Raw genomic sequence first — 230,686 nt, 5'->3', positions numbered from 1 at the left:
ACGGACTTCGCTCAGGCAGTCCTCCAACGTGCAGAACGGGATGATCTGCTCGATCGTCAAGGATCAACGAAACAAGAGTTCATCACGTATCTGGAGGACGGACTCGTCGAACGAGACTTCAGAGAAATGTTCTGATCAATCGCGAAGCTCGGCGACCGACTGGCCGACCTCACGGACGTGTTCACTCCGCTTAAGGTCAAGTTCTTCAGCGAGGTAGTCAACTGTCTCTTCAAGACTCATAATAAAAAGAATAGCGTGAAACGGTATAAATCTAGTGCTGATATTTGTTGCTCCGCTGTCTCCGTTGAAATCCTCTTCTTCAGACATAATATCTCAGAAACAGCCGGTCGAGGAAGAGTGCGAACACGCCGTTATAAATCATGTTTTGAGGGGTCACAAAGCGCGATACGGGCCTCATCAGCAGAGACGCTGAATATCACGACTTCCAACCCGTGTTCAGTGGCGATGTTGCGTATGCTTTCCGGGGCATTTTCCGGGTCAGCTTCCACAGTATCACTCCCCGGTAGCGCGTCGAGAATCCGTATCCAAAGTGGTTGGTTCTCGTGTTTCAATCCTCCCTCGCGTGGGATATTACTGAATACCCACTCACCGGACAATCCCGGCACGGCCGTCTCGCCACTATCGAACTCGAATCCAGAATATCCTGCCTCTTTGAGTTCTTGTCTCACACGTTCCCAATCGGTCATTAGTCGGCTAATCGAACAATGCCGACGTAAAATATACTGCCTGTGCTGAATGAGACGTGCTTCACCCATACTGACAAAATCAGTTACTGCGAGATCGATACACCGGAACATACCGACGACGCTTATTCGTTGACGAGCAGGATCTTCCCGCGGAAGTCGCCCGCTTCGCCGAGTCGGTGTGCGTCCGCGACGTCTTCGAAGGCGAACCGCTCGTCGACGTGGGGCACGACGACGCCGTCGTCGACGAGCGACGCGATGTCGGCGAGTTCCTCACCGATGCGCGCCTGTCGATCGCCGAGCAGCACCGGCAGAATGACGAGCACAACGCCGAGTTCGAGCGAGTTGGCGTGCAGCGCCGAGATGTCCTGGGTCGAACTCGACTCCGTCGTGACGACGGCGCCGAACGGTCGGACCGCCTCGAACGCCGTCTGAAGGTGGTCGTCGCCGACCGGGTCGAACACCACGTCGAAGCCGTCGCCGTCGGCGTACTCTTCGACGTACGCCTCAACGTCGGTCGCCGTGTAGTCGACGGTGTGGTCCGCGCCGAGTTTCTCGGCGAAGTCGCGCTTCTCCTCGGTCGAGCCTGTCGCCGTCACGTCCGCGCCGAACCATCTGCCGAGCTGGACGCCGATGTGGCCGACGCCGCCGCTGGCACCGTAGACGAGCAGGTCATCGTCGATGCCGACCGTCGCTTTGTCGGTGAGCAGTTCCCACGCGGTGAGTGCGACGACTGGGAGCGATGCGGCGTCCTCAAGCGGGATCGACTCCGGCGCGCGAGCGAACGTGCCGGCGTGCCCGACGACGTAGTCGGCAAGCGCGCCCTGCCGCCCCGCACCGCCGGGCATCCCGTACACCTCGTCGCCCGGCTCGAACTGTTCGACATCCTCACCAACGGCGTCGACGATGCCGGAGACGTCGCAGTGGAGGGTCGCGGGAAACTCGGGCGTGAAGTCGGGGATCTCGCCCTGACGGATCTTGTAGTCGACGGGATTGAGGCTGGAGGCGGCGACGTCAACCCGGAGTTCGTCAGCAGCCGGCTCGGGGACCTCGCGGGTCGTTCGTTCGAAGACGTCGGGGTCGCCGTACGATTCGATCACGAACGCGGTCATCTCGGTGGCCATGTCGTAACGGCGGGCCGCTGGAGGGGAATAGTCGTCGGTCGTCGGATCGAGCGAACCCTCTCAGTCTACGGTGAATTTCGTGAGCTTGCCTTGATGTGTGGTTCACAACATCAAGAGATCTCTGAATCCGTGAAATCAAGCTATATCTGGCGATTCACCACAGTCCTGCTAACTAAACACTACCCAATTTACAATATTATAAACTACTATTTATTGGGATCCTGCTAGTTGCGAACGCCGAATGGAACTGTCGCCGCCGGCGCCACTTTTCAACGACTGTTCGGACCCATCGTCAGTAACGTACCTGTGGGATTATGATTCGCCCAATATGCCGTATATGTTATTAAAACCCCTCTCCTATAAACAGAATAGACAAATATACGAACGAAACAGAAATTTATGATCATATATCGCATAGTAATCTATTTGGGAGTGAAAAATCACTACGAAATGGCTAAATCGACATCGTAACACCACCTGGCACTCCCGTTGTTCCCGGAGCCTGCCGGAAAGCTCTGTCAGGCCTGCTCCGGGCGACAGTCGGTGCGCTGACGGACCGCGATGCCGGTCACTGCTACACCTCCCTGATGACGACCTCTTGAATGCCGTCACGGAGGGTCGTCCGTTCTAGCTCTCTGAGTGCCTCGGCGCTCGCGTCGACTGTCGCAACGTGGTTCCCCGCGAGTTCGCCGGCCTGACTCTTGAAACACGTCGGCCCGCAGGGAAGCAGTATCTCCGCGTCGTTTCGAAACCCCGGGTAGAGTAACAGGTCGCCACGCGATGGGTACGTCGTGTGGTTCTCCCGGGGGAGGTCCGGGAGGTCAACCTCGTCGATGTTTATCCACGTCGCGATACCGCTCCAGCGGACGTGCATTAGCTCCGAGCGTAGCGGCAACATCTCCCTGAGCGCCGCGACGGTTTCGGGGGCTTGCTGTTCGTGTAGCTCCGCTGTAAACCTCGTCTCGTCGGTCTGAATCTCTATCATTCGTAGGTGCGGTGTTGGTTGTGTTCGGTGTTCGATGCAAGCAGTGCAAGGCTCTCTGCGAGGACTTGTGTCGCCACGGCGCAGTCTGACCAGTCGGCCCACTCTTTAGGTGAGTGTGAATGCCCGCCTGTGGACGGAACGAAGAGCAACGCCGCGTCGGTCACGTTGGCGACCTGCATCGTATCGTGCCCCGCGCCAGAGTGGAGCGTCAGCGTCTCGACACCGCGCCGGGAGGCCGCTGTCTCCACTGTGTCCCGGACGCGCTCGGAAAGCCGCGTCGGCGGGATTTCGTACGGGATATCGAGTGACGTTTCGACGCCGTGTTGACGTTCCAGACTGTCGAGTGAGTCCTTGACGGCCCGGGCCTGGCGGTCGATCTCCAGTTGCTCGACCGACCGGAGGTCGAGACGCATCGACACGCTCCCCGGAACGACGTTGACTGCGTTCGGCGTTGGGATGAGGCGGCCGACCGTACCGACCGCTGTCCCCGTCCCCGTGGTGGCAATCTCGCTCGCCGTCGCCTCCACGTCGAGAACGAGTTCGCTCGCCGCGACCAGTGCGTCCCGACGCGCGTCCATCGCCGTCGTCCCGGAGTGGTCGGCACGCCCGTCGATACTGACGTGGCCCCGCGTCGTGCCGGTGATGTCGGTCACGACGCCGAGGGGGACGCCCGCCGTTTCGAGGTGCCCCCCCTGTTCGATGTGGAGTTCGACCCAAGCGTGCCACTCGCTCGCGTCGAGGCGGCCGGTCCCACGGAAGCCGGCCTCTTCCAGCGCCGTGCGGAGCGAGACGCGGCCATCAGAGAGCGCCAGGGCATCCTCGACAGATAGCTCTCCGGCGGCGACCGAGGAGCCGAGGACGCCGTCGGCGAACCGGGTCCCCTCCTCGCCGGTAAACGAAACGACCTCTAGCGGTCGGTTGACGACGACGCCGCTGTCCCGAATGGCTCGGACCGCTTCGAGGGCGGCATAGACACCCAGAACCCCGTCGAAGATGCCGCCTTGCGGGACCGAGTCGAGGTGGCTCCCCGCCGCGACTGGTGGGGCGTCCGGGTCACACGTCGACGGTGTCCACCGGCCGGCTATGTTGCCGACGGCATCGATTCGGACGTCAAGCCCGACCGCTTTCATCCGGTCGACGAGGTACTCCCTCGCCCGTACGTTCGCGTCGTCCGCCGGAAGCGCGGTCCGGCCGACCCCGGTGTCGGCGTCGACGCTGCCGAACTCACCGGTCCGCTCGACGTCTGCCCGGAGCGACGCGGCGTCGATATCGATCTGTGTGTCCACTACGTCATCCCTCCCTGCGGGTCCCACGTCGGCACGTCGCGGGCGCGGAACTCCCCGCGCGGGTCCCCGACGACACCAGTCTCGTCGGCGATGGGGTGCCCACGGAGGTAGGTTTCGAGGACTTTCCCGGTCACTTCTCGGCCCTCGTATATCGAGTAATCCGCGATAGAAGCGTTGTCCGCCGCCGAGATCTCGTAGGTCTCCGTCGGATCGAACACGACGAAGTCGGCATCGGCCCCCACGGCGAGCCGCCCCTTCTGTGGGAGCCCGAACGTCTCGGCAGGGTTTCTGGAGAGGACCCGGACGAGGAACGAGTAGGGGAGTCCACGCCGGTTGACCGCCTCCTCGTGAAACACCGGGAGCGCGGTCTGGAGGCTGTTGACGCCAAACGGACAGTCCCACCAGTTCTCGACGGCTTTCTCCGCTCGCGTCGACGCGACGTGATCCGTCGATACGACGTCGAGCGTGCCGCTCCGAAGCGATTCGAACATCGCGTCGACGTCGTCTTCAGCCCGGAGCGGGGGCGACTGGAGCGCGAGCGTCCCCTGCTTCTCGTACGCGTCCGCTGTGAGCGTCGTGAAGTGCGGGCACGTTTCGCCCCGAACACGGGTCCCGTCCTCGCGTGCCGCCGCGAGCTCCTCTACGGCGGCCCGCGAGGTGGTGTGGATGCCGTAGTACTTGCAGTCGGTCTCGGTCGCCAGCGACACGGCGTCGGACAGCGCCATCGCCTCCGCGTAGTCGGGGCGTGCACCGGGGTAGTCCGTCGGGTGGCCGCGGCCGGCGCGACGGCGCTGTTCGGTCAGCGCCTGACACACTGACTCGTCTTCCGTATGCAGGACCGCGACCGCGTCGAGGTCCGCGAGGCGCTCGAAGGCGAGCCGGAGGAACCCGTTCGAGACACCCACGTCGTAGACGGTGAAGAACTTGAACGACGGGACGCCCGCCTCCACCACCGCCTCGAACTCGTCGAAGACAGAGTGGTCTTCGGCGGTCACCGTCGCGTGCAGGCCGTAGTCGACGTACGCCGAGTCCGCGCTCTCGCGCTGGCGGTCGATAGCGTCTAGGAGCGACCCATTCTCGGCCCACACCGAGCCGGTCGCATCGCGCTCGCGCTCGCCGGTCCACGTCTGCCAGGCGAAGTTGATGACGGTGGTGACGCCACCGCGGGCCGCCGCCGCCGTCCCGGTCTCGTAGGTGTCGATTGAGTTGAAGCCGTTTATGTGGACGTGCGGATCGACGACGCCCGGCAGAACCATCTTCCCCGCCACGTCCAGCGTGTGGTCCGCGTCGGGCAAGTGGCGCTCATCACCGACGGCGACGATGGTTCCGTCCTCGATGGCGAACCCCGCATCGAGGGTCCCCTGGGCCGTGGCGAGCGTCCCACCGACGACGCGGAGGTCAACTGCCATCGGACCCACCCCCGACGGGAGCCTGATCACGGAGTCGGTCGAACCCGTCCGCACCGTCTTCGTATGCGATACACCGCACGTCTCGGTCGTCTACGTCGTACTGTTCTGGATGTCTCATAGCACAGTCTTCGGTCGCGTGTGGACAGCGCGGGTGGAGCCGACACCCCGACGGCAGGTCACGCGCACCCGGAACTTCGCCGTCCAGGGACTCGCTGTCCGGTTTGAGCCGTTCCTCCTGCTGGGACGTGACGGGGATAGACGACAGGAGCGACCGCGTGTACGGGTGCCGTGGGTTCTCGAAGAGCCGGTCGGTCGGCCCCTGCTCCTGTATCTCTCCGAGGTACATGACGGCCGTCTCGTCGGCGAAGTTCCGCACGAGCGAGAGGTCGTGCGTTATAAAGAGGTACGTGAGGTCGAACTCCGCCTGGATGTCCTCCAGCAACGAGATGATCTTGGCCTGCACGCTCACGTCGAGCGCGCTGGTCGGTTCATCGAGCAACAGCAGGGACGGTTCGACAGCCAGTGCCCGGGCGATGTTGACGCGCTGTTTCTGGCCGCCGCTCAGTTCGTGGGGGTACTTGTACAGGTACTCGTCATTGAGACCGACCCGCTCCAGCATTTGTCTGACCCGGTCCTCGCGCTCCGAGCGCGGAACTCCGGTTGCTTTCAGCGGGACCAGGAGCGATTTCCGGATGGTCCGGCGCGGGTTCAGACAGGACGTCGGGTCCTGGAAGACCAGCTGTATTTCCGAGCGCATCTCGGCCAGTTGCTTCCGAATCGGGTTGGTGATGTCCTGGCCGTTGAACCGGATGAGCCCCGAGGTCGTCTCGTGGATGTCGATGATGGTCTTTGCGACCGTCGACTTCCCGCTTCCGGACTCCCCGATGAGTGCGAGCGTCTCCCCCTCGTCGATGGTGAAGGAGACACCGTCGACCGCCTTCGCTGGCGGCTCGGGCGAGAACAGCCCCTCGGCCGGGAAGTGCTTTTTCAGGTCCTGGACTTCGAGAACGGGGCCGCTCATCGCCGCCCCTCCGCTGGCGTCCGCTCCGGCTCTGAGAGCCGCCGTTTCGTCTCTTCGAGCGTCGGTACCGGACCTGCGTCCTCGTCCGCGTGACGGACGCAGGTGGTCCTGGCTCCGTCGCCGAACGAGACCGCCGGGGGTTCGCTGGACCGACAGCTCTCGTCGGCGTACGGACAGCGGGGGTGGAACCGACACCCCAGCGGCGGGTCCGTGTACTCCGGCACCGACCCGCCGATGCCGCCGGCCATCGAGTCGCCGGACAGGCGGGGAATAGACGCTATCAGCCCCTGCGTGTACGGGTGACGTGGCGAGTCGAATATCTCCGCCGTCGGCGCGGTCTCGGCGATGCGGCCGCCGTACATGATGTAGACGCGGTCGCTCAGCTGTCGAGCGACCCCGAGGTTGTGCGTAATCATCAGGATGCTCATGTCCCGCTCGGCGATGAGGTCTTCGAGCAGCGAGAGGATCTCGTCGTGGACGGTCACGTCCAGCGCGGACCCCGGCTCGTCGGCGATGAGCAGGTCCGGCTCGTTGAGAAGCGCCTGCGCGATTATCGCCCGCTGTCGCATCCCGCCGGAGAGTTCGGACGGGTAGCTGTCCATCACCGACTCCGGGTCGGGCATCCGGACCTCTTCAAGGAGTTCCAGCACCCGCTCGCGGGCGGCCGACCGGTCCGTCGACGAGAAGCGCCGCCGGAGGTACCCGACGATGCCAGTGTCGCCATGCCCACCGAGCTGTGCTGTGTCGGTGAGTTGCTCCCCGATAGTGAACACGGGGTTCAGGCTAGACAGTGGGTTCTGGAATATCACGCTGATGCGGTCCCCATTTAGTGCCCGGCGCTCATCCTCCGGGAGGGAACGCAGGTCCTGGCCGTCGAACTCGACGTTCCCGGAGACGTGTGCCGGGGGCTCGTCGAGGAGGCCGGTGATGGCCTTGGTCGTCACGGATTTGCCACAGCCGGTCTCGCCGGCGATGGTGACGACCTCGCCGTGGTCGACCGTCAGGTCGACGCCGTCGACGACGGCGGCGTACCCATCGAAGCCCTCGAACCCGACCGAGAGGTCCCGGACTGAGAGCAGGGGCGCATCGTCGCTCATTGCTCTACCTCCACGTCGAAGAGGTCGCGCAGGCCGTCCCCGAGCATGTTGAACCCCATCACGAGAACGAAGATAGCGAGCCCCGGGAAGATGCTTATCCACCACTCGGCGGGCAGATACTCGGTGCCGTTTGCGACCATCGTCCCGAGCCCCGGTCTGGGGGGCTGGACGCCGAGACCGATGAACGACAGCGACGCGCCCGTCAGGACCACGATGCCGGCGTCGAGCGTCGCTTTGACCAACAGCGGCGAGAGACAGTTCGGTAGTAGCTCCCGGAAGAGGACGTGCGTCGTACTCGCACCCGCAAGCTCCGCGGCCTGTACGTACTCCTCGTCCGAGAGACTCGCGGCTAGGCCGCGGGCCAGCCGTGCGTACCACGTCCACCAGAGCGAGGCGATGGCGAACATCGCGATTTCGAGGGTCGGTTCGAAGGCCGACGCGATGGCGAGCGCCAGTACGAGCGGCGGGAGCGCGAGGAACGTGTCCGTAACACGCATGATGATAGTGTCGACCCAGCCGCCGGCGTAGCCGGCGACCAGCCCCAGCATGACGCCGACTGGGACGCCGAGTCCGAGCACCACGGCGACCAGCAGTAGCGCGATGCGGTAGCCGAACATGACGCGGGTGAGGATGTCCCGCCCCGCGCTGTCGGTCCCGAAGGGATGGGTGAGGGACGGCGGCTGATAGGCATTTGCGAAGTCCGTGAACGACCCCACTTGCTCCGGGTACGGGGCGATGTAGGGCGCGAACACGGCCGCGAGCGCGATGGCAACCACTATCACGAGGCCGACGACGCTCATCGGTTGGTTCGCGAACCGGCGATACGAGCGGTACCACAGCTCGCGGCGCGCCGGCGAGACGATACCGTCGAGTCTGGACGTATCGAACGAGAGGGTCTCGATGCTCATGCGCTGTCACCTGCCAGGCCGATACGCGGGTCGATGACGCTCGTCAGCAGATCGACAACGAAGTTCACCACCACGAACACGACGCCGACAAGCATCGTGACGCCGACAACGGCGTTTACGTCCGAGGTCAGGACGGACTGGACGCCATACTTGGCGAGGCCAGGCCAGGAGTAGACGATTTCGATAATGAACGCACCGCTGAGAAGCCACGCGTACTGGAGGCCGAGGATGGTCAGCGTCGGAACGAACGCGTTCTTCAGCGTGTACTTGTCGGTGACCAGCCACGTCGGCAGGCCGTAGCCGCGCATCGCCTCGATGTAGTCCTGGCCCTCGATGTCTATCATGCTCGAACGGGTGATACGGATGACCTGTCCCATCCCGCTGAACGACAGGGCGAGCGCCGGCAACAGGATGTGCATCCACGCGTCGACGTGTGCCGCAGGCGACCCCGACAGGAGCGTGTCGACGAGCATGAACCCTGTCGTTCGGACTACCTCGCCGCTGTACGCCGAGGAGAGCCGCCCCGTAATAGGGAACCAGTTGAGGAAGTAGCCGAACACGAGTTGGAAGACGATGCCGACGAAGAAGCTCGGGACGCTCACTGTCGAGAAGGCGAAGAACCGGGTCACGTTGTCGAGTACCCCACCGTGGTGTTTCGCGGCGACGATGCCCAGTGGGATCCCGAACACAACCATGAACGTGAACGCGAGTGTGATGAGTTCAAGCGTCGCGGGGAACTTCGTCACCAGGTCGTACGCGACGGCGTTTTTGGTCTGGAGGCTCTGTCCCAGGTCGCCGACGAAGAGCCGGCGCATGTACTCGATGTACTGGACCGGGAGCGGCTGGTTGAGTCCCATCTCTGCGGCGAGCTCCGCCACCTGCTCCTCACTGGCCATCGCTCCGAGCGCCATCCGGGCCGGGTTCCCCGGCAGTACCCGCGAGATGACGAAGATGAGGACCGACAGCCCCAGCAGGCTGACGGCCATCCCCGAGAGCCGACGCAGTAGTTGTCCAATGCGCGCCATTACACTCGGTGCATGTCACGGAACGTGTACTCGAAGCCCTGTGCCGGCCGGAGCGTGAGCCCCTCGACGTCGTTCTGGAAGCCGATTGTCTTCACCGTGTGATACAGGTGCATGTCACAGTGCAGGTCCGCGAGCGTGCTCTGCAGTTGATTGTACAACTCGACGCGGGCCTGTCGGTCGGGGGTCTGTCGCGCCTCGTCGATGAGGCTGTCCACCTCTGCGTTGTCGAGGTGTTCCATGCTCATCCAGGTGTTCGCCGCCTCGGAGTGGAACTGGTTGTAGAACATCGAGTCCGGTGACGGATAGGTCGGGACGTAGAACACCTGGCTCGTATGTGGCGTGTCCTCTACTGTGGTCGCCATCTCCGTGATGGTCCCCCAGGTCTGGGGATTCAACTCGACGTTGATTCCGATGTCCGCCATGTTGTCCTTGAACAGCAGCCCGATGCGCTCCTGGAAGGAGTACGAGGAGGTGAACGTGTTCGTGATCGTGAGTTCCCCCTCAGAGTAGCCAGCGTCGGCGAGGATCTGTCGTGCTCGCTCGGGGTCGTACGACGGTTGGGTCACGTCGCTGTTGTGCGCTCCCCACGTCGGCGGGAGCGGCCCCTGCGCCTTCTTCATGTCCGGGCGGATTTCGTTGACGACCTGTTCGTAGTCGAAGCCCCAGGCCATCGCCTCACGAACCGCAGGGTCGTCGGTCGGTGCCTTCTGGGTGTTTATTTTGTTGTACAGCAGCCCGAAGGTCGGTATCTTCTCGACCCGCGCGTTCTCCATCTCGTCGATGGCACTGTAGGTCTGGGAGTTCTGGTACTGCCCGGTCATGTCCAGTTCCCCGTTTTTCATCAGCGTCTGTACGGTCGAGTTCTCAGTGATTATGCGGACCTCGACGGTGTCGAACGCGCCGTTAGGAAACTCCTTGAAGTAGTCGTCGTACTTCGCGAACGTTATCGAGTTGCCTCGGGAGAAATCAGCCAGCTGGTACGCACCGGACCCGGCGTCGTTGTTGTTGATGTACGCCTGCCCGTAGTCGCCACGCTCGCCGTAGTCCCCGTCTTCGAGGTTCTCCATGATGGTTTCTCTGTCCACGACGAACACGAGAACCATGATGGGGAGAAACGGCGCGTACGACCGGTTGAGCTCGAACGAGACCGTCTGCTCGTCCTCTACCACGATGTTCTCTTTGTCGAGGACACCGCTCAGCAGCGACGCGTACCCCTGGTTGAGGTCGAGGAACCGCTCGGTCGTGAACTTCACGTCCTCGGCGGTCAGAGTGTTTCCGCTGTGGAAGGTCACGTCGTCACGTAGGGTGAAGGTGTACGTCTTGCTGTCCGCCGACACCGACCAGTCCGACGCGAGATGGGGCTGAATCTCCCCATCGCTGTCGGGGAATACGAGCGGGTCGTAGAGGTTCACGAGCGCCATCGCCTGCACGTAGTCGGTCCCCTTCGCGGGGTCTATCGTCCCGAGCCGTTGCGAGATGTTCGCCGTGAGCGTCGCGCCGCCAGCGCTGTCCGTCTGTGACCCGCTTTCTCCGGTCGACGTAGCACCCGATCCCGATCCGGACCCGCCCGAACAGCCGGCCAGCCCGGCGGCACCAGCCGACCCGAGCGCGGCGAGGAACTGCCGGCGCGACCCCGCCGAGGTGAACTTGGACGCGGTTACTCTCCCACGAACAGGCTCACTCTCGCCGTCAGTCATTCGTCCGCTCCCTGAGACCGGATACGGCATTCGACACTGTACAGTAGTAGCTCGTTCTTCTGGGCGTTTACTCTCATTTTCGCGTCGATAGAGTAGATTCGCCATCTGTTGAAAAGCTTTTCCCTACATACGTCATTATCGCACCAAGGCGATATAGGTCCGTGTAGACCTTAATTACAGTCTGTAGACCTTAAATACCTGGAGGGAAAGGCGTCGATTCAAGATGTGCGAACACCTCCTCCCCCACAATCGGCTTCCCTCTGTCCACTATTCTCCGATAATAGTGCTGGAAACCACTGAACTCGCTCAGAAATGAATATGTATGTATTGTCTTCCGGACTATTGTTCAACATATGCGAACATATAAGTCAGTCTGGTGCAACGGTGGTAGTATGCCTCCGACCGGTGGTGACGACGGACCGCGGACGTTACAGACCGTCTCAATGTCTGCCCAGGTGCTGGCGACGCTCAAAGAGCTCGACGGGGCTGGCGTGACGGAACTCGCGACGGAGCTCGACCTCTCGAAAAGCACTGCCCACATCCACCTGACGTCGCTGGTGGAGAACGGGCTCGTAGTGAAGCGTGACGGAAAGTACGCGCTCGCACTCAAACTGTTCGCGTTCGGGGAGTACGTCCGGAGTCGGAACCAGTTGTATCGGCACGGGAAGCCACAGGTCGACGAACTCGCCAACGAAACGGGACAATACGTCCACATCGTGACCGAGGAGAACGGGCGCGCTATCAACCTCTATCAGGTGAAAGGCGATACCAGCGTGAGCGGCGAGTACCAGACGTCGAAGCCCCAGCAGCGGGACCACCTGCATTACACCGCCTCCGGGAAGGCGATTCTCGCCTCCCTTCCCGAGCGACGCGTCGAGGAAATCATCGAGGGTCACGGCCTGCCGGAGCGAACGGCGAATACGGTAACCGACCCCGAGGCGCTGTTCGAAGAGCTATCAGCCATCCGCCAGCGCGGGTACGCGTACAACAACGAGGAGGAGATCGAGGGGTTCCGTGCGATAGCGGCACCGGTTCAGACACCGGACGGCGACGTTTTGGGCTCCCTGAGCGTCTCGGGGCCCGCAAGCGTCCTACAGGGGGACCGGTTCGAAGAGACCCTCCCGAAACAGGTCGTCAATTCGGCCAACGTTATCGAAGTCAACATCAACATGAGCAATCGGTCGTGAGCCCGACACCCCCGTTCGAGTATCTTGAACGTCACACACTGAACTGGCAGGGTACAGTGTAACCCGGAAGACCATCCCGGAGCGACGCAGGTTCACATAACATCTGTACGTTTGTTACGTTGTGATGTCGATGACGAGCCGCCCGACTAAACACTCAGGCCTGTCTTATCGTCATATGGGTCCAAAAATAAGAATACGAGCTTAGAAAAATGCCATTCTAGTTCAGTAACCCAGCATATATAGATGAATGTTGGGATATGAATACAGAATAGTTCGGAGCTGTAATTCGATGTCTGCCCCAGAGATGTTAATTCTTTTTGCCGCCGATACGTGTGTGAATATCTCAAAGACATCAACTGGCGAACAGCCGCCGCTCAGCGCGCTCGTGTTCGGCGGCTAATACGTCTACCAGGGGAGCAAACGGAGTCATTTCACCTATCCCATTGTCCGCGCTCTTCTCGACTGCGGCTGTCATCGCCGGCCGCAGTTCGTCCAGAATCCGCTGGGCGTCCGTGTGGCCAAGCGAGAGGAGCCGTTGGGCTGCGCCTAGCAGCCCGGTGACGAAGCCGTGACAGCACAGCAAACAGGCCTCGCGGACGGCCACGTCGGCAAGTCCCGTCGCAACGCCGAGCACGACGGCGTAGTTTCCGGGTGCCTCGTCAGCGTCGACGCGTTCGGCGTAGCGGTCCAGCAGCGCCTCCTCGCGCAGTTCCGTCTGAAGCGAGAGTAGCCGGTCGCCGGATTGCTGGGCGCTCTCGCGGAACTCGGCGGCCAGCGTCACGGCCGAAAGCCGCCGGTCGGCCCGACAGACTGTATCCAGGTCTCCGCCGTTCGCCGCGGCGTGTGCGGCCCGGAGCGCGACGAGTTCGGCGGGGCCGACTTGCTGACGAAGATATGTCGAGAGGAGCGATTTGAGGTCCGCAGCGTCTTCGACCCGGTCGTCCTGAATGAACTGTTCCAGCCCGTACGAGACGGTGTAGGTTCCGACAGGGAGAAACGAGTCTGCCAACCGGAACGATTCCAGCGTCGCGGCGTCAGTCATTGGTCGCCTCCATCGATAGTACGGACGTCGTGGTTGTGGGAGTGGCCAGTGCCGCCGTGACTGTGGCCGCCGTGCGTGTGGTCACCGTCGCTGTGGCTGTGATCTACCCCACTATCATCGAATGTGGTCGGCGGCACGTGCTCGTACCGCGTCGGTACGTCTGCGGGGAGCAGGTCGGCCACCGCGGCTTCCATTCGTTTCTTCGAGTCAGTCACGGGGAACAGGGCCTCTTGCCCGCGGACCGCGAGGTTCCAGTGTCTGTTTCCGACTGCGTGACCGAGCTCCAGTGCCGCGGTCGGCGACACATCGCTATCGGCGAAATCGAGTATCATGGCCTCTATTGCGGCGAGTTCGACGATGACGAGTGTCCCGTCCTCAGCTTCCAGTACGTCGCCGTCCGCGAGATCTCGGGCGAGGACGATACCGAGATCCCGGTTGTCTGTCGTCTCAGTGCGGACACGGGAGCGCCGGCGTTCGGTGTCGGAGAGTACGACGGTGGCGTGGTCCGATGTATCGACGGCCTCCGCGACAGCATCATCGTTGCGGTGGCCGAGATAGGTGTCTGCGACCAGCATCAGTACTTCCTCCCGGACGGTGCGGGGGCGTCCAGCAACTTCTGTCGAGCGTGGTCCCAGGCCGCGTGGAGCGTCGACTGTACGGTCTCGGCCCGGTCCCCGAGGGCACGGACCGCGACGCCGGCATCGTTCGGCAGCGCTGTCGCACCGGCTCGGGCTTCACCGTCAGCGACAACCGAGTGAAGCGCATCGCTCAGTTCGGTCCCGTCACGATCCGGCGCGAGGACGAATGTCGTCCCGTAGACCGTGAACTCGCCGAGAACGCCGGGTGCCGTGGGGTCCTCGTCCCCCGGTGTCAGGTGTGTCGCGTCCTCAAACAGAAGCCCGTCGGGCCCGGTCCCGCGCACCCTGGAGAGGTACCGTTCGAACTCGAAACGCTCACCCCGGGCGAGACGACCCGGGACGACCACGTCGCTGACCACGGCGGTCGCGCCGGGGGCTAAGTCGACTGAAAGCTCCTGCAGGTAGCGGGAGTCAGCGTGGAGAATCGTTGGTTCTGGGACGTAGTCTAGGTGGCCGCCAGCACCGACGCTGAGGGTCGTATCAGCGGCCGCGTAGTTACACGTCATTGTCTGGACCTTCGTCGAGCTCTGAGTCGAGACGTGTGCGATGGCGTCGTCTCCGACGGTTATCGATACGTCGTGGCGGTCACCCTGAGCGACGCCACCGGTCGGCGACTGGACGAAGACTGTATCGGCCTCAGGGAGTGGGTCGTAGCCCAGCGTCCCCGAGATGTGGAACGGAACCGTTGCGTAGTCGTGGACCAGGGTCGTTCCCTCAGCCGTCCGCTCGAAGGTCAGTTCGAGTACGCCGTCTTTCCCGGGGGACCCCACGGCAGCCTGCGGCACGGCCTCGGTGGCATATCCCTCGAACGCCGGATGGGGCGCGTCGGCGGCCATCAGGCGAACAGCACCCCGTCGCGGACGTGTGTCAGCACCTCGTCGATGTTCGTCTCGTCCTTGCAGTTGGTGAAGACGACGGGGCCGTCCCGAACCCCGTTGGCGTCCCGTTCCATCACGTTGAGGTCGACGCCGACGTGGGGGGCAAGGTCGGTCTTGTTGACGACGAGCAGGTCACAGTCGACGACCCCCGGCCCGCGTTTGCGGGGGATATCTTCCCCCTCCGCGACCGAGATGACGTACAGCGAGTAATCGGCGAGTTCGGGGTTGAACGTCGCCGCGAGGTTGTCGCCCCCGCTTTCGACCAGCACCAAGTCGAGTTCCGGATGCTCGGCGAGGAACGAATCGATCTGCTGGAGGTTCATCGACGGGTCCTCGCGGATGCCCGTGTGCGGACACGCCCCGGTTTCGACGCCGGCGACGAGGTCTTCGGGCACGACGCCGGCGAAGCGCTCGCGGAGCACGTCTGCGTCCTCCTGTGTGAGGATGTCGTTGGCGATGACACCCACATCCAAGCCCTGCTCGCGGAGTTCGGGGACGAGGGCGGTCAACAGTGAGGTCTTTCCGGACCCGACCGGGCCACCGATGCCGACCGTTGCTACATCGCGGTGTGTGAGACTCATTCGTCTGTCCCCGCCGAGTCTCCGCCATCGGTCGCCGCTTCCGATTCCGTCGGTTCGTTGTCGGCTGACCCGACGCTGTCGGAGCGAATCGGATCGTGAACCGTGACCAGTTTCGTCCCGTCGGGGAACACCGGTTCGACCTGAATCATGTCTATCATCTCCGGGACGCCGTCCATCACGTCCTCGCGGCCGAGCAGTTTCGACGCGCCGGAGCGGATTTCGGCGACTGACTGGCCGTCCCGGCCTCGCTCGATGCACCAGTCGCTGATGTAGGCGACGGCTTCGGGGTGGTTCAGCGGGACACCGCGTTCCTTGCGGCGTCGCGCGATCTCTGCGGCGGTAAAGACCGTGAGTCGCTCCTGTTCTTTGGCTGTGAGTTTCATAGCAGGTATCGCTGCGCGAGTGGGAGTTCTGAAGCCGGTTCGCAGGTGACGTGGTCGCCGTCAACCCGGACCTCGAAGGTCTCGGGGTTGACCTCGATGTCGTCCGGACAGTAGCTGTTGTGCACCATGTCGTCCTTGCCGGGTGTACGCGCTCCCTTGATCGGAACGACACGGGAGTCGAGGCCGTACTTTTCGTCGATGCCAGCTTCGGCGGCTGCTGGAGAGACGAACGACAGTGAAAGGGCGTGCTTGGCCTTGCCGACCGCACCGGCGCGTTCGCGCTGGAGAATCGGCTCGCAGGTCATCAGCGACCCGTTGGCCTCGCCCATCTCGGAGTGGACCGGGAACCCGCCCTTGAACGTCATCGCCGGCTTGACGCCGAAGAACGCGGGGTCCCAGAGGCAGATGTCCGCCAGTTTTCCGGGTTCGAGCGTCCCGACGTGGTCCTCGATGCCGGCGCTGATGGCAGGGTTGACGGTGTACTTGGCGATGTAGCGCTTGAGGCGGTGGTTGTCCGCGCCCGTCCCTTCGTCTTCGGGCAGCGGGCCGCGCTGGGACTTCATCTTCGAGGCTGTCTGCCACGTCCGTGGGATGACTTCGGCCATCCGCCCCATCGCCTGGGAGTCTGAGGTCATCATCGAAATCGCGCCCATGTCGTGGAGCACGTCCTCGGCAGCGATGGTTTCCGCGCGAACCCGGGATTCGGCGAAGGCTACGTCCTCCGGTACGTCGGGGTTGAGGTGGTGACACACCATCACCATGTCCAGATGCTCGTCGAACGTGTTATCGGTGTATGGCATCGAGGGGTTCGTTGAGGACGGGAGCATGTTCGGCTCGCCGACCATCTCCATGATGTCCGGCGCGTGACCACCCCCTGCGCCCTCGATGTGGAAGAGGTGCATCGTCCGCCCGTCGACGGCCCCGAAAGTGTTCTCGAGGAATCCGGCTTCGTTCAGCGTGTCCGTGTGCATACACACCTGCACGTCCTCGTCTTCGGCGACTTCGAGGCAGGTGTCGATGGTCTCGGGCGTCGACCCCCAGTCCTCGTGGAGTTTCAGCCCGCAGGCACCGGCTTCGACCTGCTCACGGAGCGGGCCAGGTTCGGAGGCGTTGCCCTTTCCGTAGAAGCCGACGTTGACTGGCCACGCCTCGGCGGCCTGCAGGAAGCGCTTGACGTTCTCTGGCCCGGTCGTACAGGTGGTCGCGCCGCCGCCGTACCCCCCGCCGAGCATCGTCGTGATGCCGCCCGACAGCGCGTGTTCGTGTAGCTGTGCGGAGTTGAAGTGGACGTGGATGTCCAGGCCGCCGGCGGTCGCTATCTTCCCCTCGGCCGGATACACGTCTGTCGACGGGCCGACAACCATGTCGACGCCATCCATCGTGTCGGGGTTACCCGCCTTTCCGATGCCGGCGATTTCCCCGTTGCGAATCCCGATATCGGCGGCGACGATACCGAGCACTGGGTCGATAATCGTCGCGTTCGTCAGCACCCAATCGAGTGCCCCCTCTGCCTGTGTGACGCCGGGAGCCATTCCCAGCCCGTCCCGGAGCGTCTTCCCGCCGCCGAAAACCGCCTCGTCACCGTGGGTGCGAAGGTCCCTCTCCACTTCGGCGAACAGCTCCGTGTCGCCTAGCCGGATCTTATCGCCCGTTGTCGGCCCGTACAGTTCCGCGTAGTTCTCGCGGTCGATGTCGCGTGTCATTGGTCGGACTCCGTGTCGCCGTCGTCCGGTGCCACCTCGCCCGTGTCTCCGAACCCTGCCGCACGCATGCGCTCGACAGCGTTGCTCGTATCGCCGTCGACGCTCCCGTTGACCAGTCCGTTCATCCCGTGGGCGCGGCGCTTCCCGCCGATTTCCACGAGTTCGACCGTCTGTTCGTCGCCGGGCTCGAACCGGACCGCCGTCCCGGCAGGGATGTTCAGACGCATCCCAATGGCCGCTTCGCGGTCGAACGAGAGGGCCGCGTTGGCCTCGAAAAAGTGGAAATGCGACCCAACTTGCGAGGGTCTGTCGCCGGTGTTCCCGACAGTCACTTCCGTCGTTTCCCGGTCTTCGTTCAGCGTCACTGTCCCTTCGCCTGGGATGACCTCGCCGGGCACGAGTTCGTCACTCATCGCGCCACCGCCCGAGTGTTTCTGACTGTTTGTCTATCATCTGACCCTCTCTTTGAATACACATACTAAAATGGTTGCTCTCTGCGCAAGTGACGCCTCTATATCGAAAATTGGATTAAATGCTAAATTTTCGAGCGCATATAAAGGGGTCCCGCTATCGAATTGTCTTACTTCTCGGGGTTAACGCGACTCACGTCCAGTCTGCCGGCAGTGGCGACGATAGGTGGCACCTGTAGCGCGGGCGAGAATATGACGGGCCATTTGGGTGCCGAGGGCGCAAAACTGGCCGACAGCAGCAAGACAAACCACCGCGAATGAAAAATACCATTATTTTCTCTTTTTGCTGTATTGACCAGCGGCATCCCAAAATTACTGATTAATTCAAATTTGCACGCTAATCCTAGTGGTTTCGCTGCCTATTCGTCATATCCTTTGACGACCTTATACTCTCCAGACTGTGTGGAGGACAATATAAGATAAGAGTGGTAAACCTTATTTTCCCCCTCCCGGACGGCAACACTGTGAGCGAAATCATGGACGAACGTTCGGATATAGTAAGTAAAGAACGAGAGATGACCAAGGACTGTGGATATAAGGGTAGTAACGGCAACCCGAACTTGGAGGTGAAAGCATGAGCCGGTCCCCCCTCAGCCGCCGGCAGTTCCTCGGTGCGAGCGGGGCCGCACTTGTCACCGGCCTCGCCGGCTGTTCCGCCGGCGAAGGTGGGACCTCGACGGATACTGCGAGTAGCACCGACACGCTCAAAATCGGGGTCCTGGAGGACCAGTCCGGGAACTTCGCCCTCGTCGGCGACCCGAAGGCAAAGGCGTCGATGCTCGCTATCGAGGAGATCAACGCCAACGGTGGTATCGACGGGATGCAGATCGAGACGTTCCAGCGTGACCCCCAGTCTGACAATCAACGCTACCAGGAACTCACCCGTACGGCGATCAACGAGGAGAACGTCGACGCGCTGTGGGCCGGCTACTCCTCGGCTACCCGGGAGGCCATCCGTCCGATAATCGACCGCAACGAACAGCTCTACTTCTACACCACCCAGTACGAGGGCGGTGTCTGTGACGAGTTCACCTTTGCGGTCGGGCCGACCGCCCGCCAGCAGCTCGGCATCGTGCTCCCGTATCTGGTTGAGGAGTTCGGCCCGGACATCTACACCATCGCGGCCGACTACAACTTCGGTCAGCTCTCAGCCGACTGGGTGAAGGTACTGGCCAACGAGAACGACGCAAACGTCCTCGGCGAGGAGTTCATCCCGCTGAGCGAGTCCTCCTTCGGGTCGACCATCAACCGGATTCAGGAGGCGGATCCGGACTTCGTCATGTCGATGCTCGTCGGAGCGAACCACACGTCGTTCTACGAACAGAAGGCCTCTGCCGGGCTCGATATCCCTATCGGCACCTCGACGGCGATGGCACAGGGATACGAACACCGACGGCTCGACGCCCCGGCGATGGCCAACATCTACGCGGGCGTCAACTACATGGAGGAGGTACCGACGACGAGCAACACGAGTGACGGCGGCTTCGTCGACCGGTACTACGAGATGTACCCCGACGCACCGTACCTCAACGAAGAGGCCGAGACCAACTACTTCTCGACGTACATGTACAAGAAAGCCGTCGAGCAGGCCGGGACCACCGAACAGCCAGAAGTCATCGACGCCCTGGAGTCGGGCATCGAACTCGGTACCGAGGAGGCACCCGAAGCACCCGAGGGAGATACCATCAGCCTCGACGGCGCGACCCACCACGTCGACCACCACATGTGGATCATGCGTGCCGACGAGGAGCACAACGTCGAGGCTGTCGAGAACCGACAGATCCCCGAGACGTTCCTTTCGGAGACGGCCGGCTGTAACCTCCCCGAGAACCCGGAACAGACCCAGTACACGCCAGTGGACTACTACGAGGAGGCCGAGTAGGGATGGTAAACGGGATCAACCTCGCGCTTCAGTTCCTTGATAGCTTCGCGTTCATCGTGCTCGCCGCAGCGGGGTTGGCCATCATCTTCGGGATTATGGGCGTCATCAATCTGGCACACGGGGAGTTCATCCTCATCGGTGCCTACACCGCGACGCTGGCCGTGACGCAACTCGGCCTCCCGCTCGTCGTGGCGATGCTCGTCGGCGGTCTGGTCACCGGCCTCTTCGGGATCGTGACCGAGCGGGTGATTATCTCCGGAGCCTGGCCCAATTACATCAGTCAACGGACGCTGGGTCGGGATGTCATCGAACCGCTGTACGACCGTCTGGCCGACTCGATGGTCGCCACGTTCGGGCTCAGTCTGATACTGACCCAGGGGGCCAGAATCCGCTTCGGGAACTCCATCGACCAGATCGCCACGCCGTTCGGTGCAATCTCGTATGGGGCGTTCTCCTATTCGACGTACCGGATCGTCCTGGCTGGCGTCAGCATCGGGCTGCTCCTGGCCACCTACTACCTGTTCACCCGGACGGACTTCGGGATGCGCGCCCGGGCGACGATACAGGACAAGGAAACGGCACAGGCCATGGGCGTCAACACTGACCGGATGTATATGCTGACGTTCGGATTCGGATCGGCGCTGGCCGGGCTGACCGGCGCACTGTTCGCGCCGGTCATCTCGATGCAGCCGACGCTGGGCGACCAGTTCCTGGTCGAGGCGTTCGTCGCTGTCGTCGTCGGCGGCCCGAGCGTCGTCCTCGGGACCGCGCTGTCGGGAGGCGTCCTCGGGGCGATTCTGGCCACGTTCTCGAACCTCTACGGGACGTTCATCGGCCGTATCGCGCTGCTCGTCGCCGCGCTCATCGCCCTCCGGTTCCTCCCCGACGGCATCACCGGATTCATCGAACAACTGCGGCAACGGAGACAGGAGAGCGACTAGATGTCGAGAAACAGTGCAAACGGCGGGGCGAACAGGTCGCTCCCGAGTCGGCTTCGAAGCCGGTTCGAGGGGCCGAATACGATAGGGGAGTCGCGTGGATTCTGGGTCGGCTTCGCTGTCGCCGTCGCGGCGCTCGTCGTCTACCCAGTGTTCGGCGATGGCTCACAACTGTCGCTGTTCATGGTGCTGGCCCTGCTGGGGCTTTCGCTGTCGGTCGTCTGGGGCTACTCGGGCGTACTGAGCTTCGGGCAGGTCGTCTTCTTCGGCATCGGGGCCTACACGTTCGGCGTCGTCTCGATCAACTTTGCGACTCCGGGCGGTATCACGGCTGCCGTCGTCGCCGGTATCGTCGTCGGTGGCCTCAGCGCGGCGATACTGGGCTACTTCATGTTCTACGGCGGGGTGCGGGATGTCTACGTGACCATCATCACGCTCGTCTCGACAATCGTCATGCACACGTTCATGGCCCAGACCGCCGGGTCCGAATGGGCCATCGGCGAGGCGGCGCTGGGCGGGTTCAACGGCATGCCGGACATCCCGCTGCTGACGCTCGGCATCGAAGGAGCTTCCTACCAGTTCATCTACAACCCGTTCCCGATGCGGGTTGTTGGCATCGGGGCATTCGAGATCAGCCCGTTCTACTACCTCGTCTTGCTCCTGCTGGTCGGGACGTACCTCGCACTGCGAGCCCTCGTCAATTCCGACTACGGCCGCGTGATGGTCGCTGTCCGGGAGGACGAGGACCGTACCGAGATGTTTGGCTACAACGTGACCCGCGTCAAGTTCGTCGTGTTCACGCTCGGGGGAGCGCTGGCAGGCCTGTCAGGCGTCCTGTATGCCGCACGGAACGTCTACATCGACCCGACCGTGTTCTCGCTGCTGTTCGCGACGCTGCCGGTCATCTGGGTGAGCATCGGCGGCCGAAAGAGCCTGCTCGGGGCCGTCGTCGCCACGCTTGCCGTCGAATACCTCCGGATCTCCATGGCCGGGGAGCTGGCGCTGGTCCTGCTTGGCACCCTACTCCTGGTGACAATTCTGGTCCTGCCGAGCGGCTTCGTTCCGTGGCTCCATGAGCAGATTGTCGAAACTCGACTCGGGCCGGGAGAAGCCGGTGGGGCTGATGCACCCGACGCGCCGAGTGAGGTGAGTGACTAATGAGTGATACTGAAACTGAATCCGATATCGATTCGCTCGGACCGAACGTCCGGCAGACCGCCGCGGAACTGGCAACGGGTGACAGAACAGACACGCTGCTCCAGACCGACGGGCTCGTCAAGCAGTTCGGCGGATTCACTGCCACTGATGACGTAGACTTCTCGGTTTCCGAGGGGGAGCTACGTTGTCTCATCGGCCCCAACGGCGCTGGCAAGTCAACGTTACTGAACCTGATTACCGGGACCTACGAGGCGAGTGACGGCAGTATCTACTACAACGGCCACGACATCACCAACCTCGACCCGCACGAGCGGGTCTCTCGTGGTATCAGTATGAAATTCCAGGTTCCGTCCGTCTATGGCGACCTGAGCGTCAGAGAGAACGTCAGGCTTCCCGTCCAGCAGTTCGCTGACGGGGAGGAGCGACGGCGGCTGGTCGCCGAGGCCATCGAGGCTGCGGGCCTTACCGGCTACGAGGACGTGGCTGCTGGACAGCTCTCACACGGCCAGCAACAGCAACTTGAGATCGGGATGGCCGCCGCGCTCGAACCCGACCTGCTCCTGCTAGACGAGCCGGTCGCCGGCCTCGACGTAGCCGAACGGGAAGCTATCGCCGAGCGGATCAGGCGGCTCAACGAGGAGCAAGGGATCGCCTTCGTCGTCATCGAACACGACACCGATTTCGTTGCGAGCATCGCAGAAGAAGTGACGGTCCTGCACAACGGCGAGGTGTTCCGCGAAGGGCCGATAGGAGAGATCGAGTCTGACTCGGAGGTCCAGCGGATATACTTGGGAGGTGAGTCATGATGCTCGAACTCGACGACGTTTCCGCTGCCTACGACACGACACCGATACTGCGGGACGTGGATCTCTCCGTCGAGGAGGGGGAAATCGTCGGTGTAATGGGGAAAAACGGCGTCGGCAAGACGACGCTCCTGAAGACAGTGATGGGTTTGCTGGAGCCCAGCGAGGGGACCATCAGCTACGACGGCGTTGACGTGACCGACGCGAGTGCTGACGAGCGCGCCCGGGCTGGCATCGGTTATATCCCGCAGGGCCGGGACGTGTTCCCCAAGCTAACCGTTGAACAGAACATTAGGATGGGCGAGACAATCCGGTCGGACAGCGACGAGACGCTTTACGACCAGATATACGACTACTTCCCCGTGCTTGAAGAACGGGCCAGCCAGGAAGCCGGCACGCTCTCGGGCGGACAACAGCAGATGCTCGCCATCGGTCGTGCACTGATCTCAAACCCAGACCTGCTCTTGCTCGATGAACCGTCCGAGGGCATCCAGCCCTCTATCGTCGATCAGATCAGCCAGGATATGCAGACGATCAACGATGACCTCGGGACGACGATTCTGTTCGTCGAGCAGAACCTCGGGGTCATCCGCGAGATGGCCGATCGCTGTTACGCGATGGAGCGTGGCACAGTCGTCGACGAACTCGGCCCGTCGACGATTGCCGACGAGGACGCGATTGCGGAGTACCTCGCGGTCTGAGACGGTGCCCGTCGCTGTTCCGCCCCCTGGAACCAACTCGGGCGGTCGCCTGTGGAACGACGAACTCGTCTCACAGACCGTATGCGGCGTGAAGTGCTGGCCGAAGGCATCGCTTGACATGCCATACTACTCGTAGACAGTACCCAGAACGTCAGCATCGGTGGCTGCCATTCGTTCTGGGAGCTGCCCGAACGCTTTCGAAAAAAGATCAACCGACCGTTTCCTTCGGGATAGTCCATATCGCCGCGCTCGCGGTAGTCGTCGACGATCTCCAGGTATGGGTCGTCTCGGCTCTGCAGTGCGAAAACATGAGGGTGACCCAGTCTCGGAAGACTGTGTGGGCGCTGTGTCCTCGCTGGCGGATCTGCTCAAGCGTTTCAAGAATCTCGTTGACGTCGAGCTGTGGCGAAGCCATACTTTCTCAATCCAGAGAGAGTCACACAATCTGGCCTACCAGTTAGCGTCGCTCAGGGGTTATACTCGTCGGTCTGGTCGGTACAGGGAGGTCATCAGATCGCGTTCGATTGCTACGATCGGGTCACTAGGATTGAGGCAGCGTCTCAATAGAGGTTGTCGCTCCCTTCACCGAAGACTACTCTGAACCGCCCCAACCGCCCGCCATTTACTTGTTCCTCTACGAAGACAGTGTCGTCTTCCTGCCCCATGTCGAACGTGCGATCCGTATTCGATGGCTCTTCACCGACAGTAATCGCCGCTTCGTTCTCACCCGTGAAGTACACATACGCGGTATCTCCCTCGGCAAAGTCACTCTGGAACGTCGGCGCACGGTCAAACGCTACGTTTGACTCCGCATCGGTAACTCGGAGCTCTGTCCCCGACTCAACTGTTGTACCGCCGGCGTGTTCGAGTACAGCCCACGATCGGTCGTTTCGAAGTTGGCCTTCGATGTGGACAGCGGACTCGGCGAAGTCTGGGATATCAACAGTGGTATCTCCGACGCCAGTCGTCTCGTACCTGTATACACTAGGTTCCAGGCATCCGTCTTTAGTTAGGAGACGAACCGCATGACAGCAGCGGCGTATCGAGGTATGTTTGCGGAAGGAACGAGGAGGTGTCGAGTGTGTNCATCCGTCTTTAGTTAGGAGACGAACCGCATGACAGCAGCGGCGTATCGAGGTATGTTTGCGGAAGGAACGAGGAGGTGTCGAGTGTGTACCACGAAACCTCCTCATCTCGAATTATGCGTCGGCTCACTACACTGTTTCCCTCCGAATTCCTCGAAGAGCACGCCGAGGAACTCGGCGTGGTCGAACGTGATCGCAAGCTCCAGATTCCCGCCTTCGTCTGGTCGTTCGTGTTCGGCTTCGCCGCAGGCGAACGCCGAACACTCGCTGGGTTCAGGCGGAGCTACAACTCGACAGCTGACGAGCCGATCTCTCCCGGCGGCTTCTATCAGCGGTTGACACCGTCGCTCGTGGAGTACCTCCGCGACCTCGTCGAGCGAGGTCTCGACGAGGTCGCTGTCCCAGACGCTGTCGATGCTGATATCGACCGGTTCAAGGACGTGATGATCGCTGATGGAACGGTGTTACGGTTACACGAGTTCCTCGCTGATGAGTACGAAGCCCGTCACGAGGAGCAGGCTGGAGCGAAGCTCCACCTGCTCCACAATGCTACTGAGCAGACGATTGAACGGCTCGATGTCACCGACGAGAAAACACACGACAGCACGTTGTTCAGGACAGGCTCGTGGCTTGAGAATCGCCTCGTGTTGTTCGACTTGGCGTACTTCAAGTACCGCCGGTTTGTGTTGATCGACGAGAACGGAGGCTCCTTCGTGAGCCGGCTGAAACAGAACGCGAATCCGGTGATTACGGCTGAATTACGGGAATGGCGCGGGCGCGCCATTCCCTTGGAGGGCAAGCAGCTCCGCGATGTTCTCGATGATCTCGACCGGAGGTACATCGATGTTGAGGTCGAAGTCGAGTTCAAACGCGGGCCGTACGAGGGGACGCGCTCGCTGGATACGAAGCGGTTCCGCGTCGTCGGCGTCCGTGATGAGGACGCCGACGACTACCATCTGTACATCACGAATCTGTCGAGAGAGGAGTTCTTTCCGGCAGACCTCGCGCAGATCTACCGGTGTCGGTGGGAAGTTGAGTTGCTGTTCCGTGAGTTGAAGACGCAGTACGAACTGGATGAGTTCGACACGAGCAACGAGCACGTGGTGAAGATCTTACTGTACGCAGCGTTGCTGTCACTGCTTGTAAGCCGTGATCTGCTGGATCTAGTCACTGAACAGGCTGCCGAGGAGATCGTGTTTCCGCCGGAGCGCTGGGCGGCGACCTTCCGGTCGCACGCCCAGCTCATCCTCCACGAACTCGGTGAGTACCTCGGTTATTCGCCACCGCCGCTGTTGGAGCGGTTGATCGAGGACGCACAGAAGATTCACCAGCAACGACCGATCTTACAAGAGACGCTCGCTACCGCTACGCAACCGAGGTGTGAGCACTAACTAAAGACGAATGNACAGAAGATTCACCAGCAACGACCGATCTTACAAGAGACGCTCGCTACCGCTACGCAACCGAGGTGTGAGCACTAACTAAAGACGAATGAGGTTCCAGGTTGGCTCCCTCCGGGTACACCATTTCGATATCCATCATTCGAACGTATCCTGAAGCTGTAATCTCTACTGTACCATCCACTGATTCCAGGTCTGAACTCGAATCGCTCGTCCCGGTGGGTTCGAAGACGGCCACTGGAACTTGCTCGTCCAGCGTTTCGACCCGTTCAAACTGGAGTTGCTCAAACGTGTGTTCCATAGTTTGCCGATTTACGACCGGGAGCCGAATCCCTTTACTGAAGTACGTATGCGTGTCCGGCCCTACTCGCGCATTATCGGTAAACCAGTATTGTGTCGAATCGCTTTCGTGGGTAAGCAGCATTCCCGCGTCGCCGTGTTGCCGGGTAACCTTCGTACTGTCATCACCTAAAAATCCGCCTTCCATATATTCAGTTGACTGAAACGACGTGCTGGTGAGCGTGGCAACGTGTTTGTCTACCAGCGCTGTGGATTCGGGGAAGTCTGCTGGAAGTTCTGGTTCGTCGGGTGATTGTGTCTCCGTTTCCGTCTCCATAGTAGTTTGCGCCGCCGCTTCACTACTGGGAGCTGTCCCTGTCATCGCGTCGCCAGAGGACTCAGTTGGGCTCTCATCAGAGCTGGAACATCCGCCTAAAACAGCGAAACTACTGACTGCTGAAAGGAAATATCTTCGTTGCACACAAGTAGGTTAAGAAACACTATTAAAAAGCTGATGATATAGTGACAAGCAAAGAATGACTGAATAGCGCTGTATATGGGGTTCTATTGATATATTTCTGGCCAGATTTTCGTGAAAATTATCTGTCAATATAATTTATATCTATCTGACAATTGGGGATTAATACGGTATGATCACGATGTGCCGGTATCGTATACGGTGAGGTACGCGACGCGGTATATCGTTGCGACCCTGTGGAGTCGACTAAGTGGGCATCCTAGTCTGAGACGTGACAATGTCGAATTGAAAAGCGATTTAGGGCGACCTAAACAACAGGCATATGATGAGGACTGAGTGCTCAGGAATACGGATGACGGGTGAGGGGAACGAACGAGTGGCCTGGAGCGCTGTCGAATCCGTGGCGTTTCTCTCCCGTTCTGAGCATCGCTTCCAAGTGCTCGATCTATTGGCCGAGAGCGCCCGCACCCGTGAGGGATTGGACGACCGAATGGACGCAACTCGAGTAACGCTGAGCCGCATCCTTAGTGACCTCGAAGATCGGGAATTTATCCAGCAAGGACACACCGATAGTAAGTACGAACTGTCCACCTTCGGTGAACTCGTTCACCGGGATTTCGCCCGACTGTTGGGAACGGTATCGGTCGGACAGAAATACCCCAAGCTGGTTTCGCGGCTCCCGACCGACTGGTTCGATTTCGAACCCCAGTGTCTCGTCGACGGTGAGCACATCCACGGGAAGAACGCAGATCCACTCGCGGCCGCTCGCGTTGTCGCGAACGCTATCAGGGATGGCTCCTCTTGTAGGGCACTCGTTGGAACGTTTACGTCGCTTCCGATGCACGCATACGAGGAGGAAGTCCGCTCCGGGGGTGATACTGACATGCGCGTCGTTTTCGATTCGGTCGTCACCGAAACGATGCTGGAGGATCAGTCACTACGGGCCAAGTGGCAAGCGATCGAGGATGCTACAGACCCGACCATCTATTACAGCCTCAACGAGAAGGTCCCCTGTACTGTGGATCTTATTGACGACGAGAAAGTGTTCCTTACTGTCGACCGAGAACAGCAGCCCGGCTTCGATATCATCTCGTGTTCGCACCCCGACGTGGTGGCGTGGGCCGACCGGGTGATCAGCGAGTCCTGTGATCTTGCCGTACCGCTCAGTGAGAGGTGAGCGACGCAGAGAATTGGGAAGCGTGAGCAGAGTGTGTGGGTCGTAACACGCCGTGAACATCGTTCACACCGTGTCAACTCGAACAGCGGGAATCACTAAGTGTTTTAGGCCGGGCTAAAAATGTATGGTGCGTAGACGCCAGTTGCTCACGAGTAGCGCCAGCCTGATTGCCGCCGGTTTCGCTGGCTGTACCGGGACCACCGGCGACCCGACGGAAAGCACGGGGGAATCGACGGATACCGGGACAAACACAGAAACTACAAGCGGGACTGAAGAAACCACGGCGTCGGATCCGACGCCGTACACGGTCCAGATGGAACCAAACGAGTCTTACACGTTTGAAGAAATCCCAGAGACGTACGGCGTCGGTACCAGCCCCTTCATCGACATGGGGATGGCGCTCGGCATCCATCCGACGGCGACCACTGGCCTCGAACGTGCCCCGCTGAAGTTCTACGACCTCCTCGACCTCGGGTTCGACGAGAGCCAAATCACCATGATCGCCAGTGACGCCGAGTCCGGCTACGACAAGGAGAACTTCTATGCCGCCGACGCCGACGTCTGGCTCATCTCCCGAACCAACATCGGTCGCTACGTCAACTGGGACGACTCTGACTTCGAGGACGTCGAGTCCCGGACTGGCCCCTTCCTCGGCACAACGCTTCGCTTTGCCCCTCAATCCGCCGTACAGGAGGAACCGAACCCATACACGATGTACGAGGCCTTCGAGAAGGTTGCGAAAATTTTCCAGCGCCAACAGCAGTTCCAAGCCTGGCAGTCTCTCCACGACGACCTCATGAGCACCATTGAAGACGGCCTCCCGCCAGAGGATGAACGCCCCACGGTCGCCGCCATCTGGCGTGGCGTCAGCCCCGACTCCGGCCAGTTCCGCATCGCGCCCCTCCACCGCCTCGGCAACAATACCAAGTCCTACTATCGCCTCGGCATGCAGGACGCTTTCGAGGGGCAGTACCCGGACGGCCCGGTCGGTTACGAGGAACTGCTCCGTGCTGACCCCGACTACATCGGCGCTGTCGGCACACTCACATCCACGACGCACGAGGAGTTCGTGAACACCGTCATCGAGCCGTTCGAGAACAACGAGAACGGCCAGCAACTCCGCGCCGTCCAGAACGGCAACGTCATCCGGAGTGGCGGCCAGTACATGGGTCCTATCGTCGACATGTTCTCCACTGAAGCTGTCGCGAAGCAAGTCTATCCCGACGAGTTCGGCGAGTGGCCCGGTGCGGTCGGCGGCGTCTCGGAGAGTGAGCAGCTCTTCGACCGCCAGCGCCTCATTGATATCGTCAACGGAGATCTGTAGGACCGATGGCCGAACTGTTCGACCGGCTTGCGGACCGCCGAGCGGCGGCCAGTCGCTGGTACACTGACTCGACGCTTGCGGGCGTCGCGCTCGGGAGCGTCGCAGTGTTGGTCGGGGCGACACTCCTGCAGGTGACCTTCGGTGCGTTTCCGCTGACGCTGGGAGAAGCGTGGGGTGCAGTCTTCGATCCGAGCATCTTGTTCAGCGTGGAGGCGTGGCGGGCATTCCTGCTCGGTGCTGACATCCCCGAGTGGTTCACCCAACAACAGCACATCGTCTGGAACATTCGCCTGCCGCGTATCCTCGTCGGCGTGCTCGTCGGTGCGAACCTCGCCGTTTCCGGCGCTATCTTCCAGATTATCACCCGGAACGAACTCGCCAGCCCCTACATCCTCGGGGTCAGCGACGGTGCCGGGCTCGTCGTGCTGGTCGTCCTCACGGCGTTCTCCGAGTTGCTCCCCCTTGTGCCCGTCCTCGCGGCAATCGGAGGGGGTGCAGCATTCCTGCTGGTGTACATCATCGCGTGGAAGAACGGCACTAGCCCTGTCCGGCTGGTGCTGGCGGGCGTCATTGTCAGCACTATCTTCGGGTCCGTCCAGCGCGCGCTGTTCTTTTTTATCGACGACCTCAGCACCGTGATGTCTGCACAGGCGTGGCTCTCTGGATCGCTGCTGAACACTGACTGGGGAGAGGTTCGTATCGCACTCCCGTTCACGCTGCTCGCACTCGTGCTGGCGTTCGTGGTGACAAAGGAACTGGACGTACTCGCACTCGGCGAGGAAACCGCAGATTCCCTCGGAATGCCCGTCGAAAAGATGCGATTCGCGGTCGCCGGCATCGCCGTGTTGTCGACCGCAGCGGCCATCGCGGTCGCGGGGCTCATCGGCTTCGTCGGGCTCATCGTCCCGCACATGGTCCGGAACGTCGTCGGTGGCGATTCGCGTCGACTCTTGCTCGGGTGTCTGTTTCTCGGGCCAGCGCTGCTGGTCGGTGCGGATGTCGGCGCGCGTCTCGCACTCAACCCAATCCAACTCCCGGTCGGTATCATCACGGGGCTGGTTGGCGGGCCGTACTTCCTCTATTTGATGCGGAAGACCGAAAATCTGGGTGAAATATGATGCGAGGGAATGAGATGTCACACGAGCGGGAAACGAGCCGTGAAGCGTCGAGCGATGGCACAGATGCCGTGGCGTCGCAGACAGCCCTCGATGTGGATGAACTCGTCGTCGGCTATCCAGGTGCCGATGGTCCAGTCATCGACGGTCAGACGCTTGCCGTGCCTGAGGGCGAGGTGACGGCGCTCATCGGCCCGAACGGCAGCGGCAAGTCGACACTGCTGAAGGCACTCGCGAACCGACTGGACCCTGACGATGGCCGCGTCCTGCTGGACGACCGTCGTGTTGACTCGTTCGACTCAAAGGAACTTGCACGGAAGCTCGGGCGGCTCTCCCAGCAAAACACTGCACCAGACACCATCAGCGTTGAGGAGCTCGTCGAGCGCGGACGGTACCCCCATCAGGGGTTCTTCGAGTCACAGACCGACGGCGACGAGGAAGCCGTCGACGAGGCGATTGCGATGGCCGGCGTTGAGCACCTCCGCGACCGCGAGGTCGGGACACTCAGCGGTGGACAGACGCAACTCGTCTGGATCGCGATGGTACTCGCCCAGGACACCGATATCCTCCTCTTGGACGAGCCGACGACGTTCCTCGACCCCCGCCACCAACTGGAAGTGATGCGAGTCGTGGAGAGGCTCCGTGATGAAAGTGACACCACAGTTGTCCTCGTCCTCCACGATATCTCGCAGGCGGCACGCTATGCCGACAACGTTGTCGCGCTCAAAGCGGGCACAATCTACGCTAACGGTCCGCCTGAAGCGGTCGTGACCGATGATCTCCTCGCAGATGTGTTCGATATCGACTCGGAGATCATCGAAACCAAACACGGGCCCGTGGTGGTCCCCTTAGATCCGCTCGTGGAGCATTCTCGGAACGAAACGAATGAATCTGAGATGCTACAGCGAGGAGAGAGTAGTTCCAACAAGCAGGAGTGAGGCGCACGAGCTCTGTTCAAGGGCGAGCCTCCCTTACGAATCCTGGCTGTTCGATCTCTGTCGCCCTCAACTCCCCAAAGGCGGAGAGACAGAACAGGCGACTATAGTACCAATTGAAACGATTTACACACTGATCGCACTGCTGTCGTGCGATCAGGTGTGCATTGATTTTCAATGGCTACTATAGATCACGAAGCAAGGCGTTCACGGCGTGTTGCGGCGGTAGGAGCGTTTCTGACAGAGCCGCTGGACCCACTTGCTGGTGTACTGTCCATCCGGCAGCTTCGCTTTGGCGTCGGCGATGTGCTCGGTGTCTCGCGGAACCGACTGAATGGCTCCTGGCCGCTGTAGTAGTACTGATCGCCGGCCGTCGTGGTACATGTTACAAGGACGCTTGTGCCGATATCGAGCTCGATAGACCTCGCCTGAACCCTTCGCAAGCGTTCAAAAAACACCACTGGACTACGCAGGGTGAATAGAGTGTTGTCGAACAGTTGTCACACTTGGTTTGTAGCGGTCGGTACAGAGTAAACAGTTAGCAACGAGGAAACGTAGACAGTTCAGTCTATTCAAGCCAATTAGCTCCCCAGTCATCTAATGCCTCGAATACGGGACAGAGGCCGGCTCCTTTTTCGGTCAGCGTGTAGTAACTGGCGACCGGCGACTCCAACTCCTTGCGGTTATCGACGAACCCCTCCGCTTCCAAGTCATCGAGAACACGAGACAGTGTGTAAGAACTCGCTCCTGTTGCTCGTTTGAGTTCGTTGAACCGCTTTTCCCCGTCACGCAAATTATGGAGAGTGATGAGCTTCCACTCCGTTCCTATCTCTTCGACTGCTCCAACGACGTTGCAGAGGTCTGAATTTTTCTGTTCAGCGTCGGTCTTTTCCTCCGTATCAGCGTCGGTTGGTTGGGTCGTCATTACTTGGTTATTCTCTTGTTGCCTGTGTTGTTTAGTGATTTGATATTCAACCAAGTTATGCAATGGAACTACAATATTCGATGGTTCGACGAAGAGGACCGCATTCTTGACTCGTCCAAGTCAAGGACCACAGATAGTTAAACAGCGTTCATATCCATTATAACGACCGCAATGACAACAGACGGACTCCCCCAGCAAACACGTATCGGACGGACCGCACTCCGCGTCAACGACATCGAAGAGATGACCGGCTTCTACCGGGATATCGTTGGGCTCGATGTACTCCATCACTCCGACACCAGTTCCGTTCTCGGTGTCGAGGACACCCCCCTCCTCATCTTGGCGCGGGAGGAAGATGAACGCCAACGACACAGTTCCGCTGCTGGGCTCTTTCACAACGCGTTTCGGGTCCCCTCGCGTGAGGCGCTCGGTGACGCGTTAGCTCGTATTCGGGAGCACTGGGAACTTAGCGGTGCGTCCGACCACGACGTCAGTGAGGCACTGTACCTAACTGACCCGGAGGACAACGGCATCGAGATCTACCGGGATCGTCCGCGTGAGGATTGGCCTCGCAACGGTGACGGGAGCGTTCGTATGGGAACGTATCCTCTCGATCTTGAAGCGTTGGAAGGTGCCGCCGCGGGTGACGCAGGACTCCCTGCTGGAACGGACATCGGGCACGTTCACCTTGAGGTGTCCTCGCTGGAGGCATTCCAGAATTTCTACGTGGACACTGTCGGATTCGAAGTACAAGTGGACGATCCAGGCGCAGTATTCGTGTCTGCTGGGGGCTACCACCACCACATCGGTGCGAACACGTGGAATCAGCGGTCCCAGCCGGTCAGCGGCAGGGGCCTCTCTTGGTTCGAAGTACTCCTTCCTGACACAGAGGCACTTGACGGAGTCCAAGCCCGAATTACAGACAGTCAGTATCCTGTGATTGAGACGGAGGATGATGGCATCGCAGTCACAGGGCCAGACGAGATCGAGGTGCGGTTCCGGACCGAAACGTAGCTTCTAGCTCTGTACGACACGTTCTTATGAACATCTGAACCACTTTGAGGAATAATTGGTAATCAGTAAGCACGCTTACTGAACGGGCGTTGCAGCCAGCACCATGGGTAAAGAAACTGCCTTCTCACCGCCCGGTCAGAGTTCGGTCACCTGCATCTGCTCGTGGGTGTCTAGATTGACTACCGGAATGACGCCCTCGATATCTTCCTTGCCGTATTCTTCACGGATGCGGTCATGGATATCGTTCGCGCAGTCTGCGTTGCTGAATAAGATTAGAGAGGCCGATCCCAGCTTTCAAAATATGGTACTATAAGCCGAATATGTGCTTTTATACCGATTCTACACTCGATTTCGGCACAAGTACCAATATAAACAGCTATTTTAGAGGTATATATGGACTATTCGCCAACAACGGGATTGGTTAGCGTTCCGATACCCTCTATCTCGATGTCAACTGAGTCTCCGGGTGTGAGAAGTTCCGGCGGATCGCGGAAGATACCGACACCGCCCGGGGTCCCCGTCGAGATGACATCTCCTGGGCGGAGGGTGGTGATTCCGCTGATGTACTCGACGACTTCCGGCACGTCGAAGATAAATTCCTCCGTGTTCGAGGACTGTTTGGTCTCTCCGTTCACGCGACAGGCCACGTCCAGGCTGTTCGGGTCCAGTTCGCTGTCGGGTACCAGCGTCGGCCCCATCGGAGCGAACGTGTCGTAACTCTTCCCGCGGAAGAACTGCTCGTCCTCGAATTGTGCGTCCCGTCCGCTGACGTCGTTGACCGCGGTGTAGCCCGCGATATAATCGCGTGCCTCCGCAGCTGAGACGTCCTTTGCAGTCCGACCGATGACGACGCCGAGTTCGACCTCGTAGTCGACTTCGTCGATGTCCGACGGGTGGACAATCGGGTCGCCGGGGTTCGTGACTGCGGTGCCGGCCTTCCCGAACAACAGCGGTCGTTCCGGGACTTCTTCGTCCTGCTCCTCGGCGTGGTCGTGGTAATTCAGCCCGACACAGATGATCTTCCCGGGCCGCGGAACTGGGGCGAGTAGCTTGGCCTCTTCGACGGGAATTGCTCGATCCGCTGCCGCGTCGACGGCGTCTTCGACGACCCGAAGGAAGCCGGGATCGGTGAGCTGTTGATACGTGATATCCTCTCTGAGGCCGTTGAGTGGCACGATCTCGTCGTTTTGACGGATTCCCCATTGCGGAGTCCCATCAGTGGTGTAACGGGTGAACTGCATCACCCGTGAGTGCAATGGCCGGGTACCTAACTGTTGTGCTTGGCAGTCACGAGTACGTGAGGTTCACCTCGATGACGTTCGCACTGCGGAGGATCTGTTCCGGGATTTCGTCGGAGAACCGATCCCCCTGCATTCGGCTCTTCGGGCCGGAAACGCTGACCGCCGCGATTGCGCGGTCGTCCTGGTCCGTGATCGGCGCTGCGAGACACCGCATCCCCTTGACCCGTTCTTCGTCGTCGTACGCGTAGCCGCGCTCCCGAACCTGGTCGAGCGTCTCGAACAGCGCTTCCCTGTCTGTGATGGTCCGTTCCGTTACCTCCGGTAGACCGTGTCTGTCGAGATACGACTCCACCTCCGAACGCGGACGGAACGCCATGATCGTCTTTCCGAGTGCGGTCGTCTGCAGGGGGACGCGCATCCCGGCGTGGGTATCGAGTTGGACCGCGTCAGGCCCACGGGCCTTGTACAGAAACACCCCGAGGCCGTGCTCCTCTATCATCAGGTTCGAGTGTTCGCCGGTCTTTTCGGCCAGTTCGTCGACTTCAGGACGAGCGATTTCGAACACTTTCTTGCGCGACCGCGCCTGATTCCCCAACTGGAGGAACCGGGTGCTGACGTGATATTGGGTCCCTTCCTTGACGAGATACTCCTCGTGCTCAAGCGTCTGTAGGTGGTCGTGGACGGTACTGGTCGGTTTGTCCACTGCTCGGGCAATCTCGGACACGCCGGCACCGTTTCGCTCCCGCAGTATCTCCACGATTTCGAGGGATATCTTCGCCGCCTTGACCGGTACGGTGGTGCTCATATAGCGTATGGTCTATGCGCTCTGAGATAAATCTTTCCGGTATTATCGGACAGTGCGGTGATTACTCAGATTTCACTCCTCGATAGCGGATACAGAACACAAAAATCGAACGGCAGCGAAACGAATCCGACCCCCCGTTCAGGATTACTGGAACTGGGGCATGACCTCGTCGGCGAACAGTTCCATCCCGCTCGTGTCGGGGAAGTCGATGAACCAACACTGGAACTTGGTGACGCCGGCGTCGATTCGGCGTTCGATGGCCTCGGAACACTCTTCCGGTGTTCCCATGATGAAGTACTCGCGTGCGTCCGCCTCGGTCTCGATTGGTGCCTGGTCCTGATACTCCTCCTCGAACTGAATGGGCGTCATCAGGTCGACGAGGCGGTCGAACTTCGCTTCATCCCGCGTACAGATGACGTGACCGTCCCATGAGTACTCAATCTCGTCGGGGTCGCGACCGACAGTCTCGCAGTGGTCTTCGATGACGCCGGTCTTGTGTTCGAGCGTCTCCACGTCGCCGTTGAATACGTCCGTGTTCCACACGTCGGCGTGCTTGGCCACGAGTTTGAGCGTCACCTGCTCGCCCTGGCCGCCGACGAGAATCTCCGGGTGGGGGTCCTGAACTGGTGTTGGCGCACACGGTGCGTCCGTGATCTGGTAGTGGTCGCCGTCGAAGCTCGCGCCGTCGCCCCCGGCGTCCCACATCCGCTTCATGAGCCGGATGGACTCGTCGAGCCGCATGAGTCGCTCGAACCCGTCGCGGTACTCCCAGTCGAAGGCCTCGTACTCCGGTTCGTGCCAGCCGGCTCCGAGACCGAGTTCGAGGCGGCCCTCGGAGATGACATCCAGCGTCGCGGCCATCTTCGCGACCAGCGCGGGGTTCCGGTAGTCGTTACACAGCACGAGCGAACCGATGTTGATGTCGTCGGTGAACCCGGCCATCGCAGACAGCAGCGTCCAGCACTCGTACTCGGCGCGGTCACGGCCGAGCATCAGGTGGTCTGGTGCCCAGGCGGCGTCGAAGCCCAACTCTTCTGCCATCTCGATACCGTGGCGGGTCGTCTCCCAGTCCAACGCCTCGTACTCCGGCGTGTCGCGGTGTACGGGCTCGTCGTCTCCGGCATCGGGCGCGCCGGCGAACACGGGAACGTTGTATTCGAAGCTTATGTCCTGGCTCATGGGTTACTCCACGGCGAAGTGCTCGAGTGCGTCGTGGTTCAGTTGCGTACTGATGCCGGGTTCATCGGGCAATGGAATCGACCCGTGCTCCGGCGAGGGCGGGTTCTCGAAGATGGCGTCGGCGTAGGTCGAGTCCTGCTCCTCCTGCTGTTCCTGGAACCACTCGGGCGTCGGGAAGTACTCCGCCATCGGCATGTTCGTGTGCCCCGCAATGGCGTGCAGCGTGGGGTTCGTTCCGGCGTGTGGAATCACTGGCACGTCGTGGACTTCCGCCATGTCCGCGACCTTCTGCAGTTCCGTGATACCGCCGACGCGGCCCACATCGGGCTGGAGGATGTCGACGGCGTCGCGTTCGAGCAGGTCCTCGTGGCCCCAGCGCGTGAACTCGTGTTCGCCGCCGGAGATCGGCATCGGCGCAGCCTCCCGGACCTCGGCGTATCCGGAGATATCGTCGGCGATTACGGGCTCTTCGACCCACGCCATGTCGTACTTCGCGAGCCGCTGAGTCATCTTCTTCGCGTACTTGACAGACCAGCCCATGTACGCGTCGCCCGCGATATCGATCTCGTGGCCGACGGCATCCCGGACGGTCTTGACGATCTCCTCGTTTTTCTCCATGCCGGCGCGACCGTCCTCAGGCCCGTGGAGGAAGCGCAGTTTCATCGCGTCGAAGCCCGCCTCGGCGTACTCTTGGGCCTCGCGTTCTAGCTTCTCCATGTCGACGGGGTGGAGGTTCGACGCGTAGGCGGGGATCTCCGTCTTGGTCGGGCCGCCGAGCAGTTCGTAGACCGGCTTCCCGGCCTCCTTGCCGGCGATGTCCCACAGCGCCTGATCGACGGCGCTGATCGCCATGACGGCGACGCCTTTCCGCCCGAAGGGGAGCGTCGCGCGGTACATCTGCTCCCAGAGGTGCTCGCGTCGAATCGGGTCTTCGCCGACGACGATCTTCGAGAGCGTTTCCTCGACGACGGTGGCGATAGCGCCGGTTCCCCAGTTGCCGACGCCGACGCCGGTGATGCCGGCGTCCGTCTCGACTTCGACGACCACGTCGCCGACCGGCCCCATCCACTTCCGGCGGGCCTGCGGGTTCTCGCCGTCGACGTTGCGATATTCGTCGTACTTCGACATGATCGTGACGAGTGGGAACTCGATGAACTCCCCCCACGACTCGTTGCTTACTTTCGTCGCTGAAATGTCTGTGATTTCCATAGGTCAGACGCGTACGTAGACGTGTTTCGGCAGGAGTAAAACCTTTTCTGTCACCGTCTCACGTCGTCTCTGTCCCGGATCGGAGTCTCGCCAGTAATCGTCCGCGGTTGTGCGTGGGCGACGCGATCAATCGCTGAACTGGAAGACCGGTTTGCAGGTTTCCGACGCGAGGAACGCCTCGAACGCCGCCGCCGGATCGTCCATGCTGTAAGACGTGTCCAGTATCTGGTCGATGGCGATTTCGCCCCGCTCCATCAGCCGAAGCGCCTGTTCGAAGTTCGTCCAGGTCGAGCCATAGGAGGTGTTGACATCGACCTCGCCGCGGACGGCTGACGTGAACATGATCTCGCTGGTGTCGTTTGGAATCCCGACCATGACGACCTGTCCCCCTTTCCGGACGTGGTCGACCGCCGTGCCGATGCCGGAGTGGTGCCCGGTCGAGTCGAACACGACGTCGAATCCGATACCGTCCGTCTGGGACTCCGCCCGGGCTTCGAGGTCCTCCGTCTGGGCGTTCACCGTTTCGATACCGAGGTCGTTCAGCAGCGGGAGCCGATACACCGCGTCCTGATCGAGGCCGGACACGAGGACGTTCGCGCCGAGGGAGTCGGCAACGGCGGCGACCAGAACCCCGATAGGTCCGGGGCCTTCGACCAGCACGTTGTCCCCGGGCGTGGTCACCGACTGTTCGAGCACCGCCCGCGTGGCGATACTTATCGGCTCCGTGACGGCCGCCTGCCGCAACGGCACGGCCTCGGGGACCGCATGGAGGTGCTCCGGGGCGACGGTGACGTACTCCGCGTACGCGCCGTCGCGGTGCATCCCCGTTATAGAGAAGTTCTGGCAGACGTTTGGCTGGCCGTTCTTGCACTGAAAGCAGTGTCCGCAGTCGTGTATCGGTTCCTCGATGACCTTATCGCCCGCCGCGAACCCCTCGACGCTATCTCCCACTTCGACGACTTCGCCGGAGTACTCGTGGCCCATTATCCGCGGGATGGGGATCCACTCGTAGCCGCCGTCGTACTTGTAGGCGTGGGCGTCACTCCCACAGAGTCCCGCCGTGTGGACTTTAACGAGCACCTCGTCGCTTTCTACTGTCGGTTTCTCTCTGTCCTGTGTCTCGATTTCCCGCGGGCCGGTCTGAACGATTGCTTTCATGATTGGTTGTAGTGTATCGCTGGAGTCGCTCGCTACGCTTCGACGCTATCTGCAGACGTCCCGCCCTCCGCTCGCTCGGTGACGAGACGCCCTTTCAGCAACGATTCCGTGGTGGGATCGAAGAGATAGACGTGTTCCGGTGCAATAGTCAGTTCCATCTGATCCTCGGGTTCGAGGTCGTGGAAGCGCCCGACCTTCGCGGTCACGTCACCGAGGGCCGACGTGCCGTGAACGATTGCTTCGGTCCCGACCGGTTCGACCACGCGAACCTGGGTGTCGAACTCGGGGCCGTTCGTCGCTCTGGTACGCGCCTGATAGAGGTCCTGCGGACGGAAGCCGACAAGAACCTCGTCAGTGTCGATCTCCGTATCGACGAGTCGCTTCGGGATGTCAAAAGAAGCGGCGTCCATCTCGATGCGGTAGGAGTCGCCCCGCTCGCTGAGCGCCCCCTGGAACAGGTTCATGTCCGGGCTCCCGACGAACTGCGCGACGAAGAGGTTCGCCGGCTCGTTGAACACCTGATCTGGCGTCCCGAGCTGCTGGAGTTCCCCGTCGTTGAGGATCGCGATCTTGTCCGCGATAGTCATCGCCTCCTCCTGGTTGTGCGTGACATAGGCCGACGTGATGCCGACCTCCGACTGGAGTTCGTCGATCTCCGTCCGCATCGTCTTTCGCAGTTTCGCATCGAGATTCGCCAGCGGCTCGTCGAAGAGGAACAGTCGCGGCTCCCGAATAATCGCCCGTCCGAGCGCGACGCGCTGCTTCTGACCGCCCGAGAGCTGCGCCGGTTTGTTGTTCAGCAACTCCTCGATTTCGAGCATCTCCGCGACCTCAGTCACGCGCTCGTCGATCTCCGTACCGGTCATGTCGTTGTTCTCACGCCGGAGGCCGAACCCGAGGTTCTCCCGAACGGTCATGTGCGGGTACAGGGCGAAGTCCTGGAACACCATCGCCACGTCGCGGTTCCGGGCCTTGACGTCGTTGACCACGGTCCCGTCGAATCGGACTTCGCCTTCCGTCGGGTCTTCGAGTCCCCCGATCATGCGGAGCGTCGTGGTCTTGCCGCAGCCACTCGGCCCGAGAAGGACGAGGAAGTCGCCGTCCGGCACGTCGATGTCAAGGTCGTTGACCGCGACGACCCCTTCCTTCTCCGGGTCTCCGAACACTTTTTTGACACTATCAAGTTCGAGGTGTGTCATTGAGGAAAGGTACCGGCTAACCCACAATAAAGGTAGCGCCCCGTCGAAAAGGAGCGGGCAGATTACCCCTTGATTGCGCCGCCGGTCAGCCCCTGCACGAAGTACCGCTGAATGTAGGCCAGACCGGCCAACACCGGGATCGAGACGATGATCGACGCCGCCGCGACGACGTTCCACTGCGTGTTGAACCCCTGGACGAACGTGAGCAGGCCGGGGGGCACGGTGAACTTCGAGTTGTCGAGCAGCGTGAGCGCGAACACCAGTTCGTTCCACGCCAGCAGGAACGCGAAGATGAACGACGCGATGAGCGAGTTCCGCGCCATCGGGACCAGCACGTACCAGAACGTCTCGAAGGGGGTACACTGGTCGATCTGTGAGGCCTCGATGATCGAGTCCGGGAAGTCGTCGAAGAAGCCCTTCATCAGCCAGACGACGAATGGTGATGTCATCGCGCCGTAGATGAGGATGAGCGCGAGGTGCGTGTTGAACAGCCCGAGCGTCGAGATGAGCTCCCACTCTGGAACCATGATGGCGGTCCCGGGGAACATAAGCGACGCCAGCAGGAGCGACATCAGCAGGTTCTTCCCACGGAACTCGCGCCGCGACAGTACGTACGACGCGCCGGTGCCGAGGACGACAGCGATGAGTCCCGCACCGACGGCGACTTTGAGGCTGTTGACGATGAGCCCGAGCAGATTGATGTCGATTGCGGAGGTCACGGTAATTCCGAACAGGTCGCTCACTAGCCCTGCGTAGCCGCCAGCCTGAATCGACGACTCGATGACGAGCCTGAACCCTTCGAGCGACGGGTCCGCCGGAAACACCGTCGGCGGGATCTGCTGAATCTCGGACGTCGTCTTGAACGCTGTGACGACCATCCAGTACAGCGGGAACAGGACGAACACGCCGATCACGAGCGTCAGCAGCCCGATCGCCGTCTTCCTGACGTATCCGCCCGCTTTCGAGTCATAGAGCCAGGACTGGTTCTTTCGGTACTCCGCTGTCGGATCTGTGTTGTCTGTCGCCATTACATGTCACCTCGGACTTTGTCGTAGAACTTGATGTAGTAGTAGGAGAACACGAGCAACACGACGAACAGCAACACGGACAGGGCCGAGGCGAATCCGACCTCGAAGTCGATGAACGCCGCCCGGTATATCATCACCGGCAGCGTGCTGCTCGAAACGCCGGGTCCGCCCTTGGTCATCACCCAGACCATCGAGAAGTTCCTGACGTTGTAGATGAGCATCAGGAGGAAGCCGATGGCGAGGTTGTACTTCATCATCGGGATGGTGATGTAGCGGAACTGCTCCCACGGAGTCGCTCCGTCCATCCGCGCGGCTTCGTAGAGGTGCTCGTCGATCCCCTGCAACGAGGTGAGCGTCAGCAGGGCAAACAGCGGTGCAAGCCGCCAGACCATCCCGATGATCGGCGGCCACAGCGAGTACTGGTTCGCCCCGAGCATGACGATGTACTCGTCGATGACTCCCATTTGTACGAGGAGTTCGTTGACGATACCCTGGGACCCGCCGAACATGAACTGCCAGATGGACGCCCCGACAACTCGCGGGAGGACCCACGGTATCAGGACGATGGCGCTGGCGACGCTCGTGTAGGGTAGCTTCTCATCGAGGAGCCACCCCATCAGGAACCCGAGGACGATAGCGGCCAGGCTGCCGACAGTCACCCAGACGAACGTGTTCCAGAGCACCTGGTGGATGTCCGGGTCCGCCCAGATTTCGACGTAGTTCGCGAGCCCGACGAACTCGGCTTCGCTGGGCGCGAGGAGGCTCTTCGTGAAGAAGCTCGAATAGATGGCCTGCGCGATAGGATAGAGAATGAACAGTCCCACCAGCGCCATCACGGGCAGGATCGGGAGATACACTCGCAGGCTCTCGGGGATGTATCTGGTCGCGCTGCGGTACGACGACTGGGCTTGGTCTACGTAACTCATAGATGTGTGGCGCTTCCGCCGAATGTGATAGTCTCGGGCACAGCTCACCCTCTCTCAGGCGATCTGTTCGTCGACGACTTCCTGCACCTGGGAGTTGGCGTTGCTACAGGCCTCCTCGGCGGTCGCGTTCCCGAGGACGACCGGCTGGATGACCTGCGTGTTGATGATGCTCTGTATCGAGGCGATGCCGGAGAACGAGGGGAACCGCGAGGTCCGCGTGAACAGGTCGTCGTTCTCATACAGCGTGACGAGGTCGCCGAACTGGCTCATGAACAGGTCGCTTGGCTCCTCGAACGCGCTCTTGAGGGTCGGGACACGACCGCGGATTCCCACGTCCGACTCGGCCGCGTAGGTCCAGGGAGCCAGTTGCTCGGGCTGGTTCCACCAGCTCGTGTAGTCGAAGGCGGCCTGTCGCTCCGCGTCACTCTCGGTACCGTTACCCAGCATGAACCCCTGGGCGTTCTGCAACAGGAGGTCCTGTGGCTGGAAATCACCCGACGGACTCTCCGGAAGCGGGGCGCGGGTGACGGTGTGGCCCTCGCCGTCGAGCCACTCCTGGGGGGCACCGGTCGTCTGGTACACCGCGTTCGCGTGCGAGTACGTGATGAAGATGCCCGATTCGCCCTCCCGGAGGAGGCGACCGGCGTCGATGTGGTTGTTCTCCGCCATTGAATCCGGGAACAGGCCGGCCTCGGCGATGTCCTGATACAGCTTCACCGCGTCGACGAAGCCCGGCTGGTCGACGGTCGCCTCCATCGACTCGGGATCGAAGTAGCGGCCCCCGTTCGCGTAGACGAACCCGATGAAGTAGCCGGTAGTTAGGCCGAAGTCGGTCCCGGGAGCGGTGATCGCTGCGGAGACGTCGTCGATCTCCTGCATCTCCTGGCCGAGCTGTATCAGTTCGGGCCAGTTCCGCGGGGGCTGGTCGAAGCTCGTCTGTTCGAGATAGTCCGTTCGGATGTCGATAAACGGGCCGAGGTCGGCGTAACCGCCAGGAAGTCCCCACTGACGCTCGCTCTCGGTGTCGCCGAGCCCCTCGTAGACGACCGTGTCGATGTTGGCCTGGATGAAGTGGCTGTTTATCTCTTCGAGTTGGTCCTGGAACCCCTCCTGGTCGAGAGGCTGAATCGCCCGAGCGCCGACATAGTCGGGGATCTGCTGGCACTGGCCTGCCATCACGTCCGGCAGGTTGTTGTTCGCAGCAGCGGAGGCGATGATCTGGTATTTCTGCCCCCACTCCTGGTGCTGGTAGCTTACGTTGTGGTCGCCGTAGCTGTCGTAGTGTCCGCTGATGTACTCCCGTTCCGCGGGGATGCCGCCGAACAGCCAGAAATCGAGGTCTTGCGCCCCGGAGCCGCCGTCGCTGCCGTTGCCGGATTCGCCATCCCCGTCACCCCCATCGCCGCCGTCTCCACCGCTGCTACAGCCAGCGAGGCCGGCAGCCATCGCAGCGCTGAGCCCTGTCAGATACTGTCGCCTGTCGAGTCCGCTCGCTGAGTTACTGTTTACCATGATCCACTATTACCAAAAGGACAGTCCTATATAATAAATGTACCGGGATTCTGCACTCCCGGTGGCGGATTTTCTCCAGAAGAGACTCTTTTCCAAACAGTAGACAGGATACGGGGATGGGGACGACCATCTCGCGGGAATGGACAGGTCAGACCAAAGCTAAATGTCGGTGTAGACTAACCGTTCGAGTACCAATGGCAAACACACGCTCGGCGTTCGAGGCGTCTCTCGATGAATTGGGTGTGACAGTCACTCACACGAGAGAGGCCGAGCTCACGGCCGCAATCGAGGAAGCGATCACAGAGCCCGCAGTCGGGGTAGCCCTCGACGAGAGATTCGTGGGTGAGACGTTCTCGCTGGCAGAAACGCCGATCAGTGTCGATCCGACGCCGGTCGAACTCCGCGAAGCGACGACCGGCGTCACCAGCGCCGACCTCGGTATAGGTGATTACGGCTCCCTTGTCCTGACGATGACTGACGAGGCCAGCGAACTCGTGAGTCTGTTTGTCGAGCACCATGTTGCGATTATCCACGAGAAAGACATCCAGCCCGATATGGATGCGGCCGTAGCGAAACTGGACGAGCGGTTTAACGAAACTGGCGAGAGTGCAATCATCGCAACCGGGCCGAGCGCGACGGCCGACATGGGCGCGCTCGTCAAAGGCGCACACGGACCAAGAACGGTCCACGTCATCGTTGTCGAGGAGGGGGCCTGACGATGGCGACCGCCGACGAACTCCGCGAACTGATGCGGACCGAGGGAGTTGCAATCGCGGAGAACACGCAGGCGTTCAATTCCGGACGGTACGACTCTGTCGCGGACCTAGAGGACTACGAGGACCTCAAACGAGCGGCCCGTAGTATCAAGGAGGACGCCATCGCCGACCTCCCGAATCTCCTCGACCAGTTGACGGAGACCATCGAAGCGAACGGCGGGACGGTGTACATCGCCGACGATGCCACCGATGCGAACAACTACATCCGTGACGTTGTCGACGAGCGAGCGGCTGACCGGGTCGTCAAGAGCAAGTCGATGACGAGCGAGGAGATCGAGGTCAACGACGCGCTCGAAGCGGACGGCGTGGACGTGGTCGAAACGGACCTGGGCGAGTGGGTGTTACAGGTCGCCGACGAAGCCCCCTCCCACATCGTCGCCCCGGCGATCCACAAGTCTCGCGAGAGCATCGCGGAGCTGTTCAACGAACAATTCGACCCCGAGGACCCACTGGAGACCGCTGAGGAGCTGACCCGCTTCGCCCGGGAAAAGCTGGGCGAGCAGATCATCGACGCGGAAGTCGGCATCACCGGCGCGAATTTCATCACGGCCGACACGGGGACAATGGCGCTGGTCACCAGCGAGGGCAACGCCCGTAAAACGGTGGCGGCGACGGACACGCACGTCGCAGTAGCGGGTGTCGAAAAGGTCGTTCCGACAGTCGCGGACCTCCACCCGTTCATCGAACTCATCGGTCGGTCGGGCACCGGCCAGGACATCACGTCCTACGTCTCGCTGCTGACCCCGCCGGTCGATACGCCGGTCGTCGATTTCACCGACGACGAGACGCCTCTGTCCGAGTTCGACGCCGACCGCGATTTCCACCTCGTGCTCATCGACAACGGCCGGTTGGAGATGCGGGACGACGAACACCTCCGGGAGACGCTGTACTGCATCCGCTGCTCGGCCTGTTCGAACTCCTGTGCGAACTTCCAGAGCGTGGGCGGGCACGCGTTCGGCGGGGAGACGTATTCGGGCGGTATTGCGACGGGATGGGAAGCCGGCATCGAAGGGCTGGACGTGGCCGAGGAGTTCAACGACCTCTGTACCGGATGTACGCGGTGTGTGAACGCCTGTCCTGTCGGCATCGACATCCCCTGGATCAACACCGTGGTCCGGGACCGAATCAACCGCGACAAGGACGCCCCCGGGGAGTGGCTCGTCGACGGACTCACGCCCGACGAGGAGGACGACGGTGCCCCCCTCCAGAAGCGCTTTTTCGGCAACTTCGAGACCGTCGCAAAGCTCGGCAGCGCCACAGCGCCGGTGTCGAACTGGCTGGCCGACACGACGGTTGCCCGGCAGGCGATGTCACGAGTTCTGGGCATCGACCCGCGTCGAGATCTCCCGACATTCGAGCGAGAGACCCTCGTCGACTGGGCCACTAACCGTGACTCACAGGTGGACGACCCCGAGCGCCGGGCGGTACTGTACCCTGACCTGTACACGAACCACGTCCAGGTCGAACGTGGTAAAGCCGCCGTGAAGGTCCTCGAATCGTTGGGCGTCGACGTGGTGGTCCCACCGGCTCCGTCAAGCGGCCGCGCGCCGCTGTCTCAGGGGATGGTTGCGACGGCGACCGATCACGCCGAACGGGTCACAGAGACGCTCGGCCCTCACATCGAAGACGACCGCGACGTGGTCGTTATCGAACCCAGCGACCACGCGATGTTCACACGCGAGTACGAGCGGCTCGTCGACGAGACGACGTTTTCCGACATCGCGGAGAACAGCTACGAGGTGTTCGAATACGTGTTCGGGCTACTCGACAACGGCGCGTCCACCGATTCGCTCTCGACCGTCGAGGGGGCCGAAATCGCGTACCACAGCCACTGCCAGCAGCGGACCCTCGGGCTCGAAGCCCATACCGTCGCTGTCCTCGAAGACTGTGGCTACGACGTGATCACGTCCGACGTGGAGTGTTGTGGCATGGCCGGGAGCTTCGGGTACAAGTCCGACTACTACGAACTGAGCATGGACGTCGGCGACAGGCTTCGGACGCAGTTACGCGACGACGGCGTCCAAGACCGTCCCGTCGTCGCCAGCGGGACCTCCTGTCTCGAACAGATCGACGCCCTGCTGGAACGCCAGCCGCGCCATCCCATCGAGCTACTGGCGACGTAATCGGTCGATCTCACTCGATATCCACATGCCGGCGGAACGCCCGGTCCGTTATCCACTTTCGGTCCTGTTCTGATACTGAATCGACTTCCCGGAGCCAATTTCGGGCTTCGGCGTAGCTCGCTACATCGCTGACATTCGGATAGTCCGAGCCCCAGATGACCCGCTCCTGGCCGAACGTGTCCAGGAGCCAACGAACGTGATCGTGCATGTCCACGTAGGGGAACGCCGAGTCGGACATGTGGGGAATCTCCGATACCTTCACCGCGACCGTCTCGTAGTCGGCGAGTTCGGCAAACTGCGCGAACGTCCCGTTGTCCGTCGGCGTCTCCGGGCCCGCGTGGGCGAAGTGGTCGAACAGATACGTCAGCTCCGGATACGCATCCACCAGTTCCAGCGCCTGATCGAGCTGGCTGTGGTCACAAAGGATCTGGACCGTCGCATCGAGTTCCAGTGCCGTCTCCCAGAACTCGGTTTCCGCAATCGCCTCGCGGAGCCAAGAGACGTTCGGGTCGAACGTTTCCCACATCTGGTCGTACGGGCAAGCGGCACCCAGCCGGAACCCGAGGACACCCTCGGTCCGCATACACTCTCGCAGCTGAGTCGCCGCGTCGTCGGCAAATGGATCGAGCATTACGATACCATGAAGGCGGTCGTATTCGGCCGCAACCCGCCGGGTGTACCAGTTGTCCGTCCAATCACAGATGGGGTATCCGACGACGACGGCGTCGTCGATGCCGTTCCGATCCATATCCGCGAGGAGCCGGTCGGCCGTGTACACCGTGTGTACGTCGAAGGAATCGACGAGGTCCAGTATCGGCCCGTTCACCCACGGGTGTTCCGTGCTCGCTGCACCCCATGCGTGCGTATGAGTATCGAACATACTCTCAGTGTCGTCGGTAACGAACCTAAGTCTTACCCGCGGAAGAACTATGGCCAGGGCCACCGAACGCATTTGCATGGCACGAATAGCATTTCACCTCCGTATCAAGGAAGGCGAGCGTGAGGCCTACCGCGAGGAACACGGAGACGTACCGGACGCCCTCGAATCGGCGTATCTCGATTCGGGGGCCGGCATCGAGACGTACAGCGTGTTTGAGAAAGACGGTCACGTGTTCGGGTTCATGGAGGTCGAGGATCCGGAGAAAATCAAGACGGTGATGGAAGACAGCGAGGCACAGGCAGCGTGGGCGGAGGTGATGGACCCGATTCTTATCGACTCGGAGGACCAGTGGATGGACGAGGTGTATCGGATGGTGTGACCGCCGCGTGAGTCGTTGTTGCCTTCCCGTTCGTATCGGATAGAACCTGGATACCTGTTCCCGTAGAGATACTGGGACTACCCCTGTCATTCAATTTGGTATGCTACTGTACGACACACCATCTTCCGGTATTGCCGGAGAAGGCACCCATCGACATGAGATCGATATTGAACGAAAAGCCCGGTACCGTCTGTATAACCAGTTGAGAGGTCGATCACACTGGATAATCAGTTAATTTCCTCGGTAATTTCGATATAGTTTCCCCACTGACGCGGATTCCGTGAATATGTTCCGGTACTACCGGAAAGTGTGAGTCAAGTCGTCAGAGAACCGGCAAGCAATCCGACGAGAGCGACACCATCCAGTAGGACATGGCCAAGGTGTGGGCCTACAGTCTTCGTACTCTGAACACAGTGTGCGGCTGCTTAACTCACCCGTTTCCGGACGTTTCGATGCCACAGGACGGATCAGTCCCACCGCGTTACACACAGGATTTAGCCGAAATATTCCGGTAATTCCGGAAGCAATGAGACGAACAGGATAATTGACGATCAAGCATAGCAGTGATTCCTCGATTTATATAACACATGTACGACTGTGATATGCCCGGACTCTCCTGTTACCAGCCCACTGGTTCCCTTTGTCCGCACTATCGAGTTTCCCTGGTTTCCCGTAACCTGAAACAGGTACACAAGGAATCGATTGGTTGAAACTCATACTCTAACGTACGTACATCTGTTATGGACTGTGAATTCGTTCGAGAGTTCGGTTTCTGGTTCAGTATACCATCGTGTCTCGCAAGCTATCCTGAATTATGTTCCAAATCGCGGAACAGGTGAAATAGTATCCCGGATAGCATAGCATAATTAGTGGAGAAACGCAGAAACCGGTTTACAAATTGGTTCAAACTGAAGGACCATTCTATGATTCTGTACTTAGCTACAGTAGTACTGGATATTGCTGTGCGGATCCGTCACGTGTACGTGATATTCAGTTCGATAACGTTGGCGGCGCTTTTCAGTTTCGCAGGCAGTTCCTCGCGGAACCGTTCGTCCTGGAACCGGCTCGTCGGGCCGGAGACGCTTATCGCCCCCTCGACAGTGTTGTTGTTGTTAACGATGGGTACGGCTACACAGCGGAGCCCCTCGACGCGGGCCTCGTCGTCGAAGGCGATTCCCGCCTCCCGGACCTCATCGAGATGGGCGAACAGTTCCTCCCTGTCGGTAATCGTGTTTTCCGTCGTCGCAGGCATACCGTGGGTATCGAGAATCTCGTTCACGCGGTCGCGGGAGAGGTGCGCGAGGATAGCGTTCCCGAGCCCGGTATTGTGGAGATACACGCGCTGGCCGGTGTAGGAATCCGTCTTGACTGCGTCCGCGCCGTGGGTTCGGTAGAGGTACACCCCCTTTCCCTTCTGTTCGACCATAAGATTCGCCAGTTCGCCCGTCTCCTCGGCCAACGCCGCAACCTCGTCTTTTGCGATGTCGTATATCCGTTCATGATGTCGCGCGTGGCCACCGAGATCGAGCAGTCGAAGGCCGACCTTGTATCGGCCGCCCTCCTTGACGACGTACCCGTCCGCCTCAAGCGTCGTGAGATAGTTGTGGATACTGCTCTTCGAGAGATCGAACGCCTGTGTCAACTCCGCTAACGTCGCTTCGTTACGGTCTTTCAGTTCTTCCAGGATGTCGAAGGTCGTCTGTGCAGTCTTGACAGCATTGGAGTTCTGCTGGTCAACCATAGGCGAAACGAGGTCGTCAACATGTATAAATCTACTCCAGCTTTCCCGAACTCAGATCCAGTAATACTGAATCGAGTGCGTTTAGGAGCGGACGAAAAATATCCGGAATCCGGGTTCCTGTATTCCCTCAAAGGATACGCACGTTATCGAGTGCGCCAGTGCTCCTGACCCCGATTCCACCGTCTTCGAACGTCTCGTCGCTCGCTGTCACGGACCCGAGGTCGGACCCGTCAGGGCCACGGAGCGTGACGTTGATGGAACCGAGCGACGCCCAGTCGATGACGAGGTCATACAGGACGCCTGTCTCGACCGAGAGGCTCGATTCTGCTAGCTGCGTGTAGTCTCCATCCTCGCGCTTGTAGAGTTGTAGTCTGTCGCTGTCTCCTTCCGGATAGATGCGAGCGAAATAGAAGTTCTGCGCGTCTTGCACACCGAACGCGATACCGAGATTGCTGGTCGTTTCAGTCCGTGCGGCCGCTGCCGCAAACGTATCGCCCGACTGAGGATAGCGTGGGAGTCCGTCCGTGGAGGTGATGATGGCAGTGCCGCCGGACGTGTTCTTCAGACTGAGATCGCCGTCGCCCACTGGTGGATCGCTGTTCACGACGTATGCGTCGGTCGCACCGTCGTACGCGGAGAGGTCACCGCCCTCGAAACTGTCGACGATACCTGCGCGCGTATCGCCGCCGCCCTCCACCGGTTCGGTCACGAGCGAGCCGTCGTTGTCCACGCGAACGCGATACTCGCTCGATCCGTCGGGTGTCGTGAGGATCGCACCGTTGCCGGCCCCTGGGACCTCTACGTCCGACTCGCCGACCACCAGTGATGGCCCGTCGCCGTCCCCGGCATGGAAGGCGTGCGATTGCGAGGTTTCGTGTCGCTGGGTACCGTCGTCGAACCACCGCGTCGACCCGGCGGCGTCGCCACCGATTTCCGGTGCCGGACGGACGTTCTGCTGGTCGAAGTAGGTGACGTATTCGATGTCGGTTCCGACTTCGGCGTTGTAGCAGTCGACGTTCTGGATATAGACGCCGTCGTGTCTGTCACCATCGCCGTCGGTCACGTCAGCGACTGTGACGCCGCTGTGATACTCCATAGCGTTGTGGCGCTCCCGGACGTTCGAGATCGACACCTTCCGCGTCGACGTGACCGAGTTCTCCAGTTTGACGATGCTCTCGCTGACGGACTGGAGCGGGTGGCCGCCACACTGTATCGAATCGAGGTTGATGGTCGCGCCGCCGTCGATTCGGATGCTGTGCTCGCCCCCGCCGCCGCGCCAGTTGTAGATGTCCAGGTCGAACGCGGGGCCGTACGGCACGTCATCGCTCCCGTGTTCGGCGAGGAAACCGTCCCGGCAGCCGGTCACTTCGGTGTCGTGGATCGTCAGTTCGCTGGAGCCGTGGTAATCGGCCAGTCTGATACCGGCCGGAACGGTGTTGCGGCCCTCCAAGTTCTGGAGGTACATCCGGGAGACGTGCATGTGACCGACGCCCTGGATGTCGATGAACGACCGTTCGAGGTTCTCCTTCGCGTAGAACATCCCGCCGTTGAGCGTGATGTTTTCGGTCTTCTCGTCCGGGCCGAGGACGAAGAAGCTCTCGATCGTGTCGGTCGCGTAGATGAGCGTCCAGCCCATGTCGAAGACGAGCTTGCCGGTGTTGTCGTCGATGACGATCGGCGACTCGACGCGCCACGCCGGCAGTCCGTCGGCCGCGGCGGGATCGTCGGGGTCCGGAGCAGGGACCACGATGCGGTGGCCGGGCTGTTGGTTGGGGATGTCATCGCCCCCGGGAAGCGCGTCGAGTACGTTCTCGATCTTCTGATCGAGTGTTTCGCCCGGATACTCCGTGACGATATGGACCGATCCTGGGACCCCACCGCTGGCGTTGAGTGTCCCGTCAGTGACCGAGAGGTTGTCGCCGGTGAACTCGGAGACTGCGGCGTCTGTCCCTGCCATCGAGAGCGAGCCGAGGTTCTGCAGTGCGTTCTCGTGTGCGTCAACGTCGGACCCCCAGTCGTACCACGGCTGGTTTCCGTTGTCGCCGTTCTGTGCCGCGCTTGCAGACCCCGTACCGAGGCCGACGATGCCGGCCCCGAGCAAAGCGAGTGCACCTCGTCGCGGGAGCGTGTAGTCTGAAGTCGATTCGCCGTCGGTCGGTGACGTATCGTCGTGACTCATGGTACCTCGTGCTGTGTTGCCACAGCGAGTTCAGTATCAAACCATTATTTCTTATAGTTTTGGGAGGGAGGACAGCAGCCGACTGAAGATCCGATTGAGCAGGCTTTGGACAGCGGCTGAGCACGAACAGAAATATACCCAAACAATAATTTTATATAGGGAGAGTATGATATGCCGAGTATGAGACGCAACAGCAGTGAGACCACGAACAGCCGAAAAGCCGCCAGTGCACTTTCCCGACGACAGTTTGTCGCATCGGTGGGTGCGACAGGTGTCGCCCTCGGACTGGCCGGCTGTTCCGGGACCGGAAACGGGAGTGGCGATGGTGGTGACAGCAACGGCAGGGGCGATACACCGACGGCGGAAGACATCGAGTACAGTGGCGAGGACGTTACAGTCGAATACAGTACAGCTCCCCTGTTTGGCAACATTTCGGATCAGCTCCAGCAGGCGGCCTACGACGCAGGGCTGCCCGAGAGCATCGATATCAACTTCTCGACGACCGTCTGGGGGGCTGACGACCTGCAAGACCGGTACAACCAGATCCTCTCAGCAGGCCGGTCGACACCGGACTTCATGCTGACGAACTTCGCGTACACGCCGTTTTTCGCCCCCCGTGAGTGGCTGCTCGACCTCTCGGGGGTCCTCGGCGACGAGAAGATGACGGAGCTCGAAAACGACTACTCGCAGGTGATGGTCGACTCGATGCGCTGGGACGGCGGCCTGTACGGCGTTCCCCAGTTCATCGATATCCCGACCATCCAGTACCGGAAAGACCTGGTCGAAGCAGCCGGCTACGACCCCGAGGGAGAGAACTGGGCGACTGAGCCGCTCACCTGGGACTACTTCGCGGAAGTCACGAAAGCAGCGAAAGAGGAGGCGGGGACCGACCACGGTTACACGACCGCGATGAACCAGCGGAACATCGGGAGCATCAGCGGCTACGAACACCTCGTCACGAACGGGGGCAACTACTTCGGCGACATGTCGAACCAGAACGGGCCAATCGGTGACCGGTCTGTCACAATCGACGAGCAACAGACGATCGACACGCTCCGACAGTTCCGGACGTTCCTCTACGGGAGCGATGACGAGTACGCCATCGATGGCCTCGATGGCGGCATCACTCCATCGGACGCCCTCGGCTGGGACACGTCCCCCTCGATGGAGTCGTTCAGCGCGGGCGAAGCGATCATGCACCGGAACTGGTCGTTCGCCATCGCCGACTTCGGCAGCGAGGAGAAATTCGGCGAGGACCTCGGCGTCATGCCGTACCCCTACGGCGTCTCCGAGTCGGAGGCGTCCTACGAAGGCACCGGCGGCACGAACGCCAAGCTCGGCGGCTGGCATCTCTCTATCAACCCCAATACGGAGAAGTTGGCCGCGACCGTCGAAGTCATCAAAGCGATGACCTCCGACGAGTTCTACCTCACAATCTTCGAGGCGACCGGATCGACACCACCCAAGCCCGGCCTGTTCACCTCCGACCGGGCACAGGAGGTCGACGTGATGAACCGCCATCTCGACACGCTGCAGTTCCAGTCCGAGAACCAGTTCGCCCCGCCGATCAACGCCGTCTGGGACCCGCAGAAATCTGCCATCGGACAGGAGTTCCACGCCTGTCTCAATCAGCAGAAGTCCCCAGAAGAGGCCGTCGCTGCCGCACAAGAACAGGTCGAACAGATCGAGGAACAGGAGTCGTAACCGTGCCCCGAGCTTCGATGACATGCGTAGTAATCTACAAGTCCCCGGGCTACGGGCTGTGCTAGTACGAACACTATGAAACAAAAAGTCCAGCAAGCAGTGTCGCCGATCTTCCTCAGGATCGAGCAGTTGGACGAGGCCAAATACGGGTTCCTCCTCGTTTCGCCCGTGTTCCTCGTCCTCTCGGTTCTGGCGTTCTATCCACTGGTCAAGACGTTGTACTTCTCGCTACAGGACGACGACCTGACCGGAACACACCCGATCGGCGAGTTCGTCGGCCTCGAAAACTACGTCCAGATACTCAGCGGCGACGCGAACGCGATCCTGTCATCGCCGTTCTTTGACCTACAAGCACCGTTTTCCAGCGCGCTCATCGTCACGCTCCTCATCACGGTCGTGAGCGTGGCTATCGGAACCGTGCTGGGACTCGGCATGGCGATCATCCTCAACAAGGAGTTCAAAGGGCGACGGTACGCCCGGACCATCGTCATCCTCCCGTGGTCCATCCCGATTGTCATCCAGGGTATGATGTTCTTCCTGCTGTTCCAGCCCTCGCTGAGCCCGTTCGTCGAGCCGCTGGCGAACCTAGGCGTGTTCAGCGATAACCCGCTGATAAACAGCCAGGACTCGACTATCATAGTCATACTCATCGATATCTGGCGGAAGATCCCCTTCATCGCGCTCATCATCATGGCCGGGATCGCGAGCATCGACCGCAACCTCTACGACGTGGCCGAGGTCGCAGGCGCGACGAAGTGGCAGCAGTTCCGCATGATCACGCTGCCACAGATCAAGCCGGTACTGTTCATCGGTATGATCTTCTATACGATCAGTTCGATGAAGATCTACGGCATCGTTGAGGCGTCAGCGGGCTGTGCCACGGTTCCGACGCTGACCTGTCTGGTCGTCCAGACGTTCCGCCAACAGCGCTGGGCGACCGCGTCGGCGATTGCCTTTATCACCGCGCTCGTCATCGCTGTGATAATCATGGTCTACATCGTCAGATTCCGGGAGTCAACCAATGAGTGAACAGGAATACACCGGCCTGACCGGCCGTATCGTCCAGTACACGATCCAAAACTCCGCCGACGTCTACCGGCTGGGCTTCTGGGTCGGGCTCGTATCGTTCATCATGATCACGCTGTTCCCGTTCTACTGGCTGCTGGTTCTGGCAGTGACGCCGGACAACCAGCTCTACCAGATGGGGATCGTGCCCGAGAACTTCAACATCGGCGTGTTCGCGACTGTTGTACAGGAATACCCGCTGCATCATTACATCTTCAACAGCATCCTCATCGCGACGGTGACGGTCATCGTCTGTATCACGCTGGGGAGCCTCGCGGGCTATGCCTTCGGGCGGGTCGATTTCCCCGGAAAGGGGCCGCTCCTGGTGTTGCTACTGATAATCTCGTATTTCCCGGGCATCGCCTTCCTGATCCCGCTGTTCGAGCTGCTCACCGGCTCGCTGAGCATTCTCGGAACGCCGACGCCAGACCTCTACAACACGCCGTGGGGGATGGTGTTCCCGTTCACGATGCTGAGCTTGCCGATCACGATATTCATCCTGACGACGTTCTACAGCCAGATCCCCGACGGGCTGGAGGACGCCGCCAGGGTGGAAGGGACGACCCGGCTCGGCGCGCTGTTCCGGGTCATCATGCCACTGTCGGCACCAGGCGTCGTGACCGCCGCGATTATCGTGTTCATCGGCGTCTACCGGGAGTTCTTCTTCTCGTTCATCATGACCGACGGCTCGCCGGAGAACTGGGCCGTCCTGGTGTACGGGATACTGAACTTCCAGCAGCAACACACACAGATGTACAATATGATGGCGGCCGCGAGCCTCATCGGGATCATCCCCATCGCAGTGCTCGTCATCATCGCGCAAGAACATATCGTCCGCGGCCTGACCGCGGGCGGCCTGAAGGAGTAAATACATGGGAGAAGTCAACCTCACCGACGTTCGCAAAGAGTACGAAGATGTCATCGCTGTCGAAGGCATGAACCTGACCATCGAAGACGGCGAGTTCGTCACGCTGGTCGGGCCATCCGGGTGCGGCAAATCCACCACCCTGGAGACGATCTCCGGCCTGACGACACCGACGAGCGGCACGATAGAAATCGCCGGTCGAGACGTGACGAACAAACCACCGAAGGACCGGAACATCGCGATGGTGTTCCAGAACATCGCGCTGTTCCCCCACATGACGGTGTACGAAAACATCAGTTTCGGCCTCCGGCTCCGGGACTTCGACCAGGAAGAGATCGACCGCCGGGTCGAGAACGCGGTCGAAATCGTCCAGCTGGAAGGGATGCTCGACCGCAGCCCCGACGAGCTCTCCGGCGGCCAGCAACAGCGGGTCGGTATCGCCCGCGCCATCGTCCGCGAGCCGGACGTGTTCCTGATGGACGAGCCGCTGGCAAACCTCGACGCAAAGCTCCGGGTGGCGATGCGGACGGAGATCCAGCGCCTCCAGAAGGAACTGGGCATCACGTCGGTGTACGTCACCCACGACCAGGAAGAGGCGATGACGATGTCCGACCGCATCGCGATCATCAACGACGGGGAGCTCCAGCAGTGCTCGCCGCCGCTTGAGTGTTACAACCGGCCGGTGAACACGTTCGTCGCACAGTTCATCGGCAGTCCGTCGATGAATCTCTTCAACGGCCAGGTTGACGGTGACGACCTCGATGTCAGCGATTTCAGCGTCGAGTTCGATACGACTAATACGCCGCTCCAGCAGGGCGACCCGGTCACGGTGGGAATCCGGCCGGAGGACATCTACCTCGCGGCCGATGCCGACGACATCGCGCACCCGAGCCGCCCCGTCACGGTGTCCGTGGACGTGCTGGAGCCGGTCGGCGACCAGACCTACGCCTACCTGCTGTCCGAAACTGACGGCGACACCACGGAGCTGCTCATGAGCGTCGATCCCGACAAGGACCTCAGCGAGGGGGACTCAATCGAGGTCGTGTTCTCCCGTGACGACGTGCACGTCTTCGACGGCACCACCGGTGACGCGATCACGCACAGCCTCGTCGATGCTGCTGCAGTCGCCGAGGAAACGGCTGTCGAGGGGGAAGCCTGAGATGCCAACGACCGCTGGCATCGCCTACGTCGTCGCGATGACGCTGCTGTTCGCGCTCTGGATCTACGGCGCGGTGTCGCTGTACTTCGATGTCCGGTACCGGTTCCTGCCCAAGCTTCTCAGTTGGCTCAGAGAGCGGCGGTCCGAGCGACGGCAACTGGCGTAGTACCGGACAATCGCGGTTTGTCTCGGTTCTCGACCCGTTCGTTTCAACATAGCAGCCGGTTTTCACTGCCCGACGCCAGCGGCATCCCTCGCCGACGTGTCAGGAGTAATCACAAGAGATATGTGCGTTGCTGGTGTTCTTTCCCATATGAGCGAATTACCAGCTATTGGTCTCGGAACGTGGCAGAACACCGATCCGGAGGTCTGCGCGGAGAGCGTTCGGACAGCCCTGGAGATGGGCTATCAGCACATCGATACAGCACAGTACTACGGCAACGAGGAAGCCGTCGGTGAGGGAATCGCCAGCGCCGACGTCCCGCGGGAAGACGTGTTCGTCGGGTCGAAGGTCCACGCGGAGAAGTTCGGACTGGCCCACGACGAAGTCATCGAGGGACTGGAGGTCACGCTCGACCGACTGGGACTCGACTCCCTCGACCTGCTGTACGTTCACTGGCCGGTCGGGAACTACGACGCCGCCGAGACGATGCCGGCGTTCGACGAACTCGTCGACCGCGGCCTCATCGATCACGTCGGCGTCTGTAACTTCAGTACGGAACTTCTCGACGAGGCGATGGACCACCTGGAATCCCCCCTGTTCGCCCACCAGGCGGAGACCCACCCGCTGTTACAGCAGGACGAACTCGTCGAACACGCTCGGGAACACGACTACTACCACGTCGCGTACTCGCCGCTGGCCCGCGGGGACGTCTTCGACATTCCCGAGGTCGAGGCTATCGCAGAGAAACACGACGTGAGTGCGCCACAGGTCAGCCTCGCGTGGCTGCTCGGCCGCGAGAACGTCCGCACAGTGCCGAAGGCGACGAGCGAGGCCCACATCCGGGACAACTTCGGCGCGCTGGACCTCGAGCTCGACGACGAAGACATCGAACGAATCGAGAGCATCGAGCGAACCGAGCGGTACGTCGAACGCGACGGCGCGCCGTGGCTCGAAGACTGAATCCGGCGTGAACGCTGGTTGCGTGTAGTCAGTGTATCGGAGACGCACAGGCCTTTTTCGAACGCGATTGAGGTTTCGCCGGCAGGGCTGTATTATCGAGGTTTCGATGAGAGGGGGCAATCGGGAACCGAGACAAGCGAGTGTCTTCCGCCGAAAACAGTGTTTACCAGGACGTGATGGAAATATCTCGAAGCGGCTGTGCCAGCGGGATGTCCACCGTCGACCCGGTGTAGTGTGAGAGGTAGAACCCGACGATGATTTCGAGGGACCTGACGGCCTCGGTGCCGGGCGAGTAGTTCTCGGACTCGCCGTTGAGCAGGTCCTGCACGTGTGTCGCCGCGTTGGCGAACGAGCGCTGGTAATCGTCTTCCCAGGTCCACGCGCCCTCGATTCCGGGCAGCGGCTCCTCGACGTGGTCGCCGTCTTCCAGCGACCAGTAGCGCCACTCGCCGTCGTCGTTGTTCATGTACAGTTTGCCCTCGGTTCCGATGAAGTTCAGCGTCATCGAGGACATGTCCCGCGGGATCGTGCAGTCGACGGTCACGAAGGAGTCGTCGTCCATCACCACGTGCCCGCCGCCACCGGCGTCGACGACCTCCTGGGCCGCGTCCAGCGAATCGACGGCCTCGTTTTCCCCTGTGATGTACCCGCTGACCTCCGAGGCTCTGGTATCGAGGAGGTAGACGAGCGTGTCCAAGACGTGCGTGGAGTTCCGCATCAGCTCCATCCGGTACTGCGTGCTCACCGACTTGACCTCGCCGAGGAGGTCGCGGTCGTTGATGAGGTCATGGAGGCGCTGGAGTTTGTCCGTGAACCGGAACGAATGGTTGACGACGAGTTCGGTGTCCGTCGCCTCGCAGACGTCGATCATCTCCTCGGCAGCGTTGACCTGCGAAGCGATGGGTTTCTCACACCAGACGACGTCCGGGTCGGCCGCCGACTCCGCGGCGGCGACCGTGTGTTCGTGGTGGAGAAACGACGGCGTACAGACCGAGACCACGTCCAGGTCCTCCGCCGCGAGCATCGCGTCGTGACCGACGTACTGGCGGTCCTCTGGGATATCCCACGCGTCGCCGAACGTCGACAGTTTCTCCTCGTCGACGTCGGCGACGGCGACGAGTTCGATCTCGGAGGTGCTCGCGTAGCCGCCGGCGTGGCTCGCTTCGATCTTCTCCGTGCCGATCTCGTCCTCGTCGTGCATGCCGAGGATACCCATTCCAGCGATACCGCCCGTTCCGATTATGCCTGCTCTATATGTCATGTGTGGTGGTGCCGTGGCTGGACACAGACGTGGCTCGGGCGCCGTCTGCAGCGCTGACGAGACAGTCCGCTACCAGCGGCTGGCGCTCTCCGTAGATAACACATCAGTAGCGGACCTTATAAATCTTTGAGTGTCCGTGCCGTGGTCGGCGGGGAAGGCGACCCAGCGCCGCACAAATCAGGGAACTCCTACTCGTGAAGCGATGGCGCGACGAGCTGTCCGTTGTCGAACTCGATAGGTGACGGCTCCTCGACGACGCGGAGGTCCTCGCGGTCGCGCGCAGCCTCGACGAGCGCTGGTGACGCGTAGAGCTGGTGGAGGTGCATCGTATCGGCCGCACGGAGCACGCGAACGGTGTCGGTGTCGACGACGCCGATGGTCGACAGCGCAGCGACGATGCCGGCCCGGTCTGTCTCGACGACCGGGGGTAACTTCACCCCGCGGATCGTGCTGGCCGTGAGGGCGTTGATGAGCGAGGTCTGTGCGTCGAGTTCCGCGACGATGTCCTCGTGGACAACGTCTGCCGAGCCAACGCCCATCGCGTTGCCGTGGGTCTTTTCGGTCAACCCCCGGGTGAAGATGCGCTTTATCTCAGGCGTCTCCGGGGCCGGTTCGTTAATCGAGAACGGCCGGCGGCCGATGACGTTGGTGTCGAGCCCCTGGCCGCTGATCTCTTTCCCCTGACGGTCGAATACCACGAGGTCGAGTTCCTCGAACGGGAGCTTCGGCATCAGTTCGTAAGCGGTCTCTAACAGTTCCTCCTCGCGGTCGAGAAAGCCGCTCGGCGGCACACCCTCTATCAGCGTGGTGTCGTCGTGTTGGTCCTCGACGATTGCGACGCCGCCGACGATGGGCAGCTCTTCGAGGAGCTGGCCGGTAATCTCTGGGATCATCCGTCTGAACGACCAGTCGACGGCCCACTTGTGGGCGATCTGTGCGCCGCGTTGCTTGCCCATACCGATGACCAGCATCTTCGAGAGCCCGCTCTCGACGGGGCCGCCGAAATCCGTGTGCGGTTTGATGCGGTTGATCGGGATGATGGCGTCGGCCGCCACGGCGTTGTCGTCCGCGACGACGGGAACGTCACGGTCCGGTGTTCGCCCGACTTCGACGACATCCATGGTCGACCGGATCTCACAGCCGATAGCGGACTCGGTTACGCCGAGTTCGTTCAGCATCGTTCGCTGGCCGTCGCCGGTGGCCCCGCCGTGACTCCCCATCGCCGGGAAGACGAACGGCTCGTAGCCGGCGTCCGAGACCGCGTCGACCACGCCGGCGACGATGGTGGGGAGGTTTGCGATACCGCGGCTCCCGACGCCGAGTGCGACTTCGCCGCCCTCAGGTACGTCGGCAAAGGACAAGGATTCGACCGCCCGGGCCGCGTGTGCCGCGACGTCGTCCGGTGCTATCGGGTCGGTCTCCCAGACCTGCTCGATGACGCCGAGTTCCGGGAGCGGCGGGTCGCCACAGGCCTCGATGATTGTCTCTTCCGGCACGGAAAGCGCCCTGGCCGCGATCTCTTGATCGCTTGCGTCCATACGTGACCTATCAGCCCGTCAGGTCATAAACGTGACTCACCGGTCCGACGAACCCCAGCCACACAGCACGTCTCGAAACGTCCGTTTCAGCGTCCCCGTTCGATACTAGTCACAGCAGCCCAACGCGCTCGTCATGTGTCCGGATCTGGGACGACGATCACGGCCACGTCGTTGACGTTCGTCCCCGTCGGCCCGGTCTCGATTGTCGCTCCGGCTTCCGACAGGTACGAGCCGGCATCGTTCGCGAGAAGCGCGTCGCGAGCGCGCTCGCGGTCGTCGACGACACTTGTATCGGCGACGGCACCGGCGACGTCGGAGCTTCCGTCTTCGCCGTCAGTGTCGACGGCAGCGATGACCGCATCGCCGTCGTGAGTCAGTGCGCCGGAGAGGACGAACTCCTGATTGGGGCCACCCTGGCCGCCGTCTCCGGTCACGGTCACGGTCGTTTCGCCACCGGCGAGCAGGACGGCCGGCGGCTGAACCGGTGTGCCCGCGGCCGTGGCTTCCTCGGCGATGGCGACGAGCGGTTTCGCCACTTCGCGGGCCTCGCCGCGCAGGCGAGACGTGAGGACCAGCGGTTCGTATCCGGCTTCCCGTGCAACGTCAGCCGCGGCTTCGAGCGCGGTCGCGTTGTCGCCGACGAGGAGGTTCGTGACCCGGTCGAAGGCCGGGTCGTCGGGAAACGGCGTTTCGGGAATTTCCCCGTCTCGGCCGGCTTCCAGGTGCTTGCGAACAGCCGGCGGCGGGGTGAGGTCGTATCTATCGAACACTGCCAGTGCGTCCTCGTACGTGGTCTCGTCCGGAACAGACGGCCCACTTCCGATGGTCGAGAGGTCGTTTCCGACCACGTCACTGAGAAGCAACCCGGCGACAGTGGCGGGAGCCGCGCGCCGTGCGATCTGCCCGCCTTTCAGGTCCGAGAGGTGCTTGCGAACGGCATTGATCTCCCCAATCGGAACGCCGCCGCTGAGGAGCCTATCGGTCGTGGTCTGGAGGTCGTCCAGAGTCAGCTCCCCGGCTGGGGCTGACAGAAGCGCGCTGGCACCCCCTGTCAGGACAAACAGGACTAGCGTGTCCTCGTCGGCGTCGTCGACAGCGTCGAGGATATCGGTCGTCGCCTCGACGTTCCGATCCGACGGCAGCGGGTGATCACCGACGGAACTCCGGACTGTGTCAGTGTCGACGGCCTGCTTGACGACGATGTGACCGTCGCTGATGGCGTCGCCGAGAATCGATTCCAGCGCTCGGGTCACCCCGCCGGTAGCTTTCCCACCGCCGACGACAACGACATCGCTGTAGCTGTCGAGGTCGTACGTGGCCTCACCGATTGTCAGCGTGGCACCGTCGCGTTTGATCGCCGATCTCGTGGCGACCGCGGGAGCCGCTGCATCCACGGCGGCCTCGATACAGTCGAGAGCCACCTCATGTGCGGGGCTGGCGGCGAGTGCAGCTCGGTTGCGGATCATACCATCCCTTCCACCCGGGTCGGTAAAAAATCTACCTCGAAAGCAGGCTCAGCGGGCGCTATCTGCAGCCATGAGATACCAGCCCTGGCCGTAGGGCGTCACCGTCAGCGGCGCTTCTGGCCCGCCCGGAGGACCGGCGACGCGGCCGACCGCTCCCTCGTCATCGACGACATGGGTCACCGCCTCAAGAGCGTCCTCTGCCGCATCCCGGTACTGTGCCTCGTCGAGGAGCCCGAGTTCGATGCCGCGGTTGAACGCGTAGGCGAACATCAGCGTCCCGGAGGACTCAAGCGGCGTATCCGTGTCGTCCACGAGATTGTGCCAGAAACCGCTCCCGTCCTGGAGCGGCAGCAAACTCTCGCAGTGGCTTTCGAAGTGGTCGATAAGTTCGTCCCGCTGATCGTGGTCATCCGGCAGCCGGTCGAGGATTTCGACGGCCGCCGCGGCGGCCCAGCCGTTCCCCCGCGCCCAGAACGTCCCTTGCGGGTAGTGGTCCGGCGTTTCGACCCAGATATGCCGAAACAGTCCGGTTCGAGGGTCGCGCAGATGCTCTGCGTGGACCAGATACTGCGTGACGGCTTCGTCGTGAGCCGCTGGCTCGTCGGCGGCCTCAGCGTACCGGCTGAAAAACGGACACATCATGTACACCGAATCGATCCATAGCGATTTGATTCCGGCTACCTCCGGGTCGTGGTGAGGGATTCCCCCGGTGTCCGTCCGGTCGACTGACTGGAGCCATTCGTACTCTCCCCTAGCCGCGTCCAGGTACCGCTCGTCGCCCGTCCGCTCGTAAAAGTCGAGTACGCCGTGCCCGATAGCTGTCGTGTTGTTGGTGTTCATGCACTTTTTCACCGTGAGTTCCCAGCTAGCCTCGTACTCCCGACCGTGACTGAACACCTCGATAGGATAGCTCGGCCCGTACCCCAACTGTCCGTTATCGTCCTGCGTCGCGACGGCCCTGTCGACGAGGTCTCGGGCAGTCTCGACAGACTGCTCGCTCCCTTCAGCGAGGAGGCCGTTGATCGCGACGCCGGTGATCCACGATTTCCCATCGAGATCGAGGGTTCTGAGATGCGACGCTGCACGTGTTGCTGGCTGTGTGGGGTTATCTGACGACATCTGATCGCTATATCAGACTGCCAGCCGTATTATTAAAAAAGTATGTGTCCGGAGGACGCTTTCGGTGGTGAACGGCCGCACAGATTGTGGTTCGAATCCCGGACTGTCTACGCTATTAGATTCTAAAAGCTACTATATGTGTTTATATAAGTAGCATTTGATATTATATTTGGCCATAATAGATCTAATATAGATGGTATAAATTAATAAAATCGAATTACATATAGGTATCCTACATATAGTATTTATAAACACCACGTTTATGTTCATAACTAGGTTTTATAGATTAGGATAGTATAGCTTGTATAGGCCTACGTTATGGCTGTTTCTATAGCTGACTAGTTCAAACCATCCCGCAGGGTTCGAACAACAGTACCAAGATCACCTACACGCCCCGGTATGTCGTGCGCTCCCAAAACCATCCGTGCCCGATACGGCCGCGCTTACAGGTCAAACAAGTCCGCCGCAGTAGTTCCCATCACGCGCTCCCGGTCCGCCCCGTCCGGGACGACGGCGTTGATGTCGGCCAGCGCCGTGTCCACGTCTTCCTCATCGAACGGGTAGTCTGTCCCGAACACGAAGTGGTCGACGCCGACCGTTTCGACCGCCGCGTTGAAGGCGGGCTGGTGGAAGGAAATGGTGTCGTAGTAGAACTCCTCCAGGTACTCGACGATGGGTCGGTCGGGCCGCGCAGCGGGGTCGTCTATCTCCCGCCGTCCCCGGTCGAGTCGCCCGGCAAGGTGGAGCAAGGCACCGCCCATATGCGAGAGGACGACATCGAAATCGTGGTCGTCGAAGAAGCCGTCGTAGATAAGCCGAGCGACCTGGAGCGTCGTATCCGTCGGGAAAACGACGAGCGGATTGAGGAAGGATTCGTTCTCGTCGAGTATCTCGCTGAGCCGGTTACCGTGCGGGTGAATGAACGCCGTCAGGTCGTGGTCATCGATGGCGTCGAAGACGGGCTTCAGTTCGGGGGCGGAGAGTTTGCCATCGGGGAGTGCGGTCGGTAGCGCGACGCCACAGAGGCCCGGGTCGTCGGCGATGCGATTGACCTCCGCCCTGGCTGCCTCTGGCTCTCGAAGCGGGAGCATGCCCAGCCCGGTGAGGCGGTCCGAGGAGGTCGCCGCCGCGTCCGCGAAACCGTCGTTGATGGCACGGACAAGCCGCGTCGACTGGTCGGTCGTGAACGCCGAGGCCAGCGGGTTCGGCGTCGAGACGGAAACGAGCGTCCGGTCGATATCATACTCGTCCATCCACGTGATGCGGGCGTCTATGTCCACGAACCCCTCGTTGACCGGGATGCGGTTCCCGGACGCGACGCTCGCCGTCCCGGAGAACTGGTGGCGCATATACAGCCGGTCCCCGTCTGTCTCGAGTCCCACTGGAGTGTCCATGTCCAGTAAGAGGTCAACGAACGGTTCCGGCAGGTAGTGGTTGTGTACGTCGATACGCATACGTCCATGATCGGCCCGAATCGGCCTAAAGGTTCCCCACGTAGCGGCCAGCAGGTCTCTGGTGACTTCGCGGAGAGATTTCAACGAGGGGAGTAGGCGGTCCGCCGGAGCGTCAGGTGACTGACCCCGGCGGGGTCACGTACTTCACGGTCCAGACTGCGAGCTGGAAGAACGTGTACGAGACCAGCATGATGACCAGGACGACACCGAACATGTAGCCCAGGTCACCGGTCTTCCAAGCCAAGATGATCTGGTAGCCGATACCCGACGACGAGGCGATGAATTCGGCAACGATGACGCCAACAATAGAGAGTTGCACCGTCGATTTGATGCTACTCGCGATGTTGGGCAGGGCCCGCCAGAACCGGAAGTACTTCACCATCTGCCAGCGGCTCGCACCGAGTACCGTTCCGAGGTGCTGGTAGCGCTCCTCAAGTTCGTTCATTCCGGTTATGGTGCTGATGAACACCGGGAAGAAGCCGACCCAGGCACCGAACGTGCTGACCCCGTTGATGCCAATGGCTATCTGCGCATCGGCGGCGGTCATGGCCGGGAAGATGTACGCCGATGGCCCGGTGAACGTAAACAGCGTGAAGCTGCCACCGACGAGGAACCAGATAATGAACATCGGCGCGAGCACCGGGTGCGGGACGGCGTATGCGAAGATTATGAGGGGCATCGTCATCTGTCGCAGCGTGTATATTTCGGCAATGATCACGCCGAGGAGGACGCCCAGTGCCACTGCCAGGATGAAGGCGACCACGACCGAGGAAAACGTCTCTGAGACACGCACGACGATGGTGTCGGCCCGCGCCTGCAGTGAACTAACCGTGTACCCGATGTCAGCGACGATGCGGTTGTTGCCGATGACGCGTGCGATGCCCTCCCAGAGGACGATGAACAGGATGCCCGTAACCAGCGTCGGGAACTGACGCTTGATCCACCGTTTCGCCAGCGCGAGCCGCCGTTCGGAGAGTGCCGACATGTTATTCGGCCCCCATAATCGACGATTCGCGCCAGAAGATCATCTTGCTCTCGATCAGGTAGACAATCAGGACCACACCAGTGCTGATCAGCCCAAGCACGAGGACGATAGCGAACGCCCGCGCGATGCTCGTCCGGCCGATGGCCGAGGCGGCCTGCGAGCCGATACCGAAGGTCCCGCTGACGAACTCGCCGACGACCGCTCCGATCATCGCCAGAACGAATCCGATTTTCATGCCGTCGAAGATGAACGGAAGGCCGTTCTTGAACCGAACGTACTTGAACTCCTGCCAGGTCGTCGCGCCGTACACCTCGAGCATGTTCTCGGTGTCCTCGTCGATGCTTCTGAACCCGTCGATGGCGGCGATCAGCATCGGGAAGAACGCGACCCAGACCGCCATCACGTAGTTCGCGAGGTAGAGCATCGAGACGCTGTAGAAGCTAACCCAGTAGATCACGAGCGGGGTCATCGCGATACGCGGGACGGTGTTCGTTCCGATGATGAACGGCATCAGCGCGTTCAGGAGGCGGTCGCTCGCGACGAGCGGAATCGCGATGACGATAGAGAGCGTGAGCGCCAGCAGGTACCCGACCAACGCGGCCGAGAGCGTGTTCGGCAGAGCAGCGACGATAGCCGGCCAGATGCGAATGAGTTCGGTCACCACGCCCATCGGCCCGGGGAAGTACTTCGGGTTGAGCGACAGGACCGTCGTAACCGCTTCCCAGAACGCGATCAGCAGGACGAGGCCGAACGCGGAGAGCGTCCAGCGGGTGATTCTGTCGCTGTCAATGCTAAACCGGCCGCCGCCGGAAATCCCGTCGCCCAGTTTTCGCACGGCGCTCCCGATCATTGCAGGCTCTTGAAGTGCTTGTGGAGTTCGGCGGACAGTTCGACGAATCGGGTGGTACCTCGCGTGTCCTCGTCTCTGGGCCTGTCGAGGTCGATATCGATGACGTCCGCAACTTCTCCCGGACGTGGCGAAAGCACGACGACCCGGTCGGAGAGGAACACCGCCTCATCCAGGTCGTGGGTGATGAACAGGATTGTCTTCTCCGTCTCGCGCCAGATTCGGAGCAGTTCGAGGTTGAGTTCGTCCTTCGTCATCGCGTCCAGCGACCCGAACGGCTCATCCATCAGGAGCACTGACGGATTGTAGATCAGCGACTGGCTGATGGTGACCCGCTGTTGCATCCCGCCGGACAGTTCGTTGGGGTAGGAGTCACCGAATCCTTCCAGCCCGACGAGTGAGAGGAGTTCGTCGGCCCGGTCCTCGTAGTAACTCATGTCCTTGTCGATAGCGCCGTTCTCCGTCAGGATCTGGACGGGGAGCATGATGTTCTTCCGGACTGTCCGCCACTCCAGAGCGACCGGATGCTGGAAGACGAGACCGACTTCCTTGCGCTCGTGCTGGGGGCTCTGGACGTCGACACCGTTTATCTGGACTGAGCCGTCCGTCGCGTCGAGGATGCCTGCGGCCATGTGTAACAGTGTCGTCTTCCCGCAGCCGGAGGGGCCAACGACCGACACGAACTCCCCGCGTTCCACGTCCAGATCGATGTCCTCCAACGCGACCACGGACTCCTCTGCGACGGTATCCGCACCATAGACTTTGTCGACGCTATCGAACGAAATCGTATAATCCACGGACTCGGTGTCGTCGGTTCTGGATTGCTGTTCTATCTTATTATTCATTACTATTTGTTGGTGCTTTTCCGTGCCACATAAACGTAACTGTTCAGTAGAGTTACTTGTTTCCGGCCCATCCCCCTACGATGTCTCGCTAGCGCCGGGAGGATTCGGTAAATCGGGTGCTGTTCGCCGTCACGTCACAGTTCCGCCATCGAATCGCTCATCGATGCACCGCATCGAAGAGGGGGAAGGGTGGGTTGACGACCCCTTCCGTGCGAAGGTCGGCCCGTAGCTGAGCCCTCAGTTGCCGGACTCCGCCTCTTCGAACAGGTCCCAGACCATACCGGCTGTCTCTCCGAGCTGATTCCATTCTTCGTCGGTGAAGGTGACCTTCTCGGTGTTCTCCCAGGGTTCCGAGATGACCATCTCGCTCGCGGACGGGAGCGCGTCGGGGTTGTCGACGAGCGCCGGTCCGGCGTTCTCAAGCACGTTGGCGACGCCGTCCTCGGTGAAGTAGCCGAGGCCCTCGTCTTTCATATCGAGCGTGACGGCCTGGGCGCAGTTCACCTCGTGTTGGCCCGTGAGTTCCTCTTCCGTCCAGGTCTGGAGATTCTGATTGACCTCGTTCTTGAGGTAGTCGAGGAACGCCGACTGGTTGAGCAGCCCCCACTTCATGGCCTTGAAATAGCCTGTCATGACCTGACCCATGAACTCTGGCGCGTTCCCCTTGTTTTCGTACCAGCTGTTGTTCACCCAGATGGGGAAACCGGGGAAGCCGCCGAAGGCCGTCAGTGGGGTGACGCCGAGTTCTGCGTCGACCTCTTCCTGATAGACGGGTAGGAGGTCAATGGAACCCCAGACTGCGGCGACTTCGCCGTTGGCGAGCCGCGGCGCGGCGACCTCTTCGGTCCCCTCTTGGAGCGTCACGTCGCTCGGGTCAACGCCGACGAGGTTCGGGTAAACCTGGATCGTCGCCGCGGCGAACCCGGATGCAGCGAGGATCGTCTTGCCAGCGATGTCGCCACGGTCCTCCATCATATCCTTGCGCCAGATGAGCGAGAGGAGTGGCCGCCCACGGGCGAGACCGACCATGCTCATGTCCAGCGCTTCGGTGTTGTCCGTCTCTGGATACACGCTGAGTGCCGTTGTCATCGACGCGATGCCCATCGGCTTGTTACCGGTGCCGATGTTCTGGGATTCGGTGTCCGAGCCGTTCCCGCGGACGCCATCGATGTTCGGGACGCCGGCATCCTCCCAGTACCCTCGACCTTCGGCAACGTGCGTGTGACCCCACGACGGCTCTATCTTCCAGGGTGTCGTGAAGACGGCCTCCGTCTCGTCCATGAAGCCGTTCGCCTCGGTCGATGTGCTCCCACCGTCGCCGGAGGCCTCTGTCGGTGTGCTTCCCCCGCTGTTGCCGTCACCGCCACCGCCGCCGTCACCAGAACACCCGGCGAACATCGCCGCGCCAATGGTCGCGGCGGTGCCGTGCAGGAACTTTCGTCGGTCGACTTCGCCCGGTAATACGGCGTCTAGGTCGTCGATAATTCGTTCTTCGGATGCAGTTGGTTCTCGATCAGGCATATAGTAGAATGATTCACTCATATTACATAAGTATTGTTGTTAATTAAATATCGATATTTCACATATGGCCACAGCGCAGAACTCACCCGTTCACGCCGGAAGCGGGCGGTTCACGCTATCTTCGGGTGCTTGATAGCCGAGGCCTATTGGTGTCCTAGCGATCCGTCCCGAATCCCGCCAATCACAAACATCATCGCGCAACCGGTTCGCCAAACCACAGGGCATCGCCTCGGTCAGGGCAGCGAGGGCGTCGACTCAGGAAGATACGTATAATGTTCGCATATATCGAAATTATATTTCGTGAAGAATGCGCAGATAGAGGGTCAGAGAATACATAATAACATATGTACACCCGTTATCCACTTACTGTTGTCTTAATGTTCGTGAGGATCGAACGAACAGTATTGATCGCGCGACCGCCGCGTCCGGTTCTGAGCGCCGGAGAATCAGGCGAGAGAGAGTTCGAGTTCGTACTCGTTGACCTGTTCCGTGAGGACGTCAGCCAACTGTCGTTCTCGGGCCGGGTCCGAGAAGGAGTGTTTCGGGCCGGTGATGCTGAATCCGCCGATGACGGACCCGGACTGCTCCGTCGCCGCGACGCCGATAGCGTACAGATCCTTTATATTCTCCTCGTGGTTGACGGCGTAGCCCTGCTCGCGTATCTGCTCGAGTTCTGCGAACAGTTCGTCCCGGTCGGTGATGGTGTGATCAGTCTCCTGTGGCATCCCCCAGTTGTCGAGGATCTGTTCGACTCGCATTCGAGGCATGGCCGCCAGCATCGCCTTCCCGATAGCCGTGTTGTGGAGGTAGAGTCTGTTGCCGAGTCGCTCGTGTGCCCACCCCATCTTATTGCCCGACGCAGTGTGAATGAAGACGGCCTGACCGCCCATCTCGACTGCGAACGTCGTGCGGAAGCCGACCTCGTCGAAGAGACGCTCGGTGTACTCCCGGGCGAGGATGAAACCCTCCTTGCGGGTCCGAACCTGGTTGCCCAAGCGGAGCAGTTCCGGGCCGAGGTAGTACACATCGCCGCGTTTGACGACGAACTGCTTCGTTTCCAGGGTAGCGAGGTGTCCGTGGACGGTACTCTTGGGGAGGTCCATCCGCTCAGCGACAGCGCTGACGCCGGCCCCGTCGACTTCCTCGAGGAGCTCCAGAATCTCAATGGACGTCGCCGTAGTCTGCAGGGTTTTCGATCCAGTGTCGCGGTCCATATGCTTGTTATGGGGACCGCTTAGTATAAAGTTCGGGATATTCGAACACAGTGCCGGTCACTGCAGTCAATAGGCGGTGACGAGTCCGGGTCGCAGACGCGCCGCTCGCTTTGACGACTCGTTTTCCGTATTCCTCCCCTGAAGCAGCGCTTTAGACATCGGCCCAGGCGTCGCGTTCGGCCGACTCGTACGCCGCGTCGAGGACCCGGAGTAACTGGACCGCGTCGTCGACAGTCGCCGGCACGTCTCCGGTCTCGTAGCCTTCAAAAAAGGCCTGGAAGTAGTCGTAGACGAAGTCGCCCCACGCCGGGAACCGGTCGTATGTGAACTCGTACTCGATTGTTCGCGTGGGCGCAGCGGACCATTCGGGGTCCTCGGACGTCAGTTCGAGCGGAATGGTCGGCTCGTGCTGGAGCGCGTCGTGATGAACCGGCGTGAGAGCCTGCCCTTCTTTCCCGTACAGACCGAAGTGCGTGTCTTTCCCGCGGTCGCTTAGGTAGTAGCCAGAGTGGTACGTGCCGAGCGTGCCCCCCTCGGTTTCGAACTGCACGACGCCACCGAGGTCGACGTCAGCGTGGGGGTCGTCCGCCGCTTCGTGGAACTGAGCGTTGACCCGGTCAATGGGGTCGTCGAGGATCCACGGCATCATGTCGATCCAGTGGGGACCGACCCACTGGAGCGCGCCGCCGCGACTCGTCTCGTAGTCGTAGATGTAGTGCGTGGTGTCGCGGTAGGACAGTTGACTTGCGTTGAATCGACCTTCGACGGTCCAGATGTCGCCAAAAAAGCCGTTCTGGACGCGCTCGCGGAGGTCCATCGCGACCGGGTTCTTCCGGTAGTACATCGTCGGTGCGACGGTCACGCCCCGTTCGTTCGCCCGCGTGGCGATGGACTCGAGGTCCGCAGCGGTCCGTCCAATCGGTTTCTCGCTGACGACGTGAACGCCCTCGTCGACGGCGCTCGAAACGATGGCCGGCGTTTCGTCACTCCGATACGTGATCCAGACGACATCGATATCCGCTTCGGCCACCAGGCGATGTGGGTCTTCGTACACGGACGCGCCGGCGACGAGATCCGAGACGTTCTGGCCCTCCGTCGTCACCTCGTCCGGTCGCTCGTCCATCGCGGTGAGGTTCTCGACGTCGACGCGGCGGCCGGGTTCACAGACGGCAGTCACGTCGAGGTCCAGACCGCTCGCAACGGAAAAGTAGGGGTCACGGTGGTGATGATCGACGCCAACGTAGCCAATTTTCGCAGGCATGTCAGAAAATCGGTAGAGATAGTACAAGAAAGTACGGGTTGCGGACCTCCCGTGCACCGAACCCGGGCCACGGATGACTAGACCGGCCTGTGGACGTGGGTGACCGAAACGCTATTAAGACTTGAAGCACCTCGTTTTGTTGACGGAATACGCTATGCAAGACGTTGGCATCATCATGAACGGCGTCACCGGTCGGATGGGGACGAATCAGCACCTCATTCGGTCGATTCTGGCGCTACGCGAGGAGGGCGGCGTAGAACTGCCCGGCGGCGAGCGGGTCGTCCCCGACCCGATTCTCGTCGGTCGAAACGAGCGGAAGTTGCAGGCGCTGTGTGAGGAACATGACGTCGACCGGTACGCGGTCGACCCCGAACTGGAAACCGTGCTGGATGGCGACGACGAGATCTACTTCGACTCCCAGGTCACGCCGCGTCGGCCTGAGGCCCTCCTGAATGCTATCGATGCTGGCAAGCACGTCTACTGCGAGAAACCACTCGCGACGGACCTCGACGAAGCAAAGGAAGTGGCCCGAGCTGCCAAGGAGAGTGACGTGAAGCACGGAATCGTTCAGGACAAGCTCTGGCTCCCTGGGCTGATGAAGCTCCAGCGGCTCATCGATCACGGCTTCTTCGGCGACCTCCTCTCGGTGCGCGTCGAGTTCGGCTACTGGGTGTTCACGGGCCACGTTCAGCCCGCTCAGCGCCCGTCGTGGAACTACCGTGCTGAGGACGGCGGCGGGATCATCGACGATATGTTCTCCCACTGGAGCTACGTACTCGAAAATCTCTTCGGCGATGTGGAGACGGTCAGTTGTCTCGGAAAGATCCACATCCCCGAGCGTGTTGACGAGAACGGCGAGGCCTACGAGGCCACCGCGGAAGATGCCGCCTACGCCATCATGGAACTCGAAGGCGACGTCGTTGCACAACTCAACTCCTCGTGGACCGTCCGCGTCAACCGGGACGATCTGCTCGAGATCCAGGTTGATGGGACCGAGGGCAGTGCGGTCGCGGGTCTGCGCGAGTGCAAGACTCAGCACCACTCCAACACCCCCAAGCCGGAGTGGAACCCCGACACGCCGAACGAACACGACTTCTACGACGACTGGGAGGACGTCCCGAACAACCAAGTGTTCGAGAACGCGTTCAAGGAACAGTGGGCGAAATACATCCGCCACGTCGTCGCGGGCGAACCGTTCCCCTGGGACTTCCGCGAGGGTGCGAAAGGCGTGCAGCTGACCGAGGCGAGTTATCGGTCCTGGGACGAGGGCCGACGGATCGAGGTCCCCGAACTGGAGCTCTGATGTCGGCGGTCACTCCTGGCGAAGCGTACAGGCACTGGAGCGGGACGGTGTCGGCCACGTGGAGCACTCGTGCCGTTCGGAATCGCCGACGCCGATAGTGGACAGTACGGTGACCGGACCCCGGGGTTCATCCCGACAGCCAGCGGTAAGTGAGTAGCCGTCCCATCGGCGACGATTAGAAGAAAGTACTAAAATGGTCTGGAATCTTTTGCTGGTATGACAGTCTCAGTTACGGACACAGAAGTTCGTGTCTTCGACCTCGAAACGCGGATGCCGTTTCATTTCGGTAACGTCGAAGTCACCGAGATTCCGAAAGTTTTCCTCCGGATAGATGCTGAGATCGACGGCGAGACTCGGACCGGGACCGCGATGGGGGGCCTGATCCCCGGATGGTTCTATAAGGACCCGGACATGCGCCTCGCCGACGGCCTGACCAATATGATCGAGGTGTTCCGGGCAGGTGTGGACCACGCACGGAGGCTGGAGCCAGCGCCAACCGCCTTCGCCTGCTGGTGGTCGCTGTACGAGCGCCAGCGAGAGTGGGCGAGCGGAACGGACCACCCGCCACTCCTGTGGTCATACGGGGTCAGCCTCGTTGAGCAAGCTCTGATCGAGGCCGTCTGCCGGCGGAAGGACACCACGTTCGCGGATGCAGTCAGGGAGAACTCACTCGGCATCGACTTGGGTCGCATCTACGAGGAACTCTCCGCGTACGAACCTGCCGACCTCCTGCCGGCGGAACCGCTGACCTCCACCGCGATACGCCACACTGTCGGCCAAGAAGACCCCCTGACCGACAATGACTTAGCACCCGAGTCCCGCCTCGATGACGGTCTCCCGCAGACGCTCGCGGAGTACGTCCGCCAGGACGACGTGAGCCACTTCAAAATAAAGCTCTCCGCGGACGTGGAGCGGGACCGCCAACGTCTCGTGGAGATCGCCGAGCTGCTCGCCGATCTTAGCGTCACGGAATACCGATGTACAGTCGACGCCAACGAAGGCTACGAGTCCGTCAAGGAATTCAAACGCCAGTGGACGTCTCACGCTGACGAGCCCGCCCTTGCGGACCTCTTCGAACGACTCACCTACGTCGAACAACCCCTTGCTCGCGATGACGCGTTCACGTCCGCGACGAAGGACGTTCTCGAACGGTGGGACGACGCTCCGCCGATCATCATCGACGAGTCGGACGGGCGGATCGACAGCGCTGGGACGGCCCTCGAGTACGGGTACGCCGGAACGAGTCACAAGAACTGCAAGGGCGTGTTCAAGGGCGTGGTCAACGCCTGCCTGATCGCTTATCGCAACCGCACCGACACCGACCAGCAATACGTATTGAGTGTCGAGGATCTGACAACTGTGGGCCCGGTGGAGCTTCTACAGGATCTTGCAGTGACGGCGACCATCAGCGCCGACCACGTCGAACGGAACGGGCACCACTACTTCCGGGGCCTCGATGCGTTCCCCGAATCGGTACAGAACGAGGTCCTGGAGGCCCATGGCGACCTCTACCGCCGTCACGAGGATGGCTTCCCGACGCTTGACGTGCAAGACGGAAGACTCGACCTGACCTCAGTCGTCGACGCGCCGTTCGGCGTCGGGGCTACGTTCGATACCGATGAGTTCACCCCGGTCAACGAGTGGCTCGACCGGTTGCACGCCTGAAACGACAATCGAAGTGTTCTCACACCGTACTTCTCCTGATGAATTACCACCGTTCACTACTATCAGGTGCTGCTAACATGAATTGTCAATACGAATATTATATATCACTAACGGCTGTTAGTGCCACTCGATGCTCAGTAGCAGTGGTAACACAAAGGAGCAACAGATGCTGGCTGTCAAACTCACGATCAACCAACACGGTATCGACATGAATAGCTCCATATCAGAGTTTGATGGTACTATATACACCCTATTTCGATTTATTTTACCATATATTAGTGTAAATTAGAGATTTTAGATATTATATCTGAATTTATCTTCTTGTATAGGGCTAATATATGATTGGGCTCCGAAATACAATCGTTCTCTGAATCTATTAGCGAGTCTGAACGCTGTTGACATAATTTCAGGTCGGACCGTCTCTACTCACTCTCTCACTCAGATCGATATCAGTACGTAACCTAACAAGGAGAGTGATTCGGCTGGGGATTGGTCAGACCCCAATGGTCCGGGGCTCTTCGAGAAGGGACTGCCTGAGGAAGAAGACGAATGCTGGCAAGACGAGCAGGACACTCACAGCTGTGATTTGTCCACAGAAGTCCCTTTGTCTCTCAGAAAGCGCGAACAGCCCGACAGTCAGAGGCCAGAGTTCACGTTCCGACATCAGCACCTTTGGATGATGTACTCGTTCCAAGAGACTGCGTAGGGAAAACAGCGCAACAGCGATCAGTCCTGGTTTTGCCATCGACAGTGACATATATTTGAACGCCTCGAACCGCGTCGCACCGATGAGACGTGCCGATCCTTCGAGTGTAACGGAGGTGATTTTTGTCGGTGACCCTAACTATGCTGTATGGTCGTTCCACTGGAGATGGGCTGGCGTCACCTGTTGTTCGAGAACTGGCCGGTCGATCCAGAGATGATGGACGCCCATCTTCCTGCGTCGCTCACCGCGGACCGTCACGACGGGAGCGCGTGGCTCTCAGTGATCCCATTCACGAACGTCGCCGTTCGGCCGAAGGGAGTTCCCCAGGCGCTGGGCGTGCGGCTTCCGGAGATCAACGTCCGGACGTACGTCACGCGTGACGGCGTTCCGAGTGTCTACTTTTTCAGCCTAGACGCCCAGGGGCTTGCCAGCGTCACTGGTGCTCGTTTGTTTCACCACCTTCCGTACTACTACGCCCGGATCGCGCTGGAGATGAACGACGGGCGCGTGCGGTTCGAGAGCCGGCGACAACATCCCGGTGCCCGTCCCGGCCGCTACGAGGCCACCTACTGGCCGACTGGCGAACCGTTCGACGCGCCTACTGACCCACTGGCGGAGTTTCTCGTTGAGCGCTACCGCTTCTACACCGAAGCACCTGACGGGTCGATCCGCTACACTGATGTCGATCACGACGCGTGGACGCTGTACCCAGCCACCGCGACCGTCGAAACCGACACGCTGTTGCGGGCAGACGGCTTTGCCTGCCCGGACGCGGAGCCGAGATACTATTACAGCCCAGGGCTGGATGTCGTCGCATCTCGGAGCAAGCGGCTGCGGGAGGACACAGATGACTGGTAAGACGGATACCGATACGGGTATCGCATTGGACGATGCAGTCGTGTTGTTCGACGGCTTCCGCACTTCCCTGTCCCACGTCGTCGCAGCCGTTACAACGGATTCGGACGGAAAGACCAGTATGCTCTCCGACGAAGACGTCAGCCACCGGTTCCGCTACCCCATAGCGACCGCGAGATGGAACAGGCCGATGAGCGTGAACCCGGCTGCGACCAGCCAATCGCCCGGTCGGGATCCCATGTGCCGCTGTGTCGCCGCACGGAGAAACCACCAGCCAGCGATCCATGCGAGCAGGTACGGCGCGAACCACGCCGCAAGCCAGCGCGATGCGAGCAGATCGACAATCCCGATAGAAACGAGAGTGTAGCTGACGGCGTGATTCATTATCTGTGCAATCCCGCGGACGTCCGACCGCTTCGTCTGGTATGTGACGACAAACAGAGTGAGCGGACGCAACGAGTCGCCATCGGTCGGTATCGCACCGTCGAAGTCCAGTAGCCACGGCATTGCGAAGTGAACGGTCCCTAGAACAACGGTGAACGTACCACAGATGAGGAATCCGGCTACAAGAGCGAGGTCGGGGATCATCGGTAGACAGACGTTTCATCGGGGGGATATTGGGTGTGGGGATTCCATCGACCTGCCACCGGCGACTGTAACGACGACGGAACCAGTCGGCTTGGTCCGGCCTATCGCCTGTTCGCCGCGAGGACGACTGTCCCGTCACCGTTCGTTGAGGGACCGTAGAGAAACTGGATCAGGTGCCGGGCACCATCCGGATAGCCGTCTTCGAGATGCTCCGTGTAGATTGTACCCTATAATCACATCTAAAGATAGCATATCGACGGTGTATCACGACATTACCGGCCGGAGACGAGCCAGTAGCTCGAAGTCCCACTGATGCAGTCGTTCCCAGAGCAACACTGCGGGCGGGAGTGCGACCACCGCTGCCAGGAACGAATAGGTGACACTCAGGCCGATCAGGACGCCGAAATTGCCGAGAATCGGGGTGATGGCCAGTGCAAGGGCACCGGTCCCCAACGCCGTCGTCAGCATACTTCCGAATAGTGCGCCACCAGTTCCCGTCAGCGTGACCATCATTGCCTCGTGGGCACCGGTCGCCGCATCGTATTCGTCGATGAACCGGTGGGTCGTATGCACCGAGTAGGCGATTCCAACCCCAACCGAAATAGAGAGAATCGTCGCTGTCAGTGCATTTAGCGTGATGTTCAGATATCGCATCGTCCCGAGCAGGAATGCAATCGATACCAGTATCGGGAAGATATTGACAACTCCAAGCAGTGGCTTCCGTTCCAAGATGCCGTAGATAAGCACGAGGAATACAGCGGTCAGTGCGACTGCCATAACGAGTCCTTGAATCGCCGACTGGAAGATGCGGTCCATTACCGCGGCCAGGACGACGACGCTCCCCGTGGCCGTCGCTTCGAACCGGAGCCTGTCTGCCATCGCAGACCCTCCGGCTGTCACCTCTGTCTGTGAGGCGTCGGAGTCAGTCCGATACTCGATCTGCGCGGACCGGTAATCCTCAGTGAGGTACTGTTCGGCCCGGTCGCTCGCCGAGGACGAGAACAGTTCGTCGTAAATCAGGTCGAGATTCTGGTCGGGAATTCCGTTGTCGTTCTGGTCGTTTCGGGCGACTAATTCGGCGAATTCTTCGTTTTGATTCGCGTGGGATTTGATGACAGTTACGATGCTTTGTGTCTCTGCCTGCCCGCCAGGTCCGACTGCAAGTGGCTCTGGAGGGTTGTCGTTCGGGGCGGCGAGGGCTTCGAGAGCGTGGTCTTGCTTGAGGTTCCCTTGGACATATACTGTCACGGTACTGCCTTGGCTGCTTCCGAATTTGTCATCGAGCAAGTTGATCGTCGACGTGACCGTATACTCACCTGGACTGACCGCCTCAGGCAACTCTGTGAGGTAGGCCGGAATCTCTTCGGGCGGAAGGAAGTCCTCGTTTTCGAACGAGGTCCCGACGCCCGACCCATACGCGCCCATTACGCCACCAGACAGGAGTAACCCCAAGACGATCACTGTAGGGGCGTACTGGCTCACTTGTGCAGGAAACGCTAGCACTCGTCCGAGGACTGAATCCTCCGACGCAATCGGAGCGGAGTTGAATTCCGGAACGCCGAGACGCGTGCGCAGGTCATCGCTCACCAACTTGGCCGCGGGTAAGAACACCCCAAAGAGGAGGAATGTGAAGAGAATACCAACTGCTGAAGCGATGCCCAGGTTCTGAATCGGTGCAAGCGTAGAAATAACGTTCGCACCGAACCCGAACACTGCTGTCACAGTCACGATAATAAACGCGACGATGAGCTGGTCGTTCGCTTCTCGCATCGCTTCAACCGCTGTGAACCCGCGCTCTGTCTCTTCCCGATAGCGATTGATGATGTGGATACCGAAGTCAACGCCAACAGCAAGCAGTAACACCGGGACTGAGATCATCTGCTGGCTAAACGGAATCCGGGCGTACCCGAGGAATCCAAACGTCCAGATAATCGTCATCACGAGCGCGACCAGTCCCAGCAGTACGTCGATGGGGTCACGATACGCGACCACCAGGAAGAACAGTAACAGCAGTATCACCACTGGCATCACAATCGTAAGCGAATCCGTCATGGACTGCCGTATCTCTGATTCGGTAGTCCCGGACCCGAACGCACGAACGTCGCCGGGTCCATCGTCAGCAATCGCCTGAATGTCCGTCTGGACAGCGGTTAGATCGTCGAAACTCACGGGGAAGTCGTGTGAGACCGTCGTGATTGATGCAGACGCCGAGACACTAGTTGGGTTGAAATCGTTTGACAGCGAGCCGGTAAGCCGGGATTCATCTTCGAGCTCTCGAACAGCCTGTCTGATTTCGGTCCGGGACGCACGTTCGAGCGTTCGCCGGTATGCTTCCGGCGTTGTCGCTGACGGGTTTAGCTGCTGCGCGATAATCGGAGCCGGACCACTGGCCGACTCCATCCGGAGGTCAGCACGTTCCCCAACGCGTTCGAGAAGGCGTGCGTCACGGACAAGTGCTTGTTTGGTCAGAACATTGCTATCCGTCCGGATGAGTTGCGTCGTGTCCTGCGTGTCCGACTGAAACGGACCCTCGAAATTCTCCGTGACTTCGTCTTCGGCCTCCTGTTCAGGTAGTCCGTCCGTGAACGCATCAAGTCCGCCAGCACTCACCTGTACAGACCCTAGCCCGCCGACGAAGACGCCTGTAAGAAGCAGAAATACGACGATAACCGCTCGTGGTCGGTCCACGATTGTCGTATTGAGGAGTTCGGTCGCCGTTTCAACCCTGTCCGCCAGTGACATCAGTCGCGCCTCCAGTAGACGACTGCGACACCACCGATGACAATTACTCCCAGCCCCAGGATGAGTGCGATAGGCGGCCCACCGCCGCTCTGGGGAGTCGCATCGAGTGGCTTCCTGAACGTATCCGACAGATGGGTATTCCCATCGGTATCTGTATAGCGGAAATCAAATGACATCGGATACGTGCTTCCCGCTGTCGCGGCAGATGCCGCCGATACCTCGAACGCCAGTGTCGTGGACTCACCGGGCTCTAAGGACTCGATGTAGCTAGTATCCGATCCGCTGATGCTGAGTGGATCGTCGGCAAACAGCCGTGCCTCAACGTCGGTAACCGTCTCGTTGAGGTTGTTCGTCACTTCGACCGAGACAACCCGCGATTCTCCTACGGTAATGGCTCGTTCTCCGACCGCGAGACCAAACTCGTCTTCGCCGGCAGCGATATCGGACTGGACCGATAGCGTATCGCTGGCCTGCTGGTCGCCGTTGTCGTCCTCGTAACCGACCGTGAAGTCGAACTGCCGTGGTCCCGCACGGGCGCTATCAGAAACGTCGACGCCGAAATCCACGGTCGTCGACTCGCCGGGTTCGAGATTACCGACGGCGTACTGGGTTCCCTGTGGGGAGAGAGCGGAGTGGTCACTCTCCCAGTTGACCACGGCGTTTTCGACGGTCCGGGGGCCATCATTGGTGAGCGTGGCTTCGAGCGTGCCGTCCCCGCCTGCCTGTAGCTTTCCGGAAACACCCGATAGCGAGAACTTCTGTTTCGGTGTCGTCTCTATACCCAGCGAAAGGTCGTCGTCGGTACCCGTGTCGCCCTCGAGATCATCGTACTGGACAGACGCCGACATCGCGTACGAGCGGACCTCGGCGTTCGAATTCGCCGTTGCGTCGACAGTTACCGTTCGGACCTCGCCGGGACTCCACTCTCCGATAAACTGCGAAGTGGAACTGGCTTCGCCGAATGTGATGTCGCTGCTCTGTGCGGTGACCGTCACCGTCGCGTCGTCGACGGTGACCGGGCCAGTGTTGCGAAGGGTCAGTTCGTACTCCCCGGTGCTACCGATGGGTACTGTCGAGGAGGTGTTGACCACCGCGAACGATTGTTCAGGTACGGGAGCGATGCCGACCGTGTTACCGACTGACTCTGTTCGGACACCATCGGTGTCGTCGAAGGCGACCGAGAGTCCGAAGTTGTACGGCTCGGGGTCGGCATCGCCGCTCGCGCCGATGCGGTAGTTGAAGGTTCGGTTCTCGCCAACCGCCCACGAGTCGACGAACCGGGAACTCTGCTCACCGCCGCCGACAGTGAACTCGGCGTTCTGGCTCGTCAGCGCTACTGCAGCGTCGGTCGCGGCGGATTCTCCGGTGTTCTGAACGGTGAGTTCGACGCCGCCGGTCGAACCGACACGCGCGTTGGAGTCGACATTTACCACGTCGAAGGTAGCGTCGTCGCTCACTCGGACAGTGACGTACTTAGTTTGGGACTTGCTCTCGTAGTCGCGAGCGCCCGTCCCCTCGGAGACGTAGCTGTAGTGATCGTACTCAAGTTTGACGGGGACGCGATAGGAGCCGGATTTGGCGTCGTCGTCAACGCTGATATCGAACGACACTGTTTGCGATGCGCCCGTGGCGAGATCTCCGGTGAGCTGCCGCGAGGTCGTTACCGATATCGGTTCGTCGCCGTCGCTGACACCGACAGTCAAACCACGGGCGGTGGTCACCTCGCTGTTCAGACTCGGGTTCGTGCTGGAACCGGAATCGAGCTCACCGTTGTTCGAGAGCACGACATCGAGTGTCGTTTCCTCACCCGGCGAGACAGTGTTGTCTGCGAGTGCGACTTCGATGGCCGGACTTCCGGTCACAGCGGCGACGGCGGTACCACTCGCAACCGACACCACGACAGCAGCGAAGATGACACTCGCAATACTGCTACGCTGCATTGTGTATCCTCCCCTGTGGCCTCGATGGGGGTGAACAGGCTCGCATTCTATAGAATCCAGGCAATTGTATCGTCTGTTGATGTCGGCTGCGAAGTGTGTGCTGCAACGGTTCTCGTCTCACGGGAAAATAGATGCAATGGGGAGTAGTAAACAGACGTCCAGATTTTCTGCGCCGGAAAAACTGCGTTGCTGTCGGGTGTAGCATCGGAATTCACTTGTTCGAGATATGGACGGGGCCGATAATTGGGCTGAGACGACAGGTACTGTGAAACGGTGCTTTCGAGCGTCTGCAAATAGGGTGAGCACATTTTCAGAGTCAGAAAATCAGCAATCATACCAAGGATGCCCGTGAGAAAAGCTATGTGTGAGTGAGGATCCGCAGTCGAGCGAGATTTATGCCCTCCTCGACGACAAATATGCTCGTGCGATCCTCACGGCGACGGACACGACCGCAAAATCCGCGAAGGAGCTCAGTGACGAGTGTGACGCTTCGCTCCCGACGATTTACCGACGCACTGAGCGCCTTATCGACTGCGGGCTCCTCGAAGAGCAAACCAAGTTCGAAGAGGAGGGGCACCACCACAGTGTCTACAAGGCGCGGCTCAGGCGACTCACAATCGAACTGGAGAATAATGAACTCAAAATCGACATCGAAGAACGACCAGCGGAGAAGATGGCGGACCGTTTCACCAACATATGGGGAGAACTCTAATGCAACCGCTTCAGCTTAAACCCTCGTTGATTCCTCCGTACTATCTCATTCTTCTACTGGTCGGGTTACTCGCTATTGCGATGGGGGCATTTCTCGTCCATCAGGCGTACCAGGGGTATATTCGAAATGAACGGCGCCAGATGCTGTTTCTCGCTATCGGTCTTGCGCTCATTACCGTCATTTCACCGTTGGTATCGCTCATTATCCCGGCTATCGGGATTCCACTCAGAAGCGAACTTATCGTGTATACGTTTTACGCGCCGTTGCTGAGTAATATCATCGAAATCGTCGGAATCGGGTTGATAATTTATTCTCTCTCACTACGAAGTCACTCGTGATTTGACACCGGAACAGTGTGAATACCAGTTTTCCAACTCGATCTGTTTCCCCCCTCCCTCACGGAACGGCGTCTTTTCGAATAGATACGACAGATGGAGAAATAAGTAACGTACAGTCCGGTACGTATATCGGAAAATCGGACCTCAACAACTCGATTACGTGTAAGAGATCAGGTTACTATCCTGTAGGTTGTGACGCAGAGAGTAGGTACGGATACGATATCAGTACGTTCAATGGTTAAAAAACTGAATCCTGAAGAACGGTCCGTTGAGAAAGCAGATAATTTATCTAAAAAGTTGAATCTGACAAACAAAACAGTTCCGGGGAGAACAAGTCTAAGATTACAGTGATCACTAAATTAGAAGTTGCCAACCATGGTCGAGTGGAGGTTTATCAAGAGATAAACCAATAACTGAAATATCGTTCGTTATGACCGACAGTTCTGCCCGTAGTCTACGACAACCCTTCTTCTGTTAATCAGCATATCGCTGATTACGTAGAAGAGTGGTGGTCAGATTGCATTGAAGGCGGTTCCGGTGACTACACAGTTAATTGTAATCGAACTGATTACAGGCCAAAAGATGTAGTCGCTATCTGTAACAAATCTCTGTTCTGGAATCGGTGCGAACTGGCAGAAAGAGGTCATTCAGACACATATCTGTGCCAAATATCTGGCACGCATATCCGGCACAGCCATTCGGTACAGATGTCTATTACAGTTGATTGTTACAGACAAGTATCCCAGATCGGGCGCAATCTGGTACCGGTCTTGATACGGATTGGTGTTACAGATGTTTGGTACAGACAACCGTCACAGGCAACAGCCCCGAATGTCTGACACAGATATATGTAACAGGAGAACGAATGAGGGAGCATATGATAACGACCGTCGTTTACGCTGAGTCTGGAGGAACATACAAAACGACCATGACAGCGAATCTCGCGGTTGGGCTCGAGCGAATGGGACTGGACGTCCTTGTGATCGATCTGGACCCACAAACAGGCAACCTCACCTCGCTCTTCGATGTCGGGAAAAACCGTGGAGACCCGGCTGCTGACAATCTCGTAAAGCACATTCTCGAAATGCCAGACGGGGACTTCGACGACCTCATCGAGACCGCTGAGGAAGGTGTTGACATCATCCCGAGTCACGATATGCTGGGGGACTTCACTTCCAACCTTGAGCAGAAGATTTCCTACGAAACAGGAATGAAAGGGATTTCCCGAGATGAGTATCCCCGGTTTGAACTTCTCTATGATCTGCTTTGGGAGCAGGAGCAGTTGAACGAGGAGTACGACGCGGTCCTCATTGACCCCAACGCACGCGCTGAAGATCTCCTTTACAATGCTATCTACGCACTTCGGACATTGGTAGCCCCCGTCAAGCCAGCTGGAAAAGGGAGTCTAAGCCTTGATGGTCTCGAAGAGATGGTCGTAAACATGGAGACTGCGCTGGATATCGAAATCGGGCTTTCGTGCGTGGTCCCATCCGGAGTCGGCCAGACGAACGCCCACAAGCAGTATCGGGATCAGTTCGAAAATACAGACGCCTTCGCAACGCCAGTCTCTATTGGGTCACGAGAAAGTTTGATGGACGCCATGTGGGAAGCCCGTGGCTCTGCGTTCAAAGTAGTAGAGGAGCGGTGGAAGACCTACGAAGAAGACGGCGAGATGGTCTCGAAGAAAGGGGAGCGCAGAGTTCCCGACCGTGAGCTCGATACTCTCGATAAACTTTGGCAACTGGCGGGATTCATTGCGACTGAAACGTTCGATGTCGACGTTGAGGATGAACTGGTCTTAGATATCGACGACTATGGAACAGAGACGATGCAGTTTGACCTTACCGCTGAACCGGAGGTGGCTGACTAATGGGGAGCGATTCCTTCAAGTCGGGATCAGGTAACCTCAGCTTCGGAGATAGTGATGAGGAAGAAGCAGACGACGAGCCGGAGGAAGCCAATGAGGAAATCGATGAGATCGCGGACGAGGAGGGGGATGATCAGGAGCCCAAGGAAGGCACCTCTGAAAAAGTAGATGACAGCGGGGACTCCTCAGAAGCGAAGGAAGTGAAGAGTACCAACGAAGAGAATACGATGAGCGCCGCAACCGCCAACGATACCGGACCACGCCAGACGAGTAGCCACCAGTATCCATACTTCGTGCGTCGGAGTAACGTTGGGGACGAACGGGACAATCGTCTCGAACTCTTCGCCCGCGATAAAGTCGTCTCGCGGGAAGCGGAGTTTCGGAGCCAGCTTGCTTCAGAGCTCGGAGCAGACGACATCTCGAAGACGGACGCCCGTGAGTATGCGCTTCTTGCGGCGTTCGACAACGTAGAAGACGTTGCAGAGCTCATGAGGGGTGACGGATACGGAGAACTCGATTAATCGTAACAGACGACCGAATTACGAGATGCAAGTCGTTGGTCCAGCCTTTCGAGTGAATAAAGTTGCTGTCTCTCAATTGTAGTGTTCAGTTTGTAGCATTGTGCCAGCGAGTGAAACTCGTCAACCAATAGTCGGCTGTTTCTGGTTCGGCGTGGCTGAAGCAATTTGAGAGGAACGAAGTTCGTCGCTTTAGTTCTCGAAAGATTCGCCCGATAGCGTTCCGATTTCCGTGGTGACGTATCCGAAATCAGAGGCCGGCCCGTTGCAGTGCTGCTTGGAGGTGTTGAGCGCCGACGACGAACAACAGTTTCGACATCGTGGTTTTGCTGAAGTTCGCGGAGAAATACTTCCGTGAGAACGGTGGGAGTCGTCGAACAAAGCCGGAGGAGAAGCAGGCCGTTCGTCTGGGGGATCAGCGGCAACGTACAGCCAGAACTGCTGATCGGTAATCCGATCACTATTTCGTCGGGTGCGATTTGATTCGGAGATCGCCCAGCTTCTGGCTGTAAATCGGCTTTCTGGACCCAATGGTGGATGGCTTTCCGCGACCGTTAGTCACCCAACGTATCGAGTAACGCCACGGTATTCGACAGCGACAGCCACGCAACATGCGCTTGAATACCCAGCGCCATCGACAACTTGGGTGTCCGAGCCGCTCTACAAAATCAAAATCAATCCAGTCGCTACTACCGCTGAGGCGGGTGAATACAGGTATGAACCACGGAAAAGTCTCCCGCCTCACTGTTCATGCTTAACTAAACACTGCGGTAATCCGAGATGAGTTATCAGCAGACGATGATTACAGTACCGACCTACAATCCGACTCTCCGCAGTTCACTCCCAGACCTCAGACACGTCGAACACCGGCTTGCACGTCTCGCCGGCGATGAATGACTCGAAGGCTTCGTCGGCGTCTTCGAGGGAGAACCGGTCGTCGATGAACGTTTCGCAGTCCACGTCGCCGGTGTCGATGAGCCTGAGCGCGCGCTCGAAGTCCTCGTACATCGACGCGTAGGAACACTGGAGGTCGATTTCGGAACGGACCAGCGGCGAGTACTCCATCGTCGTCTCGCCGGTCTGGCCGACGAGGACGATCTGCCCGCCCTTCCGGACCGCGTCGACGGCCGACGGCAGCCCCGACGGATGGCCGGTCGTGTCGAAGACGACGTCGTAGCCGATGCCGTCCGTCTGTTCGTCGCGGCGGGCCTCGAAGTCGTCCTCGGCGACGTTGATTGTCTCGAAGCCGAACTCTTCAGCCAGTGGCAGCCTGTAGTTTGCGTCCGGGCCGACGCCCGACACGGTCACTGTGCCGCCCTGTGCGGCGGCGATCTGTGCGGTCAGCTGTCCGATCGGTCCGGGGCCCTCGACCAGCACGCGGTCGCCGGGGGAGACGCGGGAGTTCTCGATGACCGCCCGCGCGCCGATGCTCGTCGGCTCCACGACGGCGGCGTGTTGCTGAGGCACGGAGTCCGGCACGGGGTGCAGCGCGCGCTCCGGGACAGTGATGAACTGCTTGTACGCGCCATCGTGGTCCACGCCAGTGATGACCGCGTCCTGGCAGACGTTCGCCGAGCCGATCTCGCACTGGTAACAGTCGCCACAACCGCGGATCGGCCGCTCGACGACCCGGTCGCCGACGGCGAACTTCGAGACGTTGTCCCCGGTTTCGATGACGCGGCCCGCATACTCGTGGCCGATGACCGTCGGGAGTTCCATGCGCTCGAACGCGGACTCGAACTCGTATATCCCCGCGTCACTGCCACACAGCCCGGCGTAGTCGATCTCGACGAGCGCCTCGTCGGCAGCCGGCTCCGGGCGGCTTCGGTCGATAAAATCCATTGCGCCGCTGGTACGACTAACTTTAGCTAATCCTCGCATGGAGATGAGGTGGACAGCAGCCCGTATAATTCTATGGGATTTCGCTGCATAATCCCAAAAGCGTATTGTGTGCAAGCGTCCACTGAACGGGTATGGTTGCCTACGAACACACGCCGGTATCGGTCAGTGACAAGCGAGCCGTTGTCGTCGGCGGGACTAGCGGGATCGGACAGGCTATCGCACTTGGCTTCGCCACCGAGGGCGCGGACGTTATCGCTACGAGTCGGAGCGAGGACGCGGTCGCCGAGACCGCCGACGCCATCGAGGAGCGGGGTGGAAACACCGCCAGGGTCACCTGTGACGTGACTGACGCCGACTCGCTCGAACAGCTCCGCGAAACGGCCGTCGAGGCGTTCGGCGGGATCGACGTAGTGGTCGCCTCGCAGGGCGCGATCTCCCGCGAGCGGATCCTCGACATCGGCGACGACGACTGGGACTTCGTCACCGACGTGGCCCTCGACGGCGTCCGTCGTGTCACGCAGGAACTGGCCCCCGCGATGGACGAGGACGGCTCGATCATCAACATCTCGTCGCTCGCCGCCCGCCTGTCGATGGCCGACCTGCCGGCCTACGCCGCGGCCAAGGGCGGCGTCGAGGCCTTCACTCGCGCGTCGGCCAAGGAGTTAGCGCCGGGTATCCGCGTCAACGCCATCGCCCCTGGGTTCGTCATCACGCCACAGAACAAGGAGACCTACGCCGAAGGCACGGAGAAGCGGGCCAAGATCGACGAGCGAGCGCTCGCCGGACGCGTCGCCGAGCGCGAAGAGATGGTCGGGGCCGCGGTGTTCCTTGGCAGCGACGCCTCGTCGTACGTGACGGGCGAGGTGCTGACGGTCGACGGCGGCTTCGCTGACAGCGCGCTGTAAGCCCGCAGTACTGTTTTCACCGCACGAACCGAGTGCCTCCAACTGACCTCAGAGCCGAAGCGTCTCTTCGGTGAGGTCGAGCTGTCGGTTGTGCAGCGATACACCGGTGGCCCCGTCGAAGAAGTGGACGGCGTCGGACGGAAGCCGGACCGTCGCGGTGCTGTCCTCGGCCACGTCCCGGAGGCCCTCGGTCACGGCGACGAGGTTGTCGGACATGTCGTCGGTCCCCGGGCGCGAGAGGTGGACGACGTTCTGGTCGCCCATCGGCTCGACGACGGTGACGTGCATCTCGTACTCGTGTGCCGGGTCGTCGCCGACAGCCGCGTCGTCGAGAACTTCGATCTCCTCCGGCCGAATGCCGAGCACCAGTTCCGAGGTCCCGGAAACCGCGTCCTCGATCGCACGCCCAAGCGGGTACTCGAACAGGTCACTGACGAACGTTCCGTCGCTGTACGCCCCGTGGAGGAAGTTCATCGAGGGCTCGCCGATGAAGCCGGCCACGAACATGTTGTTCGGATCGTGGTACAGCTCCAGCGGCTCGCCGACCTGCTGGAGTTCGCCCTGGTCCATCACGGCGATGCGGTCGCTCATCGTCATCGCCTCCGTCTGGTCGTGGGTGACGTAGATCGTCGTCACGCCGAGCTGTCGCTGGAGCTGCTGGAGCTCGGTCCGCATCTCCGCCCGGAGCTTCGCGTCCAAGTTCGACAGCGGCTCGTCCATCAGGAACAACTCGGGGTCCCGAACGATGGCCCGCCCCAGCGCGATCCGCTGCTGTTGGCCGCCGGAGAGCTCCCCCGGCTTGCGGTCAAGCAGGTCGTCGATGCCCATCATCGACGCCACTTCCTCGACGCGCTCCTCGATGTCGGCATCCGGCAGGTCCGTCGACTCTTCGAGCCCGAAGGACATGTTCCCGCGGGCCGTCAGATGCGGGTACAGGGCGTAGGACTGGAACACCATCGCGATGTCGCGGTCCTGCGTGTCCACGTCGTTGATGACGGTCCCGCCGAGCCTGATTTCGCCCTCAGTGATGGTCTCGAGGCCGGCGATCATCCGAAGCGTCGTCGACTTGCCACAGCCCGACGGCCCAACGAGTACCAGAAATTCCTCGTCCTCGATGTCGACAGAGATGTCGTCGACGGCGACGATCTCCTCGTCGTCGTCCTGGTACACCTTCGTCACGTGGTCGAGGGACAGCTCAGACATTGTGCACCTCCACTTCGGATTCGAGACGGCGGTTGTGTAACGCCTCGCCGGTGGCCGCGTCGAAGACGTGGACGGTGTCCGGATCGACCGACACGACCACATCGGTTCCCGCATCGACGACGGTGGTCCCCGGAGTGAGTGCGTGTATCGTTTCGGACTCCGACGCGTCCTCGGGGTGTCGGAGGTGGACGACGTTCCGGTCGCCGTGGGGTTCGACGACGGAGACGGTCATCCGGAACTCGTGGTCCGCGAGGCCGCTCGACCCACCTTCGGGAAGCCGTTTCAGGTCGATATCCTCCGGCCTGACGCCGAGCACCACGTCGCTGGTGTCGCCGACGTCGTCGCGGATCCCGCTGTCGAAGGGGTACTCGAAGAACTCGCTGGTGAACGTCCCGTTCCGGTGTCGGCCCTCGACGAAGTTCATCGAGGGCTCGCCGATGAAGCCGGCGACGAACCGGTTCTCCGGGGCGTGGTACAGTTCCAGCGGTTCGCCGACCTGCTGGAGTTTGCCCTTGTTCAGCACGGCGATACGGTCACTCATCGTCATCGCCTCCGTCTGGTTGTGCGTGACGTACACCGTCGTCACGTCGAACCGGTTCTGCAATTGCTGGAGCTCGGTCCGCATCTGCGCCCGAAGCTCCGCGTCCAGGTTCGACAGCGGCTCGTCCATCAGGAACACTTCGGGGTCCCGGACGATAGCCCGACCCAGCGCCACGCGCTGTTGCTGGCCGCCGGAGAGTTCATCCGGGTTCCGGTCGAGCATCGACGAGATGCCGAGCAGGTCTGCGATCTCCTCGACGCGCGCGTCGCGCTCTTCAGACGTGTACCCCGATTCCTCCTCCAGGCCGAACCGGATGTTCTCCCGGACGGTCATGTGCGGGTACAGCGCGTAGTCCTGGAACACCATCGCGATGTCCCGGTTCTGTGGCACCCGGTAGTTCATGTGTTCGCCGCCGATGTAGATGCTCCCCTCGGTCGGGGATTCCAGGCCGGCGATACACCGTAGCGTCGTCGATTTGCCACAGCCCGACGGCCCGACCAGCACGAGGAACTCGCTGTCGGGGATGTCGAGGGAGAGGTCCTCGACTGCCGTCGTGTCGCCGAACCGCTTCGTCATGTGTGAGATTTCTATTCGTCCCATTGTTATGCGTCAGTCTTCAGTCCTTTCGCGAACTGTTCAGCGAACGCGACGTAGATGATGAGCGTCGGCAGCGCCGCGAGGAACGCCGCCGACATCCGGATGCCGAAGTCGACGCCGGAGGTCGATGCCCCCACGGCCGGGAGAATCAGCGTCACGACGGCCTCGGGCGTGTCCGACCCGGTGATGAGCGTAAACGCGAAGAGGAACTCGTTGTAGATCTGGGTGAACTGGTAGATGAACACCACGCCGAACATCGGCTTCGAGATCGGCAGGATGATCCGGCGGTAGATCTTCGTGATCGACGCGCCGTCGATCTTCGCCGCCTCCACGTACGACGTCGGGAGCCCCTGGTAGTACGACCGGAAGAGGATCGTACAGATCGGGATCCCGTACGCGATGTGGGTGATGATAAGCGGCACGAGGTTCGCGTGATAGCTCTGGAGGATCGGGAGTGCGACGAAGATCGGCTCGACCATCGACGCGAGCGGGAAGATGTTGTTCCAGAACCGCGCGAGCGGGACCAGCACCGCCTGGTACGGCAGGAAGATACCGACGAGGAACAACACGAGGACGCCCAGCTGCCCGCGCCAATCGACCATCGTGAGGCCGTAGGCGGCCATGCTCCCGAACAGGACGCTCCCGATCGTCGCCGGGATCGCCATGAACAGGGAGTTGAAGAACGCACCGGAGAGCGCGTCCAGCGCGAACGTCATGTTGTCGAGCGTGAACCCCTCGGCCAGCGGCGGCATGAGCGGGATGGTCTCCGCGACGGCGCGGTTCGTCTTGAACGCCGTCATGAGGCCTGTCTCCAGTGGCGCGAGGAAGAACCCGATGAACAGGACGACCAGGACGTACTGGCTGATGCGGTAGAGGCTGTAGTCCTCGACGAGCGATGCCACGTCGAACGTCTGGTCGGATGATGAGCTGGCCATTGTCAGAGACTCCCCTGTCTGTACTGGTAGTAGAGGTACGGGGCGATGACCCCCAGCGCCAGGATCAGGAGGTACGTGGCGATAGCGGCCGAGTACGCCCACTTCCCGAGCTTGAACGCCTGGCGGACCATCAGCGTCGCTAGGATGTCAGTCCCGTTTGGCGGCCGGTAGCGGCCGGTCAGTGCATACAGGAACGTGAACGCCTTCAGGGCGAACACCATCAGCACGACGGCCGCGCTGACCGACGCCTCCTTCATCTGCGGGATGATGATCCGGATGTACGTCTTGAGCGTGCTCGCGCCGTCGACGTGTGCCGCTTCGAACTGATCGTCGGGCAGCGACCGGAGTCCGGCCAGGTAAACGACCATCGTGTAGCCGCTGAACTGCCAGATAAGGGCGAATATCACGGATCCGAGGGCGATAGACGGGTTCCCGATCCAGTCGACGGGGCCGATACCGACGGCTCTCGTGATGATGTTCATCAACCCGAAGTCGTAGTTGTAAATCCAGAGCCACACCTGCGCCGTGATGACGAACGACAGCGCCATCGGTAGCAGGTAGATCGTCTGCACCGTGTTGTTGTACCTGATCCCCTGATCAAGCAGGATAGCGAGAAACAGCCCCAGCAGTAGACAGATCGTCGTGAAAACGATCAGCAACACGAGGTTGTTCTGGGCCGCACTCAGGAACGCGCTACTCCCCAACGCCTGCGTGTACATCTCGAAATCAAGGTTGGAGAGGCTGTAATCCGGTGCCCCCAACCCGCGAGCGTCTGTCAACGAAATGGCGGTGTTGAAGCCAATGCCGCCGTACACGGCGATCCCCATCAGGAGGAACGGGATCCCCCAGTACGGCGACGACCGGACGAGGTCGTTGTTCAGGAAGTAGCGAACCTTCGTCTCCCAGCCGACCTCTTCCGTTCGCGGTTTCGTTGATTCTGTTGTGTCAGTAGTACCCATAAATTGGATGAATCGTGTTACCGAAGTAAATTGTTCGGTCCGTCGTTGCTTACTCCGAAACGGCGTTGAGGAGACCGTCGGCGGCGGCTTCAACGTCGTACGGCCCCATCATGTGCTCGCTCATCGCCGTCTTGCAGTTACCCATCTGCTCGGGCGTCACAGCGAGGCCGTGGGCGAGCGTCGGCGGATACGACTCTGAGCTGGTAAGGTCCTCGTAGGTCAGCCCGATGAAGTCGCCGAGTTCGTTCGGGTCGATGTCGGTCCGTAGCGGGACGGAGCCCTTGAGGTTGTTGAACGCGATCTGGGCCTTCTTCGTGCCGACGAACTTCTGCCACGCGATCGTCTCTTCCTCGCTGGGGTTGCTCGCCGGGGCGACGATCGCGTCGATGTGGTACGTGTACGTGCCTTCGGTTCCGGGGAACGCGATCCAGTCCCAGTGCTCCCCGAAGTTGAACGAGTCGTCGGTACGGAACTGGCCGGCGAGCCAGTTCCCCTGGTGCATACAGGCGACTTCCCCCGAGATCATCTTGCCGCCCATGTCCGTGAAGCTGGAGGTAGAGGCGTCGTTCGTGATGTAGTTCTGCTGGATCTCCTTGACGAGTTCCAGCGAGTCGATGAGCGCCTGCCGGTCGCCGTTGCCCTCGATGAAGTCCATGTACGCGTCGACGCCGGCCTGGCTCTGGAGCACCTGCACCCATAGCTGAAGGACGGTCCACGGGGCGACCATGGCCTGCCCCATCGGCGTGATGTCGGTTTCCTGATCGATCGTGTCGAGGGCGTCAATCAGCGCGTCCATGCCGTCGAGGCTCTCCGGATCGACGCCGGCCTCCTCGAACGCCGAGATGTTGTAGAACAGGTTATTCATCCGGTGGGAGCCAAGCGGGACGGCAGGCATCTGGTCGTTGAACGTACACAGCTCGACCGCCCGGCTCTGCATGATGTCCTTGTACCCTTCGGCGTCCCAAACGTCGGCTTCGAGGTCCTTGAGATTGCCGCGGTAGCGTTCGAGGTTGTTACCCGGCCAGTTGGCGAAGGAACTCATCGGGTTCCCGTTGACCATTCGTCGGAGGATCGTCGCGTTGAGATTGACGTTCGCGCTCGCCCCGACGGCCTGGAAGTCGGTGTCCATGTCGGGGTATTCCTCGTTGAACGTCTCGATGAGGGCGGTTATCGCCGCTTCACCGTCCCCACCGGACCACCCGTGGAGGACTTCGAGCGTGTTCGACCACTGGCTGCCACTGCTTCCGTCACCGCTTGTACTCTCACCGTCGCCGCTACTGCCGTCACCGCTACTGCCGTCGCCGCTACTGCCGTCGCCACCGTCACCCGAACAGCCCGCGACACCTGCGGCAATCCCAGCACTGAGCGCCGCCATGTACTTCCGCCTGTCTATACCCACACTGGGCCTGTCATTATCTGACATATACTATTCTACAGTGCGGGTAATACAAATAAATCTACCGGAATATTATACGACAATAATAGTTAATCCTGTAAAACAGCGGGCAGAATACCCATACCAGTGGGGGATGAAGGGACGAAGTTCGAGTCGATTTTCTTCGACAACGCAGACGCGTGCGACGCACGCGAAAGCTCGGTCCGAGTCAGCGAGATAATACCCACCCGCGATCAGTGTGACCACACAGTGCTATCACCGGTCTGAGAACGACTGTGGAAGACCAAACCACACAAGATCGGGACGGTTCAGTCAGACCCGCTGTGGTATACTCCTCCCGAAACCGCCAGTCCACTACTCATCGAAGAGTTCCTGCCCATCAGCGAGATGTGCCTCGACAGCGTCGAAGTTGAGCGTCAAGCCGAGCCCAGGTTCTTCGGGGATACCCATGTACCCGTCCTCGATGAGGTTGTCTTCCTCGACGAGGTCCTCCCACCAGCCCAGTTCGTATGAGTGGTACTCGACAGCGAGGGCGTTCGGGATCGCCGCACCGACCTGTGCGGAGGCCATCGTTCCGATGGGCGAGGAGACGTTGTGCATCGCCACCGGTACGTAGAACATGTCCGCTAGCGTGGCGATCTTCGCTGTCTCGCGCATCCCGCCGACCTTCGGACAGTCGGGCGCGATGATGTCAACGGCCTGGTCCGTGATGAGTTGGCGCTGGCCGTGGGTCCGGTAGACGTTCTCGCCGACGGCGATTGGCGTCCCTGTCGACTGTGTCACCTCGCGCTGCACGTCGTGATTCTCCGGCGGGACGGGGTCTTCCAGCCACCAGACGTCGTACTGTTCGAGGCGGCGTGCGAGGCGCTTGGCGCTCCCGCTCGCGAAGGCCCAGTGGCAGTCGAAGGCCACGTCCGCGGCGTCACCGATCCGCTCGGTGACCTTCTCGACAATCTCGGCCTTGTGCTCGATTTCGGGCTGGCGGAGGTGGCGGTTCGCGCGGTCCTTCTCGTGGCCAGAGGGTACGTCGAGGTCGAACTTCAGCGCGTCGTAGCCCAGTTCGTGGACGACCCGCTCGGCCTCGTCGGCGCAGGCATCGGGGTCGGCCTCCTCCTCGGTGTGACAGTCACAGTAGGTCCGGACTTCGTCGCGGTATTTCCCGCCCAGCAGCTGGTAAGCCGGCACGTCGAGGATCTTCCCGGCCACGTCGTGTAGGGCCAGTTCGATACCGGAGATGGCGGCGATGTCCTTTCCGGCGACGGAGCCCTCGCCGGACATCTTCTGGACCATGTGCTCGTAGAGGCGGTCGATGTCCAGCGGGTTCTCGCCGACGACGAACGGCTTCAGCCGCTCGATGATCTCCGGGATCGCGCCGCCCCAGTACGCCTCGCCGTTACCGGCGACGCCGGCGTCCGTATACACTCGAACGAGCGTCCACGGGTAGTTCCCGTCGACAATTACTGTCTGGACGTCGGTGATCTCCACGTCGCGCCTCTCGCCGCGGGAATCGGTGAGTCCCATCGTCTCCGCCGAGAGATCGCGCATGGTGTACTCTGCATTCGGGTCTCGTAGGTCTGCGTAGCTCATGCGACAGACGGAAATCCAGGCCCATGATAAAAACAGTTCCGGGTGGCGGCGTGGTATCACGCGACTCGAATTAGCGCACAGCGGTTCCCAGCATTACTGCGACCACACCCACTGTCGCGGTGAATCGACATTGAGAGCCCAAGCGAGTGTGGCTCTGTAATGTCCGTGGCGACAGTCAGCCCGACCGAAACATGGCGTAGTTTCTCGGCGCGTCAGCCGAGAAATGCACAGGCCATGCTGCTATTGACGCAACCGGCTTTGAACGGGACCAGCCAAGCCGACACTACGCCAACCGCACAGACGACCACGTCCGAGCGTTGAAAGTGACCACCGTCCGTTCTACTCCCCGCTCACACGCTCGCATGGACAGTGATCGGTACCACCGGCGATCACTGTCTGAAACCGTCTTCTCAAGCATCAAACGCACGCTCGTACAGTACCGTACGTGCGCGAAGCTGGTGGGTTGAGTTCCGTGAAATTATCCTCAAAGCCACCGTCTACGACCTTCACCGGAGCTTCCGATATCCGTGAAATGCAGCACAGTGTACTGAAACTACAGAGACCTTTTAAGTATAATGTTACCCAATTAGAGTCCAAAGCCGGGATACAGTATGCTTTTTCGAGCTACGCAGAAGTTCACTCGGGCTATACGACTCATCGTCGGCTTAGTACGCATGGGCCAGCAGTCAGCTGTTCACCTATATGGAACGCATATATAACAATAGTACTTTTGTTAGGTTGGGTTCGGATTAAGCCAATCTCACTTATACCGGTCAAAAATACGTAAATCAGCGGGCTGCCAATACTTAAATTCTTATTATATATCTCGTATTAAAATACGGAGCTCATAATGTTCCATAATATAAAACAGAATGGTGTTATTCCGGAAAGCGTTTAGATTACAGAATACGCTAACTGGAGCGACCCCAATATGCGGGCGGCCTATTCCAAGTCCCCGACGAGACGCTTGATACTTCCAACATCGATAACGTCAGATACCACATTTGATGTTATAGAATACCGTCTCCATACGGACATAATTCTAAGTCAGTTTAATACTCTCTTGCTCATCAAGGATCCAGCCCTGTTGTACTGTTCTTCTATAAGACCAACATATACGTATTTACCATCCATATTGGTAGATATCGAATGGCCATATGATGTTAAAACTAAATATGGATATTTAATTTTATTTAAGTAGTAATATATTCCTCTAATAGAAATATCTGATTATCAATCGATCGATGTCGGTATAGCGACAGTAGGCACTATTTTATTAATCAGGTAAACGTTCCTAACTGAACGAGAAAAACGGTCGTTAGTGTCGATTATAGTACTCGGTAGAGCCTTTTGTTCTCAGAACATCAATCAATATGTATACCAATTCCGGGAGGCTGTAGGGATGCCCGTAAGACGGGCCTCGCGGGACCCCTCTGCTGTCTCGCGGAGTTCTATTATTCCATCGAATTCGCTCGATATAGTGTTTATGACCTCCGAATTCTGTGTGGCACTATTGAGCGTGTAGATACCTAGTCCATCCGTATCGCTCACTCTGGACGTGTAAATATGTAAAAATTTGAATACTGATTGGGTTTCGAGATATTGTTGGAGCGTGCTGACCGATAGTACTCCATGGCGTATTAATGATATGTTCTGGTTGGTGAAAGAGTTGAGGATTTTCACCGTTCCAATACTGATCCCTGTCAGATCACTCGGTGATGACACAAATTCCGTGTCAACACCATCCGGTGTATGTGATGATTCTCGGCCCGAACAGCTAACGATTCCTATCTGGTCACAGTCTGGTGATTCTACGTGTTGTGCGAGGGATTCTGTGAGTACACTAGGACTGTCGCTCGTTGTGATACACAGTAGGCCGTCACCATCGTCAAACCCCTTCGCCAACAATTCCAGCGCAAGATCCTGCTTCCCAATCATCGGGGGACTTTTTATCAGGAGATTTGTACCCGGCTGAATCTCGGACGGCACTCCGTCAGGAAGACTGCTATTTATATCGTACATTTGACTTACTCTGGTTCAGTCCCCCAAGACTGGCCATCATACTCGTCGGTGGTTTCGGACTGATCCTCGATCTCGCGCACGGCACCGACGAAATCGGTATCAGATGCCAAGTCCGGAACCGACGTATCGATCAACGCCCGCTGCGTCTCGATGCATTTGACGAGTGCTTGGTAGTCTGTGTTCTTCGCTAACTCCTCATCAGAGAATTCTGACTGTAATGCTGACTTCCGGGCGACCAGTGAATAGTATTCCTGCAACTCGTCGTCGAGCGAGCGAGCAATCGCTCCACCGTCTCTCGTAACTCCTCTTTGTCCGGGGGTTTCGTGATGTATCCGTCGAACCCCATCTCGACAACGTCGATACCAGGCTGGACAGCCGAAACCATCGCCACCCGACATCTATAGCCTTGTTTTCGGATTTCGTCGAGCACTTCATCACCGGATACGCCGGGTAGCATCCGGTCTAATAGCACAACGTCGACCGCAAGTTCGTCGAGCTTCGAAAGTGCTACTTCACCGGTTTCTGCCCGATAGACTTCATACGCATTATTCAGCCAGAGTTCGTATGAATCGGCAATGTCTGTTTCGTCCTCGACGACGAGCACAACTGGTTGTGCGCATGACTGTGTCATTGTGCCTCCGGGAGCGGTAGTTCGATGACGAATACCGCACCCGTCGGTTCGTTGTCCTCAACCCAGACGGTGCCGCCGTATTCTTCGACCATCGAATCAACAAAGAAGAGCCCAAACCCGGAACCGGTTGATTTCACGTGGCCTGTCTCCCCCCGCCGGAAAATAGACTCTGCCGAGATCAAGTCCATGAAACGGAAGCTCTGTCATCACTTGGCCGTCAGACTATAGATGTTTCAGCGCTAAGACAATCGTACAGCGCTGAGAAGAGACGAGATTTTTTCTGATGTGTGCTGCCAAGTCCACCAACTGGTTCGAGAAGGACCATCGAAACTGTCTCAGTGTAGTCAGACGGCGGACGGGTTTATTGTAACTGGCTGTGTAGCACTTCTCGTATGCCCGAAGAAGTCCTGTTCAAGTCAGAAAGTGACCAGAGCCGAGAAGAGATCGCATCGTACCTCCGGAAAGTTGCCGATAATCTCGACACCGGAAACGCTATCAATCTGAAAGCGGGCTCCGAGTCTGTAACGCTAACTCCCCCTGCCCGACCGACCTTCGAGGTCAAAGCCGAACGTGAAGGGCCGGCAGACAATATGACTGAATTAAGTGTCGAATTCGAACTCGAATGGGACGAAAATGATAGCGAGGAAGGCGGCGGAAGTAGTCAGTTAGAAATCGAGTGATCACTCCGAACGCATGTTGAGGAGTTGATCCAACGGAGCGTATCCAAAACAAATGAAGCCGCTGTGCTGTCTGGCCCTCTAAGTCCTGTCCTGTTTCTGTCTGGAGAACTGCGTTTACGAGACAATCTCTTGAGGTACGTACAACACAGTTGCAAGCAGAAGCGGGAAGTAGTGTGTCCGCGCTTCAATGAAAAACTGGGTGAGCGGCGGGTCAAATCCTTCAATCGCGGCCTGAGCGGTTCCGATGAAGCCACCAAGAACGAGCGGGAACACAATGAGCCATACGAGCGAGACACCCGCCGATAGTAGTGGTGATTCGATCAGGTGGTCCACGTACTGGAGCTGACTTACGGCCCCGAGGAGGAGGCCGGCGACGAACAGGATCGGGTTTTCCCGGAGGGCAGCGGATCCATCTTTGAATGCGGAGACTGTCACCATTGCATTCCCGAATTACGGTCGTCGCGTATTAGGCCGAGCGTAGTATCAAAATCAGATTTAAGCATTTTGAACGGGAGAACAGGCGACGAGTCCCGATCTCGCCAACGCTCGGTTGGGTAGGCATCGGGCCACCTTCTGGTGGTGACGGTGGAACCGCAGTAGCTGTCGGATTGGTAGACTATCAAACTGAGTGGTAAGTTTTTTTGATACCAAGCACATACCGGTTAGTTAGGTTCTGGTCCCCACTCCACTTCCCCCTGAATCGTATCCGATTCACCGATTGGCCCGGATCCAGAACCCGCTGTCGTGGATGACGACTTCCAATGGTGTGTAGCACGCCGCTCCCCCCAACTGCACATCATCTCTCCCATCCTGTGCTGCTTGGACCCAAGAGTCGTACAAGCGTGTCAGTGTCTAATTGAACTTCATTGTTGAGTGAGCTGTGATACAGCGAAAACCGACAGACAGCGATGATATCACAGATGTTTTCGTGACCACTCATGTCAGCATCAAGTAGGTTTTGTGCCCTGTCCAATTTCATTGGATTCACCCATCCCATCGATTGGTGCAGGGCTAGAGCCCGTCGTCGAAGTAGACAACTTCGGATGGTGGGTTGCATACCGTTTCTCCAACCCCTAGCAACCACCAATCTGCTAGTGGACACAGCTGATCTAAGGGTATTGTTGTACGTCCAAGCGCGTACGCCAATGGAAACATCGGTACGGTGTAGGGCTGGCTATTATCGCAGGTGAATGGAAACATGGCATTTGGTATCGTGGTTCCAAAAAGGATATTTATGAGGCGTATGTCACATCCGAATGGGTTCTGGTCCCCGCTTCGAGCTCCCCTGACTGCTGGTCATCTGACTGGGTTTCTCGGGTCCAGAACCCAGCCGTGCCTCTGACATGCAGAATGGTGGGCGCTACGCAAGGTGCCCATTGCAGCCCACCATTTTCCCTCCAAAGAACGGCAAAGGTTGTATCGTATTCGTCCGATTGTTAGCACTGTTGCTGTCACTATTGGCGTCTCCGGTCAAATGTGAGTGATCACAGAGACCTGCAGGTGTCTCAGCATGGCGCGAGTGAATGTCATCAGAACAGTGGCGAAGAATGTCAGTACCCGTCCCTTCCCCCCTCCCGCGAGACCGCCGCTCGATACATCGGCGATGTTATTACCAGCGTCGATGTGGTACAGCTGGCACTATCCTATTCATTAGATTATCCATAAATGACTTCAGATAGTTAGAGAGCGATGCTTATTGATATGCTTCAGTGGCTCTGAGCACGTTTTACACAAAACTCTAACTCGGGTTCGGCAGCGACCATTGCTGTCGATACCTGTGTAGAGTGCGATACACCAGCGTCACCTGGGGCCAGCCGTTGTAGCGACTGTTTAGATTACTGAGAAGTTATACTCTGCCGCCCGGTACTATTCAGTGTCGACAGCCGTCAGACTGGGTCGAGTACACCCTCGAATAACTTCATTAGAACAGTCGGGACTGAGCGGATTAAAAGAGACATTACTCTCAGGCAGCTATAGATAGCAAGTGAAAATACCACTATTCTGTTATTTGTAAAATGATATTAGTCGTCTACGCTAGCCACCATGTGATACTGTGTCCTTTCGAACCCGAGCTTTTCGTAGAAAGCGATGGCTCGGTCGTTGTCTACGTGTGGATCGAGGCTGAACTCCTCGCACCCGGCATCGCGTGCCCAGTCTCTGATACGGTCGAACAGGTCGTCAGCCAGTCCGGTTCCGCGATACGGTTCGTGAACGTAGATATCACAGATGAACAGTCGGTCGGGGCGGTCGAAGACACTCGGCGCTTCGTCGATTTCGGCCGCGATATACCCGGCAAACTCACCATCGACATCGGCGAGAGGAGTACCGTCAGTGAATCCATCGACGGCGAGCCACGTTCGGTACTCCTCCGAGTCAAGGCGATTGACGCGGAACGGAAGTTCCTCCGCGACGAGGTCGACATCGTCGGCGAGTAAGAAGGCATCGACAGTCGCCTCGAGTTCGCGGTAGTACGGTAGCCAGAGCTCCTCGATAAAGCGCCGGACAGCAGGCTCGTTTGCTGAGAGCTCCACGATCTCCATACCTGTCCAGACCAGTCGCGACACTTATTTTTGTTACTCTCGGAGTCGACGATGACTTTGAGAGCAAGAAAGCCGATTGACGGAGCGTATCCAACACCAGAGCCAATAGAAGGGACATCTGTCTATCTGTCTATTCATATGATTGTTGATATTTTACTCACATGCTACGTGCTCTCCCCGAATCGGTGCCACTACAGTATTACTCGATTGAAGACGACGAACGTCACCCCAAATTTGAACCAATCCCTCGGTTGAGACGGTCACAAATTCTTTGATAGCCTTGAAAACAGTATATCGTTGAAGGGTTTACTCCCGTAGCGGAACTCTATGGACGATCAATATGGCCTTCTCATGGAGCTGATGTTCTATATAAGTAGACGGCACAGAGGGCGAGGATAGCCTCAGCTACCTTCGCCGCGACAGCAAGCGGATTCAGGTTCCCCTGCATATAGAACGCGTCAAAGCTGAACCCCTGGAACGCAAACAGTGCGAGAATAGTGACAATGGCGTATCCCGCAGCGACAAGGTACAGCTCGGGTCGCCAGTATCGGCTACTGTATAGGAGGACCCCGCCAAGAAATCCAAGTCCATTCAGAATAAACAGCGTCCCTAATGTCTGACTGAATCCCATGACACGTGGGCCGAGCAGTAAGTGGATGCCAGCAGTGGTAAGCGTGGCTACGATTGCGAGGTATCCCACTGGATGCGATGGAAGCGTAAAAAACGAGTCTTGTCGTTGTGTCGATTGAGCAACCATACCGCACAATTGTCACTGAAGTGTATTAAATCCATGTGAGTTTATCGACATTACGGGGACAGACAGAACGCACATGATCGGCTGCGTTCCTGATTTAGCATGGGAGGAAGAAGTCATCCGTTCGTTCGACTGTCACATCGAGTACGGAGACAGTCCAGCAAATCAGTACAATCCCTACCAGTACTGTGTTCGAGGGCCGTATCTTCCTCAGCGGTAATACGTCCCGTTTTCTGCGGGAATCCCTTGCCCGTCAGCAGCAATCTCGATCCGAATCGCTGGTTCGGTCTTGATTTGTCAACTCCGGCGTGACATCCGGATGAGACAATCGGAATGATATTCTGTTTCCTGTTGGAACACAATCCTACGGATGGTTTCCCGTCGAATGATCGCGCTCCTTCTCGGATCGGCGCTTGTGCTTGGCTATGTCCAGTATGATACCGTCTTTGGATCCGTCCAACCCACACTGACTGTTGAAAATAACGACACGACAGCGTATCAACTGTCAGCGTACACTGTCGAAAGCAGCGAGCAGGCGATGTACATGAATTTCGAGGTCACGACCAGAGATGGCGAACGCAGGCTCAAGACGCTCTCGCAGTTGGTCTGGCCGGATGGGGATCGAAACGTCACATTCGCTGACGATGGGGTCCCCATACAACAGATCACCGTCGCTCCCGGCGAGACGGTGACGACCACGATTGATGGGTGGGCGCGTGGGGATGTGACGGTGTACCTCGGCGAGAAGATCTCCGATAACGAGACACACGTCTATACAAGAATGCGGACGTGTCCCCGAACTGGTCAGAAACACAGTGTGACCTTCAAGGAAGATGGAGGAATCAGTGGTAGCTCACTCTGTGCTTGATGATGACTGGTTACAAGAGAGACCACGCGAACGCCGTTACTGGCTCTCGTCTGAGCGTGTGTCTCTCGATGCGATATGGTCGGCTGGGATTGAGGGTGTCTCACCGGAGCCGGTCGAAAAGACGGTTCCGATCGCAACCGCGTGGATCGGTGCCACTACTGCAGTACTCAGAAAGCCGCCGGCGACCGGTACGGTCGCGAGGCCCCAGTAGGCGAGGCCAATAAGGACGATGAGACCGGCGATGGTCATGCCCTGCCCCCGTGCTCGATGATAGCTCTGCCTGAGCGCCGTCACAAAGCTACTGCCAGTGACTAGCAACGCAGGGAGCAGGAACAGACGGGTCAGGACGAACAGAGCCACCGCCAACAGCAGCAGTCCGAACAGGAAACCAGGGATATCTACCGAGAAACCGCCCAACAGCTTCGGGATGGAGACGACCGCAGCCAGTGCGATATACCTGCTCAACGCACGGGGGCCAGAGTGCGTATCGAGTACTCGTGTAATCGTCACCCAACCGGCGATTCCGACAGCGAGTGGAACGAGGACTTCAAGCCCGACAGCCCAGAGGAGATACCGTGTTTCGAGGTCGACCAGCGCACCAACGTGGCGGACCGTTCGTGTAGTACCCTGCGGGAACACTGAGTAGGTGACACTGACCGATTGACCCAGTGCGTCGGTCGGCACCGCTGGAACCGAATCGTGCTGGCGAAGCCAGTCGACGAGTGCAACCAGCATACCGACGACAGCGAATGGGACAGCGAGCACAGGGTCGCGACGAATGCACCCGAGCGCAGACTTGAGCACGCCCAGGGTAGACAGTTGAGTCGTCGGGGACGAGTGTCCAAGTGAAGACACCGTCTCGTTTCCAGCCTCCTCGTTTCCGGGCATTATGCTTCCTCCAGTGCGAGAACTCGGCCACGATTCGCCAGATACAGCATACCATCCCCGACCATCGGTGGGGAGAGAGGTACTTCCGAAGGATGGTACTCGAACTGTTTCTCACCCGTGGCGACGTCGAACGCCTCCAGTGCCCAGAGTGAGTCCACAGCGTAGACGCGACCGTCAGCGACAACCGGCGTCGTTTTTCCGTCGAACGGAACTGTCCACCGTGTCTCGCCCGTTGCCAGCGAGAGCGCGTACAGTGACTCCCGCTCATCGGCAACGAATATCGTCCCGTCGGCTACTGCTGGCGTGCTGTCGGTCACATTCCCGTCGAGGTTGCGTTCCCACAGGAGCGCACCATCGGATCGGGCACGCAACTGAACTGACTCACGCGTCGGAATGACGACGCCCTCGTCTGTCGCCACTGGCGGCAGAACTGTCATTTCTTCGAGTTCACGGTGCCAGTGTTGCTCACCAGTATCGGCACGATACGCAGTGGCCTGTTGGGGCCACGCGGTGACAAACACGATGCCGTCGTCTACCGCGGGTCTGTTGAACATCCCGCTGACCGACTCGTCTTTGTGATGCGTTCGCTGCCATAGAACTTTCCCATTGTTCGGATTCAGTGCTACGACCGAGTTCGTCCCAGGTAGTGCCGTGTATATCGTCCCGTTCACAGTGACTGGAGTTGTTGACTCGGCCGGCCCGAAGAAACCGGGCCTGGACGACTGTGGTCCTGTCCATCGCTCGCCACCTACGCTCATATCTGTGAAGGGGAGTTCCCATCCGCCATTCGCGTTAAGCCCGTAAATACCAGCTAAACCGGCTATACCGAGTGTCTTTGTCTGATAGCTTGAGGCTGGGGCGATTGCTGGACTTGAGTGATACGGCCCCTGGAAGCTGAATCGTCGTTTTCCAGTCTCGGTATCGAGCGCAAGCAGCCCGTTGCCACCGACGTATAGCGTCTTCCCGCGACGGATCGGTTGGGTACTCCCCCGAAACCAATCCGGTGCCCTGTGTGTCCACGCAACTGCCACATTGTCCTTTGGACCTGATACTGTGGGGTTGTACCCGGTTCCGGGAGGATCGTATCGGCCCATCGGCCAGTCGGTGGGTGATTGACTACCAGTGTACGCCCGCGTATCGAGAGACGTGAAGCCGGCTGAACCGGTAACTCCCAAGGCGGCTAATCCGAGAAAGCGACGTCGTGTGGAGGGCATCTATTTCTGGGTTATTACAAGCAAAATTATTACTGTCGGTCTTCTCACCGGATTCAGAAGCGGCTGAGGCGACTAGCCACAGACTCGGGCGGTCCCACCAATGTCCTGCCACTCAGCAAGATTCACCACGCAGCCTTCGACCCCGAACTATTCACTATCGGCCGCAACTATCGGCTGCACGTCAGTCCTGACTCCGAGACCGACAGTGACCTGCTGGAACAGACAATCGTCGACCGAACTGGTGAGTCAGTCCCCCAACTGTACGGCAACGTCGCGCCAACGTATCTCCGGCAACACAATGACTCACTCGGCTGGCTGACGAATTAATCGGAACGGAGGCTGTGCCTGAAGTGTACTTCTCGGGCGGTTTCGTGGAGAGGGGTCCCACAGCACAACACAGTCACAACCTGGCTTCAGCGGTCGATAACCTCGCCATCACCAACAGCTAGTTCTGATTCGAGTTCGGCGATCAGTTCCGTTCCCTCAGCATGGAGTTCGTTCGCCCGTTCCAGCGAGACGTCTCCGTTTTCGAGCTGTTCGATAATCTGTTCGAGCCGCTCGGTCTTGTCGGCGATTGTCTCGTCTTTCATAGTGGAAGCAGAATGTACAGGAGCAGAGCCACAACAAGCAGGCCCAGCGCGAGCAGGACAAGCAGCAGCCGTCGACGCTGGCGGCGATGGGCTGCGGCCGCCTGTTTTCGTTTCCGCTGCTGATCGTACTGGGTTCGTGCTTGCTCTAGCCGGTTCTCGAAATCGGTCAGTTCATCGCGAACGTGCGTGTCGTATGTGCGGTCAAGCTCGGCTTCGAACGAGGACAGATCGGATTCGACGGTCCGTCTGTAGGCTTGGGTGAGTCGGGAATCCATCATCTCTAGCGTCGTTTCGACGGTCTCTGTGTAGGCTGTGTTGAAACGCTCTTCGAGCGTTTCTAGTTCCGCGTCTAGTGTTGTCCGCTCCGGAACGATGGTGCCCACCTCGGTCGGTGTCATCACTCGTCTGTCAGCCACTTCATCGGCCAGTGTTCGGTCGTTCTCGTGGCCGACCCCAACTACGATTGGTGTCTCGGTTTTGTGGATAACACGGCAGAGCGGCGTTTCGTTGAACACCCGGAGATGCTTGTCGGACCCACCACCACGAGTAAGAACGATAACGTCGATCAACGGGTCGTCATCGAGTTTACTTATCGCACCCATGATCGACATCATCGCGTTGTCGCCCTGAACGCTCGTGTTCTGGACGACGATATCAACGTCGGGATACCGCTCGTGAATACTGGTGATTGCATCCATACGGGCATCGCTCGTCGCACTGGTCGCGATCCCGATTCGTTCTGGGAAGTCCGGCAGGGCTTGCTTGTGCTCCGGATCGAGCAATCCATCCGAGTCCAGCAGTTCCCTGTTTTGCTCGTAGATCTGCTGGTAGGTACCCTCACCGACCTCCACAATGTCTTCGATGATGACGGAAACGTTGCCCCCGTCTTCGTAATACGACAGTGAGCCTTTGACAGCTACCTGCATCCCATCCTCGATTGTGGTGTCGATGGTCGATCGTTTGTACTCAAAGAGCACGCAGTGGATCGTCGAACCCCCGTGGACCAGATCGAGGTGGACATGGTCGTTCGAGGACACACCATAGTCGGAGATATCACCGACGACGTAATCGAAGGCGAGCTGGTCCGCGCTCTCGACGACCGCGCCGATATCCTCGTTCAGTGTATCGACGTAGGTGATTCGCTCCGTTTGGAGTGCTTCCTGCAGAGTCTCTAGCGACGTGTGTGTCGGCCCCGGCTCCGAACCCATTCGACTCCTCTGTAGTGCGGTTGTGTACTTAAGCCATGGTACTATTCTTACAGCGACCCGGATGACCAGACGCAACCCGCCAGCAGTGTGTCCTGACAGTATTTTTGCCGGTTTGTATTGCTACTTGAACTGCATGGTTGAACCAATCGATTGAACCACCTCGTTGAATCGATTAGTTGAACCGATTGATTGAACCAGAAGATTCAACCAATAGGTTATTTGAACGGGAGACTATAACAACCAGCTATGCTCTCATACAGCACCTACAGCGAGGCCGGCGGCGTCGGCAAGACGACGACCGCCGCGAACCTCGCCGTTGCGCACGCCCGCGCCGGTCTCAAGCCACTGGTCGTCCCACTAGATCCGCAAGAGGGGAATCTCTCGCGGCTGTTTGGCGTCGACAAGGACCGCTCGAAAGACGTCGACCATCTCGCCCGGCATATGATCAACCGGCCCAAAGGTGACTTTGAGGACCTCATCGTCACCGCTGAACACGGCGTCGACGTCATCGCTGAACACAACCAACTCGCCGATCTCGGGGACTGGCTCCGCCGCGAACAGGACCAGGCTGCCGCTGTCGGGGATGCGTTCAATATTCACGCCGCGTTACTCAGCACGCTTGCCGATGCTGGCGTTCGTGACGAGTACGATGTGCTGATTTGTGACCCTCCGGCGACGGAAGGCCCACACCTACACAACGCTATCAACGCCACACGGTCGTTGGTTATCCCAGTCGAACCGAGCGCGAAGGGCCAAGCCGCTGTTGAGGGGTTAGAACAGCTCGTTTCCGGGCTTGAAGACACGCTTGAAATCGATGTGGGCGTCCTTGCCGCCGTCCCAGTCGGCGTGAAGGGAACGAACGACCAGAAGCGCATCCTTAACGAGATCCCGTATTCGACGCCAGAGATCTTCGGCGACCGTACTTCCCTGATGGAAGGTTCGTGGGCACAGCAGTGTTCGGCGTTCACGTACATCCGGGATCATCGCGACCGCCGACGTGACTACGAGGTCGAAACGTTGGCACAATACGACCGATTGGCTCGCTACCTGGAAGCACAAGCCGGGATTGAAGCCCCGAACCCACCGGAACCCGGCGCTATCGAGGAGGTGGCGTAAATGGCGGGAATGAAAGAAGGCCCCGGAGAGGACCCGTTCGCCGAGGATACGACCGACGAGCAAGACGACCCGGCACTGGAGACAACACCTGAGACGACAGCCGGCTCTCAATCCGAATCCGAAAGCGACACCACTGACAGCATGAGTACAGACGAAATCCCGTACGTCATTCGCCGGCAGACGGTCAAAGAAGATCGAGATAACGAACACGTCGCTTTCCTCCGTGACGAATACGCCGAATTAGAGGACCAAGTGAGGGCTGACGTGGCCGATGAACTCGGTATGCGATCAAAGGATGTCTCGGTAACGGATCTGCGTGAGGCGTTCGTCGAACTGGCGGCAGAGAATCCCGACACTGTGGCTTCAATACTGGAGAGTTGGGGCTACGAGCATCTCAAATGAACGAGACCGGACGCGCTATTGAATACGCTACATCCGGCTATGTGAGAACATGAAATAGTTCTCTTATAGTATAGCTTGAATTTACAGGTCCAAATTCCCACATCATGATATAACAAGCGTACGGTTGTAAGATACAATAATTTAACTGATTCTATCCAGCGGTTTCTCACACAGGCAATGTCGCTGAAAACCCCTCTACAAGCCGGTAGTTCTTCGGGAATGTATTCCAGCGACCCGCAACCACCACTGAATGTTCGGTTTTATAAATCACTGAGCAGGATCTCGGACCCGGATCACCAGGATAATTGCCTGAGTCTCCACGGGTTGCCCAGTGACCAGCGCCATCACCGACTCGGGTGTCCGTGCACGCTCCACAAAACGCAACTCAATTCAGTCTCTATGTCCGCGGAAGTCGCTGATTTCTGGCATAGGTGCCGAGAAATTCGAAAGCCAACTTTCAGCGGTGCTCGGGTCGTCGTATCGATGAGTGAAACCAGCCGCGCTACTTGTCGTCTTCCTCGGGCTAAATATTTTGAAGGGTCAGCCGTCTCTATCAGTAATTCCCTTTAGCGACGGGGCGAGACTGCTCACAGACACGTTTTCACCTGCGTCTAACGCGACAGAGATGTCACTGCTGGTGAATACATTCTTAATCGTACGAAGCAAATGGCCGTGCATGGGACTGCGTTGTGAGCTATTTGGACACGACTTCGGGGAGTCGATGATAGAGGAGTCGTATGACGAAGGTCAGCGTGGCACTGTTCTAACGGTTCGGGAATACAAGTCTTGCGACCGCTGTGAGCATATCCGAGATATCTCTGAGAATCAAGGCTTGATATCCACCATAGAGGAATCAAAAGCGAATGCCGAGAGGGCGGATGAAGTCGAACACAGAACCGAAAACAAGAGGCCAGCGGGGGTGAGAGAGAACGCGGAGGTCAAGACCGAAGCGAGAGACCCGGTGCAGGCAGCGGACGAAACGGAACCGAACGAATCACCCGCATCGACGATGGCCGCGTCAGACAATGTGGCAGAAACAGCTCCAGATGTGGAGGCGAGTGACGAGTCATCGTCGGTGACCGAATCGACGCTTCTGGAAACGACTGATGACGCCGTGATACTGTCGGAGACAGAGGAGCCAGATGACGACAGCTACACGCCATCGAATAACGACGATGCAGTCATCATTGATGATGCTGCTACAGACACGACAGAACCGTCGTCTGAAACCCTCGAAGAACCGGATATTGGAAACGATCGAGACGGACATTCGTACTCGGCGGACCGCTCAGAGAGTACCACAAACGACTCAGTTCCGATGTATCAGTGTCCGAGGTGCGAGTTCGAACTCCCCGTGAGTGAATCGTCGTTCTTTACCGGTGACGTTTGCCCACAGTGTCGGGTGGGCTACCTCGAGGACGTCTCAGATAGTGAGTCGTAGGCGCTCGATGGGACGTAACCCCGTTGAGAGAGCCAACGTCACACAGTGTTTTCGCGAGGAAAGCCCATTCAGTAGTTTTGAAACAGCAGTTTTCGTACGTCGTCTCTCGTCCGGACGCTCACCGTTGAACCGTCGGGAAGTGTGACTTCGTATGGTTCGTCGTTCTCGTCTGACCGGGTCCACTTCTCGTCATGTTCGGTTAGCAAACGGTTGGCAGCGGAAAGGGCGCTCGGAGTGTCGTCAGCTGCCGCGTCCGACTCGGCCGCGCCGGCGCTTTCGATGGTCTCAGATGACGGTGTAGTTTGTGTCGGCGTATCGTGCTGTGCGACGCCACGTCCGTCGTCTGGCGCGTCCCCTGGCATAGTTGGGCCGGCGGCCGCCTCCTCACCCCTCTCGTTCGCTCTTCTTTCAGGTTCGATATCCGCGAGGCGATCCGCAAGTTCACTCGTTCCAAGTGCTGCGAGTAGCTTCCCCCGCATCTCGTCGGCCTCAATCCCGCTTCCGGGAACTTCCGGCACCTCGGACGCGATGTGTTGGAGTTCCGGATACTCAGCCGAGGCGATTCGTTCGTAGTCGGTACGGCTCAGGCCTTGCTCGTCTTCCAGTTGGTCCGGCGGTGTGTATGTATCGAGGAGGTAGGCAACGACATCTTGCGTACGAATGTGCCCGTACGTCTCGATGAACGCGTCTTCAAGATCCTCCCGAATCGACGTCAAGTCATCCTGTTGTGCGTCCGTAATCTCGATCTCCGGCATCACCACCAACATCGGTCGCCCATCTCATAACTCGTTCCCTAGACGGCGATAGCTGACGGAACCATTGTATAGCAGAGGCACGGATGAGCTAGTATGCGGTGTCCCCGCTGCGAATCCGACCTCAGCACGTATACGCTTGCGACCGTTGACCAGACAGCTATCGTCTGTGAATCGTGCGGCTTCGCAGACATCTCTGCGTCGCATCACAACGAGGCCTCCCCCCCAGAGTCCTGGGAGTTCGCTCTCGCTCGGTTCAACCAGAACCCTGATTCTAACCCCGGTAGACCCGAAAACACTGGCCGTACACCCAGCATCCCGATTCCGGAACAGGACAAGTCCACAGACCGACCAGAGTTCTCGCTTGAACAGGCTGGTGTCGCGGTGGGTGTATCTATAGGGTCTGACGCTAACGGGTTCCGGCAGGACGCTGCTGACGAACTGAACCGTGTTATCGACGAGAGCGATATTGAACAAAGCGGAGAGGCTACAGCCAAATCCGGTGAGAACGATGAGAATAGCAAAGACATGGAGACTGAAGCCGAGGAAAGCGAGAAAGAAACTGAGTAGCGTCCGACGTCAGTTGTATTGCCCGGGACGGGGACCAGTAGTATGTCTCGACTGACGCCGGCGAACAGTGCTTCTGTTCGAGACCGGCCGTTATTCGGCGGGGGTTTCAGATTCTTCGGCCTGCTCGTTTTGCCCCTCGCGCTCTTCTTCCGACCGCGCTGCGACGAGTGCGCCCTGTGCGACACTATATAGTGGATTCTCGGCTTGGCGGACGTCGCTGATTGAGAACGGTATCTCGGATTCGTTGATCCGTTCGGCGAACAACTCTTCGAAGCCGTCAGGACTGGATGTCCCACCAGTCACGACAACCGGGACATCCAGTCCCTCCTCGACATCTTCCTCATCGACTTCACTGATGATGTTCTCGATGACATAGTCGAGGAGATTGTCGTAATAGATACTCAGTGCACCTTCGATACCGCCGACGTCCGTCTCGAAGTTGAGTGCGAAGTCCTCTTCTTTAACCGAGGTGACCTTATCGACGGGCGTGCCAGTCGCCTGTGCAGCCTGCTCGTCGATCCAGTCGCCACCGCGTGCGATGGAGAACTTCATTACGGGGACTGCATAGTATGACAGACAGACGTTGGTCATCCCAGCGCCAAAGCTGATACCGAGGCCAGTGAACTCACGGTTGGCAAGCTCGGAGTAGATGACGGCCATCCCTTCATTGATCGGTTCCGGGCTGTAGCCCATATCAGTGAGGAGGGATTCAATCGTCTTTTGATGATATAGCGTCGAGACATCGGCATCGATTGGGTCCGCGGGAACCGAGAAAAACAGGCGCTCATTCGGGAACTCCGGCTGTCCCACCACCTGTTCAGTAATGAGCTTAATCATCGGAATAGCTGATTGCTCGTCGCTTGAGAGAATCCCGGCTTGCATCGGGCGGCGTGTCTCCTCACTGAAGATGTTCGCGAAATTCAGGGCGTCATCGCCAACGATGTAGACCCGATCATCCTTGCGGATGTGGAGAACATCACTTCTCGACAGCATCTGTTCGGCCATGTCGCTGTAGTCAATTTCGACGAAGGAGTTCCGCTGCTGCACGAATACCGTTTCGTTACCATCTTGCCGTGCAGACAGGAGGTTCATCGTACCGACATCGAGACCTTGGGGCATACAGTTGTATTCCTCCCACCAAGTTGAAAAAACTATCTTGTTTTGTTGCAGTAGGTTACATGTTATTTATCGAAATAGACGGGATGGTTCGTAGGAACATATTACTATGATTTAACCCCACGCAACGAGAGGACCACAGCGGAGTGTCTGTAGTGAGCAGACAGTCTATTCAAAGAACAGTGACCGAAGACGAGTAACAATGCTTCGTTGCTCTTTGACACCGGTTTCTACATCGTCATCTTCGCCCTGCTCATTTCGAAACTGCGTGAGAGCATTGACCTGTTCTTCGGTACCGGTGCTTCGCTCCGTCTTTGATTCGCCTCCCTGTAGTTGCCTGAGTCCATCTACTGCGTCATCAACATCATTGCTGTCGGCTCGTGTCGTGGTCGCCTCTGAATTCTCGATAGCCGTCCGATCGAGGTCAGAGTCCGTTTCTGGCATATCCAGATTTAGCCGCTTAGTTTTGGGCTGCTGTTCGACACCACCCCACGATAGTTCCGCTCCATCTAGTGCCTGTTCGATATCGTCGTCCACATCTGCCTTGCTGATAGACTCTGACTCGCTCTCGGCCGACTCGACTGAACCAGTTGAGTCGCTCGGGGTTGCCGCTTTCTCGAGGTAGTGTGCAACCAGCGCCGCTCCTGTTGAGGCCGCAAGCATGACTAAGCCAGTGGCGTAAACGCTGATCGTCCAGACGCTGCCGTTGATTCCGCCACTGTTCGTCCATCCATACGGAAAGACGCTAACCAGAATTATCGTTGCGGCGAGACAGAACAGCGTGCCGGTGGCACTGACGACCCGGGTCTTGAAACCGACTGGGAGGAGTACGACGACGCTCAACAGCACGGAGGGCAGTCCGACGAATCCGACGACGAGCGCAACCTCACGAATTTGCCAGTACGGTGCGCTCCCGGACACCAGAACGTTACTGTACAGGAAGAGGCAGAAGCCGACGATTGAAAGCGTAACTCCAGCAAAAAAGAGTCCGAACCCAACATAGATATCTCGCTCTTTAGCTGGTTCGCCGACATATTCGTGATAAATCGACGCAAGCGTGTCGCGATAGCCCGACACTGGGTCGGCAGATTCGGGGGACCTGTCCGATGTAGATGCAGAGCTCATTCCATTTGTTATTTGATTCCGATGGGTGTTAAAGATGGGCTTACCCCATTTCGTTCGATCCTACCTGCGGGAGAGAGAGGCGACACGCTAGTTCAGGGACGCGAGGGAGTCACTCCCTCCTTGATGGTGAGCCCGTCGTTCTGAATGTGGACGAAGATAGTCCGTTCGGGCTCGTCAGAGACTGTCACGGCAGCGACTGATTCGTGTTGTCGATCGAGAACGGCTTTAACCCTGTAGCAGCCAGCCTGTAGCAAGTTGACCGAACAGCCGGACTGGCCTGGCAAGAGCTGATAGTGGGCTGTATGACAACACACCTCACTATCGTATATTTCTATGCGGACATCATGTTTGGTATCGCTGGTGTTTCTGATGTGGAGGTCTTCATGCGCCAGACGCCACTGTTCACTGTTCGTCGAGAGAAGTTTAGGACTCTTGGAGGGCATGTCGACACCGTATCTATGCTGTAATTACAAATATGTCTTATGAATATACAGTGCATCTATATGTCATTAACGCAAACTCACATGTAGTGTAGATATATGCTGGGTTCCAATCGGTACCCATTCATGTCTAATCTGGCAAAGCAGATCCCCGGAACCTTGGAAGCGCAAGAAACCAAATATCATCTGTGCCGTGTGTCCTCTTCACGGATAACTCCGCCGCCGTGGACACGGGCGTCGCGTTGCGTCATTCCAAGCGGATATCCGCTGAAAACTGGCGGTCGCTCGCGGTTGTTCTGAGTCTCGGCATGGCTCTGATGATGGCGGTGAGCGGCCCTCTCGGCCGGGTTGAGAGATCCTTTGTGTCTCACTCTAGATGGCGATACCCATAGGACCGCAGTGGCATCGCTTGATTTGGTTGTTGCGACCCAGCGACGCTGGCTACCCATCATGTCCACGCCGACAGCGTCACCCCAAAACCGACGACGACAGCGTCGTTCAAATCCATCGTAGACGATGAAATACGGTCGAACCGGCCCGGCCACTCGGGGCGTTCTCCACGCTCAGTCGGTGTACCAGTACCTCCAGAGGAGTAACACGCCCTGCAGCGGCAACCGTGCCCAGCGGACCAGCACAGAGGGATCGCCGCCACCGGTCCCCTCGATGGTGACCATGGACACAGCCATATCGACGTTCGCGGGAAAGATTGCGACGGACAATGCGATCGTCGCCCATGCAGCGTACGAACGCGTCCAGGGTACCAACAGGCTGAGCCCGACAGCGGTTTCGGCGACGCCGGACAGATACACCAGCGCAAGTGGTGCCGGCAAGACCGGTGACACGATCTGGACGAATAGTTCCGGCACCCGCACAAAACGATAGTCGACTACAGCAAACAGTCCGACATTGACTGCATCGTTATGCCGACACACGGACAGACTGATTTCAGCAGGTACGTCATGGGAGGTGTCAGCGCCAAAATCGTCCGGCAGTCCCCGGTCCCAGTGACGTGGGTTCGCGAGCCTGTATCCGAATCAGATGAGCAATTCAGTTCGTGAATCGGCCAACTTGTTCCAGAGTACGGGCCTGATACATCTCTCCGTGTGAGTCCTCGACAATCCTCCCGGTATGCGGGAGTGTTTAGTAACTATGGCGTTCATTTATATCGGATCATGACCACAGACGACTCACAGTCCGGTGGGGGAACGAGCAAGGTCGATGCCGTAATTCGAGAATACGATCTTGTCGGGATGGGTGCAGAACTCGAAGATCGGTGGGTCGGCGCCGACGGAGAGGAAGAAAGTACCCGAGACCTCGCCGACTATTTCAATCAATCGGTGCTCGAGTCCGCCATCGAAGGGAGCGACGCTCCGACATTGAGTGGCGACATCCAACAGGTCTATCAGTCACTTCGTGAAGATGACGCGGACGCCCCGCTCATACGCTCCCGTCTCGAACAGAGCGGGGTCGATATCGACTCGGTTATGGGCGACTTTATCTCCCACCAGACCGTGTATCGCTATCTCAAGAACGACCGTGGGGCGGCCAGACCCGAGCAGACGCCGGCAGAGCGGAAAGAAAACGCCATCAACACAATACAGCGTCTCCGGGGCCGAACCACCGCTGTAGCGAGGCAGACTATCGAGAGCCTCGAAAAGAACGACGCCATCTCGGCAGGCGATTTCAACATCATCAACGAGGTACAGGTACTGTGTGAGGACTGCGGCCGTAGCTACGATATTGTGACGTTTCTGGAACAGGGTGGCTGCGACTGCCACTCCGAATGAGGGCGCTGACCGTGTTATCAAAACGAAGGCAGTAGTCCTGTAGACCGACAATGCGCCAACCCAGCCAGCGGTCAGCCAAGCCTCGGGAACCGAGCGGTCTTGCAGTCGACACCGCAGAACGCGTATTCCGAAACGGTGCCAGCACTATCTCTGGTCGTGACATTACGATACCGGACGTTTTCGTCAATTGATGCCCCGCAGTGGTCGCAATGTCGCGTTTCAATCGAGCTAATTACGATCCTGATAGATTGGCTCTCAACGCTTTCGGGGGTTGCACTCCGCGCTCGGTCTGCGTTTGCGATGTCCGCTGATTGTTGGCTCCGGTACTCCTGCGTGTTTTGGGCGTTCATGATGTCGCTGATTATGGATTTATAGTTAGTGTCGCAGCGCTACGTGAGATGGGTCATCGCGACCCGAAAACCGTCAGCTGGTGTTTGGGAACCAGCCAGGACCGACGTTTTCCACCTGTGTGCCGGCGTTTGCCCGCACTGTGGTGGTCTACGTCAGTTTAAAATTTGAAAAATGTAAAAAACGTAAAACCGGATGTGAAGGGATCTGCACCTGTCAAGTGCCGGGACAGCGGGCTTGCCTGCCAAGCCATACAGTCAACGCCCGGGTTCATATGTGTATCTTTAATGGATGTACACTTAATAGTTCCGTGAGTGGTGTTCACACTCGACGAATATAGTCGGACGAGACCGGTGAGTACAGCAAGGCTGTACAACGTAGCCGGGGCCTGCAGCGGCCATCACTCTAAAACATCTAGCTTGCTTCGAGTTTGTGATCGAGCCCATCTCAGTGGCGAAGCGATAGGAACTAACCAAATGATTAAATACGAAAGTTCCTTACTGGGAGGTATGGAACCGGGTACCGAAACGGTAGAGACGCCCCGGAAAGCGAGCCAATTAGCGACAGTAGCGTCCGGTTATACGTTTTTTACACTTTTTCCATAATAACCCACGTAGACCACCACGGTCCGGGCAGTAACCCGGCATAGGCGGAAAACGTCGGTGAAACGATAGTAGCGGCTCCGGAGCACTGTGTAACAATAGACGGAACGAGTCCGACCCATGTCAACAACGAATCGATACAAACGATGAATGGACAAACTGAGCTGGACCAGTCACTAGCAACTGTTCGTTGCGCTATGGAAGCCAGCAGCAACACGGCCGCTGCCGAACTGAATATCCAAAACAAGTCGACTCGAATCTTGGTCGGCGGGTCACCGAGCTACCGCTGTGATTACTGTGGACAAGTGATCAACGAACAGATTCGGTTCAGCGGGGTTACGATACGTGATCCTAACGGGGAGATAACAGAGCATTTCTTCTGTGAAGAGAAATGTATGACATCACAGTACCCCGACATCTAACCTACCTGTTTGGATTGGGACCAGACCAAATCTCAGATATCCAGCGATATAGTATATAATCCAAGATGTTCCGATTGTCTCCGACACTTTAGAAAAGACAAATGAGAGAAGGAACCAGTATATGACACAGTAGCTGTACTTTCAGCGCAAAAAATATGTCGAGTGTATCCTCAGCTACATTAAATCCGAACAGATACTCTATTACCTCGTTCTGGAAAATTGATCGATATATAAATATTCCCGGAATGTTAATATTCGACGGTACAGAATAAGGGACGGTTTTATTTGTTTCCATCAGTCATGACAACTCATGACATGCTACAACGCAAGCAAGGGAATTCTGTACGAAAACCTTCCAACAGATGTACCGAGACCCGAAGAAGAAGAAGAAGAGACCAAGCTGAGCGCCAGTGACGGTGGCGCAAGCCAAACGGTCGCAAACGACTGAATCCGGGATATATCTGGTGTCCGACGCTAGAGACTAACTTTGATCTCTACTCACAAACGAACGTAGGGGTCACTCAGCGAGCGTTCTGTTTCCGAGTTGTTGTTTCATTTTAGTAGACAGTATCGGATAGGGCATATGTGAGTATAGATCCAACAGGTTTGGTCGTAGATCTGGTTTCTGAGAGGTCAATATAGCCCGGTTAGTTTTGTCTGTGTATTGCCTTCCCTCTTGCATTCTGTGCGGCTTCCATTACCGCTTCACTTAACGTTGGATGCACATGGATGGTAGAACTGATGTCCTGAAGCTTTGCACCCATTTCGATCATGGCTGCGATTTCTGCAATCAACTCGGATGCATCCGGACCGACGATCTGTGCACCGATCACACGTTCGGTTTCTTTTGCGGCGACAATTCGGACAAAGCCTTCTGTCCGATTTGCTGTTAATGCCCGTCCAGACGCTTGGAACTGGAACTCACCTGTAACTGGAGTAAGACCCTCGTTCGCAGCTTCGTCCTCCGTCAGCCCGACAGTTCCGATCTCCGGATCGGTGAACACTGCAGCCGGGAGTGCCCGATAATCGACTGCAGCGGGCTTGCCGGCGATTACTTCCGCTGCAACTTCTCCCTCTTTCGATCCCTTGTGTGCCAGCATCGGCTCACCCGCAACGTCACCAACTGCGAAAATGTGCTCCTTGTTCGTCCGACATCTGCTATCCGTTGGAATGAACCCCTGCGCATCGGTTTCGACGCCGGCAGCACCGATACCGAGCGTATCAGTCACCGGGCGTCTGCCCACCGCAACGAGTATTTTGTCAGCAGTGAGTTCTATATCGCTATCATGCGCCGCCTCGTCGGCGGGGACAGCAGTCAGGACGGCCCCACCGTCCGACTCTGCCCAGCTATCCGCCCTGTACCCGAAGTAGAAGTCAACGCCGAGATCCTCTGCTCGCTTCCGAACTATCGAGGCGACGTCTTCCTGATAGCCGGGCAGCGCCTGCTCTAGCAGCTCGATTACCGAGACGTCGCTCCCGAGTCGGCTGTAGACTGTCGCCAGCTCCATACCAATGTATCCGGCACCAGCGATTACGAGTTCGTCGGGTACCGTTTCGAAGTTCAGCGCGCCATCGGAGGAAACGATGCGGTCGTCATCGAAGTCGAACCCCGGAACCTCGATTGGCCGGGACCCCGTTGCGATGATGCAGTGGTCGAATTTCAGCGATTCAGAGCCTTGCCCTTCTCCCTGATGGACGATTCTGATCTTGTTTTCATCGGCAAATTCGGCAGTCCCTTTCATCAGATTCACGCCGGCTGCCGTACATAATTGCTCGATACCGCTCGTTAGTTGGTCGACGAGTCCGTCTTTCCAGCTAATCATCTCGTCGAGCGCAACTGTTGGGTCTGCGTAAACCCCCAGTTCCTCCGCCTGGCCTGCCCCCGATGCCAGTTCTGAACCGTTAAGCAGCGCTTTAGATGGGATACAGCCACGGTTGAGACAGGCACCCCCGTACGCTCCTTTTTCAACGAGAGTGACATCGAGGTCAAGCTGTGCAGCACGGATTGCGGCAACGTATCCGCCAGGGCCCGCACCAATAACCAGTACATCAGTCGAGGTAGTGACATCTCCGACGACCATTATTCTAGTAGTAGCAGGTTTGGATTTCGCAGGTACTTCTGTACGGAGTTCGTGAACCGTGCGGCGTCTGCGCCGTCGAGCACTCGGTGGTCGAACGAGAGCGATAGTGTCATCACGTGACGTGGTTCTATCGTTTCTTCACCATCGGCTTCGACGACTCGTGGCTTCTTTTTGATCTCGCCCAGTGCCAGGATGGCGCTTTCCGGCTGATTGATGATCGGTGTTCCGTACTCCCCGCCGATCCCGCCGATGTTCGAGATAGTGAACGTCCCGCCACGCATTTCCTCCGGCGAAAGACGCCGTTCCCTTGCTCTCTGGGTTTTTTCGTTAGTTTCCGATGCGACTTCGAGCAGGCCTTTCGTATCGACATCCTCGACAACGGGAACCAGCAGCCCGGCATCAGTCGCCGTTGCGACACCGATATTGTAATACTGCTTTTCGACGATTTCTTCGTTTGCTTCGTCAAGGGAGACGTTCACATGTGGGTTCTCCTGCAGGGCCGCGGCACACGCTTTCATCACGAACGGCATGTACGTCAGTCGTATATCGTGCTCCTCGGCCTCCTGTCTGAGCGTCGAACGAGCGTCGACCAGCGCAGTAACATCGACCTCGTCCTGATGAGTGACGTGTGGGGCCGTATATTTCGACGCTGTCATCGCCGATCCAATCGTCTGCCTGATCCCGTTGTACGGCGTCCGAGACTCCGGGCGCGCCGGCTCATCAGCCGCTGCCCTTTCGGCTACCGCTTCCTGATCCTTTTTCTGTGCCTGCTGTTGGGCCTGTGCGTACTCTTGGACCGTTTCGAGCGTGACAAACGGTTCTCCGTCCTTACGCTCATCAGTGGGAACAGTATCGAGATCGATCCCCTCCTCCGCTGCGACGTGTCTGGTTTTCGGGACGGCCACCGTCGTCTCCCGGTCTGCCGTTTCTCTCGCCTGAACTGAGCTGACAGACTGCATCGAAGTTGCCTGCTGTTTTTGTCGCTCTGCAGCAGTGGTCTGCTGATTTGAATGGTCCTGAGTTGGAGGGTTTGCATCCGCGTGCGCGCGGACATCCGACTCCGTTATACGTCCAAGAGACGAGTCCGCAATGCTGGAGATATCGACGCCCAGTTCGCGGGCTAGACGCCGTACAGACGGCGGAGCAGCGACCTGGACACGCTGTGTCACCGCTGGTTCTGACTGCGTATCTTCGGCTTGCTGTGTTGTTGCTTCGTCGTCGGTTTGTTGCCCACTGTCCGCAGTGGCATCGTCTGCAGGCGGTGTTTCAGTTCCGTCCGGTTCGTCTTCCCCGTCGATCCGGAAGACGATAATCACATCACCGACTGGGACGATCTCACCTTCCGCGGCACGGAGTTCTTCGACAACACCGTCGACGGGGGATGGGACGTCAACGACGGCTTTGTCGGTCTCGACTTCCGCTACTGGTTGGTCTTCCGAAACTGAGTCGCCCGGCGCAACCCGCCAGCGAAGCAGTTCGCCCTCGGCGACGCCTTCACCGACATCGGGAAGTTCGAATTCACGGACCATGTTAGAAGTCAACTATTTCGCGGATACCGTCTTGGATGCGGACCGCCTGTGGTAAGTAGTAATCCTCCAGCGAATGGAGTGGCATGGGGGCATCGAAGCCGGCGATTCGTTTGATTGGCGCTTCCTGATGAACGAGCGCTTCTTCCTGAATCGTCGTTGCGATTTCCGCCCCTAGTCCGCCAGTTTTCGGTGCTTCGTGTACAATCGCGGCTCTGCCGGTCTTTTTGAACGAGTCAGTAATCGTCTCTGTATCGAGGGGTGACAGGGTCCGCAAGTCGATGACTTCGACATCGATGCCGTGTGACTGGCTGAGATTCTCCGCGGCGATCAGGGCGGGGCGGGTCATTGCGCCCCACGTGTAGACTGAAATATCGCTTCCGTCACGCCGGACAGCAGCCTCACTCAGCGACACCTCATACGGTTTCGTCGGGACATCTTCACGGAAGGCGCGATAGATCAACTTCGGTTCCAGGAAGATGACTGGATCCGGGTCGTGGATGGACGCCGCCAGGAGCCCCTTCGCATCGTAGGGCGTGCTCGGCGAGACGACCTTGAGGCCGGGCTCGTGCACGAAGAACGCTTCCTTTGACTCGGAGTGGTGTTCCGGGGCCCGGATACCACCGCCGTATGGAGCCCGTATTACCATCGGCACCGAATACTGTCCCTGGCTACGGCTCCGGAGGCGGGCGGCGTGACTGACAATCTGATCGAAGGCGGGATACATGAAGCCCATGAACTGCATCTCGGGAACAGGCTTCATACCGGTCTGGGCGAGACCGATGGATGCGCCGACGATACCGGCTTCTGCCAGTGGCGTGTCGATGACGCGGTCTTCGCCGAACTCCTCGTATAGCTGGTCGGTGGCTCTGAAAACACCGCCGTTCTTCCCGACGTCTTCGCCCAGAACGACGACGTTGTCGTCCTGTGCCATCTCTGTGTACAACCCGTCCTGTATCGCCTCCACGAGGGTGAGGCTCTGTGCGTTTTGCTCCGCCTGCGTACTGGCTGTCGAACTCATTCCAGTACCTCCGAGAACGCGCCGTCGTCATACTTCTCACGCAGTCGGTTCAGTTCGTCCCGCTGTTCTTCGAGTCGCGCTGGAACGTCCTCGTACACGTGCTTGACAATATTGTCCGGACTTGTCTCTGTCTGCTCCGCCGTTTCTATCGCCTCGCTGACTTCCTGTTCGATTCTGTCTTGGATCTCACTCTCGAGGTCGGAGTCGAGGATGCCCTCGTTGTACAGATACGTTTCAATGCGGTCCACAGGGTCGCGGTCCCGCCAGACCTCCTCCTCCGATTCGTCTCTGTAAACAGACGGGTCATCCGCGGTCGTGTGCGCACCGAAGCGATACTGGACGGACTCAATAAGGGTTGGGCGTAGCTCCCCGGGACCCGGATTCCGGGCTTTCTCCAGTGCCTCGCTGGCGACTTTGTAGACCGCGAGCGGGTCCAGCCCGTCGACTCGAACGCCGTCAATGCCATATGCCTGTGCCTTTTCAGCGATGGTTTCGCTCGCAGTCTGTCGCTCTCGGGGGACCGAAATCGCCCACTGGTTGTTGTTACAGACGAATACAGCAGGGACATCGAACACCCCGGCGAAGTTCAGTCCTTCGTGGAAATCTCCTTCGGAGGTCGCACCATCACCGAGATGACACAGGACGGCCGTATCGGTCTTTCCCTGTAGCTTATGTCCCCACGCCATTCCCATGGCCTGTGGTACCTGGGTGGCAATCGGAATATACTCCGGCATCACGTTGACGTCTTCGGGGATTGCGTATCCGTCTCGATAGCCCCGCAGTGGCTCGAAAAGGGATGCAAGGTCCATCCCGTGAGCGTACTTCGCCGCGTGCTCCCTATAGGTCGGGAACAACCAGTCTTGCTCGGCAAGTGCCAGGCTTGTAGCGACCTGTGACCCCTCTTGTCCGGTCATTGGTGCGTACGTCGCTAGCCGCCCCTGTCGCTGGAAGCTGATCGCTCGCTGGTCGAAGTGACGAGCGAGCGTGATTGTCTCATACAGCTCAAGTAACTGCCTATCTGAAATATCCGGGACAGACGCCTGTGGCAGTACGTTGCCTTCAGCATCCAGTATCTGGACTAGATCCGAATCTGTTCTGACGGCCGCTGGCATGTCCTTGCTTCCTGCTTCGTTTTTCATGTTCATTGTTTTCGATGATGTTTGTTGTATTCGACAGACGCTCCCGAAACAGGCCCTGATAACCCGAACAGCCGCTGAGTACGGCTCTCCGAGCGGTTCAAGGCTGGCGTTTTCCACCTGGGCACAGGACCCACCTGTGCGCTGGCAGTCTACGCCAGTTTAAATGTCGAAAATGTAAAAAATGTAGCTGCGGAAGAGGGCAGTGCCCAATCCATTAACTGCCGGGACAGCTGACCTGCAGGGCAGGCGATGGGGTTCAAACCCGGATGCATATGTGGAGACTTACATGGTAGATACTTATTGTTTGTGCGATATTCGTTCACACGACACAGTAGCTATCCCGGTGTGAACGGTGACAGTTACTGGTCCGAAGGAGCATGGAGACAGCGAGAAATGAGATATAGTTTACCATTATATCTATCTCCCGTATCTTGTGATGATGGTAACACAACATATATTCAGACGCTAATACGGATAAGTCGATATAACGAGGTACTGTGAAGAACTAAATACATTCAAATATCTACAATTTCACTGGGCCGGATCTGCAGTGTAGAGAGCCGCTCGCTGATTATGGGCCGTCAAGGACTCAACAGCCCGTGCCGACTCAACGATCCGGACAGTGTCTCGCGTAGACGCCTTTCCGTGACAAAAAGCAGTTTCCAAGCCACGCTGGAGTCCAAGACCTACCCGCCGAGGAAGTCCTCGCGCACCTGTTGGTCGTTGAGAAGTGCCTCACCGCTGTCTTCGTGTCGGTTCTGTCCCTGCACGAGTACATAGCCGCGGTCGCACCGCCGCAATGCCTCTTTGGCGTTTTGTTCGACGAGGAGGACGGCGGTTCCGGCGTCGTTAATCTCGTCGATGCGGTCAAACATCTCGTCGACGAGGTCTGGTGCGAGGCCTGCACTGGGCTCGTCAAGCAGTAACAGATCTGGATCGAGCATGAGCGCACGGCCCATCGCCAGCATCTGTTGTTGCCCCCCTGAAAGTGTGCCTGCCTTCTGCTCTGATCGCGTTTCGAGTATCGGGAACCGGTCGTAAACTGTCTGTAGCCGCTCTTCCGGGAATTGGTCCAGCGTGTATGCACCCATCTTGAGGTTCTCCGTGACTGTCAGTGGCTCGAACACGTTGTTGCTCTGGGGGACGAAGCTCAACCCATACGAGATGATCTCTTCCGGCTGTTCGCCGGCGATATCCCTGTCATTGAAGACGATTTCCCCCCCGATATACGTCGTCAGTCCGAACACTGACTTCATCACGGTGGACTTGCCCGCACCGTTCGGGCCGACGATGGTGATGTACTCACCCTGCCCGACTTCCATATCGACGTCTGTGAGAATCTGCAGATCACCGTACCCGGCATCGAGTTGCTGTACTGACAGCAGACTCATATTTTCACCTCTTCTCCGAGGTAGGCATCAAGCACTTTATCGTTGTTTTTCACTGCGTCCGGTTGCCCCTCTGTGAGAACACTCCCCTGGTGCATCACGATGACCGTGTCGCAGTTGTTCATAATAACGTCCATATCGTGTTCGACGAAGAGGAAGGTGTAGCCCTGCTCTTTGAGCGTATGTAACCGGTCGATGAGTTTCTCCTCAAGCGTCGGATTGACTCCCGCAAGCGGTTCATCCAGCAGTACCATCTCGGGGTCGGTCATGAGCACACGCGCCATCTCCAAGAGCTTCCGTTGGCCCCCTGACAGATTGCCGGCGGATTCGTGCGCGACGTGCTCGATCTCGAACAGTTCGAGCATCTCCCAGGCCTGTTCTCGAAGTTCTTTTTCCTGTTCAACGACCCGCGTTCTGGCTCGCGGGAGGACCGCCCGCCAGACTGCTTCGCCGGCCTGATTCTGTGGTGCCAGCATCAGGTTTTCCAGAACGGTCATCTCCGATAGCTCTCGTGCGATCTGGAAGGTCCGGACGAGGCCCTGGTTTGCGACCTGATCCGACCGATACCCCGTTATCTCCGTGTCGTTGAACTCGACTTCGCCCCCATCCGGACGTTGTACACCGGTAATCAGGTCGAACGTCGTCGACTTGCCAGCCCCATTCGGACCAATCAGACCGGTGATCGACCCCTTTTGGACGTGGAAAGAGACGTCAGCGACAGCGGTAATACCGCCGAACGTCTTCCGCAGGTTTTCCACTTTGAGTATCTGCTCTTGCTGTCCCTTCTGGGTCTGGTCGCTCCGTGCTGATTGTACGTTCTTACTCATTGTCGTCCTCTTGCGTCGCCTGTTGTGAGAGGTCAACGCTCGATGCGATTGCTTTTCGATGGCCGAGCAGCCCGTCCGGATGCCGTTGCATGAGATACACCAGAACGATACCTAACAGCATGAGCCGGAGCGCGGAGATGCTCACGTCCTGCACGGAATACGCCAGCAGTGGCGTGACATCGAGCGTCCCTAACTGGGCGAGAGCACCGACGAGCGTATCGGGAGCGTTGCTGAGTTGGAGGTACTCTGCCACGACCCGGCGGATGAACGATGGCCCCTCGAAGAGCAGACTCGCGAACAGGGCACCGCCGACAATACTCCCCGTTGGTGACCCGGTCCCACCGATAAACAGCGCAATGAAGATATAGAACGTCTGTATCGGTTTGAACATCCGTGGCGATGCATAGCCCCCGGAGAGCCGCCAGAGGATAGCGATCAGGCCCATGAGCGCACAGCCGAGCGCGAACGTCTTGATCTTGAACAGGCGCGTGTCTTTTCCCAGCGCCTGCGTGACCTGCTGGTCCTCCCGGATGCTCTTGAGGACCCGTCCGAAGGGAGACTTCCCGATACGGATCATCAGCCAGTACAGAAGGCCGAGACAGAGACACAACACAACCACGTACGCCCAGCCGATGACCAGCGTCTGCTCAATTCCGAGTGGTTCCACGGCGCTGAATATCGCCGCACCCAGGGCATTTGGCGCTGGGGCTGTTGCGGCCGGATCTGTGTAAAAGAGAATCCGGATCGGGTTCGATGGCAAGGACAGCCCCGTCGCACCGCCCGTTCCGAATGCAACGCCGGCGATTCGAGTGTTCGCGAACTCCGGCGCACGGAGTGTGAGGCGGACGATTTCCGAGAACGCGACAGTGACGATTGCAAGATAGTCGGCACGGAGTCGGATCGCAGGCAACGCTGCGAGGCCGCCGATGACCCCGGTCATGAGGATAGCACCCACAATCGCGACCGGCAGTGGCAGCCCGAAACCGGGCGGACTAGCCGTCACTGGAGCGGTCAGTATCCCCATCGTGTACACACCGATGGCCATGAACCCGGCCGCACCGAGATTGAACAGGCCCGCGTACCCCCACTGGAGGTTCAGTGCGAGCGCTAACATGGCATAGATCGCCGAGAGGAACGCGACACGACGGAGCGTGTTGACTGTGCCATTCAGCTGGAACCCGAGGACGACACTGAAAAGCGCGTACAGTCCTCCGATTGCGAGAGCAAGCGCGACAAGCAGGCGCACGTCATTGTTGCCAAGCCAGCCCTCAGCCCGCGCCTGAATGGACCCCGTACTCATGCCGTCGTCCTCCCACTGAATAGCCCCGACGGGCGCACGAGCAGCATGACGATCATGATAACAAATGCCGCAACCAGCAGGAAGCTGGCTGGAATCCAGACGAGCGCGAGTCGGCTCGCGATGCCGAGAATGACGCCGCCGACCATGGCTCCGTAGATCGAACCGACACCGCCGAGGATAACCGCTGCGAACACCAGTAACAGCAGGTCCCACCCCATTGTCACTGTGAGCGTCCCCTGCTGTAATGCGATGAGAAAACCTGCACACCCGGTAAGCCCGCCGCCGATAATCCACGTGAGCTTGACAACGCGCTCCGTCGGGATGCCCGTGACTTTTGCGAGGTCCTTGTTCGCGGCCATTGCACGCATCGCCGTGCCGATCTTTGTGTACTGGAGCAGAATGTGAGTGCCAAGCATCAGGAGTGCGGCGACGACGACCAGCGTAATCTGGTGTCCGCCGAACGTGACGCCCGCAATAGTAAACTGGGGGACGTTCCCGCCTGTCAGCCCGCGGCTATCGGTCAGGAACGAATAGGTGAGGAAGTTACGAAGGAACAGTGCGACGCCGACACTGGCAATCATCAGCGTCACACCGTCGGCGCTGCGCATCGGTTTGAACACGATGCGATCCAGTAAAAGCGAAAGAGCGGCTGTCAGGACCGCAGCGACGAGTAAGCCAGCCAGAAGCGCCAGTGGGGTATTGACGACATTGATCCCAAGCTCATTCGAACCGACTGCGATTGGGCCACCGATAAGAATGAGCGATTCGACAGAGAACTCTCCCAGCCCGGCAATCAGAAACGCCGTCGCCCAGCCGGCAAACGCACCGCTCGTAATCAGGTCACCGTGGGCAAAGTTCGCGAAATTGAGGATACTGTATGTCATCGAGAGACCGACACCGGCCAGTCCAAGCGACATTCCAAGCACCAGTCCGTTCCAGAGGTAACTCATGAGGTCTGTGATGACGATTGTTCCAGTGCCTACCTGTCGAAGGATGTCGAAGACGAGAAACACGCCAATAACTGCGAATATAACGAGTACTGGGCGGTTGTATACCAGATTCTGTCCACGGCTGTAGTAGTCTCGTGCCGCCATACTTTGGTGCTCTGTACCCAGTGTTAAAAATCTTGATGTAAAATCGTCATAGAATCCCAGAGAACCGAAGATATACGCCGGTTTCATGCTAGCATTACACACGGTACCGCTTGACAATACCAGACGTGACAGCGAAATTAGACGGGCTTTGCAACGGAAGGTGGCGATAGCGGGATCCAATGTGTAGTCGCGAACGCATGCGCCCGCGACGAGAAAATATGAAACCGCCCATCGGGTGGTAAATATGAGGCCGACTGCCGGATGAAACAGTCAGTCGCGACTCCCTGGTGTTGCCCTACAAAGAGTTCGTGACTGTGTGTATTACCTCCAGCGCCTCTTTCAGTTCAGCTGTGCTCGTGGCGTACGAAATACGTGCCTGCCCCTTGCCGCTCGGCCCAAACGCTTCGCCGGGGACGACAATAACATCGTTGTCCAGCATCTTCTGAGTCCATCCGTCCGGGACGTGGGGCATCGCGTAGAACGCGCCCTTCGGCACTGGTGTGTCGAGGCCGATGTCCTCTAACCCATCGAGAAGGACGTCTCGGCGCTCCTCGAAGGCCGACACCATCTCTCTCACCGGTTCCTGTGGACCGGTGAGCGCCGCTTCGGCAGCGTACTGTGATGGGGCACTGGCACAGGCCTGCACGTACTGGTGCACCCGGAGCATCCGTTCGATTCGCTCCGAACTGGCCGCCACCCACCCGAGCCGCCACCCTGTCATCGAGTACGTTTTCGAGCACGCGCTGGCCTGAATGACTCTATCGGAGCTAGCGAATTCCGCCGGTGAATGGTGTTCACCATCGAAGACGATCTTCTCATAGACCTCATCGGAGAGGCAAATGACTTCGTGCTCATCCGCTAGCCGTGCGAACTCCGCCATGTCTCGCTTCGATTGCACCGCACCAGTCGGGTTCGCAGGACTGTTAACGATAAACAGCGACGTGTTATCCGTAATGGCATTCTCGACAGCAGCGGGGTCGAGGGTCAGGTCATCTCTGAGTTCGACCCGCTTTGGTTCGCCGCCGGCGAGTAGCACCAGTTGTTCATAGGCCAGGAACCCAGGGTCGGGACAGAGCACTTCGTCACCTGGCTGGACGTGGGCTTCGATTGCGACGTGGATCGCCTCGCTTGCGCCGGCAGTGGCAATGATGTTTTCGGGCGGTATGTCCTGTCCGTTGTCGGTGGCGTAGCGTTCACTGATAGCCTCTCTGAGTTCTGGAATGCCCTTGTTGGACGTGTATGAATCACCCATCCCATCCTGAATCGCACTCATCGCTGCCTCCCGGGCGTGTTCTGGAGTTGGGAAATCAGGCTGACCGAGACCCAGATTGATTGCGTCTTCGCCTGCCGCCTCGAAGACTTCTCGGATGCCGCTGATATCCATCTCTTCGACGCGTGCTGCGTACTGAGACATCAGTTCATGACTATAACAGTATTTGATTATAGTCTTTGGGTTGTGTGATACTGACTATGACACCAGCGTTCACAGACAATATCGCGAATGGTCTCTATCTGAGTTGCAACTATGGCACAAAACCCAGTTAGTTTGCCGTATCTGCAGGGTAATCGTAATCCGAAGTGGGGAAGCCCAAGGTGTCCTCGTTACACTTCCACCTGTTCGATATTCTCCGTGCCGTTCTCTGTATACCTGAAGTAATTGTACACGGCGCTGGCCAAGTCCCCATTGTCGTCGAACTCAACTGGGCCCGAGACACCCTGATAATTGATTTCGGTCCCGTCGGCCGCCAGTGAAACGCCCTCCCCCAGGTTTTCGGGTCCGACTGTTTCGCCACCGGGATCTGTGACTGCCCGCATTTGCTCGCGAATTGCGGTCCCGGCATCTTCACCGGCTGCCGCACGTGCCAGTATCAGAACCGCCGCAGCATCGAACGACTGCTGATTGAACGGCCCCGGTGCGGAACCGTATTCCTCTTCGTATGCGGATCTGAAGTACTCGATCCCCGGTCCGGCCGAGGACGGATTGGTCCCGCGGACGTTTGTCATGTCGTGTCCCACATTTCCGGGCAAGTCATCGGCCCTGAGTCCGTCCGGCACCAGAATATCCATGTCCGCTCTGTCGAAGTTCTCGTAGAAATTCCGGAAGATCTTGTTCCCGCTCTCCGGGTAGCCGATAATCACGAGCGTCTCCGGGTCACCGTCAAGGACGTTTTGCAACTGTGACGTGTAGGAGGAACGACCCGCAGAGTACGAGACCTGATTCAGGACCTCCCCACTGTATTCCTCTTCAAACGTCTTCGTGAATCCGTTTGACAGGCCGTTCCCGTACGCGTTATTGAGAAAGAGGATAGCTGCGCTCTCTTTCTCGAGCCGTTCGGCCGCGATCTGTGCCAGTAGCGATCCCTGCAGCTTGTCCGTTGGCGGCGTCCGGTACACGAAGTCGTTATCTTCCAGTGTGGAGACATCCGGCGACGTCGCCGATGGTGAGCACATCACCGTCTGGTTCGGAATTGCGACGTTCTCTGCGACCTGCAGTGTCACCGATGATGCCAATCCCCCGCAGATCATCGGATAGCCACCGTTTACGAGGGCTTCTGCGCCACTCACACCTCGACTCGGCTTGGTCTCCGTATTCTCAAACTGCGTCTCGACTGAGAACCCGTTGTCCGCGTCTCGGACCTGTTTTACAGCTAGTTCTGCGGCATCCCGAATTGCGGGGCCCACTTCGGACAACCCACCCGTTACCCCCATTAGGATGCCCATGCTGATGGTGTTACCACTACTACCACCGTCTGTCGAACAGCCTGCAAGTCCGACAGCGCCTGCGGCACCAATGCTCTTCATGACAGTTCGACGGCTGACTGTATCGTGCATCGCAACACTCTCCATGACACAATCTTTCGTGATAAACGTTATTATGAACCGTAGCGGTTCTGCGCAGAGACAAGACGGACTCTGAGAGGGGTCCGGTCTGGCCTCGAACACATCGATACGCAGAGGGCCATCATCTGACTGGTCTGTGTTGTCCACGCTGTCGGGTGCGTGCCGTTCCAGTGCTGATACTCGTTCGAACCATACGAACGGTGTCGACGACAGGGCATCATGCGTACTCTATGACCGCTACAATGCACTTCTGCCTCACATAGGCACGGGGATCCGATACGAGAGTGCTGATTCAAGCGTGTAATCGGTCAGCGGCGCTGGACTAGCTATGCCGAGCGCGTAGTCCGGTTCTCGTATCGGAATGCAGTCTCAGATTGGCGATCCGTTGTCATTCTCCGTTCGTACAGGCAGCTATCCGGAGGACGCTGGTATATAAATCAATCATAGAGTATGGTGGTTCGAATTATTAGAACGAACAGACAGCCAGGCCCACTGTAACCTCTCATGTGTAACTCGATGAATGAATCCCATCCGCTAGGGACCCCTCGAAACCACTACTGTCCCTACAGCGTCGAAGAACGAATATTTCCACTCCAGACCAGAATTACTTGCCGGGATATGTAACAAAAACAGTAGCAGAATGTAAATCGAGTCTGCGTAGCAGGAGTTTGTTACATCTATATGAGTGTAACACTATGCGAAAATCCTGGGATAAACGCTGTTACAAAAGTAACGCTGTAATCCACGGGCTGGAGTGTCCGATGCTTCGAGATGTAGTTGTCTCACTCAGCAGGTGAAATCTCAGTTAAAGGGGCTTTATCGACCATTCAGACGATTCATTACTTCAGAGTATATATGAATATATGTAGTCTACGTTGGAATTTGATCTGTTCTAATTATTCGAACTGTTTGGTGGACAGTGATAGAGAGTACGAGCCCCAGAGGCGTTGACCCCACTAGAAACGGGGACTAGAGTGTGGTCGAATTACTTGAACACCACAACAGTCCATCTTGTTTCGCAGGGCTCCGGCCGTATGCCTCCCCAATTGTGATTGCTGCAACGTTGCACCCCAAACTCTATATCTTGGGAGTTACCCACAGTGTGACGTAACGCGACAATCGATAATGACACCCAAATTCACTACCCATGACTGAAACAGGAAAGCGCCTTGTCGAAGAACTGGACGAGCAAGGCGTCGAGTACGTTTTCGGATATCCCGGTGGTCGTGCCATCGAGATTCTCGATCATGTACCGGATGCCGACGTCGAGATGGTCCGACCACGCGATGAGCGCGAAGCCAGCGTCATGGCCGAGATGCACGGCCGACTCACCGGCAATCCTGGGGTCCTCGCGGGACAGGGCCCCTGGATCGGGAGCCTCGGCGCAATCGGCCAGATGGAAGGGAAGCTCGCTTCCTCCCCGATGGTCGTTATTACCGAGGCCAGCGAGCGTGGCGACTATTCCACGCTTGCGCCGTACCAGCAGGCCCGCGGTGACTACGGGGGGCTGGACCTGCCGTCAGCGCTCGATGCCTACACCAAGGAAAACTGGTTCCCGCGCTCACCGACGGAGACGGTACGGAGCCTCCAGCTCGCGTTCAAACACGCGACTGCTGGCCGGCCAGGGCCAACGGCACTAATCCTCGACGGCGACGCCGTCACCGAGGAGATGCCCGAAGACCCGATTCCGCCGGTCTGGGATGGCCACGATCAGGTGCAAAACTGGGAAGCGCGACCGGCCCAAGAGGATGTTCAGACAGCGATTACAGCATTGAGCGAGGCAGACCGCCCGGTCATCATCGCCGGCAACGGCGTTCACGCGGCCGACGCCTACGACCAGCTCGAAACCGTCGCTGAGGCTACTGATGCCGTCGTCACTACCTCCTATCTCGGCAAGTCGACGTTCCCCGAAACCCATGAGCTGGCCGCGGGTGTTATCGGCTCCTTCGGTCATGAGGGCGCAAATCAGGTTGTCAGTGAGGCAGACGTACTGCTCGTCGTCGGTTGTCGCATGAACCCAATGGACACGAACTGGCAGTCCCCGGAGTTCATCCGGCCCGACGAGCAGACCATCATCCACGCTGACATCGACACACGCAACGCTGGCTGGGTCTACCCCGCAGATGTCGCACTCATCGGTGATGCAGCACACAGTCTCGACGACATAGCGGCGAACCTCCCCGAGAGCGCTGGAAACGACTGGGCACGTGACCGTGCGGCCGCAGCGCAGGAGTCATTCTGTGCACCCGTATGCGAGTCGGATGCGTCGCCAATCAAGCCACAGCGTGCGATTAAAGAGATTGAGACCGTCGTTGATTCGGATACCATTGTGACCGCCGACTCCGGCAATAACCGGTTCTGGCTGCTCAATTACCTCCAGACACCGGAGACCGGGACCTACTACGGGAGTGGTGGCGTCGGCGCGATGGGATGGGCAACACCGGCCGCGGTGTCAGCCGCCATTACCACAGAGAAGGATATCATCGCCGTCGCCGGCGACGGTGGCTTCACGATGACGATGACTAGCGTGGAGACAGCTGTCGAGAACGGCGTCGCGCCCACGTTCGTTGTCCTCAACGACACCAGCCTTGGGATGGTTCGTCAGATGCAACACGAGGAGGGCGACATCGCTGGCGTCGAGTTCCACGACACCGACTTCGTGAAAGCAGCCGAGGCGTTCGGTGCCGAAGCGACGCAGGCGGTGACGCCTGCTGAACTCGCGGCGGCACTCGAAGACGGGACCAACGCCGATGTCCCGTTCGTCATCGACGTTCGCATCGACCGTGACGAAGAGATGGTCGAGTCCCTCCAATCGTCGTTCTACAAAGAAGTCGGTGGGCTCCACGAATGACTTCCCAGACACGGGTTAGCAAAGAATATAAATCAACTACGGAACACACACTGATATGACAATGACAGAGACAACGGTGCTTGTCACTGGTGGAACCGGCTTCCTCGGCTCGTATGTGGTCGAGGATCTCATCGAACACGGGCACGACGTCGTCGCCTACGATCTCTCGACGGACGACCACATCCTCTCGAAGTTGGGTGTCGCCGACGACGTGACCATCCGGCGCGGTGACGTCTCGGAGGCAACGGACGTGATCCGTGCGGTCAAAGAGACGGGGACGACACACATCGTTCACCTTGCGGCGCTGCTGACGAACACAGCACGGGACAACCCCCGGGCTGGCCTCGATGTCAACATCAAAGGAACGAACAACGTCTTCGAGGCTGCACGCACTCTTGACGACCAGATCGAGCGCGTCACCTGGGCTTCCAGCGCTGCGGTGTACGCGCCGCCACACAACTACGCCGCCGAGTACGTCGACGAGAACGAACTCGTCTATCCTGATACGCTCTACGGCGCGACCAAAGAGTACAACGAACATCAGGCCCGTGTCTATCACGAGGACTACGGTGTTGACCACGTCGGGCTCCGTCCCACAGTCGCGTACGGTCCCTATCGGGAAACCGGTGGGTCGGCGTTCCTCGCAAACATCATCGAGAAGCCAGCACTCGGCGAACCGTTCAGCGTCGAGTACGGCGATCAGGTGATCGACTGGCAACACGCCCGCGATATCGCACAGGCGTTCCGGAAGGCAACGTTCGTCGACGAGGACGACCTCAGCCAGCGCATCTACAACGTCCGTGGCGTCCTCGCGACGATCCGTGAAGCCGCTAACGCTGTCCGGGAAATCGTCCCGGACGCCGACCTCGATGTCTCCGACGAGGGCGAACTCCCATGGACCCAGAATCTCGATATGACCGCTGCACAGGAAGACCTCGGCTACGAGGTCGAGTACGACCTCGAAACCGGGTTCCGGTCCTACATCACCACGCTCCGGGAAGAAAACGGGCTCGAACGGCTCTGACACACCGTTCGACCGTCAGATTGTGACATATGTCTCGTGGGTGCTCGCGTTTTTCGCTCAGTGGATCAGAATGAACCCAGTGTTTGATTAGGGACCTCTCTGTACGCATAGGTGATGTACGAGCGCGACTTCATGGAAGGAACGCGTGGCACCATGGCCGTCGACTGGGAAGAGCGGATCGACGTCCAGCGGATGCGACGCGAGCGGAAAGAACGAGCCCTCGACCGATTGCAGGACTCCGAACTCGGGTCGGTGCTGCTGATCAACGACCCGAACGTCCGGTATATCACCGGGCTGGCCATGACCGGCGGGAGCGGGGCAGACCACTACACACTGCTGACCGAAGACGGTGACGTGGTCCACTGGGACACTGCGGATCACGCATCGAACCAGCGATTCAACTGTCCCTGGCTCGACGATATCCGGTATGCCTGCCCGGGACTCGGTAACGTGCCTCGGGCGTCAGGCAGCGCTTCCGCGCGCGACTGGCTCAAAAACAAGATGGCCGAGACGGTGTACACGGCCATGGAGGAGTACGGTGTCGACCGGGAGCCGATGGGCATCGACGTGGGGAACGGGGCGCTTATTCAGAAGTTCGAAGACCGCGGCGTCGATGTTGATACCAGCGCGGCGACTGATATCATGCTCGACGCGCGGAAGACCAAAACCCGCGACGAGATCGAGTGTCTGCGACAGGTCGCTGCCATCTGTGAGGCAGGCTTCCAGAAGATTACGGAGAGTGCCAAGCCAGGCAAACGCGAATCAGAAGTGTGGGGCGATGCGGTCGGCGAACTCTGGGGACACGGCGCAATGGCCCAGGGTGGCTATGTTACCTCCGGCCCGAATACCTGGCCGAAACACCAAGCGAACACGACCGACCGAATGATTCGGCCGAACGACCTCGTCTACGCCGATTTCTACAACATCGGTTATCTGGGCTACCGCTCCTGTTACTACCGTACGTTCAGCATGGGCGAGCCGACACAGGCACAGAGAGATGCCTACGAAAAAGCTCGTGACGACCTCTACGACGTCCTCGAACGGATCGAGCCGGGGACTACGACCGACGAGATCTGCAAGGGCTTCCCCGACAGAGAGGGTGAGCATATGGACTGGTACAACGCCGACGAGTTCTGGCAGATGACGACCAACCACTGGGCGCATGGGCTAGGGCTGCAGCTCTACGAAACGCCGCTCATCTGGCGCGGCCTTTCGCCGGACCATCCGATAGAAATCGAGGAGGGCATGACGATGGCTGTCGAGACGATGCAACCCGCGGAGCGCCAGGGAGTTCGCGTCGAAGAGATGGTTGTTGTCCGCGAAAACGGCGTTGAAATCCTCAGTGAGTGGCCCGTTTCGGAGATCACTCGGATCGACTACTGAACTGACTGGCAGGCATCGCGACCGGTCTCACATACTGTTCGGTTGCCGGCGTGCCACTACCGTTAAGTCGGTTGCACCGTAACGTGATTTTATGCAACTGGGAACAGGCCTGTTTACCTGTCAGCAGCGCCCGGACGACGACCGCGAAACCAGCGAGATTTACGACGAAATGCTCGAACTGGGGGAAGTTATCGACAGCGCGGGTCTCGATAGCGCCTGGGTCTCAGAGCATCACTTCCTCGACGACGATTATCTGTCGGGCGTCACACCGGCACTCGGAGCGTTAGCCGCGGTTACCGACAATATCGAAATCGGGTCCTGCATCGCACTCGCACCGCTGTATGATTCAATCCGGCTCGCCGAAGACATCGCAACGGTCGATCAGATCGCCGGTGGCCGAACGACGCTCGGGCTGGCAATCGGGTCCAACGTCTCCGAGTTTGACGCCTTCGGGATTCCCGACGACGAACGGGCTGAACGGCTAGCCGATACGGTCGATACGCTTCGCGGTGCCTGGTCTGACGGGCCGCTCGACTACGAGCCGGAATTCCACGACATCTCGTCGGACGTCACTGTGACACCGAAACCCGCACACGACGTCCCCCTCATGCTCGGTGGGGCATCGCGGCCTGCCGTCCGACGGGCCGCCCGAACTGCTGACGCATGGTGTGCCCCCTCATCGCTGTCAGTCGATGGCGTCCGGAAGCGCGTCGAGGACATCCGAAACGTCCGTGAGGACGAGGATATTGAGGGTGACTTTCAGATGTACGTTCTCCAGCACGGGTTCGTCGGTGACTCCCGCGAGGACGCGTGGGAGCAGATGCGCGACGGCTACCTCTACATCCAGCGCCGGTACGAGGAGATATTTTCCGGCGAGACTGTTCCGGAACTGGACGAAGACCGCAAACAGGAACTCAAAGAGCAGGCCATCTTCGGGACGCCCGAACAAGTCACAGCGGAACTGGAAACGTACCGCGAGGCGCTGGGCGACGACATTCACTTCATCTTCCGGACGTACCACCCCGGAGCCGGAACGCAGGAGATGGCCGAGTGTATCCGGCGACTGGGTGAAGAGGTGCGGCCGAAGGTCAGCTAAGGACTGGCACGTCGTATCGGTGACTGTTGAGACGTCAGATACCGTCTGACTCGGAGGGGCTACGACAGTACGAGCGCCAGTGACTCGCCAAGTGGTGACCGTGTGTTTCGGACCCCCTGTGAACACCAATACTTATTTCCCCAGGTGAAGAACATAATTGATGAGTATGGACATCGAAGCATTCTTCGAGAACATGCCGTTTGCCGACCTGCTCGATATCGAAATAACCACTGTGGATAACGGGCACGCCGAGGGCCATATCGAAATGCGCGAGGAACTGTCGTGGAACGAGGAGCAAATAATGGCCCACGGCGGCGTTACGTTCACGCTCGCTGACACCGTTGGTGGGGCCGCTCTCGTCTCCCTCGTCGACCAGCCGGTGCCAACCATCGATATGCGCATCGATTACCTCGAAGCCGGGACAGGTGACCTTCGAGCGGAAGCCGACGTGGTTCGCCACGGTGGTGACGTTGGCGTCGTCAGTGTTGAAGTGTACGCTGAGGACGATACACAGGTCGCGAATGCACGCGGCGTCTACAAGACAGGGTAGCTCGACTGCAGCAACTGCACAGCTTCTGGCTACGACACTATTTGAACCACGGGAGAAGCGGTGCCGGAGTCTAGCTGAATGTCACACCGACGTCGTGCATATCCTCGTTGTATCGAGCGATGTTGATGAGCAGTGGTGTCAGACTCTCGACTTCCGCAGCGTTCGAAAGCGGGCCAGCAGGGATCGGTCGGACGCCGGCGAGGTCAGCAGTCAGCGACACGACTCGGTCACTGACCGCCGGGTCGTCCGCGACCACCAGCGTATCTACGTCGAGCGTGGCCTCTAGATCCGCCAGCCGGTCCGCTGCAAGGTTGTGGAACGCGCCAGCCACTGGAACAGATTCAGGGGCCCGCTCTGCGACAAACTCAGTAACGCTCCCCGTCGACGGTGGTCGGTAGTGAAGTCCATCCCCATCACCACTCATCCCGACTGCAGGGCTAATAAGCAGTTGGTCCGAAAGTACGTCAGCTTCCGCCAGTGCTTCGACTGTATCGCCGACGTGGTGCGGTGGAATAGCCAGGATAACCACGTCTGCACTGGCCGCGGCGCTACTGTTGTCCGTCCCGTTGATTTCAGTCTCGACAGCGTGGGCGGACAACCGTTCTTCATACGTTCTGGCTCGCTCGCTAGCTTTTGCAGCGTCCCGCGAGCCGATTGTAATCGCATGGTCCGTGTCGGAGGCGAATCGCATCGCGAGTCCCTCACCGATGTCACCAGTACCGCCGAGTATGGCCAACTCCATACACATTCGTAACGCCCCGTGAAACAAGAAGGTTTGTTCTGTCACGCAAACCGGTGACGACCGTAGCTGCTGCCATCACGTGAAAACCGGGCACGCCAACAATAGAGGGAACTCCAGTAGCAATCGCGAACGGTTATTCGATCCAGACCGTCTTTTTGTTGACGAACTCCTTGATACCCATCTCCGAGAGTTCACGACCGTAGCCGGCGTCTTTGATGCCGCCGAACGGGACCCGGGGGTCCGATTTGGTCATCTCGTTGATGTAGACACAGCCCGCGGAGATGTCTCGTGCCAGACGCTGGCCGCGTTCCCGGTCCGCTGTCCAGAGGCTTGCACCAAGGCCAAACCGGGTGTCGTTCGCGACCTCAATCGCTTCCTCCGCATCGGCAACCTCGTAGACGGTCGCCACTGGGCCGAACGTCTCCTCGGTGTCAGCGGGACACCCCGAAGGGACATCAGTCAGTACTGTCGGTGGATAGAAGGCCCCCGGCCGGTCAAGCGGTTCGCCGCCAGTCAGCACCGTTGCACCGGCGTTAACGCTGGCCTGTACCTGGTCGTGGAGTTCAGCCATGAGGTCGGGGTCAGCCTGCGGGCCGACATCGGTTTCGTCGGACATCGGGTCGCCGACAGTGAGGTCTTCGAAGGCAGCGACGAGCCGATCAACGTACTCCTCGTAGACGTCTGTGTGAACGATGAAACGCTTGGCGGCGATACACGACTGGCCGCCGTTGAGCGTCCGTGCCTGCACCCCAGTCTCGATGGCCGCATCGAGGTCTGCGTCGTCGAGGACGATAAACGGGTCAGACCCACCGAGTTCCAGGACGGTCTTTTTCAGATGTTTGCCGGCCGTTTCGGCGACGGCACGGCCGGCGGGGCCACTTCCGGTCAGCGTTGCCGCACGGACACGATCATCTGCGAGGATGCCGTCAACGTCACTGGAGCCAACCAACAGCGTCTGGAACGCGCCATCGGGATAGCCGGCTTCGGCAAACACTTCTTCGAGCGCGAGCGCACACCCGGGAACGTTCGAAGCGTGTTTGAGGAGGCCCACGTTGCCGGCAGTGAGATAGGGCGCGGCAAAGCGAATGACCTGCCAGAACGGATAGTTCCAGGGCATCACTGCAAGCACTGGCCCGAGCGGGTCATGGACTGTTTTTACTTCTGTCCCCGGCGGACTGGGGTGGTGCTCCTCGGAGAGATACTTGTGTGCGTATTCGGCGTAATGGTCACACGCCCAGGCACACTTTTCGACTTCAGCGACGGCTTGCGTGATTGGTTTGCCCATCTCCCGGGTCATCAGCTCAGCGTACCGCTGTTTGTTCTCCCGTAGGACCTCGCCGGCGTTTACCAGCAATTGCTCGCGCTCGCGCAACGGAACCTCACGCCAGTCCTCGAACGTCGACGTGGCACGGTCCAGTTTTCGTTCGACTGCCTCGTCATCATCAGGGTCGTACACGTCCAGCCGCTCGCCCGTAGCCGGGTTGACTGCCTCCATATCGGTTCAACCTTCGGCGTCATGCATACATTAATCTTTACTGACCTAAATATTCTGATAGGCAACAACGTTAGCTTTTATACTCATAGATCAGAAACGTGTTGATGATGTACAAGCACGTAGCCCTGTTAGTCAGACAGGACGATATGTCTCACGAGGAGTTCGTTGACTACTGGCAGACCAATCACACGCCGATTGCGAAGGACATCGAGGGCGTGGTTCGCTACCAGCAAGTCCTGCCAACAGAACCGGTACACGCCGAATTTGACGGACTGGCGGAGCTGTACTTCGAGACGCTTGAAGACCTACACGAGGCGCTGGGCAGTCCCGGCTCTCGGGACTATGACCCCACCAAGGAGATCGCCGCAAAGGCCCGCGAGGACGTGAACAACTTCCTCGCGGTCGAGGAGCGGCCGCGTATCATCGGCGAAGAGATCGTCCAGAAAGACGAGGTCGACGGCGACACTGACGGCCTCTACAAGCACTCGGCGTTTCTCGTCCGGCAGGACGACATGACCCACGAGGAGTTCGTCGACTACTGGCAAACCAACCATACGCCGATTGCCCGTGAAATCGAGGGGGTCGTCAAGTACAATACCGTCATCCCAACAGACCCAGAGAACGCCGAGTTCGACGGTGTCGCCGAACTCTACTTCGACGACATCGAGAAGCTATACGACGCGCTCGGCAGCGAAGGATCGCGGGATTACGCGCCTGACAAAGGGAAAGCGAAAGCGGCCCGCGAAGACGTGAACAACTTCCTGGCTATCGACGAGCGGCCCCGGTTTATCGGACAGGAACAGCTCGTCAAGGACGAGGGGTAGTATGCCTAACTACGAGGAGCAGGTCACGCAGGCGTTCCCGGAACTCGATTACATCTCATCGGACGACCTTCGTAGCAAAGTCATCGAAGCGTGGACACTCGCGCTTGAACGGGGTGGCTGGCGCGACATTGTGGACATTCCGTACGCCTGGAATATCCACGAAGTAAGCAACGTCAGGCACGTCCGCGGTGTCACCAGGATCGCACGGGAATCCGCTATCGAACAGCAGGAGTTCCACGGTGCCGATCCCGATATCGACGTCATTGTCGCGGCGACATTACTCCACGACGTGGGAAAGTGCTATGAGTACGTCGACTTCGTCGAGGACGAGAAACTACTCGATCCGGACCCGAAATACGCAACCGAAGAGGTCCCACACTCCCTGTCAGGCTATGCACTCGCGCACGAGGTCGGCTGTCCGCTGGCGGTCCAGCGAGCGATTCCGCACTTTATCGGCGAGATCCCGACGCGGACACTGGAAGCCGAACTCGTCAAAAGTGCGAACTCCGCGTCCTCAAACGCGATTACGCAGTCAACGATGGGTATCACGCTGCAGGAGTGGGTTGATGAGTACTCCCAGACGTAGCCACTGGCGCGAACGATAGCACTCCCTGCCAAGGCGTCGGCCGGTGAAGCTAGTCCCTTCGCGATCACTGGTCGTAGCATGCTACCCAGCCTTCGAAGTCCGCTGATAGCTTCGAGTTCGACGGTACGCGAAGGCACTAACCACGGAATACCCTTACTCGCATTTTGAGCGGTCGGGTGTCACGATGCAACGCGTCCACGTCCGGGTGTCAATAAGTCGAGCTCATATTGTCAGTCTCCGAACGCGTTCTCGGGGACAGCCGAAGGGATAGCCGTGCCTTCAATAACGAAACTGTCGACCGCTTCGAGCGTGCTCTGGGGTTCAACAGCCTCTAGATACCGTGTTCGGAAACAGTTTTGAAGTGTTCAATGTACTTCTATTTACTTATCCGATATTTCTATCTAAACATACGGAAAGTATCTGCATATAATGATATCTCTAGATACAACTATCGCTATAGAGGCCTGATTTCGAATATGCCCGTCGAAAAATAATTTGGATGATTATTTATGGATAAATTCGGAATGGATACCACTCTTTGAGTTAAATGTACATGTCGCTGGGTATGTTACGAGCGCGTTTGTAATGCCGAAGGTTGGAATTCACGTTCCCGAGCAACGCTTTGTTCTGGAGGACCAACTGCCTGTGAATCGCTCCACCGTTGACAGTAAATACCCAGTCTTCAGGGATGCCGGGGAGGACTCCAACTCCGTTCGCACCGAATCTCACGACCGTCGAAAACGCGTGTTATGCGTGCCCCGTCGCCTCAAACACCAGATCCATTGGCTCGTGGACTGCGGGGATCTGATCCACGGTTGTCTATCGAGAATTGAGGTAGGTGGTCGATAGATCTACACTTGTCACTAGACGGTTGCGAGTAGCGGAGAGACAGACGCAACCCTGATTAAAATTCAACACCTGTGAACAATCCTCACTATAGGCCGGATGGTTGTACTGCAGATATAGAGCCCGCATACCTCAGAGATACGGCCAAACAATAACAGGCGTACAGCTGTTATCTGGGTTAGAACCAGTCTGAGAGTTGCCGGTTGTAGGTGATGGTATCGGCGTTGGAGTGAAGACCAGTATCGGGACGCTACGAGAAGTTGTGCAAGGAGAGTACCGAGCACGAACAGGGCGAATCGAAACGGGCTAGGAGACCGTGACAGGACTGGTCCTGGTAACGCTGCTATCCTCGCCACGTTTTGATTTGTATTTCGTATGCTGGGACGTGATTCAAACAGATTGAACAGAGTGGTGACTGAGAAAATGCCAGCGTCCGCGATCTGCATCGGCCGGAACTAGAACACCGCTATGATGCTTCCTTACTCCGTTTCTCAGTTGGGGTACAGTGGGCAGTGGGTGCGTAAACGGACGGAATTCAGGAGGGCTACTGGATGGCCGAGTTTTGGGCAGCATATCATGGTGCAGTCGCTAGCTATCACAGTCCCGGACACAGAATTCAAGCTTGTTGAATAATTTTATAAACAGTTAGCCAAATATACGCGTATGACAGGACAAGGCCCGATAGAGTCCGCCGGGAGGGNGACACAGAATTCAAGCTTGTTGAATAATTTTATAAACAGTTAGCCAAATATACGCGTATGACAGGACAAGGCCCGATAGAGTCCGCCGGGAGGGTGCTGGACATTATTGAAGCACTGAAAACGGAACAGGCACTCGGCGTCACTGAACTGGCAGAGCGGGTGGAGATGCCCAAGAGCACAGTCCACGTTCATCTCTCAACACTTCAGAGCCGAGGTTACGTCGTCCAGGACCAGAACAAGGCATATCGGCTGAGCTTACGGTTTCTAGATATCGGGATGAAAGTCCGCGAGCGACAGGAAATGTACCAAGAGGTCGCCCCGAAACTGAACGAGATAGCCGACGAAACTGACGAAAAAGCGTGGTGGATCGTCGAAGAGAACGGAAAAGCGGTCTTTCTGGCCAAAGCGCTCGGCAGTCGGGCGATTCAGACAAATTCACAGATCGGCCAGTACACCGAACTGTACAGGCTCGCTGGTGGCATGGCAATCCTCTCAGTGTTGCCGAAACGCCGGCGGGAGACAATCCTCGATAGATACGACTACCCCCTCCCCGACGGACGGGATCGGCAGGAACTCGAAGCAGAACTCGACGAGATTCAGGACGGCGGGGTCGCCTACGGCATTGACCAGTTCCTTGAAGGCGTAGCCGGCGTCGGTGCCCCGCTGGTAGACAACGCCGGCAACACGTACGGTGCCATCAGTGTCTCGGGACCAGCGAACCGGCTGGACTCGGAGCGCATCGAGAACGAACTGACCGACCTCATTCGTGGGATCTCCGGCGAACTACAGGTGAATCTCTCGTATCAGTAGTTCTACTGACTTGAACACCGTTGATCTGGGCAAGACACCTGTGAGATCGTTCAATCCCCTTGGAATAACGCTGTGACACGATAGGAGCTGATTCAATAGAATAGAACGGCCCATGTGATAGATTCACACTCATATGGTCGCTACCACTCGGTGCATGGAGCTCAAACTATGGTCGGTACGCCCCGCCTCTAACGGGGCTCTACACTATACGGCCCAACGACCGGTTTTCGGGCCGTTGTCTCCCGATTGTCGCCGTCGTCAGTCAGTTACACCGACGCCGAGATGTCTGTCGAGTACTTCCTCGTCGTTCTGGATCTCCGCCGCAGTCCCCTCGTGGACGATCTCACCCTTTTCGAGGATGTACGTGTACTCTGAGACCGCCAGTGCGACCGGAATGTTCTGCTCGACGACCAGCACTGTGATCCCTTGCTCGTTCAGTTCGAGGATTAGGTCCTCGATCTGCCGGACCACGTAGGGTGCGAGCCCTTCAGTCGGTTCGTCGAGCAACAGCAGATCCGGGTCGGCAGTCAGTGCACGGCCGACCGCGAGCATCTGCTGTTCGCCACCCGAAAGGACTGACCCGTCCTTGTGTTCTCGCTCTGCGAGGTTCTCGAACATATCCAGTACGTCGTCGACTGACGGCCCGTCAGGCGACTCAGCACCGATCTCACCCATTCTGATGTTCTCTCGAACGGTCAGTTCGGGGAAGATCCGCCGTTCTTCGGGAACGAACCCGATGCCGCGCCGGATCGTCGCTTCGGAGTTGAGTGTCGTGATGTCCTCGCGGTTGAACGTTATTGTCCCTCCAGTCGGGGTAATGTTGCCGACAATCGAGCGGAGCGTCGTTGTCTTTCCGACGCCGTTTCGCCCGACCAGCGACACAACGCTTCCACGTTCGACATCCATCGAGACGCCCTGTAGTACCTCGGTCATCCCGTACCCGGCCCGGACATCTTCGAGAGAGAGTAGTGGGTCGGTCATTCTCGAACACCACCGAGGTACGCATCACGGACATCCTCGTTGTTTGCGATCTCTTCGGGCGTCCCGCTCGCGAGTTCTTCACCGCGAGTAAGGACAGTAATCCGGTCCGAGACACGCATCACAAGGTCGATATCGTGTTCAATAAGCATCAGTGATCGGTCTGAGAGGACCTCATCGATAAGGTCCATCGTAGCCTGTGTTTCCTCACTGCTCATTCCGGCGGTTGGTTCATCGAGCATGACGAGATCGGGGTCCGTCGCCAGGACGAGACCAAGTTCGAGGCGACGTTGATCGCCGTACGCCAGGGCTTCTGCGTGCTCGTCAGCCCGCTCTCGGAGGCCGATCTGCTCCAGCACTGTCCCGGTTTGCTCCGTGATCTCGTCGAAGCCGTTCTTGTCGCGGAACAGCGCTTCGCCGGGGTTGATTTCGTCACTGTGGACGGACTGTGCTGCCAGACGTACGTTTTCTCGAACGGTGAGGCCACCGAAAACGTTCGTAATCTGGAACGACCGGCCCAGTCCGCGGCCAACCCGTTCGTGTGGCGCGACATCAGTGATATCCTCACCCTTGAACCGCACGACGCCTTCTGACGGCGATAGTGCGCCAGTGATGAGATTAAACGTCGTTGTCTTCCCGGCCCCGTTTGGCCCGATAACGCTCCTGAACTCACCATCCGCAACCGACAGCGACACGTCGTCAACAGCGGTGAGCTTGCCGAACCGCTTCGTCAGTCCGTCCGTTTCGAGTACAGTCTCAGTCATCGCTTCTCACTTCCGGCTCATCCATGTCAACGGGACCATCCGCGTTGTTGGCCGTCTCCAGTCGTTGTGCAATGAGAGACGGAATCGATACGATACCGCGTGGGACGAACAGCACGAACAGGATGAACATCGTCCCGATAATGAGTCGCCACTGGTCGGTGTACGACGAGAGGAATTCCTCGGCACCGAAGAAGACACCGGAGCCGATCATCGGGCCGTACAATGTGCCCATCCCACCGAACAGCGCAATCACGATGACTTCCCCCGAGTGGATCCAGTTGAGTGTCTGGTCCGGTGAAATGATGACAGTCGACGGACTGACGGCGAGAAGGCCACCAGCCAGTCCGGCCATGCCGCCGCTGACGACAAACGCTCGGCGCTTGTATCTGTTGACGTCGTACCCGATGAACTCCGCTCGCTCTTCGCTTTCCCGAATCGACTGCAGGACACTGCCAAAGGGCGCGTTCATCATGCGCCGAGCGAACAGGAGCGACAGCACGGCAATGAGCAGGGCGAGATAGTAGAACACGAACTGCTGTCCGAGTTCGTAGCCGAGGAGCCCGAACTCGATATTCGAAAGCGACTCCCCGACAGTACCGAGTCCGATGAACGCCTCGAAGCCGAGCAGGCCGTCGCTCCCGCCGGTGAACTCGAACTTGAACACAGCACTGTAGAGCAGTTCCGCGAACGCCAGCGTGATCATGGCGAAGTACACGCCGGAGACCCGAATCGAGAGGCTGCCGACGACCCAGGCCAAGACAGCACAGATGAGAATCGCCCCGAGTAACACGACAAAAACCGACTGCGAATAGTGCAACATGACGAGCGCGGCGGTGTAGGCACCGACGCCGTAGAACATCGTGTGGCCGAGCGGGACCAGTCCGGCATACCCCATCACGATATCCAGACTCAGTGCGAAGATAGCCCAGATGAGTATCTCGTTGAGGACGACGAGGTAGTACTGATCGCCCATGAACAGAATCGCGATCGGGGCAAGCGCGAGCGCGACGACGGCGATACCACCGAGCCGTACCCGTGTGCTGTCTGCCAGTATCCCGCCGTACCCCCCGACGAGAATCTCGCCTTCGCCGTCTGACTCTTCACCTCGCGTTCCGAACAGTCCTTGCGGTTTCACAAGCAACACGGCGATCATGAGGAGGTATACGGTCAATCCTTCCAGATTGGGGACAGTCAGCGTTGTGTCACCGAACGTGGCCAGAACGCTCCCACTGTAGGCCCGCATCAGCGTCTGGACGACACCGACGAGTAACCCGCCGAAGACAGCACCCCTGAAGCTACCGAGGCCACCGAGGACGACGACAACGAATGCCGGAATGATGACGCTGTTCCCCATGCCGGTGTTCACGTTCTGGTAGCCACCGAGGACAATCCCGGCGACGGCAGCGAGCGCCGCACCGACACCGAAGACCAGCGTGTAGTACTGGTCGATGTCGATACCGACGTTGCGAACCATCTCGCGGTCCTGGGATCCGGCACGGATGATCATCCCGTACTTCGTCCGGTTCAGCAGGTACCACGTCACTACCGCGAGCAACGCGGCGAAGACGATCATGAAATAATTGTACACGGACACCTGCACACCCAGTATGGACACGGGCTGGCTCAGATACTCCGGGACAGCTAGCTGTCGTTGCTGTGTCCCCCAGATAAGACGGATGCCGTCGTTGATCACGAGCACGAGCCCGAACGTCAGAAGAATGTGATATAACGGGTCCCGACCGTACAACGGCCGGACAGTCGTTCGTTCGATAGCGGCACCGATGAGACCGACGGCGACCGGTGCAACCACTATCGCGATCCAGAACCCAGCCCCCGCGCCGAACGGCGCAATGATGCTCAGGGAGAAATACGCGCCCAGTGCGAATAGTTCGCCATGGGAGAAGTTGATCACATCCATCACGCCGAAGATGACCGACAGTCCGGCGGCTAGCAGGACGTAAACCATCCCCAGGGTGAGGCCATTCAGCAGTTGTTCGATGAAATCGGCAGCAACCATCGTACTACCTACATCTCACAGCCGAGGTCACTGGCCGGGGGCAGCGTCTCCGAACCCGGGACCTGCTCAAGGAGTTCGACATCCGCTGTGTCGCCATCGCCCTCGACAAGTTCGGCCATCCACGTCGGGTTGGTGGCCTGGTGATCGCTCTCCCGAAGCGTGATGTCCCCCAGTACTGTCGTAAACGTCCCACCTTCGAGTACGTCCCGGACATCCCCCGGTTCGGTACTCCCGGCTTCGTTCATTCCTTTGGCCATCAGTCGCATCGAGTCGTAGCCGACGCGGGCGAAGTTGCCGGGCTCTCTGTCGTTCTCGCTGGCGTAGGCCTCGACGAATGCCTGATTGTCCCCGGTTTCGAGCGAGGGATCGTACCGAGCGCCACCGAAGGTGCCGACGCTGTTCGATCCGGTCCCGGCACGGACGCTCTGGAACGTCTGGGTCGGGCCGACAACAGCCATCTGGTCGGTGAGACCCTGGTCTGCAGCCTGGTTAGTGAAGTTCACCAGATCACCACCGGTCATCCCCAGCATGACCACGTCAGCCTCGGAATTGCTGATCTGCGTAATGAACGAGCCGTAGTTGCTGGCACCCAACTCCGACGTTGATGTCCCAACCTCGGTGTAGTCGTCGCTAGCGTTCTCCATGCGCCTGCTTGTTCGGTTGTACACCGAGTCGCCGTACGCGTAGTCCGCGTAATGGAACCAGACGTTGTTCCCCAGATTGTTGACTGAATACGCCGATATCGCCTCGGCAATCTGTGCCGTATTCGTCTCGAAACGGAACACCCATTCGTTGCAGGCAGACCCGGTGATCGGAACGGCTGCACCGCCGGGGAAGTAGATATGCTCAGATTGAGCGGCAAAGTCGTTCAGCCCGAGCGCAACGGAACTTGAAATCGCACCGAACACGAACTCGGCCCCCTCCTCCTGAACGACGCGCTGTGCCTCAGACTGTGCGGTCCCAGCTTCGGTTTCTGTATCGCCCGCCACCAACTCGAACTCGAAGTCGTAGTTGTCGTTGTTGTTTATTTCCGCTACAGCGAGCTCAGCCCCAGTCCGCTGACCCGGCCCGAGAGAACTATACGGGCCAGTCATTGGATTCAGGCTCGCAACGGTCACTGCCTCCTCGCCTCCTGTGGACCCGCCCTGACAACCGGCGAGGCCAAGCACGCCGACCGCGCCGGCGGCGGCGAGGAACTGTCTCCGTGAACGGTCGATTCCCACACTACTGTCTGGTGAGGTACCTTCGCTCGACATAGGTTCATTATCTATTGTTAAGCAAATCATATTAAAGCCTTGCCCCTGTCGGAGCGTATTGCGCTATTCGAGGGGGACAATAGCTGTATTACCGCGTTTCGTGGCTCCTGGTTCCCACCGTAGTGGTGGTTAGCTGGTGGTGTCGTTCTGCCTGTACAGCCACGCTAGCGCAGTCCCGAGTACGGCGGTCGTCCCAGTGAGTGTCGTGAAACCGGGGCCACTGGCGGCAGTCCCAGTATTTGTCTCCGTCGCTGTGTCTGAGCCCGTTGTCTCGACAGGAGTTGTCGCTCCGCCAACAACAGTACTTTTGTCTGTCTCAGTGCCCTCACTCGTCGGCGTGTCATCGGTGACACCGTCAGCCGGGCTTGCTGGCATCGTCAACTCACGGGTTTCAGTCGTTGCGGACTCAATTTCGGCGTCAGCGAACAACAGCTCTTTGTACTCGAAGTTCTCGAACATCGCCAGCTGATCGTCGTAATGTTCGCCGGTAGTGTCATCTGGGGCGACGTAGCCGTCGTTTCCGGGCGGAAGGATGTTCTCTGCCTTCGGATCATCGCTGAGCCGGACGACGTGATTCTCAGTCCCGCGGTTCAGTAGCGCCGTGTTCCCCGCGGACGTGACACCGATAGGCATCCCGAACAGCGCGAGATTGTCGAACTCGTGTAGTGCTGCCTCCTGCCGCCAAGTCTCCGGCTCACCATCGTATTGTGTAGCGAGTTCGCTCACGGCGGTTCGGAACGCGCTGATCAGTGCGTCCGTGATATCTCCATCGGCGTACTCGGCCTGCGTCGGTAGTACTGTCTCCGCTGGGTTGAGGACCCGCATCAAGGTGCCGCGCCCGTAGTCGTAGTCGAGGAAGTACGATGCCGGCCCGTATGCGCTCCCGAAGGCCTCGCTGAAAACCTCCTCCAGAATGTACGGGAATGTTGCATCCCAGATCGTGTACCCGGCAGAGTGACGTCCCTCGTTGTCTTCGCCGTTGGCCTGTGCAAAATGGTCCCACAAGGCCAGTTCGTCGCGCGCTTGCTGTTCGGTACTGGAGAGATCTGCGTGGGCAAGCGCGTCAAGCAAATGGTCTTTGTACCGAATCGAACGCAAGTCAGTAAACGAGATATCGTAGATAACAGCCTTCAGGAACTCGTAATCGACTGTTCCCTCCTGTGCTAACCGCTGTTCGACCAGATTGATGATCCGTTGCACGCGGTGGTCGGTCGACCACGAATAGCTCAGATCACCGTTGTTCCAGTCCGGTGCGGGTTTGTTGTTCCACTGTGCTGAGTAACCCGGATCAGGGTTGATTGAGTAAGGAACGTCACCGTTAGCCGCACGTAGGTAGTCCGCCGACGTGAGTTCGTATTGTGTTCCATCGGCTGGCAACCGAGTGTCCCAGTCGACTGCTTCGCTATCCGGGTATCGGCCCAGATGGACGTAGGCGATGTCCCCGTCTTTGCCGGCCCACATGAAGTTCAGCGCGTAGTCACACCGCTGTGCTGACTCCCGGAACTCCTCGGCGTCCGTCGCGAACTGACACTCGTAGAAGGCCCGCCAGCAGTTCATATGCCGGCCGGCGTATGACTTCGTCTGCGCCAGTGCTTCCCCGTTGTCGGGGTCCCACTGGGTCACAACGCCGTGGCGCGTGAACCGTTCAGTGTACGTCACGTCCTCGCCATCGGCGACGGTGATTGTCTGCTCGGCCGTTTCGACCTCGTACTCCTCGCCCTGGAAGGTGTACGTGTCCGGTCCCGACGAATTGGTCGTGATCGACTCCGTGAACATCTGAATGCAGTTGTCGATTCCGGCAGTCGAGGTCATCGCCCCGTTGCGATTGTGTCCGAACATGATGAACGGATACCCGGTAACGGTGACGCCGGCGACGTCGAAATCCGGACCGTGCAGGCTCGCCTCGTACATTATCGAGGGTGTGTTGAACCCCATCTGTGGCCCGCCCATCAGTAGCGCATCGCCACTGGCCGTGATATCACCCTGGACAGCGAGAGCGTTGCTGCCGTACTTGATCGGAAGGCCAAGGCTGTCGAGTCCGGACGCAAGCGTCCGCATCCGCTCTATTTCGTCTTCGTGCATCCCTTCGGCGTCAGTCGGCGGCGTGTAGTCCCCGCCAGTCACCAGATTGCTCGGCGTCACAGACGGACCGCTTGCTCCTCGCGTCACTCTGTCTGTTTCCTGTCCCCCGACCACATTGGGTGTCGGCCCTGTGCCTACGTCAGTATAGGGAGGGGAGTAGGCATCCGACGGCTGGACCGTCGAGGTCGGGCAACCGGGATCGTTGCCCCACTGTAAATCCTCGAATAGCTCCATCGCCCGCTGTTGGCTACCGGTTTCCTGCGTGAGTGCTTCGAGGACTGTCGCGCTGAGGGTCTCCAACTGGAAGCCGCTGAAATACGCCATGCTGGCGACGAACATCCCAGCGGCGTCCGTCGTGGTGAACTCCTCGGGCTCGAACCCGTGCTCCTGAAACGCCTGATGGAATTCCAGGTCCTCGCTGTCACGAACTTCGGTAATATACCGGTTGATGCCGTCGGTAAACGCCTGCAGGACCGCTCGCTGGTCCGCCGTTAACTGTTCAGCAGCCTGCTCGTCGAGTGACGGCTCGCCGGCGGTGTTGCGACGCGCCTCGATATCGAACTGGACCCAGTCGGTGTCCCCGTCACCCGCACCGAGGACAGCCGCCACAGTCCCGTGATAGTATCGCCGGTACAGTTCTAGCTGGTAGAGCCGGTCGGCCGCGGTCGCGTATCCGAACCCATAGAACACCGGGGCACGGCTGTCAGCGTCGCGGGCGTAGATGTGTGGCACGCCGTAGTCGTCTCGTCGTATCGTGACCGTCGCGTCATCTTCCTGTGCGTATGCTAACTCAGTCTCCACGGCTCCGATACTGGTCATGCCGGTAACCGCTGCGCCTGTCTTCAGAAGCGTTCGTCGTGAGAGGTGCTGCCGCGATTGCTGGTGCTGTGCTGGCATCCCGTAGTCGACAGTCTGGATATTTAATAAATATTTGGGTACATTTCAGAGGGAGCCGAGTGTGTCTGTTCACATTCGTTAGTAGTCGGGTTTCACGTGAACGTATGCCATGACGGGAAAGGTAGCGTCCCATTGAGATCAATACATACTGTCCGACCCAAGCATATAATTGAGAGCCTAACACAGTCCTCGTCATGTCCCAGGAGATGCCGATCCGTGTCGATCACATCGGAATCGCTGTCGAGGCCATCGACGAGGCTGAGCCATTTTTATTTGCACTCGGCTGTCGGAAACTCATTGAAGAATCCGTCGAGGGGCGGTTTCGCTGGGCGCAGTACGATTTCAATCAGGACGCGTCGCGACTGGAACTCATCGCACCGGAGGCACCGGACACGTTCCTCACGTCGTATCTCGACGACCATGGTCCGGGCCTACACCACGTCACGCTCGAAGTAGCTGCTATCGACGCGGTGAAAGCAGTACTGGAGCACAACGGATACAGCATCGTCGAGTACCGCGAGTACAAGGACTGGACCGAGGCGTTTGTGCCACCATCAAATCCGACCGGAGCGCTCTTTCAGTTGTTCGAGTATCACGACAGCTACGACGCTGATCGGCCGCCTGCCGGGAAGCTCTACGTTGATGGGAGCCGACTCGATGGCTGACATCTGGAGCGGTTCGCTCTCAGGAAAACGGGTCGACGGGAACGGCAGGAGCGACGCTATCAGTCGTCTCGTTCGTCAAGCTGGACCGTTTCCTCGACAATAAGCCGGGGGCCGGCCTCTAAGTCGATAAACTCAGCCGCGTCGGCCTGGACCGTCTCGGCAAGGTCTGAGTCAAACGCGTCGCTGAGTGCGTCCATATCCTCGAAATAGAGCTCAAGCACGCCGTCGTACACTGCACGCTCCGGGTCTGTCGGCACAGACGTCACGTAGCGTTGCAGTCCCGGCAGATCCTTCGCTAACTCCGCGTGATCGCCTTGCCATCGGTCAGCGAACTCCTCGTGGGTGTAGCCATCTCTCCGGACGAGCAAATCGACGATTTTTGTCATGCATGCACCATATCGGCACGGATTGGCTTTTATGTACCGATCCGACAGGGGCGCACTGATTCAAGCTACTCGAACAAAACACTTGTAAGCCGATTAGTCATGTGTGTACGTATGGCAATCCCGCCCGCTGTCAACAGGCCGGTCGGAACAATCGAGAGGGCAATCGAGATCATGGAGTATCTCAAGGAGAACGACACGGCCACCGTATCGGAGATGACAGACCACCTCGACTGTGCGAAGAGTACGACGCACAGATACATGAAGACGCTCGCGGCTAACAGCCTCCTCGTCGAGGACGGCAACGAGTATCAGCTCGGGATCCGCTTTCTGGACTACGGCGAAGTGGCACGGAACAAATACCGGCTCTACGACGAGGCGAAGCCGAGAGTCGACGAACTCGCGGAAGAGACCGAGGAGAAAATCTGGTGTGCAGTGGAAGAACACGGCCGGAGCGTCCACATCTACGGCGCGCAGGGCAAACACTCGGTGCAGACGTACGCCCGGGTCGGCCATCGGAACTATCTCCACCAGCACGCCGCGGGGAAGGCCATACTGGCACACCTTCCGGATAGCCAGATCACAGAGACCATCGACAGGCATGGCTTGCCGGGCCGGACGCCAGAGACGATCACTGACCGGGACGAACTCTGGGAAGAAATCGAGACCATACGTGACCGCGGCTACGCGTTCAACTTTCAGGAGTCGGTGGAGGGACTGCACGCGGTCGGGGCCCCGATTACGGACGAAAACGACATTGCCATCGGGGCGATCAGTGTCTCCGGACCGGCAAGCCGGCTTGAAGGCCCGTTTCTCCGGGACGAACTGCCGACGCTGCTACTGGGCGTCGTCAACGAAATTGGCATAAATATGGCCCATCCATGAGGCCACCAGCGCAGTTTTAGCGGGGCAACGGGCAGTTTTCTATTTGTACTTCGCTTGTGTGACCGAACGGAGTCCCCCGTTCTAGGAATGAGACGCACTCATTCGCTTGCCCACTCCGGCTCTCTGTCTTCGAGAAACGCGTCGATCCCTTCGTCCTTGTCACCAGTTGCGAACAGTTGTGCGAACAGTTCGGCTTCGTACTCGATACCGGCTTCGAGGTCCATTCGGGAACTGGCGCGGACGGCTTTCTTCGCGCGTTCGAGCGCCGCGGGGTTTTTCTCTGCAATCGACGACGCGATGTCGTAGACCCGCTCATCAAAGGAATCGTCATCGTGAACTTCGTCAACGAGGCCGATGTCGGCGGCCTCCATCGCGTCGATGAGTTCGCCGGTAAGGATTAGCCGCATCGCGTGGCCCTCCCCGACCAGACGCGGCAGTCGCTGTGTCCCACCGCCGCCGGGCATGATGCCGAGGTTGATTTCGGGCTGGCCGAACTTCGCGTCCGTATGCGCGATCCGGATATCTGCCGCCTGAATCAGCTCACAGCCCCCGCCGAGTGCGTGCCCATTGATACGAGCAATGACCGGCATCGGGCACTCATCGACGTACTCGTAGACCCGTGGTCGCTTGCTCGCCTCCCGTTGCTCCAGCATATCCCGCTCGCGGAGTTCCGTCACGTCCGCACCCGCAACGAATGCGCCGGTGTCTGCCGCGCCAGTCAGCACGACAGCACGGACGTCACTGTCCGGAATTGCGTCGAAGACCTGTTTGAACTCCGACCGCAACTGGGTGTTGAGTGCGTTCCGGGCCTCCGGGCGGTGCAACTCGACGGTGGCGACGTTTTCCACGCGGTCCCCGACGCTCACCGAAACCGTTTCACAGTCCGCCGCGGCGGCAGCGGGGTCCGTCATGCGTCCCCCCAGTCGCCGCTTGTGCCGACGATGTCACCGTCCTCCCAGACGTAGAACCCCTCGCCGGATTTCTTGCCGAGCTTCCCGGCTCGGACTTTCCGTTTCAGTATCTGTGGCGGGCGGAACCGTTCACCGAGTTCCGCACGCAGGTATTCGAGGATGTCGAGTCGGACGTCGAGGCCGACGACATCACCGAGTTCGATGGGTCCCATCGGGTGGTTGTAGCCGAGTTCCATCGCGGTATCGATGTCCTGCGGCGTCGCAACGCCCTCCTGCACCATCCGCATCGCTTCGACACCCAGTGAGACGCCAAGGCGGGAGGAGGCAAAGCCCGGTGCATCGGCCACCTCGACCGGTGTCTTGTCGATCCCGTTCACGAACTCCCGTGCACGCACAACCGTCTCGGCACTCGTCTGCTCCGCGACGACGATCTCGACGAGTGCCATGATGTGAACCGGATTGAAGAAGTGGAGGCCGATGGCTCGTTCAGGAGAGTCGAGGACGCTCGCTATCTCAGTCAGCGACAGCGAGGAAGTGTTCGAAGCGATAAGTGTCGCCGGGTCAACGTGGGACTCGACCGCAGTGAGCGTCTCGTGTTTGATTGCCATATCCTCGGGGACTGCTTCCACGACGAGGTCTGCCCCGGTCACAGCTTCCTCCAGCGACGTTGTTCCAGTGAGGCGGTCTAACGTTGCCTCGGCCGTCGACTCCGACACTTTCTCCCGGGCAATACCCTCTTGCAGGTTCGACTCGATGGCAGCCAAACCGTCATCGACGATATCCGCCTCGATATCGCGGAGAGAGACATCGTGACCGGCCATTGCCGACACCTGAGCGATGCCGTGGCCCATGGTACCGGCGCCTAGGATAGCTACGTGCATCATTTCTCAGCACAGTAGCGAAGGATAAAAACGTTGCTTGCGTCTCCCCCCAGTGTGGCCTGCATTTAATACGGCGGCCACGATAGGAGTCGGTGAGGATGACTGCTTCCGACTCGCAAGCCGTTGTTGTCGATGCCGTACGAACCCCACAGGTACCGAAGGACGGCGCACTGGCCGGGACACATCCCGAAGACCTCGTCACCAGCGTGCTTGCTGCACTTATTGACCGGACCGGTGTCCAGGCCGCCGAGTGGGACGACTTCCGACTTGGGTGTGCAAATCAGGAAGGGGAGCAGGGACGAAACCTCGCCCGGCAGTCGATACTCGCCGGCGGGTTTCCCGAGACGGTACCCGGGGCGACAACGACCCGCCTGTGTGGCTCGTCACTGACAACACTCGTTGACGCCGCTCGCGCCATTGAGGCGGGCGATGGTGCGGTGTATCCGGTCGCCGGTGTCGAACACATGAGTACTGTCCCTTTTTCCGACTGGCTGCATCCCGCTATCGAACAGCGATACGACTCTGACAGGCTGCCGATGGGGCAGACAGCCGAAACCATCGCACGAAACCACGATATCAGCCGTAAAACGCAGGACGAGTTCGCGCTGCGGTCACACGAGCATGCGGTCGCTGCCATGGAAAGCGGGCGGTTCGATGCAGAGACCGTGCCAGTCCACACCGACGAGGCTGCGATAGAGACCGACAAAACACCACGGGCAGACACGTCAGTCGAACAGTTGAGCGAACTCCCAGCGGTGTTTCGTGACGACGAGGCGGCGACGGTTACGCCGGGGAACGCGTCACCGCTGACCGACGGGGCTGCTGGGATGCTCATCACTTCGGCAGCGTACGCAGACCAACATGATCTCGATGTCCTCGGCCGGATTGAGACGCGGGCCGTCGCCGGTGTCGATCCGCTGGTAATGGGGCGGGGACCGATTCCGGCGACGCGTGCTGCACTGGACGACGCCGGCCTGACAATCAGCGATATCGATCTCGTGGAACTCAACGAGGCGTTTGCAGCCCAGAGTCTCCACTGCAAGCGCGAACTGGAGATTCCGGCTGACCGACTCAACGTCAACGGCGGGGCTATCGCGTTAGGCCATCCGCTTGGCTGTTCGGGGGCACGAATCACGACGACGTTACTGCACGAGATGCGACGACGGGACGCGACGCACGGACTGGCGACGATGTGTGTCGGTTTCGGTCAGGGTGTCGCGGTTGTGTTCGAACGTGACTGACAGAGGCGGCTACCGGCGCTGGCTGGCGACCTGTGCTTTGAAGCCGTATCTGATGACGCCCTCCTGCGTGTAGATGCGCCGCGTCGTCAGCACGACAGGTGTGCCGATTGTGACTTCGCCCGTCGATTGAAGCACCTGTGCAGGGACGCTTACCGTCTGCTCGCCCGAGGGACCGTCGAGTACGACGATAGCGCTGTCGAACTGGCCGCTCTTGGACTGCTGGGCGACGAACTCCGGCGGCGCACCGCCCTGTTCGATGGTCGTTATCGCCTCGACTGTCCCTGTCCCGGGCAGTTCGACAGCCTCGAACTCACCGGTGCGGTCGTGACAGTCGTTGCAGGCCCCGGTCGGCGGGAAATTCAACGCACCGCACGCGGAACACCGGCCGGCGACGAGTCGGTGACGTTGCGGGATCGTCCGCTGCCATGACGGGACGCTAACGTAAGCTCCGCCACCTTCGGGCTCGTCGCGTGTGATCTCGCCACGCCGCCTGAGGTACTCGGCGTAGGACAGAGAGACAGCACCGTCCAGTGCGGTTTCGACCGGAACGGGACCAGTAACGACGAACAGCGTCGCACTCGCACCGCTTCCATACGCGGCGATCAGCACGCGTTCGGCGTCGTCCGCAAACGCTGTCGCCGCCCCGAGAAACGCACTTGCCGCGCCGGTGTCCCCGAGCGTACTGACTGTGTCCGCAGCGGCAATAGTCTCTGCGTCGACGCCGAGCGCACCTGTCGCCCGATACGGGAGTTTTCCGTCCGGAGACTGGACCGCTGCCGCATCGACTGTCTCTGTGGGCACGTCCAGTCTGTCCGCCGCACTGCCGAGCGTGGTCGTAAACGCGTCGCGGTCGTACTGCGTAACGCCCAGACCGGTCGTTCGGTCGTCTCCGCCCGTTCTGAACCGCGTTCCGGGGTATGCCTCCGTGTGTGATGCCCGCTCAAGTACAGTTCCGGGACCGTCATCGTCGACAACGAGCGCGACACTCCCAGCACCGGCGGCGTGTTCGACCTCGCTGTCAGGATCGCCCCGCGGACAGTCGCTGATGATGACGAGGCCGACACCGTCCCCGAACGGCCCGCCATCCATAGTTGCGTCCAGTGCCTGAGCACCGGAGTCTGTGGAGCCGGTCATCGTCTGCGTCTTTGCATCGTCGGGGACGTTGAGAATACTGCAGAGTCGCGCCGCGAGGTCCTCTTCAGCCATCGGCGGCGTCGTCGTCGCAAAGGCCAGATGCGTGACATCCGTGCCGGACGCGTTGGCCGCAGTGAGCGCACGGCGGGCCGCTTCGATACCCATCGTGACGGCGTCCTCGTCGGCGTCGGGGACTGCCTTCTCGTCGATCCCCGCTGCATCGAACCGACCCCACGCGGCTTCGAACTCTTCGGCGTCGATCCGCAGGCGAGGCGCGTACGCGCCGATGGCCGCGAGCCCCGACACAGTCATCGTGCAGCCTCCCGTTCGAGAATATGGACAACGGCGCTGCCGCCGCTCCCACCCACGTTGTGCGTGAGCCCGTACTTCGGGGCCGCCAGCTGCCGGTCCGCGGCGCTGCCGGTGAGCTGTTTGAACGCCTCGACGATCTGTCCGGCACCGGTTGCGCCGATAGGGTGGCCTTTCGATTTCAGCCCGCCGGAGAGATTGACCGGCATCGCTCCGTCAGCGTCGGTCGTTCCCGCTTCGAGCAACTGTGGTGCCTCGCCGCGGTCACAGAACCCGAGGTCCTCGTATGCAAGCAGTTCGGCGATGGTGAAGCAGTCGTGGACCTCTGCGAAATCGAGATCGTCAGGTTCGACCCCGGCACGGTCATAGGCCGCGTCTGCGGCCATCTCCGAAGCAGAAATCGAAGTGTAGTTGTCTCGCTGGAAGAGGCCGACCCGGTCGCTGGCCGCGCCGACCCCGGCAATCCGGACCGGGTTGGCAGTGTACTGCTCGACGACATCCTCACTGGCGACGAGCGCGACCGCTGCGCCGTCGGAGGTCGGACAGCAGTGGTAGAGGTTCAACGGGTCCGCAACAACCGGAGCGTCGACAGCGTCTTCCAGGGAGCATTCGAAGCCCAGGTGCGCCTTCGGGTTCTTTGCGCCGTTCCGATGGTTCTTGACCGCGACCATCGAGAGGTGCTCCTCGCTTGCTTCGTACTCCCGTAGATACGCACTTGCCATTTGCGCGTAGACGCCGGAGAACGTCGTCCCGGTCAGCCGTTCCCACTCTGTTTCGCCGGAGACGCCGAGCCAGTACTTCGTCACGTCGCTGCTCATGTCCGTCATGACTTCGACGCCGCCAGCCAGCGCCACGTCGGCCATCCCGCTTTTGACCGCCTGCACTGCCTGTCGGACAGCATAGCCCGACGCCGCACAGGCGTTTTCAACGCGCACGCTGGGGACGCCGTGCAGCCCAGCGTGTTCGGTCGCTGCCGGTCCCGAGAGACCGAGCTGTCGACCGCCCACGCCGAGTGAGCCGACGACCGCTTCGTCTATCGCATCCGTATCGATACCGTGGTCGACACTGTCGATAGCTTCGCTGACTGCGTGGTCAAACAGTGATCTGTAGCTCTCTTCGGGCATCGAGCCAAACGGCGTTTGCCCTGCGCCGATGAGATACGCGTCCCGCATACATGGAACTCTGAGGGTACTGAAAAATAGCTTTGCATCACTTGTCGACAGTCACACAGCAAGCACGACCGGTGGTCAGAGTGGTCAATCCCAAACCATTTTATCACTATCATTCCACTCTATCATTGACGATGGTGTACAAGCAACTGGAGACGGCCGACCGCACAGAGCTGCGTGCGTTACAAACCGACCGACTACAGGGGATTGTTTCGCACGCCTACGAGAACGTCCCGTTTTACCGGGAGAAGCTCGACGAGGCGGGCGTCTCGCCCGAAGACATCCAGAGTATCGACGACATCACGAAGCTGCCGATGACGACGAAAGAGGATTTCCGCGACGAGTACCCCGACGGTCTGTTCGCCGTAGACGATGAGGACGTCGCCCGGATCCACGCGTCGTCCGGGACGACCGGGAAGCCGAAGATCGTCTCCTACACGGATGACGACCTCGACAACTGGAGTGAAGTCGTTGCACGTTCGCTAGCTGCGAGCGGGACCGAACCGGGCGACACCGTCCAGAACGCCTACGGATACGGGCTGTTCACCGGCGGATTGGGACTCCACGACGGAGCCGAGGAGCTGGGGGCCACAGTTATCCCTATCGGGAGCGGCCAGACCCAGCGACAGGTCGAGTTGATGACCGACCTGGAGAGCGATGTGTTCACATGCACCCCGTCGTATGCGCTGTACCTCGCCGAAACGGCCGAGGAAATGGGCCACGACCCCAGCGACCTGCCAATCTCGACGATTATCTTCGGAGCGGAGCCGTGTACCGATCCGATGCGGGCAGAAATCGAGGATCGGCTGGGCGTCGACGGCATCGATGTTTACGGGCTCTCGGAGATCATCGGTCCCGGCGTCTCGTGTGAATGTCACGAAGCGCAGGACGGGCTTCACATCTGGGAGGACCACTTCTACCCGGAAGTCATCGACCCACGCACGAAGGAGCCGGTCGAGGAAGGTGAGGAGGGTGAACTCGTTCTCACAACACTCACGAAAGAAGCGTTACCGGTCTTCCGATACCGGACTGGTGACCTCACGACGCTGAACTACGACGAGTGTGCGTGTGGACGGACGATGGTACGGATGGACAACGTCACCGGCCGGACTGACGACCTCCTCATTGTCCGTGGCGTGAACCTCTATCCCAGCGAAATCGAACACGCTGTGCTGGACATCGACGGCGTCGCCCCGCACTACCGGATTGACCTCTACGAGGAGAACAACCTCGACGTCTTGGAACTCACCATCGAACGGACTGCCGAGCAAGGGCCGGGCGACAAAGCGCTGGAAGACGAAATCATCGAACGGCTGGAGAACGTGCTCGCGTTCACCCCGGACGAACTCGAACTCGTCGCACCCGGCAGCATCGAACGAACGCAGGTCGGCAAGGTGAAACGCGTCTACGACCACCGTGACTGACTGTCAGGGCCGGTAGACTCGTCCGCGAAACGTCGCGATGCGCTCGCCATCCTGTGCAGTCACCGTGACCTCATACTCCGCGGTACTGTCCGCGAGATGCGTCTCTTCAGCAGTCGCAGACAGCGTCTCACCGGTGTCGACGGCGTCGAGATACGAGATGTTTGTCTCCAGTGCAACCGCCGCCTCGCCGTGCGAATTCGACGCAGCGGCGAAAGCCGCATCTGCGAGCGAGTAGATCGCACCGCCATGGGGCGTCCCATGAAAGTTCAGCAGGTCCTCGGTAATCGTCAGTTCAGTCTGGGCGTACCCCGAGTCGAGTTCGACGACGTCGATGCCGAGGGTCTCGCAGTACGCGTCTGATTCGATGCGCTCTCTGACTTCGTCGGCGACGCCGGACATACGATCTGTGTTTCTATCAGGAATAATAAATATATACCGGTCACTGCTGCTGTCAGCGGAGCGTAAAAATATAAATGGCTGCTATTACATGAAAAAATATGGCGTACAGCTACGAGCCACACCACTTCGAGGACTTCGAAGAGGGACAGGAGTTTATCAGTGTCGGCCGGACAGTCACCGAATCCGATTTCGTCATGCACTCTGCGCTGTCGGGTGACTGGACGGAACTGCACACGAACAAAGAGTACGCGGAAGAACAGGAGTTCGGTGAGCGAATCGCACATGGACCAATGACGTTCGTGCAGGCGACCGGCTTCGTTTACCGGACCGGTATCGTCGAACGGACCGCATTCGCGTTCCTCGGGATGAACTACATGGACCTCCCGAACCCGGTCCACATTGGCGATACGCTCCAGTTGGAGATCGTCGTCGACAACACCAAGGAGGTCGGGCGCGACGACGCCGGGTTAGTCGTCCTCGACACCGAAATGGAAAACCAGGACGGGACCGTCGTCTTCGAGGGCGACATGAAGTTCCTGATCAAGAAGCGCGAGTGAGTCTACAGACGTGTCCGAAAGCGATGCATCGGTAGCGGATAGTACCGCAATTTTGCGGCTTGAAACTCGAAGACAACGCTCTCATCGCCCGGACGTTAATGATCAATAATAACAACTAAGACGCCGCGCACTCCCTCTGTTACTGCAATGGAGTACACCGGCCCGACAGACCTGTATATCGGCGGAGAATGGCGAAAAGCGACCAACGGTGACAGCATTGAGACGGAGGACCCAGCAACAGAACGGACCTACGCGACAGTACAGAAGGCTGAAGCGTCCGATATCGATGCTGCAGTACAGGCGGCACAGGCGGCCGTCAAAGACGGTTCCGAGTGGGCGACGATGGACCCGGGAACGCGCCGGGCGAAACTCCATGCGATGGCCGACGCCATCGAGGAGATGAAAGACGAACTGTCCATGGTTGAGTCCCACGACAACGGGAAAACGCCGTTCGAAGCCGGGTTGGAAATCGACATGGTCACCGATACGTTCCGCCATTACGCCGGCTGGACGGACAAGATCCGCGGTGACGAGATTCCCGTCGAGAACGGCCGGCTCAACTACACCACTCGTGAGCCAGTCGGTGTGACCGCACACATCGCGCCGTGGAACTATCCCTTCCAGCTCGCCGGCCGTGGCCTGGCCCCGGCGCTGGCGGCGGGGAACAGCGTTATTCTCAAGCCGTCCGCTATGACGCCGCTGTCAGCGCTGTACTACGCGAAAGCCGCCGAAGAAGCGGGCCTTCCAGACGGCGTCGTCAACGTCGTTCCCGGGAAGGGGTCCGAGGCCGGCGACGCACTCACCGGACACGAGGGCGTCGATCACGTCACCTTCACCGGGAGTACAAGCGTCGGAAAGACGGTCCAGCGCACTGCTGCCGATGCGGTCGCCGACATCACGCTCGAACTCGGCGGGAAGGGTCCGGCAGTCGTGTTCCCCGACGCTGACCTCGATGCCGCTGCCCGCGGCATCCAGTACGGGATTTTCATGAACGCCGGGCAGATGTGCTGGGCGAACTCGCGTATCGTCGTCCACGAAGACGTCTACGACGAGATGGTCTCCCGGATGGCTGAGATCGCCGAGAACATCCCACTCGGCGGCGGCATCGACGACGATGGTCAGATGGGGCCAGTCGTCAGTGCGGGCCAGCAACAGGAGATTCTCGACTATATCGAGACCGGCAAGGAGGAGGGTGCGACTGTTGTGGCCGGCGGTGGCGTTCCGGCGGACAGAGACACCGGTCACTTCGTCGAGCCGACCGTCTTTGCCGACGTGGACAACGGGATGACGATTGCACAGGAGGAGATTTTCGGTCCCGTACTTACCGCAATCGAAGTTAGCGACGAGGAAGAGGCCATTGAGGTCGCGAACGACTCACCGTTCGGCCTCACCGCCTGTGTCTGGACGAACGATCTGACTCGCGCTCACACCGTCACAGACAGCTTGGACTACGGGATGGTGATGGTCAATGAGACGCCCAACACCTGGCCACAGACACCCTTCGGTGGCACGAAACAGAGCGGCCACGGCCGCGCACAGGGCGAGCAGGCCATCGAGAGCTACACAGAGGTGAAAAACGTCCACATCAATCTCGGCTGAAGCTCCCGCTGACGCGCCGTGGTCACGCCGCCAGTCAAGTGTCATCAATGGAACCGCCGCGCTGTTTCACGGTATAAAATGCGACGCCAGAACTAGCGAGTAATAACAGCTTACTCGAACTTCTTGAACTGCTGCAGGCACTCGTTACAGTAATGGATCGACTGACACCGTGACGGTCCACGTGGGTGTTTCCGTTCGGTGTCGGTCGAACCACAGTACGGGCACTCCGCGCCCGTCTGTTCGCCGCTGGTCGTGACACTGGGGTCCGGTTCGCTCATCCGTCGAAACTCATTCCGAAATCCCGCAGTGCTTCTTTGCCCTGTTCTGTGACTAAATCAATCGACCAGTCCGGGGCCCAGACCAGTCGGACCGACGCGGTCTCGATTCCGTCGACACTCTCGGCGGCCTCCTCGACCTCATCGAGGATGATCTCGCGTGCTGGACAGCCGCTGTAGGTGAGGGTCATGTCAACCGTGACTTCGCCGTCGGACACGTCGAGGCCGTATATGAGGCCCAGATCGACGATGCTGACCGGCATCTCCGGGTCCTCGACCTGATACAGGGCCGCCCACACGTCGCGTTCGATGCCGTCGGCATCTTCACCCGTGGCTGGCACGTCGTCCGCCGCGTGGTCCTTGGTCTCGTAGTCAGTGTACGAACACGCGGTGGCATCAGCGTCTGCGCGTGGCCGGTCGTAGTCGCTACTCATCGTCGTCCGCCATTATCAGCGTCGCTTCGTCGCGTCCCAGATTCCGGTAGCTCGAAGTCATTTGTTCGTGCAGGTCATGCCAGTGGTCGGTATGTTCGTTGTCCCGGCCTGCCGGCGTTGCGGGGGCGGCATCGGTCGGCACGTCGAATCCCAGTTCGGTCAGGAACGATTCGACGCGAGTCTCCCACTCGGTACGCATCTCATCGAGAGTCATCGTCCGGATGCCCAGCCTGTCGATGTCGGCCTCCACGTCGCCGACGGGTTCGAATAGCGTGAGAGCGTACGGATAGAGTTCATCGATGGCCGCCTGAACCCGTTCGCTGGCTTCCTCGTCCAGTGCCATCCGGTCCAGCCAGCTTTCAGCGTGTTCGAGATGATAGCCCTCTTCGCCCTGGATGCGACTCGTTCTGTTCCGGATTATCTCGTATGACGAGTCCTCAAGCGCTGAGAGGCGGATGTCTTCAGCAACGTCGTAGAGGTACGCTCTGACGATAGCATCGGCCCAGTCACCTTCCGCAAACGGTAGCTCGACGAGCGTACTGTGCTGGAAATCGCTGGGGTCGCTCTCGTAGATGAGCGATTCCTCGGAGTAGCCGAGTTGCTGTACCGCATCGTACCACAGTCGTGCGTGGCCCAGCTCGTCCTGTGCGTTGTTCGAAATCGAGAGGTCCGATTCCAGTGTCGGCGCACGCACCTGCCAGAACGTGTAGCGTTCGGCCTGAATCAGCTCATCGTCGGCGAGCCGGAGCAGCTGTGCCTCGACTGCGCGCTGTTCGTCTTCAGAAAGGTCGGTCGGACCGCCGAGGTCGGATTCAGTTGTTGCCATTATATCTCACCTCGCTGTTTCTCTGCTTCTATCTGTTCGGACTCGGAGGCTTCGACCTCCTCAGCAGCCGGGTCGACGTTGTACGTCTGTGCGAACCGGTAGGACTTGTTGGTCGTGCCACCGAAGCTCACGTCGTCCTCGGTGACTTCGCCGATGTACTGGTGCTGGACGACCCAGAGACTGTTGGGATCGTCGTCAGTGAACGTCGCAATCGCTGCCTGTTCTGCCCCGGCAGTGCTAGCGGCTTCGATATCACCGCAGTGCGTGTGATACCCCCCAGGCTTGTCCTGCCGGAAGACGGCCCACGGTTTCTCGGGACCGTTTCCAGTCTCGTCACGGCGCTCTGCGTCGGGATCGACCTGCGTGATTTTCTCCTGCGGGGCAACCCAGAGCGCGTGGGTCGGCTTCCGCCGTCCGTGCTGGATGACCGAGAACTGCTTCGCCATCTCTCGGTCGGGTGCGTGGACGTCCCGGCAGTGAACGAAATCCACGTCCGGACTCTGTTGTCGGAATACTTCCCAGATCATCGTTCTCAGTCCGCTGCCTGTGTCTGCGGGCCGCTGTTCGTCGTCGTTTGGTCGTCCATCATGTCCCGAACCCACTGAACCGCTTCTTGAGCCTGCCGGCGACCGGTAATCTGCTCGATACTGCCGTCGTATTCGTTCTGCGAGACAGTGAAGAACTCGTCCCAGTCGAGGTCGTCCTCGACGACCTCATAGGTCCCGTCACCGTTGTCCCGGATGCGTGGCTCGTCGGGCATCTCCAGCCCGTACTTTTTCGCCTTCGGGATGTACGTGTTGAGGAACGCGTTCCGAAGCTCGTCGTTCGTACACGTCTTCAGCCCGACTTCCGCGGCGAAGTCGTGATGGGTGCTCTGGTCGTCGGTCGGGCCGAAGAACTGCAGGATTCGGGGCCACCACTCCTCGAAGGCCTCCTGGGTCATGCGCTGTTCTTTCTGGGACCCGTTCATCAGTTCACGGAGGATCGACTCGCCATGTTTGACGTGCATCCCCTCTTCGAAGCAGATCTTGTCCATCGCGTGGGCGTACGGTTCCCAACTGGACTTTTTCAGCGTCGCCTGGCGGCGCATCGCGGCCCCGTCGACAAAGAAGGCAATCATCGGCGTCTCGACGTAGCTCTCCATCGGGTAATGGAAGCAGTTCAGGAACTTCCCGTCCCCGTTTGCCAGATCGTCGAGCATCTCGTCGCGGGTCTTGATCCCGAGCGACTCCGCCGCTCGATAGAGCATCTGTCCGTGTCCAATTTCGTCCTGCACCTTCGCGCTGAAGGCCATCTTTCGCTCGATACTTGGGGCTTTTCTGATGAAGGGCCGTTCGAGGTACGCCCCCATGATCTCGCTGTTGGCGTGGAATTCAAGCATCCGCGTGGCTGCCTTCCGATACTCCTCAGGAAGGTCGTCTTTCGGGCTGAATTCCCGGGGTCCAGCGCGAGCTTTGACTTCGTCGACGTTCATATGTGTCTCATAAATCGTGAGGAATGTTCTTACTAATTTGCCCCTATATAGACGGGTTTTATAAGGATATTCGCACATATACGAGGCAATGATAGAGGAGTGTCTGATGGTCGAATTTCGCATCGAGGGTGACGACTGCCCACTGGCAGATGCGAGCAGTGCCACCGGGACACCCATCGAGGCGGCCCCGCCACTCCTCCGGGATGACCGTAACGTGTTGCTACGGTTCAGTGCACAGGCAAGTGACGATCTTATAGACTACCTCGATGAGGACGACCGGATCCGATATCTCTACCAATCAGTTACCGAGGGCCGGTACAACTACCGGTGTCTGTCGCTTCAGCAGTGTGTCGTCCACAAACTCATCAGCGCAGGTTTCATGGTGGAATCGCTGACGTATCGGGACGGAAACGCGATTTTGACTGGCGCTGTGGTGGGCCACGAAATTCTTCAGACGGTCATGGAGACGGCCGGTGAAACCGTCGGCGTGAAGCTACAACGGGTGTACGCACTGCGTGCAACAGAAGACGCGTCTATCGCACAGCAGTGGGACCTGACGCCGGCACAGGAGGAAAGTCTCCGGTACGCAGTCGAGATGGGCTACTTTGTCGTCCCACGACAGACTACTGCTAGCGAAGTCGCTGCCGAACTCGGTATCAGTAAGTCTGCGTTCCTCGAACGACTCCACCGCGCACAGCACTCGTTGTTCACACAGTTGTTTGGCGGCGTCGGCGACGGCCGTCTGGGCGATGGTGGAGAGTAGCGGTGAAGGCCTTCCAAGTGACAGCGGTGAGTAACGACGACGACCGTTCGAGCGACGACGGAGAGTAAAGTACCCGCGCGTCTGAGTACGACCATGCGCGTTGAAGACGGCGCTGTTCGACGAATCGTATTTGACCGTCCCGATGTGAAAAACGCGATGACGGAAGCGGTCGCTACTGAGCTAGCTGATGCGCTCGCTGACCTCGACCCGACGACACACGATGCCGTAGTCCTGACTGGCGACGGTGATACGTTCAGTGCCGGCGGAGATATCGAGGCGATGAGCGAGCGTGAGGAATCGGCAACGGAAGCCTACGAGCGGGTCCGAACAACGCTGGGTCAGGTGGCCAGTAATATCCTCTCAGCCCCAGTGCCTGTCGTCGCGAAAGTCAACGGCGATGCAGTCGGTGCCGGGCTGTCGCTCGTGGCTGTCGCTGATTTCGCGTACGCCGCCACGTCCGCCCGGTTCGGTGCGTCGTTCATCAGCGTCGGTCTCGTCCCGGACATGGGCGCAACCGCTATACTGCCCCGGCTCATCGGACTCAGGAAAACCAAAGAGCTCGCGTTCACCGGGAAACTGATCGACGCCGAGAGTGCCGCCGAAATGGATCTGATCAACGAGGCTGTGGAACCGGCCAAGCTTGATGCGCGGACAGCTGACCTGCTCGAAACGCTTCGGGCACAGCCGACGGCGAACCTCGGGCTGGCGAAGGAAGCGATTCACGACAACATCGGCCAGCCTCTAGAAACCGGGCTGCGTCGAGAAGCACGCATCCAGTCACTGGCGTACGATACGCCCGCTCATTCGCGTGGTGTCGAGGCGTTTCTGGACGGACGAACCCCAGACTTCGACTAGCGGTCGAAAAAGTCCTGGGCGTTTTCGAACAGGATCTTCCGCTGGACGTCCGTATCAAAGTCAGTGTCGCGAGCAAAGGATTCAAGCCACGTTTCGGGGTCAATCATCGGATAATCGGTGCCGAACATCACCTTGTCTTTGAGAACGGTTCCGGCGTAGTGGAGTACCTGGTCGTCGATGTACTTCGGTACCCAGCCGGAGAGATCCATGTACACGTTGCCCTTCTGCTGGCAGATCGCCAACTGCTCTTTCTCCCAGGGGAAGGCGGGGTGGGCGATGAGAATGTCGAGGTCCGGATGTGTAGCAGCCACGTCGTCGATAAGCATCGGGTTGCCGTACTTGACTTTCAGGCCACGGCCGCCAGCACTGCAGGCCCCCAGTGTCGAGTTCCCGCCGTGGAAGACAACGGGGACGCCGAGGTCTTCGATGGTACTCCACAGATGGTTGTGGCGTTCGTCCGAAGGGTCAAAGCCCTGTGCGATCTGCTGGAACTTGAACCCCGAAAGGTCCAGATCCTCGACGCACCGGATCGCCTCCTGCACGCAGTCGTCTTTCAGCGGGTCGACGCTCCCGAACCCGACGAAGAAGTCGGAATACTCGTCCCGAACCTCGGCGACGTAGTCGTTTGGGACGGGTGGGTTCCCGGTGTTCGTCTCCGCATCCCAGCCAAGCAGGACAGCGCCACCGACGCCCGCCTCGTGGTATTCCGCGATCATTTCGTCGTAGTCCCACGTCTCAAGATCAGTGCCGAACCGGTCGGCGGCGTCTTGCATCATTTCGCCGCCGGCGTCGTGGAGGAACTCACTGGTCGGCTGATGGGCGTGCGTATCGAACAGTTGCTTCTCGGCAACACCAGGGAGGTCAGTTGTCACAGAGGGAGATTTTACCCAGTATGATAAAAAATCCATGCTGTTTGTGCTGTGCAGCAGACCCACCGGAGTAGCTGGATTTGTGGCACCGATCGCTGATTCGAGAAGCATCGTGCTGACTGCGACAGGCGAACAGGTCGCCAGACGCACGGTCACCCTGTGTATGACCGGCCGTCTATCCCCTACGATCTTACTTCCGGGGGGTGAAGAGACGGTTATGGTTCGTCGCAGTGTTTTGTTCGCACCGGGTGACAATGCGGAGTTGATGCGGAAAGCAGCCGACGGCGACGCTGATGTCGTCGTCTTCGATCTCGAAGATGCGGTTGCACCGGCGGATAAAGAACAGGCGCGTGAGTCGGTTCAGTTGGTACTCTCGACTGTCAGCTCGAACAGCCACATCTGCGTTCGTATCAACCCAGTAGGAGTAAGTGCCACAGCCGACCTCGCTGCGATACTGACAGACACCACTCCCGACAGTGTGATGCTCCCGAAGGCCAGTTCGGCCGACGACATATCAGCACTGGAACGGCTTCTCGACGAATATAGCGCGGACCTCCCGGTGCTTGCGCTGGTCGAATCGGCCGCTGGCGTCCTCAACGCGGCTGAGATTGCAGCCGCCGATTCCACCGATGCGCTCCTGTTCGGGGCCGAAGACCTCGCGGCCGACATCGGTGCGAGTCGCACCAGCGAGGGACGGGAGGTGCTCTATGCACGCCAGCGGGTCGTCGTTGCGGCCAGCGCCGCGGGAATCGACGCAATCGACACGATCTACCCCGACTACGGTGATCTGGATGGCCTCCATGACGCCACCGAGTTCGCTGCCCAACTCGGGTACGACGGGAAGATGGCGATCCATCCGGAGCAGGTCGCGGTCATCAACGACGCGTTCACCCCCAGTGACGAGGACATCGCATGGGCCGAACGCATCGTTGCGGCCGACGAAGAAACAAATGCTGGGGTGTTCGAGGTTGACGGAGAAATGATCGATGCACCGCTTATCGCACAGGCGGAGCGTGTCCTCGAACGTGCTCGCGAGGCCGGTCAGCGGTAGCCAACGGCAACACCTATCCGGGACCTGCCAGTGCTGTCGTGTATGAAAGCCGTCGTCCGGCAGAACTTCGATGCCAGCGTCGACGCCTACACGACCTACGAGCGGCGGACCAATCGGTTCACCTCACTCGCACGGCTGCTCGCCGCCGAGATGACCGCTCGCACTGACGGGGGACTCGGGACAGTACTCGATGCGGGCGCAGGAACAGGTGTGAGCACGCGCGTGTTCGCTGAAACAACAGCGGATACCATTGCGCTCGACATCAGTCGCGAGATGTTGCGTAAAATCGACTCCACTGCCCGGTTGCAGGCCGATTTCGACCACCTCCCGCTCAGAGATCAGTCGGTCGATGCCATCGCGTTCACCGCCTCGCTCTTTCTGGTCCCTGAGCCAGCGACTGCAGTACGGGAAGCCGCCAAAGTCCTCCGAGCGGACGGCGTGATCGGGGCCGTCGCACCGCTTGGCTGGTTCCGGCCTGACGGCACGGACGTGTTCGAACAGTTCGAGCGCGAATCACGCTCTCCGACTGACACATCGGCTGTCGAAGAAGCCGTCGCTGGTGAGTTCTCGACGTCGACAGGTACGTGGAAGTTTTCGACGACTGCCGAAAATATCCGGCTGTTCCACGCGATTCCTGCGATGGCCGCACGGCTCTATCCGAAGCTCGATACGGAAAAACGAGTTCGACGAGCCCGCGAACTTCTCGGCTCTCTCGATGGGACGTTCGAGCAACGATGGCGATGGGTCATCGGTGTCCCAGAATAGATGACTCCGATTTGCGGTTTGGTCGCCGATCAGTCCCGCCTCAGTCGTCGTGATCGCGTCTCAGTGACAGCACGGTGCGGTCGAACTCACAGACGAGGACCTCGTCCGCATCTGTGAGTTTGAACACCTCGACGTGCATCGTGACGATGCCGCGGTCACCGTCACTGGTCTCACGTTTGTCGGTCACAGTCGACTGTACGCGGATCGTATCGCCGTGAAACACCGGGTTCGGATGCTCGACACTGTCGTATGAGAGGTTCGCGACGATAGTGCCATCGGTCGTCTCCGGGATGGTTAGTCCGACAGCTAAACTCATCGTGTAGAGTCCGTTGACCAGTCGCTCACCGAACTCCGTCTCAGCCGCGAACTCGGCGTCGAGATGCAACGGTTGCTGGTTCATCGTCATATCGCAGAACTGCTGGTTGTCGCGCTCGCTGATCGTGCGGCGCTTCTCGTGTTCGATGGTTTCGCCGACCTCGAACTCCTCGTAGTATAGTCCTGTCATAGCTCAGAGGATGGTTCCGTGTTTCTTGTCCGGGAGGTCTTTCTCGACGGTCTCGTAGAACGCGAACCGGTTCACCAGTTCCGTTCTGAGGTCGCTCGGCGGGACGATGTCGTCGACGACGACTTCGCTGGCCATTCGATGAATGTCGATATCCTCGCGATAGGCCTCGCGGAGTTCTTGCTCTTTTTGCTGTCGTTCGTCCTCGTCATCGATTTCGGAGAGTTTGCGTGCGTAGACGGCGTTGATTGCTGCTTCGGGGCCCATGATTGCGATTTCCCCGCTCGGAAGGCCGATTGTCGACTCGGGGTCGTACGCGGGACCGGACATCGCGTAGATGCCAGCGCCGTAGGCCTTCCTGACCACGACGGACTGCTTGGGCACTGTCGCCGAAGACGTGGCGTAGATCATCTTCTTGCCCTGTTCGAGGATGCCCTCCTTCTCGACGCCTGAGCCAGCCATGAACCCCGGCGTATCGCAGAGATACAACAGCGGGATGTTGTAGGCGTCACAGGTCCAGATGAACTGGGCGGCTTTCTCCGCCGCGTCCGGGAAGATGGCCCCTGCTCGCTGGGCTGGCTGGTTGGCGATGACCCCGACCGGACGGCCGTCTATCCGGGCAAACGACGTGATGATCTCCTTGCCGTACTCGGGCCGGAGTTCGAGCGTCGATCCGGCATCGACGACCCGCTCGATCACGTCGAACATATCATAGCCCTTGTTAGGCTTTTCTGGCACAACAGAATCGATACCCTCCGGCGAACGCTTCGGGGCCGTCCTGCTGGTCTGCGGTGGGTCCTCGTCGGCGTTGTCGGGCAGATAGCCGATGAGTTTCGCGACGAGTTCACGGGCGTGTTCCTCGTCGTCGGCAATGAGGTCCGCACTCCCGGAGTGCTGTGCGTGTACGTCGGGGCCACCGAGCTCTTCGAGGCTGATCTCTTCGCCGGTGACCATTTCGACCATCCGGGGGCTGGCGATGGCCATTGCACTCATATCTCGAACCATAACGGTGAAATCCGCGAACACCGGCGTGTACGCCGCGCCGGCGATACAGGGACCGTACAATACACAGATCTGCGGGACACGCCCAGAGAGCATCGAGTGGTTGTAGTAAAACTTCCCGATACCCTCGCGGTTGGCGAAAAAGCCCGTCTGCTGGTCGATACGGCCGCCCGAGGAGTCCATCAGATACAGCACCGGACGGCCTGTTTTCAGCGCCCGCTGTTGCATCCGGAGGAACTTCTCGACGCCCTTCGCGGCCATGCTACCGCGTTTGACCGTGTAATCGTTGGCCATGAAATGCAGATCACGGCCCTCGAACTCCGCGGCCCCCGTGATGAGCCCATCAGCCGGGAGTTGGTCGTCGGCGTCGAACTCCGCAAACCTCCCGTCCTCAAACAGGAAATCGTCGCCGAACCACAGGTCGATACGGTCCCGGACGAACAGCTTGCCTTCCTCGGGCAACTGCTTTTTATATTTTTCCGGCCCGCCTTCGAGGATCTCTTCGATCTCCTTGCGTAGCTTCTCCTCGCGTTCGGTCGGGCCGAGGTTGTCGTCGACCTGTTCTGGGGATTCGTCCCGTCCATTGCCGTTGTAGGTCGCGCTGCCGACCGCTTCGCCGCTGTCGACGACGATAGTAACGTCGTCCTCGAAGTGTGTCGCCAGCGCCTCGGCAATGGCCTGTGCTTCCGATTCGGTTGCGTCGCCTGAAATTCTGACTTGCATACTTACTCCTCCAGTACAACGAGGGTGTCACCCATGTCTACGGAGTCGCCCTCTGTAACCGGGACGGACGCAACGGTTCCACCCGTGGACGCCACCACGTCGTTTTCCATTTTCATCGCCTCCAGTACGCAGACGACGTCGCCACCAGCAATATCGTCACCGGGCGTGACTTCTGTCGAGAGAATCGTTCCCTGCATCTCGGCCGTAATCGCACCCGACGTGGTCACGTCCGCCGTGCCGGCACCGGGCGAATTGCCTCCCGAATTGTCACTGCCAGGGCTGACACTGGCGTTGCCATCACGGGAGACGCGGGGTAGGCCGTCCGTAACGACGACATCGAAGCGCTTCCCATCGACTTCGACAGCGATTTCGTCAGTCGATGCCGACGAGGCGTCGCCGCCAACCTCGTCGGTCCCCCATCGTGCAACAGCCGCGTCGAGGGCATCGTCGGCGAGTTCCTGATCGAGATATTTCGTCGTGTGCGTCCCGGCGACGAAGGTGTCGTCGTCGAGCATCAGCCGATGGAACGGAATAGTCGTATGGACCCCCTCGACGGTGAAATGGTCGAGAGACCGCCTCGACCGGTCCAGACAGTGTTGCCGGTCCTCGCCAGCGACGATGAGCTTCGCGATCATCGAGTCGTAGTCGCCACCAATATCGTCGCCCTGGGAAACCGCGTGGTCGAGCCGGACACCGATACTGCTTGGTGGCTCGTACGTGGTCAGCGGTCCCGGCGTCGGTGCGAAGTCCTCTGCCGGGTTTTCTGCGTTGATCCGGTACTCGACGGCGTGGCCCTCTATCGAGACGTCGTCCTGCGTGAAATCCAGTTGCTCACCCGCAGCGACCCGGAGCTGCCAGCGAACGATGTCGATCCCCGTTACTGCTTCGGTGACGGTGTGCTCGACCTGGATTCGGGTGTTCACCTCCATGAAATAGAACTCGCCGTCTTCGACGAGGAACTCCACCGTGCCGGCGTTCGTGTAGCCGGTTTCACTGACACCGCGTCTGGCAGCTTCCCCGATCTGCGAACGTAATTCGGCATCGAGTGCTGGACTCGGGGCTTCCTCGATGACCTTCTGGTGGCGACGCTGTAGCGAGCAGTCGCGCTCACCGAGGTGGCGGACGTTGCCGTGTTCGTCCGCAAGCACCTGTACTTCGACGTGTTTCGGGGCTTCGAGGTACTTCTCGACGTACACCGAGTCATTGCCGAAATAGGCTTCGCCCTCACGCCGTGCGCTTTTGAGCGCCTCCGCAACCTCGGCCTCGCTCCGGACGATCTTCATGCCGCGACCGCCACCGCCGCCCTCGGCCTTTATCGCGATGGGGTAGCCGTACTCCGCGCCCAGTTCCCGTACTTCCGCTGGCTCACTGACGAGGTCCGTCGTGCCGGGGACGACTGGGACGCCGGCGTCCTGCATCACCGTCCGGGCTTTCGTTTTTTCGCCCAGCGTCTCCATCGCGTCGCTTGGCGGGCCGACCCACGTGAGACCGTCGGCCGCCTCGACGCGGCTGGCGAACTCGGCGTTTTCCGCGAGGAAACCGTACCCCGGATGGATTGCGTCGGCCCCGGCCCGCTCAGCGACATCGAGGATCGCTGTCTGGTCGAGGTACGACTCGCTTGCAGGTGCCGGCCCGACGTTGTATGCGTCGTCGGCGTACTCGACGTGGCCGGCGTTGCGGTCGGCGTCGCTGTAGACGGCGACCGTCTCGATACCCAGCTCTTCACACGCAGCCATCACACGAACCGCGATTTCGCCGCGGTTTGCGACAAGGACTTTCTCGAACATTAGTAGGATCTGGGGAAGCCGAGGTGTTGCCCGATATGGTTGTACGCCATCTGCTGGGAGACCGGGGCTAGCCGCGTTAAGTTGATTTCACGCCACCACCGCTCGACGTCGTACTCCTTCGCGTAACCCCAGCCGCCGAACGCCTGCATCGATTGTTTGACTGCTTCGATACCAGCACTGACGGCCGTCGCCTTCGCGATGTTTGTCTCGTATCCGCACTCCTCACCCTGATCGTAGAGCCAGGACGCCTTCTCACGCATGAGCGCCGCCGTTTCCATGCGGGCGTACGCCTTGGTGATCGGGAACGAGACGGCCTGATGGCTCCCGATAGGTGCATCGAACACTTCCCGGTCGCTAGCGTACTCGATAGCAGTGTCGGCGGCTAGTTTGCCGATACCGGTCCCGGCGGCTGCAAAGCCGATGCGTTCCGGATTCAACATATCGACCAGGGCCCACCAGCCGTCGTCTTCCTCGCCCAGAAGGTTCTCCTCGGGGACCCGAACGTCCTCGATGAAGACTTCACAGGACTTCGAGTAGTTGATACCGTGTTTGGGGATCGGCGAGACGTCGATGGCGGGGTCGTCCATATCGACGATAAACAGGCTTATACCGTCGGTCCCGCGCTCGACCTCGTCGCGTGGGGTCGTGCGCGTGACAAGGATCATATTGTCAGCCCGGTCGGCAAAGGTAATCCAGGCCTTGTTCCCGTTCAAGACGTACTCGTCACCGTCTTTCTCGGCGCGGGTCGCGACGTTCAACGTGTTTGTCCCGGCCTCGGGCTCTGTGATACCGATGGAGAAGTTCCGCTTGCCGTTGGCGATGTCCGGCAGATAGGTCTGTTTCTGTTCCTCTGTCCCATTCTCGCTGATACCGACAGCAGCCATGCCGGCGGTGAGCACCAGATACCAAGTGCCCGCCATGCCACAGCCTTCGGCACAGAGCGTCTCCATGACCAGCCCCATCTCCTGTATCCCCATCCCGGCCCCCTCGTACTCCGGCGGGACCAGCAGGCCGTGGAAGCCGGCTGCGGCCAGTTCGTCCCAGAACTCCTCTCCGAACTCGCCTGCTTCTTCTTTCTCGCGCCAGTACTCCGGTCCGTACTCGGCCGCCACGTCCGCTGCGGTCGACCGAATCATCGAACGTTCCTCTGTAGCTTCGAAATTCATTGGTGGTGGGTATGCGTTGGTACTCGTACTGCTTGATACCCTCTGTCAGGATTCGACTTCGGCTTCTGCTTCGGCGTCGTCGTGGAGCTCGGTTCGGCGGATCTTCCCGGTCACAGTCTTTGGCAGTTCCTCGCGGAACTCGATTTCGCGCGGGTACTCGTGTGCTGAGAGCTCTTCTTTCACGTAGCTCTGGATGTCTTCTTTGAGTGGGTCAGACGGTTCTGCATCCTCGCTCGGCACAACATAGGCCTTGACGATGTTCCCGCGCTCCTCGTGTGGTTTGGGGACGACGGCCGCCTCAGCAACCGCTTCATGTTCGCCCAGCGAACTCTCGACCTCGAACGGGCCGATGCGGTAGCCGGAAGAGAGGATCACGTCGTCTGCCCGGCCTTCGAACCAGAAATAGCCGTCCTCGTCTTTGTGTGCCAGGTCGCCCGAGAGATACCATGTCCCGTCCGGACCGTCGATGAACGCCCGTTGGGTCTTCTCGGGCTTGTTCCAGAACTCTGCAAAGAAACACGGGTAGTCACCCCGCTGTGCGATCTCGCCCGTTTCGCCGGGTTCCAGAACCGCACCGCTCTGTGGGTCGACGATGTCGGCCTCGATTCCGGGGAGTGGTTTCCCCATCGACCCGGGCCGGAGTTCCATCGTCGGATAGTTGTTGATAATCATGTTCCCCGTCTCGGTCTGCCCGTACGTGTCCAGAATCGTGACGCCGAGTTCCTCCTCCCCCCACTCGACGACCCCGGCGCTGAGTGGTTCGCCGATGGAGAGGGCATGACGCAGATCGAGGTCGACATCGGCGAGGACCTCCTCGTTCTCCCGAAGCATCCGGTACGCTGTCGGAACCGAAAACAGGACGCTGATCGGGTATTCGTCGAGCAGGGCGGCCCACTCGTCGGTATCGAACTCGCCCTCGTACGTGAACAGCGATGCACCCCAGAACCAAGCACCGAGTGTGTTGATTGCACCCGTTAGCCAGCCGAGGTCGCCGGTCGACCAGTACAGGTCGCCGTCCTGAAGGTCCACGGCGTACTTCTGTGTTGCCGCGACACCGGCGATCCAGCGCTGTCTGTGGAGGACGCCCTTGGCCAGCCCAGTCGTTCCCGATGTGTAGTACAGCAGTGCGTCGTCCTCCCCGCTGGTCTCGGCAACCTCGTAGGCAGTGCTCGCGCCGTCGAGCGCGGTATTGAAAACCACGTCATCAGCAGGTGCGCCGCCACCGCGGTCAACGGTAATCACGTGTTCGACCGTGGGCGCATCGTCCAGTGCGTCTTCGACCGTGTCGCGATTGTCGGTCGTGGTGACGACGACCTTCGCGTCGCAGTCGTCCAGACGGTACGAGATGCCGTCGGGACCAAACCGCTCGTTAACGCTTCCCCAGACCGCGCCGTGTTTGAGCGTGCCGACCAGCGCCACGTAGTGCTCGGGGATGCGCGGCATGTACGAGAAGACCCGGTCACCCTGCGCAACCCCGAGGTCGTCGAGGATGTTAGCAAACTGGCTTGAGCGGTCGGCAAGCTCCCAGAACGTCATTTTCGACAGCTCTCCGTCGGTCCCGACCTGATAGAGTGCGACCTGTCCCCGGTCGGTCGCGTGTCGGTCGGCGACTTCGTGCCCGATGTTCAGGTCGTTCGGTGCGTCCCAGTCCGCTGCCGCGTAGATCTCGTCCCAGGAGAACTCGTTCCGCGCTGTGTCGTAATCCGGGAGGTTGTGGCTAGTGACCATACACCGCTCGGAATACCGGATTCTGGTATAACTGTACCGGTTATTTTTTGCAAAAAATATATTGTATATATTTTATTTTTGTTTCCTACGTAGGTATTATCTTGACTCAATAAGGTGAAAACAGAACTGATTACAACATATTTGAATATATGTACATTCGAGAGACATATTTAATCGGACGATTCGTTTTCAATCGTCTCTCCGGAAGCGGTGGCGAGTTCGTCCCACAGGACACGAGCTACGTCGCGGACGTCGTTCGGGAACGAATTCTCGAACGTGACTCGCGGCGCGATGTAGGTTTCCTTCCAGCGTGGGTCCCACGCCGCGTTCACGTACAGGCGCGAGCCGGTCGCGTTGTCTCGTCGGTAGTGAGGGCGTGTCGCCGCCGGTGCATCCGGTTCGCTGAACGTCCAGTCGCGGGCCGGGTGAGATTTCAGCCAGATATCGGCCAGAACGCGGCCGAAGTCCTGTGGCGGAACGTCTTCGTCGACGATAACGACTGTGTCGAAAAGCGACGAGAACGAAAAGAGGATGTTCGCGAGTTGCCACTCGAAGCCGCCGTAGAGTACGTCACTCGCTACGAAACAGATCCCGAGTTCGGCCTCCGCCGGCAACATAATCCATTCCACTGGCGAGATACCCCAGTAGTTGTTGACCCGGTGATAGAGCGCTGCGGCGGTCGCGAGCCCCGTGAGACGGGTGTCATCCGCGAGTGGCCGACCGACGGGAGAGATGGGGATGACCGGGTTTTCAGTAGTGCGGACGCGCTCGACCGACAACGAGAGCGGGCCGCTCTCAACGACGTACTCCCAACCCTCTCGACGGTCGGAACGGAAGTCCGGTTGGCGGTCCACGACCGTCGTCTCCATGACGACTTCCGTCGCACTCGGGACGAGTCCACCGTTGGTCGGGACGAGCGAAACGGTGCCAGTTACCCCACAGGACTGGATCGGCGTGGCAGTTTGCTCGGTGACAGCGAGCAGGTATGCCGTCGTGATCGCCGCCGGCGGCACGCCAAGCGCTATCGTCGTCGTTGTCCCGTCAGCAATAAGCGGCGATAGCGCGTCCGGGACGCGCACTCTGAGTGTGTCGCCGCCCACGACCGAGCCGTGAACCGGTGCCCAGTGTGTGCCGTCAGCAGTCGAAACCGATGCGACCCCAAGCGTCACTGCGGGCCACGTATCGGTTTCGCCCTGCGGGAACTGCAGGTCCTGTGCGTCGATATCTGTCCCCGAGGCCGCTTGGCCCGTGTACGTCGGCTCCGGATTCCCGCTGGCCGGACCGAGAGTGCTGATCGTTTCTAGTAGCTCAACGAGCGTGGCCTCCGGGTCGAGTCCGAGGCCGAGCGACAGCCGCGACCACGGCCTGGCCTCACGCTGCTGTGTCTGGTCGGGACCGCTGAACACACCGCTAACTAGATCCATGCCCGTAGACCGCTGGAACCGAAGCGCCGGCCCACTCGCACGGAGCGCCTCCGCCGCAAGCACGTCAACCGGGACCTCGAATGGGCCGTCGAGTCGGACGAGGTCGTCGTCGCCGGCCAGTCCACGGACGTACTGCGTGAACGGTATCACTGGAATGTCCCCTCTCGCTCGTCGAGTCGGTCGAACCGCGCAGCGTCTAGTCCCGCTTCGACCAGCCGTTTCTGCGCTTTCTTCCGTGTTTTTGGGGTCGCCGTCGTATCCGTGGCCTCATCGTCAGTCGTTGCGTCGATGTAGGCTTTGGCCGTCTTCGCCTTCGAAGTTCCCACGTCCGCACTGCCCTTCTCATCGGGGGTCTGGTAGATATTGAGCGGAACTTTCGGCATCCGCTCGACGCCGAACTGGTGGAAGTCGGCGTCGGGATCGGCCTCAAGCGCAATGGCCGACAACACTGCTCGCGGATCAAGCGGGTCAACGGTAGCGTCGACAAAGACGAAGAAGTCGATGTGGAGCATTCCCCACGTCGTGAAAATAAAGTTCGCCAGTTCGTGGAGATAGCCCGGATACGGTCGGTCCGTCGCGATGACCCAGACGGTACGAGCGGTGAATCGCCACGGGACCGCCATCGCAACGTCGAATCCGGCGGCCCGAAGTCCGACAGTCGCGTCGGGACCGGCTGCGACGAGTCGTAGCGTACTTGTCGAGTTCTGCCCGTATCCGACACCGCTCCCTTCAACGCAAAACGGTATTCGCGGTTCGTGGCGGTGAGTGATCGCATCGACCTCGAACACCGGCATGGAGCGTCGCGGGCCGTTCATGTAGCCGAAGTAGTCTCCGAACGGTCCCTCATCCAGCCGGTCGTCGGGTCGAACGTGCCCTTCGAGAACCAACTCGGCCGTCGCCGGGACGTACAGGTCATTGGTTTCGCACTGGACGAGGTCCACGGGCGCGTTTTTCAGGCCGCCCGCGAAGGCCGCTTCGCTCCGTCCTGTCGGAATCCACATATCTGCGGTACTCTCAACGGTGGGTTCCGCACCGATAACGACCGCGACAGGCATCGGTTCGCCACGTTGCTCGTAGTCGTAGTAGTAGCGGTTGGGAACCTGCTCACCGGCCAGTAACAGCAGACTGGCCAGAGAACGGTCGTGGACCATCATGCGATGGCTCGACCAAGTCCCCCACTCCGTGTCGGGGTCCGGTGCGACGATGGTGTGGTGGTTCGAGTACCGTCCCCCGTCGCCCTCGTGGATATATGGCCACGGGAACGACAGGAGGTCGACCCCGTTCCCCGTCCGCACTGTTTCTTTGCAGGGGGCCCCGTTTCTCGCGACAGTTCGGGGCGCTTGCGGCGCGTTGAGGCGATCAATCACTCGGTCGTAGTACGTACGTCCCGAAAGGTCAGTTGGGAGTCCCAGTGCGCGGGCGAAGTGATCCCAAGGGCGCGTCTGGGGGCCGCGGTACGGATCGCCGACCAGTTTCGACTCCGTCTCTAGCCCCCCGATGGACTCAAACACCGGAATCGGGCCGTCACGGATATTGGCAAGCATCGTCGCTGCACTTGCTTCGAGGTCCCACGACACCGGCTGGTCAAAAGTCCGGAGCCAGCCGGTCGTGTCGAGCAAATCGAGGTACTCGCGGAGCGAATTAACGGACATCTGTCACTCCTGCTTATCGAGGACGCGTGTCAGTGGGTCGTCGTTGAGTTCGCGGCGGACCTCCGCGTAGGCGTCAAGCAGGGCCGGTCGTTCTGCGGCGAAGTAGTCGAACGCGATCTCGCGAAGCGCATCAGACGTTGACTCGTACTCACCAGTCTCGACGAGATACTGTAAGATGACCTTCAGGTCGTCGGATCGAGTATTGAGGATGTTCGACGCCGTCTCCTGATCGGCCGCCAGATGTGCCACCAGCTCCTGATCGATACCGGTCGCATCAGTCTCGTCAAGCAATTCGACGTATCTGGTCTCGCTGACGCTCTCGTGTGGCCCGGCGACGATTGTTAGCGGCTCCGGGTCAGTGAGTGCATCGGGGTCCTTGGCAATCCGAACGCGTGCCTCGAAAATGCGTTTCGTTTGGGCATCCGTGATCTGTAGTGTGGTTTCTGTCTGTGCTTCCTCGGGGAGATGGTCCGCTGACGTGATGTAGTGGCTCGACATTACCTGCCCTCAGTTGTTTTGCTGATGTTCTTAGCAACCTCTTGTCCCAATGGCATATATGTACCGTCGTCAACCCACCGTTTCACTGATCCATGCATCCCGACCACAGTTTGTCGCTCGAATTGCCCCCTCTGTGAGCTGAAACGTACAGCTCACTAGTGTCGAGAGAGTGTTAACAGATGGACGAAAACGAGTTCGCGCCATCGTAAGCAGCAGCTCGATAAAACACGTCAGGACGGTCCGTTCAACGTTGCCGACAGTCAGAGCACGTCATCGAGATGGGACAGACCCCGCATTCGTTGGATCGCAGTGGCTTGTCGCTCGCGGTTCGGAATTGCGTCGATAGTCTGTTTCTGCTCTCCGTCTAACAGCGGAACCAGTGGGGTGGCTAACAGCGGAACCAGTGGGGTTACGGGCTTTTTTTCAGGAGTTCTGACAGCCCTGTTTTGATCGAGCTGATGGATTGCTCTAACTCGAATTCCTTGTACTTGCCACCGCCTTTCCCTCGGTTGTACTCCGCTGAAGACACAATTCCGAGTTGTGTGAGCTCACCGAGATAGTCACGGACCGAACGCTCCGAAACCGGGTCCAGACCCTCATCACGTGCTAACTCCTGATACGCGCCCAGAATGTCTCGTGTCCGGGCCGGGGTGTCATTGTCTTCGGCGAGCCCAGTAAGCGCATAGAGAACGAGTTGGCCGTGATCGGAGTAGTTACGGATACCTTCAACGACTTGGTCGGTTTGAAGCCGTTGCCGGGCTTCGCGTACGTGATGTTCCGTTACGAGTTCATCGTCGTACTCCCGAGCAAGGTCTCCGGCCTCAAGGAGGAGGTCCAGTGCCTGACGGGCGTCCCCGGAGTCTTTCGCGCCGTACGCAGCACACATTTCTATGACGCCGTCATCGAGGACATCGTCCTGAAACGCGACGGCCTCACGCTGTTTCAGAACGAGTTGAAGCTCGTTGGCGTTGTACGCCGAAAAAGACACTTCCTTTTCACAGAGACTCGACCGGACTTTCGAGGACAGTTGGTTGCGGAAATCGAGATCGTTTGAGATGCCGATGACGCCCAGTTTCGCTTCGGAGATGTCACCGTTCGATCTGGCACGGGGAAGTTTGTACAGCAACGAATCGTCTTCGATGTGATCGACTTCGTCGAGAACAATGAGTACCGTTCCGCCCAAATCATCGAGTGCGTCGAAGAGGAATTGATACACCGAAGCCTGTGGATATCCGGTGTTGGAGATTTGATTCGCCGGGTCACGAAGTGTGTTGACGATTGCAACCGCGGCCTGATAGCTCGAATTGAGTCCATCGCAGTTGACTTCGACCGTACTGAGATCCAGTCCGTCGACATCTGCTGCATCGCGTTCCAGGGCGGAAAGAAGGTATCGGGTGGCAGCAGTCTTCCCGACGCCGCTTTTCCCGTACAGAAAGATGTTCGACGGGGTTTCGTTGTTGATGACTGGCTGGAGAGCGGCGTGATACTGCTGGAGTTCCTCGTCACGTCCGACGAGCTCCTCAGGGGTCCACTCTTCGAGTAGTGCCTCGCGTTGTTCGAATATTGTGGAGGTGGGCGAAAACGTAATATCGCTCATTTGTGTGTAGTTGCAACACGGAGTGTCTTAACCTTTGGTTCCGCTGCTTCCGCTGTTCGGTTGAGTATATAAATGAACGACCCCGCCACTTCCGCTGTTAGATGAGAGGGGAACACTTGACTGACCACTCCCCCACCCCACCGCTTCCGCTGTTAGATGAGAAATGAGATAGCGCACCTCCGACACCCCCACCCCACTACTTCCGCTGTTAGCACGGTAGCAGAGCAGTGCCCTCTTCGAGGGAGAAGATCGAGTAACTGTGAGTGGTTAGACAGCAAGATGTAGCGGGATTTCAGTGGTGGATCGACACACCCACCCCACTACTTCCGCTGTTAGTTCGATAAAAGCGGACATAAACTGTTGGAGTTCGCTATTTCTCCGCTCTGAACAGGTCGAGTATCTAAGGACACCCCGAGATTCCAGTCTCTCCGCGGCGAATTACCATAACACGAACTACCAAAACAGATCGTGCCGTCTAGATGGAAAGGTGGATTAGATACCTTTCCTCTCACCCCCTACCTCTACCCCCACCCCACTGCTTCCGCTGTTAGCACTGAAAGTTGGTGGTGACCTATCCAGATCACAGCCTCAACATTTCTAGAGCTAGTGAATAACTTCAAGTATATCGGCAGAAAACGATATCCGTAGACCGTTATCACAAAATAGCAAAGCACCCCCTCCCACGGGGGTGGTGCCGTCTATTTATCTCCTAACAGCGGAAGCAGTGGGGTGGGGGTGTGCACCCATTCCTGTTACAGTCGCTGGGCCAGATCATCTACAACTCCCAGTCCAGTCAGAGAGTCGGCCCGTCCCTCACCGCGGTTCGAAGACGTGGACCGGCCAGTCGTGCTCGTAGTCGAGCGCGATCTCCTGCTCTGTGGCCGTCGGCTCCCGAACCGTGAGTTCGACTGCGTCGCCGATAGTGACATCGGCGTAATCGGCGGCGACTCGCCCAAGCAGGCGGCCACCGTCCGCGAGTTCCACGACGGCAACCGTGTAGGGCGCGTCCGCTGCGAACGCCGGCGGCGGCGTGTGGACCTCCGTGTACGAGAAGATTTGGCCCTCGGGGGACTGCGGTTCGACGTCGACGGCGCGGCTACCACAGGCGTAGCAGGCCGGTCGCGGCGGCAACAGGACCTGTCCACAGTCCGCACAGACACCGCCTAGGAGTTCGCCATCGGCGAGCGCATCGAAGAACCCCGGTAGTGTCCGCGGGTCGGTCGCATCCAGATCGCCGTCAGTCATTGTGCCTCCGCCGTCGTGAGCACGTGGCCAACGGTAACCGCATCCGCGACGCCCCCTTCGTTGAGCAACAGGGCTGTCTCGGCATCCTCGACTGCCCGGTCTCCCGCGGCTCCCGTGAGTTGTTCGTAGGCTTCGAGCGCCTGCAAGAGTCCGGTCGCACCGATGGGGTGACCGCGGGCCTTCAGTCCGCCACTCGGGCTCAACTGCACGTCCGTCCAGCCGTCAGCCCGCTCCGCTGGCGGCTGGTAGCTCTGATAGCCCGTTCCTGCGGGCGCGAAGCCGGCGGCCTCCGCGAGCAGCGCCTCGCAGACGGTGAATGCGTCGTGGACCTCCGCGATGTCGACGGCCGCGACGTCGATGCCCGCTTCCTCGTAGGCCGTCTCGGCGGCAATGCGAGCGCCCGCGATGTCGGTCATGTCCCGCTCGGCGACCGCGATGTTGTTCGCGGAGGCCCCGCTGCCCGCGACGTGCACCTGCGGCTGGTCGAGATCTGCCGCCAGCTCGGCGGTCGTCACGAGTACGGCGGCGGCACCGTCCCCGACCGGCGCACAGTCGTAGAGCTTCAGCGGCGGGGCGACGGGGTCCGATTCCAGCACGGTCGCCACGTCGATCTCTTTCGGGAACTGCGCCCGGGGATTGCGAGCCGCGTTGCCGTGGTTCTTCACTGCGATCTTGGCGAGGTCACGCTCCGTGGCGTCGGTCTCGTGGAGGTACCGCTGGGCGAGCAGTGCGTATTGGCTGGGTGCGGTGATGCCGGAACGTTGCTCGATGGCTCGGTCGAATGCCGCCGAGAGCGCATCAGTCGCGCCGCTGGTGCCCGCGGACGTCATCTTCTCGACGCCGCACGCGAGTACTGCCTCGTGTTCGCCGTTGCGAACGTCCTTGACTGCATGGCGCAATGCGAGCGCGCCCGCGGCGGCACACCCTTCGACCCGCTCGGCGGGGACGTGACGGAGACCGGCCCATTCGGCCAGCAGCGTCCCGTACATGATCTGATGTTCGTAGCTCTCCGACTGATTGCCGACGTACACCGCCTCGACGATGTCGGCGGGGTCGGGCAATTCGTCAAACGCCTCTCCGAGGGCGACCGAGAACAGGTCCCGGCCCGGGAGGTCTGTGCGGCCGAGCGGTGAAGCCCCGACCGACGCGATGACTGGCTCTGGCATCTGTACCTCCCACGTCGCAACGTTCCTAGTTAGCTGTTCTCATTTTTACTATTTCTGAACTGTTCATCTGTCGAACCACACAATCATTTTTTTATCGGCTGGTAGAGGCGAAGCGATATGGAGAAGATAGAGGCGGAGCTTCTTGGCGTGCAGTTGACGCTCGTCGGTCTGTTTCTGGTCGTACTCTTCGAAGGAGTCTTTCCGTATCCGACTATTGGGCTGGTGTTCGGTGCTCTGGGAACAGCTGTTTTCTTGACGGCGCTGCTTTCAGATACGTGGCCCTAACAGCTACACTCCTGTACTGAGAAATCCATCTCCCTGAAAGTGAGAGAAGACTGTCTCAACGTAACTACTGAGACTCAGTTCGGTATCGACCGCACCACACCATGCGGCCGTATCGGTACACAGTTACAGCAATCCGCTCAATCGTCTGCCGAGGCACCCTCTTTCTGCACCTCATGCTCGGAGAGTGCAGCGGACGGAGCGAGGAACTCAGCAGGGTCGAACGCGGTCAGTTCCTCGCCCTCTGAGACCTTTTCAGGCCAGTCCGGATTAGCGAGTGCGCTCGTCGCCAGCGTTACTAAATCGGCACCGGCATCGACCTTCTCGCGTGCCGCATCAGGCGTACCAAGCCCGCCGTTGTCGATGATGACCGTCTCATCCGTGGCGTATTCGGCTGCGGCCTCGGCTAGGGTCGGCCCGTCATCGCCAAACGCTGGCGTGGTCGCATCAGGTTCGGTGACGTGGATGTAGTCGGCCCCGGCCGTCGATAATTCCTCAAAGAACACCGCTGCGGCGTCCTCACCTTCCGCCCACCGGTGGTCCTCGTCAAGGGCGGTCGACTGTGAGACACGGATGCCAACGACGAAACCGTCGGGTGTCGCCTCGTCGACCGCAGCGACGACCTCACGCGGATAGCGCACCCGGTTCGCAGGCTCCCCACCGTACTCGTCATCACGCTGATTGAACTCAGACGAGAGGAATTCGTGAATCAGATACCCGTTCGCACCGTGTATCTCGACACCATCGAATCCCGCTTCGATGGCGTTCTGCGCCGACTTGACGAATGAATCACGGATGTCGGCGAGGTCATCGACCGTGGCTGCTTTCGGCGTGGGGAAGTCACCGCTCCCGCCGTAGGCTTCGGCCTTTTGCCCGTCCGGTTGCACCGCTGACGGGGCAATCGTCTGTTCCCCGTCGACATGTGGATTCCCCTGACTCTGTGCACCGGCGTGCATCAGCTGGGCGAGAATTGGGACGCCAGCGTCGTGGACTGTCTCCGTAACCCGTTGCCAGGCCGCTGTCTGTGCGTCGGTTGCCAGACCTGGTTGGTTCAGGTACCCCTGGCTGTATGTGTCGTCGGGATACGTCCCCTCAGTAATGAGAAACGAGAACCCACCTTCGGCGAACCGCTGATAGTACTGTGCCATCTCCGCCGTCGCACGGCCGTCGTCGGTGGCGCTCACACGCGTCATCGGTGCGAGGCCAACTCGATTGTCTAGCGACAACTCATTGAGCGTCGTTTCGTCGAACAGTGTCACGTCGACGGATAAGCGGATAACACAATTAACGGGTGGTTCAGCATATGCCGAATAGTGCCAGCCGTTATCAAATATCGTCTGCCGGCGGAGCGGCTGCAATTCGTTCCCCTCCGATATGGCGTGACCGTGCGGAAACTCCCGCAGTGCATCTCATGGCCGACAGCCATTCACGAGCCGCTATCGCAACTGACAGCGCCTACTGTTCTATCACAATACCTTTGTATACATATTGGACAGTATAGAGAGCAATTATAATCATTCATCTTTCATGCATTGCTGGCACCGGATATGGTTCACAGTGGTGGCGGGTACGACCATGTATCGCGGCGGTCGGTTCTGAAAGCATCGGGGACTGCACTCACGGTTGGAACCGTGGGTCTGGCTGGGTGTAGCAGTAGCAGCGGTGCCAGTGTCCAGCCGGTCGACCAAAACAGCCTCACCATTTGGCATGCTATGGGTGGTACCAACGGTGAGACGCTGCAGGGGTTGGTCGACCAGTTCCAGTCCGAGACGGATATCAACGCGAACCTCGTTTTTCAGGACTCCTACGAGGGTGTGCTGACGAACACACTGAGTGCACTAGACTCCGGCGAGGTCCCCGACGTCTTCCAGATTGACAGCCTGTTCGCCCAGCAAGTCCTCGATACGGATGCAGTCGAGCCCGTCGAGAACTTGCTCTCCGACGACTACCCGGTCGATGACTTCCTGCCGAACGTGACCTCGTTTTTCACCATCGATGACACGCTCACATCGATGCCGTTCAACAACTCCAACGCCATCCTCTATTACAACCGGTCGGCGTTCGAGGAAGCCGGGCTCGACCCGGACAGCCCGCCGACGACACTGGAGGAAGTGCGTAGCTACTCACAGACGCTTGTCGACGAAGGAGTTACCGACGCCGGGCTCACCTGGCCGAACCACGTCTGGTTTGTCGAGCACTTCTACTCCGTCGACGGACAGACGCTACTCGACGCCGATAACGGCCACGCTGGCCAGCCGACGACGATGCGAACGGACACCGATACGGCCCGGTCCCTGTATGAGTGGTGGCACGAAATGGCCGACAACGGCCTGTTCAGCAACCCTGGAATCGAGGCCTGGGGGGAAGCAACGTCCACATTCCTTACCGGAAAAGCCGCTATGTTGCTGACCTCGACAGCATCGGTCACTGGTATCCGCTCCGGCGCGGAGGAGAACGGGTTCGAGGTCGACAACGCCTTCTATCCGACGATTGACGGCGACCGAACCGGGCCGGTTATCGGCGGGGCCTCGTGGTTCGTCCCCTCCGGACTGCCACAGGAGCGGCAGGACGACATCGGCAGCTTCCTCGAATTCATGGGTCGACCGGAGTCACAGATCACCTGGCACAAGGGGACTGGCTACTACCCGATCCGACAGACTGCTGTCGAGCAACTCGAAAACGACGGCTGGTTTGCGGAGAACCCGATGTACCGAACCGCGTTCGACCAGTTGATGCAGGCCGAGAACACACCGGCGACGAAACGGATGCTCATCGGCCCGGCTCGCCAGGTCCAGACAACGATTCAGGACATGTCGGTCGAGTTGTTCAGCGGCGAGGTTAGTGTCGACGAGGGACTCTCCGAACTGAAATCTGCCGTCGAAGAAGAGCTTAACCGATACTACAGCTAATGTCCACGCGAGAAGTCTATACAGACCGCCTGCAGGCCGGTGTGTTGCTGTTACCGACGATGCTTGTGTCGCTGTTGTTCCTCTATTACCCGACGGTCCGTGCAGTTGGACTCAGTTTTTACCGGGCCTCGCTCGCCCGAAGTGACGTGTTCGTCGGGTTAGAGAACTACAGGCGGTTAGCCGGCTCCGGGGAGTATCTCCGGAGCGTCTTGATATCGGTACTGTTCGCTACGTGTGTCGTCGTCGGCGTGATGGCCGTTGCTCTGTGTGTCTCCTTCCTTATCCACGAGATCGAGGTCGGAAAGGGGTTGTATCTGGTAGCAGTTATCTGGCCGTACGCACTGCCCCCGGCCGTCGCTGGGCTGGTGTTCCTGTTCATCGCACACCCGAACATCGGAATCTTCACGAGTTACATCGAGGCCCTTGGCGTCGATGTCAACTGGTTCAGTAACGGTCCACAGGCGTTCGTGGTCGTGCTGATCGCCGCAGTGTGGAAGCAGATCGGGTACAACGTCATCTTCATGACAGCCGCACTCGGAAACATCCCCGATTCGTTGACTGAGACCGCCGAACTCGACGGCGTCTCCCGAACGCAACGACTGCTCCGCGTGTACGTTCCGATCATCTCACCGACGCTCGTGTTTCTAGTCATCATGAACACGATCTACGGCTTTTTCGGGACGTTCGCGATGGTCGATCTCATGACGAAAGGTGGACCAGCTGGTGCGACGAACATCCTCATCTATGACCTCTACCGGACCGCCTTCCAGTTCTACGAGTTCGGATTCGCCTCAGCGAAGTCCGTTGTGCTGTTCATCGCCGTCGGGCTGTTGATGTACGGTCAGTTCCGGCTGAGCGACAGATACGCCTACTACGGAGGATAACATGCTCGGCTCACTCCTTACCGCATTGACTGCCGCTGTTGAGCGTTCCCAGGCCGCGGGACGAACTACCAGTGAACGCATCCGGCGATTCGAGACGGAGCAGCTCACGCTGCACGTGCTCGCAGCGACCGTCGTGTTCCTGATCGTACTACCAGTGTTGATCGCGGCGCTCGTCTCAACGAAGCGGGCCGGGATCGTTACCTCAATCGGCGATCTGGTACCCGGCGGCCACGCGCTGTCGAACTACCGGCGTGCCCTCATTGGCCTCGAATTCTGGCGATTCATGCTGAACTCATTCGTGATGTCTGTCGCCGTCGTCGTCGGAAAGCTGATTGTGTCGCTGCTGGCCGCGCTGGTGATCGTCTACTACAGGTTCCCGTACAAGAACGCCGTATTCCTGTTTATCCTCTTTACCCTCTTACTCCCGGTCCCGGTCAGGTTCGTTCCGCTGTATCGATTGACGACGGAGCTTGGCATGGGAAACACCTTCTTCGCGATCACGGTGCCGTATCTGGCCAGCGCGACGACCGTGTTTATCTTGCGCCAGCACTTCTTATCGATTCCGGCCTCGCTCGTCGAGACGGCGAAGGTCGACGGTGTCGGTCCGTTGCGCTTTCTGTGGTCTGTTCTGGTCCCGATGTCTCGTGCCGTTCTCGTGGGCGTGTCGGTGATCATGTTCGTCTACACGTGGAACCAGTACCTCTGGCCGTTGGTGATCATCAACGCCGAGAACCTGCAGGTCGCACAGGTCGGGCTGAATCTGCTTCGAGGACAGGCCAGCACCGGCGAGGTGGCTTGGTCAATGGTGATGACAGGGTCGATACTGACTCTGTTGCCACCGCTGGCGCTGCTAATGCTGTTCCGACGACAGCTGCTGGAGACGTTTACGATCCAACAAAAATGAGTGGATACCAATGACTGATGTAACCTTACAGAACGTACGAAAGGAATTCGATGGTGTCGTCGCCGTGAAAAACATCGACCTCCAGATCCCGGACGGGGCGTTCGTGACTGTCGTCGGACCCAGTGGGTGTGGCAAAAGCACCACGCTTCGGCTGATCGCTGGGCTGGAGCAGGCCACTGACGGCACGATTCAGATGGGCAATCAGGACGTCACCGGCGTTGAACCGAAAGACCGCGATGTCGCCATGGTGTTCCAGAACTACGCGCTGTACCCCCACATGACCGCGCGCCGGAACATCACGTTCGGCATGAAGTCAGCCGGCGACTTCAGTGACGAGGAAATCGACCGCCAGGTGGAGGAAGCCACAGCGGTGCTCGACATCGACGACCTGCTCGACCGAAAGCCCGGCGAGCTATCCGGCGGTGAACGACAGCGAGTCGCCCTCGGCCGCGCATTAGTCCGGGACCCGGAGGTGTTCCTCATGGACGAACCGCTGTCGAACCTCGATGCCAAACTCCGGATCAAGATGCGGGCCGAACTGGCGAAACTCCACAGCGAATTCGGCACTACGACAATCTACGTGACACACGACCAGACAGAGGCGCTGACTCTCGGTGACCGGGTGGTCGTGATGAACGACGGCCGCATCCAGCAGGTCGACAGTCCACAGCGACTGTACGACTACCCCGAGACTCGGTTCGTCGCGGAGTTCATCGGCGACCCCGCGATGAACATGCTCTCCGTAGATATCTCCCGTGATGGGACTGAATACGAGGCCGTTGGGCCGACGTTTCGCATCCCGTTACCCGAGGGCGACGGCTTGGAAACAGCCGCCGGAGCGAAGGCGCTGTTAGGCGTTCGGCCGGAGAGCCTTTCGGTAGCTGATTCGGCCGACCGAAGTTCCTTCGCCGCTGAGGTAACCGTCACCGAACCGCTCGGTGATAGCCTCTTACTGGAGTGTCGGACCGGCGATCAGGAGTTCAAACTACATGCCGAACCCCGAACGGCTGTCGAGCCGGGCGACCGAGTTGCGCTGACAGTTGAGACCGAGCGGCTCCACCTGTTCGATCCACAGACGGGCGAAGCCATCTATCACGCAGCGGCGGCGGAATCGTCTGAACGTTCTGGCGTACCTGCTGGGTAAGTTCATCATCTCGTTCACCCGTTCAGTTAACGTCATCATCTGGGCGCTGATCTTTGTGGTTATCTTCGGCCCTGGGGCTCTCGATGGCGTGCTGGCGATTTCGATCAGGTCGATCGGGTTCACTGCAAAGCTAATTGCGGAAGCCATCGAGGAGATCGACCGCGGGTCTGTCGAAGCGATCACGGCAGCTGGGGCATCACCTGTTGATGTACTCATCTACAGCATCGTTCCACAGATCAAGCCGGCGTTCATCAGCGTCGCGACGCTTCGATGGGATATCAACGTCAGAGCGTCGACGATCATCGGGTTCGTCGGTGCAGGTGGGATCGGTGTCCCGCTACAAACAGAGATTAATTACTTCAACTGGGAAGCAGTCCTGACGATACTCATCTCTATTCTGGGCCTTGTGCTCATCAGTGAAGCCATCTCTGCCTATCTGCGCAAGAAAGTAATGTAGGCGAGCAGCCAGCCCGTATCGCCTATTATTATCCGTTTATTTGGATACATAATATTGTATGATAACTGTCAAAAACCTTATGTGTATGGGGTGTATATAGCCAGTGGGGCCAACGCCAGTGTCTGCCAACCTGGTTTCCCCCTTCTCCGTATTGTGAGACATCCTATCGACGGATACAGTGTCGTGAGGTACATCATTCTGCAAGGAAGGTAGCGGGGCCGTTAGTGCGACTCGGATGGCGAAAAGGATATACTGTCTAATCGTGATTCTCGCACTAATGTGTATACGTGAAACTACGATGTCTTACACAAGAGCCACGCCATACTCGAAACGACCTGTAGCCGCCCCGCTACTGGAGAGACACGGCAGTGACGGCGGACGAACTTCCGGAGACGTGTCACGAGGGTCGTCTCACTTCAGGTCAGGAAAAGAATGGTGGGCAGCCGGGGGGAGTGGCGTGCAACGCACCATTCGTAGTCGTCATCCACGACGACAGGTTCTGGACTCGGGCCAATCGATGATCTGAATCGGATTCAAGGGGGAAATGGAGCGAGGACCAGAACCCACCTAACGGTAAACAGTTGGTAACAAAAACAGTTGTGATATCTACTTGCAGTCTGCCGGTTCCGTGATTGCTGCACGGCCACGAACACGCTCTCGGAAGGGGTATATCCAGTCGACTGTCAGCGACGCGTCGTAATTACGACACTCCTTTGGAGGAAATTTCGGCGCTCTCTCCAAAATGACCACCTCGCCTGGCTGTGTCGGGAGCGGCACTTCTCTTCTTGGTTAGTCTCATTCAGAAACCAATTCAATCATGGAATTGAGCTCGGATTCTATCTGGGAGTATTCGGTTGAGTCCCAGTCGAATCGCTCTTCCACACCGGCATCAGTGAACCGAAGAGACGCACAGATACTGCGGTTCCGGTCGTGCTGGAGGAGCGCTACGCGTAGGCGAGCATCTGGGGTCGATAGTGTTCGGCCAATCCGGCAGTCGAGGCTTCCGAGATGTCCACGCGCCTGCCCCTCTCGGCTTGCTCGACAGAGGAGTTCGTCAGCGAGAAGCGACTACTGAACGAATCCGCGAGGGCGGCTGAGGTGGGTTCGCCGGCGAGAGTCCCTGTCGTCTCGGCTGTCGTTCTGTCGAGCGTGTACTCTGTCAACCGGCGGTTCAGCTGCCCGGTGGGGGGTTGGACCGGATCGTGGAGGGACTCGTATCACTCACGAACGACTGCATCGAGCGTCTCGGTGCGAAGACAGAGCGGGTCGTGTGTCGTGGCCCAATTGTCCGCAACTTCACTTCTACGAGCGCCATTCCGTGTTATATACAGGACGGAGCCAAGAAGGTCAGCAACCATCTGGTCCGCCCGTTCAAAAGCAGCTTGTTCCAAACCTGAATGTTGGGGACCAGTTAGAAGCGTATCGTTCATCGAATACTACTCACCAAGAGTTTCGGCCCACTTCACTTTTGCCGAGACAATCTCGTTAGCCGATAGATATCTCGGCTACTCTGGCTACAGTACCAACTCAATTCAGAGTGGAAGAGTCAAGCAGTAGTTCTCAACCTCTGGCGCAAGGGAGATGATCTGCTCTCGACGTCGGGCTTTGCTGCCACCGAGTCGCCCTCGACGACACGTTCACCAAGCGCCTGCTGGGCGTCCTCTTGCGCAGCATCGACGAAGACGGGGAGGGTTTCCTCGCATATCACGCCGCCGGTGCCGTCCTCGAACGCCACGCGATAGTTGTAGGTGATCCCCGGCGTGTCGACGAACGGAAGGAGTTTGAGTCCGATCAGCGGTCGTCCTCACGAAATCCGTCTTCCTGCAGAGGGATCGTTTCTACGGTGGAAGCGTTCCTTCGTTTCTGACTATAGACCTGATGCCGAGATGGTGTCTCAGATACATGCCACTCTTTTGGAGCCATCAGAACACCAGAGGGCTGCTAAACGCCCACTCGTTCAGCGCCGCACTCGTCGAGGGTGATGGCCCTGTTAGAGGGTGGTCGACTTCCGGCCTATCTCGTCGTCTTCGACCGCGATGACATCCTTCGCTACGAGATGTTCGAGAGCCTCGTCTACGTCCTCGGGAGAAAGGTCGACCGCGGCTTTCAACTCTGCCCGGGAGATCGACTCGTCGAAGGCCTGCAACACTTCGAGTTCTCGGTACACGCGTTCGGTGATTTCGGAGATTCGCTCGGCCAACGGCGTCGAGATGTTGTGCTGCTCTTCCAGTTTCAGTAATGCCTCGTTCGCATGGGTGACGAATAGCTCCTGTCCCAGCAAGTCGCTTTGCAGCTCAAGCTCGTCCTCGATAACGTCGAAATCGAGTTCGGTCTGCACGAGCGAAAACATGTCCTCGATGTCGTCCGTGCGCCCGGCGACCGACTTGAACAGGAAGATGTCCTCGGAACTGACCAGCGCGACCGACAGCCTCCCGGCGTCGAGATAGGCTTCGCTCCGCCGGCGCATCCCCTCCGAAAGGACGAGCTTGTCGATCACCTGTTGGTTGAAAATGTCGATACGACACCCGTCGTCGTTCTCGAGGATCCGCTGCGCTCCGAGGTCGTCGTACTCCTCTCCGGGCTCTTTGACGATATCATACCCGTTTGCCAGCAAGGCTGCCTGTAGCACTCGAAGCTCGTCGCCGGAGCTAACGATGAGGTCGATGTCCTTGGTGGTGTTCTTGAGACCGCGGAACGCCATCGCACCGCCGCCGATCAGATAGACAGTCAGTTCAGTTTCGAGTTGCCTGCCGACCCGTCGCAGTTCAGACTCGATGTACTCGCTGTCGAACCGCCGCCTCATACTGCCACCCCGTACTCGTCGGCGAGGTCACGGAACTCCTCCCACCGCGGGAGGCGTCCCGACCGGCTCTCTCCCTCGGTATCGAGGTATTCGAGGAGGTTCGACACCTGTTCGTCGACCTCGTACTTTTGTGCGGCTTGGAGCACCTCGTCGCGGTCGATTGCCGCCTCGCTGAGCAAGAGGAGGCAGTAGGACTGCGAGCGCGTTCCGTCATCGACCACGAGCATATGACAACACAGCTCCGCCGGCGATACCTCTTCAACTGTCTCCGAATACAGGTAGTACCGACGCTGACGAGCCATCAACGGGAGATCGTACGCTTGGAACAATTCCGGCCCCGTTAGGAGGAACGCATCCGCCTTGATCTCGGCGCGGGTCTGGACGAGACAGTCGTCCAGCGATTCCCAGAGGATTGTGAACGACTCTGTGTGGTCTTCGATGCGGTGTCTGTGCCGCAAGTGCGCAAACTCACGGGCCACGGTAGATAGCTCCTTGAAGTCATCGTTGAGCGTGTACTTCCCATCTGACTTGTATATCATCCCGCGGTTCTCCAGCGGGGACAACGACCGGTGTACCGTGCTCCGATGAACGCCGACTTGCTCCGCGAGTTGGGTGGCACTTGCCGGTGACTGTAGGTAGTACAGAATACGTAGCGTTGCACCGCCGAGCAATTCGGGAAACGGGATATGGGTGTACTGTTGGACGAAACTGTCGAACAGTTCGATGGCTCGGGCGTCTGATCGATTAATCCGTTTCTGCTTTCCCTCACGGCTGGTGTGAACCAACCCCTTCGATTCCATCCGGGTAACGAGTTCGGACACGTAACTGCGACTCCGGTCCAGTTCCTCGGCGAGTCCCGAAACTGTCGACTCTCCTTGCAGGGCTTCCAGCGCCCGAAGCTCTGCCTCAGTGTACACTGTGTTGCATATTTGCGAAATAAATATAAATAACTTCGGTGTTTTGCAACACCGACGCGTCAGTCGAGCGCCGGTAGAGAAGCACCCCCTCTCGTCGGTGCGGAGAGTCATCTCTCATCTCGAACCGGCCACACCACTTAGCTGATAGGGAAAAGCGAACCGGGAACGTCTGGTAACCCGGGCGTTCAACCGTCGGTTAGCAGGTCACGTCTTCGGCTGGGTCAGAGGCGGTCTTGGATATCTGTAGCGCCCACACGCTAGACCCCTTCTGTTCAACGGCCACCCGTGGCGGTGCCGAGGCCAGATCTTCGAGAGCTCCGCTGACGTCGCCCGGACGGGTGTCAGTTACGAGATGGAGCGACTCACCGGGAGCGAGCGCGCCGAACTCCGCGCGAACCTGTTCGATACGCGCCCGGTCGGGGACGCCACGGAGGTCGAGCGCAGTCTCGGGAACCGTCACCGTTGTCCGGTCCGCAAGGGCTTCGCGTACATCGTCGCCGAGGTCCCGGAAGGCCGCGGGTACCTCACCCTCGGTCGAGCGAAGCGATTTGTCGATAGGGAGCTCCGCGAGTACGTCCGCACTGAGGTCGGGGTCGCTGCCGAACGGCGCGTGGTCGTCGCCACAGGTGGGACAGGTGAACCCGGCCATGTTGACAACGGCCCCGAGTACCGGGACGCCCTCCTCGCGGAACAGTGCTGTCGAGCGCTCCGTATCGCCGGCGGCAGTCGGGAACGGCGTCGTCACGAACACCGCGCCGTCGACGGGGAACGACTGCAGCGTCGTCAGCACGATGTCGCCGGTCCCCGGCGGCAGGTCAAGCACCAGAGTGTCGACGTCCCAGGCGGCGTCGGTCAGCAGTCCCTCGACTGCTTCGTGGGCCATCGCACCGCGCCAGGCCATCGGTTCGTCGTTGGCGATCAAGCCGACGCTGACGACTTGCAGGCTGTCGACCTCGACCGGCTCGGCACGGCCGTCGTCGGTCGAGCCGAGCGGTCCCTCGATGTCGAGTAGCTCCGGCGTATTTGGGCCGTACACGTCGGCATCGAACAGGCCGACCCGCTCGCCGGAGGCGGCCAGTCCACGCGCCAACTGGGTCGCCACGGTGGTCTTGCCGACGCCGCCTTTCGCGCTGGCGACGGCGACGATGCGGTCCACGCCGGGCACGACGGTACCGTGGTCCGGCTCCGCAACGTCCGTTTCTACGCGGACCTCCTCGACACCGCCACACTCTAGCACCGCTGTCCGCATCCGGTCGGCGAGCGTGTCTGCTGTGGCGGGCTCCATACCGGACAGTGTCGGGTCGACGGTGACGGTCCCATCGGTGACGGTCACGGACGACACCAACCCCGCGGCGACCACGTTCTCGTCGCCGTCGGGGGCGGCCACAGTTCGAAGTTCGTCCCTGATCGCGTCTTCCGAGGGTTCGTTTTCTTTCCCGGACATATTACCACGTCTCCCCGTGTTCGGTATCCGGCTCGGGGCCGTCGTCATCATCCATCAGCGTCCCGCCGTAGGGACGGTAGTCGATTTCGAACACGCTGTCGATACGCTCTATTAGGTCCTCGCGCTCGGCGATAACCTCGGTGTCGAACTCCGCGGCCTCCAGTGCGTCGACGAGGCCCTCGTCGTCGAGCCGCCCGTCGCCGTAGGCGGCGGCGACGCCGTCCCGGAACGTGTCGGCGTTGCGTCGACACCGCAGGCCCTCGTCGATGTCCGTCTCTGCCTCGCTGCGGTCCCCGTCCAGCGGGACGGCCTCGAAGTGTTCGATGGCCCGCTGGTCGAACTCGGCTGCCTTCGAGAGCACTTCCGTGGCCTGCTCGACCGGGCTCAGCTCCGCCCAGGCGTCCCGTGCGGCTGGCGCGACCATCGTGTCGACGACGTCATCCCAAGTCGTCGCTCGTTCAGGGTCTTCCAGCGCTTCGGCGACGAACGCGCCGACGTGGTCGTCTGGAATCGTCATGCCCAGCGATGACTCGAGACCGCCGCCATCGTCGCTTTCTGACTTGTCTTCGCCCTGTTCCGCTGTCGTTCCGGCCGAGTCGAGTTCGTATGGCATCGTCAGGTCCTGTCCTCCGGGTCGGTGTTCAGATCGCGTCGGGGCTCGAACCCGGGCGCGCCGCCGGGGGCCGGCGACCCGCTCCCGGATCGGGCCGAGCCAAAGGAGCCGGCAGGATCGTACCCGTCGACGGACTGCTCTGCAGGTGTGTCCGGCCCGCTACCGGGAGCAGACGGCGGCCCGATTTCGACATCTAGCTCCTCGGGATCAGTCCCGCGGGCACCCGCGAGCGCCTGCTTGGCCGCGCGGGCAACGTCCTCGCTCTGGTCGGTCACGCCGTGGGCTTCGAGCGCCTGCTCGGCCCGGTCGGTCGCGAGTTCGCCGAGGCTCTCGGCGGCTTTCGCCCGGGCGAAGGCGTTCGGCTCCCGGGCCAACATCGCGGCCAGGATTCGCTCGGCCTCCGACACGTCCTCGGCGACGCCGCCGAGGAACTGGGCTGCGTACTCACGGACCGCTGGATGGGGGTCGGTCTTGATGCAGTCGACCAGCAGCGACTGGTCTGCGTCGCCGCGCTTGCCCATCGCGATGACGGCGTTCCGTCGGACCCAGCCGCTGTCGTCGTCAAGCGCCCCCTCCAACTGGTTAGCGTCGCCGCCGACCCGCGAGAGGGCGACGACGGCTTCGGCTCGGACCCACGGCTCCGGGTCGTCGAGGGCCTGCCGGACGACGGCCGGCGCGGCCCCGGCGACCCCAAGCGCTTCTATAGCGAACTGCCGCACCTCGGGGTCGTCGTCGTCCAGTGCGCACTCGCCCAGCGCGTCGATGGTCTCCCTGTCGAGGCCGGACTCCGCCGCATCGACCAGCGCAATTGCGGCGTCCTGCCGGGTTCGGACCCGTGAGGCGTCGAGTGCGTCGCGGACCTCCGCCTCAGACTCGCCCGGCGTCCGACCGCGTGCGCTCCAGTTCTCGTAGCTCATCAGGCCAGCCTCCAGTAGAGGACCGTCCAGCCGGCGACCGTTGCCGCTATGAGCGTCCCGAGCGACGTGTACAGCGGATTGCTGCTGCCGCCCGAACCGCCGTCACCGCTGGAGTCTCCCCCGCCGGCGGCGCTACCTGAACCTGTACTCGAACTGTCTCCGCTTCCCCCGCTCTCGGGTGCGGTGAGTTCGCCGGACTCCGTGTCGAGCGTGCTGTACTGCATCGTCAGTGACTTCTTGCCGTTGACCTCGTCGGCGCTGCCGTTCCAGACAGCGAAGGCGAGATACATCGTCTCGTTCTGTGAGAACGTCGCGTCGTGCTGGCCTTCGCCGGTATGCTCCCGGACGAAGACGACGGACCACTCGTCACCGTTCCGAGTGGCCTGTGCGTCTACGTTCTGTTGTGGTGCGTTGCTCAGCGACCCGTAGCCGGCCGCGTAGTAGTTCTGGCCGTAGTTCTCGTACTGGCTCTGTGACAGCGGGTTCCCGGCCGCGAGCCCCGGTTTGGTCTCCTCGTCCGGGTTCGGGTAGGCGTACATGTCGTTGCTCCACTCCGCGTTCTTGTCATTCCCGTACTGCCACTGCGAGCGCCAGTACCAGATGTTGACCGGGTCGCCGCCGGCACCCATCGTGATCGGCGGTTTCTCGCCGCTGTGGAGCATCACGGCCGCCGCGTCGCTGTAGTTCTTCGGCGACCGGATGTTCGTGTCTTTCGTCGGGTCCGTCCAGGTCAGACGGAAGGCGACGTGGGTCTCGTTGGTCAGCGCCTGCACCTCTATCTCGTCGATGCTCCCGCCGCCGTAGGGGACGGCCATCTGCTGTTTCGACAGCGAGACGGTCCGCGATGGGGCATCCGACCAGCGGTCGCTGTCGGCGGTCTGTGGGACTTCGTCAGTCGCGACCAAAGGCTGCTGGCCGCCGGTGACGGCCGCCGCCACGGCCATCTGGCCGGCGACGAGCAGCGCCATAACGAGCGCCGTCGCCGTTGTCGCCCGCCGGGCCGCCTCGTAGTCGAGTTCAACCATCGGCTCTCACCCCCGTTCCGGGCGAGACCGGGTCGGGATGGCTCGCCTCGTCGAACTCGACCAGGGCCGCCGCCAGGTCCGCGGCGGCGGCGTAGACGGTGCTCGCTTCGGGCCCCTCTCGGTCGGAACTGCCGTCGCCGTCGACGGTCTTCCGGACTCGGTGAGCGAACGCAGGGACAAAATTGCCGAGATGCTCGTCCAGCACCGTCGCGCCCGCTCGTGCGAGCCGGACGGCCGTCTCGTCGTCGTCGCCGTCGAGGGCGACCGCCCGCTGTGCGGCCAGCACCTGTAGCAGCTCCAGTTCAACGGTGACGTGGTCGTGGCGCTCGTCGAACTCGTCGCTGATTTCGAGCCCGAACTCCTCCAGCAGGCCCACGACCGTGGCGATGCGGCGCTGGCTCTCGTTGACCTCATCGCCGGTCGTGTAGTGGGCCTCGTAGGGGACGACCGGATAGGTCCCCCCGTCGCCCGGGAGGCCGAACAGTCGGTTGTACGCCGGTTCGAGCGAGTCGCGGTCAACCCCGTCCAGCGCGTCCAGCAGCGTGTTGACCTCAGTTTCGAGTTCGAGCGCAGCGCCGGCCTGCCGGACGGCGTCCTGTACCTCTTGGTCCTGCAGATCGGCGATGACGGTCTCGTCCGGGTACTGGAAGACCGTCGCGGCGAACCCGTACAGCGCGGCACGTCGCGTGTGGTGTTGTGGCGTGTTCTTCATTGTGCGCACCTCAGGGCTGGTTGGTCCACTGTTCGCCCTCGCGGACCTCCATGGGCTCCTCGATGGGCACGTCGACGACCTTCTCGCCGTTGCGGTCCCATCCCTTCACGCGGTTTTCCTTGACGTTGTAGGTCTCGATGAGCCGCGTCGTCGCGCCGAACAGTTGGAGGATGCCCAGCACTTCGTGGCTGGGGTTGCGAGCCCGCTCCTGGACGATGCGGACCGACTCCTCGTAGGTGTCGCCCGGCCACTCGTTTTCCTTGACCTCGGTGTTGGGCGTGAACATCTGGGTCAGGAACTCCGGCGGGACGTGGTACGGCGGCATGTAGAACACCTGCGGCTGGGTCCCGAACTGCGGGTACAGCGGCAGGGCCACCTTCTCGTCGGAGTGGACGAGATAGTTGATGGGCGAGCGCCCCGACGCGGCGGAGGATTTGCCCCCCGCTGGTCCGGCGTCAGGCCCGCGGTTGATGTTACCGTGGAGCCGCGTCTTCCCGATGCAGGAGGAGACACACCGGGGAACGTTCCCCTCCTCGATGCGGGGGTAGCAGCCGACCGGCTTCTCGGTGACGCCCGTTTCGGGGTTGTACATCGGCTTGTGGTACGGACAGGCCTTCACGCAGCGGCGGTAGCCGCGACAGCGCTCCTGGTCCAGCAGGACGATGCCGTCCTCCTCGCGCTTGTAGATGGCCTTGCGCGGGCAGGCCGCCAGACAGGCCGGGTTCTTGCAGTGGTTACAGAGCCGCGGGAGGTAGAACTGCCAGATGTCGTGGTACTCGTCGTTCTCCAGGTCTGACTCGACGACCTCGCCCTCGGGGTACTCCCCGTGGACCTGGTCGTCGCCCAGCGCGGGGTACTCCCAGGCCTGCTTCTCGGCGATGTAGCCGCGGACCTGCTCGCCGTTCTCGGCGGCGTCGAAGATAGTCTGGTCGGCCTCCAGGTCGTCGAGCAGCCGCATGTCCCAGCCCATCGGGTAGCCGCCGTAGGGCTCGGTCTCGACGTTCATCCACCACATGTACTCCTCGCCCTCGCCGCTGGTCCAGGTGGACTTACAGGCAAAGGAGCAGGTGTTGCAGTTGATACACCGGTTCGTGTTGATGACCATGCCCCAGTGGTAGTCGCGCTCCTCTTCGCGGTGTTCGTATGGGTAGCTATGCTCGCGGCCGAGTTGTGGATTGTACGTTTGTGCCATCAGTCATCGCCTCCTGGGGTCTTCGTGCCGGTACTACTCCCGCTGCCGCTTGGCTGCAGTGACCCGCCGATGTAGTCCTCGACGAGGTCGTCCCGGCGGGCGTCGCCGGGCCACCAGTCCGCTTCCTCGTACTTCTCGACGTCCACGAGGTCGTCCCGGTTGGTCCCCGTCGGGGCCCACACCGTCTCCTCGTAGCCGTGCTCCAGTTCCGCGCCGTGCCAGGCGATGTCCTCGTCGACGATGTCGGAGACGTTCGGGTCGCCGAACACCGCCTTGTGGACGAGGTCGTCGGTCTCCTGCAGCGGGTCGAGCCAGATGTTGGTGATCGTGTTGTACCCCTTGACGCTGTCCTCGTCGGCCTCGTCGTCGGGGAAGTGCTGGGGCCACCAGCCGTGCCACAGCGTCAGCTGTCCCATGTCGCCGGCCGACCGCGGGCGCTGGCGCTCGCTGACCATCGCCCTGACGACGAGGTCGCCGCGCTTGCCCGTGATGCGGACGTAGTCGCCGTTCTCCACGTCGATGTTCTCGGCGTCGCTCGGGTGCATCTCGACGAACGCCTCACCGAGCGGCGCGACGTCTTCGGACTCGCCGGCGCCGGTGGGGAACGAGAAGTCGTCGACGAGGCGGTCAGTTCCTTCTGGATCGCCGCTGACGCTGCCGAAGTCACGCGAGGCCCAGATGAGGTTCCAGTCTGTCATCCCCCACGAGGAGTGGGTTCGGTACTTCGGGTGTGGCGTGTTGTAGTAGAACTGGTTGCCCTCGTCGTGGTACAGCGGGTTCTCCTCGTCCTTGGCCTCGTCCCACTTCTTGTTCACGCCGTAGGGGGTTCCCTCGACGCTCTCGACGTGGTCGATGTCGTCCCGACCGAGTTCGATGAAGCGGTCCTCCTCCTTGTGGAACTCCATCCGGCCGGTCTTCGTGTAGAACGGCCGGTCTTCGTGGACCTGCGAGTAGAACGGGATCCGCGGATAGGTTTTCAGGTCCAGGCGTTCCGGCCCGTCCTCCAGGTCCTCGACATCGATGCTTTGGGTCGTCATCCCGCGGTCGAAGGTATCCTGGATGTAGTTGGTCACGTCGCCGTCTTCATCCAGGAACTCCTCGAAGTACGCCCGATAGGAGTCGACGTTACGCTCCGCCGGCGGGATCTTCTCGTCCAGTTTCTCGGCCACCATCGCGACGGCTTCCCCGTCCTGCTTGGTGTCGTACATGGGGTCCATCACGCCGTGGTCCATCTGGACGAAGGGGTTCTCCGGACCGATGGTGATGTCGGGGTACTCACACTCTAGCCAGGACGGCACCGGGAGCACGATGTCGGCGTGCCGGGCGGAGTAGGTCATGTGCATATCCGAGACGATGAACAGGTCGTTCTCCGTGTCGGGGTGTTTGACGAAGTTCTCGATGACGTGCTCCTGGTGTTTCGTCTGGTTCAGGAGGTTGCAGTTCATCGTCCACAGGATCGACGGCTTGGACATGGTGTACGACCCCGCGTTTTTCGGCATCACCGGCTCCTCGGCGTCGCCCTGTGGCACGAGGTCCATCTCGCGGTCGAAATCGCCCCGGATATCGTGCGGGTCGAGTTTCTCGCCGCCGAAGAAGGCGAAAGCGTAGCCGGGATACATCCCGTGGGCGGCGTTGCCGTCGGGGTTGACGTAGTGGGGGTACCCGTCCAGCAGCTCGATCTTGTACTGGCCGGAGTAGTTGTAGTACCCCTGACCGGCGTCGCCGATGTTCCCGAGCATCGCCTGAACGAGGAACACCGCCCGCTGGAGCGCGTCGTTGGAGTGGAACCAGTGGTTGATCCCCTCGCCGGTGAACCACTGGCCCTTCTCGGCGTCGGCGAACTCCCGCGCCGTCTGGGCGAGTTTGTCCGCCGGAATCGTGGTGATTTCCTCGACCGTCTCCGGGTCGTAGTTCTCGATGATGTTGTCCCGCTGGCGGGCGAAGTCGCTCCTGACGGAGACGGTCGAGCCATCGGTTAGTGCCACGTCGCTGGCGACGTCTAACTGCGGGGTGGTCGGCATCTCCTCGCCGACCTCCTCGCGTGTCATTGGGACCGGCTCGCCGTTCTCGCCCAGCACGACGAAATCGCCCCAGTCGTTGTGCTCGTGCTGCTCATCGAGGTCCTCTGGGGGCCCCTCGTGGTCCTCGAACACTTCGTGTGCGCGCAGGTATTTGCCGGTATCCTCCCGGATCAACAGCGGGAGGCTCGTGAACTTCCGCATGAACTCGGCATCGTACAGCTCCTCGTCCATGATGACGTGCGCCATGCCCAGGGCGAACGCCGGGTCGCTCCCGGGGCGGACCGGCAGCCACCGGTCGCACTTCTGGACCGTCGGCGAGTAGTCGGGGTAGACGCCGACCATCTTCCCGCCGCGCTCGCGGGTCTCCTGCAGGAAGTGGTTGTCCGCGAGTTTGTTGTGAATAAGGTTCTTCCCTTGGATGATGGTGTAGTCGGCCTTCCGCCAGGCGACGGCGTCGGAGTCGGAGGTCTGGTAGCCGGTCGTGATGACGTGGCCCGGCGGGAGGTCGGCGTACCAGTCGTACTCGGTCCACTCACAGCCGCCGAAAACAGACGCGAGTCGCCGACCCGAACCGTGGCGGGTGAACAGTCCGTCGGCTTTGATGGCGTTGAAGATGTGGAACCGCTTGTTGTCCTCTAAGTTCGCCATCTTCTCCGCGATGAGGTCGATAGCCTCCTCCCAGGAGACGCGCTCGAACTCGTCCTCGCCCCGTCCTTCTGGATTGGGGTCCTCGGGGTCCCACCCCTTTCGAACCATCGGGTACTTGATGCGGGACGGTTCGAACGTCCGGCGGTGTAGGGACAACCCCTTCATGCATCCGCGGGGGTTCCAGTGCTGACTGACGCCGGCGTCCTCGTAGCCCGACGGGCCGACCGAGGGCTCCTCGTTGTGGTACACCTGCTCGGCCCGTATCGGGACCCCGTTTTTCATGTAGAAGTTCAGTGCACACGACTGGGTGCAGTTGGGGTGACACACCGTCCAGTCCACCTCGTCGTAGGCGTAGATGTCGTGGTACACCTGCTCCCAGTCCCGGTTCGGATAGGACTTGAGCGGGTTGTCCACGCTCGTTATCGGTTCCGTGGACTGTGTTGCACCCCATGCTCCTTCGGCGAGCGCGCCGACCGTCCCCGCACCCGCCGCGGTCAGGAAGTCGCGCCGTGACAGTTTCACTTGGCATCACTCCGTTGGACAGCGCGTATCTGCATACGTGGGACCCACGGCCTTTGCTAAATGAACAATACCACAGGTTCTCAATTGGTGAGACAGGGCACGAAGATATTCGGCGAAAACGGGCCTATTGTTTGAACTGAATCTGACTGTCAACCAAATCGTTTTGTTAGTATCCAACAAACGGTTGCCTATGGGTGACCCAGCCTGTTATCGGGAGTACTGTCCGGACTGCGATACACAGGTAACGATCGTTGACGAGAATTGCCCCTCGTGTGGGCGCTTGCTTGATCTCAAAGAGCGGAGTTCACAGTCTCAGTAGGCTGGCCTGGTGAGGCTTACTTGGACGCCTACCGGACTATTTCCTCTCTCTAAGCGGTCAACTACTGGGTCCAATTGGGCCTCGCTGTGCTGGAGCCAAGCCGTCAAGAGTGCAGTGAGTACATGAGCATCACGAATCCGACGGCAGTGAAGCTACTCTGGATGATCGCGCTTTCGACGACTGGCAGAGAGAAGAGCTGATGAGCACTTCCGGCGAGCAGAGTGCCAGTCGTAATAAAACCGATTCCCAGACAAAGGGCCCGCAAGTGAGATGATTTCTTTCGGCGGTAGGCTTTGTACGTGAGCCATGTCAGTATGGTCCCACAAAACAGAATCACTGTCTTGATTGTGGTTAGGGCGAGGATGTTCAGTTGCATTCTGGTTCGAATTCTCGCTGACGCTGTACTATATTATTTAGAGTATTCCCAATATTTGATAACAGTATTTCCAGTTATGTGGGAGTAGAGGCCGTATTAGAGCGAGTCACACTATTCAGAGAAGCGAACATATTCTGATACAGTACTAAATGGCCGGTTATCTGTGATTTATAATTCGAGGCCACATTCAATGCCCCGCTCGCAACTGGCGGTAGACCACGTCCCAGGAGGGGACCCCTATCGACCCGCCGGAGATGATGACAGAGGGGTATCGGATGGTCCGTTGTCGAGGTCCCGAGACACCGCCTCGTTCAGCGCTTGCCGTATGAAACTTTCTCCGTCGGGTGCTGACAGTATCGTTGCCGCACACCAGTCCAGTGAGGCGCTACTGAAACTCCTGTGCCGCTTCCGCTGTCCCTCATCATGCGACGAAGTACCAGTGATGGTCTAACACCGAGTCGGACAATTAATGTCAGTCTACACTAAACTCGACGTATGCGAGTCGCGGCAGTCGGAATCGGTAGTGCTGGGGGCCGGATCGTTGAACGGCTGTGGCAGGACAACGAACGCCGCGAGGCGACGTATCTCGGCGCGGCCTGCGCCGTCGACACGGACACCGAAGCGCTCACTGAACTCGACGCACTTCCGGACGACCGGCGGCATGCCTTCGGACTCTCCGAAACAAATGGGACCGGGACGAACGGGGACCGGATGAGCGGTGTCGCCGCTATCGAAGACGAACGGCTCGAAGTGCGCCGGGCGATAGACGAATTGGTAACGAGCGATATTGATGCCATCGTCCTCGCGGCCGGGCTTGCGGGCGGGACGGGCAGCGGTGCCACGGCCCACGTTGCCGACGCACTCAGAGAGATTTACTCGATCCCAGTTTACTGTCTGTCGGTGTTACCCGCCGGCAGAGACGACGAAGCAGCCGCGAACACTATCCAAGCACTTCGAGCGGTGGAAGCGACCGTCGACGGGCAGATACTGTTCGACAACGAAGCGTGGCTCGGGAGCGGACAGACGGTCGATGAGGCCGCCGAGACGCTGAACGAGACGGTCGTGACACGGCTGGGGGCGCTGTTCGCAGCAGGTGAGGCGACGGCATCCGAGGCAGTCGGCCAGAGTGTCGTCGACGCCAGCGAAATAATCAACACCCTCTCAGACTCGGGCTTCACAGCGCTTGGCTACGCCAGTCAGGACCTGCAATCGGCCGATGGCGGGGGTGACGGGACAGTCATAGACCAGCTCAAGAACCGTTTTCTCGGCGATAACTCAGACGACGTCGACGAAATCGAGGCATACAACGCCGTCGAGACGACACTTCGCCGAGCGGTCCGTGGCAAACTGACGGCCCAGTGCGAGCTTGACTCCGTCGATAGAGCCCTGGCCGTGTTTGCCGGGCCGCCCGCGTGGTTGATCCGGGATGCCGTTACCGACGGGCGGCGATGGCTCACGGAGGAACTCCAGTCACCGGAGGTACGGAGCGGCGATATGCCGACGCCAGACCGGGACACATTGTCGGTTCTGGTCGTACTCAGCGGCGTTTCAGAACTGCCGCGGCTGGTGGAACTCAAAACGCTGGTCGACGACTCGGAATGAGGCGGCCCGTTAGATTCTCGCGTTAATACACGCTAGCTTCAGCAAAACATCGTGGGACTGGTGTCAGATGGCCCGAAGTGCCGAAAAAACGGGATAACGAAGATCGCACTCAAATAGATTTATAAGTGACAGTTTTCAACGAGACCGTCGCAGACTACGCTCGTGAAGAGGGCATCACTGTCCCGGCGGGTGGACGACTCCAGGATTGCTGACCGGGTCCCGCCACGGATGCCCCCTTCTGCACTGTCTCCTTCGAGTACCGACCATCCCGGAACTAGCCTGTAGTACCCAATAGTACTTGTTATCAACAGGCCTCGTTTCGACGCAGTGTCGATCGGCCGAGCCGGTAGCCGTTGGAAACGTGAAACCGAACAGAAACTCTCACAGATTGGGCCTGTTCAGCCGACACAGCCACCACCCACGTTTTTGGAGACATCTAAACAGGGCCGTATATAGTATTATGAGCTACGGTGGACAGTTCATAGTACTCAGTATATATATTATAAATGCTCAAACACGTCATCAGTATGCGTTCCAGTGTAGCATGAGCACACTCTCGGCTGATACGGAGGGTTGGTTATCGTTTGGTAAACAGGACATGATGGTGTTCATACTCGTTATGTCCCTTACTGGGTTGCAGAATGCGTTCACAGAAATCATGCCTGAGTTCACGGTCGGACCGCTAGAACTGGGCGTTGGTGGCTTCATTTTCATCCCGATTGTGCTGGTGCTACTCTTCAGGACCTACTGGGCTGCAGTAGCCGTTCCTGTTGGCGAAATCGTATTCGGTGAAATACTACTCGGTGAGTTCGATGGACTGGGTGCCATGGAGGGATTGCTCCTCATCCCTGTTTGCTATTATTTCGCCGCGAAACTGCTTCAGGACCCGGAAAACACCACTCAGTTGGCAATTGTCGTGTTTCTGGCTGAGGCACTCGAAGAGTTCTTCGCTACGTTCATCGATATTGGGAAGGTCTATGTCGGGGTTGAAGAATTGGAAGCCGTACCCGGTCTCCCCGAGAGCATTATCGTGCTTGAAGGGGTCGATTTCCTTACACAGATGCTGATCACGGGGATTCTTTTCGGCGTAATTCCCGCACTGTATCTCTACCCCAAGCTTCACGGGAAAGTCGAACCGCTGCTCGGCATGGAGCCGTTTGAAGGTGAACGCGGCGGGTCGATGTGGCGTGGCTTTTCGCCGAAGGCACTGTTGGCGGTGCTTATCGCCTTCCCGCTCGCCTTCGTGGCCGAGGCTGCCAGCGAAGTCGGTGGGGCAGTCAACGTAGTCTGGGAGCCGGAATTCCTCGCGACGTTCGGCCAGAGCTACATTGTAGTCCCGATTGTCGTCTCCGCTATTGTCGCGACCCTCGTCTGGTACCGCGCAACGCAGACGGCTTAAGATGATGACAACGACACATAACTCTCAAATTGACGTTGAACAACTGCAGTTCCGGTATCCTGGTGCTGACGAAGCCGTGTTGACCGGGACAGATCTGACAATCGAACCCGGCGAGTTCGTCGCCATCATCGGCGGGAACGGGTCGGGCAAGACGACGCTGTGTAAGTCGTTCAACGGGATCATCCCCCATTTTTACGAGGGTGATGTGCAAGGACAAGTTACCGTCGCTGGACACGAAGTCTCGGAAAGCTCTGTTGCAGAGCTCTCTCAGCACGTCGGCTACGTGTTCCAAGAGTTCGACAACCAACTTGTCAGTCCGACTGTGTTCGAGGAAGTCGCGTTCGCCCCGATGAACTATGGGCACGAGGACTACCGCGAACGAGTCCACCGAACATTAGATCTGCTTGATCTGGGTGGGCTGGAGGACCGTTTCGTCTGGGAACTCTCCGGCGGACAGAAACACTTGGTTGCGCTGGCAGCAGCATTATCACTAGACCCTGCCATCCTCGTCGTCGACGAACCAGCGGCACAGCTTGATCCAGTCAACGCCCGAGAGACCTATGACCGTCTCGCCATGCTCAACGAAACCCACGGGAAAACTGTGGTCACTATCGAGCATCAGACAGAGTTCATCGCCGAATATTGTGATAGCGTTGTCCTCGTTGAGGATGGCATTGTCAGTTGGAAATTACCGGTCGAGGCGGCCCTCAATCGGCTGGAAGATCTCAGAGGGCAAGATGTCCATCCCCCACAGGTCACGCGAATCGCCGAGTGCGTCCTTGACGATGCTCGCCCGCTCCCGGTGACGCTTTCGGATGGTCTTGATTTGTTCACCGATTACGGTAGCAACACTGGAGCACGAACTGATGGATCGTCGAAAGTAAACCGGACAGGGAAGCCTGTCATCTCCTTTAATAACATCTCGCATTCATACGATACACTCCGAAGCGGGACGAAAGACGTTATTGATACCCTCTCACTGAATATCTACCCGGACGAGCGGGTCGTCCTCGCCGGCAGCAACGGCGCTGGGAAATCCACGCTCATGCAACTGGTGACTGGCTTGGAGACTCCCGACGAAGGGACGGTAACCGTCGGCGGAACGGACACTGAAGATGTACTCCCGGAGCAACTGGCCGAGGAGGTCGTCTACGTCAAACAGAACCCCGAAGAGATGTTTATCGACGATAGTGTCCGAGCCGATGTCGCCCACTATCTCGACGATAGGGACTACCCGAACGTTGAGCAGCGAGTCGACGAGGTAATCGAATTCCTCGACCTGGAAAACCTGCAGTCCCGGGATGGCCGTCTGCTCAGCGTCGGCCAGCAGCGACGGGCGTCACTGGCGATCGGGTTGGCGACGAACCCGTCGATTATCCTGCTCGACGAACCAACTGGCAGTCTCGACCTCGGGAGTCGTGAGGAGGTCAGTCGAACGATCAATCGGGCAGGCGAGCGTGTCGAGACGGTCGTGATTGCGACACACGACCTCGAACTCGCGGCATCGTGGGCGACTCGTATCGTCGTACTCGACGACGGTGATATCATCGCTGACGGTCCGCCAAGTGACGTGTTTGCTGACCTTGCCTCCCTCAAACAAGCAAACCTTCGCCCGCCGCAAGTGGTCCGCCTCGGGACAGAACTCGGTCTCACTCCAGCCCCACTCACAGTCGAGGCGTTCACAGACCGATTGAACACGGCAAGTCCGTCGACCGAGACAGCAAAATCGCCCGTGGAGGAGCAGTAATGACGACACTCGATGCGCTTCGTGATGCCACGTCTGTCGAGGCGATCAAGTCTGACTTACTTCGGACGGCCTACGAAAACGAGGGTTCGTTCCTCCACCGCTTGGACCCCAGAGTCCTGTTACTCTGGTACGTCGTCTTCCTGTTCGTCCCGTGGCTGTTCTACGATATGACCGTCCTTCTCGGACTGCTAGCGTTCGTGTCGGTGCTCGCAGTACTGTCACGGGTCAGCCTGTTTCTCGTCGGACTGATGGCGTTTACTGTGGTGACGACGTTAGGATCGTACGCTGTCGTGACTGTCTTCACAGGTGATCCTGTCGCGGCAGTTCGAGCGCTAATTCCGTATACGCTGAAGTTAACGATTATCTCCGTGTCGAGTTTGGCAGTGTTCTCGAGCATGGGACCGAAGACCCTTTCTCAAGGCCTCAGGAGTCTCGGGATACCACGACAGTTCACGTTCCTCATCACGTACGGTTACCGAATGCTCCCAGTACTGTTTGAGGAATACCACGATCTGGTGAATTCGTTCAGGCTACGGAGTACCGCTCCTGACTCACCCGGGCGATTCCGTTGGCGTCACTACGCCTACCTGCTGAAGCTATCGGTGCGTGCGTTCTATCCCATGATATTCAATGTTGCAAAGCGAAGCCGCGTCACTGTCGAAGCCATGGAAGCACGGGGATTCTCACACTCATTAAATGACGAGGCGAGCACTGAACTTCGGCTGGCAGATATGCAGATCCGGCCCATCGATGTCGGATTCTTTGTCGGCTCTCTCCTTGTCGTTGCCGCGCTCGCGTTTTTCTTCTAATGTCTGCCGTTGATCGTTCCGCTCTCTTTGGCTTCTCATTCTCACTCTCATACTACCGTTCCGACTGGTTATACAGAGCAATCTACTGGTGTTGTACAGGCCTATTGAGCCATATATATTGAGTGTAACAGGTGTATAGGACTCTTAGCGGTCCTTTTGACATGACGGGTTGAGTGAGAAATGTGAGCCTGATTACTGGTAACTCACTCGAATCGAAACTGCTGGAGACGATTATTCTGGGACGAGCAAAGATACCGGACGACCCCGATCCAGGGAACTATGTCGTCGTCGACGTAGCGCAGTTCTCGACGACGGTTCCGGAACTGTTTGTAAATGGCGCGGAGTACATCTATATTACCGAGGAACGAGGGAACGAACCAGCATTCAAAGCTGAGCATCCAGACGCAAAAATCGGGGGGAGTTCCGGCCCGGACTATCGGGGCGAGGAAGGATACGACTTCTTCAATTCGCCGAGCTTTGTCCAAGATATTGACGTCGCTGGTCGACCGACTGCAATGACCTCAACCAACGGTGGGAACGCGGTCACCGATCTCCGCTTGGCCGGCGGTGACGACGTCGATATCTACGTTGGTGGCTTGACTAACGGGAAAGCAGTTGCTAACTATCTCGCAGACAGCGACCGAGAGACGTATTTCGTTGCCGCCGGCTCGAAAGGGAAACCCTCACCTGAGGATCTCGTTGGCGCGCTGTATATTGCGCGGCAACTGCACGGGAAGCCACTGACACCGGAGCAACGCGACATCTATCGCGAAGTCGTTCAGTTCGGGAAGGGGCCGAAGTACGAGGAGAAACCACAGATCAAGCGGACGGATCTTTACGAGTACACACTCGCGTTCGACAGCCGTGACGTCGTTCCGAAACTGGACGGGCAACGACTCTATGACGTAAGTGGAGAGAGCGAGACCTGATGCAGACCGATATCCACACGCATACCACGTACTCGGATGGGTCGGACCTTGATGCAATGATTACGGCGGCCGAACAGGCTGGTTTGTCTGCACTCGGGCTGACCGATCATTGTATCGTCACTGAAGACGACTTCGGGCGACGTGCGAGATACGACCTCGTCGAAACGTATCAACAACGCCGGGAAGACATTCGTGCTGCCAGAGATACGACTGAACTCCGATTGTATGATGCTGCCGAAGTAAGCTACGTCGAAGGCACCGAGTCGCGGATTGCGTCGTTTCTCGACACGGCCGACTTCGCATACACTATCGGAAGCGTCCACTTCGCCGACCAGTACAACTACACCAGTGAAACGCAGTACGGCACTGCGTCCGCAACGCAACGACGGAGGGCCGTCGAGCGGTACTACGATGCGGTCGTTGCGCTCATCGAATCTGAACTCTTCGACGTAGTAGGGCATCTTGACCTCCCAGAACGCATTCCAGTATTACGACGGCACACAACTCGGGCGGATTACGACCGGGTCGCACGAGCGCTTGCTGACTCCAAGACAGTCCCTGAAGTAAACGCTGGCCGCGTCCATAGCTCACTTGGCCGAGTACATCCCGACCCAGCAGTGCTAGATCTGTTCACCGAGTATGGAATTCAGTTCGTTCTTGGATCGGACAGCCACACGCCTGCGGAACTCTCGCAGCGAGTCCCCCAACTACGAGCGGTGACCGGAACTCTAGACCGGTATCCTGTTTCTGATGTACTAGGCGACAACCAACGGCATCGTGATTTTGAGTAACCTAGCCCGGTAAGAAAGCGGTCAGTTCTCTGTACGGAATCTGTTATCGATGAGATAGCACTATCGACTGTTCGAATGCTGTGAGCACAGCGCATATCTCACTGTGAGTGGCTATCTATCGGTTTTAGTGGTCTTGGCCAACTCGAAGTGATTCCTATGCTGGTGCTCTTCACTCGCTCGTTCTGGGAGTGGTAGCACCAATACACCGGAGCAAAGTAAGTGCCATTCTTCCACTGAGTGGGATCATCGGGTCGACATCTACGCCGAGGGGTTCGACTTGGACTGCCTGTAGACTCAAGGGCATCAGTCATCCCGGCGTAAAATAGACGAGAATACGCATCCAACATAGCCTTTTTATATGTGGTTGTTTATCCATAGCCTATGACAGATGATACTGCTGAAGAGCAGATAGAAGACGCCATTCGTGACTATTACTCCGCGCTGTTTGTGTATGCACAGGCCAATGGTGACAGGGGCGTCCGAATCTCGTCACTCGAGGCTGTTACCGACCAGGATTACGAGTACGAGGTGGTCGAACAGGTTGGCGACGCTATTGATCAGTCGTACACTGGCACGGTGGTACAGCAAGGTACCGAATGGGTCGTCGAACCGGACCACGAGGAGACCCCAACGCGCGAAGATTAGCGGTTCTCAAAACTGAACCCACCTTCTTCACCACGCTGGACTGTAAGCACCGCGTTTTCTGAGGCGTCGGTCACGGATTTGGTAACCGAGCCAGTAATAAACTCTATGAGACGGTTCTGCGTCGGTTTGCCTATTACAGTGACGTCGTAGTGGGCGGACTCGTCGATGATTGCCTCCGCAACGTCGGGCGCGTCAAGATGCTGCGTATCCAGTTCAACCGACTCGGGGAGCCGTGCCCGTGCCGTATCGAACAGTTCTGTGACCTGTGCGGTGTCATCTTTGGCCTGTGAGACATGCAAGAGCTCGACAACAGCGTTCGCGCCTGCTGCCAGCGCTCCGCCGACGACGACTGCGAGACCAGAATGTTCGCCACCAGCAAGTGGGACGAGCACCGAAGAGATACTTGCCCCACTCCGCGGATGTGTGACTGATACTACGTCACATGATGCTTTTTTTCGCATCTGGTCGGCCGCGTCACCGCGAATCCCTTCGCCGAGCAACTCGGGTGTGTGTTCGTCGAACACGACGAGCTGGATATTCCGTTGCTGTGCGACGGTAATCGCAGTCGAGAGTGGACTGTCTGTCTCTTCAACGATTAAATGGGCGTCAACAGTGTGGTCCTCGTCTATATGTGCCTGCAGTAATTTTCGGCCGATTGACGTCGTCTCAGCGCTATGGATGCTGTTGTCGTCGAGTAAATCAAGGACAAGTAATTCGCCCTCGACACCCTCAGCGATATTCATCGCCGTCTCGAACGTGAAGTTGTCGTGGGTACTGAATATCGGATAGAGGATACGGGGTGGCGAATCGGGAGTCTCGGACCGCTCTAGAAACTCCCGGAGACTACCCTCATCATGACTCATGTAAGCGAGTGGTGGCCCATCAGTATTAAACGCAGGTGTTGATTCCGCATTCCGTAGCAAATCAGCCGTGTAATAGTTGGATGACCAATGGATAGCGGCGAAGACAAATAATTCATATACAGCCCGAGAGACTAGTCACCATGAGACACACTACGGCCGCGGGATATAAGCACCATCAACACATCGACAGTCGGCTTCGGTGGGCGTAGTATGCCGGAGTCGCTGTTCAGACACGCGCTGGTACCTGTTGCGTCACCGGAAGACGCAGAGTCGACCATGCGGGCGTTGCGACCGTATGTAGAACCAGTAGGTGGAGATGTAACCGTTATTAACGTCATCGAGAAGGCGGGCGGCGCGCCGGACAAAGCGTCAGTCGAGCAGCGAGAGGATTACGCAAACGAAATGTTCAGCAGTGCTCGTGGTGAGCTGGCCGATACCGACTGCACGCTCACGACCGAAATCCGCTATGGGACTGACGTTGCAGAGACGGTTATTGAAACCGCGCATGAAATCGACGCGAGCGCGATCGTGTTCACACCACGAGGTGGCAGCCGGTGGGTTCGCCTGCTGACCGGCGACGTGGGACTGTCACTCGTCTCCGAGAGCGACGTACCCGTTATTACACTACCTGAATCTGACAATGACTGATCAAGAACTCGCACGCGACCTCGGCTTTCTCGAAGCGTATACGATTGGCCTCGGGACGATGATCGGTGCCGGCATCTTCGTCCTCCCGAGCATCGCTGCGGAGCAGGCAGGACCCGCGAGCATGATTTCCTTCTTTGCCGGCGGCTTAGTATCGCTGCTCGCTGCTATTTCACTGTCGGAATTGGCAACCGGGATGCCCAAAGCCGGTGGCAGCTACTATTACGTCAACCGCGCGCTCGGTCCGTTTTTCGGCAGTATCGTCGGTTGGGGGATGTGGGCCGGGCTGACCTTCGCCAGCGCGTTCTACATGATCGGTTTCGGTCAATATCTGCTCCCCGGGCTTGGACAGTACATCGGGTTCCTGGCCGGATGGGGTGAAATCGGGATAACCGTCGCAGCACTCGTCATGGCGGCGCTGCTGACCGGCGTTAACTACTACGGCGTCAAAGAGACCGGCGCACTCCAGAACGTCATCGTCCTCACCCTTGTCGGTCTCATCGTCGCCTTCCTCGGGCTGGGAGTCCTGAGTGGGCCGACTATCGGAACGTTCCTCCCGCCAGAGGGCTGGCCGGCCGTCGCAGCGACGATCGGGACCGTCTACGTGACCTTCATCGGCTTCGAAGTGATTGCGACCAGCGCCGAGGAGATAAAGAACCCGAGCCGCAATCTTCCGCTGGCGATGATTGCGGCCGTCGTGACGCCGACGCTGATGTACGTCGGGGTGATGTTCGTCTCGACCGGGACGCTCTCAATCGAGGCGCTTGCAGACTCTCCGATACCCGTCGCCGACGTAGCGACGGAGATCATGGGGCCAATCGGAGCGTTAGCGATGATCGTGGGAGCCGTTTTAGCGACTATTTCGAGTGCGAACGCGAGTATCCTCTCGGCGGCCCGCGTAAACTTCGCCATGGGTCGGGACAAGATCCTCATCAACTGGCTCAACGAGGTCCACGACCGGTTCCGGACGCCATACCGTGCCATCTCCGCGACCGGTATTATCACGCTCCTGCTCATCGCCATCGGGGTCGGCATCGGGACACTCGCGGAAGTGGCGAGTTTCATGTACCTCGTCACATACGCGCTCGTCCATATCGCCGTCATCGTTCTCCGTCGTGCCGATCCTGACGCCTACGACCCGTCGTTCCGGATTCCGAGCGTGCTGTACCCAATTGTCCCGATTCTCGGTTTCATCGCTTGTCTCGCCATTCTCCTCCAGATGAGCCTCCTCGTGCAGGCCATCGGCGGTGTCATCGTCGTCTTTGGAATCTTCTGGTACTTTGTATACGCCCGCAACCGAGCACTCAGCCAGAGCCTAGTTGGGGAGGCAATCGCGCCAGAACCGACCACAGTCGCGGACGGGCAGGGACGCTATCGGGTTGTTGTTCCCGTGGCAAATCCCGAAACTGAACGGGACCTTCTCCGGATGGCAGCAGCGAGCGCACACGCACACGATAGCGGAACGGCCGAGGTTGTCGCGGTGAACATCATCGAAGTCCCACAGCAGACTTCACTGGAACAGGACCTCACATTCGAGGAAGCACGAGTCCAACGCCAGCAGGAACTGCTCGACTCTGCACGGGACATCGCTGACGACCTCGATGTCGGGCTACGAACGCGCGCTATCGTTGGTCGCAACGCCGGCTCGGCGATTCTGGACGTTATTGAGGAGGAAGACGCTGACCACGTTCTCCTCGGCTGGCAGGGGAAACGAAGCCGACGAGAACACGTTCTCGGCTCCACAATCGACCCTGTCATCGGTCGTGCATCGTGTGATGCGACGCTCGTGAAACTCGGTCCGGAAGATGGGCGCGCGACGGGCGACATCATGGTCCTGGCCGGTGAGGGCCCACACGCACCAGTCGCCGCTCGTCGGGCCAGAGAGTTTGCCGAGGCAGCCGACGAGGAAACCACGTTGACACTGTTCAACGTTCAAGAGCCAAGCGAAGACGATGACGGCCTTTCCCCACAGGAGCGGGGCGAGGCGCTCATCGAGGAGTTCGTTGAACGGACCGGTCTCGAAGAGGCACAGTACCAGAGCCGTATCGAGGTGGCCGAAGATATCGAAGGGGCGATTCTCGATGCAGCTACAGGGTACGATACAATCTGTGTCGGAGCGACCCGCACGGGAGCGGTGTCACAGGCTGTCTTCGGCTCGCTGCCCGAGACGATTGGTGAACAGACGGATCAGACTGTGGTCATGGCCCGTGGTCCTGAAGAATCCGCGATGTCGATCCGCCAAGCCATCGTTCGACGCCTCGAATCGTAGGCAGTGGGGCAGGTCCCCACTACTGCACGCAGGGAAAAACGCATTGCTCCTCCACCTGTCTTCGTGTATGAATCGGCACCTCACTGAAAGCGACAAGCGCTTCAGTTCGTTCCATCCTGTCGCTGGTGCTGGCCGAACTGTCACAGGCCACAGTGCTGTCTCGCTTGGCTTCCCGACTCGTCCCGTAGCCACCAACTTGTGATGATAAAGTAATGATAAGAAGTTCTGCTGTATGGCCTCACTTGCTGGACTCGCTCTCGCCACTTTCGGCCTCAATTCCTCGTTTCCATCGGTAGTAGAGAGACCGCATAGTCTGGTCAGAATCACGAGACATGAGAATAGTCAACTCATCGAGCTCAGAGAGCGTCTCTTGTACAGACCCATAGACTAACGTTTCGAGCTGTGACTTCTGTTCCGGCGCTCCAATTGATACGGCATCATGAGACTCAGTTTCCGTTATAATTGCATCGGCGGTATCAGCAGCCTCCTTGATCGTCGTTGTAATCGCTACGTCGGAACCGAGCACGTATTCAGCGAACTTTAGCAGGTCTTCGCCGTCGCTTCTCGCCTCAGTAGATGCTTCAGGTGGTACCACGTGGAACACGGTCACAGATGCACCTGTGGCACGTGCCACCGCGCGTGCTGCTTCCGCAGCGAGGGCTGAGTGTGGGCCTGCCCCGACAGGTAATAGTATCGAGTCTATCGTTTCCGCTTCCGATTCGGCGAGCGGTGCGACAGTATGCTCATCAACGCTCGGTACGTACAGTGCATTCTCTCCTCCTTTGCTACCCATCTTTTCGACGAACACGTCGCACTCAGCGGACGCCAAGACCGCGTCAATTGTACTTCGCTTGAGCAACCAGCCCTGATCGAGGCCGGTCCCGCGTGGCAGCAGGACAGCCACCTCACTCTCATCGTCTATGACATCAAGAATACCCTTAGTCAGGTCTTTCACGGTTCTGACGGCTGCACTGACCGGAACACTTGGCGTGAGTTCCTGCGCTAGAGTACTCATCTCCGCCAGCTGTGTCCGTCTGTTTTCCAGTGTCTCGATGGTGGGATTCGTATCGGCCTGGTTCGCTTGTTCCGTCCGGATATACTCTCGAACATGGCCCAATTCCGCTTCGTCTGCCACCGTCTCGATGCCGAGTAAGAGCACCCGGCCGCCGTTATCAGCAGCTAGTGCGACTGCTGTCTGGAGGAACCGGCGGACGTTGATCCCTGTATAGCTATCAAGCAGCGTCTCAGTAACGGGAACGATAACTCTATACCCTGGAGATTGAATAGGCGGCCCGCTACGAAGATACGGTTCATCATCCGAACCCGAAGACCGCTCCGGGACGGTGATTCGAACGCTGGTCGGCTCGGAGTTATCGGACATCGTTATGACCCTCTGAACACATCCGTAATCCGACTCGTCGCCCCATTTTTCGCGAAAACGGTGACGGTATCACCAGCACGAATCTCGCTTTCCCCCTGCGGGATGAGCAGTTCGCCATCCCGAACGATGGCGACGATTATCGTCTCTTCGGGCAACAGATCGTTGTTATCAGCTTCGATTAAATCGAGGCCATCAATCGGAGCGCCCGCACTGACTGCCATCTCGAAGATTTCAGCTTGGCCAGCAATGGGCAGGAAATCCTGAATCCCCGGGTGCTGGACGGCCCGATAGAGATATTGACCGTTGAGACGGTGCGGGCTTTCGACGATATTCACGCCGAGGTCCTCGAATAGTTCCATGTGGGCGGGGTCGTTGATGGAACTCACGAGCGACTCGACCCCATACTGCTTCCCAAACATGGTCACCATGAGATTTACCGAGTCGTTTTCCGTGGTCGAAATAAGTGCGTCCGCCTCCTCAATGCCGGCTTCGAGCAGGATTTCTTTCGATGCTGCGTCAGCGTTGATAACCATACAGTCGTAGGTTGCACTCACCTCCTCGGCCAGTTCTGTATCGCGTTCGATGACGACCACCTCGTGGTCGTCCTGCGTTGCGAGGTTGATAACGGTGCTTCCGGTGCGGCCTGCGCCGATGATGATTACGTACATTGGTGGTTGTTTGCTGGTATTGGTTGTGTAGCGGTGCGAGCAAGCCCTTCTACTGTGCAGGGCGGGCCGGGGACATCGAGCACAGGCGGGCGGAGTTGACGCTGACTATCCATCCAAGTCACCGCCTGAAGATCGCGTTAATCAGGACTAGGACGGGGATGATTTCGAGCCGCCCCATCCACATCTGGACGATGAACAGGACCTCAGCGATGACCGGCATCTCTGGGCCAGTAATCCCCGACGATAGGCCGACGGTCCCCTGTGCCGTCGCTACTTCGAAAATCCCATCGGCAAGCGTGAAATCCGTCGGAAGCACTGCCAACAGGACGAACAGCGAGAGGGCGAGCAAGACGAGGTACGCGAACGCGAACGTCGTCGCGGCGCTAATCTCGGTGTTTGCCTCGTCGGCTTTGAGTATCCGCTGCCCAATCCGAAGATCGTCGATAGCGTGGTCGGGGAGGAACACGCGCGTGATCTCCCAACTGATGCCGCGAGCGATAATATAGCCACGCAGCAGTTTGATCCCGCCGACCGTTGCCCCGGCAGAACCGCCGAGTAACATCGCACCGAAGACGATGAACATGACCGCGCCGTTGTTCCAGTCGCCGATAGCAGACGTCTGCCACCCCGTCGTCGTCTGTGCGCTGATAAACTGGAAGAGGCCATCACGGAACGCCTGACTCGTCGCCACACGCCCGAGGTATGCGATGGGCTCACCGTTGTAGGGCACGCCGACCCATCGGGCGAGAAACGCCGTCAGGCCGACTACACCGATGACGAAGAAGCCAAACAACACTCTGACCTGTGGATCGCGTGTGAACTCTCGGATGTCCCGCTCGGAGAGCATCCCGTAGTAGACTGGGATCGAAATTGCCCCGGTAATCATCGCGGGGATGTGAACGAGCTCCATCGCGTATGAGTCGTAGCCGGCGATGGAATTGTCGAGTGTGCTGAACCCGCCGGTGGACTGACCAGTCATCGCGTGGTTTATAGCGTCGAAAATCGTCGGCTCGATACCGTAACTCGGGGTAACGAGGAAGGTGGCCGCCGCCAGATAGACGGCGACCAGTGCGGTGACGCCGACGTAGATTTTCCAGATTGCACGCGCCGTCCCCACGATGCTCGGCCGAAGTTTCTCGTTTCGTGCTTCCGATTGATACAGCGAGAGTCCCGCAGTTCCGTGCGGCTGACGCAAAATTGCCAGTGAAAGGACGATCATCCCCGCGCCACCGATCCACTGCATCTGTGAGCGGTACCAGAGGAAGCCGTGGCCCACCGTCGGTTCGTGCACACTCATCGTGAGGCCCGTCGTTGTGTACCCGCTCATGCTCTCGAAGAAGGCATGGAGCGGGTTCTGGAAGTTGAGCAGGCTCGACTGATAGCTCGCACTCGCTGGCACGAAGGAGTCGAGTACTGCCGGTGGCGTGATGTAGGCCGCGATTACGAACGGGAGAGCACCGAACGCCGCCGTAGCGAGCCACCCGAGGGCTGCGACGATCATCGCGTGGTGACGCTTCGGTTCAGGGGCATCCTCGCATAGCTTGTAGGCTGCCCCGCCAGTGAGTGCAGTAATCCCAGCACCGGTCAGAAACGATAGTCCGCTGTACCACTCTTGATAGACCAGCGAGACAAGCATGGGGACTAACATCAGCCCGCCGATGAGTACCTGCAAGGCACCGACGTCTCTACAGACCGTTTTCGAGGCTGTCAGGAAGCCAAGACGACCGACAGATGAATTGGACATTGATTTGGATTCTCCTGTTATCACGCTGTTTGGTCTTCGTAATGGCCGAAGATGTCGGTGAGATTCGGGTTCGCACCGGCTGCGGAGTAGACGGTCAACAGATCGTTCGTTTGGATTCGGGTGTTCCCGCGCGGTGTCAGTGGCCTGTCCTCGCCCTCACGACCGATGGCGACGATCAAGACATCGTTCGGAAGGATACCCTCCTCACCGGCTTCTGTGAGTGTTTTGCCAGCAACTGGTGCATCTTCCGTGACCGTGATTTCGAACACTTCTGCGTCCTCGCCGATTCGCATATAATCGACGATAGCCGGCCTGGCGACCGCACGGTAGAGATGCTCGGCGATGAGTTGCTGTGGATTCTCGACCGTGTTCACCTCGATCTGACGAAAGAGGTTCATATGCGCTGCATCGTGAACGACTGACGTGATTGCCGGAATCTCGAACTCTTTGGAAAGCAGACAGACCATCACGTTCGTCGCGTCCTGATCAGTCGTCGAGATGATCGCGTCCGCTCGATCCGCTCCGGCATCCTCCAGCGTCTCCTTGATCGTCGCGTCCGCGTTGATGACCAGGCAATCGAACTCGCTTGCTATCTCCTCGGCTTTTCTTGTATCTTTCTCGATAACGACAACCTCGTTTCCAGTTCGAGTGGCGATATTGATCAGCGGTGAGCCGATGTCGCCTGCGCCGACGATGATGATGTACATATATGGTTTCAGTTAGGTGTTTGTTGTCGACCCGGACGTCCGTCTCTTGGTTACACTCATGCGTCACTCACCTCTCGGTCAGGGAGTGCCAGAATCGGGACATCACTCTCGTTAATGAGGTTGTGCGTCACATCGCCAGCCAACAGTTTTTGCCAGCGGCTCCCCCCACGGGGGGTGAAGACGATGGCACTGGCGTCAAGTTCGTGTGCTACCTCGATGAGTGTCGATGCGATATCGGTCCCGTACCGAAGCTCTGTTTCCAGTGTGACACCAGTGTCAGCGAATCTCTCGGTGACGGTAGCGAATATATCACTCGAAACCAATTTGCGCTGTTCGACTGACGCTTTGTCCGGCGCACCACCGGCTTTCTCGATGACATGAACGGCGATAACAGTGCAGCCTGACCCTGCTACGTACGGGCGGAGTGCAGACGTTGTCGCCCTTGCGTCGTCTTCGTTAGCGACCGGAACGACGACTCGCTGGAAGAATTCCGCAGCCATCTCAGTCACCCCCGTCTCCACGGTAGACTTTTCCGAGATAGTGCCACCGGTACTGTCCATCCTCGTCGCCGATACCGTGTTCCCATCCGACTCTGTAGGCGAACGGGCCTCGTGCTTCGCCCGTTTCCTCCGGGCGTTCCACGACGACAATCGTGTACGCTCCGTGGTCCTCTATTCGAACGAGCTCTTCACCCGCCCGAGATTCGATCGCATCTGTGAGCGGTGGATGCTCCCGCAGGAGCTGTTGTGCGTAATGGATAATCTCCCTGAGTCGCGCGTCACTGCTGGCTTCCAGTGCAGTCGTGATTTCCTCCGGGATATCTTCGGGCGGGTTGGTCTCAGATTGTGTCATATTTTATTCGGGTGCTGCTCTGTTTCTGGCCCCGTTGAGCAGTCGATATCGGCTGGCGAGTCAGCCGTTCGAACGACTTGGTTACTCTCACGGGAGCTGTCTTCTCGCTCTAGAAATATCGCTTGCTTAAAAAAGTACCGTCTAGTATCCTTATACAGTAAAAGAATTGGACAAAATTGCTTAATCCGAAATCAGTCTAGTACTCTGTCATTCTGTCACCCGGTGAGTCTCACAGTTACGTGAAAATTTATCGTCGAATGGAGTCACCTAATCGGGAAGCTGAGGTAGTGCGGTACACAGCAGGCCCTTGTAACAGTCCACTACCGTGGGCCGTCCGCTCAATGCCAGGATTGGTACCAGATTACCTCTCTTCGAAACTGAATCCCGCACCACCATTCCGCTGTACTGTGAGGACTGCGTTCTCTGATTCTTCAGTGACGCTCGCAGTGATCGAACCCGTGACGAACTCTAGAAGGCTGCGTTGCGTCGGTTTGCCTATCACAGTCACATCGTAGTGTGCGGATTCGTTGATGATTGCCTCCGCGACGTCAGGCGCTTCAAGATGCCATGTGTCCAGTTCAACAGATTCAGGAAGTCGCTTCTTGGCCGTTTCGAACAGTTCTTCAACCCGTGTTACTTCGGCTTCGGTTTTGTCTTCAGACACGTGAAAAAGGTCAACGGGAGCATCTGCACCCACCCCGAGAGCGCCTCCGGTGATGACGCCGAGGCCACAATGGTTGCCTTCGGCGACCGGAACAAGCACTGATGCGACCCTCGGTCCAGCACGCGGGTATATGACTGAAACTACGTCGCACGATGCTTTTTTTCGCATCCGGTCGGCGGCGTCACCACGAACTCCCTCGGCAAACAGTTCCGGTGTGTGTTCATCAAGGACAGCCAACTGGATAGTCCGTTGTTTCGCCACTCTAATCGCTGTCTTTAGCGGACTGTTCGTTTCCTCGACAATGAGATGTGCATCGACGGTATGACCCTCATTTAGATTTGCTTGCAGTAATTCTCGACCGGTACGTGAGGTCTCTGCTGTTTCGAGGCCGGCGTCTGTAAGTAAATCCAATACGAGGAGTTCCGCTCCGGCCCCCTTTGCGATATTCAATGCAGCCTGAAACGTGAAGTTATCATGTGAACTGAAAACTGGATACAGTATTTGGGGTGGAGAATCGGGCGGGTCGGACCACTCCAGAAACTCTTGGAGACTCGTTTCAGTGTGAGCCATGCCACTACTGACTGTCTATCCGTAATAAATCCCCTCTATCGTTACTGATTCCGTAGCTAGAAGAATTTATATTCCCTATACAACGGATTGATTTCGGAGACAATCGATCACCAAACCAGTCCTCTAGGCTATGGCCGAAACACAGCTGCTGGCGGATATCAGACTCGATCCGCTGGCAACTGGTCGGGGCAGTAAGTTGCTACGCACGACCCGCTTCCGCGGTGGCACAGACCGGTCTACGTTCGCTATCTGAAACGACAGATGAACAGACCGACCAGACCTGTTAGCGGCGAACGGTCCGAAAGAATCCACGCTGTCAGTTCGTCAGACCATCGTTCGACGCCTCGAATCGTAGGCAGTAGGGCAAGGCCCCACTACCTGCACGCAGGGGAAAAAGGGATTGGCACGCATCCTATATATCTAGTATGAGTCGACGTCTCGACGAAATCGACAAGCGCATTATATATGCGATGCAGCAGGATGCACGGAATATCTCGGCTCCGATGGTCGCCGAGGAGATGGACGTCTCTCCGGGGACCATTCGCAATCGAATCAACCAGCTCGAGGAGGCGGGCATCATCAAAGGATATCACGCTGATATCGACTACGAACGCTGTGAAAGTCGCATGACTAATCTATTCGTTTGTAACACTTCGGCGAGTGAGCGGGAGGACCTCGCCAGAAAGGCACTCACAGTTCCCGGCGTCGTGAACGTCCGTGAACTCAGGACAGGCCGAGGGAACCTACAAATCAAGGCTGTGGGCGAGGAGATGAGCGACCTCACGCGAATAGCCCACCAGCTCAGTAAACTCGGCCTGGAAATCGAGGACGAGGACCTGATTCAAGAGGAATACTTTACGCCGTACGAGCCGTTCGGGCCGGACGGCGCAACCAAGCAGGGTGCAATGACAGATATGGTGTCACTCTCCGGGGGAGCCGAAGTAGTTGATGTGACCGTCAGTAAGGACGCCCCTATCGTCAACACGACACTACGGGAAGCTAACGAGCAATCGCTGCTCGGCAGTGAAGTGCTTGTTATCGCCATTGAGCGTGGAGATGAAATGATCACGCCCAAAGGTGACACGGAGATCCGTGCTGGTGATCTCATCTCCGTATTCGCTCGGGACGGCGTGCCGAAGTCGACACTGGAGTCGTTTGGCAACACGAACCAACCGATGACACATTCGTAAGGACCCGAGCGATTCTTCGCTCGTTCTAGACCCGTACTATACTCTACACCTCTTCGGATTGCTGGCCTACCTCCCGATAGTATGTGGATTACGCAAGATAGCGAGGTTTTTATTTCAGGACCATAATTTTCCCCCAAGTGAACCCTCAATTACGTCTGCGGTGTTTCGGCAGACAGCGAGACGAGCGATTCACACGGGATACTGATTATGAGGGACGCAGCCAAAAACGGCACCAGTAGGACAGATAACACATGTACATAATCACTGTCGGAGCTGGCGATATCGGAACGCCGCTCATTGAAATCGCAACCGGAACTGGAAACGAAGTCGTCGTCATCGAAAAAGACGCTGCGAGAGCGGACGAAGTCGCTAATGAGTTCGACTGCTTAGTCATCAACGCGGACGCGACGATCAAGGAAACGTTGGAGGATGCCGGGGCGGACCGGGCTGATGCGCTCATCTCAACGACGGACCAGGATGCGACCAATGTCATGATCTCATTGCTCGCACAGGAACTCGAAATCCCTAGCATCGTCTCAGTCGTCCATAACCCTGAGCACATGAACCTCTTCAGGCAAATCGGCGTCAACACAATGGAGAATCCACAGCGCCTCATCGCGGAATCACTGTTCCGGTCTGTGGATCGGCCGTCGATTGTTGATTACATGCGTGTCGGCGATGTCGCCGAAGTGTTCGAGATCACGGTCGCCGAGGACGCACCGATTGCCGGTCTGAACCTCGTTGAAGCGGACAACGAGGGACTGCTTGATGAGGACACACTTGTCGTAGCGATTGAACGGTCCGAATCGGATTCCCCCATTACCCCCCGGGGACAGACCCGCATCGAAGCCGGTGACTTGCTCACGGTGTATTCTGGCAGTGGAGCAACACCAGCGGTGACAGATATCTTCGGCCATTACGAGGACCACGAAACGAACAATTCGAACAGGTTCAGTTTATGAGAGGCGTGCGAGTCGCTCAAAGGTAGTCGTAGAATCGGGAAGGTGGTTCAAAACGCCTCACAGCCGTTTGCAGAATGGAGACTTCATTGTGGATTCGGCCTTCACCCCCGTTGAGGAAGGTGAGTCCCATGAGTGCACCGGTGCCAGAACAAATAACCAGGCCAGCTAGGAATCCCAGCCAGACAAAATAGACAGCCTCTGTGAGGGAGACAAATTCATAGCTAGGAGACAAGAACCCCAATCCGATGAGGGCATATCCGCCGAGTAGGTAGACCAATAATAGCCACCTATCGGGAGGAAGAGCAGCATCGAAATTCGAGCCCCAACGACACAGAGTCGCTTGATTACACCCGCAACTTGACCACTCAGCGACTGATCTGGCGGGCTAAACGCGGCCGCTTCGGAATCGGAAACCGTGCCTCGGTCACTCACCGAGGTTAGTTGCTTTTGCGCCTTTGCCCACCCACTTGCCGAGTAGCCGCTTCACGGCTGACTGGACTGGCCGATGCTTGCGTACCATGAGGACTTCACCCTCGAACTCTTCACCGATCGTCTCTGGGATTTCGCCAAACAGTACCCGACGGAGAATCCCTTCACCCGCTGCACCGATGATGATCGAATCGAACTCACCATCACGAGCGTGGTCGAGAATCGTTTGCGTGATGTCTCCGGCTTCTGCGACTGCGATGTCCACATCGATATCAGACTCAGCGAGCACCTCTTGTCTGTTTTCAAGGAACGACCGATCACCGTCGACATCACCATCGGTCGCGACGTGGAACAGTGTCACTTCCGCACCCGATCCAGCATATGCAGCGGCGACGGTCTCGGCGAGATCAGAGTTCGGTCCGCCTGCAGTCGGAACGAGGACTCGGCTCGAATCCGTCGTCCCGTCGGTCTTTAGGACAGCAACATCACACTCGGCGTTCTCGACGACGGTGTCGATGTTTGAACCCAGCGCGTAATCGGACACATGTTTCCGCTGCCCTCGCCAGCCGAGCAACACGAGATCGCTGTCACGTTGATAGGCTACGTTGTTGATGCTCTTCGCGATATCATGGCCGATGGTTACGGTCTGGTGTACCGGGACATCATCAGGAGCGTACTGCATCGCCTCGTCGAGTAGCTCCCGCTGTTCATCAGCGTACCGACGGCCTTCCGACAGCGGCGTTTGCTCGGGAACTGTGGCGACACTCGTAAGCAGAACCTCACCGTCTTGATGGCGAGCGACGGCACTCCCTGCACGAATAAGCTGTTCGGCATGATCGGGATTGGCAATCGGGACGAGAACTTGGTAGCCTCGTTGTTCAGGTGCTCGCTCTTCTGTGATGAGACGGGTCTCCTCTTTTGCTTCGGTTTCGCGGACCCGACTCCGCGAGTAGAGGAAGAAGATTCCGACGCCGACGAGAATCCACGCAATCGCTCCGTACCACGCGAGTGGGCTGTAGTTGAACAGGTAGACTGCGAGGGCGAGTTTGGTGATAATTCCGATGATTGGGACATAGGGAAAGTACGGCATCACGTACCCGTAATCGATCTGGTCGCCCCACTCTCGGCGTATCACAATAGCGGCGTAGTTCACCTGGAGGAACAACAGGAGGAACATCACGTCAGTCGCAGCTGCGACGGCCTCTATCGGGAGGGCTACCGCCATGAAGACGATAAGGGCACCTGAGAGTGCTGTAGCGATGTGCGGTGTTCGTTTCTCGTCGTGAACTGCGCTGAAAGCGTCGGGGAGAACGTGATCGCGACCCATCGCGAAGGAGACGCGCGTCGACGAATAGGTAGTCGCATTGAGGGCAGAGAGCGTCGAGAAGATACCGGCCACGAGGATAACGACCGTCCCGTACGGCATTATCTGGCCCGCAGCGCGAGCGAGACCGAGCTCTCCGAGATGACCGAGGATTTCCCATACAGCGGCGTCTTCGATATTATCCGGAACCGGAGGCAGGTTTGTCGCACCGTGAGCACCCGATGCAGCACCTTCCTGCGCCAGTTGGAAGAGGTCGGGGGTGACTGTGACCGCCCCGATGAGTACGATTGCCACGAGCATGTAAATCGTGACGACGACGGACATCGAGTAGAAGACCGCCTTCGGCACGGATTTCTTCGGATTGACGACCTCTTCGCCGGATTGAACGATGATCTCGTACCCCTCGAAGGCGATGAAGGTCAGCCCCATCGCGATGAATACACCACCAAAGTCACGTGGAAGGAACGGTTGGAATCGATCGCTTGCTTCCGCCGGATTCCCGAAGATGTAGCCCAAACCAAACGCGATGAGGATGACGATGACTGTGACCTTGACCATGGTCACGATGTTGCCAGCGAGTCCAGTTTCCTTGGCGCCACGGAAATTGATGTACGCGAAAAGCGCTCCCGCGAACACTGCGAATACCTTCTCTGGACCGATTGTGAGTAAGAACAGATCGACTGGCTCGAAGAGGGCAATGCCGAAGTAGTCCGTCAGTAATAGGTGAACGAACGCCCCGAAGCCGAGCGTGTACAGCGAGCCAGCGACGGCGTGGGCGAACCAAGACATCCAGCCGGCGAGGAATGCTTGTGACCGTCCGAGTGCCTCGCGAACCCAGAGATACCCGCCGCCGGCTTCCGGGATTGCTGACCCCAGCTCCGCATAGACCATCCCCGTGAAGATGGTGATGAACCCGTTGAATGCGAAGGCCATCACGAGTCCAGGGCCTGCTTGACCAGCAGCGAGCCCAGTCAAGACGAAGATTCCGGCACCGATCATGGCACCGATACCGATCATCGTAATGTCGAATACTGAGAGGTCCCGGGCAAGATCCTCATTATGACTATGACCCGGCAATCCCTCGTCGTCACTCATCAGAACCACCGCCCGTAGCCTCGCTGAACGGACCCTTCTGATACTCGCCCGCGGCTATACTATCCACGACGTACTTGCCATGTATAACAGCAACTTGGAGGCCTACCCACGCAAGCAGCGTAAGTATAGCGCCGATAGTCAGCGTGGACACCATATTTCTGTGTCTCCCATACATCAATATAAAAGTAATGTGCTGATTCATAATTGGTATATATAAATCTCATACGGATAGCCAAATAGAACATGACCTGTGCTCGATATCAGGACTTCGCACAGATAGCAGTGCTCTCAGGTAACCATTTCCCATGGCGTAATCTAACTGCTCACCTCTTTGGCGTGAATCAGCCAATTTAAGTTCTCGTTCAGCATACCGAAATTGTATGGCTAATCGTCTTGGGACAATTGCTCGCGACCTCGGTCGGATGCTCGAGGCGCTAGCAGGCCTCATTCTCGTCTCCGTTCTTATTCCGCTCGTCTGGCGAGAGTGGTGGGTTGTTCCTGGAATGATCCTTTCAGGACTGCTCCCTTTGCTAGTCGGATTTGGCCTATCGCGGGCCTTTCAGGACGCAGATGATCCTGGTCGATTGCATGGGATGATGATCGCCGCCTCTGGATGGTTCTTCGTCGCAGTCTTCGGTTCCGTCCCATTCCTGCTTATTGCCTGGACGGCGCGGCTCGATCCGACCGTCCTCGAAATTCCAGCCCGGTTCACGACCGGGGGGACCAGGACGTTCAGCACGCTCGCTGCGTTCCAGAATCCCCTCAACGGGTTCTTCGAGAGCATGAGCGGCTTCACAGGAACGGGACTGACAATGACCGACAACGAGGCGGCGCTTCCGCACACGCTCCAGTGGTGGCGTTCGTTCATCGAATGGGTTGGTGGCGTAGGGGTAATCGTGCTCACGACCGCTATTCTCGCACGCCCGGGAAGTGGGTCACTGACGCTCTATGAAAGCGAAGCGCGTTCGGAGAAAATTCATCCCAGTATCGTGTCTACCGTCAGGACGATCTGGTGGATCTTCCTCCTGTTCACGTTCTTCTCGATCCTCCTCCTGTGGCTGGCTGGCATGCCGATGTGGCATGCGATTAACCATGCGATGACCGGGCTCGCAACTGGCGGATTCTCGATTACGGATAACTCGATAGGTACGTACAACAGTGTCGCCATCGACTTCGCACTCATCCCCATCATGATTCTTGGGAGTATCGCGTTCCCGATTCATTATTTAATTCTACGCGGGAACCTCCGGAACCTCTACAAAGATCTCCAGACGAGGTGGGTCTTCATTTTCTTTGGCCTCGGGACGTTGATTTTGACTGCCGTACTGTTTGGTCAAGGATTCTACCAGACAGAGACGATGACCGTTGCTGGAATCGTCCTTCATGGCCGGACAGCAACGCTCCTTCAGACGTTTCGATTTGCCATCTTCCAGTTCGTCTCGGCGGCGTCCTGCACCGGATTCCAGACCGCAGGCTCGCTCGGGCCGGGATGGTCGGCACCCGCACAGCTGACAGTCGCGTTCGGAATGATCGTCGGGGCAGCTGCCGGATCAACTGTCGGAGGTATCAAGCTCATCCGATTGCTCACCCTCGGAAAGGGGATTCTGTTTCGTATCCGTGACGTGTTTTACCCTTCAACTGCTGTTCGCACATTCCGACTGGATGACCGAACATTATCAGATGACGAAGCAGCGCAGGAGTTTGAAGAGGCCGCTATCATCACGTTCCTCTGGATCCTTTTCCTTGGCGTCGCTGCATTCGTCTTTATGATCGCCCTTCCGATGGGTCCAGACGGCTACACTCTGGAAAACGTTCTGTTCGAGGTTGCCTCCGCGCAAGGTAATGTTGGGCTCTCGTCGGGTATCACCGGTCCGGGGATGCCGACGGTAACGAAGGTCATGTTCTTATTCAACATGTGGATCGGTCGACTTGAGATAATTCCGGTCCTAGTGCTCCTTCGGAGTTTGTTCGTCTCGATGGAGGTCTATGACTAATGCGACTCGAACATATTCCGGTCATTGGCCCGCTCCTCGCGGCTGGCGCAGATGATTCCGTATTCGACGCACTTCTTATTCTCGGGCCGATTGTGATCATTATAATCACTTTCCTTGGCCGCACGCTCCCTTCAGTCCTCCTTGCAGTCGCCTATACGGGAGGGTTTGTTGGCTATATCGCATATAAGGGAGTTACTGAAACGACGGAGAGTAGTACTTAGGGCCTACTGCTTATCAGCGCGGTCATCCAGATCAATGACATCTCAACTCACATAGCGAATTACCGATGTCATGTCCCGTGCGAGTGCGTGTATCACTTTGTGGCAATTTACGTATATAATCGTCAGTCCAATAATATTGGGCGTTTAGAGGGCAATCTGAATCAGTTCCCGTTCACTGAATCAGCCCAAATATGCATTACAGTCCCGCTAAACCAACTGTAATCTCAGCTGGGGTTCGTCTATCGAGTGCTTGGTGGGTCGTTCGTGGTTGAAGTGGTTTCTGAAGCGCCGTAGCCATGTTTCGTGCGCCCTCAACTAGACAGTGCCGAATTGGTCGTAGATACATCCGGTTCGTCATACTGCTTTCCTGTGAAATCTTCTGTACTACTGCCAGCAAGTAGCGTCATCAAACCGACAATACTTGGATTGGAAGGAGTGTAATCAGATGTGATTGCTGACGGTCGAATTCGTAAAAGGAACTCACTAGTGCTCTCCGACAAAATGTCAGTCTAGTTGAAGACGTTAAAATCAGTTAGTAAACAGTCGTGTATAAATGAATTGACCTGCAGACGGTAGAAATAATGGACTCAGAGAGATCAGCATACTGTCGCTGTAGCGTAGACCTGGCCATCTTCGGAGATGCTGACCCCAACGCCTAGATGTTCCGCATTCTCGTACCTGAGCCTATCTCTATAGGTGAAGCTATTGAACCAACTATCGACAATCGTATCAGCAACGTTCTGTTCGGTTATCTCTGCAGTCTCACCTCGATATTCGTTCAAATTCAGGCGGTCAATGGATTCGAGTCTGTTGCGCTTCGCATTAGCGATGTACTTTTGTTCCTTGAACTGACATCGTTCGTATAAATCGGCGTTTCGGTATCGAGTTTCGCTGTTGCCATAACCAACATCGTGGGAAACAGTTGCTGACTGAGACATGGTATTGCTGTGGTTTTTAGATAAATTGTCAAGCTTCACTGCCGTCGTCGTATCTGTCGAAAGTGTGGTGACAGAATCAGGGTGATCGTTGATATTACTCTTAATTAGTGACTCAATATGATCCGTGCTCAGATTTTGCTCAGTTGATGCTAAGTCTGGTGTTACTGTTGGTGACGATGTTGCCGTCATTGATGGTGTTGCCGTTGCCGGTTGTGTCGTAGTTTCTACTCCTTCGGTCGGTGTTTCAGCAGGGCTGTTTTCAGAACTTCCTAACATCCCCCCCAAGAGTAACCCGATGCTCCCTACTAGCATGAAAACCATGATAATACCAATCGCCGCCTGGAGGCTAGTTCTCATTGTGTATCTTTTTTTAACTTGGTCTTATCAACGTTTGGAACACGGTATTCATCGGGAATGACATATAATCTATACTTCTGGATTAGCCGTCTGAGCAGTTCATATCGCCAGATAGCGTCTAGCTCCCGTTAGCTTACGGGAATCTTCAGCCCATAAGGATACATGAGGCTGTTATCAATTCGCGTCATAACAATAGGCTTCGGACCAACATCGACGACGACGTAGAATCATTCTTATCTCCGCCAAAACACCATTCAAACAACACTTAGACTCTGCCTGGTAACAAAATTATACTTAAATACGTATATCTGTAATTAAAAAATCAATAATGAGAACTGACGGAAGGACTAAGTGGCAATAGAAAAAGGAAGAGAGCCTGTCCGAAAAACATCGCCTGATGGCGTGAAATCTCGATAGTCAATATTCCATCATATCGGTAATTATTACTAGCTCAAACCCGTATACAGCAACGGAACTAGCAGATGAGCTATAATA

At 59.0% G+C, this 230,686-nt stretch carries 206 protein-coding genes and 11 pseudogenes (1 of these 217 cut by a window edge); 77 read left to right on the top strand and 140 right to left on the bottom strand.

The features are described from left to right. A protein-coding gene (locus tag C444_RS17785) for a hypothetical protein (protein ID WP_004594439.1) crosses the window boundary here: on the top strand, positions 1 to 135 show its end. It extends 750 nt beyond the left edge of the window; only the last 135 of its 885 coding nucleotides appear in the window; the start codon falls outside the window, past its left edge; the stop codon is at positions 133 to 135. Positions 136 to 371: 236 nt separating this feature from the next. Here the strand turns inward: C444_RS17785 and C444_RS17780 are convergent, their stop codons facing one another. The 10 genes from C444_RS17780 to C444_RS17735 all read right to left on the bottom strand — a co-directional run bounded on the left by C444_RS17780 (position 372) and on the right by C444_RS17735 (position 11,256). After that, positions 372 to 707, bottom strand: coding sequence for a hypothetical protein (locus C444_RS17780; RefSeq protein WP_004594437.1), 336 nt, complete (start codon positions 705 to 707; stop codon positions 372 to 374). Between the two features lie 122 nt (positions 708 to 829). Beyond that, positions 830 to 1,828, bottom strand: coding sequence for a zinc-binding dehydrogenase (locus C444_RS17775; RefSeq protein WP_004594436.1), 999 nt, complete (start codon positions 1,826 to 1,828; stop codon positions 830 to 832). A gap of 574 nt (positions 1,829 to 2,402) precedes the next feature. Then, positions 2,403 to 2,813, bottom strand: coding sequence for a DUF3830 family protein (locus C444_RS17770; protein ID WP_004594435.1), 411 nt, complete (start codon positions 2,811 to 2,813; stop codon positions 2,403 to 2,405). Then, entirely contained in the window at positions 2,810 to 4,099 is a 1,290-nt protein-coding gene (locus C444_RS17765; RefSeq protein WP_004594434.1) for a Zn-dependent hydrolase, read from the bottom strand. The genes C444_RS17770 and C444_RS17765 overlap by 4 nt, the downstream gene beginning before the upstream one ends. Beyond that, positions 4,099 to 5,508 (bottom strand): dihydroorotase, encoded by a 1,410-nt coding sequence (locus C444_RS17760; protein ID WP_004594433.1) that lies wholly within the window; start codon positions 5,506 to 5,508, stop codon positions 4,099 to 4,101. Before C444_RS17760 ends, C444_RS17765 begins: the two co-directional genes overlap by 1 nt. Next, the gene (locus tag C444_RS17755) at positions 5,498 to 6,529 is read right to left on the bottom strand and encodes an ABC transporter ATP-binding protein (protein WP_004594432.1); all 1,032 of its coding nucleotides are present in this window, start codon (positions 6,527 to 6,529) and stop codon (positions 5,498 to 5,500) included. The genes C444_RS17760 and C444_RS17755 overlap by 11 nt, the downstream gene beginning before the upstream one ends. After that, positions 6,526 to 7,626: an ABC transporter ATP-binding protein gene (locus C444_RS17750; RefSeq protein ID WP_004594431.1), complete on the bottom strand. Its 1,101-nt coding sequence runs from the start codon at positions 7,624 to 7,626 to the stop codon at positions 6,526 to 6,528. The genes C444_RS17755 and C444_RS17750 overlap by 4 nt, the downstream gene beginning before the upstream one ends. Beyond that, entirely contained in the window at positions 7,623 to 8,534 is a 912-nt protein-coding gene (locus C444_RS17745) for an ABC transporter permease (RefSeq protein ID WP_004594430.1), read from the bottom strand. Before C444_RS17745 ends, C444_RS17750 begins: the two co-directional genes overlap by 4 nt. Next, positions 8,531 to 9,559 carry an ABC transporter permease gene (locus C444_RS17740; protein ID WP_004594429.1) on the bottom strand — a complete coding sequence of 343 codons (1,029 nt, stop codon included), beginning with the start codon at positions 9,557 to 9,559 and terminating at the stop codon, positions 8,531 to 8,533. The genes C444_RS17745 and C444_RS17740 overlap by 4 nt, the downstream gene beginning before the upstream one ends. After that, a complete protein-coding gene (locus C444_RS17735; RefSeq protein WP_049909597.1) occupies positions 9,559 to 11,256 on the bottom strand; it encodes an ABC transporter substrate-binding protein in 1,698 nt (565 codons plus the stop codon). The genes C444_RS17740 and C444_RS17735 overlap by 1 nt, the downstream gene beginning before the upstream one ends. Positions 11,257 to 11,648: 392 nt before the next feature. Between C444_RS17735 and C444_RS17730 the strand changes: the two genes are divergently transcribed. Further along, positions 11,649 to 12,443, top strand: coding sequence for an IclR family transcriptional regulator (locus C444_RS17730; protein ID WP_004594427.1), 795 nt, complete (start codon positions 11,649 to 11,651; stop codon positions 12,441 to 12,443). A gap of 352 nt (positions 12,444 to 12,795) precedes the next feature. Here the strand turns inward: C444_RS17730 and C444_RS17725 are convergent, their stop codons facing one another. The 7 genes from C444_RS17725 to C444_RS17695 are packed head-to-tail and all read right to left on the bottom strand — an operon-like array spanning position 12,796 to position 18,081. Further along, positions 12,796 to 13,485, bottom strand: coding sequence for an urease accessory protein UreF (locus C444_RS17725; protein ID WP_004594426.1), 690 nt, complete (start codon positions 13,483 to 13,485; stop codon positions 12,796 to 12,798). After that, complete coding sequence (locus tag C444_RS17720) at positions 13,482 to 14,060, bottom strand: urease accessory protein UreE (protein ID WP_004594425.1); 579 nt, start codon at positions 14,058 to 14,060, stop codon at positions 13,482 to 13,484. Before C444_RS17720 ends, C444_RS17725 begins: the two co-directional genes overlap by 4 nt. After that, complete coding sequence (gene ureD, locus C444_RS17715) at positions 14,060 to 14,959, bottom strand: urease accessory protein UreD (protein ID WP_004594424.1); 900 nt, start codon at positions 14,957 to 14,959, stop codon at positions 14,060 to 14,062. Before ureD ends, C444_RS17720 begins: the two co-directional genes overlap by 1 nt. Further along, positions 14,959 to 15,582, bottom strand: a complete 624-nt coding sequence (gene ureG / locus C444_RS17710; protein ID WP_004594423.1) for an urease accessory protein UreG — start codon at positions 15,580 to 15,582, stop codon at positions 14,959 to 14,961. The genes ureD and ureG overlap by 1 nt, the downstream gene beginning before the upstream one ends. Further along, positions 15,579 to 15,965 (bottom strand): urease subunit gamma, encoded by a 387-nt coding sequence (locus C444_RS17705; RefSeq protein ID WP_004594422.1) that lies wholly within the window; start codon positions 15,963 to 15,965, stop codon positions 15,579 to 15,581. The genes ureG and C444_RS17705 overlap by 4 nt, the downstream gene beginning before the upstream one ends. Further along, positions 15,962 to 17,668 (bottom strand): urease subunit alpha, encoded by a 1,707-nt coding sequence (ureC, locus tag C444_RS17700; protein ID WP_004594421.1) that lies wholly within the window; start codon positions 17,666 to 17,668, stop codon positions 15,962 to 15,964. Before ureC ends, C444_RS17705 begins: the two co-directional genes overlap by 4 nt. After that, complete coding sequence (locus C444_RS17695; protein ID WP_004594420.1) at positions 17,665 to 18,081, bottom strand: urease subunit beta; 417 nt, start codon at positions 18,079 to 18,081, stop codon at positions 17,665 to 17,667. The genes ureC and C444_RS17695 overlap by 4 nt, the downstream gene beginning before the upstream one ends. Before the next feature lie 631 nt (positions 18,082 to 18,712). Here C444_RS17695 and C444_RS17690 point away from each other — a divergent pair. Genes C444_RS17690 through C444_RS17670 form a run of 5 tightly spaced genes read left to right on the top strand, consistent with a single transcriptional unit; the run spans position 18,713 to position 23,620 of the window. After that, a complete protein-coding gene (locus C444_RS17690; protein ID WP_004594419.1) occupies positions 18,713 to 20,020 on the top strand; it encodes an urea ABC transporter substrate-binding protein in 1,308 nt (435 codons plus the stop codon). Between the two features lie 2 nt (positions 20,021 to 20,022). Then, on the top strand, positions 20,023 to 20,961 hold the full coding sequence (urtB, locus tag C444_RS17685; RefSeq protein ID WP_004594418.1) for an urea ABC transporter, permease protein UrtB: 939 nt from the start codon (positions 20,023 to 20,025) through the stop codon (positions 20,959 to 20,961). Further along, positions 20,962 to 22,116, top strand: a complete 1,155-nt coding sequence (gene urtC, locus C444_RS17680) for an urea ABC transporter, permease protein UrtC (protein WP_004594417.1) — start codon at positions 20,962 to 20,964, stop codon at positions 22,114 to 22,116. Continuing rightward, positions 22,116 to 22,922 (top strand): ABC transporter ATP-binding protein, encoded by an 807-nt coding sequence (locus C444_RS17675; protein WP_004594416.1) that lies wholly within the window; start codon positions 22,116 to 22,118, stop codon positions 22,920 to 22,922. Before urtC ends, C444_RS17675 begins: the two co-directional genes overlap by 1 nt. After that, positions 22,922 to 23,620: an ABC transporter ATP-binding protein gene (locus C444_RS17670; RefSeq protein WP_049909602.1), complete on the top strand. Its 699-nt coding sequence runs from the start codon at positions 22,922 to 22,924 to the stop codon at positions 23,618 to 23,620. Before C444_RS17675 ends, C444_RS17670 begins: the two co-directional genes overlap by 1 nt. Positions 23,621 to 23,686: 66 nt before the next feature. Here C444_RS17670 and C444_RS22800 read toward each other — a convergent pair. Together C444_RS22800 and C444_RS17660 are read right to left on the bottom strand one after the other, a co-directional pair. Next, positions 23,687 to 24,035, bottom strand: a pseudogene (locus C444_RS22800) (N-6 DNA methylase); the annotation flags it as partial. A gap of 145 nt (positions 24,036 to 24,180) precedes the next feature. Further along, positions 24,181 to 24,360: a hypothetical protein gene (locus tag C444_RS17660; RefSeq protein ID WP_049909596.1), complete on the bottom strand. Its 180-nt coding sequence runs from the start codon at positions 24,358 to 24,360 to the stop codon at positions 24,181 to 24,183. A 461-nt stretch (positions 24,361 to 24,821) separates the two neighbouring features. Between C444_RS17660 and C444_RS17655 the strand changes: the two genes are divergently transcribed. Beyond that, the gene (locus C444_RS17655) at positions 24,822 to 26,096 is read left to right on the top strand and encodes an IS4 family transposase (RefSeq protein ID WP_004594413.1); all 1,275 of its coding nucleotides are present in this window, start codon (positions 24,822 to 24,824) and stop codon (positions 26,094 to 26,096) included. A 64-nt stretch (positions 26,097 to 26,160) separates the two neighbouring features. Here the strand turns inward: C444_RS17655 and C444_RS17650 are convergent, their stop codons facing one another. Further along, positions 26,161 to 26,721: a hypothetical protein gene (locus C444_RS17650; RefSeq protein WP_152420826.1), complete on the bottom strand. Its 561-nt coding sequence runs from the start codon at positions 26,719 to 26,721 to the stop codon at positions 26,161 to 26,163. Positions 26,722 to 27,214: 493 nt separating this feature from the next. Here C444_RS17650 and C444_RS17645 point away from each other — a divergent pair, with 493 nt between their 5' ends. The 4 genes from C444_RS17645 to C444_RS17630 all read left to right on the top strand — a co-directional run bounded on the left by C444_RS17645 (position 27,215) and on the right by C444_RS17630 (position 31,416). Then, positions 27,215 to 28,039: a helix-turn-helix transcriptional regulator gene (locus C444_RS17645; RefSeq protein ID WP_004594411.1), complete on the top strand. Its 825-nt coding sequence runs from the start codon at positions 27,215 to 27,217 to the stop codon at positions 28,037 to 28,039. A 124-nt stretch (positions 28,040 to 28,163) separates the two neighbouring features. Further along, complete coding sequence (locus C444_RS17640) at positions 28,164 to 29,363, top strand: ABC transporter substrate-binding protein (RefSeq protein ID WP_004594410.1); 1,200 nt, start codon at positions 28,164 to 28,166, stop codon at positions 29,361 to 29,363. Between the two features lie 5 nt (positions 29,364 to 29,368). Beyond that, positions 29,369 to 30,481 (top strand): FecCD family ABC transporter permease, encoded by a 1,113-nt coding sequence (locus C444_RS17635; RefSeq protein ID WP_004594409.1) that lies wholly within the window; start codon positions 29,369 to 29,371, stop codon positions 30,479 to 30,481. After that, positions 30,481 to 31,416 carry an ABC transporter ATP-binding protein gene (locus tag C444_RS17630; RefSeq protein ID WP_004594408.1) on the top strand — a complete coding sequence of 312 codons (936 nt, stop codon included), beginning with the start codon at positions 30,481 to 30,483 and terminating at the stop codon, positions 31,414 to 31,416. The genes C444_RS17635 and C444_RS17630 overlap by 1 nt, the downstream gene beginning before the upstream one ends. A 204-nt stretch (positions 31,417 to 31,620) precedes the next feature. On the opposite strand, the gene C444_RS21410 is transcribed toward C444_RS17630, so the two are convergent. After that, complete coding sequence (locus tag C444_RS21410; RefSeq protein ID WP_239641330.1) at positions 31,621 to 31,797, bottom strand: hypothetical protein; 177 nt, start codon at positions 31,795 to 31,797, stop codon at positions 31,621 to 31,623. 184 nt (positions 31,798 to 31,981) lie between these two features. Then, positions 31,982 to 32,338: a winged helix-turn-helix transcriptional regulator gene (locus C444_RS17625; RefSeq protein ID WP_004594407.1), complete on the bottom strand. Its 357-nt coding sequence runs from the start codon at positions 32,336 to 32,338 to the stop codon at positions 31,982 to 31,984. Positions 32,339 to 32,509: 171 nt separating this feature from the next. Between C444_RS17625 and C444_RS17620 the strand changes: the two genes are divergently transcribed. Further along, on the top strand, positions 32,510 to 33,352 hold the full coding sequence (locus C444_RS17620) for a VOC family protein (protein ID WP_004594406.1): 843 nt from the start codon (positions 32,510 to 32,512) through the stop codon (positions 33,350 to 33,352). 398 nt (positions 33,353 to 33,750) lie between these two features. On the opposite strand, the gene rhcF is transcribed toward C444_RS17620, so the two are convergent. From rhcF to C444_RS17575, 9 genes are all read right to left on the bottom strand, one after another. Then, positions 33,751 to 34,593 (bottom strand): 2,4-diketo-3-deoxy-L-rhamnonate hydrolase, encoded by an 843-nt coding sequence (rhcF, locus tag C444_RS17615; RefSeq protein ID WP_004594405.1) that lies wholly within the window; start codon positions 34,591 to 34,593, stop codon positions 33,751 to 33,753. 46 nt (positions 34,594 to 34,639) lie between these two features. Beyond that, the gene (locus C444_RS17610; protein WP_004594404.1) at positions 34,640 to 35,398 is read right to left on the bottom strand and encodes an IclR family transcriptional regulator; all 759 of its coding nucleotides are present in this window, start codon (positions 35,396 to 35,398) and stop codon (positions 34,640 to 34,642) included. A gap of 144 nt (positions 35,399 to 35,542) precedes the next feature. Further along, positions 35,543 to 36,577 (bottom strand): LLM class flavin-dependent oxidoreductase, encoded by a 1,035-nt coding sequence (locus C444_RS17605; RefSeq protein ID WP_004594403.1) that lies wholly within the window; start codon positions 36,575 to 36,577, stop codon positions 35,543 to 35,545. Positions 36,578 to 36,580: 3 nt separating this feature from the next. After that, positions 36,581 to 37,786 carry an L-rhamnonate dehydratase gene (rhcD, locus tag C444_RS17600; protein WP_004594402.1) on the bottom strand — a complete coding sequence of 402 codons (1,206 nt, stop codon included), beginning with the start codon at positions 37,784 to 37,786 and terminating at the stop codon, positions 36,581 to 36,583. A gap of 126 nt (positions 37,787 to 37,912) precedes the next feature. Further along, positions 37,913 to 38,944 (bottom strand): 2-keto-3-deoxy-L-rhamnonate dehydrogenase, encoded by a 1,032-nt coding sequence (gene rhcE / locus C444_RS17595; protein ID WP_004594401.1) that lies wholly within the window; start codon positions 38,942 to 38,944, stop codon positions 37,913 to 37,915. A 32-nt stretch (positions 38,945 to 38,976) separates the two neighbouring features. Continuing rightward, positions 38,977 to 40,143, bottom strand: coding sequence for an ABC transporter ATP-binding protein (locus C444_RS17590; protein WP_004594400.1), 1,167 nt, complete (start codon positions 40,141 to 40,143; stop codon positions 38,977 to 38,979). 62 nt (positions 40,144 to 40,205) lie between these two features. Further along, on the bottom strand, positions 40,206 to 41,171 hold the full coding sequence (locus C444_RS17585) for a carbohydrate ABC transporter permease (protein ID WP_004594399.1): 966 nt from the start codon (positions 41,169 to 41,171) through the stop codon (positions 40,206 to 40,208). Continuing rightward, a complete protein-coding gene (locus tag C444_RS17580; protein ID WP_049909593.1) occupies positions 41,171 to 42,097 on the bottom strand; it encodes a carbohydrate ABC transporter permease in 927 nt (308 codons plus the stop codon). Before C444_RS17580 ends, C444_RS17585 begins: the two co-directional genes overlap by 1 nt. Before the next feature lie 54 nt (positions 42,098 to 42,151). Further along, positions 42,152 to 43,543 (bottom strand): ABC transporter substrate-binding protein, encoded by a 1,392-nt coding sequence (locus C444_RS17575; protein ID WP_004594397.1) that lies wholly within the window; start codon positions 43,541 to 43,543, stop codon positions 42,152 to 42,154. A gap of 260 nt (positions 43,544 to 43,803) precedes the next feature. Here C444_RS17575 and C444_RS17570 point away from each other — a divergent pair, with 260 nt between their 5' ends. Continuing rightward, the gene (locus C444_RS17570) at positions 43,804 to 44,325 is read left to right on the top strand and encodes an LUD domain-containing protein (RefSeq protein WP_004594396.1); all 522 of its coding nucleotides are present in this window, start codon (positions 43,804 to 43,806) and stop codon (positions 44,323 to 44,325) included. A gap of 2 nt (positions 44,326 to 44,327) precedes the next feature. Then, complete coding sequence (locus C444_RS17565; protein ID WP_004594395.1) at positions 44,328 to 46,508, top strand: LUD domain-containing protein; 2,181 nt, start codon at positions 44,328 to 44,330, stop codon at positions 46,506 to 46,508. A 10-nt stretch (positions 46,509 to 46,518) separates the two neighbouring features. Here C444_RS17565 and rhcC read toward each other — a convergent pair whose 3' ends face one another. Then, the gene (rhcC, locus tag C444_RS17560) at positions 46,519 to 47,388 is read right to left on the bottom strand and encodes an L-rhamnono-1,4-lactonase (protein WP_004594394.1); all 870 of its coding nucleotides are present in this window, start codon (positions 47,386 to 47,388) and stop codon (positions 46,519 to 46,521) included. A gap of 76 nt (positions 47,389 to 47,464) precedes the next feature. Here rhcC and C444_RS17555 point away from each other — a divergent pair, with 76 nt between their 5' ends. Then, the gene (locus C444_RS17555) at positions 47,465 to 47,767 is read left to right on the top strand and encodes an L-rhamnose mutarotase (RefSeq protein WP_004594393.1); all 303 of its coding nucleotides are present in this window, start codon (positions 47,465 to 47,467) and stop codon (positions 47,765 to 47,767) included. A 973-nt stretch (positions 47,768 to 48,740) separates the two neighbouring features. Here C444_RS17555 and C444_RS17550 read toward each other — a convergent pair. Together C444_RS17550 and C444_RS17545 are read right to left on the bottom strand one after the other, a co-directional pair. After that, the gene (locus C444_RS17550; protein WP_004594392.1) at positions 48,741 to 49,508 is read right to left on the bottom strand and encodes an IclR family transcriptional regulator; all 768 of its coding nucleotides are present in this window, start codon (positions 49,506 to 49,508) and stop codon (positions 48,741 to 48,743) included. A 127-nt stretch (positions 49,509 to 49,635) separates the two neighbouring features. Then, positions 49,636 to 51,687 (bottom strand): hypothetical protein, encoded by a 2,052-nt coding sequence (locus C444_RS17545; protein ID WP_004594391.1) that lies wholly within the window; start codon positions 51,685 to 51,687, stop codon positions 49,636 to 49,638. A 180-nt stretch (positions 51,688 to 51,867) separates the two neighbouring features. Between C444_RS17545 and C444_RS17540 the strand changes: the two genes are divergently transcribed. The 6 genes from C444_RS17540 (at position 51,868) to C444_RS17520 (ending at position 57,603) form a co-directional block, all read left to right on the top strand. Continuing rightward, entirely contained in the window at positions 51,868 to 53,391 is a 1,524-nt protein-coding gene (locus C444_RS17540; RefSeq protein ID WP_080509727.1) for an extracellular solute-binding protein, read from the top strand. 75 nt (positions 53,392 to 53,466) lie between these two features. Then, a complete protein-coding gene (locus C444_RS17535) occupies positions 53,467 to 54,420 on the top strand; it encodes a carbohydrate ABC transporter permease (RefSeq protein WP_004594389.1) in 954 nt (317 codons plus the stop codon). Further along, entirely contained in the window at positions 54,413 to 55,324 is a 912-nt protein-coding gene (locus C444_RS17530; protein WP_004594388.1) for a carbohydrate ABC transporter permease, read from the top strand. Before C444_RS17535 ends, C444_RS17530 begins: the two co-directional genes overlap by 8 nt. A gap of 4 nt (positions 55,325 to 55,328) precedes the next feature. Then, positions 55,329 to 56,480, top strand: a complete 1,152-nt coding sequence (locus C444_RS17525) for an ABC transporter ATP-binding protein (protein WP_004594387.1) — start codon at positions 55,329 to 55,331, stop codon at positions 56,478 to 56,480. Between the two features lies 1 nt (position 56,481). Beyond that, the gene (locus C444_RS22455) at positions 56,482 to 56,646 is read left to right on the top strand and encodes a hypothetical protein (protein WP_004594386.1); all 165 of its coding nucleotides are present in this window, start codon (positions 56,482 to 56,484) and stop codon (positions 56,644 to 56,646) included. 147 nt (positions 56,647 to 56,793) lie between these two features. Next, positions 56,794 to 57,603 carry an aldo/keto reductase gene (locus tag C444_RS17520; RefSeq protein ID WP_004594385.1) on the top strand — a complete coding sequence of 270 codons (810 nt, stop codon included), beginning with the start codon at positions 56,794 to 56,796 and terminating at the stop codon, positions 57,601 to 57,603. 163 nt (positions 57,604 to 57,766) lie between these two features. Here C444_RS17520 and C444_RS17515 read toward each other — a convergent pair whose 3' ends face one another. The 11 genes from C444_RS17515 to C444_RS17465 form a co-directional block, all read right to left on the bottom strand. Beyond that, positions 57,767 to 58,864 carry a Gfo/Idh/MocA family protein gene (locus tag C444_RS17515; RefSeq protein ID WP_049909592.1) on the bottom strand — a complete coding sequence of 366 codons (1,098 nt, stop codon included), beginning with the start codon at positions 58,862 to 58,864 and terminating at the stop codon, positions 57,767 to 57,769. Between the two features lie 188 nt (positions 58,865 to 59,052). Next, positions 59,053 to 60,402 carry a nickel pincer cofactor-dependent isomerase, group 22 gene (locus C444_RS17510; protein WP_004594383.1) on the bottom strand — a complete coding sequence of 450 codons (1,350 nt, stop codon included), beginning with the start codon at positions 60,400 to 60,402 and terminating at the stop codon, positions 59,053 to 59,055. Between the two features lie 131 nt (positions 60,403 to 60,533). Beyond that, positions 60,534 to 61,868, bottom strand: a complete 1,335-nt coding sequence (locus C444_RS17505; protein ID WP_004594382.1) for a glycerate kinase type-2 family protein — start codon at positions 61,866 to 61,868, stop codon at positions 60,534 to 60,536. Between the two features lie 48 nt (positions 61,869 to 61,916). Beyond that, positions 61,917 to 62,987, bottom strand: a complete 1,071-nt coding sequence (locus C444_RS17500; RefSeq protein ID WP_004594381.1) for a glycoside hydrolase family 88 protein — start codon at positions 62,985 to 62,987, stop codon at positions 61,917 to 61,919. Positions 62,988 to 63,430: 443 nt separating this feature from the next. Then, positions 63,431 to 64,441, bottom strand: a complete 1,011-nt coding sequence (locus tag C444_RS17495) for an amidohydrolase family protein (RefSeq protein ID WP_004594380.1) — start codon at positions 64,439 to 64,441, stop codon at positions 63,431 to 63,433. A 112-nt stretch (positions 64,442 to 64,553) separates the two neighbouring features. Beyond that, positions 64,554 to 65,426 carry an ABC transporter permease gene (locus tag C444_RS17490; RefSeq protein ID WP_004594379.1) on the bottom strand — a complete coding sequence of 291 codons (873 nt, stop codon included), beginning with the start codon at positions 65,424 to 65,426 and terminating at the stop codon, positions 64,554 to 64,556. 1 nt (position 65,427) lies between these two features. After that, on the bottom strand, positions 65,428 to 66,276 hold the full coding sequence (locus C444_RS17485) for an ABC transporter permease (protein ID WP_004594378.1): 849 nt from the start codon (positions 66,274 to 66,276) through the stop codon (positions 65,428 to 65,430). Then, positions 66,273 to 67,118, bottom strand: a complete 846-nt coding sequence (locus C444_RS17480) for an ABC transporter ATP-binding protein (RefSeq protein WP_004594377.1) — start codon at positions 67,116 to 67,118, stop codon at positions 66,273 to 66,275. Before C444_RS17480 ends, C444_RS17485 begins: the two co-directional genes overlap by 4 nt. A gap of 237 nt (positions 67,119 to 67,355) precedes the next feature. Beyond that, on the bottom strand, positions 67,356 to 68,639 hold the full coding sequence (locus C444_RS17475) for an ABC transporter substrate-binding protein (RefSeq protein WP_049909591.1): 1,284 nt from the start codon (positions 68,637 to 68,639) through the stop codon (positions 67,356 to 67,358). A gap of 446 nt (positions 68,640 to 69,085) precedes the next feature. After that, positions 69,086 to 69,853 carry an IclR family transcriptional regulator gene (locus tag C444_RS17470; RefSeq protein WP_004594375.1) on the bottom strand — a complete coding sequence of 256 codons (768 nt, stop codon included), beginning with the start codon at positions 69,851 to 69,853 and terminating at the stop codon, positions 69,086 to 69,088. Between the two features lie 151 nt (positions 69,854 to 70,004). Further along, complete coding sequence (locus tag C444_RS17465; protein ID WP_004594374.1) at positions 70,005 to 71,114, bottom strand: Gfo/Idh/MocA family protein; 1,110 nt, start codon at positions 71,112 to 71,114, stop codon at positions 70,005 to 70,007. Positions 71,115 to 71,268: 154 nt separating this feature from the next. Between C444_RS17465 and C444_RS17460 the strand changes: the two genes are divergently transcribed. The 3 genes from C444_RS17460 (at position 71,269) to C444_RS17445 (ending at position 75,646) form a co-directional block, all read left to right on the top strand. Next, positions 71,269 to 72,417, top strand: a complete 1,149-nt coding sequence (locus C444_RS17460; RefSeq protein WP_004594373.1) for a Gfo/Idh/MocA family protein — start codon at positions 71,269 to 71,271, stop codon at positions 72,415 to 72,417. A 216-nt stretch (positions 72,418 to 72,633) separates the two neighbouring features. After that, positions 72,634 to 74,082 (top strand): enolase-like domain-containing protein, encoded by a 1,449-nt coding sequence (locus C444_RS17455; protein WP_004594372.1) that lies wholly within the window; start codon positions 72,634 to 72,636, stop codon positions 74,080 to 74,082. Between the two features lie 853 nt (positions 74,083 to 74,935). After that, positions 74,936 to 75,646, top strand: a complete 711-nt coding sequence (locus tag C444_RS17445; RefSeq protein ID WP_004594370.1) for a YqjF family protein — start codon at positions 74,936 to 74,938, stop codon at positions 75,644 to 75,646. A 153-nt stretch (positions 75,647 to 75,799) separates the two neighbouring features. On the opposite strand, the gene C444_RS17440 is transcribed toward C444_RS17445, so the two are convergent. The 3 genes from C444_RS17440 to C444_RS17430 all read right to left on the bottom strand — a co-directional run bounded on the left by C444_RS17440 (position 75,800) and on the right by C444_RS17430 (position 80,913). After that, complete coding sequence (locus tag C444_RS17440; RefSeq protein WP_004594369.1) at positions 75,800 to 76,231, bottom strand: hypothetical protein; 432 nt, start codon at positions 76,229 to 76,231, stop codon at positions 75,800 to 75,802. Between the two features lie 264 nt (positions 76,232 to 76,495). Further along, positions 76,496 to 78,973 carry an efflux RND transporter permease subunit gene (locus tag C444_RS17435; RefSeq protein WP_004594368.1) on the bottom strand — a complete coding sequence of 826 codons (2,478 nt, stop codon included), beginning with the start codon at positions 78,971 to 78,973 and terminating at the stop codon, positions 76,496 to 76,498. Beyond that, entirely contained in the window at positions 78,973 to 80,913 is a 1,941-nt protein-coding gene (locus C444_RS17430) for a COG1361 S-layer family protein (protein WP_004594367.1), read from the bottom strand. The genes C444_RS17435 and C444_RS17430 overlap by 1 nt, the downstream gene beginning before the upstream one ends. A gap of 364 nt (positions 80,914 to 81,277) precedes the next feature. Between C444_RS17430 and C444_RS17425 the strand changes: the two genes are divergently transcribed. From C444_RS17425 to C444_RS17410, 4 genes are all read left to right on the top strand, one after another. Next, positions 81,278 to 81,625 (top strand): helix-turn-helix domain-containing protein, encoded by a 348-nt coding sequence (locus C444_RS17425; RefSeq protein ID WP_004594366.1) that lies wholly within the window; start codon positions 81,278 to 81,280, stop codon positions 81,623 to 81,625. Continuing rightward, entirely contained in the window at positions 81,610 to 81,963 is a 354-nt protein-coding gene (locus C444_RS23285; protein WP_004594365.1) for a DUF7521 family protein, read from the top strand. Before C444_RS17425 ends, C444_RS23285 begins: the two co-directional genes overlap by 16 nt. A gap of 877 nt (positions 81,964 to 82,840) precedes the next feature. Continuing rightward, on the top strand, positions 82,841 to 83,833 hold the full coding sequence (locus C444_RS17415) for a ParA family protein (RefSeq protein WP_049909589.1): 993 nt from the start codon (positions 82,841 to 82,843) through the stop codon (positions 83,831 to 83,833). Continuing rightward, positions 83,833 to 84,351 carry a hypothetical protein gene (locus tag C444_RS17410; protein WP_004594363.1) on the top strand — a complete coding sequence of 173 codons (519 nt, stop codon included), beginning with the start codon at positions 83,833 to 83,835 and terminating at the stop codon, positions 84,349 to 84,351. Before C444_RS17415 ends, C444_RS17410 begins: the two co-directional genes overlap by 1 nt. An 85-nt stretch (positions 84,352 to 84,436) precedes the next feature. On the opposite strand, the pseudogene C444_RS21405 reads toward C444_RS17410, so the two are convergent. Together C444_RS21405 and C444_RS17405 are read right to left on the bottom strand one after the other, a co-directional pair. Beyond that, positions 84,437 to 85,066: pseudogene (locus tag C444_RS21405) on the bottom strand (IS6 family transposase). Positions 85,067 to 85,185: 119 nt separating this feature from the next. Next, positions 85,186 to 86,229, bottom strand: a complete 1,044-nt coding sequence (locus C444_RS17405; RefSeq protein ID WP_004594362.1) for a zinc-dependent alcohol dehydrogenase — start codon at positions 86,227 to 86,229, stop codon at positions 85,186 to 85,188. 92 nt (positions 86,230 to 86,321) lie between these two features. On the opposite strand from C444_RS17405, the gene C444_RS17400 reads away from it, so the two are divergent. Then, positions 86,322 to 87,095 carry an SDR family NAD(P)-dependent oxidoreductase gene (locus C444_RS17400; RefSeq protein WP_004594361.1) on the top strand — a complete coding sequence of 258 codons (774 nt, stop codon included), beginning with the start codon at positions 86,322 to 86,324 and terminating at the stop codon, positions 87,093 to 87,095. A 48-nt stretch (positions 87,096 to 87,143) separates the two neighbouring features. On the opposite strand, the gene C444_RS17395 is transcribed toward C444_RS17400, so the two are convergent. The 6 genes from C444_RS17395 to C444_RS17370 form a co-directional block, all read right to left on the bottom strand. Beyond that, complete coding sequence (locus C444_RS17395; protein WP_004594360.1) at positions 87,144 to 88,298, bottom strand: ABC transporter ATP-binding protein; 1,155 nt, start codon at positions 88,296 to 88,298, stop codon at positions 87,144 to 87,146. Further along, positions 88,291 to 89,439, bottom strand: a complete 1,149-nt coding sequence (locus C444_RS17390) for an ABC transporter ATP-binding protein (protein WP_049909588.1) — start codon at positions 89,437 to 89,439, stop codon at positions 88,291 to 88,293. The genes C444_RS17395 and C444_RS17390 overlap by 8 nt, the downstream gene beginning before the upstream one ends. A 2-nt stretch (positions 89,440 to 89,441) precedes the next feature. Then, positions 89,442 to 90,371 (bottom strand): carbohydrate ABC transporter permease, encoded by a 930-nt coding sequence (locus C444_RS17385; RefSeq protein WP_004594358.1) that lies wholly within the window; start codon positions 90,369 to 90,371, stop codon positions 89,442 to 89,444. Positions 90,372 to 90,373: 2 nt separating this feature from the next. Beyond that, on the bottom strand, positions 90,374 to 91,330 hold the full coding sequence (locus tag C444_RS17380) for a carbohydrate ABC transporter permease (RefSeq protein WP_004594357.1): 957 nt from the start codon (positions 91,328 to 91,330) through the stop codon (positions 90,374 to 90,376). A 49-nt stretch (positions 91,331 to 91,379) separates the two neighbouring features. Further along, a complete protein-coding gene (locus tag C444_RS17375; RefSeq protein ID WP_004594356.1) occupies positions 91,380 to 92,705 on the bottom strand; it encodes an ABC transporter substrate-binding protein in 1,326 nt (441 codons plus the stop codon). 375 nt (positions 92,706 to 93,080) lie between these two features. Then, the gene (locus tag C444_RS17370; protein ID WP_004594355.1) at positions 93,081 to 94,313 is read right to left on the bottom strand and encodes a mandelate racemase/muconate lactonizing enzyme family protein; all 1,233 of its coding nucleotides are present in this window, start codon (positions 94,311 to 94,313) and stop codon (positions 93,081 to 93,083) included. A 180-nt stretch (positions 94,314 to 94,493) separates the two neighbouring features. Here C444_RS17370 and C444_RS21400 point away from each other — a divergent pair. Next, positions 94,494 to 94,844 (top strand): annotated as a pseudogene (locus tag C444_RS21400) (IS5/IS1182 family transposase); the annotation flags it as partial. Between the two features lie 837 nt (positions 94,845 to 95,681). Here C444_RS21400 and C444_RS21865 read toward each other — a convergent pair. The 4 genes from C444_RS21865 to C444_RS17360 are packed head-to-tail and all read right to left on the bottom strand — an operon-like array spanning position 95,682 to position 97,154. Continuing rightward, entirely contained in the window at positions 95,682 to 96,335 is a 654-nt protein-coding gene (locus C444_RS21865; RefSeq protein WP_004594354.1) for a DUF7504 family protein, read from the bottom strand. A gap of 5 nt (positions 96,336 to 96,340) precedes the next feature. After that, entirely contained in the window at positions 96,341 to 96,592 is a 252-nt protein-coding gene (locus tag C444_RS23165; protein ID WP_161607612.1) for a HalX domain-containing protein, read from the bottom strand. Next, positions 96,523 to 96,939 carry a response regulator transcription factor gene (locus tag C444_RS17365; RefSeq protein WP_004594353.1) on the bottom strand — a complete coding sequence of 139 codons (417 nt, stop codon included), beginning with the start codon at positions 96,937 to 96,939 and terminating at the stop codon, positions 96,523 to 96,525. The genes C444_RS23165 and C444_RS17365 overlap by 70 nt, the downstream gene beginning before the upstream one ends. A gap of 23 nt (positions 96,940 to 96,962) precedes the next feature. Further along, positions 96,963 to 97,154, bottom strand: a complete 192-nt coding sequence (locus tag C444_RS17360; protein ID WP_004594352.1) for an ATP-binding protein — start codon at positions 97,152 to 97,154, stop codon at positions 96,963 to 96,965. 204 nt (positions 97,155 to 97,358) lie between these two features. On the opposite strand from C444_RS17360, the gene C444_RS17355 reads away from it, so the two are divergent. Then, a complete protein-coding gene (locus C444_RS17355) occupies positions 97,359 to 97,646 on the top strand; it encodes an amphi-Trp domain-containing protein (RefSeq protein WP_004594351.1) in 288 nt (95 codons plus the stop codon). 135 nt (positions 97,647 to 97,781) lie between these two features. On the opposite strand, the pseudogene C444_RS17350 reads toward C444_RS17355, so the two are convergent. The 3 genes and pseudogenes from C444_RS17350 to C444_RS17340 all read right to left on the bottom strand — a co-directional run. After that, positions 97,782 to 98,084, bottom strand: a pseudogene (locus tag C444_RS17350) (DUF7847 domain-containing protein); the annotation flags it as partial. A 1,583-nt stretch (positions 98,085 to 99,667) separates the two neighbouring features. Beyond that, positions 99,668 to 100,186 (bottom strand): GNAT family N-acetyltransferase, encoded by a 519-nt coding sequence (locus C444_RS17345; RefSeq protein WP_004594349.1) that lies wholly within the window; start codon positions 100,184 to 100,186, stop codon positions 99,668 to 99,670. Between the two features lie 349 nt (positions 100,187 to 100,535). Next, positions 100,536 to 100,943, bottom strand: a complete 408-nt coding sequence (locus tag C444_RS17340; protein WP_004594348.1) for a DUF7475 family protein — start codon at positions 100,941 to 100,943, stop codon at positions 100,536 to 100,538. 367 nt (positions 100,944 to 101,310) lie between these two features. On the opposite strand from C444_RS17340, the gene C444_RS17335 reads away from it, so the two are divergent. Next, entirely contained in the window at positions 101,311 to 101,808 is a 498-nt protein-coding gene (locus tag C444_RS17335; protein ID WP_049909587.1) for a hypothetical protein, read from the top strand. 36 nt (positions 101,809 to 101,844) lie between these two features. Here C444_RS17335 and C444_RS17330 read toward each other — a convergent pair whose 3' ends face one another. From C444_RS17330 to xseA, 4 genes are all read right to left on the bottom strand, one after another. Further along, entirely contained in the window at positions 101,845 to 102,696 is an 852-nt protein-coding gene (locus C444_RS17330; RefSeq protein ID WP_004594346.1) for a hypothetical protein, read from the bottom strand. Next, positions 102,696 to 103,454, bottom strand: coding sequence for a PQQ-binding-like beta-propeller repeat protein (locus C444_RS17325; RefSeq protein ID WP_193363361.1), 759 nt, complete (start codon positions 103,452 to 103,454; stop codon positions 102,696 to 102,698). The genes C444_RS17330 and C444_RS17325 overlap by 1 nt, the downstream gene beginning before the upstream one ends. 869 nt (positions 103,455 to 104,323) lie before the next feature. Then, positions 104,324 to 104,500 carry an exodeoxyribonuclease VII small subunit gene (gene xseB / locus C444_RS17320; RefSeq protein WP_004594344.1) on the bottom strand — a complete coding sequence of 59 codons (177 nt, stop codon included), beginning with the start codon at positions 104,498 to 104,500 and terminating at the stop codon, positions 104,324 to 104,326. Then, a complete protein-coding gene (gene xseA / locus C444_RS17315) occupies positions 104,497 to 105,708 on the bottom strand; it encodes an exodeoxyribonuclease VII large subunit (protein ID WP_004594343.1) in 1,212 nt (403 codons plus the stop codon). The genes xseB and xseA overlap by 4 nt, the downstream gene beginning before the upstream one ends. Positions 105,709 to 105,954: 246 nt before the next feature. Here xseA and C444_RS17310 point away from each other — a divergent pair, with 246 nt between their 5' ends. The 3 genes from C444_RS17310 (at position 105,955) to C444_RS17300 (ending at position 108,667) form a co-directional block, all read left to right on the top strand. Then, a complete protein-coding gene (locus tag C444_RS17310) occupies positions 105,955 to 106,824 on the top strand; it encodes a ParA family protein (RefSeq protein WP_004594342.1) in 870 nt (289 codons plus the stop codon). Next, entirely contained in the window at positions 106,825 to 107,226 is a 402-nt protein-coding gene (locus tag C444_RS17305; protein WP_004594341.1) for a hypothetical protein, read from the top strand. Positions 107,227 to 107,902: 676 nt separating this feature from the next. Next, positions 107,903 to 108,667 carry a DUF7093 family protein gene (locus tag C444_RS17300; protein WP_239641327.1) on the top strand — a complete coding sequence of 255 codons (765 nt, stop codon included), beginning with the start codon at positions 107,903 to 107,905 and terminating at the stop codon, positions 108,665 to 108,667. Between the two features lie 68 nt (positions 108,668 to 108,735). Here C444_RS17300 and C444_RS17295 read toward each other — a convergent pair whose 3' ends face one another. Beyond that, positions 108,736 to 109,422: a hypothetical protein gene (locus tag C444_RS17295; protein ID WP_004594339.1), complete on the bottom strand. Its 687-nt coding sequence runs from the start codon at positions 109,420 to 109,422 to the stop codon at positions 108,736 to 108,738. Positions 109,423 to 109,515: 93 nt separating this feature from the next. Between C444_RS17295 and C444_RS17290 the strand changes: the two genes are divergently transcribed. Continuing rightward, complete coding sequence (locus C444_RS17290) at positions 109,516 to 109,989, top strand: hypothetical protein (protein WP_004594338.1); 474 nt, start codon at positions 109,516 to 109,518, stop codon at positions 109,987 to 109,989. Between the two features lie 90 nt (positions 109,990 to 110,079). On the opposite strand, the gene C444_RS17285 is transcribed toward C444_RS17290, so the two are convergent. The 4 genes from C444_RS17285 to C444_RS17270 all read right to left on the bottom strand — a co-directional run bounded on the left by C444_RS17285 (position 110,080) and on the right by C444_RS17270 (position 113,512). Next, a complete protein-coding gene (locus tag C444_RS17285) occupies positions 110,080 to 111,108 on the bottom strand; it encodes a disk-shape morphogenesis protein volactin (RefSeq protein WP_049909584.1) in 1,029 nt (342 codons plus the stop codon). A 165-nt stretch (positions 111,109 to 111,273) separates the two neighbouring features. Further along, on the bottom strand, positions 111,274 to 112,230 hold the full coding sequence (locus tag C444_RS17280) for a DUF7139 domain-containing protein (protein ID WP_239641326.1): 957 nt from the start codon (positions 112,228 to 112,230) through the stop codon (positions 111,274 to 111,276). Positions 112,231 to 112,322: 92 nt separating this feature from the next. After that, positions 112,323 to 112,673: a hypothetical protein gene (locus C444_RS17275; RefSeq protein ID WP_004594335.1), complete on the bottom strand. Its 351-nt coding sequence runs from the start codon at positions 112,671 to 112,673 to the stop codon at positions 112,323 to 112,325. 560 nt (positions 112,674 to 113,233) lie between these two features. Continuing rightward, positions 113,234 to 113,512 (bottom strand): DoxX family protein, encoded by a 279-nt coding sequence (locus tag C444_RS17270; protein WP_239641325.1) that lies wholly within the window; start codon positions 113,510 to 113,512, stop codon positions 113,234 to 113,236. Between the two features lie 78 nt (positions 113,513 to 113,590). Between C444_RS17270 and C444_RS21390 the strand changes: the two genes are divergently transcribed. Continuing rightward, positions 113,591 to 113,728, top strand: a complete 138-nt coding sequence (locus C444_RS21390; RefSeq protein WP_239641324.1) for a universal stress protein — start codon at positions 113,591 to 113,593, stop codon at positions 113,726 to 113,728. A gap of 114 nt (positions 113,729 to 113,842) precedes the next feature. Next, positions 113,843 to 114,457 carry a rod-determining factor RdfA gene (gene rdfA, locus C444_RS17265; RefSeq protein WP_004594333.1) on the top strand — a complete coding sequence of 205 codons (615 nt, stop codon included), beginning with the start codon at positions 113,843 to 113,845 and terminating at the stop codon, positions 114,455 to 114,457. Positions 114,458 to 114,528: 71 nt separating this feature from the next. On the opposite strand, the gene C444_RS23280 is transcribed toward rdfA, so the two are convergent. Then, the gene (locus tag C444_RS23280) at positions 114,529 to 114,807 is read right to left on the bottom strand and encodes a DUF7576 family protein (RefSeq protein WP_080509725.1); all 279 of its coding nucleotides are present in this window, start codon (positions 114,805 to 114,807) and stop codon (positions 114,529 to 114,531) included. A gap of 1,332 nt (positions 114,808 to 116,139) precedes the next feature. Between C444_RS23280 and C444_RS22055 the strand changes: the two genes are divergently transcribed. After that, on the top strand, positions 116,140 to 116,277 hold the full coding sequence (locus C444_RS22055; RefSeq protein WP_161607611.1) for a hypothetical protein: 138 nt from the start codon (positions 116,140 to 116,142) through the stop codon (positions 116,275 to 116,277). Positions 116,278 to 116,476: 199 nt separating this feature from the next. On the opposite strand, the gene lpdA is transcribed toward C444_RS22055, so the two are convergent. The 10 genes from lpdA to C444_RS17210 all read right to left on the bottom strand — a co-directional run bounded on the left by lpdA (position 116,477) and on the right by C444_RS17210 (position 129,007). After that, positions 116,477 to 117,910: a dihydrolipoyl dehydrogenase gene (lpdA, locus tag C444_RS17255; protein ID WP_004594331.1), complete on the bottom strand. Its 1,434-nt coding sequence runs from the start codon at positions 117,908 to 117,910 to the stop codon at positions 116,477 to 116,479. Continuing rightward, complete coding sequence (locus C444_RS17250; protein ID WP_004594330.1) at positions 117,910 to 119,439, bottom strand: dihydrolipoamide acetyltransferase family protein; 1,530 nt, start codon at positions 119,437 to 119,439, stop codon at positions 117,910 to 117,912. Before C444_RS17250 ends, lpdA begins: the two co-directional genes overlap by 1 nt. A 1-nt stretch (position 119,440) precedes the next feature. Then, positions 119,441 to 120,457: an alpha-ketoacid dehydrogenase subunit beta gene (locus tag C444_RS17245; RefSeq protein WP_004594329.1), complete on the bottom strand. Its 1,017-nt coding sequence runs from the start codon at positions 120,455 to 120,457 to the stop codon at positions 119,441 to 119,443. Further along, positions 120,454 to 121,602 carry a pyruvate dehydrogenase (acetyl-transferring) E1 component subunit alpha gene (gene pdhA / locus C444_RS17240; RefSeq protein ID WP_004594328.1) on the bottom strand — a complete coding sequence of 383 codons (1,149 nt, stop codon included), beginning with the start codon at positions 121,600 to 121,602 and terminating at the stop codon, positions 120,454 to 120,456. Before pdhA ends, C444_RS17245 begins: the two co-directional genes overlap by 4 nt. 680 nt (positions 121,603 to 122,282) lie before the next feature. Next, on the bottom strand, positions 122,283 to 122,987 hold the full coding sequence (locus C444_RS17235) for an ABC transporter ATP-binding protein (RefSeq protein ID WP_004594327.1): 705 nt from the start codon (positions 122,985 to 122,987) through the stop codon (positions 122,283 to 122,285). Next, a complete protein-coding gene (locus C444_RS17230; protein ID WP_004594326.1) occupies positions 122,984 to 123,811 on the bottom strand; it encodes an ABC transporter ATP-binding protein in 828 nt (275 codons plus the stop codon). The genes C444_RS17235 and C444_RS17230 overlap by 4 nt, the downstream gene beginning before the upstream one ends. Next, entirely contained in the window at positions 123,804 to 125,111 is a 1,308-nt protein-coding gene (locus C444_RS17225) for a branched-chain amino acid ABC transporter permease (RefSeq protein WP_004594325.1), read from the bottom strand. The genes C444_RS17230 and C444_RS17225 overlap by 8 nt, the downstream gene beginning before the upstream one ends. Next, positions 125,108 to 126,205, bottom strand: coding sequence for a branched-chain amino acid ABC transporter permease (locus C444_RS17220; RefSeq protein WP_004594324.1), 1,098 nt, complete (start codon positions 126,203 to 126,205; stop codon positions 125,108 to 125,110). The genes C444_RS17225 and C444_RS17220 overlap by 4 nt, the downstream gene beginning before the upstream one ends. Before the next feature lie 295 nt (positions 126,206 to 126,500). Further along, complete coding sequence (locus C444_RS17215) at positions 126,501 to 127,619, bottom strand: pyridoxal phosphate-dependent aminotransferase (protein ID WP_004594323.1); 1,119 nt, start codon at positions 127,617 to 127,619, stop codon at positions 126,501 to 126,503. 188 nt (positions 127,620 to 127,807) lie between these two features. Further along, positions 127,808 to 129,007, bottom strand: coding sequence for an ABC transporter substrate-binding protein (locus C444_RS17210; protein WP_004594322.1), 1,200 nt, complete (start codon positions 129,005 to 129,007; stop codon positions 127,808 to 127,810). 1,186 nt (positions 129,008 to 130,193) lie between these two features. On the opposite strand from C444_RS17210, the gene C444_RS17205 reads away from it, so the two are divergent. From C444_RS17205 to C444_RS17185, 5 genes are all read left to right on the top strand, one after another. Continuing rightward, positions 130,194 to 131,897: a thiamine pyrophosphate-binding protein gene (locus C444_RS17205; protein WP_004594321.1), complete on the top strand. Its 1,704-nt coding sequence runs from the start codon at positions 130,194 to 130,196 to the stop codon at positions 131,895 to 131,897. A 61-nt stretch (positions 131,898 to 131,958) separates the two neighbouring features. Beyond that, positions 131,959 to 132,921: an NAD-dependent epimerase/dehydratase family protein gene (locus C444_RS17200; protein ID WP_049909582.1), complete on the top strand. Its 963-nt coding sequence runs from the start codon at positions 131,959 to 131,961 to the stop codon at positions 132,919 to 132,921. 114 nt (positions 132,922 to 133,035) lie between these two features. After that, complete coding sequence (locus tag C444_RS17195; protein WP_004594319.1) at positions 133,036 to 134,304, top strand: M24 family metallopeptidase; 1,269 nt, start codon at positions 133,036 to 133,038, stop codon at positions 134,302 to 134,304. A 91-nt stretch (positions 134,305 to 134,395) separates the two neighbouring features. Continuing rightward, positions 134,396 to 135,400 (top strand): LLM class flavin-dependent oxidoreductase, encoded by a 1,005-nt coding sequence (locus C444_RS17190; RefSeq protein WP_004594318.1) that lies wholly within the window; start codon positions 134,396 to 134,398, stop codon positions 135,398 to 135,400. 166 nt (positions 135,401 to 135,566) lie between these two features. Continuing rightward, positions 135,567 to 135,950 carry a PaaI family thioesterase gene (locus tag C444_RS17185; protein WP_004594317.1) on the top strand — a complete coding sequence of 128 codons (384 nt, stop codon included), beginning with the start codon at positions 135,567 to 135,569 and terminating at the stop codon, positions 135,948 to 135,950. A gap of 70 nt (positions 135,951 to 136,020) precedes the next feature. Here C444_RS17185 and npdG read toward each other — a convergent pair whose 3' ends face one another. Both npdG and C444_RS17175 read right to left on the bottom strand, forming a co-directional pair. Further along, complete coding sequence (gene npdG / locus C444_RS17180; protein WP_004594316.1) at positions 136,021 to 136,692, bottom strand: NADPH-dependent F420 reductase; 672 nt, start codon at positions 136,690 to 136,692, stop codon at positions 136,021 to 136,023. 133 nt (positions 136,693 to 136,825) lie between these two features. Continuing rightward, positions 136,826 to 138,187, bottom strand: coding sequence for an NAD-dependent succinate-semialdehyde dehydrogenase (locus C444_RS17175; RefSeq protein WP_004594315.1), 1,362 nt, complete (start codon positions 138,185 to 138,187; stop codon positions 136,826 to 136,828). A gap of 104 nt (positions 138,188 to 138,291) precedes the next feature. Between C444_RS17175 and C444_RS17170 the strand changes: the two genes are divergently transcribed. After that, complete coding sequence (locus C444_RS17170; RefSeq protein ID WP_004594314.1) at positions 138,292 to 139,011, top strand: EthD domain-containing protein; 720 nt, start codon at positions 138,292 to 138,294, stop codon at positions 139,009 to 139,011. Position 139,012: 1 nt separating this feature from the next. After that, positions 139,013 to 139,597, top strand: a complete 585-nt coding sequence (locus C444_RS17165) for an HD domain-containing protein (protein WP_004594313.1) — start codon at positions 139,013 to 139,015, stop codon at positions 139,595 to 139,597. A gap of 567 nt (positions 139,598 to 140,164) precedes the next feature. On the opposite strand, the pseudogene C444_RS23160 reads toward C444_RS17165, so the two are convergent. Further along, positions 140,165 to 140,449: pseudogene (locus tag C444_RS23160) on the bottom strand (glucose dehydrogenase); the annotation flags it as partial. Between the two features lie 752 nt (positions 140,450 to 141,201). Between C444_RS23160 and C444_RS17160 the strand changes: the two are divergent. Continuing rightward, a complete protein-coding gene (locus C444_RS17160) occupies positions 141,202 to 141,954 on the top strand; it encodes an IclR family transcriptional regulator (protein WP_049909581.1) in 753 nt (250 codons plus the stop codon). A gap of 258 nt (positions 141,955 to 142,212) precedes the next feature. On the opposite strand, the gene C444_RS17155 is transcribed toward C444_RS17160, so the two are convergent. The 5 genes from C444_RS17155 to C444_RS17135 form a co-directional block, all read right to left on the bottom strand. Then, positions 142,213 to 142,935, bottom strand: a complete 723-nt coding sequence (locus C444_RS17155) for an ABC transporter ATP-binding protein (protein WP_004594310.1) — start codon at positions 142,933 to 142,935, stop codon at positions 142,213 to 142,215. After that, positions 142,932 to 143,696, bottom strand: coding sequence for an ABC transporter ATP-binding protein (locus C444_RS17150; RefSeq protein WP_004594309.1), 765 nt, complete (start codon positions 143,694 to 143,696; stop codon positions 142,932 to 142,934). Before C444_RS17150 ends, C444_RS17155 begins: the two co-directional genes overlap by 4 nt. Beyond that, a complete protein-coding gene (locus C444_RS17145) occupies positions 143,689 to 145,713 on the bottom strand; it encodes an ABC transporter permease (RefSeq protein ID WP_004594308.1) in 2,025 nt (674 codons plus the stop codon). The genes C444_RS17150 and C444_RS17145 overlap by 8 nt, the downstream gene beginning before the upstream one ends. An 8-nt stretch (positions 145,714 to 145,721) precedes the next feature. After that, positions 145,722 to 146,969 (bottom strand): ABC transporter substrate-binding protein, encoded by a 1,248-nt coding sequence (locus C444_RS17140; protein ID WP_049909580.1) that lies wholly within the window; start codon positions 146,967 to 146,969, stop codon positions 145,722 to 145,724. 129 nt (positions 146,970 to 147,098) lie between these two features. Continuing rightward, positions 147,099 to 149,948, bottom strand: coding sequence for a penicillin acylase family protein (locus C444_RS17135; RefSeq protein WP_049909579.1), 2,850 nt, complete (start codon positions 149,946 to 149,948; stop codon positions 147,099 to 147,101). Positions 149,949 to 150,142: 194 nt separating this feature from the next. On the opposite strand from C444_RS17135, the gene C444_RS17130 reads away from it, so the two are divergent. Beyond that, entirely contained in the window at positions 150,143 to 150,613 is a 471-nt protein-coding gene (locus C444_RS17130; protein ID WP_004594305.1) for a VOC family protein, read from the top strand. A gap of 59 nt (positions 150,614 to 150,672) precedes the next feature. Here C444_RS17130 and C444_RS17125 read toward each other — a convergent pair whose 3' ends face one another. Beyond that, entirely contained in the window at positions 150,673 to 150,999 is a 327-nt protein-coding gene (locus C444_RS17125) for an EthD domain-containing protein (RefSeq protein WP_004594304.1), read from the bottom strand. A 111-nt stretch (positions 151,000 to 151,110) separates the two neighbouring features. Here C444_RS17125 and C444_RS17120 point away from each other — a divergent pair, with 111 nt between their 5' ends. Then, positions 151,111 to 151,881, top strand: a complete 771-nt coding sequence (locus C444_RS17120) for an IclR family transcriptional regulator (protein ID WP_004594303.1) — start codon at positions 151,111 to 151,113, stop codon at positions 151,879 to 151,881. Between the two features lie 98 nt (positions 151,882 to 151,979). On the opposite strand, the gene C444_RS17115 is transcribed toward C444_RS17120, so the two are convergent. Both C444_RS17115 and C444_RS17110 read right to left on the bottom strand, forming a co-directional pair. Next, positions 151,980 to 152,792 carry an enoyl-CoA hydratase/isomerase family protein gene (locus tag C444_RS17115; RefSeq protein ID WP_004594302.1) on the bottom strand — a complete coding sequence of 271 codons (813 nt, stop codon included), beginning with the start codon at positions 152,790 to 152,792 and terminating at the stop codon, positions 151,980 to 151,982. Continuing rightward, positions 152,789 to 153,673, bottom strand: coding sequence for a 3-hydroxyacyl-CoA dehydrogenase family protein (locus tag C444_RS17110; RefSeq protein WP_004594301.1), 885 nt, complete (start codon positions 153,671 to 153,673; stop codon positions 152,789 to 152,791). Before C444_RS17110 ends, C444_RS17115 begins: the two co-directional genes overlap by 4 nt. Before the next feature lie 98 nt (positions 153,674 to 153,771). Here C444_RS17110 and C444_RS17105 point away from each other — a divergent pair, with 98 nt between their 5' ends. After that, the gene (locus C444_RS17105) at positions 153,772 to 154,914 is read left to right on the top strand and encodes a thiolase family protein (RefSeq protein WP_004594300.1); all 1,143 of its coding nucleotides are present in this window, start codon (positions 153,772 to 153,774) and stop codon (positions 154,912 to 154,914) included. Positions 154,915 to 154,923: 9 nt separating this feature from the next. Here C444_RS17105 and C444_RS17100 read toward each other — a convergent pair whose 3' ends face one another. Together C444_RS17100 and C444_RS17095 are read right to left on the bottom strand one after the other, a co-directional pair. Next, positions 154,924 to 156,360: a zinc ribbon domain-containing protein gene (locus tag C444_RS17100; protein ID WP_004594299.1), complete on the bottom strand. Its 1,437-nt coding sequence runs from the start codon at positions 156,358 to 156,360 to the stop codon at positions 154,924 to 154,926. Continuing rightward, positions 156,357 to 157,529: a thiolase domain-containing protein gene (locus C444_RS17095; protein WP_004594298.1), complete on the bottom strand. Its 1,173-nt coding sequence runs from the start codon at positions 157,527 to 157,529 to the stop codon at positions 156,357 to 156,359. The genes C444_RS17100 and C444_RS17095 overlap by 4 nt, the downstream gene beginning before the upstream one ends. A 131-nt stretch (positions 157,530 to 157,660) precedes the next feature. Between C444_RS17095 and paaK the strand changes: the two genes are divergently transcribed. Next, on the top strand, positions 157,661 to 158,950 hold the full coding sequence (gene paaK, locus C444_RS17090) for a phenylacetate--CoA ligase PaaK (protein WP_004594297.1): 1,290 nt from the start codon (positions 157,661 to 157,663) through the stop codon (positions 158,948 to 158,950). Positions 158,951 to 158,953: 3 nt separating this feature from the next. Here the strand turns inward: paaK and paaI are convergent, their stop codons facing one another. Further along, positions 158,954 to 159,349, bottom strand: a complete 396-nt coding sequence (paaI, locus tag C444_RS17085) for a hydroxyphenylacetyl-CoA thioesterase PaaI (RefSeq protein WP_004594296.1) — start codon at positions 159,347 to 159,349, stop codon at positions 158,954 to 158,956. Positions 159,350 to 159,447: 98 nt separating this feature from the next. Between paaI and C444_RS17080 the strand changes: the two genes are divergently transcribed. Next, positions 159,448 to 159,906, top strand: a complete 459-nt coding sequence (locus C444_RS17080) for a MaoC family dehydratase (RefSeq protein ID WP_004594295.1) — start codon at positions 159,448 to 159,450, stop codon at positions 159,904 to 159,906. Between the two features lie 147 nt (positions 159,907 to 160,053). Next, positions 160,054 to 161,505, top strand: a complete 1,452-nt coding sequence (locus C444_RS17075) for an aldehyde dehydrogenase family protein (RefSeq protein WP_004594294.1) — start codon at positions 160,054 to 160,056, stop codon at positions 161,503 to 161,505. 110 nt (positions 161,506 to 161,615) lie between these two features. On the opposite strand, the gene paaE is transcribed toward C444_RS17075, so the two are convergent. From paaE to paaA, 6 genes and pseudogenes are all read right to left on the bottom strand, one after another. Then, complete coding sequence (gene paaE, locus C444_RS22445; protein WP_004594293.1) at positions 161,616 to 161,783, bottom strand: 1,2-phenylacetyl-CoA epoxidase subunit PaaE; 168 nt, start codon at positions 161,781 to 161,783, stop codon at positions 161,616 to 161,618. Then, a complete protein-coding gene (paaD, locus tag C444_RS17070) occupies positions 161,780 to 162,214 on the bottom strand; it encodes a 1,2-phenylacetyl-CoA epoxidase subunit PaaD (RefSeq protein WP_004594292.1) in 435 nt (144 codons plus the stop codon). The genes paaE and paaD overlap by 4 nt, the downstream gene beginning before the upstream one ends. Then, complete coding sequence (gene paaC, locus C444_RS17065) at positions 162,207 to 163,040, bottom strand: 1,2-phenylacetyl-CoA epoxidase subunit PaaC (protein ID WP_004594291.1); 834 nt, start codon at positions 163,038 to 163,040, stop codon at positions 162,207 to 162,209. Before paaC ends, paaD begins: the two co-directional genes overlap by 8 nt. Continuing rightward, positions 163,040 to 163,339: pseudogene (locus C444_RS23155) on the bottom strand (PacF protein); the annotation flags it as partial. The pseudogene C444_RS23155 and the gene paaC, both read right to left, overlap by 1 nt. A 48-nt stretch (positions 163,340 to 163,387) precedes the next feature. Next, positions 163,388 to 163,567: pseudogene (locus C444_RS23150) on the bottom strand (PacF protein); the annotation flags it as partial. 5 nt (positions 163,568 to 163,572) lie between these two features. Continuing rightward, a complete protein-coding gene (gene paaA, locus C444_RS17055) occupies positions 163,573 to 164,514 on the bottom strand; it encodes a 1,2-phenylacetyl-CoA epoxidase subunit PaaA (protein ID WP_004594289.1) in 942 nt (313 codons plus the stop codon). A gap of 106 nt (positions 164,515 to 164,620) precedes the next feature. Here paaA and C444_RS17050 point away from each other — a divergent pair, with 106 nt between their 5' ends. Beyond that, positions 164,621 to 165,277 carry a helix-turn-helix domain-containing protein gene (locus tag C444_RS17050; RefSeq protein ID WP_004594288.1) on the top strand — a complete coding sequence of 219 codons (657 nt, stop codon included), beginning with the start codon at positions 164,621 to 164,623 and terminating at the stop codon, positions 165,275 to 165,277. A 93-nt stretch (positions 165,278 to 165,370) separates the two neighbouring features. Then, positions 165,371 to 166,132: an enoyl-CoA hydratase/isomerase family protein gene (locus C444_RS17045; protein ID WP_004594287.1), complete on the top strand. Its 762-nt coding sequence runs from the start codon at positions 165,371 to 165,373 to the stop codon at positions 166,130 to 166,132. Here the strand turns inward: C444_RS17045 and C444_RS17040 are convergent. After that, complete coding sequence (locus C444_RS17040; RefSeq protein ID WP_004594286.1) at positions 166,129 to 167,004, bottom strand: amidohydrolase family protein; 876 nt, start codon at positions 167,002 to 167,004, stop codon at positions 166,129 to 166,131. The two genes, C444_RS17045 and C444_RS17040, sit on opposite strands and share 4 nt — an antisense overlap. A 214-nt stretch (positions 167,005 to 167,218) precedes the next feature. Here C444_RS17040 and C444_RS17035 point away from each other — a divergent pair, with 214 nt between their 5' ends. Beyond that, entirely contained in the window at positions 167,219 to 168,052 is an 834-nt protein-coding gene (locus tag C444_RS17035) for an HpcH/HpaI aldolase/citrate lyase family protein (RefSeq protein ID WP_004594285.1), read from the top strand. 42 nt (positions 168,053 to 168,094) lie between these two features. Beyond that, complete coding sequence (locus tag C444_RS17030) at positions 168,095 to 168,817, top strand: class I SAM-dependent methyltransferase (protein ID WP_004594284.1); 723 nt, start codon at positions 168,095 to 168,097, stop codon at positions 168,815 to 168,817. 40 nt (positions 168,818 to 168,857) lie between these two features. Here the strand turns inward: C444_RS17030 and C444_RS17025 are convergent, their stop codons facing one another. The 11 genes from C444_RS17025 to C444_RS16975 all read right to left on the bottom strand — a co-directional run bounded on the left by C444_RS17025 (position 168,858) and on the right by C444_RS16975 (position 183,307). Continuing rightward, complete coding sequence (locus C444_RS17025; protein WP_004594283.1) at positions 168,858 to 169,322, bottom strand: MaoC family dehydratase; 465 nt, start codon at positions 169,320 to 169,322, stop codon at positions 168,858 to 168,860. A 3-nt stretch (positions 169,323 to 169,325) separates the two neighbouring features. After that, a complete protein-coding gene (locus tag C444_RS17020) occupies positions 169,326 to 171,044 on the bottom strand; it encodes an acyl-CoA carboxylase subunit beta (protein ID WP_004594282.1) in 1,719 nt (572 codons plus the stop codon). A 2-nt stretch (positions 171,045 to 171,046) separates the two neighbouring features. Continuing rightward, a complete protein-coding gene (locus C444_RS17015; protein ID WP_004594281.1) occupies positions 171,047 to 172,831 on the bottom strand; it encodes an acetyl-CoA carboxylase biotin carboxylase subunit in 1,785 nt (594 codons plus the stop codon). Further along, positions 172,831 to 173,997, bottom strand: a complete 1,167-nt coding sequence (locus tag C444_RS17010) for an acyl-CoA dehydrogenase family protein (protein WP_004594280.1) — start codon at positions 173,995 to 173,997, stop codon at positions 172,831 to 172,833. Before C444_RS17010 ends, C444_RS17015 begins: the two co-directional genes overlap by 1 nt. Positions 173,998 to 174,042: 45 nt before the next feature. Further along, the gene (locus tag C444_RS17005) at positions 174,043 to 175,725 is read right to left on the bottom strand and encodes an acyl-CoA synthetase (protein ID WP_004594279.1); all 1,683 of its coding nucleotides are present in this window, start codon (positions 175,723 to 175,725) and stop codon (positions 174,043 to 174,045) included. Positions 175,726 to 175,895: 170 nt separating this feature from the next. Further along, positions 175,896 to 177,299 carry a UbiD family decarboxylase gene (locus C444_RS17000; RefSeq protein ID WP_004594278.1) on the bottom strand — a complete coding sequence of 468 codons (1,404 nt, stop codon included), beginning with the start codon at positions 177,297 to 177,299 and terminating at the stop codon, positions 175,896 to 175,898. Then, positions 177,296 to 178,801: a UbiD family decarboxylase gene (locus C444_RS16995; protein ID WP_004594277.1), complete on the bottom strand. Its 1,506-nt coding sequence runs from the start codon at positions 178,799 to 178,801 to the stop codon at positions 177,296 to 177,298. Before C444_RS16995 ends, C444_RS17000 begins: the two co-directional genes overlap by 4 nt. A 3-nt stretch (positions 178,802 to 178,804) precedes the next feature. Continuing rightward, positions 178,805 to 179,299 (bottom strand): hypothetical protein, encoded by a 495-nt coding sequence (locus C444_RS16990; RefSeq protein ID WP_004594276.1) that lies wholly within the window; start codon positions 179,297 to 179,299, stop codon positions 178,805 to 178,807. A 409-nt stretch (positions 179,300 to 179,708) separates the two neighbouring features. Then, positions 179,709 to 180,896 (bottom strand): orc1/cdc6 family replication initiation protein, encoded by a 1,188-nt coding sequence (locus C444_RS16985; RefSeq protein ID WP_004594275.1) that lies wholly within the window; start codon positions 180,894 to 180,896, stop codon positions 179,709 to 179,711. Between the two features lie 813 nt (positions 180,897 to 181,709). After that, the gene (locus C444_RS16980) at positions 181,710 to 182,141 is read right to left on the bottom strand and encodes a Zn-ribbon domain-containing OB-fold protein (RefSeq protein ID WP_004594274.1); all 432 of its coding nucleotides are present in this window, start codon (positions 182,139 to 182,141) and stop codon (positions 181,710 to 181,712) included. Further along, complete coding sequence (locus C444_RS16975) at positions 182,138 to 183,307, bottom strand: thiolase C-terminal domain-containing protein (protein ID WP_004594273.1); 1,170 nt, start codon at positions 183,305 to 183,307, stop codon at positions 182,138 to 182,140. The genes C444_RS16980 and C444_RS16975 overlap by 4 nt, the downstream gene beginning before the upstream one ends. Positions 183,308 to 183,424: 117 nt before the next feature. Here C444_RS16975 and C444_RS22050 point away from each other — a divergent pair, with 117 nt between their 5' ends. Beyond that, a complete protein-coding gene (locus C444_RS22050; RefSeq protein WP_161607610.1) occupies positions 183,425 to 183,592 on the top strand; it encodes a hypothetical protein in 168 nt (55 codons plus the stop codon). A 137-nt stretch (positions 183,593 to 183,729) separates the two neighbouring features. Here the strand turns inward: C444_RS22050 and C444_RS16970 are convergent, their stop codons facing one another. Next, positions 183,730 to 184,848 (bottom strand): oxidoreductase, encoded by a 1,119-nt coding sequence (locus C444_RS16970; RefSeq protein WP_004594272.1) that lies wholly within the window; start codon positions 184,846 to 184,848, stop codon positions 183,730 to 183,732. Between the two features lie 453 nt (positions 184,849 to 185,301). On the opposite strand from C444_RS16970, the gene C444_RS16965 reads away from it, so the two are divergent. From C444_RS16965 to C444_RS16945, 5 genes and pseudogenes are all read left to right on the top strand, one after another. Further along, on the top strand, positions 185,302 to 186,498 hold the full coding sequence (locus tag C444_RS16965) for an ABC transporter substrate-binding protein (protein ID WP_004594271.1): 1,197 nt from the start codon (positions 185,302 to 185,304) through the stop codon (positions 186,496 to 186,498). Further along, entirely contained in the window at positions 186,498 to 187,382 is an 885-nt protein-coding gene (locus C444_RS16960; RefSeq protein WP_004594270.1) for a carbohydrate ABC transporter permease, read from the top strand. The genes C444_RS16965 and C444_RS16960 overlap by 1 nt, the downstream gene beginning before the upstream one ends. Position 187,383: 1 nt before the next feature. After that, positions 187,384 to 188,286, top strand: a complete 903-nt coding sequence (locus C444_RS16955) for a carbohydrate ABC transporter permease (RefSeq protein ID WP_004594269.1) — start codon at positions 187,384 to 187,386, stop codon at positions 188,284 to 188,286. 10 nt (positions 188,287 to 188,296) lie between these two features. Continuing rightward, entirely contained in the window at positions 188,297 to 189,430 is a 1,134-nt protein-coding gene (locus C444_RS16950) for an ABC transporter ATP-binding protein (protein ID WP_004594268.1), read from the top strand. Continuing rightward, positions 189,405 to 189,887, top strand: a pseudogene (locus tag C444_RS16945) (PhnE/PtxC family ABC transporter permease); the annotation flags it as partial. The gene C444_RS16950 and the pseudogene C444_RS16945, both read left to right, overlap by 26 nt. Positions 189,888 to 190,682: 795 nt before the next feature. On the opposite strand, the pseudogene C444_RS23145 reads toward C444_RS16945, so the two are convergent. The 13 genes and pseudogenes from C444_RS23145 to C444_RS23275 form a co-directional block, all read right to left on the bottom strand. Next, positions 190,683 to 190,876 (bottom strand): annotated as a pseudogene (locus C444_RS23145) (hypothetical protein); the annotation flags it as partial. Between the two features lie 66 nt (positions 190,877 to 190,942). Then, positions 190,943 to 191,317, bottom strand: a pseudogene (locus C444_RS23140) (PD-(D/E)XK nuclease family protein); the annotation flags it as partial. 119 nt (positions 191,318 to 191,436) lie between these two features. Beyond that, positions 191,437 to 191,679: pseudogene (locus C444_RS16935) on the bottom strand (hypothetical protein); the annotation flags it as partial. A 198-nt stretch (positions 191,680 to 191,877) separates the two neighbouring features. Further along, the gene (locus tag C444_RS16930) at positions 191,878 to 192,690 is read right to left on the bottom strand and encodes a DUF6036 family nucleotidyltransferase (RefSeq protein WP_004594261.1); all 813 of its coding nucleotides are present in this window, start codon (positions 192,688 to 192,690) and stop codon (positions 191,878 to 191,880) included. Further along, complete coding sequence (locus tag C444_RS16925) at positions 192,687 to 193,607, bottom strand: helix-turn-helix domain-containing protein (RefSeq protein WP_004594259.1); 921 nt, start codon at positions 193,605 to 193,607, stop codon at positions 192,687 to 192,689. Before C444_RS16925 ends, C444_RS16930 begins: the two co-directional genes overlap by 4 nt. A gap of 196 nt (positions 193,608 to 193,803) precedes the next feature. Further along, complete coding sequence (locus C444_RS16920) at positions 193,804 to 195,051, bottom strand: P-loop NTPase (protein ID WP_004594257.1); 1,248 nt, start codon at positions 195,049 to 195,051, stop codon at positions 193,804 to 193,806. A gap of 1 nt (position 195,052) precedes the next feature. Then, positions 195,053 to 195,664 (bottom strand): hypothetical protein, encoded by a 612-nt coding sequence (locus C444_RS16915; RefSeq protein ID WP_004594255.1) that lies wholly within the window; start codon positions 195,662 to 195,664, stop codon positions 195,053 to 195,055. 2 nt (positions 195,665 to 195,666) lie between these two features. Beyond that, complete coding sequence (locus C444_RS16910) at positions 195,667 to 196,581, bottom strand: HEAT repeat domain-containing protein (RefSeq protein ID WP_004594254.1); 915 nt, start codon at positions 196,579 to 196,581, stop codon at positions 195,667 to 195,669. Next, positions 196,581 to 197,606 carry an ethylbenzene dehydrogenase-related protein gene (locus tag C444_RS16905; protein ID WP_004594252.1) on the bottom strand — a complete coding sequence of 342 codons (1,026 nt, stop codon included), beginning with the start codon at positions 197,604 to 197,606 and terminating at the stop codon, positions 196,581 to 196,583. Before C444_RS16905 ends, C444_RS16910 begins: the two co-directional genes overlap by 1 nt. Next, positions 197,599 to 198,318 (bottom strand): TorD/DmsD family molecular chaperone, encoded by a 720-nt coding sequence (locus C444_RS16900; RefSeq protein WP_004594249.1) that lies wholly within the window; start codon positions 198,316 to 198,318, stop codon positions 197,599 to 197,601. Before C444_RS16900 ends, C444_RS16905 begins: the two co-directional genes overlap by 8 nt. A gap of 10 nt (positions 198,319 to 198,328) precedes the next feature. Further along, positions 198,329 to 199,510, bottom strand: a complete 1,182-nt coding sequence (locus C444_RS16895) for a 4Fe-4S dicluster domain-containing protein (RefSeq protein ID WP_004594247.1) — start codon at positions 199,508 to 199,510, stop codon at positions 198,329 to 198,331. Further along, positions 199,510 to 202,701 carry a molybdopterin-dependent oxidoreductase gene (locus C444_RS16890; protein ID WP_004594245.1) on the bottom strand — a complete coding sequence of 1,064 codons (3,192 nt, stop codon included), beginning with the start codon at positions 202,699 to 202,701 and terminating at the stop codon, positions 199,510 to 199,512. The genes C444_RS16895 and C444_RS16890 overlap by 1 nt, the downstream gene beginning before the upstream one ends. A 422-nt stretch (positions 202,702 to 203,123) precedes the next feature. After that, entirely contained in the window at positions 203,124 to 203,396 is a 273-nt protein-coding gene (locus C444_RS23275; protein ID WP_004594243.1) for a DUF7521 family protein, read from the bottom strand. 495 nt (positions 203,397 to 203,891) lie between these two features. Between C444_RS23275 and C444_RS16880 the strand changes: the two genes are divergently transcribed. From C444_RS16880 to C444_RS16850, 7 genes are all read left to right on the top strand, one after another. Further along, on the top strand, positions 203,892 to 204,998 hold the full coding sequence (locus C444_RS16880; RefSeq protein WP_004594241.1) for a tubulin/FtsZ family protein: 1,107 nt from the start codon (positions 203,892 to 203,894) through the stop codon (positions 204,996 to 204,998). A gap of 544 nt (positions 204,999 to 205,542) precedes the next feature. Further along, positions 205,543 to 206,397: a hypothetical protein gene (locus C444_RS16875; protein ID WP_004594239.1), complete on the top strand. Its 855-nt coding sequence runs from the start codon at positions 205,543 to 205,545 to the stop codon at positions 206,395 to 206,397. Between the two features lies 1 nt (position 206,398). Beyond that, positions 206,399 to 208,144, top strand: a complete 1,746-nt coding sequence (locus C444_RS16870; protein WP_004594237.1) for an ABC transporter ATP-binding protein — start codon at positions 206,399 to 206,401, stop codon at positions 208,142 to 208,144. Further along, positions 208,144 to 208,953, top strand: a complete 810-nt coding sequence (locus C444_RS16865; RefSeq protein ID WP_004594235.1) for an energy-coupling factor transporter transmembrane component T family protein — start codon at positions 208,144 to 208,146, stop codon at positions 208,951 to 208,953. The genes C444_RS16870 and C444_RS16865 overlap by 1 nt, the downstream gene beginning before the upstream one ends. A gap of 182 nt (positions 208,954 to 209,135) precedes the next feature. After that, complete coding sequence (locus C444_RS16860; RefSeq protein ID WP_004594233.1) at positions 209,136 to 209,882, top strand: 2-phosphosulfolactate phosphatase; 747 nt, start codon at positions 209,136 to 209,138, stop codon at positions 209,880 to 209,882. Next, complete coding sequence (locus C444_RS16855; RefSeq protein WP_004594232.1) at positions 209,882 to 210,673, top strand: PHP domain-containing protein; 792 nt, start codon at positions 209,882 to 209,884, stop codon at positions 210,671 to 210,673. The genes C444_RS16860 and C444_RS16855 overlap by 1 nt, the downstream gene beginning before the upstream one ends. Positions 210,674 to 211,054: 381 nt before the next feature. After that, positions 211,055 to 211,318 (top strand): hypothetical protein, encoded by a 264-nt coding sequence (locus tag C444_RS16850; protein WP_004594231.1) that lies wholly within the window; start codon positions 211,055 to 211,057, stop codon positions 211,316 to 211,318. On the opposite strand, the gene C444_RS16845 is transcribed toward C444_RS16850, so the two are convergent. Next, entirely contained in the window at positions 211,315 to 212,181 is an 867-nt protein-coding gene (locus tag C444_RS16845) for a universal stress protein (RefSeq protein ID WP_004594230.1), read from the bottom strand. The genes C444_RS16850 and C444_RS16845 overlap by 4 nt on opposite strands. Positions 212,182 to 212,391: 210 nt before the next feature. Between C444_RS16845 and C444_RS16840 the strand changes: the two genes are divergently transcribed. Next, the gene (locus C444_RS16840; protein ID WP_004594229.1) at positions 212,392 to 212,829 is read left to right on the top strand and encodes a universal stress protein; all 438 of its coding nucleotides are present in this window, start codon (positions 212,392 to 212,394) and stop codon (positions 212,827 to 212,829) included. After that, complete coding sequence (locus C444_RS16835; protein ID WP_004594228.1) at positions 212,822 to 215,095, top strand: amino acid permease; 2,274 nt, start codon at positions 212,822 to 212,824, stop codon at positions 215,093 to 215,095. Before C444_RS16840 ends, C444_RS16835 begins: the two co-directional genes overlap by 8 nt. Before the next feature lie 238 nt (positions 215,096 to 215,333). On the opposite strand, the gene C444_RS16830 is transcribed toward C444_RS16835, so the two are convergent. The 7 genes from C444_RS16830 to C444_RS16800 form a co-directional block, all read right to left on the bottom strand. After that, entirely contained in the window at positions 215,334 to 216,476 is a 1,143-nt protein-coding gene (locus C444_RS16830; RefSeq protein WP_004594227.1) for a universal stress protein, read from the bottom strand. Between the two features lie 2 nt (positions 216,477 to 216,478). Further along, positions 216,479 to 217,144 (bottom strand): potassium channel family protein, encoded by a 666-nt coding sequence (locus C444_RS16825; protein ID WP_004594226.1) that lies wholly within the window; start codon positions 217,142 to 217,144, stop codon positions 216,479 to 216,481. 118 nt (positions 217,145 to 217,262) lie between these two features. Further along, positions 217,263 to 218,780, bottom strand: a complete 1,518-nt coding sequence (locus tag C444_RS16820; protein WP_004594225.1) for a TrkH family potassium uptake protein — start codon at positions 218,778 to 218,780, stop codon at positions 217,263 to 217,265. Positions 218,781 to 218,908: 128 nt separating this feature from the next. Then, positions 218,909 to 219,595, bottom strand: coding sequence for a potassium channel family protein (locus C444_RS16815; protein ID WP_004594224.1), 687 nt, complete (start codon positions 219,593 to 219,595; stop codon positions 218,909 to 218,911). A gap of 56 nt (positions 219,596 to 219,651) precedes the next feature. Continuing rightward, positions 219,652 to 220,095: a universal stress protein gene (locus tag C444_RS16810; protein WP_004594223.1), complete on the bottom strand. Its 444-nt coding sequence runs from the start codon at positions 220,093 to 220,095 to the stop codon at positions 219,652 to 219,654. Position 220,096: 1 nt separating this feature from the next. Further along, the gene (locus tag C444_RS16805) at positions 220,097 to 220,447 is read right to left on the bottom strand and encodes a hypothetical protein (RefSeq protein WP_004594222.1); all 351 of its coding nucleotides are present in this window, start codon (positions 220,445 to 220,447) and stop codon (positions 220,097 to 220,099) included. 361 nt (positions 220,448 to 220,808) lie between these two features. Beyond that, entirely contained in the window at positions 220,809 to 221,681 is an 873-nt protein-coding gene (locus C444_RS16800; protein ID WP_004594221.1) for a universal stress protein, read from the bottom strand. Between the two features lie 425 nt (positions 221,682 to 222,106). On the opposite strand from C444_RS16800, the gene C444_RS16795 reads away from it, so the two are divergent. Next, positions 222,107 to 222,871, top strand: a complete 765-nt coding sequence (locus tag C444_RS16795; RefSeq protein WP_004594220.1) for an Lrp/AsnC family transcriptional regulator — start codon at positions 222,107 to 222,109, stop codon at positions 222,869 to 222,871. A gap of 251 nt (positions 222,872 to 223,122) precedes the next feature. Further along, a complete protein-coding gene (locus tag C444_RS16790; protein ID WP_004594219.1) occupies positions 223,123 to 223,833 on the top strand; it encodes a potassium channel family protein in 711 nt (236 codons plus the stop codon). 424 nt (positions 223,834 to 224,257) lie between these two features. Here C444_RS16790 and C444_RS16785 read toward each other — a convergent pair whose 3' ends face one another. After that, the gene (locus C444_RS16785; protein WP_049909577.1) at positions 224,258 to 226,681 is read right to left on the bottom strand and encodes an amino acid permease; all 2,424 of its coding nucleotides are present in this window, start codon (positions 226,679 to 226,681) and stop codon (positions 224,258 to 224,260) included. After that, entirely contained in the window at positions 226,674 to 226,835 is a 162-nt protein-coding gene (locus C444_RS22045) for a hypothetical protein (protein WP_161607609.1), read from the bottom strand. Before C444_RS22045 ends, C444_RS16785 begins: the two co-directional genes overlap by 8 nt. Before the next feature lie 226 nt (positions 226,836 to 227,061). Between C444_RS22045 and C444_RS16780 the strand changes: the two genes are divergently transcribed. Beyond that, positions 227,062 to 228,675: a TrkH family potassium uptake protein gene (locus tag C444_RS16780; protein ID WP_049909576.1), complete on the top strand. Its 1,614-nt coding sequence runs from the start codon at positions 227,062 to 227,064 to the stop codon at positions 228,673 to 228,675. Then, on the top strand, positions 228,675 to 228,896 hold the full coding sequence (locus C444_RS16775) for a hypothetical protein (RefSeq protein WP_004594216.1): 222 nt from the start codon (positions 228,675 to 228,677) through the stop codon (positions 228,894 to 228,896). The genes C444_RS16780 and C444_RS16775 overlap by 1 nt, the downstream gene beginning before the upstream one ends. Positions 228,897 to 229,492: 596 nt before the next feature. Here C444_RS16775 and C444_RS21860 read toward each other — a convergent pair. After that, positions 229,493 to 230,191, bottom strand: a complete 699-nt coding sequence (locus C444_RS21860; protein ID WP_152420823.1) for a CAP domain-containing protein — start codon at positions 230,189 to 230,191, stop codon at positions 229,493 to 229,495. Positions 230,192 to 230,686 lie beyond the last annotated feature (495 nt).

Source organism: Haloarcula japonica DSM 6131 (assembly GCF_000336635.1).
Lineage (GTDB): Archaea > Halobacteriota > Halobacteria > Halobacteriales > Haloarculaceae > Haloarcula > Haloarcula japonica.
The sequence above is the reverse complement of the archived record's forward strand: the minus strand, read 5'-3'. Positions and strand labels throughout refer to the sequence as shown.

Bases quoted from the DNA above. Each gene is read 5' to 3' on its own strand.
- C444_RS17465 (WP_004594374.1), bottom strand. From the start codon at position 71,114: ATGCCTGCGAAAATTGGCTACGTTGGCGTCGATCATCACCACCGTGAC.
- C444_RS17195 (WP_004594319.1), top strand. From the start codon at position 133,036: ATGTACGAGCGCGACTTCATGGAAGGAACGCGTGGCACCATGGCCGTC.
- C444_RS17030 (WP_004594284.1), top strand. From the start codon at position 168,095: ATGAAAGCCGTCGTCCGGCAGAACTTCGATGCCAGCGTCGACGCCTAC.
- C444_RS17580 (WP_049909593.1), bottom strand. From the start codon at position 42,097: ATGAGTTACGTAGACCAAGCCCAGTCGTCGTACCGCAGCGCGACCAGA.
- C444_RS16810 (WP_004594223.1), bottom strand. From the start codon at position 220,095: ATGGCTGCGGAATTCTTCCAGCGAGTCGTCGTTCCGGTCGCTAACGAA.
- C444_RS16775 (WP_004594216.1), top strand. From the start codon at position 228,675: ATGCGACTCGAACATATTCCGGTCATTGGCCCGCTCCTCGCGGCTGGC.
- C444_RS17630 (WP_004594408.1), top strand. From the start codon at position 30,481: ATGCGAGGGAATGAGATGTCACACGAGCGGGAAACGAGCCGTGAAGCG.
- paaE (WP_004594293.1), bottom strand. From the start codon at position 161,783: ATGAGCGAACCGGACCCCAGTGTCACGACCAGCGGCGAACAGACGGGC.
- C444_RS16875 (WP_004594239.1), top strand. From the start codon at position 205,543: ATGAGCACACTCTCGGCTGATACGGAGGGTTGGTTATCGTTTGGTAAA.
- C444_RS17485 (WP_004594378.1), bottom strand. From the start codon at position 66,276: ATGATCGGGAGCGCCGTGCGAAAACTGGGCGACGGGATTTCCGGCGGC.
- C444_RS16815 (WP_004594224.1), bottom strand. From the start codon at position 219,595: ATGTACATCATCATCGTCGGCGCAGGCGACATCGGCTCACCGCTGATC.
- C444_RS21865 (WP_004594354.1), bottom strand. From the start codon at position 96,335: ATGTACGATATAAATAGCAGTCTTCCTGACGGAGTGCCGTCCGAGATT.
- C444_RS16990 (WP_004594276.1), bottom strand. From the start codon at position 179,299: ATGTCGAGCCACTACATCACGTCAGCGGACCATCTCCCCGAGGAAGCA.
- C444_RS17300 (WP_239641327.1), top strand. From the start codon at position 107,903: ATGGGACTGCGTTGTGAGCTATTTGGACACGACTTCGGGGAGTCGATG.
- C444_RS17775 (WP_004594436.1), bottom strand. From the start codon at position 1,828: ATGGCCACCGAGATGACCGCGTTCGTGATCGAATCGTACGGCGACCCC.
- C444_RS17220 (WP_004594324.1), bottom strand. From the start codon at position 126,205: ATGGCGGCACGAGACTACTACAGCCGTGGACAGAATCTGGTATACAAC.
- C444_RS17570 (WP_004594396.1), top strand. From the start codon at position 43,804: ATGGCAAACACACGCTCGGCGTTCGAGGCGTCTCTCGATGAATTGGGT.
- C444_RS17435 (WP_004594368.1), bottom strand. From the start codon at position 78,973: ATGTCACTGGCGGACAGGGTTGAAACGGCGACCGAACTCCTCAATACG.
- C444_RS22050 (WP_161607610.1), top strand. From the start codon at position 183,425: ATGGAGAAGATAGAGGCGGAGCTTCTTGGCGTGCAGTTGACGCTCGTC.
- C444_RS17345 (WP_004594349.1), bottom strand. From the start codon at position 100,186: ATGGAGATCGTGGAGCTCTCAGCAAACGAGCCTGCTGTCCGGCGCTTT.
- C444_RS16980 (WP_004594274.1), bottom strand. From the start codon at position 182,141: ATGACTGACGGCGATCTGGATGCGACCGACCCGCGGACACTACCGGGG.
- C444_RS17150 (WP_004594309.1), bottom strand. From the start codon at position 143,696: ATGACTGAGACTGTACTCGAAACGGACGGACTGACGAAGCGGTTCGGC.
- ureC (WP_004594421.1), bottom strand. From the start codon at position 17,668: ATGACACGCGACATCGACCGCGAGAACTACGCGGAACTGTACGGGCCG.
- C444_RS17120 (WP_004594303.1), top strand. From the start codon at position 151,111: ATGGCAATCCCGCCCGCTGTCAACAGGCCGGTCGGAACAATCGAGAGG.
- C444_RS17140 (WP_049909580.1), bottom strand. From the start codon at position 146,969: ATGTCGAGCGAAGGTACCTCACCAGACAGTAGTGTGGGAATCGACCGT.
- paaD (WP_004594292.1), bottom strand. From the start codon at position 162,214: ATGAGTAGCGACTACGACCGGCCACGCGCAGACGCTGATGCCACCGCG.
- C444_RS16905 (WP_004594252.1), bottom strand. From the start codon at position 197,606: ATGGTTGAACTCGACTACGAGGCGGCCCGGCGGGCGACAACGGCGACG.
- C444_RS16835 (WP_004594228.1), top strand. From the start codon at position 212,822: ATGACTGATCAAGAACTCGCACGCGACCTCGGCTTTCTCGAAGCGTAT.
- C444_RS17635 (WP_004594409.1), top strand. From the start codon at position 29,369: ATGGCCGAACTGTTCGACCGGCTTGCGGACCGCCGAGCGGCGGCCAGT.
- C444_RS17550 (WP_004594392.1), bottom strand. From the start codon at position 49,508: ATGGTTGACCAGCAGAACTCCAATGCTGTCAAGACTGCACAGACGACC.
- C444_RS17705 (WP_004594422.1), bottom strand. From the start codon at position 15,965: ATGAAACTCACAGCCAAAGAACAGGAGCGACTCACGGTCTTTACCGCC.
- C444_RS17280 (WP_239641326.1), bottom strand. From the start codon at position 112,230: ATGAGCTCTGCATCTACATCGGACAGGTCCCCCGAATCTGCCGACCCA.
- C444_RS16900 (WP_004594249.1), bottom strand. From the start codon at position 198,318: ATGAAGAACACGCCACAACACCACACGCGACGTGCCGCGCTGTACGGG.
- C444_RS17110 (WP_004594301.1), bottom strand. From the start codon at position 153,673: ATGCACGTAGCTATCCTAGGCGCCGGTACCATGGGCCACGGCATCGCT.
- C444_RS17170 (WP_004594314.1), top strand. From the start codon at position 138,292: ATGATGTACAAGCACGTAGCCCTGTTAGTCAGACAGGACGATATGTCT.
- C444_RS17015 (WP_004594281.1), bottom strand. From the start codon at position 172,831: ATGTTCGAGAAAGTCCTTGTCGCAAACCGCGGCGAAATCGCGGTTCGT.
- C444_RS17505 (WP_004594382.1), bottom strand. From the start codon at position 61,868: ATGATCCGCAACCGAGCTGCACTCGCCGCCAGCCCCGCACATGAGGTG.
- C444_RS17525 (WP_004594387.1), top strand. From the start codon at position 55,329: ATGGGAGAAGTCAACCTCACCGACGTTCGCAAAGAGTACGAAGATGTC.
- pdhA (WP_004594328.1), bottom strand. From the start codon at position 121,602: ATGAACATGAAAAACGAAGCAGGAAGCAAGGACATGCCAGCGGCCGTC.
- C444_RS17500 (WP_004594381.1), bottom strand. From the start codon at position 62,987: ATGTCGTCAGATAACCCCACACAGCCAGCAACACGTGCAGCGTCGCAT.
- rdfA (WP_004594333.1), top strand. From the start codon at position 113,843: ATGACCACAGACGACTCACAGTCCGGTGGGGGAACGAGCAAGGTCGAT.
- C444_RS16855 (WP_004594232.1), top strand. From the start codon at position 209,882: ATGCAGACCGATATCCACACGCATACCACGTACTCGGATGGGTCGGAC.
- C444_RS16820 (WP_004594225.1), bottom strand. From the start codon at position 218,780: ATGCTTGTCTCGCTGGTCTATCAAGAGTGGTACAGCGGACTATCGTTT.
- C444_RS17470 (WP_004594375.1), bottom strand. From the start codon at position 69,853: ATGGACCGCGACACTGGATCGAAAACCCTGCAGACTACGGCGACGTCC.
- C444_RS17740 (WP_004594429.1), bottom strand. From the start codon at position 9,559: ATGGCGCGCATTGGACAACTACTGCGTCGGCTCTCGGGGATGGCCGTC.
- C444_RS16920 (WP_004594257.1), bottom strand. From the start codon at position 195,051: ATGTCCGGGAAAGAAAACGAACCCTCGGAAGACGCGATCAGGGACGAA.
- C444_RS17610 (WP_004594404.1), bottom strand. From the start codon at position 35,398: ATGAGCACCACCGTACCGGTCAAGGCGGCGAAGATATCCCTCGAAATC.
- C444_RS17495 (WP_004594380.1), bottom strand. From the start codon at position 64,441: ATGCGTATCGACGTACACAACCACTACCTGCCGGAACCGTTCGTTGAC.
- ureG (WP_004594423.1), bottom strand. From the start codon at position 15,582: ATGAGTCTCACACACCGCGATGTAGCAACGGTCGGCATCGGTGGCCCG.
- C444_RS17390 (WP_049909588.1), bottom strand. From the start codon at position 89,439: ATGGGACGAATAGAAATCTCACACATGACGAAGCGGTTCGGCGACACG.
- C444_RS17205 (WP_004594321.1), top strand. From the start codon at position 130,194: ATGACTGAAACAGGAAAGCGCCTTGTCGAAGAACTGGACGAGCAAGGC.
- C444_RS21410 (WP_239641330.1), bottom strand. From the start codon at position 31,797: ATGTACCACGACGGCCGGCGATCAGTACTACTACAGCGGCCAGGAGCC.
- C444_RS16880 (WP_004594241.1), top strand. From the start codon at position 203,892: ATGCGAGTCGCGGCAGTCGGAATCGGTAGTGCTGGGGGCCGGATCGTT.
- C444_RS17535 (WP_004594389.1), top strand. From the start codon at position 53,467: ATGAAACAAAAAGTCCAGCAAGCAGTGTCGCCGATCTTCCTCAGGATC.
- C444_RS16955 (WP_004594269.1), top strand. From the start codon at position 187,384: ATGCTCGGCTCACTCCTTACCGCATTGACTGCCGCTGTTGAGCGTTCC.
- C444_RS17440 (WP_004594369.1), bottom strand. From the start codon at position 76,231: ATGATCCCCGACCTCGCTCTTGTAGCCGGATTCCTCATCTGTGGTACG.
- C444_RS17340 (WP_004594348.1), bottom strand. From the start codon at position 100,943: ATGGTTGCTCAATCGACACAACGACAAGACTCGTTTTTTACGCTTCCA.
- C444_RS17330 (WP_004594346.1), bottom strand. From the start codon at position 102,696: ATGCCCGGAAACGAGGAGGCTGGAAACGAGACGGTGTCTTCACTTGGA.
- C444_RS17185 (WP_004594317.1), top strand. From the start codon at position 135,567: ATGGACATCGAAGCATTCTTCGAGAACATGCCGTTTGCCGACCTGCTC.
- C444_RS17415 (WP_049909589.1), top strand. From the start codon at position 82,841: ATGATAACGACCGTCGTTTACGCTGAGTCTGGAGGAACATACAAAACG.
- C444_RS17380 (WP_004594357.1), bottom strand. From the start codon at position 91,330: ATGGGTACTACTGACACAACAGAATCAACGAAACCGCGAACGGAAGAG.
- C444_RS17545 (WP_004594391.1), bottom strand. From the start codon at position 51,687: ATGAGTCACGACGATACGTCACCGACCGACGGCGAATCGACTTCAGAC.
- C444_RS17210 (WP_004594322.1), bottom strand. From the start codon at position 129,007: ATGAAGAGCATTGGTGCCGCAGGCGCTGTCGGACTTGCAGGCTGTTCG.
- C444_RS17025 (WP_004594283.1), bottom strand. From the start codon at position 169,322: ATGACAGGACTATACTACGAGGAGTTCGAGGTCGGCGAAACCATCGAA.
- C444_RS17540 (WP_080509727.1), top strand. From the start codon at position 51,868: ATGAGACGCAACAGCAGTGAGACCACGAACAGCCGAAAAGCCGCCAGT.
- ureD (WP_004594424.1), bottom strand. From the start codon at position 14,959: ATGGCCGCCGACGCGCCCCATCCGGCGTTCGAGGGATATGCCACCGAG.
- C444_RS16950 (WP_004594268.1), top strand. From the start codon at position 188,297: ATGACTGATGTAACCTTACAGAACGTACGAAAGGAATTCGATGGTGTC.
- C444_RS17655 (WP_004594413.1), top strand. From the start codon at position 24,822: ATGCGTCGGCTCACTACACTGTTTCCCTCCGAATTCCTCGAAGAGCAC.
- C444_RS17445 (WP_004594370.1), top strand. From the start codon at position 74,936: ATGGTCGTTCCACTGGAGATGGGCTGGCGTCACCTGTTGTTCGAGAAC.
- C444_RS22455 (WP_004594386.1), top strand. From the start codon at position 56,482: ATGCCAACGACCGCTGGCATCGCCTACGTCGTCGCGATGACGCTGCTG.
- C444_RS17105 (WP_004594300.1), top strand. From the start codon at position 153,772: ATGACTGCTTCCGACTCGCAAGCCGTTGTTGTCGATGCCGTACGAACC.
- C444_RS16840 (WP_004594229.1), top strand. From the start codon at position 212,392: ATGCCGGAGTCGCTGTTCAGACACGCGCTGGTACCTGTTGCGTCACCG.
- C444_RS17370 (WP_004594355.1), bottom strand. From the start codon at position 94,313: ATGAGCTACGCAGACCTACGAGACCCGAATGCAGAGTACACCATGCGC.
- rhcE (WP_004594401.1), bottom strand. From the start codon at position 38,944: ATGAAAGCAATCGTTCAGACCGGCCCGCGGGAAATCGAGACACAGGAC.
- C444_RS17460 (WP_004594373.1), top strand. From the start codon at position 71,269: ATGCAAGACGTTGGCATCATCATGAACGGCGTCACCGGTCGGATGGGG.
- C444_RS17010 (WP_004594280.1), bottom strand. From the start codon at position 173,997: ATGAATTTCGAAGCTACAGAGGAACGTTCGATGATTCGGTCGACCGCA.
- C444_RS17100 (WP_004594299.1), bottom strand. From the start codon at position 156,360: ATGACTGTGTCGGGGCTCGCGGCCATCGGCGCGTACGCGCCTCGCCTG.
- C444_RS23280 (WP_080509725.1), bottom strand. From the start codon at position 114,807: ATGAACGCCCAAAACACGCAGGAGTACCGGAGCCAACAATCAGCGGAC.
- C444_RS17405 (WP_004594362.1), bottom strand. From the start codon at position 86,229: ATGCGAGGATTAGCTAAAGTTAGTCGTACCAGCGGCGCAATGGATTTT.
- C444_RS17675 (WP_004594416.1), top strand. From the start codon at position 22,116: ATGAGTGATACTGAAACTGAATCCGATATCGATTCGCTCGGACCGAAC.
- C444_RS17375 (WP_004594356.1), bottom strand. From the start codon at position 92,705: ATGGCGGCGCTCAGTGCTGGGATTGCCGCAGGTGTCGCGGGCTGTTCG.
- C444_RS17175 (WP_004594315.1), bottom strand. From the start codon at position 138,187: ATGGAGGCAGTCAACCCGGCTACGGGCGAGCGGCTGGACGTGTACGAC.
- C444_RS17520 (WP_004594385.1), top strand. From the start codon at position 56,794: ATGAGCGAATTACCAGCTATTGGTCTCGGAACGTGGCAGAACACCGAT.
- C444_RS16895 (WP_004594247.1), bottom strand. From the start codon at position 199,510: ATGGCACAAACGTACAATCCACAACTCGGCCGCGAGCATAGCTACCCA.
- C444_RS16785 (WP_049909577.1), bottom strand. From the start codon at position 226,681: ATGAGTGACGACGAGGGATTGCCGGGTCATAGTCATAATGAGGATCTT.
- urtC (WP_004594417.1), top strand. From the start codon at position 20,962: ATGTCGAGAAACAGTGCAAACGGCGGGGCGAACAGGTCGCTCCCGAGT.
- C444_RS17250 (WP_004594330.1), bottom strand. From the start codon at position 119,439: ATGGTCCGTGAATTCGAACTTCCCGATGTCGGTGAAGGCGTCGCCGAG.
- C444_RS17135 (WP_049909579.1), bottom strand. From the start codon at position 149,948: ATGCCAGCACAGCACCAGCAATCGCGGCAGCACCTCTCACGACGAACG.
- C444_RS17510 (WP_004594383.1), bottom strand. From the start codon at position 60,402: ATGGACGCAAGCGATCAAGAGATCGCGGCCAGGGCGCTTTCCGTGCCG.
- C444_RS17385 (WP_004594358.1), bottom strand. From the start codon at position 90,371: ATGGCCAGCTCATCATCCGACCAGACGTTCGACGTGGCATCGCTCGTC.
- C444_RS17585 (WP_004594399.1), bottom strand. From the start codon at position 41,171: ATGGCGACAGACAACACAGATCCGACAGCGGAGTACCGAAAGAACCAG.
- C444_RS23285 (WP_004594365.1), top strand. From the start codon at position 81,610: ATGGGGAGAACTCTAATGCAACCGCTTCAGCTTAAACCCTCGTTGATT.
- C444_RS16865 (WP_004594235.1), top strand. From the start codon at position 208,144: ATGACGACACTCGATGCGCTTCGTGATGCCACGTCTGTCGAGGCGATC.
- C444_RS17725 (WP_004594426.1), bottom strand. From the start codon at position 13,485: ATGACTGACGCCGCGACGCTGGAATCGTTCCGGTTGGCAGACTCGTTT.
- C444_RS17215 (WP_004594323.1), bottom strand. From the start codon at position 127,619: ATGTCTCAGTACGCAGCACGCGTCGAAGAGATGGATATCAGCGGCATC.
- C444_RS17190 (WP_004594318.1), top strand. From the start codon at position 134,396: ATGCAACTGGGAACAGGCCTGTTTACCTGTCAGCAGCGCCCGGACGAC.
- C444_RS17145 (WP_004594308.1), bottom strand. From the start codon at position 145,713: ATGGTTGCTGCCGATTTCATCGAACAACTGCTGAATGGCCTCACCCTG.
- C444_RS17695 (WP_004594420.1), bottom strand. From the start codon at position 18,081: ATGAGTGACGAACTCGTGCCCGGCGAGGTCATCCCAGGCGAAGGGACA.
- C444_RS17395 (WP_004594360.1), bottom strand. From the start codon at position 88,298: ATGTCTGAGCTGTCCCTCGACCACGTGACGAAGGTGTACCAGGACGAC.
- C444_RS17755 (WP_004594432.1), bottom strand. From the start codon at position 6,529: ATGAGCGGCCCCGTTCTCGAAGTCCAGGACCTGAAAAAGCACTTCCCG.
- C444_RS16960 (WP_004594270.1), top strand. From the start codon at position 186,498: ATGTCCACGCGAGAAGTCTATACAGACCGCCTGCAGGCCGGTGTGTTG.
- paaI (WP_004594296.1), bottom strand. From the start codon at position 159,349: ATGTCCGGCGTCGCCGACGAAGTCAGAGAGCGCATCGAATCAGACGCG.
- C444_RS17780 (WP_004594437.1), bottom strand. From the start codon at position 707: ATGACCGATTGGGAACGTGTGAGACAAGAACTCAAAGAGGCAGGATAT.
- C444_RS17095 (WP_004594298.1), bottom strand. From the start codon at position 157,529: ATGCGGGACGCGTATCTCATCGGCGCAGGGCAAACGCCGTTTGGCTCG.
- C444_RS17605 (WP_004594403.1), bottom strand. From the start codon at position 36,577: ATGAGCCAGGACATAAGCTTCGAATACAACGTTCCCGTGTTCGCCGGC.
- C444_RS17075 (WP_004594294.1), top strand. From the start codon at position 160,054: ATGGAGTACACCGGCCCGACAGACCTGTATATCGGCGGAGAATGGCGA.
- C444_RS21860 (WP_152420823.1), bottom strand. From the start codon at position 230,191: ATGAGAACTAGCCTCCAGGCGGCGATTGGTATTATCATGGTTTTCATG.
- C444_RS16845 (WP_004594230.1), bottom strand. From the start codon at position 212,181: ATGAGTCATGATGAGGGTAGTCTCCGGGAGTTTCTAGAGCGGTCCGAG.
- C444_RS17335 (WP_049909587.1), top strand. From the start codon at position 101,311: ATGGTTTCCCGTCGAATGATCGCGCTCCTTCTCGGATCGGCGCTTGTG.
- npdG (WP_004594316.1), bottom strand. From the start codon at position 136,692: ATGGAGTTGGCCATACTCGGCGGTACTGGTGACATCGGTGAGGGACTC.
- C444_RS17430 (WP_004594367.1), bottom strand. From the start codon at position 80,913: ATGCAGCGTAGCAGTATTGCGAGTGTCATCTTCGCTGCTGTCGTGGTG.
- C444_RS17730 (WP_004594427.1), top strand. From the start codon at position 11,649: ATGCCTCCGACCGGTGGTGACGACGGACCGCGGACGTTACAGACCGTC.
- C444_RS17720 (WP_004594425.1), bottom strand. From the start codon at position 14,060: ATGCTGGTCGCAGACACCTATCTCGGCCACCGCAACGATGATGCTGTC.
- urtB (WP_004594418.1), top strand. From the start codon at position 20,023: ATGGTAAACGGGATCAACCTCGCGCTTCAGTTCCTTGATAGCTTCGCG.
- C444_RS16965 (WP_004594271.1), top strand. From the start codon at position 185,302: ATGGGTGGTACCAACGGTGAGACGCTGCAGGGGTTGGTCGACCAGTTC.
- C444_RS17305 (WP_004594341.1), top strand. From the start codon at position 106,825: ATGGCGGGAATGAAAGAAGGCCCCGGAGAGGACCCGTTCGCCGAGGAT.
- C444_RS16780 (WP_049909576.1), top strand. From the start codon at position 227,062: ATGGCTAATCGTCTTGGGACAATTGCTCGCGACCTCGGTCGGATGCTC.
- C444_RS17310 (WP_004594342.1), top strand. From the start codon at position 105,955: ATGCTCTCATACAGCACCTACAGCGAGGCCGGCGGCGTCGGCAAGACG.
- C444_RS17050 (WP_004594288.1), top strand. From the start codon at position 164,621: ATGGTCGAATTTCGCATCGAGGGTGACGACTGCCCACTGGCAGATGCG.
- C444_RS17355 (WP_004594351.1), top strand. From the start codon at position 97,359: ATGCCCGAAGAAGTCCTGTTCAAGTCAGAAAGTGACCAGAGCCGAGAA.
- C444_RS16800 (WP_004594221.1), bottom strand. From the start codon at position 221,681: ATGGCTCACACTGAAACGAGTCTCCAAGAGTTTCTGGAGTGGTCCGAC.
- C444_RS17590 (WP_004594400.1), bottom strand. From the start codon at position 40,143: ATGACACACCTCGAACTTGATAGTGTCAAAAAAGTGTTCGGAGACCCG.
- C444_RS17035 (WP_004594285.1), top strand. From the start codon at position 167,219: ATGGTTCGTCGCAGTGTTTTGTTCGCACCGGGTGACAATGCGGAGTTG.
- C444_RS16830 (WP_004594227.1), bottom strand. From the start codon at position 216,476: ATGTCCGATAACTCCGAGCCGACCAGCGTTCGAATCACCGTCCCGGAG.
- lpdA (WP_004594331.1), bottom strand. From the start codon at position 117,910: ATGGTCGTCGGAGATGTCACTACCTCGACTGATGTACTGGTTATTGGT.
- C444_RS17235 (WP_004594327.1), bottom strand. From the start codon at position 122,987: ATGAGTCTGCTGTCAGTACAGCAACTCGATGCCGGGTACGGTGATCTG.
- C444_RS16870 (WP_004594237.1), top strand. From the start codon at position 206,399: ATGATGACAACGACACATAACTCTCAAATTGACGTTGAACAACTGCAG.
- C444_RS21390 (WP_239641324.1), top strand. From the start codon at position 113,591: ATGCCGACACACGGACAGACTGATTTCAGCAGGTACGTCATGGGAGGT.
- C444_RS23275 (WP_004594243.1), bottom strand. From the start codon at position 203,396: ATGCAACTGAACATCCTCGCCCTAACCACAATCAAGACAGTGATTCTG.
- C444_RS17690 (WP_004594419.1), top strand. From the start codon at position 18,713: ATGAGCCGGTCCCCCCTCAGCCGCCGGCAGTTCCTCGGTGCGAGCGGG.
- C444_RS16915 (WP_004594255.1), bottom strand. From the start codon at position 195,664: ATGCCATACGAACTCGACTCGGCCGGAACGACAGCGGAACAGGGCGAA.
- C444_RS17770 (WP_004594435.1), bottom strand. From the start codon at position 2,813: ATGATAGAGATTCAGACCGACGAGACGAGGTTTACAGCGGAGCTACAC.
- C444_RS16850 (WP_004594231.1), top strand. From the start codon at position 211,055: ATGACAGATGATACTGCTGAAGAGCAGATAGAAGACGCCATTCGTGAC.
- C444_RS16910 (WP_004594254.1), bottom strand. From the start codon at position 196,581: ATGAGCTACGAGAACTGGAGCGCACGCGGTCGGACGCCGGGCGAGTCT.
- C444_RS17750 (WP_004594431.1), bottom strand. From the start codon at position 7,626: ATGAGCGACGATGCGCCCCTGCTCTCAGTCCGGGACCTCTCGGTCGGG.
- C444_RS16795 (WP_004594220.1), top strand. From the start codon at position 222,107: ATGAGTCGACGTCTCGACGAAATCGACAAGCGCATTATATATGCGATG.
- C444_RS17125 (WP_004594304.1), bottom strand. From the start codon at position 150,999: ATGACAAAAATCGTCGATTTGCTCGTCCGGAGAGATGGCTACACCCAC.
- C444_RS17735 (WP_049909597.1), bottom strand. From the start codon at position 11,256: ATGACTGACGGCGAGAGTGAGCCTGTTCGTGGGAGAGTAACCGCGTCC.
- C444_RS17760 (WP_004594433.1), bottom strand. From the start codon at position 5,508: ATGGCAGTTGACCTCCGCGTCGTCGGTGGGACGCTCGCCACGGCCCAG.
- C444_RS17475 (WP_049909591.1), bottom strand. From the start codon at position 68,639: ATGCCTGATCGAGAACCAACTGCATCCGAAGAACGAATTATCGACGAC.
- C444_RS17555 (WP_004594393.1), top strand. From the start codon at position 47,465: ATGGCACGAATAGCATTTCACCTCCGTATCAAGGAAGGCGAGCGTGAG.
- C444_RS17515 (WP_049909592.1), bottom strand. From the start codon at position 58,864: ATGACATATAGAGCAGGCATAATCGGAACGGGCGGTATCGCTGGAATG.
- C444_RS22045 (WP_161607609.1), bottom strand. From the start codon at position 226,835: ATGGTGTCCACGCTGACTATCGGCGCTATACTTACGCTGCTTGCGTGG.
- C444_RS22055 (WP_161607611.1), top strand. From the start codon at position 116,140: ATGACATGCTACAACGCAAGCAAGGGAATTCTGTACGAAAACCTTCCA.
- C444_RS17290 (WP_004594338.1), top strand. From the start codon at position 109,516: ATGCGGTGTCCCCGCTGCGAATCCGACCTCAGCACGTATACGCTTGCG.
- xseA (WP_004594343.1), bottom strand. From the start codon at position 105,708: ATGGGTTCGGAGCCGGGGCCGACACACACGTCGCTAGAGACTCTGCAG.
- C444_RS17325 (WP_193363361.1), bottom strand. From the start codon at position 103,454: ATGAGCGTAGGTGGCGAGCGATGGACAGGACCACAGTCGTCCAGGCCC.
- C444_RS17295 (WP_004594339.1), bottom strand. From the start codon at position 109,422: ATGCCGGAGATCGAGATTACGGACGCACAACAGGATGACTTGACGTCG.
- C444_RS17530 (WP_004594388.1), top strand. From the start codon at position 54,413: ATGAGTGAACAGGAATACACCGGCCTGACCGGCCGTATCGTCCAGTAC.
- C444_RS17020 (WP_004594282.1), bottom strand. From the start codon at position 171,044: ATGCAAGTCAGAATTTCAGGCGACGCAACCGAATCGGAAGCACAGGCC.
- C444_RS17650 (WP_152420826.1), bottom strand. From the start codon at position 26,721: ATGGAGACGGAAACGGAGACACAATCACCCGACGAACCAGAACTTCCA.
- C444_RS16985 (WP_004594275.1), bottom strand. From the start codon at position 180,896: ATGAGCGATATTACGTTTTCGCCCACCTCCACAATATTCGAACAACGC.
- C444_RS17640 (WP_004594410.1), top strand. From the start codon at position 28,164: ATGGTGCGTAGACGCCAGTTGCTCACGAGTAGCGCCAGCCTGATTGCC.
- paaC (WP_004594291.1), bottom strand. From the start codon at position 163,040: ATGGCAACAACTGAATCCGACCTCGGCGGTCCGACCGACCTTTCTGAA.
- C444_RS17045 (WP_004594287.1), top strand. From the start codon at position 165,371: ATGCGCGTTGAAGACGGCGCTGTTCGACGAATCGTATTTGACCGTCCC.
- C444_RS17230 (WP_004594326.1), bottom strand. From the start codon at position 123,811: ATGAGTAAGAACGTACAATCAGCACGGAGCGACCAGACCCAGAAGGGA.
- rhcC (WP_004594394.1), bottom strand. From the start codon at position 47,388: ATGTTCGATACTCATACGCACGCATGGGGTGCAGCGAGCACGGAACAC.
- C444_RS16995 (WP_004594277.1), bottom strand. From the start codon at position 178,801: ATGTCCGTTAATTCGCTCCGCGAGTACCTCGATTTGCTCGACACGACC.
- C444_RS17080 (WP_004594295.1), top strand. From the start codon at position 159,448: ATGGCGTACAGCTACGAGCCACACCACTTCGAGGACTTCGAAGAGGGA.
- C444_RS17130 (WP_004594305.1), top strand. From the start codon at position 150,143: ATGTCCCAGGAGATGCCGATCCGTGTCGATCACATCGGAATCGCTGTC.
- rhcD (WP_004594402.1), bottom strand. From the start codon at position 37,786: ATGGAAATCACAGACATTTCAGCGACGAAAGTAAGCAACGAGTCGTGG.
- C444_RS16825 (WP_004594226.1), bottom strand. From the start codon at position 217,144: ATGTACGTAATCATCATCGGCGCAGGCCGCACCGGAAGCACCGTTATC.
- C444_RS17620 (WP_004594406.1), top strand. From the start codon at position 32,510: ATGACAACAGACGGACTCCCCCAGCAAACACGTATCGGACGGACCGCA.
- xseB (WP_004594344.1), bottom strand. From the start codon at position 104,500: ATGAAAGACGAGACAATCGCCGACAAGACCGAGCGGCTCGAACAGATT.
- C444_RS17400 (WP_004594361.1), top strand. From the start codon at position 86,322: ATGGTTGCCTACGAACACACGCCGGTATCGGTCAGTGACAAGCGAGCC.
- C444_RS17745 (WP_004594430.1), bottom strand. From the start codon at position 8,534: ATGAGCATCGAGACCCTCTCGTTCGATACGTCCAGACTCGACGGTATC.
- C444_RS16790 (WP_004594219.1), top strand. From the start codon at position 223,123: ATGTACATAATCACTGTCGGAGCTGGCGATATCGGAACGCCGCTCATT.
- C444_RS17165 (WP_004594313.1), top strand. From the start codon at position 139,013: ATGCCTAACTACGAGGAGCAGGTCACGCAGGCGTTCCCGGAACTCGAT.
- rhcF (WP_004594405.1), bottom strand. From the start codon at position 34,593: ATGCAGTTCACCCGTTACACCACTGATGGGACTCCGCAATGGGGAATC.
- C444_RS17005 (WP_004594279.1), bottom strand. From the start codon at position 175,725: ATGGTCACTAGCCACAACCTCCCGGATTACGACACAGCGCGGAACGAG.
- C444_RS17670 (WP_049909602.1), top strand. From the start codon at position 22,922: ATGCTCGAACTCGACGACGTTTCCGCTGCCTACGACACGACACCGATA.
- C444_RS16805 (WP_004594222.1), bottom strand. From the start codon at position 220,447: ATGACACAATCTGAGACCAACCCGCCCGAAGATATCCCGGAGGAAATC.
- paaK (WP_004594297.1), top strand. From the start codon at position 157,661: ATGGTGTACAAGCAACTGGAGACGGCCGACCGCACAGAGCTGCGTGCG.
- C444_RS17285 (WP_049909584.1), bottom strand. From the start codon at position 111,108: ATGCCCCAAGGTCTCGATGTCGGTACGATGAACCTCCTGTCTGCACGG.
- C444_RS17645 (WP_004594411.1), top strand. From the start codon at position 27,215: ATGACGGGTGAGGGGAACGAACGAGTGGCCTGGAGCGCTGTCGAATCC.
- C444_RS17360 (WP_004594352.1), bottom strand. From the start codon at position 97,154: ATGGACTTGATCTCGGCAGAGTCTATTTTCCGGCGGGGGGAGACAGGC.
- C444_RS17625 (WP_004594407.1), bottom strand. From the start codon at position 32,338: ATGACGACCCAACCAACCGACGCTGATACGGAGGAAAAGACCGACGCT.
- paaA (WP_004594289.1), bottom strand. From the start codon at position 164,514: ATGAACGTCGACGAAGTCAAAGCTCGCGCTGGACCCCGGGAATTCAGC.
- C444_RS17480 (WP_004594377.1), bottom strand. From the start codon at position 67,118: ATGAATAATAAGATAGAACAGCAATCCAGAACCGACGACACCGAGTCC.
- C444_RS17410 (WP_004594363.1), top strand. From the start codon at position 83,833: ATGGGGAGCGATTCCTTCAAGTCGGGATCAGGTAACCTCAGCTTCGGA.
- C444_RS17275 (WP_004594335.1), bottom strand. From the start codon at position 112,673: ATGCCCTCCAAGAGTCCTAAACTTCTCTCGACGAACAGTGAACAGTGG.
- C444_RS16930 (WP_004594261.1), bottom strand. From the start codon at position 192,690: ATGAGGCGGCGGTTCGACAGCGAGTACATCGAGTCTGAACTGCGACGG.
- C444_RS17155 (WP_004594310.1), bottom strand. From the start codon at position 142,935: ATGACCGACCCACTACTCTCTCTCGAAGATGTCCGGGCCGGGTACGGG.
- C444_RS17565 (WP_004594395.1), top strand. From the start codon at position 44,328: ATGGCGACCGCCGACGAACTCCGCGAACTGATGCGGACCGAGGGAGTT.
- C444_RS17115 (WP_004594302.1), bottom strand. From the start codon at position 152,792: ATGACGGACCCCGCTGCCGCCGCGGCGGACTGTGAAACGGTTTCGGTG.
- C444_RS16975 (WP_004594273.1), bottom strand. From the start codon at position 183,307: ATGCCAGAGCCAGTCATCGCGTCGGTCGGGGCTTCACCGCTCGGCCGC.
- C444_RS17245 (WP_004594329.1), bottom strand. From the start codon at position 120,457: ATGAGTTCGACAGCCAGTACGCAGGCGGAGCAAAACGCACAGAGCCTC.
- C444_RS17490 (WP_004594379.1), bottom strand. From the start codon at position 65,426: ATGTCGGCACTCTCCGAACGGCGGCTCGCGCTGGCGAAACGGTGGATC.
- C444_RS17455 (WP_004594372.1), top strand. From the start codon at position 72,634: ATGACAGTCTCAGTTACGGACACAGAAGTTCGTGTCTTCGACCTCGAA.
- C444_RS17225 (WP_004594325.1), bottom strand. From the start codon at position 125,111: ATGAGTACGGGGTCCATTCAGGCGCGGGCTGAGGGCTGGCTTGGCAAC.
- C444_RS17160 (WP_049909581.1), top strand. From the start codon at position 141,202: ATGACAGGACAAGGCCCGATAGAGTCCGCCGGGAGGGTGCTGGACATT.
- C444_RS17575 (WP_004594397.1), bottom strand. From the start codon at position 43,543: ATGGCTGCCGGCCTCGCTGGCTGTAGCAGCGGTGGAGACGGCGGCGAT.
- C444_RS17200 (WP_049909582.1), top strand. From the start codon at position 131,959: ATGACAGAGACAACGGTGCTTGTCACTGGTGGAACCGGCTTCCTCGGC.